The organism is Streptomyces sp. CB02261 (genome assembly GCF_001905665.1).
Taxonomy (GTDB): domain Bacteria; phylum Actinomycetota; class Actinomycetes; order Streptomycetales; family Streptomycetaceae; genus Streptomyces.
In genome coordinates this window covers 1-204,866 of the sequence record NZ_LIVX01000013.1, presented here as the reverse complement: position 1 = coordinate 204,866, position 204,866 = coordinate 1, and the positions used below count along the sequence as shown (strand labels likewise).

Sequence of the window (204,866 nt, the reverse complement as noted above, 5' to 3'; positions counted from 1 at the left end):
GAGTAGGACGCCGCCGAACACCCGCCCTTTTAGCTCAGTCGGTAGAGCGTCTCCATGGTAAGGAGAAGGTCAACGGTTCGATTCCGTTAAAGGGCTCAGAGTAAGAAGGCCCCCGCCTTGAGGCGGGGGCCTTTTTGCGTTTCCGGGATGAGGAGAAGCGCCCCCGGCGGATCCCCTTGCGGGGATCGCCGGGGGCGTTGTCAGCGGTCGTCCGGCTCTCGCAGGCGCATCGCCAGGATGGCCATGTCGTCGGAGGCCGGGGCCTGGGCGAAGCGCTCCACCGCGCGGAGGACCCGGGAAGCGACCGCGCCGGCCGTGAGGCCCGTACAGGTCTTGAGGACCTCCGCCAGGCCGTCGTCGCCTAGCATGCGGGTGCCTTCGCGGCGTTCCGTCACGCCGTCCGTGACACAGAGGAGGACATCACCCGGGTCGAGCGTGATGGTCTGCTCGTACAGCTCCAGGTCCTCCATGACACCGAGGAGGGGCTGGGGCTCGGCCGACGGCTCGACCGTGCCGTCCGGACGCAGCCGCAGCGGGAGGGGATGGCCTGCGCAGACGACCTTGAGGATCGCGGAGCCGTCCTCCTGCGGGCGCATCTCGCCGTACAGCAGGGTCAGGAACCGGCTGCGGGCGCCCTCGTCGAGGATCGCCGCGTTGAGGCGCTCCAGGACGGCCGGGCCGCCGAAGCCCTCGCGGGCCAGGAGGCGCAGGGCGTGGCGGGCCAGGCCGGTGACGGCGGCGGCCTCCGGGCCCGTACCGCAGACGTCGCCGATGGCGAAGCCGTACGCGCCGTCGCGGATCGGGAACAGGTCGTAGAAGTCGCCTCCCACCTCGTTGCCCTCGCCGGCCGCGCGGTAGATGACGTCCACCTCGACGCCCGGGATGTCGGGGAGGCCGGGCGGGAGCAGGCTGCGCTGGAGGGACTGGCTGATCGCCACCCGCTCCGAGTACAGGCGGGCGTTGTCCAGGGCCAGGGCGGCCCGGCGCGAGAGGTCCTCGGCGAGCTCCAGGATCTCCTGGCGGAAGTGGTCCTCCGACGGCCTGCCGAGGGTCAGCATGCCGATGACCCGGTTGCGGGCGACCAGGGGCAGGACGACGGTCTCGCCGGCGACCGTACTGGCCGTGGCCAGGGTGGTGTCGATGCCGGAGGACAGCGGGCTCGTGGGGTGGTCGAGGGCGCGGACCGAGGCGGAGAGCGCGGCCCGCTGGGCGGCGTCGCCCGGCGCGGTCCAGACGCGGGCGCCCGGGGTCGGCACCGGGTCGGGCGGGGCGATGGAGGAGAGCAGTTCCTTGAGGCCGTCGATGCGGTCCTCGTCCTCGTGCAGGACGTAGGAGAGGTACGGATCGGAGGTCTGGTCGGCGATCGTGTAGACCGCGCACCAGGTGGCCAGGGTCGGGACCGTCATCTGGGCCATCAGGGCCAGCGTCTGGTCCCGGTCGAGGGTGCCGGCCAGGAGGTCGGAGGCCTCTACGAGGAAGCTGAGGGAGCCGCGGCGCAGCCGCTCCAGCTCGCCGAGGCGGGCCGACTCGACGGCCAGGGCGATGCGGTCGGCCGCGAATTGGAGGCGGAGGGCCTCCTCGTTCGAGTAGCGGTTCGCGCTCTCGGCGGCCACGCCGAGGGAGCCGGTGAGCCGGCCCTCGACCTTGAGCGGGACGGTGACCACGGAGCGCATGCCGGTGCCTTCGAGGAGCGGGACGGCACCGGGGACGGCGGCCAGGTCCTCGTGGACGGCGGGCATGCGGGCGGAGCCGTAACGGCTGGCGCCGGTCTCGACGGGGACGCGGGCGAAGCGCTGACGGGCGGCCGGGAGGCCGGTGGTCGCGCGTACCTCCAGTTCCGTCTCGTCGTCGGTGGCGAGGAGCAGGAAGGCGGCGTCGCCGTCGAGCATGTCGCGGGCGCGTTCGACCGTGCGCTGGAGCAGGCCGTCGAGGTCGTCAGGGGCGGGGGAGCCGATGAAGACCTCGAAGGGGTCGGCGGCGCGGCTCTCGGCGCCCGGCTCGGCGGCGGGGCGCTGTGGGGTCTGGAGGACGGCCCGCTCGTGCTCGCGTACCAGGAGGCAGACGGTGGAGGGCTCGCCCTGGGCGTCGCGGACCCTGAGGTGCGAGGCGTACACGGGGATGACACGGCCGTCGGCGCAGCGGATGCCGTAGCTGCCCTCCCAGCGGGAGAGACGGAGGGCCTCGGCGAGGCCGGTGCCGATGCCTGGGGTGTGGGGCCAGGCGGCGAGGTCGCCGAGGGGCTTGCCGGTGACCTGCTCGGAGGCGTAACCGAAGAGTTCCTCGGCGTGCTCGTTCCAGGCGGTGATGGCTCCGCCGCGGTCGATCTGGGTGACGGCGACGCGGACGCGGCTGTCGGCGACCGGGAGGAGCACGTCGGGCAGGACGGGGCCCGCGGAGCGGGTGCCGACCGGGCGCCGGGGGAGGTCGAGGTGGAACCAGACGTGCTTGCGGGTGGGGGAGTAGTCGACGCCCCAGCGGTGGGCGAGGGCGGCGCAGAGCAGCAGGCCCCGGCCGTTCTCGCGGTCGGGGCTGACGACGGTCCGGCCGCTCTGGACGGGGATCTCGCGCTCGGGGTAGCGGTCGGCGACCTCGACGCGGATGCTGTCGTCGGCGCGGAGGCAGAGCACTTCGGCGGAGGTGCCGGCGTGGATGACGGCGTTGGTGACGAGCTCGCTGGTCAGCACGACGGCGTCGTCGACGAGCTCGGGGTGGCCCCAGCCCTGGAGCGTGTCCCGGACGAAGGCTCGGGCGGCGGCGACGGACCGCCCTACGGGCTCGAAACTCGCAGTCGCCCGCGCGGTGATCACTGAACTCCTCGTACGCGTCTCGACGCCCGGCTCTGCCATGGTCGGTCTGTCCCTCCCGCTGCCCGGTGCTCGTACGCGCACCACACCGCCCCCGCCGGGCTGACCGGGGCGGGTGGACAGCCGGAAGCCAGGTTACTTACCTTCACTGTCCCAGCGGATGCCGGTCACGCTGATTCCGTCCCCCGGGGGTAGGGACGCATGTGCGAAGCTGCCGAACTGTTATCGCCTGGTTCGGTGGCGGTGAAACACTGGGCAGGCTACCGGTGAGAACCGGAGCGGTACGGTCGACCCCTTTCGGGAGGGACACGGTGGAACCTGGCACGGCGGCGCGGCGCGGCGGAGGCAGTGGCACGCGCGCGAGGGGCGGGCGTTCCCGTGGGGGGACGGTGCAGGTCGACGCGGCGGCGCTGGAGCGGTTGCTGGGCGCGCTCGTGTCGATGCGCGACGGCAATCTCCGCAGGCGGCTCACGGTGTCCGGCGACGGGGTCATGGCGGAGATCTCCGCCGTGTTCAACGAGGTCGCGGACCGGCAGATGCATGTGACGGGGGAGCTCTCGCGGGTCCGCCGGGTGGTGGGGCGCGAGGGCAAGCTGTCCGAGCGTCTGGAGGCGGGGGCCAGTGAGGGGGCGTGGGCGGCGGCGATCGACGCCGCGAACGCGCTCGTCGACGACCTGGCCCGGCCGGTGTCCGAGGTGGGGCGGGTGCTCTCGGCGGTGGCCGAGGGTGACCTCGAACAGCGGATGGATCTGCGTTCGGAGGGTGCCGACGGGGCCGTACGGCCGCTGCGCGGGGAGTTCCTGAAGGTCGCGCGTACCGCCAACAACCTCGTCGACCAGCTGTCGGTGTTCGCCTCCGAGGTGACCAGGGTCGCCGTCGAGGTGGGGACCGACGGCAAGCTGGGCGGTCAGGCGCAGGTGCGCGGGGTGTCGGGTTCGTGGAAGGACCTCACGGACTCGGTCAACACGATGGCGAACCGGCTGACGGCCCAGGTGCGGGACATCGCGCTGGTGACGACGGCGGTCGCGGACGGTGATCTGTCGCAGAAGGTCACGGCGAACGTGGCCGGCGAGATGCTGGAGCTGAAGAACACCGTCAACCGGATGGTGGACCAGCTGTCGTCCTTCTCCTCCGAGGTGACCCGTGTGGCCCGTGAGGTGGGTACGGAGGGTGAGCTCGGCGGTCAGGCCGAGGTGGCCGGGGTCGCCGGTGTGTGGAAGGACCTCACGGACTCCGTCAACACCATGGCGGGCAACCTGACCAATCAGGTGCGGGGCATCGCCGAGGTGACGACGGCGGTGGCCAACGGTGACCTGTCGCAGAAGGTGCGGGTGTCGGCGCGCGGGGAGATCGCGCAGCTGGCGGACACCATCAACCAGATGACCAAGACGCTGCGGACGTTCGCCGACGAGGTGACCCGGGTGTCGGGCGAGGTCGGTGCCGAGGGTCTGCTCGGTGGGCAGGCGCAGGTGCCGGGCGCGGCGGGGACGTGGAAGGACCTCACGGACTCCGTCAACACGGTCTTCCGGAACATCACGACGCAGGTGCGGGACATCGCGCAGGTGACGACGGCGGTCGCCAACGGTGACCTGTCGCAGAAGGTCACGGTGGACGTGGCCGGCGAGATGCTGGAGCTGAAGAACACCGTCAACACGATGGTCGACCAGCTCTCCGCCTTCGGTTCCGAGGTGACCCGGGTGGCCCGTGAGGTCGGCGTCGAGGGTCTCCTCGGCGGTCAGGCCGAGGTGCCGGGCGCGGCGGGCACGTGGAAGGACCTGACCGATTCGGTGAACACGGCGTTCCGCAACCTGACGGGTCAGGTGCGGGACATCGCGCAGGTGACGACGGCGGTCGCCAACGGTGACCTGTCGCAGAAGGTCACGGTGGACGTGGCCGGCGAGATGCTGGAGCTGAAGAACACCGTCAACACGATGGTGTCGCAGCTGTCGTCGTTCGCGGACCAGGTGACCCGGATGGCCCGGGACGTGGGCACCGAGGGCCGGCTGGGCGGGCAGGCGCGGGTGGACGGCGTCTCCGGGCGCTGGCGGGAGCTCACCGACTCGGTGAACTTCATGGCCGGCAACCTGACCTCGCAGGTGCGGCAGATCGCGCAGGTGACGACGGCGGTGGCCCGGGGTGACCTGTCGCAGAAGATCGACGTGGACGCGCGCGGCGAGATCCTTGAGCTGAAGAACACCATCAACACGATGGTCGACCAGCTCTCCGCCTTCGCGGACCAGGTGACCCGGGTGGCCCGTGAGGTGGGTACGGACGGCCGACTGGGCGGTCAGGCGCAGGTGCCGGGTGTGGCCGGTGTGTGGCGTGATCTGACGGATTCGGTGAACGGCATGGCCGGGAACCTCACCACCCAGGTCCGTAACATCGCGCAGGTCGCCACGGCGGTGGCCCGGGGTGACCTGTCGCAGAAGATCGACGTGGACGCGCGCGGCGAGATCCTGGAGCTGAAGAACACCCTCAACACGATGGTGGACCAGCTGTCGAACTTCGCCGAGCAGGTGACCCGGGTGGCCCGTGAGGTGGGCACCGAGGGCATCCTGGGCGGTCAGGCAGAGGTGCAGGGTGTCTCCGGCACCTGGAAGGACCTCACCCAGTCGGTGAACTTCATGGCGAACAACCTCACCATCCAGGTGCGGAACATCGCCGAGGTGACGACGGCGGTCGCCAAGGGCGATCTGTCGAAGAAGATCACGGTCGACGCCCGGGGCGAGATCCTGGAGCTGGTGACGACCGTCAACACGATGGTCGACCAGCTGTCGAACTTCGCGGACGAGGTCACGCGGGTGGCCCGTGAGGTGGGTACGGAGGGCATCCTCGGCGGCCAGGCGCGGGTGCGCGGCGTGACCGGTACCTGGAAGGACCTCAGCGACAACGTCAACCTGATGGCCAACAACCTGACCAGTCAGGTGCGGAACATCTCCCGGGTCTCGGCGGCCGTCGCCAACGGTGACCTGACGAAGAAGGTGACGGTCGAGGCGAGGGGCGAGGTCGCCGAGCTCGCCGAGACCGTCAACACCATGGTGACGACCCTGTCGTCCTTCGCGGACGAGGTCACGCGGGTGGCCCGCGAGGTGGGTACGGAGGGCGAACTGGGCGGCCAGGCCCGGGTGCCGGGTGTCTCGGGCACCTGGAAGGACCTCACCGAGTCCGTGAACTCGATGGCGTCCAACCTCACCGGTCAGGTGCGGCAGATCGCCGCCGTCACCACCGCCATCGCCAAGGGCGACCTCACCAAGAAGATCGACATCGACGCGCGCGGTGAGATCCAGGAGCTGAAGAACACCATCAACACGATGGTCGACCAGCTGTCCAACTTCGCCGAGGAGGTCACGCGCGTGGCCCGCGAGGTGGGTACGGAGGGCATCCTCGGCGGCCAGGCCCGCGTCCGGGACGTCGACGGCACCTGGCGGGACCTGACCGAGTCCGTGAACGAGATGGCGGGGAACCTGACCCGGCAGGTGCGGGCCATCGCGGCGGTCGCCACGGCGGTCACCCGGGGCGACCTCAACCTCAAGATCGACGGGGTCGACGCGGCGGGCGAGATCCAGGCCCTCCAGGACAACATCAACACGATGATCGCGAACCTGCGCGACACCACCCTCGCCAACGAGGAGCAGGACTGGCTGAAGGGCAACCTGGCCCGGATCTCCGGCCTCATGCAGGGCCGGCGGGACCTGGACGACGTCGCCTCGCTCATCATGAGCGAGCTGACCCCGGTGGTGTCGGCGCAGCACGGTGCGTTCTTCGTGGCGGTGCCGACCAGCTCCGCCCACGGTGACGCCGAACTCGTCGGCGAGGGAGACGGCTCGTACGAGCTGCGGATGCGCGGGAGTTACGGGTACTCCGCCGGGTCCATGCCGACCTCGTTCCGCCCAGGGGAGACCCTCATCGGGACGGCGGCCGAGGAGAAGCGGACCATCCAGGTCAACGTCCCGCCCGGCTATCTGAAGATCTCCTCCGGGCTCGGCGAGGCGTCACCCGCGCATGTGATCGTCCTTCCGGTCCTCTTCGAGGGCAAGGTCCTCGGTGTGATCGAGCTGGCGTCCTTCCAGCCCTTCACGCAGATCCAGCGCGACTTCCTCAACCAGCTCGCCGAGCTGATCGCGACCACGGTCAACACCATCAGCGTGAACACCAAGACCGAGGTGCTGCTCCAGCAGTCGCAGGAGCTCACCGAGCAGCTCAAGGAGCGTTCGGCCGAGCTGGAGCACCGGCAGAAGGAGCTCCAGGGCTCCAACCTGGAGCTGGAGGAGAAGGCCGAGCTACTGGCCCGTCAGAACCGCGACATCGAGGTGAAGAACACCGAGATCGAGGAGGCCCGGCAGGTCCTGGAGGAGCGGGCCGAGCAGCTCGCCGTCTCCATGCGGTACAAGTCCGAGTTCCTCGCCAACATGTCGCACGAGCTGCGCACGCCACTCAACTCGCTGCTCATCCTGGCCAAGTTGCTCGCCGACAACGCCGAGACCAACCTGACGCCGAAGCAGGTCGAGTTCGCGGAGACCATCCACGGGGCGGGTTCCGACCTGCTCCAGCTGATCAACGACATCCTCGACCTGTCCAAGGTCGAGGCGGGCAAGATGGACGTCTCGCCGACCCGGATCGCGCTGGTCCAGCTCGTCGACTACGTGGAGGCGACCTTCCGGCCGCTCACCGCGGAGAAGGGGCTCGACTTCTCGGTGCGGGTCTCGCCCGAGCTGCCGGCCACGCTGCACACCGACGAGCAGCGGCTCCTCCAGGTGCTGCGCAACCTCCTGTCCAACGCGGTGAAGTTCACCGACACGGGCGCGGTGGAGCTGGTCATCCGGCCGTCCGGCGCGGACGTGCCGCAGTCGATCCGGGAGCAGCTCCTGGAAGCGGGTTCGCTGCGGGACCCGGAGGCCGACCTGATCGCGTTCTCGGTCACCGACACCGGCATCGGGATCGCGGCGAGCAAGATGCGGGTCATCTTCGAGGCGTTCAAGCAGGCCGACGGCACGACCAGCCGGAAGTACGGCGGTACGGGTCTGGGGCTCTCCATCAGCCGGGAGATCGCGCGGCTGCTCGGCGGCGAGATCTTCGCCGCGAGCGAGCCGGGCCGCGGCTCGACGTTCACGCTCTACCTGCCGCTGAGCCCGACGGAGCTGCCGACGGGCCCCTACGGGCAGGGGTCGCAGGACGCGGACGACCCGCAGCAGGACGCCGAGGAGGGCGCGGCCGGGGCCGTCCACCCGTTCCCGCACTTCCCGCCGCCGCCCGTACGGACGGAGGCGCGGTCGGGAGCCGGGGCGCTGTTCCGGCACCGGCGGAAGGCGGCGGCGGAGGCGACCGGGGCGCGGACGGCCGTGCCGGGGCAGTCCGGCGCGCAGGCCGGGGCCGACCGGGTGGAACCGGAGGTGGAGGCCGAGCCGCGCCGTACCTTCAGCTTCTCCGGCGAGAAGGTGCTCATCGTCGACGACGACATCCGCAACGTCTTCGCGCTCACCAGCGTCCTGGAGCAGCACGGGCTCGCGGTGCTCTACGCGGAGAACGGGCGGGAGGGCATCGAGGTCCTGGAGCAGCACGACGACGTGACGATCGTCCTCATGGACATCATGATGCCGGAGATGGACGGGTACGCGACGACGACCGCGATCCGGCGCATGCCGCAGTTCGCCGGGCTGCCGATCATCGCGCTGACGGCGAAGGCGATGAAGGGCGACCGGGAGAAGGCGATCGAGTCGGGGGCGTCCGACTACGTGACCAAGCCGGTCGACCCCGACCACCTGTTGTCGGTCATGGAGGAGTGGATGCGGGGGGCGTGACTCCGCACCGGGGGCCCGGCGCGGAGCGCCGCGCGGGCCCCCGGGCCTTCGCTGACGGGGTGTCGCCGGAGGGGTGTGAGAGGGCCGGATACGGGGAACCTTCTGGTCTCCCACCGCGTTTCGGGTATGTGCACAGTGACATCGCGGTGACAGGGTGTGGCGACGGGCGGGGTGCGGCTACGATGACCGGCACAAGGACGGACGGCGTCAGGGAGTCGTCTTCAGGGGCGGCACCCGGTGCTTCCCCCGGTTCGGGGAGCCGGGGAGAGCCGTTGCCGGGGCGAGGAGGACGGGGCATGGTGCAGAAGGCCAAGATCCTCCTGGTCGATGACCGGCCGGAGAATCTGCTGGCGCTGGAGGCCATTCTCTCCGCGCTCGATCAGACGCTGGTGCGGGCATCGTCCGGGGAGGAAGCGCTCAAGGCGCTGTTGACGGACGACTTCGCGGTCATCCTGCTCGACGTCCAGATGCCGGGGATGGACGGTTTCGAGACCGCCGCGCACATCAAGCGGCGCGAGCGGACCCGGGACATCCCGATCATCTTCCTCACCGCCATCAACCACGGCCCCCACCACACCTTCCGGGGGTACGCGGCCGGCGCGGTCGACTACATCTCGAAGCCGTTCGACCCGTGGGTGCTGCGCGCCAAGGTCTCCGTCTTCGTCGAGCTGTACATGAAGAACTGCAAGCTGCGTGAGCAGGCCGCCCTGCTGCGGCTGCAGTTGGAGGGCGGCGGCGAGGGCGGTCACGGCAAGGAGTCCGCCGGCCTGCTCGCCGAACTCTCCGCGCGGCTCGCGGCCGTCGAGGAGCAGGCGGAGGCCCTGTCGAAGCAGCTCGACGACGACTCCGCCGACGCCGCGGCCGTCGCCACCGCCGCGCATCTGGAGCGCAAGCTCACGGGGTTGCGGCGGGCCCTGGACGCGCTGGAGCCCGGGACGGGCGCCGCGTCCAACCTTCCCGCCCAGGGCTGACGTGCCGTCACCGGTGTTTCGCCGGTGACGAGGTCGGGCAGACGGCGGCGTGAGGCCGCGTCACCTTCGCGCCCCCGCAGGGGCGACACGAACGGGTGAGGCGGACAGCCGGTCTTCACACCGGTAACCTCGGCATCATGGCTTCACGTACGTCCGGCAAGGGCTCCCAGGGCACAGCGGGCACCGCAAAGCCGCGCGCCGGCCGTACGACGGGCGCCGCGAGGAAAGCGGCTCCCGCGAAGTCCCCCGCCAAGCCACCCGCGAAGAGGGCGCCGGCCAAGAAGGCCGCCGCCGCCAAGCGCGCCCCCGCGCGGAAGACGGCGGCGAAGAAGGCCCCGCCCCGGCCCGCGCCGTCCCCCACCGGCGGCGTCTACCGGCTCGTGCGCGGCGCCTGGCTGGGCCTCGCCCACGCGGTGGGCGCGATGTTCCGGGGGATAGGGCGTGGTGCCAAGGGGCTCGACCCCGCCCACCGCAAGGACGGGCTCGCGCTGCTCCTCCTCGGACTGGCGCTGATCGTCGCCGCCGGAACCTGGTCCAACCTCCGAGGGCCCGTCGGTGACCTCGTCGAGATGCTGGTCACCGGGTCGTTCGGCCGGCTCGACCTGCTCGTACCGCTGCTGGTGGGCGCGATCGGCGTGCGGCTGATCCTCTATCCGGAGAAGCCCGAGGCCAACGGCCGCATCAGCATCGGCCTCTCCGCGCTCGTCATCGGTGTCCTCGGCCAGGTCCACATCGCCTGCGGCTCGCCGGGGCGCGGCGACGGCAGCGAGGCCATGCAGGACGCCGGGGGCCTGATCGGCTGGGCCGCGTCGCAGCCCCTCGTCTTCATGATGGGCGAGGTCCTGGCCGTACCGATGCTGGTGCTGCTCACCGTCTTCGGGCTGCTCGTCGTCACCGCCACCCCGGTCAACGCGATCCCGCAGCGGCTGCGTGCCCTCGGCGCCCGGCTCGGCATCGTCGAACCCGCGTACGACCCGGCGGAGGCCTACGCCGACGACCGCGAGGTCTACGACGAGGAGTGGCGGGAGGCCCGGCCGGAGCCCCGGCCCGCCCGGCCCGTCCGCCGTCGTGGCGGCGGCCCCGCGGAGCCGTACGACGTGGACCGTGCCGAGGCGGAGATGCTGGAGCGGCGCGGCCGTTCGGCACGCCGTCCCGCCGGGCGGCCCGCTGCCGACCACGGCCTCGACCCGGTGGACGTCGCGGCCGCGGCGGCCGCCGCGCTCGACGGCGCGGTGCTCAACGGCATGCCGCCCTCGCCGGTCGTCGCCGACCTGACCAGGGACGTCACCGCGGAGCGGAAGGCCGCGGCCGCGGCGGCCGCCGAGACGGCCGGCGCAGAGGCGCCCGAGCGGGGGGCGCCGGCCGCGCCCGTACCGCCGGCGCGGGGCGGGGGCCAGCGCGCCGGGGGCGTACCGGATCGCACCGGCGGGGGCGTACCCGATCTGACCAAGCCCGCTCCCGAGCCGACCGACCTGCCGCCGCGGGCCGAGCAGCTCCAGCTGTCCGGCGACATCACGTACTCCCTGCCCTCGCTCGACCTGCTGGAGCGGGGCGGGCCGGGGAAGACGCGCAGCGCCGCCAACGACGCGGTCGTGGACGCGCTCTCCAACGTCTTCACCGAGTTCAAGGTCGACGCGGCCGTCACCGGCTTCACCCGGGGGCCGACGGTCACGCGGTACGAGGTCGAGCTCGGCCCCGCCGTGAAGGTCGAGAAGATCACGGCCCTGACCAAGAACATCGCGTACGCCGTCGCGTCCCCCGACGTACGGATCATCTCCCCGATCCCCGGCAAGTCCGCGGTCGGCATCGAGATCCCCAACAGCGACCGGGAGATGGTCAACCTCGGCGACGTGCTGCGGCTCGCCGCCGCCGCCGAGGACGACCATCCGATGCTGGTGGCGCTCGGCAAGAACGTCGAGGGCGGCTACGAGATGGCCAACCTGGCGAAGATGCCGCACGTCCTGGTGGCCGGGGCCACCGGCTCCGGCAAGTCCTCCTGCATCAACTGCCTGATCACCTCGATCATGATAAGAGCGACCCCCGAGGACGTCCGGATGGTCCTGGTCGACCCCAAGCGGGTCGAGCTCACCGCGTACGAGGGCATCCCGCACCTGATCACCCCGATCATCACCAACCCCAAGCGGGCCGCCGAGGCCCTCCAGTGGGTGGTGAAGGAGATGGACCTCCGGTACGACGACCTGGCCGCCTTCGGCTACCGGCACATCGACGACTTCAACCAGGCGATCCGGGACGGCAAGATCACGCTGCCCGAGGGCAGCGAGCGGGAGCTCAACCCCTACCCGTACCTCCTGGTGATCGTCGACGAGCTCGCCGACCTGATGATGGTGGCGCCCCGGGACGTCGAGGACTCGATCGTGCGCATCACGCAGCTCGCGCGCGCCGCCGGCATCCACCTGGTGCTCGCCACCCAGCGGCCGTCCGTGGACGTCGTCACCGGTCTCATCAAGGCGAACGTGCCCTCCCGGCTCGCCTTCGCGACCTCCTCGCTCGCCGACAGCCGCGTCATCCTCGACCAGCCCGGCGCCGAGAAGCTCATCGGAAAGGGTGACGGTCTGTTCCTGCCGATGGGCGCCAACAAGCCCGTCCGGATGCAGGGCGCCTTCGTCACCGAGCACGAGGTCGCGGCCGTCGTGCAGCACTGCAAGGACCAGATGACGCCGGTCTTCCGGGAGGACGTCACCGTCGGCACCCGGCAGAAGAAGGAGATCGACGAGGACATCGGCGACGACCTCGATCTGCTCTGCCAGGCCGCGGAGCTGGTGGTCTCCACCCAGTTCGGCTCCACGTCGATGCTCCAGCGGAAGCTGCGCGTCGGCTTCGCGAAGGCCGGCCGGCTGATGGACCTGATGGAGTCCCGGAACATCGTCGGGCCGAGCGAGGGCTCGAAGGCGCGCGACGTGCTCGTCAAGGCCGACGAGTTGGACGGCGTGCTCGCCGTCATCCGGGGTGAGTCGGGCGCGTAGCCGGGACGGGGAGGAGTGGCGGCGGGGGAGCGGGGTACCCGATCGAGACCGGGTCGAGACTCACTCGTAAGGGAACGAAGGGCAACCGTTTCCCCTGGCCGTACGTCAAGTTGGACGGAGGGACAGAAGGATGTCCCAGCCTCATGGCGTACAAACAGCACCCGCCCGGTTGCCCCACCCTTTCGTACCACCCATAGACTGAACGTCCAGCAGGTGGCTACACGCTCGAAAGGCGCTCTCGTGTCCATCGGCAACTCCCCCGAAGACGACCGGACCTTCCCGGCAGACGACCGGGACTCGATCGGTCTCGCTCTCCAGCAGGCCCGCGTCGCCGCCGGTCTCACCGTCGAAGAGGTCAGTGCCTCCACCCGTGTCCGGATCCCGATCGTGCAGGCGATCGAGGAGGAGGACTTCTCGCGCTGCGGCGGCGACGTCTACGCCCGAGGGCACATCCGTACCCTCGCGCGCGCCGTCGGTCTCGATCCGGCTCCGCTGATCGAGCAGTACGACGCCGAGCACGGCGGCCGTCCCGCGCCCACCCCCGCCGCCCCGCTGTTCGAGGCGGAACGTATCCGCCCCGAGCCGCGCCGGCCCAACTGGACCGCCGCGATGGTCGCGGCCATCGTCGCCGTCGTCGGTTTCGTCGGCTTCACGATGTTCAACGGCAACGAGGCGCCGAGGGGCACCACGGCCGAGGGCGGGCCGGCGCCCGCTCCCGAGAAGGCCACCGCCGCCGCCAAGCCGAAGCCCGTCAAGCCCGCCCCGAAGCCCACCGAGAGCGCGATCGCCGCGGTCCCCCGGGACAAGGTCACCGTCAAGCTCTCCGCCGTCGACGACAAGAGCTGGATCTCGGCCAAGGGCCACGACGGCAAGCTGCTCTTCGACGGCCTCCTCCTCGAGGGCGAGTCCAAGACCTTCCAGGACGACGAGCGCATCGACCTGGTCCTCGGCAACGCCGGAGCGATCGAGCTCCACGTGAACGGCAAGAAGCTCCAGGACAAGTTCGAATCCGGCCAGGTGGAGCGCCTCACCTACACCAAGGGTGACCCCGAGGCGGGCTGAGCCCCGTCCGGCGACCCCCGGCGTGACCTCGGTGTGACCTCCGTCGCGCAGGTGAACCCTGCGCGACGGGGGAACGGCCGGGACGAAGTAGTCTTGAGTCCATGCCCGAACGCCGTACCGTCGCCCTTGTCACTCTTGGCTGCGCCCGTAACGAGGTGGACTCGGAGGAGCTCGCAGGCCGCTTGGCAGCGGACGGCTGGGAGCTCGTCGAGAACGCCGAGGACGCGGACGTCGCCGTCGTCAACACCTGCGGATTCGTCGAGGCCGCCAAGAAGGACTCCGTCGACGCCCTGCTCGAAGCCAATGATCTGAAGGACCACGGCAGGACCCAGGCCGTGGTCGCCGTGGGCTGTATGGCCGAGCGGTACGGCAAGGAGCTCGCAGAGGCCCTGCCCGAGGCCGACGGAGTACTCGGCTTCGACGACTACTCCGACATCTCCAACCGCCTCCAGACCATCCTCAGCGGTGGCAGTGTCGAGGCGCACACCCCGCGTGACCGGCGCAAGCTGCTGCCGCTGTCCCCCGTGGAGCGCCAGGAGGCCGCCGCCGCCGTGGCGCTCCCCGGACACGGCGACGCCGCCGAGGCGCCCGTCGACGCGCCGTCCGACCTCCCCGAGGGACTCGCGCCCGCCTCCGGGCCCCGCGCGCCGCTCCGCCGCCGCCTGGACACCAGCCCCGTCGCCTCCGTGAAGCTGGCCTCCGGCTGCGACCGACGCTGCACCTTCTGCGCCATCCCCTCCTTCCGCGGCTCCTTCGTCTCGCGCCGTCCCTCGGACGTGCTGAACGAGACGCGCTGGCTCGCCGAGCAGGGCGTGAAGGAGATCATGCTGGTCTCCGAGAACAACACCTCCTACGGCAAGGACCTCGGGGACATCCGGCTCCTGGAGGGCCTACTGCCCGAGCTGGCCGCCGTGGACGGCATCGAGCGCGTTCGCGTCAGCTACCTCCAGCCCGCCGAGATGCGGCCGGGTCTGATCGACGTCCTCACCTCGACCGAGAAGGTCGTGCCGTACTTCGACCTGTCCTTCCAGCACAGCGCCCCGGACGTGCTGCGGGCCATGCGCCGCTTCGGTGACACCGACCGCTTCCTGGAGCTCCTGGAGACCATCCGTGCCAAGGCCCCCACGGCCGGCGCCCGCTCCAACTTCATCGTCGGCTTCCCCGGCGAGACCGAGGCCGACTTCGCCGAGCTGGAACGCTTCATCACCCACGCGCGGCTCGACGCCATCGGCGTCTTCGGCTACTCCGACGAGGACGGCACCGAGGCCGCCACGTACGAGCACAAGCTCGACCAGGACGTCGTCGACGCACGGCTCGCCCACCTCTCCCGGCTCGCCGAGGAGCTCACCGCCCAGCGCGCGGAAGAGCGGATCGGAGAGACCCTTGAGGTACTGGTCGAGTCCTTCGACGAGGAGGACGGCGTGATCGGCCGCGCTGCCCACCAGGCCCCCGAGACCGACGGTCAGGTGGTCCTGACCACGGCCGACGGTTCGAGCCCCGATCTGGCCCCCGGCCGTATGGTCAGTGCGAAGGTCGTCGGCACGGAGGGCGTCGACCTGGTGGCCGAGTGTCTTTTCGAGGAGGCAGCCAGATGACCGGAGTCCCGGCATCCGCGACGGGCGGGACCGGTAGGCCGGCGCCCCGCGGCAAGCTGGGCTCGGCGGCTGTCAACCAGGCCAGCCTGTGGAACATCGCCAACATCCTGACCATGATCCGGCTCGTGCTCGTGCCGGCCTTCGTGCTGCTGCTCTTCCAGGACGGCGGACACGACCCCGCGTGGCGCGCCTGGGCATGGGCGGCGTTCGCCGTCGCCATGATCACGGATGTCTTCGACGGGCACCTCGCCCGCGCGTACAACCTGGTCACGGACTTCGGGAAGATCGCCGACCCCATCGCCGACAAGGCGATCATGGCGGCCGGACTGATCTCCCTGTCCATGCTCGGGGACCTGCCCTGGTGGGTGACCGGGGTCATCCTGGCCCGGGAACTGGGGATCACCCTGATGCGGTTCTGGGTGATCCGGCACGGGGTCATCCCGGCCAGCCGCGGCGGCAAGATGAAGACGCTGGCCCAGGGCACGGCGGTCGGCATGTACGTGCTGATGCTCACCGGGCCGCTGGCCACCCTGCGCTTCTGGGTGATGACGGTGGCCGTCGTGCTGACCGTCGTCACGGGTCTGGACTACGTACGCCAGGCGGTCGTGCTGCGACGCATGGGGCTCGCGGCGGAGCGGGCGGCGGCGCGACCGGAGACGGCGGCACGGTGACCGTGGCCGCCCGGGTGCTGGCGCTGCTCGCGGAGCGTGGTCACACGCTGGCCGCCGCGGAGTCGCTCACGGGGGGCCTGGTGGCCGCGGAGCTCACCGGGGTGCCGGGGGCCTCGGCCGTCTTCCGCGGGTCCGTCACCGCCTACGCGACCGCCCTCAAGCACGAGCTGCTGGGGGTCGACGGCGCCCTGCTCGCGGAGCGCGGCGCCGTGGACCCCGAGGTCGCGCTGCAGATGGCGGCCGGTGTACGGGACCGGCTCGGCGCCGACTGGGGCGTCTCCACGACCGGGGTGGCGGGGCCCGACCCGCAGGACGGACAGGCCGTCGGGACCGTCTACGTGGCGGTCGCGGGGCCGGACGCGACCGGCGCCCGCGCCGGGAAAGTGGTCTCGTTGCGGTTGAACGGCGACCGGGCGGACATCCGTAGAGAGAGCGTACGGAGCGTGTTGGAACTGCTCCGTGAGGAACTCTCGGGAAATGCGCGGGCACAGGATACGGAACACAACGGGGGGAATGGATGTTTGCAGCCCTGAGTGAACACGACATCGCTCCCCGCACGGCCGCAGCGCGAGGCGGTACGGTGGGGCGTGAAGGATGCGGCTACGCGGTCCGAGGAGGGAGCCACCGATGATTCTGCTCCGTCGCCTGTTGGGTGACGTGCTGCGTCGGCAGCGCCAGCGTCAGGGCCGTACTCTGCGCGAAGTCTCCTCGTCCGCCCGAGTCTCGCTCGGCTATCTCTCCGAGGTGGAGCGGGGGCAGAAGGAGGCATCCTCCGAGCTGCTCTCCGCGATCTGCGACGCGCTGGACGTACGGATGTCCGAGCTCATGCGTGAAGTGAGCGACGAGCTGTCACTGGCCGAACTGGCCGAGTCGGCGGCGGCGAGCGAACCGGTGCCGACACCGGTACGCCCGAGGCTCAATTCGGTGTCGGTGACGTCGGTGGCGGGTGTCCCCACCGAGCGGGTGACCATCAAGGCGCCCGCGGAAGCGGTCGACGTCGTCGCTGCCTGAACCGAAGCGGGAGAAGCCCCGGTCGGTACCCCCTGGTGGGGTGCTGACCGGGGCTTCTTCTTTTCTTCCCGCAGTTCTTGACGCACGCGCGGGCCGTTCGACGCATGCGTGGGCTGTTCCTGACACATGCGCGGGCACGCGGGCACTTCTTCCTTCTTCCTTCGCGCGCGGGGCGTTTTGTTTGAGATGCCGGGTTCCGGTGAGGCGTGCCATGGTGGGGAAACGTTCGACTGGTTGGAGATTCGCAATGTCTGTCGTGAAGAGCCCGCTGTCCGAGGCCGACCTCAAGACGGTCGGCAACGCGCTCCAGGGGGCGCTGGTCGACCTGGTCGACCTGGCCCTCGTCGCCAAGCAGGTGCACTGGAACGTCGTCGGGCCGCGCTTCCGTTCCGTTCACCTGCAGCTGGACGAGGTGGTCGACACCGCCCGGCAGCACTCCGACACCGTGGCCGAGCGCGCCTCCGCCCTCGGTGTGAGCCCGGACGGACGCTCGGCGACCGTGGCCTCCTCCAGCGCCATCGGAAAGGTGCCGGAGGGCTGGATCAAGGACGAGGAGGCGGTCCGCATCCTCGTCGCCTCGCTCGGTGCCGTCATCACCCGGATGCGGGAGCGCATCGAGGCCACCGGTGACCCCGACCCGGTCAGCGAGGACATCCTGATCACTCTGACGGGTGAACTCGAGAAGCACGCGTGGATGTTCCAGGCCGAGAGCGTGTGAGGACGGGTCGCGACGGTGACGGTTCCGGTGGTCGAGGTGCCTGAGGTGTGGGCGAGGGCGTCCGTGGCGGCGTTCGCCGACGAGGCGGCGCCCGTGGTGGCGATATCCGCGGTGCGCGCCGGGTCTGACACCGGTACGCCCTCCCGCAGGGTGATCCTGCCGGTCTAGCGTCGGCGGCAGGAGGCGGCCATGGTACGGCGACGGGTACCGCCGGCGACGCTCGCGCTGGTCGCGATCGGGCTGGCGGCCGGGGGGCTCTGGTGGTGGGCGGTGTTGCGTCTGGTGCTGGCCCCCGGCGAGGCCGGGCCGGTCGAGGCCGCGATGGCCGCGTCGGGCTGGGGCCTGAGCCTGCTGCCGGTGCACGTGGCCTCCTCGTCGGGGCGGCCGGGCGCGGTGGTCCGACGGCTCACCAGGGCATCGCGACGCCACCGTTGGGGCGCAGGATCTGACCCGTCGTGAACGCGGAGGCGTCGGAGGCCAGATGCAGGACCGCGTGAGCGATGTCCTGGGCCTCCCCGACCCGCCCCAGCGGTGAGTGACGGATCATCGCCGCCTCCGCCTGCTGCTGCGCGGCCGGCTCGTGGCGGTCCGTCATGGGGGTGCGGACCCAGCCCGGGGCGACCGTGTTGACCCGGATGCCGTACGGGCCCACCTCCGTCGCCAGGGTCTTCGTGAGCTGGACGACGGCCGCCTTGGTGACGCTGTAGCAGAGGAGCCCGGGGCTCGCGGTGTCCATCGCCCCCGAGGCCATCGTGACGATCGAGCCGGGGACGCCGGCGTCGATCATCGAGCGGGCCGCTTCCTGGCACGCGTACAGCACGCCCTTGAAATTGACCGCGAGCACGCGGTCGAAATCCTCCTCGCGGGTCTCCAGGACCGAACTCGTGTGCATGACGCCGGCGATCGCGGCCATGACGTGCAGCGGCCCCGCCGCGTGGACGGCGGCGGCCAGGGCGGTCCGGTCGGTGACGTCGAGGAGGTGCGGGTGTGCGGTGCCTCCCGCGCGGGCGATCAGGGCCGCGGTCTCCTCGGCTCCCTGTCCGTCCCGGTCCGCGCAGTGCGTCGTGGCGCCGGCCTCGGCGAGGAGGAGCGCCGTCGCGCGGCCGATGCCGCTCGCGGCGCCGGTGACGAAGGCGGTGCGGCCGGTGAGGTCGTATGCCGGGAGGGTCGCCATGGGGGGACGGTACGGGGGAATCTGACGGGGCGTCAATTGATGGGGTTCGTGGTGGGGGTGGCGGTGGGGTTTTCTGATGGTGCCGGTCGGAGGGGTGGGGCTTTGACGGTGCCGGTCGGAGGTGTGGGGGCGGGGTGGTCCTTCAGGCGGTGGGGGTCGTGTCGCTGTCGGGGCCCCGCTGGCAGCCCGGGCACCAGTACGTGACCCGGTCGCCGAGTTCCGCCTTGCGGATCGGGGTGCCGCAGCGCAGGCAGGGGTGCCCCCCGCGGCCGTAGACGTGCAGCTGGGTGCCTCGGTGGCGCGCTGTGGTGGTCGTGCGCCGGTCGGGGCGGTCCTTGTTCGCCTCCAGGAGGCGGTGGGCGGTCACCACGAGCCGCTCCGGAACCTCGGGGTCCAGCTCGCCGACCGGCAGCCAGGGGGTGACGCCGGCGAGGAAGGCCAGCTCCGACTTGTACACGTTGCCGATGCCGGCCAGGTTCCGCTGGTCGAGCAGCGCCTCACCCAGGGTCCTGGACGGGTCGGCGGCCAGTCGGCGGACCGCCTCGTCCGGGTCCCAGTCCGGGCCGAGCAGATCCGGGCCGAGATGGCCCACCACACGGGACTCCTCCGCGGTGCGGATCAGTTCGAGGACAGGGAGCCGGTAGCCGTACGCGGTGGACTCCGCGTTTCCGAGGATCGCGCGGATCTGGTGGTCGGGGCCGCCGCGCGGACGCTCCCCGGTGGCGTACACCCGCCATGAGCCGTCCATCCGGAGGTGGGAGTGGAGGGTGAGGCCGCCCTCGATCCGGGCGAGCAGGTGCTTGCCGCGTGAGGTGACGTCGAGGAGGGTCCGGCCGGTGAGGTCGGCGGTGGCGAACCGGGGCACGCGGAGGTCCGAGCGGGTGAGGACCCGGTCGGCCAGGGCGGTGTGCAGACGGTGGGCCGCCTGCCAGATGGTGTCTCCTTCGGGCACGGGTCCAGTGTGCCGGGTGGGGGAGGGGCGTGCGGTCAGGGGCGGAGGCGGAGGCCTCTGGGGGTGGCCAGGAAGCCGGCTGCTTCCAGGGGGCGGGACAGGGGGGACGTGAGGGACGTCCCGCCGTTGATCCGTTCCACCGTGACCGTGCCCAGCGTCCCCGCACGGGCCGCCGCCGCCAGCGCCTCGGCCGCCGCCGTCAGGGCGGGGTCGTCCGGCTCCGTCGCCCAGGAGAGCAGCGTCTTGCCGCCCCGCTCCATGTAGAGCGTCAGCTCGCCGTCGACCAGGACCACCAGTGAGCCCGCCTTCCGCCCCGGCTTGTGACCGGCGTCGGTCGGGGACTCGGGCCAGGACAGGGCCGCCCCGTACGCGTTCGCCGGATCGGCCGCGGCGAGGACCAGCGCCCGTGGACCGGCCGCCGCCTCGGCGCCGCGGTCGCGGGCGGTCGCCGCCGCCCGCAGCCGGTCCACCGCGCCGTCCATCGCGAACTGGGCCGCGCCGAGGCCCTCCACGACATAGCCGCGCCGGGCCTGACCGCTGTCCTCGAAGGCGGCCAGGATCCGGTACGTGGCCGAGAAGCCGCCCTCCACGCCCTCGGCGGCCACCGCGCCCCTGGTGACCACGCCGTGCCGGTCCAGGAGCGTGCGGGCCAGGGCGTGCGCCCGATGGGTCGGCTCCGGTTCGAGCGGGGGCAGCAGCGACCAGCGGCCCGAGACCGTGGGCGGCCCCGTGCGGGAAGCGGTCCTGGCGGCCTGCGTCAGCGTGCCGTACCGGCCGCGGGGCACCGTGCGCCGCGCGCGGTGGGCGGTGGATCCGGCCGTACGGCCCGAGCCGAGGAGCGCGCGCAGCGGGGCCAGGGTGTCGTTGGTGAGCCGGCCCGACCACGCCAGGTCCCAGAGGGCGTCGGCGAGCTGCGGGTCGGTCGCGTCAGGGTGGGTGGTGGCCCGGACCTGGTCGGCGATCTGGCGGAAGAAGAGGCCGTAGCCGCCGGAGAGGGCCGTGAGCACCGACTCGTGCAGCGCGGACAGCTCCAGCGGGTGCGGCGGCGGGAGGAGCAGCGGCGCCGCGTCCGTGAGGTACAGCGAGACCCAGCCGTCCTTGCCGGGCAGTGCGCCGGCGCCCGCCCAGACGACCTCGCCGGTGGTCGTCAGCTCGTCGAGGAGCCCCGGGGTGTAGCCCAGGACCCGGGACGGCAGGATCAGCTTCTCCAGGGCCGAGGCGGGGACGGGCGCGCCCTGGAGCTGCTCGATCGCTCGGGCGAGGCCGTCGATGCCCCGCAGGCTGTTGCTCCCGAGGTGCTGCCACTGCGGCAGGAAGGTGGCGAGCGCCGCCGGGGGCACCGGCTCCAGCTCGTGCCGCAGGGCGGCCAGGGAGCGGCGGCGCAGCCGGCGCAGGACGGTGGCGTCGCACCACTCCTGGCCGATGCCGGAGGGGTGGAACTCGCCCTGGACGACGCGGCCCGAGGCGGCCAGCCGCTGGAGGGCGCCGTCGGTCACGGCCGCGCCGAGGCCGAAGCGGGCGGCGGCCTGGGAGGAGGTGAACGGGCCGTGCGTGCGCGCGTACCGCGCGAGGAGGTCGCCCAGCGGGTCCTTGACCGGTTCGGTGAAGGCCTCCGGCACGCCGACCGGCAGGGCCGTGCCCAGGGCGTCCCGCAGCCGGCCGGCGTCCTCGATCGCGGCCCAGTGCTCCACGCCCCCGATCCGCACCCGGATCGCGCGGCGCGCGGTCCCGAGGTCGGGCGCCCAGCCCGTCTCGGCGCCCCGCTCGACCAGCTCGGCGTCGGTGAGCGGGCCCAGGACCCGCAGCAGGTCGGCGACGCCCTCCACGTCCTTGATCCGCCGGTCCTCCGTCAGCCACTGCAGCTCGCGCTCCAGCTCGGTCAGGACGTCCGGGTCGAGGAGCTCGCGCAGCTCCGCCTGGCCGAGCAGCTCCGCGAGCAGCCGGGAGTCCAGGGAGAGCGCGGCCGCTCGCCGCTCGGCGAGCGGGGAGTCGCCCTCGTACAGGAACTGCGCCACGTATCCGAAGAGCAGGGAGCGGGCGAAGGGAGACGGCTCGGGGGTGGTGATCTCGACCAGGCGGACCCGGCGGGCCTCGATGTCCCCCATGAGCTCCTTCAGACCCGGGAGGTCGAAGACGTCCTGGAGGCACTCGCGGACGGCTTCCAGGACGATCGGGAACGAGCCGAACTCGCTCGCCACCTGGAGGAGCTGGGCCGCGCGCTGCCGCTGCTGCCAGAGCGGGGTGCGCTTGCCCGGGTTCCGCTTGGGCAGCAGCAGGGCGCGCGCGGCGCACTCGCGGAAGCGGGACGCGAACAGCGCGGAGCCGCCGACCTGGTCGGTGACGATCTGCTCGATCTCGCCCTTGTCGAAGAGGGCGTCGGCGGCTCCCACCGGCGCCTTGTCCGCGTCGTAGGTCGTGTCGAGGTGCCGGCCGGGGTCGACCGGTTCGTGGTCGAGGAGGTCCAGGCCCATGTCCAGGCCCATCAGGTCGGCGTCCGGCAGGCGCAGCACGATGCCGTCGTCCGCGTGCATCACCTGCGCGTCCATGCCGTACCGCTCGGCGAGCCGGGCGCCGAGCGCCAGCGCCCACGGCGCGTGCACCTGCGCGCCGAACGGGGAGTGGATGACGACCCGCCAGTCCCCCAGCTCGTCCCGGAAACGCTCGACGAGGATCGTCCGGTCGTCCGGCACGTGGCCGCAGGCCTCGCGCTGCTCCTTGAGGTACGCCAGGACGTTGTCCGCCGCCCAGGCGTCCAGGCCCGCGGCGAGCAGCCGCAGCCGGGCGTCGTCGTCCGTGAGGGCCCCGACCTCGCGGAGGAACGCGCCGAGCGCCCGGCCCAGTTCGAGCGGACGGCCCAGCTGGTCGCCCTTCCAGAACGGCAGCCTGCCGGGCACGCCCGGCGCGGGGGAGACGAGGACCCGGTCCCGGGTGATGTCCTCGATCCGCCAGGACGTCGTGCCCAGCGTGAACACGTCGCCGACCCGCGACTCGTACACCATCTCCTCGTCGAGCTCCCCGACGCGGCCGCCGCCCTTCTTGGGGTCCGAGCCCGCGAGGAACACGCCGAACAGACCACGGTCGGGGATCGTGCCGCCCGAGGTGACCGCGAGCCGCTGCGCGCCCGGCCGCCCCGTGACCGTCCCGGCGACCCGGTCCCAGACTACGCGGGGGCGCAGCTCGGCGAACGCGTCCGACGGATAGCGGCCCGCGAGCATGTCGAGCACGCCCGTGAACGCCGACTCCGGCAGCGAGGAGAACGGCGCCGCCCGGCGCACCAGGGCGAGCAGGTCGTCCACCTGCCAGGTGTCGAGCGCGACGATCGCCACGAGCTGCTGCGCGAGGACGTCCAGCGGATTGGCGGGGATCCGCATCGACTCGATGGAACCCGAACGCATCCGCTCGGTGACCACGGCCGCCTGCACCAGGTCGCCGCGGTACTTCGGGAAGACCACGCCCGTCGACACCGCGCCCACCTGGTGTCCCGCGCGGCCCACGCGCTGCAGTCCCGACGCCACCGACGGCGGCGACTCGACCTGCACGACCAGGTCGACCGCGCCCATGTCGATGCCCAGCTCCAGACTGGAGGTCGCCACCACGGCGGGCAGCCGGCCCGCCTTCAGGTCCTCCTCCACCTGGGCGCGCTGCTCCTTCGACACCGAGCCGTGGTGGGCGCGGGCGAGCAGCGCCGGGGCGCCCTGCGCCGCCCCCGACTGGGCCATGATCTCGGCGGGGGAGCCCGTGTCGGGGAGGGGCTCGCCGGTGGCCCGCTCGTACGCGATCTCGTTCAGCCGGTTGCACAGCCGCTCCGCGAGACGGCGGGAGTTGGCGAAGACGATCGTGGAACGGTGGGCCTGGACGAGGTCGGCGATCCGCTCCTCGACGTGCGGCCAGATCGACGGCTTGTCGCCGCCGTCCTTGCCCTCGGACGCGGGGGAGCCGCCGAGCTCGCCCATGTCCTCGACGGGGACGACGACGGAGAGGTCGAACTCCTTCCCCGACGGCGGCTGGACGATCTCCACGGCACGCCCCGGCGACAGATAGCGGGCCACCTCGTCCACCGGCCGGACCGTGGCGGAGAGGCCGATCCTGCGCGCGGGGCGGGGCAGCAGCTCGTCGAGCCGCTCCAGGGACAGGGCCAGGTGCGCGCCCCGCTTCGTGCCCGCGACCGCGTGCACCTCGTCCAGGATGACCGTCTCCACGCCCGCGAGGGCCTCGCGGGTGGCGGAGGTCAGCATCAGGAACAGCGACTCGGGCGTGGTGATGAGGATGTCCGGCGGCCGGGTCGCGAGCGACCTGCGCTCGGCGGGCGGGGTGTCACCGGACCGGATGCCGACCCGTACGTCCGGCTCGGGCAGCCCCAGCCGGACCGACTCCTGCCGGATGCCGGTCAGCGGCGAGCGCAGGTTCCGCTCGACGTCCACGGCGAGCGCCTTCAGCGGCGACACGTACAGCACGCGGCAGCGCTTCTTCGGCTCGGCCGGCGGAGGCGAGGAGGCCAGCCGGTCCAGGGAGGCCAGGAAGGCGGCCAGCGTCTTGCCGGAGCCGGTGGGAGCGACGACGAGCACGTCGGAGCCGGCGCCGATGGCCTGCCAGGCGCCCTCCTGCGCCGCCGTGGGCGCGGTGAAGGCCCCGGTGAACCAACCACGGGTCGCGGGGGAGAACGAGTCGAGCGCGGACCTGACCATGCCCCCCATCGTGCACCCGGCCACTGACAACCGCCCGGACCTGGGGTGGAACCGGTCCGGCGGCGGCGCCGCCGCGGGCCCTGTCGCAGAATGGAGGCATGGCGAGCGGGGAGCGGGCACGGTACTGGCAGTACGCCGAGCTGCCCGGGGTCGACCTCCTCCACGCCCACTACATCCGCAAGGCCTTCGCCCGGCACACCCACGAGACCTTCGTCTTCGCCGCGATCACCGAAGGCGTCGAAGCCTTCCACTACCGGGACGAGCTCGTCCACGCGGGCCCCGGCCAGATCGCCCTCGTCAATCCCGACACCCCGCACACCGGGCACGCGGGCGTGCCCGAGGGCTGGACGTACCGCACGATCTACCCCGACGCGGAGATCGTCCGGTCCATCGCGGCCGACACCCTCGCCCTGCGCGGCTCGGTCGGCTTCACCGCTCCCGTCGTCGACGACCCGTACGCCGCCCGGCTCGTCGTCGGCGTCCACCGGGCCGCGGAGGAGGGCAACGCGCTCGCCGCCGACAGCCTGCTCCGCCTGGTCACGGCCCGCATGCTGCGCAGTCACGGCGGGCTCGTCACCCCGCTTCCGGCGCTCTCGGCGGGCGCGAGGAACGCGGCCCGCGCGCGTGCAGTCCTGGAGGACCGCATGACCGCGCCGCCGACCCTGGAGCGGCTCGCCGACGAGCTCGGCACCAGCCCCTTCGCCCTCCTGCGGGGGTTCAGGGACGCGTACGGGATGCCGCCGCACACCTGGCTCACCGACGCGCGCGTACGGAGGGCCAGGCAGCTCCTGGACGCCGGTACGCCCCCGGCGGCCGCCGCGGCCGCCGTCGGCTTCACCGACCAGTCGCACCTCAACCGGCACTTCACGCGCAGCGTCGGTGTGCCGCCCGGGGCGTACCAGCGCGCGCGGGGCACCGGACGCCGGGCCTCGTAGGGGAGCCGACGAGCGCCGACCGGTCCCGGCGCGTCCGGCCGCGACCGGCCGTGGGCCGGACCGACAGGCAGGGGGCAAGTGGCGGTGACGGTGGCGGTGACGGTGGTGGTGGCGCAAGAACGTACAAGACCGGATCGCCGGTGCCGCCGTAACGTCTCTGACGTGGCAGAACAGACAGCACCCCCCGTCATACGCGACGGCGCGCCGGCCAAGGCCGACGCGGCCGTCGTCCGCGACGCCCTCGGCGTCGGCGTCGCCGTCGGGCTCTCCGGCTTCGCCTTCGGCGTCACCTCCGCGGGCTCGGGCCTCAGCGTCCTCCAGACCTGCGTGCTCAGCCTGCTGGTCTTCACCGGCGCCTCGCAGTTCGCCCTGGTGGGAGCGCTCGCCGCGGGCGGCAACCCGTTCACGGCCGCCGCCGGCGCCTTCTTCCTGGGCACCCGGAACGCCTTCTACGGCCTGCGGCTCTCCCAGCTCCTCGCCGTCCCCCGGGCCGTCAGGCCCTTCGCCGCCCACTGGGTGATCGACGAGACCACGGCGGTCGCCCTGGCCCAGCCGTCCCGGCGGGCCGCTCGCCTCGGGTTCACGATCACCGGACTCACGCTGTACGTCCTGTGGAACGCGACGACGCTGCTCGGGGCGCTCGGCGCCGAGGCGATCGGCGACACCGCGGCCTGGGGGCTCGACGCGGCCGGCCCCGCCGTCTTCCTCGCCCTGCTCGCCCCCATGCTGAAGTCCGCGACCGAGCGGGCCACCGCCGGGCTCGCCGTCCTGCTCGGCCTCGGGCTGCTGCCCGTGCTCCCCGCGGGCGTCCCGGTCCTCGCCGCCGCCCTCGCCGCGCCCGCGGTGCTCTGGGCCCGCGGCCGCCGCTCGGCCCCGGCCGCACGAGAGAAGGACCCCCGATGAACGTCTGGATCGCGATCGGCCTGACCGCCGTCGGCTGCTACCTGGTCAAGCTGATCGGTCTGCTCGTCCCCGCCGGCGCCCTGGAGCGGCCGCTCGTGCAGCGGCTCGCCGCGCTGCTGCCCGTGGCGCTGCTCGCCGCGCTGACCGCCCAGCAGACGTTCGGCGCGGGCAGCACCGTCGTTTTGGACGCCCGCGCCGCCGGGCTCGTCGCGGCGGCGCTCGCGCTCGTCCTGCGGGCACCGTTCCTGGTCGTCGTGGGCGCCGCCGTCGCCGTGACGGCAGGCGTACGGGCCCTGGGCTGGTGACCGTCGCCCCGGGGGCCACGGCGGCGGCCCGGTGGCGGGCTCAGCCGACGGGGCGGCCGTGGGCGCGCAGGGTGCGCAGGGCCTCGACGGTGACGATCGGCCGCCGCTCCAGGGCCGAGCCGGGGGCCCAGGCGCGCCAGCGGATCGGCCAGCCGCCGTCCTCCTCCTGGTCGGCGGCGAGCCGGTCGAGGGAACGGGCCATCTCCTTGTCCGTGAACCAGCGGGCGGCCAGCGAGTCCGGCACGCGCGCGTAGTCGTGCGGGAAGTGGAACTCGCCGGGCGCGTAGCCGTCGGCGAGGGGGTGGTCCTCCTCCCGGTCCGGGTCCAGGACGGCGAGCCGCTGCTCGCGGACCAGACGCCCGAGGCGGTCGGCCGCGGCTTCCGCGCGCGAGCGGTCCGGGGCCCCGTCCAGGAAGGCGACGGCGGCCTCGATCTCGTACGGGTGGGACGTCTCCAGCGACTCCACGGCCGACCAGCAGAACTCGGTGGCCCGGAACAGCCAGGCGTGCCAGACCTGGTTGCGGTGCAGCACCCCGACCACCGGCCCGGTCGAGAGCAGTGCGCTCGGCGGGTGGTCGACGACCGGGACGAACGGCGCGGACGGATAGGCGCGCTGCGACGGGTGGATCGCCGGGAGCGCGCCCTCGTGGGTGGAGACCTCCGTGAGGTAGCGGCAGATCCGCTCCACGCGCAGCCCGCCGCAGCGGCCGATGGAGTCCAGGACCCGCAGCGCGTGCGCGGTGTGCAGGGGCTGGCTGACCGGTCCGCGCAGATCGGGTTCGAGTGCGTGACCGTAGCCGCCGTCCTCGTTGAGGTACGCGGCGAGGGCCGTCTCCACCTGATCCGCGCCGCCGCGCAGGAAGTGGTAGGCGAACCTGCGCTGTTCGAGGACACGGGCCGTCAGCCAGATGAAACGCTCGGCGCGGGCCAGGGGAGTCGCGTGCGAGGAGGAGTGGGGTTTTTCGGCCATGCTCCGACCGTAGGGCGGAAAGACGCGGTGACAAGGCCTACGGAGCGGGCTGCACTCTTGGGAGCGGGATACTGGGGTCATGCGGTTGACGATTTTCTGGGAACGGATGGCGGACCACTTCGGTGCGTCCTACGCCGAGTCCTTCGCGCGGGACCACGTGATGGCGGAGCTCGGGGGCCGGACGGTACACGAGGCGCTGGACGCCGGCTGGGAGGCGAAGGACGTGTGGCGGGCCGTCTGTGCCGCCGTCGACGTGCCGGCCGACAAGCGCTGACCCGCTCCTGACGGTCGGGGCGGTCGGGCCGTGAGCGGCGCCCCGTCACCCGGCGCGGGGCGGGACGACCGGCGGGGATGTGCGGGGTCCCGGGTGGAATGTCCGTGCGGTGCGCGAGACTGGCGGAGTGGCCCCGACTGACGCAACCCAACCGAACGACCCGACCGGCCCGCCCGAACCGACCGATCCGAACGGCCCGCCGGGGCCGACCGGCGCGGAGGCGACGACCGGCGCCGAGGTGACGACCGCCCCGGCCGACTCGACGGCGACGGCCGGCCCGGGGGTCTCCACGGCTCCGCCCGCCAGGATGCCGCGCTGGCTGCCCCGCGCGCTCGTCCTCGCGCTCGCGCTCTACGCCTGCTTCCAGCTGGGCAGCTGGGCGTTCCACCAGCTCGTCGGTCTCCTCGTCAACATCCTGCTCGCCTTCTTCCTCGCCCTCGCCATCGAACCGGCGGTGGGGCGCATGGCGGCCAGGGGGATGCGCCGCGGCCTCGCCACCTTCCTCGTCTTCCTCGCCGTCCTGGTCTTCGGCGTCGGCTTCGTGGTTCTTCTGGGGTCGATGCTCGCCGGCCAGATCGTGGACATGGTCGAGAACTTCCCCCAGTACCTCGACTCGGTGATCAAGTGGATCAACCAGAGCTTCGACACCGACCTGTCGCGGGTCGAGGTCCAGGACAGCGTCCTGAGCTCCGACTGGCTGCAGAAGTACGTGCAGAACAGCGCGGCCGGCGTGCTCGACATCTCCGCCACCGTCCTCGGCGGTCTGTTCCGGCTCCTGACGATCTTCCTGTTCTCGTTCTACTTCGCGGCCGACGGACCCCGGCTGCGGCGCGCGCTCTGCTCCGTCCTGCCGCCCGCCCGGCAGAGCGAGGTGCTGCGGGCCTGGGAGATCGCGGTCGACAAGACCGGCGGCTACCTCTACTCCCGCGGCCTCATGGCCCTCATCTCGGGTCTCGCGCACTTCGTGCTCTTCGAGATCCTGGAGGTGCCGTACGCGCCCGCGCTCGCGGTGTGGGTCGGCCTGGTCTCCCAGTTCATCCCCACCATCGGCACCTATCTGGCCGGCGCGCTGCCGATGCTGATCGCCTTCACGGTCAACCCCTGGTACGCCCTGTGGGTGCTGTGCTTCGTCGTGGTCTACCAGCAGTTCGAGAACTACGTGCTCCAGCCGAAGCTCACCTCCAAGACGGTGGACATCCACCCGGCGGTGGCCTTCGGTTCGGTCATCGCCGGGACGGCGCTGCTCGGCGCCGTCGGCGCGCTGATCGCCATCCCGGCCATCGCCACGCTCCAGGCCTTCCTGGGCGCCTACGTGAAGCGGTACGACGTGACGGACGACCCGCGCGTCCACGGCCACCGCAGGTACGGCGAGGCGGTGGTGGCCCGGCTGCAGAAGGCCCTGCACCACAAGAAGGAAGCCGCGGCCAAGGAGGAGCGCGAAGCGGACCTCAGAGATACGAAGGACCGGTGACCCGGTGCCGGAAGGCGTGCCAGATCCACGCCTGGACGGCTACGAGCAGCGGGGTGACGCACAGCAGGGCGGGCACGAGCAGTCCGAGCGTGCCCGGGTCGGCGGCCCGCTCGGCCAGCGGCAGCGCGGTCCCCGCCCAGAGCGGCAGCGCGCCCATCAGGCCCGCCGTGAGCGCGAAGGACTGCCAGGGACGCCCGGCGTGTCCGACGAGCCTGCGGGCCCGCTCGTACGGCAGCCCCGTGAGCCGCAGCGTGGCGAAACCCAGCCCGTGCGCGGAGAACAGCGCGGCCACGGCGAGCGCGGCGAGGACGCCCGTGGGGCCGGCGGCCGGTGCGTACGGCCGTTCGGTGAGGAGAGCCGCGAGCAGCCACCCCCAGGAGAGCGCGACGGCCCAACTCCCGGACGTCACGGCCCCGTCGCAGGCCGCGCGCCAGCGCGGACCGGGGCCCCGGCCGCGCGACCAGAGGGCCGCGTCGCGGAGGATCCAGCCGGTCAGCAGGGCCACGAGGACCGGGAACTGACCGCTGAGCAGTTCTCCTTCCAGGGCGGGGAAGCAGCCGACGAGGACCCCGACGGTGGCGACGAGCCAGACCTCGTTGCCCAGGAAGAAGGGAGCGAAGGAGGCGAGGACGAGCCGGCGTTCCCGGTCGCTCCGGCCGAGCCAGGGCATGAGCATGCCGGTCCCGATGTCCGCCCCGGCGAGGACGGACCAGCCCGCCGCGAAGAAGGCGAGCAGGGCGATGGCCAGGGTCTCCACGGGGGCTCCTCGGGCTTTCCTCGGTGGTGCGGGCGGGACTCGGTACGGGGGGTGGGGCGGCTGGGGGCAGGGTGCGCGTACGGGCAGCGGTGGGCGCGGTACGAGGGGCAGGGCGCGGCTCAGTAGCGGGGTGCGGGGAGCGCGTCGGCAGGGTCGGGTGTTCCGTCCTCGGCCTCGGCGGGGCGTTCGTCGTGGCCGAGACCCGACTCGACGGGACCCCGTCGGGCGTGCCGGGTGAGGAGCCAGGCGTTGAGGACGGCGAGCAGCACGAAGACCGTGGTGAAGACGGCGAGGGAGAGGCGCATGGTGCCGGGGGAGAGGTCCGAGACCGCGTCCTCCGTCTTCAGGAGGCCGTAGACCACCCAGGGCTGCCGCCCGGACTCCCGGAAGACCCAGCCGCTGATCATCGCGAGGTACGGCAGCGGCACGGCCGCCATCAGGACGACGTGCCAGAACCGGAACCGGATGACGACCTTCTTGAAGGAGGCCAGGATCACCCCGGCGAAACACAGGTACATCATCAGGGCGAAGCTGACGAGCATCAGCAGCGCACCGCCACGGGTCCACGCTTCCGAGGGCACGTAGTCCCCCGGACCGAAACGCTCCGTCAGCTCCGCCTGGACCCGCGCGATCTCGGCGGCCTTCCCGCTGAAGACGGCGGACTTCATGGGCTGGAAGGCGTCGAGCACGGCGAACTGCACACCACCGAAGGCGGCGGTCACCATCAGCGCGGGCGCCGAGAGGAACACCCCGATCCGCAGGCTCCGGCCGAAGAACTCCCACTCGGGGCTCCGCCGGAACAGGTGGTACGCGCTCACCCCGGCCATGAAGAAACCGGCTGTGAGCAGCGCTCCGGCCAGGACGTGACCGAAGGCCAGCAGCGCGGAGGGGTTCATCAGTACGGCGAGCGGGTCGTCCAGGACGAGTTCGCCGTGCTCGGAGCCGTACCCCACCGGGTGGTTGAGGAAGCCGTTGGAGACGAGGATCCAGTACGCCGACAGCCAGGCGGTCAGGACGACGATCCAGATCGCGGCCAGATGCGCCCAGCGGTTGAGCCGGTTCCAGCCGAAGATCCACAGGCCGAGGAAGGTCGACTCGACGAAGAACGCCACGATCGTCTCGACGGCGAGCGAGGCGCCGAGGACGTTCCCCGCCTCGTGCGTGAGCCCGCTCCAGGCCATGCCGAACTGGAACTCCATCACGAGGCCCGTGACGATCCCGACCGCGTAGTTGATCACGTACAGCTGGCCCCAGAACCGCACCATGCGCGCGTCCAGCGGCTTCCGGCCGAACGTGGCCTTCGTCTGGAGCACGGCGACGACCGTCGCGAGCCCCAGGGTGAGGGCGACGAAGAGGAAGTGGCCGCCCGCCGTGAGGGCGAACTGCAGCCGCGCGAGATCGAGTACGTCCTGGTTCACCCGAACAGCGTCGGCGTACGGTCACGGGCCGGGCGTCACCCCCGGGTGGACACCGGCCGTACCCCACCGGTTGCGCCGGCCCGCGCGCGCGTACCCCACGAGTTGTCCCCGCCGGGTCCCGTCCCCTAGGGGTGCCTTGTCGATCAGGCGGGGCCGACGCGCCCGGCGGTCTCAGGCCAGCCAGCCCGGGGTGATCATCCCGGACTCGTACGCCAGGATCACCAGCTGCGCCCGGTCCCGTACGGCCAGCTTGGTCATGATCCGGCTGACATGGGTCTTCGCCGTCGCGGGGGAGAGCACGAGACGGCCGGCGATCTCGTCGTTGGACAGCCCGGCCCCCACCAGGCCGAGGACCTCGCGCTCACGCTCGGTGAGGACGTTGAGGCGGGGACTCGGGTCCGGCTGCCGTCCGGCCCGGCCGGCGAACTCGGCGATCAGACGGCGAGTCACGGCCGGGGCGATCAGGGCGTCGCCGCGCGCCACCACCCGTACCGCGTGCAGCAGTTCCATCGGCTCGGTGTCCTTCACGAGGAAACCCGACGCACCCGCGCGCAGCGCCCCGTACACGTGGTCGTCGGCGTCGAACGTGGTCAGGATGACCACCCGGACCTCCGTGAGCCGCTCGTCGGCGGTGATGCGACGGGTCGCTTCGAGGCCGTCGAGCACCGGCATGCGGATGTCCATGAGGACCACGTCCGGGCGGAGCTCGCGCGCGAGCCCGATCGCCCGCTCACCGTCCCCGGCCTCTCCGACGACCTCGATGTCCTCCTCGTCGGAGAGGATCGACCGGAAGCCGGCCCGGACCAGGGTCTGGTCGTCGGCGAGCACGACACGGATCATCGGGGGTCCCCCTCGGACACGGCGGGTACGGAGAACGGCAGCCGGGCGTCCACCAGGAAACCGCCGCCCTCCCCATTGTCGGCGGTCAGCCCGCCGCCCAGCGCGCGGGCCCGCTCGGCCATGCCGCGGATGCCGCTGCCCAGCGGCCTCCCCTCCGGCGCTCCCTCCCCGTCGTCCTCGATCCGCAGCCGTACGGTGTCCGTGCCCCAGTCGAGGGACACGCGGACGGTCTTCGCGCGCGCGTGGCGCGTGATGTTCGTCAGCGACTCCTGCACGATCCGGTACGCGGCGAGGTCCACGGCCGGAGGCAGGGACACAGGGGTGCCGGTGCTCTCCGTACGGACGTCGAGCCCCGCGCTCCGGGCGCGCCCCGCGAGGTCCCCGAGCAGCGCGAGACCGGAGGACGGCGGGGCCGTCGGCGTGGGCTCGTCGGCGCGGCGCAACATCCCGAGGGTGGCCCGCAGCTCGCGCAGCGCGTCCTTGCTGGTGGCCTTCACCGCCTCCAGGGCCTCGGTGGCGGTGGCGAGCCCGGCCTCGGGGGCGGGGCCCTTGCCGAGGCGGTGCAGCGCGGCACCGGACTGGACGTTGATCAGCGAGATGCTGTGGCCGAGCACGTCGTGCACCTCCCGGGCGATCCGCAGCCGCTCCTCGGTGGCGCTCTGCCGGGCCCGGGCCTCCTGCTCCCGCTCGGCGGCGAGCGCCCGCTGCTCCACCTCGTGGAGGTAGGCGCTCCTGGTGCGCTGGGCCCGGCCCACGGCGACCAGGCTGATCAGCCAGCCGGCCAGCATCGCGAGCGAGGTGTCGTCGATCTGCCGGTGCCCCGGCTGCTGCCGGATCTCCCCGACCCCCACCGCGAGCAGGGTGACGGCGGCGAGCGCCACCGCGGCGGCGAACCGGCCCTCGGCGGCGGTCGTGTAGAGCGCGAGCGCGAAGGCGATCATGAGCGGGCCGTCCTGCGCGGACAGCGGGTAGTAGACGACGCAGGTGAGCAGCGTGACGACGGCGACCGCGACCGGCTGCCGCCGCCGGAAGTACAGGGCCCCGCACCCGGCCACGACGAGCATCCAGCCGAGCGCCGTACGGACGGCGGGCTCGCTCGTGTGCGCCGCGGACACGAGCGTCCAGACGGCGACGACGAGCAGGACGACACCGGCCACGAGGGCGTCGGCGGCCCGCGGGGACAGACGTCCGCCGGGGGAACGGAGGGGGAGCGACATGCGTCGAAGGATAGGCGGGGGCTCGCTTCCGAGGCGGTACGCGCGGGTGGCCCGGCCGGGGGCGCGCGGGGGGCTTCGCCGGGACAGGGGCGGGGTCTCGCCGGGCGCGGGGGCTTCGCCGGGGGGCGAGGTTCCGCCGGGTCGGGGTGCGGGGCGGGGACGGGGTTCCGCCGGGTCGGGGTGCGGGGCGGGGACGGGGTCAGGGGGCGTCGATGATGTACGGAACATCCGACGAGTGGTGGGCGCTGTTTCTGCTCCCGGTGCTGCTGTGGGTGCCGTGCGGGCCCTTCCTCATGGGCGCGATGGGGGTGTGGTGCGCCCGGCGGCCGGGCCTGGGGCCGCGGTTGTGGTCCGTGCTGCTGCCACTGGTGCCGGTGGTGGTGTCCGCGATCGTCATCGTGATGCCCCTGGAGTCCTGGGACCGCCCCGGCCACCGGGACGACGTCCTGGGCTACCTCCTCGTGTACGTCCTCGGCATCACGGTGCTGCCCTGGCTCCTCGGGTACGGCATCACGCGCGCGGTATGGGCGGTACGCGCGCGTCGCGGGCGGGGGCGTACGGGACCTGCGGGGGCGGCGGAGCCCACGGGACCTGAGAGCCCCGCGGGCTCCTAGGGGCGCAGGGGGTTGGGCACGGGGAGGTAGTGGGGGGCGGTCGCCTCCGCGCCGATCCAGCGGGAGAGCAGGTTCGCCTTGCCGGGGAGGGTGGGGGAGTCGAGCAGCTCCTTGACGTCGGGGAGCTCCGGCAGCCGGCCGCCCCGCTCGAACTCGGCGCGGGCCACAGCCCAGAGGGCGGGGCCGGAGCCCGGGAAGCGGTGGGTGAGCGCGCCGGCGATCTCGCAGAGGTTGTTGACGACGAGGCAGTAGACGAGTCTCCGCCAGGCGGCCGCGCGGGGCGTCCGGGGGACCGTCCTGGCGCCCTCCGCGTCACGGAACACGGACTGGACGGGCATGCCGTGCGTGTCCACGGCGATCAGCGTGTTCTGCAGATGGCACTCCACGACGACACCGAAGCGGGCGAACGCCTCGAGGACGGGCGCCACGACACAGCGGAGATACGCCGACCACCAGGGCAGGGGGTCGTCGACCCGGTCGAGCGGGTTGCCGTGGAAGCCCTCGGCGAGCGCGGCGGCCAGCACGGCGGTCGAGCCGGGGGCCAGGTGACGGGCGAGGCCGTCCCGGACGACGACGGCGCAGGTCTCGAAGAGGCCGTCGACCGTGCGGTAGCCGCGGTCGCTGAGCCAGGCCGCCGGGCCGCCCATGGCGGCGAAGGCGGCGGTGACCAGCGGGTCCGTGCAGCGCACATGGAGCAGTTCGTGGCGGCGCATCCGGCGGACGTCGTTGGTGATCCGGACGTCGAGGCTGAACTTCAGGAACAGGTCCCCGCCGCCCCCCGAGACCTCGCCCGGGAGGTGCAGGGTGCGGACCGAGGCCGTCGGCCGCGCGGCCCGGGGAGTGACGCCCAGCCGGACGAGGCGGCCGTCGGCGAACGCGGCACGCACGCGCGTGGTCCGGTCGGTCAGTGCGAGCTGCCAGGGGTGGGCGGGAAGCAGCCGGTAGCCGGGGGGAGCCTCGCCGAGGGCGTCCAGGGCCGCGGTGTCGCCGTCCTCGACGACCGCGTCGTCACGTACGCCGAGCAGGACGAGCGGAAACCGGGCGTAGGCCTCGGGCGCGTAGCGCAGCCAGGCGGCAGGAGGACCGTCGCAGGTACGCGCCTTGGGGGCCGGGTGGCAGGGGTGGCCCATGACCAGGGCCTGTTCGGAGCGGAGCCAGAGGTCGTCGGGCGGTGTCGTGCGGGCGCGCGCGGCGAGCACGGCCCGCACGGCCGCACGGCTGGCGGCCATCTCGGCGGCCAGGGCGGGGTTGTGGCGCCCGGTGGAGGCGTGCATCTCCTGGACGGCGAGGTCGACGAGCCCGGCGTGGCGCAGCGGCCGCCAGGCGCTCCCCGTCCACAGCTCGGCGCCGGAGGGGCGGTGGCCGGGGCGGACCCGCAGGAGCCGGCCGCTGCCGCGGAGGCGGTGGACGGTGTACGCGGGGGCGGGCGCAGAGGCCTCTGCGGGGTCGATAGGCAGGCCTCTCGCCGGGCTCTCTGCCGACTGCGCTGCCGGGTCCGCTGCCCGGCCCCCCGCCGGGTCCCCGGCCGACCGCCGTGCCGGGCGCCCTGCCCGACCCCCTGCCGACTCCTCTGCCCGGCCCCCCGACGGCCGCCCCGACGGGTCCTCCGCCGGGTCCGTGGTCTCGCGGAGCAGGCAGTTGAGGAGGGGCGTCACCGCCAGCGCGTCGGCGGTCCGCGTGAGTGCGTTCATCGACTTCAGTATGTGTGGATCGTCTGCGGCTGCGATAGAACATCCGCATGTGCCGAACCGCCGCGGAGCGGACCCTCGCCGCCGAGCTGGACACGGCCCGGCCGGGTCTCACGGCCGCGTACGCCGAGGCGCTTCCCGGCGCCAGGGCCGCGGTGCTGACCCGGCTGTGGCGCGGTCTCGTCCACGAGCCGCTGCCCTGGGTCGACGCACGGTCGGCCGACCGCGAAGGCGTCACCCTGCGCCTCGACGACGGGCGACGGCTGCACGGTCCGCCCTCCGACCCCTGGGCGACGGCGGCCTCGGTGACCGGGCTCGACCTCGACGGGCGCCGGTACGACCATCCGGCTGAGCTCATGGCGGCCCTCGCCGTGCCACGGGGCGGCCGGTTCGCCGCCGAGCTCGACCACAGCGTCGCGTCCATGGCCCTCTCGCGTACGGCGTCCCGACCCACGGCCCCGCCGGCCCACCCGTGGGAGTGGGAGCAGGCGGAGACCGACGGGCATCCGTACCACCCGGGCTGTCGCTGCCGGCCCGGATTCTCCGCCGTCGAGCAACTGGCGTACGCGCCGGAACACCGGCCCGTGGTCGCCCTGCGGCTGGCCCCGGTCGAGGGCGCGGCGGTGTCGGGGACATGGCCCCGCGAGCTGCGCGAAGGCGCCGCCGTACTGATCCCCGTCCACCCCTGGCAGGCCGAGCACGTCCTGACCGGGCCGACGCTTCGGCCCGGTCCGTCCGGGCACCCCCTGCTGTCGCTGCGGACGCTCGACATCGGTGGGGACACGCACGTCAAGACGTCGCTGAGCACGCGGCTCACCTCGACCGTGCGGGACATCTCGGCGTACACCGTCACCCACGCCATGGCGACGTCCGACGTCGTCGAGCGGCTCGTGCGCCGTCTCGACGGGCGGCTGCACATCGCGCGGACGCTCGCGGTGGCGGGGGCGGGGAACGCGGACCTGGCGGCGCTGCTGCGCGAGGCACCCCACGTCCACGCGCAGGCCGGGGAGCGGGTCGTACCGGTCGCCGTCCTTCCCGCGCTCCTCGCCCACCACGCGCCGGACGAACGGCTGCGCCGGATCGTGGACTTCGCGCACCTCGCCCTCGGCATCTGCCTGGACCTGCTCGACCTCGGGGTGGCCCTGGAGGCGCACGGCCAGAACCTGCTCGCCGTCGTCGACGCCGAGGACCGGACGAGGCGCCTCGTCTACCGGGACCTCGCCGACATCCGCATCAGCCCCGCCCGCCTGGCCCGGCACGGCATCCCGGCCCCGCCCGTGAGCGGCCGACTCCTGAACGACGACCCGGCCGTGCTCCGCCGCAAGGTCCTCGGCAGCCTGGTCACGGGTGCGCTCGGCCCCCTGGCCGGCGACGCGCCGACGCTCGGCAGCGTCCTGGAGGCGGCCACCCGGGGCCTCGCACCCACGCCGGACCTGCACGCCCTGCGGACGGAACCGCTCCCGGCGAAGGCGCTCACCCTGATGCGACTGGATCCGGACGGCGGCGGGGACCTGTGGACGGGCCTCCCGCATCCCCTGTCGGCCTGAGCGGCGCGGCTCCGGAGGGTCCTCCGCTCACCAGGCCTCGATGACCGGCACGCCGGGTTCGCGCCGGCTCCAGGCCTCGTTGAGGCGGGTGAGCCGGTCCACGGCGGCGATGCCGCGCAGGAACGCGATCCTTCCGTCGCTGAGGTCGCACGCCACCGCGCCCACGACCCGGCCGTCGACCACGGCGAGGACAGCGGGGGAACCGTTCACCGACTCGATGTGGAACGCGATGGAGCCGCCGGCCAGCCGCCGCTTCGCCGGAGTGGGCCTGAGCCCGGCCCGCACAAAGGAGGCGACACGCTCGCGCGTCCTGTAGCGCACCAGCCGCCGGGCCAGTCCGGCTCCGTCCGAGACCACGGCCGCGTCGGCGGTGAGCAGTTCCACCAGTCGCTCGGTGCGCCCCGACGTGGCGGCGGCGAGGAACTCCTCGACGATCCGGCGGGCGGACGCGGGGTCCACCTCGCCGCCGCGGCGGCGCTCGGCGGCGACGCGGCGCCGGGCCCGGTGAACGTGCTGCTGGCTCGTGGACTCGGTGATGTCGAGGATCCTGGCGATCTCGGCGTGGGGGTACGAGAAGGCCTCACGCAGGACGTAGGCGGCCCTCTCGACCGGCGAGAGGCGCTCCATGAGGACCAGTACGGCCAAGGACACCGATTCGCGCTGCTCGAAGGTGTCGGCGGGGCCGAGCATCGGGTCGCCCCCGAGGAGCGGCTCGGGCAGCCAGTCCCCGGCGGCCCGCTCGTGACGCGCCTGTGCGGAGCGGAGCCGGTCGAGGCAGAGGTGGGTGACGACCTTGGTCAGCCACGCCTCCGGCACATCGACCCGTTCGCGGTCCGCGGCCTGCCAGCGCAGGAAGGTGTCCTGCACGGCGTCCTCGGCGTCGGTCGCCGAGCCGAGCAGACGGTACGCGAGCGAGGCCAGCCTGCCCCGGCTGGCCTCGAACCTGTCGACGGCCGCGCTGTCCATGCGGAGCAGCCTAGGCGGCGACCCGTACACCGGCCGGGCCGGGCGCGGCGGCCAGGCCGCGCCTGCGCTTCGGCAGGCCGAAGGTCGGATGGGCGATGCCCCACCCGGCCGCGTCGAGCACTCCCGACTTGAGCCGTGCGGCGGTCCGGCCGCCCAGGTACCAGGGCTTCGACCGGGCCTCCGCGTCCACCATCTGGAAGATCGCGTCCCGCCGCCCGAGGCTGATGTGGTTTCCGAAGTACTTCAGGCCGGAGGTCGGGACCTCGCCGCCCGTGAGGCGCGCGATGATCGCGGCGGTGGCCTGCATGTTGGTGAAGCCGGCCGATGCGCAGGACATCGGCAGCGGCCTGCCGTTGTCGCCGATCGCGTAGGCGCAGTCACCGGCGGCGTAGACGTCGGGGTGCGAGACCGAGCGCATGGTGCGGTCGACGACGATCCGGCCGCTCCCGGCGACCTCCAGGCCGCCGGCGGCCGCGAGGGGGGCCACGGCGAAGCCGGCCGACCAGACGGTCACGTCGGCCGGGAGGTACGTGCCGTCGGCGGCGACCGCCCGTGTCGGCTCGACGGTCTCGATGCGGGTGTGCTCGTGGGCGGTGATGCCGAGCCGGTCGAAGGCCAGGCGCAGGTGACGGCGGGCCCTCGGGGAGAGCCAGGCGCCCAGTTCCCCGCGCGCGGCGAGCGCGACCGAGAGATCGGGCCGGGACTCGGCCAACTCGGTGGCGGTCTCGATGCCGGTCAGTCCTTCACCGACGACCAGTACGGTGCCGCCCTCGCCCAGGCCGGCCAGACGCTCGCGAAGACGCAGCGCGGAGGGCCGGCCGGTGACGTCGAAGGCGTACTCGGCCGCGCCGGGGACGCCGTGGTGGGCGACGGAGCTGCCGAGCGTGTAGAGCAGCGTGTCGTACGGGAGCGTGTCGTACGCGCGCGCGTGGCCGTGGCTGCCGCCGTCGCCCACGCCGTCCAACCGGTCGCCGTCCTCGCCGGTCGGGGGGAGGGTCCTACGCTCGGGGTCGACGCCGGTCAGGGTGACGGTCCTGCGCTCGGGGTCGATGCCGGTGACGCGCGCCAGGCGCAGCCGTACCCCGGTGCCCGCGAACACGTCGGCGAGCTTGCGGACCGGGAGGTCCTGGCCGCTCGCGAGCTGGTGGAGCCGCATCCGTTCGACGAAGTCGGGCGCGGCGTTGACGACGGTGATCTCGGTGTCGGCGGGGGAGAGCCGACGGGCCAGGGTTCCGGCGGCGAAGGCCCCGGCGTATCCGGCGCCGAGGACGACGATGCGGTGCTTCATGGCAGGGCTCCTGTCTCGTTCGCGTGCCCCTTTGACGGGATGGCGCCTCCCTTGCTGACAGGAGAGGGGTGTGACGTGGGTCACCCCCGTCGCCGGTCGGGCGGCGGGGGCGACCGGTTGTCAGCCCAGATGCCGGGTGAAGAACCGGGCCGCGGCGTCCCCCGCGGACTGCGGGACGCCGGTGTGCCCGCCCATGTGGGCGTGCAGGGACTTCTCCTCGGAGCCGAAGGCGTCGAACAGGTCCAGGGCCGCCTGCCGGTCGTTCCCCTCGTCGTCCCACTGCAGCAGGACGTGCAGCGGGATGGTGACCCGACGCGCCTCCTCGAACATGACGCGGGGCACGAAGCTCCCGGCGAAGAGGCAGGCGGCCTCGATCCGCGGCTCGACCACCGCGAGGCGGACGCCGATGGAGATCACGCCCCCCGAGTATCCGACCGGGCCGCCGATCTCGGGCAGCGACAGGAGGGCGTCCAGGGCGGCCTGCCATTCGGGGACCGCCTGGTCGACGAGCGGCAGGACGAGGGCGTCGATGATCTCGTCCCCGACCGGCTCGCCGGCCTCCATGGCCCGGCGCAGGTCGGCGCGAGCCTGGTCGGCGGCGGCCTGACGGGGCCGGTCGCCGCTTCCCGGGAGCTCGATGGTGGCGGCGGCGAAACCGTCCGCCGCGGCCTGCCGGGCCCGTGCCGCCAGTCGCGGGTACATCGCGCGCAGCCCCAGCGGCGGGTGGCCGAGCAGGATCAGCGGCACCGGTGCGGACCCGGACGCGGATGCGGGTGTCCACAGGATGCCGGGGATCTCGCCGAGGGTGAATCCGCGCTCGAGGACACCGTCGTCGAGGCGCTGCTCAGAAGTGACATGCATGGTCGTGCCTTTCGGAGTGCGCAGAACGGCGCTCCCGGACGACGACCTATCGCCCGACCGTGACCCCGGAGGAGAGCACCCACGTCGATACGTTCACGGGTACCACCTCCTCGTTCTCTCGCACGGCCTCCGGCAGGCTAGCAGGGCAGGGGTGACGGGGCCTGGCGGTCGCGGCCGGGGTCGGCTCCCTCCGGGCGTGGCGCGCTTGACACTGAAATCGAACATCCATTCTGATGGAAGCCCGGCCCTTGGAATCGCGGGCTCGTCGCGGGTTCGCCGGTGAGTTGTCCACAGGTCGGAAGGGACGTCGGGGCCCATTGTCAGTGGCAGGGGTTAGCGTCTTTCACATGAAGCGATCGACTCAAGCAAACCGGGTGGAACCCATGGCAGGAACCGACCGCGAGAAGGCGCTCGACGCCGCGCTCGCACAGATTGAACGCCAATTCGGCAAGGGCGCCGTGATGCGCATGGGCGACCGCACCCAGGAGCCGATCGAGGTGATCTCCACCGGATCGACCGCCCTCGACATCGCGCTCGGCGTCGGTGGCCTGCCGCGCGGCCGTGTCGTGGAGATCTACGGACCGGAGTCCTCCGGTAAGACGACCCTCACCCTGCACGCCGTCGCCAACGCCCAGAAGGCCGGCGGCCAGGTGGCCTTCGTGGACGCCGAGCACGCCCTCGACCCCGAGTACGCCAAGAAGCTCGGCGTCGACATCGACAACCTCATCCTGTCCCAGCCGGACAACGGCGAGCAGGCCCTCGAGATCGTCGACATGCTGGTCCGCTCCGGCGCCCTCGACCTGATCGTCATCGACTCCGTCGCCGCGCTCGTCCCGCGCGCCGAGATCGAGGGCGAGATGGGCGACTCGCACGTCGGCCTCCAGGCCCGTCTGATGAGCCAGGCGCTCCGGAAGATCACCAGCGCGCTCAACCAGTCCAAGACCACCGCGATCTTCATCAACCAGCTCCGCGAGAAGATCGGCGTGATGTTCGGCTCGCCGGAGACCACGACCGGTGGCCGCGCCCTGAAGTTCTACGCCTCGGTGCGCCTCGACATCCGCCGCATCGAGACCCTCAAGGACGGCACGGACGCGGTCGGCAACCGCACCCGCGTCAAGGTCGTCAAGAACAAGGTCGCGCCCCCCTTCAAGCAGGCGGAGTTCGACATCCTCTACGGCCAGGGCATCAGCCGCGAGGGCGGCCTGATCGACATGGGCGTGGAGCACGGCTTCGTGCGCAAGGCCGGCGCCTGGTACACGTACGAGGGCGACCAGCTCGGCCAGGGCAAGGAGAACGCCCGCAACTTCCTGAAGGACAACCCCGACCTCGCCGACGAGATCGAGAAGAAGATCAAGGAGAAGCTGGGCGTCGGCGTCCGGCCCGAGGCCGCGAAGGCCGAGCCGGCGACGGACGCGGCGACCCCCGCGGACGCGGCCGGCGCGGACGACGCGGCCAAGAGCGTCCCGGCTCCCGTGAGCAAGACCGCGAAGGCGACCAAGGCCACCGCGGTCAAGAGCTGAACCGGTGACCGGTCGCACCGAATGGCCGGGTGACAGCCCCGACTCGTCGAGGGCCGAGAAGGAGCTGTCACCCCAGGATCCGGCTGAGCGGGCGCGGGCGATCTGTCTGCGCCTGCTCACCGGGACCCCCCGCACGCGCAAGCAGCTCGCGGACGCGCTGCGCAAGCGGGAGATCCCCGACGAGGTGGCGGAGGAGGTCCTCTCCCGCTTCGAGGACGTCGGGCTCATCGACGACGCCGCCTTCGCCGGGGCCTGGGTGGAGTCCCGCCACCACGGCCGGGGCCTCGCCCGCCGGGCTCTCGCCCGCGAGCTGCGGACCAAGGGTGTGGAGCCGACCCTCATCCAGGAGGCGGTGGAGCAGCTCGACTCCGAGCAGGAGGAGACCACGGCGCGCGAGCTCGTCGCCCGCAAGCTGCGCGCCACCCGCGGTCTCGACCGCGACCGGCGGCTGCGCCGGCTCGCCGGGATGCTCGCGCGGAAGGGGTATCCCGAGGGCATGGCCCTCCGCGTCGTCCGCCAGGCGCTGGAGGCGGAGGGCGAGGACACGGACGGGCTGGACGAGTCCTTCTGACCCCCTCGGGGGGGAGGGCCAGAAGGATGCGTCACCCGCGCCGGTCCGCGCGCCCGCGCGTACCCCAGGTCCTCGACGACCTCCCGCGGGTGCCGGGGCTCCGGCCCGCGACGTCCGGTACCGGTCGGTGCCCTCTCCGGTCCGTAACATCCGGTGCCGGACCGCGCCGTGCGGTCCGCGTCGGTCCTCGGCGTCCCGTGCCGATTCGCGGCGTCCCGTGCCGGACAGCGGCGTCCGCTGCCGGTCCGTGCCGTGCCGTACGCGTCGGTCCGCGGCATCTGGCGCCGTGCCGTGCCGTGCCGCGTGGTGCCGTCCCGTCCGGCAGGCCGGACCGCGCCGCTGCCGTGCCTCAGTCGCCCGTCGTCGGGGTCGTCGGGGGAAGCACCGGGAGGCCCTCGGCCTTCCACGCCTGGAAGCCGCCGATCAGGTCGGTCGCCCGGTGGAGGCCGAGCCGCCGCAGCGACTCGGCCGCGAGGGAGGAGGCGTAGCCCTCGTTGCACAGGACCACCACCCGCAGATCGTGGCTCACCGCCTCCGGCGCCCGGTGGCTGCCCTGGGGGTCGAGTCGCCATTCCAGCTCGTTGCGCTCCACCACCAGCGCGCCCGGGATCAGCCCGTCCCGTTCACGCAGGGCCGCGTACCGGGTGTCCACCAGAAGCGCCTCACCCGCCTCGTGCGCCTCGTGGGCGGCCCGGGGGCCGATCCGGTCGAGGCCCGACCTGACCCGCTCCAACAGCTCGTCGATGCCGACGCGTTCGTCGCTCACTGCCAGTCCTCCGGACGCTCGACCTGCTCGAGACGGAGCACCGCGCCCGTCCGGCTGAACCGCCGGATCAGCGGGAGCGGCGGATAGTAGGCGTGCACGGACACCGCGTGGGTGTCCGGGGACTCGTTGAGCACCTCGTGCACATGGTGGGTGCCGAAGGCGCGGTCCGCTCCGGGCCCGAGGCTGCGGGAGCGGTCGAGCCCGTCGGCCAGTTCCAGGGTCTTCCAGCCGCTCGACGGGAGCCGGACCGCGAGCGAGTGCTCGGTCAGCGTGCCGCGCGCGGTGGCGAAGGCGCCCAGGGACTCGGCGTGGTCGTGCCAGCCCGTACCGGTGCCGGGCGGCCAGCCGATGAGCCAGGCCTCGCTGCCGCCGGGGCCTTCGAGCCGCACCCAGGTGCGGCCCTCGGGGTCGAGCGGCAGCGAGGCGACCAGTTCCGGGTCCGCCGCCGTGCGCCGGACGAAGGCGAGCAGTTCGGCCGCCGTCGGGGCCTGGGAGGGAGCGGTGGGAGCCGGAGCCGCCGCCGCTGACGGGGTGAGGAGAGAGGGAGGCGTGGGCGGGAGCGCGGGGGTGTGTGGAGCCACGGGTGACCGTCCTGAGGTTCGCGAAGAGCGCGCGACGGCACACGGACGTACACGTACACCGCATACGGACGTGTACGAGGTCCGACGGAGGTGCACGGTCGCAGCTGCGGTCGTACATCGACGCGGACGTGCGTACACGGACGTCCGGCGGGCGCGCGCGGGGAAGGGGCGAGATCAGCGGGACGGGCGACACACGCAGCCCGCGTAGCGGACGAGGTCCATATGGACCCTCCGCCACAGGCGCACATCGGTGTCGGTCACGCTCCGGAGTACACCACGCGCGACGCCGGGAATCAATGGATGTCCGCCGTGCGGTCGCGCTTCGGGGACGCCGGTGCGGGTACCTCCGCCTCCGCTCCGCCGCGCGAACCGTCCTCCGGTGTCTCGCCCGCCTCGGCGGTCGTCCCGTCCGTCGCCGTGCCTCCGCGGGCCGCGTCCGCCGCCGCGTACAGCTCCTCGGGGCGGACCCCGGAGAACGAGGCGACGAGATGCCCGTCGGGCCGTACCAGCAGGACGGCGTGCGCCGGAGCGCCCGGGTACGCCTCGGTCACCAGGATCTCCGCCTTCGCCGGGAGGGCGCGGACCGCCTCGTCGAGCCGGGGCATCATCCCCGCGCCCTGCCAGTGGCGCCGGTCCCAGACACCGGTGCCGGGTGCGACCAGGAGCACCAGGAGACGGCCCTGACCGAGCCGGTCCCTGAGCCGTACGGTCGTGCCGTCCGGGGCGGTCACGCGGACGTCCTCGACCGGGGCGCCCACCGGGGTGCCCACGGGGGTTCCGCCCTCGGCGTGGGGAGCCGCGAGGGGGGAGTGCGGATAGGCGGGGGGCGCGCCGAGCGGGCCGCGCCCCACGTGGCCGTCCGTCAGCAGGGCGTCGTGACCGCGCGCCGCGCCGGGAAGGTACGTCCGAAGCCCGCCGCCACCGCGCAGGACGGGCAGCGACTGGTCCGCCGCGCGCAGGCGGTGGGCGACGGCGGCGCGCCGTTCGCTCTGGTAGCTGTCGAGCAGCCGCTCGGGAGCGCCGTGGTGCCAGGTGAGGGCGAGCTTCCAGGCCAGGTTGTCCACGTCCCTGAGCCCCTCGTCGAGGCCTTGGGTGCCGACCGCGCCGAGCAGATGGGCCGCGTCCCCGGCGAGGAGGACCCGGTCGACCCGCCAGCGACGGGCGAGCCGGTGGTGCAGGGTGTAGACGCCGGTGTCGATGAGTTCGTACGGGGGCGTCACCCCGTCGCACCAGCCGGCCAGGGTCTCGCGGATGCGGGCGATCAGCGCGTCCGGGGTGACCAGGTCGCCCCGGGGCGGCAGCAGCCAGTCGATCCGCCACACCCCGTCGGGCAGCGGGCGGGCGGTGATCTCGTCGGCGGCGCCCCGCCACGGAGGCTGACGGTGCAGCAGGGCCTCGCCCGGCCAGGGAAGTTCGGTGCGCAGGGCCGCGACGGCGTGCCGTTCCACCGCCGTACGGCCGGGGAAGCGGATGCCGAGGAGCTTGCGTACGGTCGAGCGGGCGCCGTCGCAGCCGACGAGATGGCTGCCGCGCCACCAGGTGCCCTCCGGCCCCCGGGTGTGGGCGACGACCCCGTCGCGGTCCTGCTCGATGGTGTCGAGCCGCGCCTCGGTGACGATCTGGACGAGCTTCTGGCCGGCGATGGCCTCGCGCAGCCCGCGCGCGAGGGCGTGCTGGGGGATGTGCAGCGGCGCGGCCGGGGCGGAGGGGGCGGCGGGGTCCTCGGACCACTCCTCCGTACCGCCGAGCCCCAGGTCGAGTTCGAGGCGGCGCACCTGCTGGCGGCGGCGCATACCGCGCCAGCCGACCCAGCGGACGCCCTCGTCACGGAGGGTGGTGCAGCCGAGCCGCTCGACCATGGCGGCCATGTCGGCGCGCAGGACGACGCTCCGGGCGGGGCGCGGCTCCTCCTTGCCGGAGCCCTCGTCGAGCACGACGCTGGGCACGCCCTGCGCGGCGAGCGCGAGGGAGAGCGCGAGACCGACCGGCCCCGCGCCCACGATGATCACCGGGTCCACGGCGCGGCTCCTGAAGGCCGGACGGTCATGAGGGCAGCACAGCTGAGTGTGGCACGAGCCCGGTGCTTGATCACAGACCGTATGCAACCCACTGAGGGTGCTTGCGTCAAGCGACGGGGTGGGCGCGGTGCGGCCGACCTCAAGTCGGTACCGCTCCGGCCCACCCCTGTCGTCCCAGGGACCCCTTCGGGGTCAGACGTCGCTGACGGCCTTCGTCACCGCTTCGGTGGGTGCGGCCTGCGCCGGGATGGCCACCGAGGGGGACTTCTTGCCCCGCCGCAGGCGCTGCTCAAGGCGACCGGCGAGGCTGGTGAGGATGGCGTTGATGACGATGTAGATCAGCGCGATGACCGTGAAGGTGGCGATCGTGTTGGCGCCGTAGTTGGCCGTGATCTGCCGGTTCTGGCTGAGAAGTTCTCCGAAGCCGAGCAGGGCGCCGCCGAGCGCGGTGTCCTTGACGATCACGACGAGCTGGCTGACCAGCGCGGGGAGCATGACGGTCACGGCCTGCGGCAGCAGGACGTACATCATGGTCTGGCCCTTGCGCATGCCGAGGGCCTCGGCCGCGTCGCCCTGGCCCCGGGGCAGCGAGAGCACACCGGCGCGGACGACCTCGGCGATGACCGAGGCGTTGTAGAGCACCAGGCCGGTGACGACCGCGTACAGCGGGCGGAAGTCGGAGCTGACGGTGGTGAACTTCGCGTACACGGCGCTGGCGAACATCATCAGGAGCAGCACCGGGATGGCGCGGAAGAACTCCACGACCGCGCCGACGGGGACCCGCACCCAGCGGTGGTCGGAGAGCCGGCCGATACCGAGGACGGCGCCGAGCGGCAGCGCGATCAGGATGGAGAGCGCGGCGGCCTTGAGGGTCTCGGTCAGACCGGGCAGCAGGTACGTCGTCCAGACCCGGGAGTCGGTGACGAACGGCGTCCACTTGTCGGCGGCCAGCTGGTTCTTGTCGGCCAGGGCCGAGAGGACCCACCACGCCACCAGGCCGAGGACGGCGAGGAAGACGACCGTGTAGAGGACGTTCCGCTGCTTGGCGCGGGGACCCGGGGTGTCGTACAGGACGGAGCTCATCGCTTCACCGCCAGACGCTTGGCCGCCCAGCCCAGGATGAGGCCGGTGGGGAGGGTGAGGACCATGAAGCCGAACGCGAAGATGCCGAAGACCACGAAGAGGGCGTCGGCCTCGTTCTCGATCATCTCCTTCATCAGGAACGCCGCCTCGGCGGCGCTGATGGCGGCCGCCACGGTGGTGTTCTTGGTGAGGGCGATCAGGACGTTGGCGAGCGGGGTGACCACCGTGCGGAAGGCCTGCGGGAGCACCACCAGGGTGAGGACCTGCGTGAAGCTGAGGCCCAGCGCGCGGGCGGCCTCGGCCTGGCCCGGCGGGACGGTGTTGATGCCGGAGCGCAGCGCCTCGCAGACGAAGGTGCCGGTGTAGGCGATGAGTCCGAGTACCGCGAGCCGGAAGCCGATCTCCTCGGCGCCCTCTCCGCCCAGCGAGATGAGAAGGGTCTGGTTGAGGACGAACGAGCAGCCCACGATGACCACGGTCAGCGGGGTGTTGCGGACGAGGTTGACGTACGCGGTCCCGAATCCGCGCATCAGCGGGACCGGGCTGACCCGCATCGCGACCAGGGCGGTGCCCCAGATCAGCGAGCCGATCGCCGAGTAGAGGGCGAGCTTCGCCGTCACCCAGAAGGCGCCGAGCAGGTCGTACTGCCCGGAATCAAGAAAGTCGAACACGATGCCCGCGCTCTCCCCTGGTGGTCGGTCGGTGGACGGCCGGTGCGTGGGCAGCGGCCGGTGCCGGTGTGACGGCCGCCCCTGCGGCGGGGCGGCCGTCACGGCCGGAGCGGGTCAGGTCAGTTCTCGACCTTGGGCGCGGCCTCGTACTTGTAGCCCGAGGGGCCGAAGTGCTGCTTGACGAGCTTCTCCCAGGTGCCGTCGGAGACCATCTTCTCCAGCGCCTTGTTGATCTTGCCGCGCAGCTCGTCGTCGCCCTTCTTGACGCCGATGCCGTACTTCTCGTCGCTCATCCGCAGGCCGGCGAGCTTGAACTTGCCCTGGTGCTCCTTCTGCGAGGCGTAGCCCGCGAGGATGGAGTCGTCGGTGGTCAGGGCGTCGACGGCCTTGTTCTCCAGGCCGGTGAGGCACTCGGAGTAGCCGCCGAGCTGCTGGAGGTCGGCCTTCGGGGCCAGCTTGTCCTTGACGTTCTGCGCGGAGGTCGAGCCGGTGACCGAGCAGAGCTTCTTGGAGTTCAGGTCCTCGACCTTGGTGATCGAGCTGTCGTCGGAGCGCACGAGCAGGTCCTGGTGGGCCAGGAAGTACGGACCGGCGAAGTCGACCTCCTTCTTGCGCTTGTCGTTGATCGAGTAGCTGGCGACGACGAACTTGACGTCACCGTTCTTGATCAGGTTCTCGCGCTCGGCGCTCGGCGCCTGCTTGAAGTTGATCTTGTCCTCGGCGTAGCCGAGCTCCTTGGCGACGTAACGGGCGACGTCGACGTCGAAGCCGGCGTACGTGCCGTCCGGGGTCTTCAGGCCCAGGCCGGGCTGGTCGAACTTGATGCCGACGTTGATCTTGTCACCGTTGCTGCCGGAGTCCGAACCGCCACCACAGGCCGTGGCGGTCAGGGCGAGGACGACTGCGGCCGCCGCGGCGGCGGGGGTGCGACGAAGCTTCATCGAGAATGTCCCTTGGCTAGAAGTGAGTTGGGAAGAATAGGCCCGAACTCGCTCAGTGGTGAAGGATCTTGGAGAGGAAGTCCTTGGCCCGGTCGCTCCGCGGGTTGCTGAAGAACTCCTCGGGCGTCGCCTGTTCGACGATCCGCCCGTCGGCCATGAAGACGACCCGGTTGGCGGCGGACCGCGCGAAACCCATCTCGTGGGTGACGACCACCATCGTCATGCCGTCCCGGGCCAGCTGCTGCATGACCTCGAGGACCTCGTTGATCATCTCGGGGTCGAGCGCGGACGTCGGCTCGTCGAACAGCATGACCTTCGGGTCCATCGCGAGCGCGCGGGCGATCGCCACCCGCTGCTGCTGGCCACCGGAGAGCTGCGCCGGGTACTTGTCCGCCTGGGTGCCGACCCCGACCCGGTCGAGCAGGGCACGGGCCTTGGTCTCGGCGGCCTTCTTCTCCGTCTTGCGGACCTTGATCTGCCCCAGCATCACGTTCTCGAGCACCGTCTTGTGCGCGAAGAGGTTGAACGACTGGAACACCATGCCGACGTCCGACCGCAGCCGGGCCAGCTCCTTGCCCTCCGCGGGCAGCGGCTTGCCGTCGATGGTGATGGAGCCGGAGTCGATGCTCTCCAGCCGGTTGATCGTGCGGCACAGCGTCGACTTGCCGGACCCGGAAGGTCCGATGACGACCACGACCTCGCCGCGGCTGATCGTCAGGTCGATGTCCTGGAGGACATGCAGTGCGCCGAAGTGCTTGTTCACGCCGGACAGTACGACCAGGTCGTCCGCGGCGTGCGGGGTGTCCTCGGGCCCTCCGGGCACTGGCTGGGACACAGACTCTCCGCTCATCGGGCTCTTGCTCCGTCCTCCTCGGTTGGGGAGGACACTAGAGACCCGATGTGATGACCGTCATCACATCTGAGCGGAAATTGAGGATAACGATCCGGCCGCAACCGGACACAGTGCGTGAAGGGGGCGCCCCCGGCCGTACCGGCTGCATAACGGAAACGCCGGCGTCACAGGGGGACACTTGACTGTGACACCGGAGATCGGTGTTCATGCCCTGGTACCACCTGGTACACAGACTCGTACGCGGAGAGCCGCTACCGGCAGATCACCACGTCACCACGTCACCACGTCACCACGGAGGAGGTACGCATGCGACTGCTGCTCGTCGAGGACGACGACCACGTCGCCGCCGCCCTCTCCGCGATCCTCGCGAAGCACGGGTTCAGCGTCACCCACGCCCGCAGCGGCGAGGAGGCACTCCAGGCCGTCCTGCCCACCGCCCAGGGCGAGCGCCCCTCCTACGGGGTGATCCTGCTCGACCTCGGCCTCCCCGACCAGGACGGCTACCAGGTCTGCGGCCGCATCCGGAAGCTCACCACCACCCCGGTGATCATGGTGACCGCGCGCGGCGACGTCCGCTCCCGGATCCACGGCCTCAACCTCGGCGCCGACGACTACGTCGTCAAGCCCTACGACCCCGGCGAGCTCCTCGCCCGGATCCACGCTGTCAGCCGGCGCCACGCCGGCGCCGAGGAGACCGCGGGGTCCGGCGCCGCCGACGGCACCCAGCTGCAGCTCGGGGCCGTCACCATCGAGCTGCCCACCCGGCGCGTCAGCGTCGACGGCGAGAGCATCCCCCTCACCCGCAAGGAGTTCGACCTGCTCGCCCTCCTCGCCCAGCGCCCCGGAGTCGTCTTCCGCCGCGAGCAGATCATCAGCGAGGTCTGGCGCACCAGTTGGGAGGGGACCGGCCGCACCCTGGAGGTGCACGTCGCCTCCCTGCGCTCCAAGCTGCGGATGCCCGCCCTGATCGAGACCGTGCGGGGCGTCGGCTACCGTCTGGTCGCCCCCTCCGCGTAACCGCTCCGAACGGCCCCTCCGTGCGCACCCGCCTCCTTCCGCTGCTCATCATCCTGATGGCCGGCGTCCTGCTCGCCCTCGGCTTCCCGCTCGCCGCCAGCCTCGCCGCGTCGGAACAGCAGCGGGTCGTCGTCGACCGGCTCGACGACGCCGCGCGCTTCGCCGCCCTCGCGCAGTTCGTCAGGGAGACCAGCCCCGTCACGGACGAACGGCGGATCACCCTCGGCGGCGAACTCGCCAGCTACCACGACGTGTACGGCATCCGCGCCGGGATCTTCTACCGCAACAACCGCTCCATGGCCGCCGCGCCCGAGGACTGGGTCGTCCCGTACGAGGGAGAGGGCCGCCGCGCCTTCCGCGAGGCGCTCCTCGGCCGCCGCAGCCACGACCCGCCCCAGGTGTGGCCCTGGCAGCCCCATGCCCGGCTCACCATCGCCTCCCCGGTCGTCCGCGACGGTGACGTCGTCGCCGTCGTCGTCACCGACTCGCCCACCGGGCAGCTGCGGTCCCGCATCCTGCGCGGCTGGCTGCTGATCTTCGCCGGCGAGGCCGCCGCCATGCTGCTCGCCGTCGGCGCCGCCTTCCGGCTCACGGGCTGGGTCCTGCGACCGGTCCGCGTCCTCGACTCCGTGACCCACGACATCGCCACCGGACGGATGAACTCCCGCGTCGCCGCGACCGGCGGGCCGCCCGAACTGCGGAGGCTCGCGCTCTCGTTCAACGAGATGGCCGACAACGTCGAGGAGGCGCTCGAACAGCAGCGCGCCTTCGTCGCCGACGCCTCCCACCAGCTGCGCAACCCGCTGGCCGCGCTGCTCCTGCGGATCGAGCTCCTCGCCCTCGAACTCCCCGAGGGCAACGAGGAGATCGCCTCCGTACGGACCGAGGGCAAGCGCCTCGCCCAGGTCCTCGACGACCTCCTCGACCTGGCGCTCGCCGAGCACACGGCCGCCGAGCTGCGGCTCATCGACGTCGGCGCGCTCACCGGCGAGCGGGTCGTCTCCTGGCGGCCGGTCGCCGAGGACAAGGGCGTCCTGCTGACCGGGGAGTGCGGCGCGGTCACGGCCTGGGCGGACCCGGTGGCCCTCTCCAGCGCCCTGGACGCGGTGATCGACAACGCGCTGAAGTTCACGCCGGCCGGGGAGGAGGTCGCCGTCACGGTCGCGGTGTCCCCGGACGGGGCGAGCGTCTCCGTCGTGGTCGCCGACCAGGGGCCCGGCCTCACGGAGGACGAGCTGTCCCGTGTCGGTGATCGCTTCTGGCGCTCCGGACGGCACCAGAACGTCAAGGGCTCGGGGCTCGGCCTGTCCATCACGCGCGTCCTGCTCACGGCGGGCGGCGGAAGCCTGACGTTCGCCCCGAACGACCCGCACGGGCTGCGGGTGACGGTCTCCGTCCCACGGCACGCGCCGCTGGAGGCGGCGGAGCGCGGCTTCGGCGAGCGGTAGGACCCGGCGCGCACGGCGGGCGCGATGCCACCCCGACCGGGTGGAGCTATGGGTTACGGGTAGGGGTGGGCCCTGGAACCGCGCCCTCGACCGCGGAGGGCTACGGCCTGACCCGAGCCGAGCCGAGCCGAGCCGAGTCGAGCGATGGCGTCCAGGCCTCGTAGCCCCGTGACCGCGTGGAGCTACGGCTTCACCGAGCGGTAGTAGCGGCGGGCGCCGTCGTGGAGGGTGACGGGCTCGGTGTAGACGGCGGTCCGCAGGTCCACCAGCTGGGCCGGGTGGACCTGGCTGCCGATCCGGTCCCGGCTCCTGATCACCGTACGGGTGAAGCCCTCGACCAGGTCCTCGTCGGCCTCCTCGGTGGTGACCAGGAGGTTCGCCACCGCGAGGGTCGCGATCGGCTGGCCGTCCTGCGCCTTGGCGTAGGCGTCGGCGGGGATCACCGCCGACCGGTAGTGGCGGGTCGAGCCGCCGACGTCGTGGAGCCGGTCCACCAGGGCCGAGTCCAGCGGAAGCAGCCGGACCTCGTACCGATCGGCCAGCTTCTGCACGGCGTCCGTCGGCAGCCCGCCCGACCAGAAGAACGCGTCGAGTGCGCCCCGCTCCAGGAGTCCGGGCATGGTGTCGATGCCCACCGAGACGGCCTCGACGTCGCTCACCGGGGTGAGGCCCGCCGCCGCGAGGACCCGGTCCGCTATCAGCCTGACACCGGAGCCGTCCTGGCCGACGCCGACGCGGAGCCCGCGCAGGTCCCGTACGTTCTGCACCGAGGAACCCTTGCGCACCACGAGCTGCACGTAGTCGTCGTAGAGGCGCGCGCAGCCCCGCAGCCGCTCGAAGCCGGGCCTGCGCTCGCGCTGGTACTGGGCCACCGCGTCGGCCGTCGCGATGGTGAAGTCGGCCTCGCCCGCCGCGACCCGGGCCAGGTTCTGCTGCGATCCCTCACTGTCCTTCAGCGTTATCGAGACCTCGGGCAGGTCCTGGGCGAGGGCCTGCTGGAGCAGCTTCCCGTACCGCTGGTAGACGCCGGTGGGCACGCCCGTACTGAACGTGACCGAGCCGCTCGGTACGGGGGAGCCGAAGGGCACCAGCCACCACACCAGCACCCCGCACACCGTGAGCAGCGCGGCCGCGACCGCCAGGACACGGCGGCGGGCGGTACGGGACAGGGAGGCGGGCATGCCGCGATCCTGCCAGGTCGCCGCCGCCCCTGGCCAGGCCCGACGGTGCGGCGCCGGTCACCCCGGACGGACCCGTCGGGCCACCCCGGAGCTGCGGGGCCGGGGTGCGCGCCGGTGCCCGGCCGCTCACCGAGAGCGATCCCGTGTGCGCTCCGCCGAACTGGTGAGCGGCTCCCGGGCGCGCGCCGCGCCGTGTGTCGTGCGGGGGTGCCGAGGTCCCTGCGGCTAGCGTCTGGAGGCGTTCGGTGATCTTGAGGACAGTCCCCTGTCCGCCCCTGGCGTACCCACCGAACTCGGCAACTCGCCTGAGTCCCCGAGGAGTTCCCATGCCCGTGCCGCCGTCGTCGTCACCACGTCCGGCCGAGATACGCCCCAGCCCACCGCGCGGCGGGCGGCTCCCGGGCCGTGGGCGGGCCTACGCCTCCAGATAGCGGAGCACCGCCAGGATCCGCCGCTGTACCCGGAGGCGGGGGAGAGGTCCAGCTTGTCGAGGACGGAGAATCGGTCCCCGAAGAAGGCGGAGCGCCGGGCCCGTTCCAGGGTGACCAGGCGCCGGGCGCCGGCCATCAGGATCTCCGGCGCGGCGGCCCGGGTGGGCGGCCGGAGCAGGAACGGGCCGAGAGTCACGCCGGCGACCAGCAAGAAGAGGGCGGCGACGAGAGCGGTCACGCAGCCGATGAGGGTCCCGAGGGCCCGGCGCCACCAGGACGGGGTGGTCGTGGGGGCAGGGGCCTCGTTTTCACCGGGCCGGTACTCTCCCGGGCGGCGACCCGGAGCGGGGCCGTTCACGCCGGTCCGCGCCGGTGGTCGATCGGACGCGGTCCCCCCGGAGTCCCCTCGCACGTGGCCCGAGAGGAGTGCGCCCGTATGGGCGGGACAAGATCGCCGGGACTCCGCGGGACGCGGGCCGGGGGTGGGACGGCCGCCGGGGGCGACGCGTCCGTCGGTACGGGAGCCGCGGGTCTCGTGTCGGTCGCTTCGGGAGCCGCGGGTCTCGTGTCGGTCGGTTCGGGGACCGGGCGTCACGCGTCGCGCCGGTGCCGGGCCTTGTCCCGGCCGCGCAGCCGGACCGCCACGTAGGCCGCGACGGCGACGACCACGAGGACCAGGACGGCCTTCGACAGGACACCGACGTACCTCTCCACGACGTCCCACTGGTCGCCCAGCCAGTAACCGGCCATGACGAGGACGCTGTTCCAGATGAGGCTGCCGAGCGTGGTGAGCACGACGAACAAGGGCATCGGCATCCGCTCGACGCCGGCGGGCACCGAGATCAGACTCCGGAAGATCGGCACCATCCGGCCGAAGAAGACCGCCTTGGTGCCGTGCTCGGCGAACCACTTCTCCGTCCGGACCAGGTCCGACGCCTTCACCAGCGGCAGCTTCCCCCAGATCCTGCGCATCCGCTCCCGCCCGAAGAGCACCCCGATCCAGTAGAGCGCCACCGCGCCGACGACCGAACCGAGCGTCGTCCAGAACAGCGCCGAGGCCAGACTCAGCACGCCCTGACCTGCGGCGAAGCCGGTCAGCGGCAGGATGACCTCGCTGGGCAGCGGGGGGAAGAGGTTCTCCAGGGCGATGGCCAGACCGGCCCCCGGGCCGCCCATGGTGTCGACGAGGCCGGCGGCCCAGCCGGCGATGCCGCCGGAGGGCTGCTGGGCGAGTGCGTGGGGCGTCAGGTTCATGAGGACTCCAAGCGGGAGGGGAACGGCGACCCGGATCGGGTACCCCGTGCTTCGTCCTCGAACGTAGAAAGCGCTGCTCAGCACCGGTATGCGGATTGCCGCCCACCTCGGTGGTGTTCCCCGCACCCCCGACCCTGCGGAAAACCGCAGGGTGCGGCCCCGGGGAGCCTCCGGAGCCGGGCCGCCCCGGCGGCCGCCGCCCGCCCCCGGACCCGGGCGGAGACCCTCCCCGGACCGCCTACCCTTGGACGCATGACGAGCAGCAGCGACCGGAGCACCGCAGTGAGCGTTGACGGCACCAAGACCTATGAGATCCGCACCTACGGGTGCCAGATGAACGTCCACGACTCCGAGCGGCTCTCCGGTCTGCTGGAGGAGGCGGGTTACGTCAAGGCCCCCAAGGGCTCCGACGGAGACGCCGACGTCGTCGTCTTCAACACCTGCGCGGTCCGTGAGAACGCCGACAACAAGCTGTACGGCAACCTCGGCCGGCTCGCCCCCATGAAGACCACGCGCCCGGGCATGCAGATCGCCGTCGGCGGCTGCCTCGCCCAGAAGGACCGCGACACCATCGTCACGAAGGCCCCCTGGGTCGACGTCGTCTTCGGCACGCACAACATCGGCAAGTTGCCGGTCCTCCTGGAGCGCGCCCGCGTGCAGGAGGAGGCGCAGATCGAGATCGCCGAGTCCCTGGAGGCCTTCCCCTCCACGCTGCCGACCCGCCGCGAGTCCGCGTACGCCGCCTGGGTCTCGATCTCCGTCGGCTGCAACAACACCTGCACCTTCTGCATCGTCCCCGCCCTGCGCGGCAAGGAGGAGGACCGGCGCCCCGGCGACATCCTCGCCGAGATCGAGGCGCTGGTCGCCGAGGGCGTCTCCGAGATCACCCTGCTCGGCCAGAACGTCAACGCGTACGGCTCCGACCTCGGCGACCGCGAGGCCTTCTCCAAGCTGCTGCGCGCCTGCGGGAAGATCGAGGGTCTGGAGCGGGTCCGCTTCACCTCCCCGCACCCCCGCGACTTCACCGACGACGTGATCGCGGCGATGGCGGAGACGCCGAACGTCATGCCGCAGCTGCACATGCCGCTCCAGTCCGGCTCGGACACGATCCTCCGCGCGATGCGCCGCTCGTACCGGCAGGAGCGTTTCCTCGGCATCATCGAGAAGGTCCGCGCGGCCATCCCGCACGCCGCGATCTCCACCGACATCATCGTGGGCTTCCCCGGCGAGACCGAGGAGGACTTCGAGCAGACGATGCACACCGTCCGCGAGGCCCGCTTCGCGAACGCCTTCACCTTCCAGTACTCCAAGCGCCCCGGGACCCCGGCGGCCGACATGGAGGACCAGATCCCCAAGGCGGTCGTGCAGGAGCGCTACATGCGGCTCGTCGCCCTCCAGGAGGAGATCTCCTGGGAGGAGAACAAGAAGCAGGTCGGCCGCACCCTGGAGGTCATGGTCGCCGAGGGCGAGGGCCGCAAGGACGGCGCCACGGACCGCCTCTCGGGCCGCGCCCCCGACAACCGGCTCGTCCACTTCACCAAGCCGGACGAGGACGTCCGTCCCGGCGACGTGGTGACCGTCGAGATCACGTACGCCGCCCCGCACCACCTCCTCGCCGAGGGCCCGGTCGCGTCGGTACGCCGTACCCGCGCGGGCGACGCCTGGGAGAAGCGCACCGCCGACGCGGCCGCGAAGCCGGCCGGCGTGCTCCTCGGCCTGCCGAAGATCGGCGTACCGGAGCCCCTCCCGGCGGCCACGGCCCCGGCCTGCGGAAGCCACTGACACGTCGCCGGGGGCACCGGGCGTCGCCGGGGGCGCCGGGTGGCGCCCGGGCCCCGGCCTTCGCACCCGGGCGCGGTGGCCCCGGGCCTTCGCGCCCGGAGCCACCGCCGACCGGTGGCCGGGGCGCAGCCTGAAACCGCCCCGGGGCACCGCCGACCGGTGGCCGGGGCTCAGCCTGAAACCGCCCGGGGCACAGCCGACCAGTGGCCGGGGCCCAGCCCGGAGTCACCGGTGGCCGGGGCCCCGCCCGTACCCGTCCTGAGCCGGTGGCGGCCCGTGTGCCGTGGGACAGCGGTGCCGTGGCCGTGGCGCAGTAGGCTGCGGATCATGCTTGTCGCCGCCGCCGTCTGCCCCTGCCCGCCGCTCCTCGTCCCCGAGGTCGCGACCGGTGCCGCCCCCGAGCTGGACGCCGCACGGACGGCCTGCGCGGACGCCGTCGGGCTGCTCGCCGCCGCCCGCCCCGACCGGCTGTACGTCGTCGGACCCGCCCCCGAGGGCGCCCACGGCGCCTTCCCGGCCGGGTCGGCGGGCACCTTCGCCGGGTTCGGCGTCGACCACGCGGTACGGCTCGGCCCGACCCCGGCGGCAGACGGCCCGACGCCCGGCGGCGACCGACCCCTCCCCACCTCCCTCGCCGTCGGCGCCTGGCTCCTCGACCGGGCCGGCTGGGCCGACGCGCCCATCGAAGGCCTGGGCGTCGACGAGGGCGCCACGCCCGCCGTCTGCTCGGGCGTCGGCCGGGGACTCGCCGACTCCGCCGGGCGGGTCGCGCTGCTCGTGATGGGGGACGGCAGCGCCTGCCGGACCGTCAAGGCCCCCGGCTACCTCGACGAGCGGGCCGCGGGCTTCGACGCGGAGGCCGCCCGCGCGCTCGGCACGGCCGATGTGGCCGCGCTGCTCGCCCTCGACCCGGAGCTCGCGTACGAGCTGAAGGCGGCCGGCCGCGCCCCCTGGCAGGTCCTCGCGGGCGCCGCCGAGGGAGCGGGACTCGAAGGACGCCTGCTCTTCGAGGACGCCCCCTACGGGGTGGGGTACTTCGTCGCGGCCTGGTCCTGAACCACCCGGACGGCGAACGGCGGACGGCCGCGGAGCGAGACGCTCCGCGGCCGTCCGCCGTGCGGAGGGACTGCCGGGTGACGCCGGACCTCAGGCGGCCGGCGGCGGCTGTGTCGTACCGCCGCTCCCGGGTCCGCCGGCTCCGGGCGTGCCGCTCCCGGGCGTCCCGCCGGTGCCGGGGCCGGCGCTCCCGGACGCACCCCCGTACCCCGGCACACCGCCGGTACCGGGTGTGCCGCCGCCTCCGGACGTGCCGTCGTCCCTGTGAGCGATCCGGTCCAGCGCTTCCTTGGCCTTGCCCGTGCCGGACCGGATCGGGCCGCTGTACTTGCCCTTGGTCTTCTCGTCGACCACCCTCGCCGCTTTGTCGAGGCCGTGGTCGATCTTCTCGCCGTGCTGATGCGCGAGGTGCGCGACCTTGTCCTTGGCGGGGCCGAGCTTGGCCTTCAGTGAATCCAGGAGACCCATGGAGCACCTTCCCTCCGCGGACCCTCAGGGGTCCGTGTCCGTGTCCGGCCTAGCGGCGGGCGCCCTCGCCCGCCTCGTTGTCCGCGGCGGCGTCGGCGGACTGCTGCTTCGGGATCTCCACGGCCTCCACGGCCTCCGGATCGACCGCTCCGGCCACCGTCTCGTCCGCGTCGACGCCGTCCGCATCCCGCGCACCGTCCGCGCTCCCGGCCTCGTCAGCGACCTCGGCCGTGCCGTCCGCCTCCGCCGCCCGGGTCTCGGCCGCGGGGGCGCCCGTCCCGGACTCCGCGTCGGCGGCCGCGTCCTCGTTCTCCGCCGGAGCGACGGCCCCGGCTTCCTCCGCCTCCGGAGAGACCGCTTCCACATCCTTCTTCTTACGGCGAAACACTGCAAAAACGCCCATATTCACTCCATAGCGTACGTGGATGGGAGGGGTTCCGTGGCGATCGGCGGCCGGAACCTCGCAACAGGCAACGAAGACGGATGGGGCCCGTCACGTAGCTCATTCGGGGACGGGCCGTGAGGTTTGCGAGACTGGGGCGGTGAAAAGCGCAGCTCCCGCCCCGCGGGTCATCGCCGTCGTCGGCCCCACGGCGGCCGGAAAGTCCGATCTGGGTGTATTCCTGGCCCAGCAGCTCGGGGGCGAGGTCGTCAACGCAGACTCGATGCAGCTCTACCGGGGGATGGACATCGGGACCGCCAAGCTGACGCCCGAGGAGCGCGGCGGCATCCCGCACCACCTCCTCGACATCTGGGAGGTGACCGAGGCCGCCAGCGTCGCCGAGTACCAGCGGCTCGCCCGCGCCGAGATCGACCGGCTGCTCGCCGCCGGCCGCACCCCCGTCCTCGTCGGCGGTTCCGGCCTGTACGTACGGGGGGCCGTCGACGCCCTGGAGTTCCCCGGCACCGACCCCGCCGTCCGGGCCCGCCTCGAAGCCGAGCTGGAGGAGCGCGGCTCCGGGGTCCTGCACGCCCGGCTCGCCGACGCCGACCCCGAGGCGGCGCGCGCGATCCTGCCGAGCAACGGACGCCGTATCGTCCGCGCCCTCGAGGTGATCGAGATCACCGGCAAGCCCTTCACCGCCAACCTGCCGGGGCCCGACTCCGTCTACGACACCGTGCAGATCGGCGTCGACGTGGCCCGCCCCGAGCTGGACGAGCGGATCACCACGCGCGTGGACCGGATGTGGGAGGCGGGCCTCGTCGACGAGGTGCGCGCCCTGGAGGCGCGGGGGCTGCGCGAGGGCCGCACGGCGGCCCGCGCCCTCGGTTACCAGCAGGTACTCGCCGCCCTGGCGGGGGAGTGCACCGAGGACGAGGCACGTGCGGAGACCGTGCGCGCGACGAAGCGCTTCGCCCGCCGGCAGGACTCGTGGTTCCGCCGCGACCCGCGCGTCCACTGGCTCAGCGGGGCCGCCGAGCACCGGGCGGAACTCCCCGGACAGGCGCTGTCGTTGGTCGAACGAGCGGTTACAGCCTGATCACGTGATGGCATCGGGACGCCCTGCCCGTCATCTCGGCGGTCAGGAGCGTGCCATCATCGAGCATCGATCGACCAAGTGGAGTCCGAGTGGGGAGGGCGCGTGGCGATGGAGGCCGGCCCTCGCGACAGAGAACAGCACGAAGTGGCCCTCGGTGACCCGACGGGTGACCCGCTGGGTCACCGTCCGGTGGACGACGCCGCCCTTCCGCTCGGCGCCCCGGGGCTGAGCCCGGACGGCCCGGACGACGTGGCGGGCACCGCCGTCGTGGTGGACGCCGACGAGGTCGAGGTCGAGCTCCGACCCCAGCGCCGGCTGCGGATCTGGCAGCTCGCCCCGATCGTGGGTCTGGCCGCCGTCGGCTCGCTGATGTTCGCCTTCCCGCTCGCCTTCGGTTCGGGGGACGGCGGCGCCGTCCTCGCGATGCTCGGACTGCTGATCAGCTCGTGCGCGGCCGGCTGGGGCATGATGGCCGCCCGCAAGGTCGGCTACACCTGGCCGGGGCTGCCACCCCGCGGTTCCGGCGAGCGCCCGAACTGGCGGTACCTCGCCCTGTACGTGTCGACGATCGCGGCCCTGGTGGCCCTCGCGGTCTGGCGCGTCGCCCGCCTGCGCTGAGCGCACGGGCCGCCTGTCGGCACCACCCCGTACAGTTGATCTCGTGACCAGCACGCAGACCTCGCCGCTCCCCTTCCTCAAGGGCCACGGCACCGAGAACGACTTCGTGATCGTCCCCGACGCGGAGAACGCCGTCGACCTGCCCCCGTCGGTCGTCGCGCGGCTCTGCGACCGTCGGGCCGGCATCGGCGGCGACGGGCTGCTGCACGTCGTGCGCAGCGCCGCCCACCCCGAGGCGCGGCACATGACCGACGAGGCCGAGTGGTTCATGGACTACCGGAACGCCGACGGGTCGGTCGCCGAGATGTGCGGGAACGGGGTCCGGGTCTTCGCCCGCTACCTGGAGCACGCCGGGCACGTCACCACGGGCGAGGTGGCCGTCGCCACCCGAGGCGGGATCAAGCGCGTCCACCTCGACAAGGACGGCTCCGTCACCGTCGCCATGGGCCGCGCGGTCCTGCCCGAGGCCGGCGTCACCGTCACCGTCGACGGCCGCAGCTGGCCCGCGCGGAACGTGAACCTGGGCAATCCGCACGCGGTCGCCTTCGTCGAGGACCTCGACCACGCCGGCAACCTGTTCACGGAGCCGCCGTACGAGCCCGCCGCGGTCTACCCGGACGGGGTGAACATCGAGTTCGTCGCGGACCGGGGCCCCCGTCACGTCGCCATGCGGGTCCATGAGCGCGGCGCCGCCGAGACGCGCTCCTGCGGTACGGGCGCGTGCGCCGTCGCCGTCGCCACCGCCCGCCGGGACGGTGCCGACCCCGCCCAGAGCGGCACCCCCGTGACGTACACCGTCGACGTCCTCGGCGGCACCCTGCTGATCACCGAGCACCCCGACGGCCGGATCGACATGACGGGGCCCGCCGTGATCGTCGCCGAGGGAACCGTCGACCCGGCTTGGCTCGGCTGACGCGCGGAAGCCCGCCGGGAAGCCCTCACGGCACGGGCCTCAGGAACCCGTGAAATCGAAACAGTCAACGACTGATTTGTCGCTCGAACGGGTGATCCGGTTCACGCTGAGCGAGAGGGCGACTGCACCGCGTGGTGGGGTCGGTAGCATCAAGCACCGGCCCCCCGGGCACGCCTGGCCCGCCCACCGCCGGTCGACGTTGCCGGAGGTGCCCCATGAGCGCAGAGGCCACCAACCCTGTGAGCGCGGCGGAAGCCGCCGTCACCGATGCGACCGTCCGCAGACGGGTACGCGCCAGGATCGATCTGCGTCGGCTCGGCCGCGCGGCCCTGCTCGGCGCCACCGCGGGACCGGCGCCCCGTGACCGGCTGCCGGACGCCATCAGCCATGTGGCGGAAGCGCACCGCGCCCACCACCCCGAGGCCGACCTCACGGTGCTGCGGCGGGCGTACATCCTCGCGGAGTCCTCGCACCGGGGCCAGTTCCGCAAGAGCGGCGAGCCGTACATCACCCACCCGCTCGCGGTGACCCTGATCCTCGCCGAACTCGGCGCGGAGACCACCACCCTGACCGCCTCCCTCCTCCACGACACCGTCGAGGACACCGAGGTGACGCTCGATCAGGTGCGCCGGGAGTTCGGTGAGGAGGTCGCCTACCTCGTCGACGGCGTCACCAAGGTGGAGAAGATCGACTACGGCGCCGCCGCCGAACCCGAGACCTTCCGCAAGATGCTGGTCGCCACCGGCAACGACGTCCGGGTGATGTCGATCAAGCTGGCCGACCGGCTCCACAACATGCGCACGCTCGGGGTGATGCGGCCCGAGAAACAGGCCCGGATCGCCAAGGTCACCCGCGACGTCCTCATCCCGCTCGCCGAACGGCTCGGGGTCCAGGCCCTGAAGACCGAGCTGGAGGATCTCGTCTTCGCCATCCTCCATCCCGAGGAGTACGAGACCACCCGCGCGCTCATCGCCGACAACCCGCACGCCGGTGACGCGCTGCGCGCCGTCGCGGAGCAGGTGTCCGCGGTCCTGCGCGAGGCGGACATCGCGGCCGAAGTCGTCGTCCGCCCGCGGCACTTCGTCTCCGTCCACCGGGTCCGCCTCAAGCGGGGCGAGCTCCGCGGCTGCGACTTCGGGCGGCTGCTCGTCCTGGTCGCCGAGGACGCGGACTGTTACGCGGTCCTCGGCGAGCTCCACACCTGCTTCACCCCCGTGATCTCCGAGTTCAAGGACTTCATCGCGGCCCCCAAGTTCAACCTGTACCAGTCCCTGCACACCGCGATCGCCGCACCGGACGGCGCCGTCGCCGAGGTCCTCATCCGGACGCACCGGATGCACACGGTCGCCGAGGCGGGGGTCGTCGCCCTCGGCAATCCGCACGTCGGCCAGGAACCCGCCGGGCAGCCGGGAGGCGGCCCCTCGGCCACGCCGGGCCGCCCGGACCCCACGGCGCCCGCCTCTCTTGGGCCCGGTGGCACGGCACACGGGCCTGGCGTGGCCCCGGCCTCCGGCGCTTCGTACGGGCCCGGCCCTGCCGACCGTCCCGGCCCCACCCGCCGCCCCGGGACCTCCGACCGTTCCGGGACCTCCGACCATCCCGAGGCCCCGCGTCGACCCAGCCTCACGCGCCCGCGTGGCACCGTCGACCGGCCGGTCTCGGCCGACGGGCCCGACACCACGCCGGACACGCCCGGCAGCCCCCACGGACCCGCCGCCTCCGAGGGGCCCGCCGTCTCCGACGGGCCCGGCATCTCCGCAGTGCCCCGCACCTCCGTCGGATCCGCCGCCTCCGACCAGCCCGGCACCGCTGACGGGCCCGGGACCCCCGCGGTGCCCGGCGGCGCCCATGGTCACGCCGCCGGCGACTGGCTCGGCACCTCCGACCGGCCCGGCGCTACCGACGGACACGCCGCCTCGTACGGATCCGCCGCCTCCGACGGTCCTGCCTCCCACGGTCCTGCCTCCGACGGTCCCGCCTCCCACGGTCCCGCCTCCGACGGCCCGGCCTCCGAAGCCCCCGCCTCCGTCGGTCCCGCCCCCGACCGGCCAGTCACCCCCGTCATGCACGACGCGCCCGGCGCCCTCCACCGACCCGGCACGCCCCGTCTGCCCGTCGCACCCGGCCGGCCCGGCACCCCCCGGCGCCACCCCACCGCCCAGCGACACAACGCCCCCGAGCCCCCCGCCGGCACCCCCGCGTCCGGGTCCGACACCCCCGCGCCCCCGGACCCGGCCCTCCCGACCAGGTCCGGTGCCCCCGCGCCCCCGGATCCGGCCGACGACGGTGAGCGGGTCGACCCCACGCGTCCCGGTTGGCTTTCGCGGCTGCTCGACTGGCAGGAGTCCGCCCCCGATCCCGACACCTTCTGGACCTCGCTCCGTGCCGACCTCGCCGAGGACGACGAGATCACCGTCTTCCGGGCCGACGGCAGCGCCCCCGGCACGATCAGCCTGCCCGCCGGCGCCAGCTGCGTGGACGCGGCGTACGCGCAGCACGGCGAGGCCGCCCACGCCTGCCTCGGCGCCCGCGTCAACGGGCGCCTCGCGCCCCTGAGCACCGTCCTCGGAGACGGCGACACCGTCCAGCTGCTGCTCGCCCAGGACGCCGTGTCCGGGCCGTCCCCGGAATGGCTGGACCACGCCCGTACCCCCGCCGCCCGGATCGCGATCACCCGCTGGCTCGAGGCGCACCCGGAGAGCGCCGCGCCCCCCGCCACCATCACCGATCCGCGCCCGCCGGCCAACATCACCGCCGACCGCCGCCCCGGCGCGGAACTCCACGCCGACCTGGAGGGGGAGCCGCCCGCGGCCGTCCGCCCGGCCGGCTGCTGCACCCCCGTGCCGCCGGACGAGATCACCGGCTTCCGGGTGCGCGGCGGGTCGGTCACCGTCCACCGCGTGGGCTGTGCGGCCGCCGACACCATGCGCAGGCTGGGCCGCGACCCCGTCGCCGTCCGCTGGGGCGACACGGCCCAGGGCAGGGTCACCCTGGTCGCGGAGTCCTTCGGACGGCCCGGTCTCCTCGCCGACCTCACCGAGGCCATCGCCGCCACCGGCGCGGCCGTCGTCTCCGCCAACGTCGAGCCGCCGAGCGAGCAGCGGGTCCGCCACACGTACACCCTCCACCTGCCCGATGTGGGCCGGCTCGCCGCCCTGATGCGGGCGATGCGGGACGTACCGGGGGTGTACGACGTGTCCCGCGCCCGCCACCGGCCGTCTCCGCATCGCCGCCGGGCCTGACCCCGCCGCCACCCCGTGTGACCCCCTTCGGGTGGCGGGCGAGCGCGCCGCCCGGGGGAGCGGGCCAAGCCCTGGTAGCCGTAGGGCCAGTCCTCCGGAAAGGCCTGGCCCATGCCGCTCGTCCGAACACCCCCGCGCCGTGTGCGGTGGCTCCGCTCCGCCGTCCTGGTCGCCGCCTCGGCGGGGCTCGTCGCCGCCGCCCTGCCCGCCCCGGCGCCGCTCGGCATCGGGGACCCCCTCTTCCCGCACCTCGGCAACCCCGGCTACGACGTCCGCGCGTACGACATCGACCTCACCTACCCGGGGGTCAACACCGAACCGCTGACCGCGGTGACCCGGATCGACGCGCTCGCCACCGACGACCTGCAACGGCTCAACCTCGACTTCACCCACGGCTCGGTCTCCGCGGTCACCGTCGACGACCTGCCGGCCGCATACACCACCAGCGGCGAGGACCTGATCGTCACCCCCGCCGTCCCGATCGACGCGGGCGAGCCGATCCAGATCACCGTCACCCACACCAGCGATCCCCGTGGCCCCGTGGACACCGGCGGCTGGGTCCGCACCGGCGACGGTCTCGCGATGGCCAACCAGGCCGACGCCGCCCACCGGGTCTTCCCGTCGAACGACCACCCGGCGGACAAGGCGTACTTCACCTTCCGGATCACCGCCCCCCGCGAGCTCACCGCGGTCGCCAACGGCCTCCCCGCCGGCCGGACCACCCAGGGCGCCACCAGCACCTGGACGTACCGCACGCACCATCCGATGGCCACCGAGCTCGCCCAGGTCTCCATCGGCCGCTCCACCGTCGTGCACCGGTCCGGACCCCACGGCCTGCCCGTCCGCGACGTGGTGCGCACCACCGACCGGGAACTCATGGAGCCCTGGCTGCGCCGGACGCCGGGGCACCTGGAGTGGATGGAGCGGAAGGTGGGCCCGTACCCCTTCGAGACGTACGGCGTGCTCATCGCGGACGCCGAGACGGGATTCGAGCTGGAGACCCAGACGCTCTCGCTCTTCGAGCGCCGCCTGTTCACCGATCCGCGCTACCCCGAGTGGTACGTCGACTCGATCATGGTGCACGAGCTCGCCCACCAGTGGTTCGGCGACAGCGTCTCGCCCCGGACCTGGTCCGACCTGTGGCTCAACGAGGGACACGCCAGCTGGTACGAGGCGCTGTACGCCGAGGAGACCGCCGGCAAGTCACTGGAGCTGCGCATGAAGGCCGCCTACGCCGCCTCGGACGGCTGGCGGGCCGACGGCGGGCCCCCCGCGGCCCCCGAGCCCCCTTCGCCCACCCACAAGATCAGCCTCTTCCGCCCCGTCGTCTACGACGGCAGCGCCCTCGTCCTCTACGCGCTCCGCCAGGAGATCGGCACCGAGGCCTTCCAGCGCCTGGAGCGCCGCTGGGTCGCCGACCACCGGGACGGCACCGCCACGACCGCCAACTTCATCGCCCTGGCCTCGGAGATCGCGGGGCGGGACCTCACCGCCTTCCTCCGCGCCTGGCTGTACGAGGCGAAGACCCCGGCGATGCCCGGGCACCCCGACTGGCGCAGCCGCCCCGTCGAGGAGGCGAAGACCGCCCCGAAACCCGGATGACGGGCCCGGCAGGAGCGTGTCACCATCGTCAGGTCGGCAACGCGGCCGGCGGGCCGGGAATCTTCCGGAGCCCTCACCCGTTGTCACGGCATAAGACTCATCGCCGCGCGGCTTCGCCGAAGCGGACGCGGCAATCGACGTAAGGATCAAATGACCTCCTCTTCTTCCCCTTCCCAGGACGAGCAGAGCTTCGCGGAGACGAGCCGTACCGAGAGCCTTCGGGCCGATGCCCTGATGGAAGAGGACGTCGCCTGGAGCCACGAGATCGACGGAGAGCGGGACGGCGACCAGTTCGACCGCTCCGAGCGCGCGGCACTCCGCCGTGTCGTCGGACTCTCCACCGAACTCGAGGACGTCACCGAGGTCGAGTACCGCCAGCTGCGCCTCGAGCGCGTCGTGCTGGTCGGTGTGTGGACCTCGGGGACCGTCCAGGACGCGGAGAACTCCCTCGCGGAACTCGCGGCCCTCGCCGAGACGGCGGGTGCCCTCGTGCTCGACGGCGTGATCCAGCGCCGTGACAAGCCGGACCCGGCGACGTTCATCGGTTCCGGCAAGGCGCGCGAACTGCGCGACATCGTGGTCGAGACCGGTGCCGACACCGTCGTCTGCGACGGCGAGCTCAGCCCCGGCCAGCTCATCGCCCTCGAAGACGTCGTCAAGGTCAAGGTGGTCGACCGGACCGCCCTGATCCTCGACATCTTCGCCCAGCACGCCAAGTCCCGAGAGGGCAAGGCGCAGGTCGCGCTCGCGCAGATGCAGTACATGCTGCCGCGCCTGCGCGGCTGGGGACAGTCGCTCTCCCGGCAGATGGGTGGCGGCGGCGGTGGCGGCATGGCGACCCGTGGTCCGGGTGAGACCAAGATCGAGACCGACCGGCGCCGCATCCGCGAGAAGATGGCGAAGATGCGCCGGGAGATCGCGGAGATGAAGACCGGCCGCGACATCAAGCGGCAGGAGCGGCGCCGCAACAAGGTGCCGTCGGTCGCCATCGCCGGTTACACCAACGCGGGCAAGTCCTCCCTGCTCAACCGCCTCACCGGCGCGGGCGTGCTCGTGGAGAACGCGCTGTTCGCCACGCTCGACCCGACGGTACGCCGGGCCGAGACGCCCACCGGCCGGGTCTACACCCTGGCCGACACCGTCGGATTCGTCCGGCACCTGCCGCACCACCTGGTCGAGGCGTTCCGCTCCACCATGGAGGAGGTCGCCGAGTCCGACCTCATCCTGCACGTGGTGGACGGCTCGCACCCGGCTCCGGAGGAGCAGCTGGCCGCCGTGCGCGAGGTCTTCCGGGACGTCGGCGCGGTGAACGTGCCGGAGATCGTCGTCGTCAACAAGGCGGACGCGGCCGACCCGCTGGTGCTCCAGCGTCTGCTGCGGATGGAGAAGCACTCCATCGTGGTCTCGGCCCGTTCCGGCCAGGGCATGGAGGAGCTGCTCGCGCTCATCGACTCCGAGCTCCCCCGCCCGCAGGTCGAGCTCGAAGTCCTCGTGCCGTACACGCAGGGCGGGCTGGTCTCGCGGGTGCACGCCGAGGGCGAGGTCGAGTCCGAGGAGCACACCCCGGAGGGCACCCTGCTCAAGGCCCGGGTGCACGAGGAGCTGGCGGCGATGCTCGCGCCGTACGTTCCCGCCGCGCACTGATCCACGGCTGAACGATCGAGGGCGCTGTCCCCTCCCCGTCGGGGGAGGGGACAGCGCCCTCAGTCATGGTGCGGGTCGTGCGTCAGCGGGCGAACTTCTTGCTGACCACCTCGTGGGCCGCCTTGGCGCCCCGGCCCAACTGCGGTCCGGCGAGCCAGCCGTTGCGTCCGGCCGGGCCGATCGAGGTGTTCGACACCAGGGCCGTCTTGCCGTTGGCCATGACGCGGAACCAGCCACCGCCCGAGGAACCGGCGGTCATCGTGCAACCGATCCGGTACATCGTCGGCGTGGCCGGAGCCGTGGTGTACCGCGACGCCCGGTCGAGGCACTTGTGCATGATCATGCCGTTGTACGGCGGCGCCGCCGGGTAGCCCCAGGCGCCCACCGTCCCCGCGGTCCTGGGCGCCGGCGCGGAGAAGTCGACCGGCAGCGCGGCACCGACGGTCTCCTCCAGGGACTTGCCGCCCCGCTGCGGCTTCACGTGCAGCACGGCGTAGTCGTACGGCCAGGCCTGGTTGGACCCGCCGGACCTGATCCACTCACCCGAGGTCACGGCCCAGTCGGCCCAGTACTGGCCGTACGGGTAGACCTCGTGCGGCTTCGCGTTGTTGAGCGCGGCGGGGGACTTGCCCAGGTCGTTGAAGGCCGGGACGAAGGTGATGTTGCGGTACCAGCCGCCCTTCGCGCCCGCGTGGACGCAGTGGCCGGCCGTCCAGACCAGGTTGGACTTCCCGGGCCGACGCGGGTCCTTCACGATGGTGCCGGAGCAGACCATGTGGCCCTGCGGCGAGTCGAAGAAGATCTTGCCCACCGGGGCCGCGTTGCGGTGGTACGGCGTCTTCTCGCGCTGCGCCCTGACGGGGCGGGGCGTCGGGTCGCTGCCGCCGCCGGCCTGCGCGGTGATCGTCGGGTCCGGGCTCTTCGCCGACTGCATGCGCGCCGGGTCCCAGAGCCCCTCGATCACCGGGTTGACGAAGTCCTCGGCCTCACGGAGCCAGGTCTTCGTGTCCCAGTTCTTCCATGCGCCGTCCTTCCACTTGTCCAGGTCGACGCCGTGCTGCTGGAGCTTGTCGGCGAGGTCCTTGGTGAGGTCGGCGCCCCCGTCGCCGGTGGCCGGCGCGGAGGTTTCGGCGGCCGGCTTGTCCGCGGCCGGGGTCTCGGTGGGACCGCAGGCCGTGGCGGTCAGCGCGAGCGCGGTGACCAGGCCGAGAGCGGCTGGTAGGAGTCGTACGGAACGCATGTGGTGAATTCCCCCTGAGATGATTCCGCGTCCGGAACCGGCCACGCCACTTGACGAGTTGTCGTCTTGACGTTGCCATGGACGCGTCACTTGCGGTGCACAGTATGCCGGTCGGACCGACCGGCCCGGACGTGGGGGAGGCGGGGCCCGAAGGCCCCGCCTCGTGCCGCGTGGGCGCCTACTGTCCGGCGTACTTCTTGCTGACCGCGTCGAAGATGGCCTTCGCCTCGGCTCCGAGGCGCGGACCGGCGAGCCAGCCCGCCGACGCCGGGCCGATCGAGGTGTTCGAGACCAGCGCCGGCTGCCCGTCACGGCCCTGGGCGACCCAGCCGCCACCGGACGAACCACCGGTCATGGTGCAGCCGATGCGGTACATCGTCGGCTGCTTCGCCTTCAGGGACAGCCGGCCCGGCTTGTCCTCGCACTGGAACATCTTCTGACCGTCGAACGGCGGCGCCGCCGGGTATCCAGTCGCCTCCATGCTCGCGATCTTCGGCACCGCCGGCGCGTTGAAGTCCACCGGGAGCGCGGAACCGACCGTCTCCTCCAGGGACTTGCCCGTGCCGCCCTTCTCCGGAGTCACCTGGATGACCGCGAAGTCGTAGGGAGCGCCCGCGCCACCGGTGGACGCGCCCTGGGCGATCCACTGGTCGGAGGTCTTGACCCAGTCCGCCCACCACACGCCGTACGGCGCGATCTGCTCCCGCGTCGCCTTCTCGAGGGCCGAGGTCGACAGCGCGGCGTCGTTGTACGAGGGCACGAAGGCGATGTTGCGGTACCAGCCGCCCTTCTTGCCCTTGTGCACGCAGTGGCCGGCCGTCCACACCATGTTCGACTTGCCCGGGTGCGCCGGGTCCTTCACGACGGTGGCCGAGCAGACCATGGAGCCCTCGGGGCCGTCGAAGAAGACCTTCCCGGACTCCGGGGCGTTGGCGTGGTACTTCGGCGACACGGCCTTCGCCCGCACAGGGTCCGGCGTCGGGTCGGTCACGCCCGCGTCTCCGGAGATGTCCTCCTCCCCGACCGGCTGGTCGGGGCGCTCGGCGTCCCGCATCCGGTCCGGGTCCCAGAGGCCCTCGATGATCGGGTTGACGAAGTCCTTGGCCTCACGCAGCCACTTGTCGCGGTCCCAGTTCCTCCACTCGCCGTCGCGCCACTTGTCGACGTCGATCCCGTGCTCCTTCAGACGGTCCTTCAGGTCCTCCGGAATCTTGATCTTGTCGGCCGGGTTCTGGACGGTCGCGGGCGCGCTGGGCTTGTCTCCCGCGTTCTCCTCGCTCGGCCCGCAGGCCGTGGCGGTGAGCGTCAGCGCCGCGACGGCGGAAGCCGCCGTCAGCAGCGGACGAATCGATCGCATCTCGTGATCCCCCTGGGACTACGTCAACTTGTGCATGGACGAACAGCGGTCGTGCCCGCGTACGGACGGCGACCGACGGCCCCCACTATGCCGGTGCCGGAGGGGACGGTACGCGGCCGGTCGGCGGTTCCGGTCATCGCTCGGCCGTTGCCGTGCCGTGATCCGGGACACGCCAAGTTCTTGCCTCCGGCCCGTGATCCGCGGCAGTTCGCGTCGTTGGTACGTACGGGGGACACGTCGGTGCCGCTCAGGGAGACCCTTGCGGCGGCTCCACGACGTCCCGATGTGCAACGCAACCGTTACAGCGGGAGGACACCGAGTCGTGGCCGTGACCGAATCAGCTCCGGCCGTCCCACCGGCCCCACGGACGCAACCCCGGACACCGGACGGCCCCGAACAGGAGACTCCGGACAGCGAGGCTCCGGACCACGGAGTTCCGGACCACGGAGTTCCGGCCCGCATGCTTCTGGACCGCGGAGCTCGGGACCATGGGGTTCGGGACCACGGGGGTCCGGACCATGGGGTTCGGGAGGACCCTGGTGTTCGGGACGGTGGAGTCACGGACGCGCGGTGCGGCGGATACGAGGGCATCCTGCGCCGGCAGTCCCTGCGTGAATCCGCAGCCCGCACCTACGCCCGCTCGCTGCCCATCGTGCCCGTACGGGCACGAGGGCTGACCATCGAGGGTGCCGACGGCCGCCGCTATCTGGACTGTCTCTCCGGCGCGGGGACGCTCGCCCTCGGGCACAACCACCCCGTCGTCCTGGAAGCCATCAAGAAGGTCCTCGACTCGGGCGCCCCCCTGCACGTGCTCGACCTGGCCACACCGGTGAAGGACGCGTTCACCTCCGAACTCTTCGCCACTCTGCCGGGCGCCCTCGCCGACGACGCCCGCGTCCAGTTCTGCGGCCCCGCGGGCACGGACGCCGTCGAGGCGGCCCTCAAGCTCGTCCGCACCGCCACCGGCCGCAGCGGTCTGCTCGCCTTCACCGGCGCCTACCACGGCATGACGGCCGGCGCCCTCGCCGCGTCGGGCGGAGCGACCGACGTCAGCGTCACCCGGCTGCCCTACCCCCAGCAGTACCGCTGCCCCTTCGGCGTCGGCGGCGCCCGCGGCGCCGAACTCGCGGCCCACTGGACCGAGCACCTCCTCGACGACCCCAAGAGCGGTGTCCCCGCCCCCGCCGGAATGATCGTCGAGGCCGTCCAGGGCGAAGGCGGGGTCATCCCCGCTCCCGACGACTGGCTGCGCCGGATGCGCCGGATCACGGCCGACCGCTCCATCCCGCTCGTCGTCGACGAGGTCCAGACCGGCGTGGGCCGCACCGGCGCGTTCTGGGCGGTCGAGCACAGCGGCGTCGTGCCCGACGTGATGGTCCTCTCCAAGGCCATCGGCGGCTCCCTTCCCCTCGCCGTCATCGTCTACAGGTCCGAACTCGACGCCTGGCAACCCGGCGCGCACGCGGGCACGTTCCGCGGCAACCAACTCGCCATGGCCGCCGGCACGGCCACCCTCGCGTACGTCCGCGAGAACAAGCTCGCCGAGCGGGCCGGCACCCTCGGCGCCCGCATCCTCGGCCGACTCCAGGGCCTCGCCACCGCCCACCCCTGCGTCGGCGACGTCCGCGGCCGGGGCCTGATGATCGGCGTCGAACTCGTCGATCCCGACGCGGCGGGTCCCGGCGACCTCGTCCCGCCCGCCGCCCCCGCCCTGGCCCTCGCCGTCCAGCAGGAGTGCCTCGCCCGCGGGCTCATCGTCGAACTCGGCGGCCGCCACTCCGCAGTGGTCCGGCTCCTGCCCCCGCTCACCCTCACCGACGAGCAGGCCACCGCCGTCCTGGACCGCTTCGCCGACGCCCTGGCCGCCGCCGAACGGGCCCACACCCCCCCGCTGCCCGCCGTCCGCCGGGCCTCGGCCCCCCGGACCGCCCCCGGGCCGTCCCACTGACCCGGACCGCCCCCGGCCCCACCCCAAGGAAGCCCGTGAACGCCACGCCCCCCTCCCCGGCGCCCGAGACCGAGGCCCCCCGCGCCATCCAGGAACTCACCCCCCGAGCCCTCACCCCTGACGTACCCGGCACCCCCCTCCCGTCCTCCGAGGCACCGGCTCCCCAGGCACCCCACGGGCCGGAGACGGCGCCGACCGGGCGAGTCCAGGGGCCCGGCGGGTCCTCCGAGCCCGGTGCCGACCCCACCGTCCCGCGCCAGCACACCGGCCCGTACGACCCCCGGCCGCACCGCCCGGGAACCGTCGCCGACCCCCTCGACGACCCGGACCCGCAGCGCGCCGCCGACGCGGCCACCATCGAGAACCTCCTCCGCTGCTGGGTCCGGGAGAAGAACCTGCCGGCCCCCGGCTCGGCCACCCTGCGCGTCGCTCTCGACGCCAGCGGCACCGCCCTCCTCGTCCCCGTCCTGTACTGGTCGCCCACCGGCTGGCACCGCTTCGGAGCCCCCGCCCTCGAAGGACTCCCGGTGACGGCACCGACCGTCGACGCCGTGACCGTGGCCGCCCTGCTCAGCCGGGAGACCGGCCGCCCCGAGGGCACCGAACTCGTCGGCAGGGTCGCCGACTCCGCCCGCCGCACCGCCGACTTCCTCATCGAGCGCCGTCGGAGTCCCCAGCCGCACCCGGACGCCGACCTCTTCCTCGCCGCCGAACAGTCCCTGCTGCTCGGCCACCCCCTCCATCCCACGTCCAAGAGCCGCGAAGGCCTCTCCGAGGCCGAGGCCCGGCTCTACTCACCCGAACTGCACGGCTCCTTCCCGCTCCACTGGCTCGCCGTCGACTCCTTCCTGCTGGCCTCCGACTCCGGCTGGACCGAGCAGGGCCGGCCCGTCAGCGCGGAGCAGCTCGCCACCGGCCTCGCCGAAGGGCTCACGCTCCCCCTCGGCACCGCACCCCTGCCCGTCCACCCCTGGCAGGCCCGCGAACTCCTGCACCGCCCCGACATCCGCGCCCTCCTCGACGCCGGGCTCCTGCACGACCTCGGTCTCCACGGCAGCCCCTGGCACCCCACCTCCTCCGTCCGTACCGTGCACCGCCCCGGCGCGCGGGCCATGCTCAAGCTCTCCCTCGGCCTACGGATCACCAACTCCCGGCGCGAGAACCTCCGCAAGGAACTCCACCGGGGCGTCGAGGTCCACCGCCTGCTCCGCACCGGCCTCGTAGACGAGTGGCAGGCCGCCCACCCGGGCTTCGACATCGTCCGCGACCCCGCCTGGCTCGCCGTCGACACCCCGGAGGGAACCCCCGTTCCCGGACTCGACGTCATGATCCGCCACAACCCCTTCGGGCCCGGCGACGACGCCGTCTGCATCGCCTCCCTCACCGCCCCCCGTCCCTGGCCGGGAGCCACCACCATGCGCTCCCGCCTCGCCGACGTCATCGGCCGCCTCGCCTCCCGCACCGGCCGCCCCCTCACCGCCGTCTCCGCCGAGTGGTTCCTCCGCTACCTCGACCACGTCGTGCGCCCCGTCCTCTGGCTCGACGGCCACGCCGGCATCGCCCTGGAAGCCCACCAGCAGAACACCCTGGTCCTTCTCGACCCCGACGGTTGGCCCGTCGGCGGCCGATACCGCGACAACCAGGGGTACTACTTCCGTGAGTCGCACCGGGGCGAGCTGGAGAGCCGTCTCCCCGGCATCGGCGCCGACAGCGACACCTTCGTCTCCGACCAGGTCACCGACGAGCGCTTCGCCTACTACCTCGGCATCAACAACGTCCTCGGTCTGATCGGCGCCTTCGGGTCCCAGCACCTCGCCGACGAGCGCGTCCTGCTCGCCGCCTTCCGCAGCTTCCTCACCGCCGCCACCAGCCTGGGCTCACCCCTGCCGCACCGGCTCCTGGAAGCCGCGACCCTGCGCAGCAAGGCCAACCTCCTCACCCGCCTCCACGGCATGGACGAACTCGTCGGACCCGTCGACACCCAGTCCGTCTACGTCACCGTCACCAACCCCCTCCGTCCCTGAGCCCGCCTGCCCGCCGACGCCCCACGCCCGCCCGCACCGCCGAGAGGAGAGCGACACCGTGTCATCCACCCGACCGTCGGCCGACCCGCCCGGCGACGACACCCTCGACCTGAGGCTCGACGACCTCGTCGCCTTCCTCGAAGGCGGTCATCTCGAGGCCGAGATCCTCGACGGCGACCTGCTGGACTCCATCGCCTCCTGGAACCCGTCCGACACCCCCGCCGGCACCTTCCGGCTCGTCCCCGTACGACTCGAAAGGGACCTGCCGCTCCTCACCCGCTGGATGAACGACCCCGCGGTCGCCGCCTTCTGGGAGCTCGCCGGACCGGAGACCGTCACCGCCGAACACCTGCTCGCCCAGATCGAAGGCGACGGCCGCAGCGTCCCCTGCCTCGGCGTGCTCGACTCCACCCCCATGAGCTACTTCGAGATCTACCGCGCCGACCTCGACCCGCTCGCCCGGCACTACCCGGCACGCCCCCACGACACCGGTATCCATCTGCTGATCGGAGGCATCACCGACCGGGGCCGCGGCATGGGCTCCACCCTTCTGCGCGCCGTCGCCGATCTCGTCCTCGACCACCGGCCCCGATGCACCCGCGTCGTCGCCGAACCCGACATCCGCAACACCCCCTCCGTCTCAGCCTTCCTCAGCGGCGGCTTCCGCTACGCGGCGGAAGTCGACCTCCCCGACAAGCGAGCGGCGCTCATGATGCGTGACCGCGCTCTCCGTCACGTTCTGTGACAACCCTCTGTCTTCTATACACCGCTCGGCCCACAGCGGTTCCCACCCCGAGGAGTCCTCGTGTCGACGTCCCCTGCACCCCACGACTCCGCTCAGCCCACAGCGCCCGCCTCGGCCCCGACAGACGGTGCGGCGCCCGCATCCGAGCTGCTCACGCCCCCCGAGCTGAATGCCGCCGCCTGGACCCGGGCGTCGATCCGCCTCCTCACCAAGGCCCTCGCCGAGTTCGCGTACGAGGAGATCGTCGAGCCCGTCCCCACGGCCGACGACGCGCCCGACAGCCACGCCCTGCGGCTCGACGACGGGTCCCTCCTCACCTTCAGTGCCCGCCGCGGCGCCTACGGCAGCTGGTACATCGCCCCGGGCTCCCTCATCCACCAGGGCCGGCCCATGACCGACCCCCTCGACTTCCTGGTCCGCGCCCGCGACCTCCTCCGGCTCGACGGCGCTACCCTCGGACACCTCATCCGCGAGCTCTCCGCCACCCTCGCCGCCGACGCCCGCCTCGACCACACGGCGCTCACGGCCGACCGACTCGCCGACCTCTCCTACGCGGAACTCGAAGGCCACCAGACCGGCCACCCCTGGCTCGTTCTCAACAAGGGGCGCATCGGCTTCTCCGCCACCGACGCCGCCCGCTGGGCTCCCGAAGCCCGACGCGCCACGCCCCTGCCCTGGATCGCCGTCAGCCACCGTCTCGCCGCCTACCGAGGAGTGGTCGGCCTCGAAACCCCCGACCTGCTCTACGCCCAGGAGCTCGACCCCGAGGTCCACGCCGCCTTCCGCGCCCAGCTGGCCGCCCGCGGCCACGCACCCGACGACTACCTCCTGCTGCCCGTCCACCCCTGGCAGTGGGACGAGGTCCTGCTCCCCCTCTACGCCCCCGCCGTCGCCGCCGGGACCATCGTCCCGCTCGGGACCGACGGCGACCTCCGGCTGCCGCAGCAGTCGGTCCGTACCTTCCTCAACACCAGCCGCCCCGACCGGCACACGGTCAAACTCCCGCTCTCCGTGCTCAACACCCTCGTCTGGCGCGGCCTGCCCACCGAACGGACCCTCGCCGCACCGGCCGTCACCGCCTGGGTCCACGGACTGCGCGAAGCCGATCCGTTCCTGCGGGACGAGTGCCGGGTGGTCCTCCTCGGCGAGGTCGCCTCCGTGACGGTCGAGCACCCCCTGTACGACCGGCTGCCCGAAGTCCCGTACCAGTACAAGGAACTCCTGGGCGCGATCTGGCGCGAACCGCTCCGGCTGCCCCCGGGCGAACGGGCCCGCACGCTGGCCTCCCTGCTCCACACCGACCCCGACGGGCGGGCGTTCGTGGCGGAACTCGTCGAGCGCTCCGGACTCGCCCCCGCCGTCTGGCTCCGACACCTCTTCGCGGCTCTGCTGCCGCCGCTGCTGCACTTCCTCTACCGGTACGGCACGGTCTTCTCCCCGCACGGCGAGAACGCCATCGTCGTCTACGACGGCGACGACGTTCCCGTACGCCTGGCGATCAAGGACTTCGTCGACGACGTGAACATCAGCGCGCGGCCCGTCCCCGAGCACGACACCCTGCCGGACGACGTCCGCGCCGTCCTCCTGACCGAAGCACCGGACTTCCTCGTCCAGTTCATCCATTCGGGGCTCTTCGTCGGCGTCTTCCGCTACCTGGCGCCGCTCTGCGAGGAGCAACTCGACGTCCCCGAGACGCAATTCTGGGCCCTCGTCCGCGCGGAGATCCTCCGCCACCAGGCGCGCTTCCCCGAGCTGAAGGAACGGTTCGAGCTCTTCGACCTCCTCACCCCCCGGATCGAGCGGCTCTGCCTCAACCGCAACCGTCTGCACCTGGACGGCTACAGGGACCGCCCGGAGCGCCCGCACGCCGCTGTCCACGGCACCGTTCCCAATCCGCTCGCGTGAGGCGCGCGCGTGCTCTCGCTGTCAGTGGCGCCCCGTAGGCTGAGAGGGCTATGACGAAGCCATCCCTCCCCGACCTCCTCCACGCCGCCGTCACCGCCGTCGGCGGCACGGAGCGGCCCGGCCAGGTCACCATGGCCGAGGCCGTGGCCGAGGCCATCGACGACAACTCCCACCTCCTCGTCCAGGCCGGCACCGGCACGGGCAAGTCCCTCGGCTACCTGGTGCCGGCGCTGGCGCAGGGGGAGCGGGTGGTGGTGGCGACCGCCACCCTGGCGCTGCAGCGCCAGCTCGTCGAGCGCGATCTTCCGCGGACGGTCGACGCGCTGCATCCGCAGCTGCGGCGCCGCCCGCAGTTCGCCATGCTCAAGGGCCGGTCGAACTACCTGTGCCTGCACCGGCTCCACGAAGGCGTGCCGCAGGACGAGGAGGACGGTCTCTTCGACCCCTTCGAAGCGGCCGCACCCACGAGCAAGCTCGGCCAGGACCTGATGCGGCTCCGGGACTGGTCGGACGAGACGGAGACCGGCGACCGGGACGACCTGACGCCGGGTGTCTCCGACAAGGCCTGGGCCCAGGTCTCGGTCTCCTCCCGGGAGTGCCTCGGCGCGAGCAAGTGCGCGTACGGGGCGGAGTGCTTCGCCGAGGCGGCGCGTGAGCGCGCCAAGCTCGCCGACGTCGTCGTCACCAACCACGCCCTGCTCGCCATCGACGCCATCGAGGGGGCGCCGGTGCTCCCGCAGCATGAGGTGCTGATCGTCGACGAGGCGCACGAGCTGGTCTCCCGGGTCACCGGTGTGGCCACGGGCGAGCTCACGCCCGGCCAGGTCAACCGTGCCGTGCGCCGGTCCGCGAAGCTGGTCGACGAGAAGATCGCCGACCAGCTGCAGACCGCCGCGGAGGGCTTCGAGCGGGTCATGGAGCTGGCTCTGCCGGGTCGCCTCGAGGAGATCCCGGAGGACCTCGCGTACGCCCTGATGGCGCTGCGGGACGCGGCCCGGGCGGTGATCTCGGCCCTGGGCTCGACCCGTGACCGGTCCGTGCAGGACGAGGACGCCGTACGCAAGCAGGCCATGGCCTCCGTGGAGACCGTCCATGGCGTCGCCGAGCGGATCACGCAGGGCTCGGAGTACGACGTCGTCTGGTACGAGCGGCACGACCGTTTCGGGGCGTCGGTGCGGGTCGCGCCGATGACCGTGTCGGGGCTGTTGCGGGAGAAGCTGTTCTCGGAGCGGTCCGTGGTCCTGGCCTCGGCCACGCTCAAGCTGGGCGGTGACTTCAACGGCGTGGGTGCCTCTCTCGGACTGGCTCCCGAGGGCACCACGGGCGATGACCTGCCCGTCTGGAAGGGCATCGACGTCGGCTCCCCGTTCGACTACCCGAAGCAGGGCATCCTCTACGTCGCGAAGCATCTCTCCCGTCCCGCCCGTGACGGGGACCGCGGCGACATGCTGGACGAGCTGACCGAGCTGATGCAGGCGGCCGGCGGGCGGACCCTGGGTCTGTTCTCGTCCATGCGCGCGGCGCAGCAGGCCGCGGAGGAACTGCGGATCCGGGTGCCGGAGCTGCCGATCCTGCTCCAGGGCGAGGACACTCTGGGCGAGCTGATCAAGAACTTCGCGGCCGACCCGAAGACGTGTCTCTTCGGGACGCTGTCGCTCTGGCAGGGCGTGGACGTGCCGGGGGCCAGCTGTCAGCTGGTCGTGATGGACAAGATCCCGTTCCCCCGTCCGGACGACCCGCTGATGAGCGCCCGCCAGAAGGCCGTCGAGGAGGCGGGCGGCAACGGCTTCATGGCGGTCGCGGCGACCCACGCGGCCCTGTTGATGGCACAGGGCGCCGGCCGGCTGGTGCGGGCGACGGGCGACCGGGGTGTCGTGGCGGTTCTCGACCCGCGTCTGGCGACGGCCAGGTACGGGAGCTACCTCAAGGCCTCGCTGCCGGACTTCTGGTACACGACCGACCGCAACCAGGTGCGGAAGTCGCTCGCGGCCATCGATGCCGCGTCGAAGGCCGCGGGCCTCTGAGTCCACCCGCTGCCTGGCCCTGGGCCGCGCTCCGGGCCCGCCCGGACACGGCAGGGCCCCGGGACCGGCGCAGGGGTCCCGGGGCCCGGTCAGAGCCGGCGAGGTCAGACCCGCCGCAGCACCGCCACGACCTTGCCGAGGATGGTGGCCTCGTCGCCGGGGATCGGCTGGTACGCCGCGTTGTGCGGCAGCAGCCAGACGTGGCCGTCCTCGCGCTTGAAGCGCTTGACCGTGGCCTCGCCGTCCAGCATGGCGGCCACGATGTCGCCGTTCTCCGCGACCGGCTGGCGGCGGACGGTGACCCAGTCGCCGTCACAGATGGCGGCCTCGATCATCGAGTCGCCGACGACCTTGAGGACGAAGAGCTCGCCGTCCCCCACCAGCTGCCGGGGCAGGGGGAAGACGTCCTCGACGGACTCCTCCGCCAGGATCGGACCACCGGCGGCGATCCGGCCGACCAGAGGTACGTACGAGGCGGCGGGCTTGCCCGTGGTGTCCGTGGGCTGGGTGCTCGGCTGGTCGGAGCCCCGCACTTCGTACGCGCGCGGCCGGTGCGGGTCGCGGCGGAGGAAGCCCTTGCGCTCCAGCGCCATGAGCTGGTGCGCCACCGAAGAGGTGCTGGAGAGGCCGACCGCCTGCCCGATCTCGCGCATCGACGGCGGGTAGCCGCGCCGCTGGACCGAGTCGCGGATGACTTCGATGACCCTGCGCTGCCGGTCGGTGAGACCGGAGCTGTCGGCGCGGATGCCTGGAGGTCGCCCGGGGAGGGCGCGGGCAGGTCGCCCGGGCTCCTCGCCGTTCATGCTCACTTCATTCATGGCGTGCACCGGCTCGAGTCGGCCCTGGGAGCGGTCCTGGGCGGTGATGGTGGCACTGTCTGCGGTGGTGGTCACGTCGTCGGCCCCTCTCGAATGGTCTCCCTGGCTGGCACAACGGTAGTGGCTTTCGAAAGGTTGCGCCAAACACACGTTCGAGTGAAAATTCGCAGATTGCCTTACGTCTGTTCGCATACGGGTGTATGAGCACACTCGCACCGTCGGTCGAATCGGACGCTACGGTAGCCTTCGCCGCTGGGCCGCGGGCATCCGGTGCTCCCCTTCAGTGTCGCACCCGGGGGCGGATATCCCGGGAGTGGGCGCGCCGCGACACGCGGAGTGCCTCGAAGCACCTCCAACCCAAGATCTAGTGGTTGGATGGCACCGGCCACCCAGGGGTAGTGGTCCCCGGTCTGCCGGGGGTGCACGCATCGCCTATGCTGGTGGTCGCTTCGCAGGGCCTTGACGGGCCGGGCGAGGTTCACCAGTCGTGCCGTGAGGGAGGGTCGGAACCAATGCACTGCCCCTTCTGCAGGCACCCCGACAGTCGTGTCGTCGACAGTCGCACCACCGACGACGGGACGTCGATCCGGCGCCGTCGCCAGTGCCCTGACTGCTCCCGTCGTTTCACGACGGTGGAGACGTGCTCGCTCATGGTGGTGAAGCGCTCCGGAGTCACCGAGCCCTTCAGCCGTACCAAGGTCATCTCCGGAGTACGCAAGGCGTGCCAGGGGCGACCGGTCACCGAGGACGCCCTCGCCAAGCTCGGCCAGCGGGTCGAGGAGGCGGTGCGCGCCACCGGCAGCGCCGAGCTGACCACCCATGACGTGGGTCTGGCCATCCTCGGCCCGTTGCAGGAACTCGACCTCGTCGCGTACCTGCGCTTCGCGTCCGTGTACAAGGCTTTCGACAGCCTCGAAGACTTCGAGGCCGCCATCGTGGAACTCCGCGTGCGGCCTCCCGCTGAGAACCGCGGGACCGGTGCGACCCCTGAGGTCCCCGTTCCCGCCACCGCCGCCGACTGACCGGCGGTCCGGGCCGACGGCGCCCGGCAGCCGGCCGCCGCGCGGCCTGGCAGACGTGCCACGAGTGATCCCTCGTGACGCTTGTGGCAGCAGTACAGAACGACGTACAGAAGACGGTGCCCTGGGACTATCTGGGCGCCAAAGTGTGTTTTGCCCGTATATGGGAGGCGGCATGACAGAGACGGCGAGCGGTCCGGCACGTGGTTCTCGTTCCAAGGGGACCAAGGCGGCGAGCAAGGGCCTGCGTATCGAGCGCATCCACACCACCCCTGGCGTGCATCCGTACGACGAGGTGGCGTGGGAGCGCCGTGACGTCGTCATGACCAACTGGCGCGACGGCTCGATCAACTTCGAGCAGCGTGGCGTCGAGTTCCCCGACTTCTGGTCGGTGAACGCGGTCAACATCGTCACCAGCAAGTACTTCCGGGGTGCCGTCGGCACCCCGCAGCGCGAGACCGGTCTCAAGCAGCTCATCGACCGGATCGTGAAGACGTACACGAAGGCCGGCGACGAGTACGGCTACTTCGCCTCGCCCGCCGACGCCGAGATCTTCGAGCACGAGCTGGCCTACGCCCTCCTGCACCAGATCTTCAGCTTCAACTCGCCGGTCTGGTTCAACGTCGGCACGCCGCAGCCCCAGCAGGTCTCCGCCTGCTTCATCCTGTCCGTCGACGACTCCATGGAGTCCATCCTCGACTGGTACAAGGAAGAGGGCATGATCTTCAAGGGCGGCTCCGGTGCCGGCCTGAACCTCTCCCGCATCCGCTCCTCCAAGGAGCTGCTCTCCTCCGGCGGCAACGCGTCCGGTCCGGTCTCCTTCATGCGCGGCGCCGACGCGTCGGCGGGAACGATCAAGTCCGGCGGAGCGACCCGTCGCGCGGCCAAGATGGTCATCCTCGACGTCGACCACCCCGACATCGAGGACTTCATCCAGACCAAGGTCAAGGAGGAGGAGAAGATCCGCGCCCTCCGCGACGCGGGCTTCGACATGGACCTGGGCGGCGACGACATCACGTCCGTCCAGTACCAGAACGCCAACAACTCCGTCCGTGTGAACGACACCTTCATGAAGGCCGTCGAGGCCGGCGGGAAGTTCGGCCTCACCTCCCGCATGACCGGTGAGGTCATCGAGGAGGTCGACGCCAAGTCGCTCTTCCGCAAGATGGCCGAGGCCGCGTGGGCCTGCGCCGACCCGGGCATCCAGTACGACGACACGATCAACCACTGGCACACCTGCCCCGAGTCGGGCCGCATCAACGGCTCGAACCCGTGCAGCGAGTACATGCACCTGGACAACACGTCCTGCAACCTCGCCTCGCTGAACCTGATGAAGTTCCTCAAGGACGACGGCAAGGGCAACCAGTCCTTCGAGGTCGAGCGCTTCGCCAAGGTCGTCGAGCTCGTCATCACCGCGATGGACATCTCCATCTGCTTCGCCGACTTCCCCACCCAGAAGATCGGTGAGAACACCCGCGCCTACCGCCAGCTCGGCATCGGCTACGCCAACCTCGGCGCCCTGCTGATGGCGACCGGCCACGCGTACGACTCCGACGGCGGCCGCGCCCTCGCCGGTGCCATCACCTCCCTGATGACCGGCACCTCGTACAAGCGCTCCGCCGAGCTCGCCGCTGTCGTCGGCGCGTACGACGGCTACGCCCGCAACGCCGAGCCGCACCAGCGCGTCATGCGCCAGCACGCCGACGAGAACACCAAGGCCGTCCGCGTGGACGACCTCGACTCGCCGATCTGGGCCGCCGCCACGGAGGCCTGGCAGGACGTGATCCGCCTCGGCGCCAAGAACGGCTTCCGCAACGCCCAGGCGTCGGTCATCGCCCCGACCGGCACCATCGGTCTCGCGATGTCCTGCGACACCACCGGTCTCGAGCCCGACCTCGCCCTGGTCAAGTTCAAGAAGCTCGTCGGCGGCGGCTCGATGCAGATCGTCAACGGCACCGTGCCGCAGGCCCTGCGCCGCCTGGGCTACCAGGAGGAGCAGATCGAGGCGATCGTCGCCCACATCGCCGAGCACGGCAATGTGATCGACGCCCCCGGCCTGAAGACCGAGCACTACGAGGTCTTCGACTGCGCCATGGGCGAGCGCTCCATCTCCGCCATGGGCCACGTCCGCATGATGGCGGCCATCCAGCCGTGGATCTCGGGCGCCCTCTCCAAGACCGTGAACCTGCCGGAGACGGCCACGGTCGAGGACGTCGAGGAGGTCTACTTCGAGGCCTGGAAGATGGGCGTCAAGGCGCTCGCGATCTACCGCGACAACTGCAAGGTCGGCCAGCCGCTCTCCGCCAAGAAGAAGGAGGAGGAGAAGGCCGAGGTCACCGCGAAGTCCGAGGCGACGATCCGCGAGGCCGTCGAGAAGGTCGTCGAGTACCGTCCGGTCCGCAAGCGCCTCCCCAAGGGCCGCCCGGGGATCACCACCTCCTTCACCGTCGGTGGCGCCGAGGGCTACATGACCGCCAACTCCTACCCGGACGACGGTCTCGGCGAGGTCTTCCTGAAGATGTCCAAGCAGGGCTCGACGCTCGCCGGCATGATGGACGCCTTCTCCATCGCCGTCTCCGTCGGTCTGCAGTACGGCGTCCCGCTCGAGACGTACGTCTCGAAGTTCACCAACATGCGCTTCGAGCCGGCCGGCATGACGGACGACCCGGACGTGCGGATGGCGCAGTCGATCGTCGACTACATCTTCCGCCGCCTGGCCCTGGACTTCCTGCCCTTCGAGACCCGCTCCGCCCTCGGCATCCACTCGGCCGAGGAGCGCCAGCGCCACCTGGACACCGGCTCGTACGAGCAGTCCGAAGAGGACGAGGTCGACGTCGAGGCCCTGGCCCAGTCCGCGCCCCGCACCCCGGAGCTGAAGGCCGTCGCGCCCGCGGCCCCGAAGATCGAGGTCCCGGCGCCGAAGCAGGCCCACACGTCGGCGGAGCTCGTCGAGATGCAGCTCGGCATCAGCGCCGACGCGCCGCTCTGCTTCTCCTGCGGCACCAAGATGCAGCGCGCCGGCTCCTGCTACATCTGCGAGGGCTGCGGCTCGACCAGCGGCTGCAGCTGACACCTGGCGGGACCGTGCCGGACGTGATGTCCGGTGCGGTCCGAGCGGGTGACTGAACAGCGTTCACGAAGGGGACCGGCCTCGGGGCCGGTCCCCTTCGCGGTGCCCGGTTCCAGGCGCGCGTTTCAGGGGCGCGCGGAGCCCAGCAGCCGGGCGAAGTCCTGAGGATCGGCGTCGAAGCCCTGGCTGAGCGGGCGGTACGTCCAGCCCTCGGTGCCGTCGCGGGTGAACTCCACGACCGTCGCCGACAGGGCGTCCGGCACGTCCGCGAAATCGTGGACCAACAGGTCCGTGTAGCCCTCGCGGACCCGTACGCCCGTGTTCGCTATGTCGCCGAAGGCCAGCCGCCCACCGCCCTGCTGTATGGCGACGCCCACCACCACGCGCGCGTACCGCGGCGCCAGCCTCTCCAGTTCCAGGGTCATGGCCTCGTCGTAGCCGAACCCCTGGCCCGTACGGCTGTCCCGGTGGAGCGTGATCGTGCCGTCGGGGGAGCGACTGCCGAAGTGCACCAGGTGGACGGGCGCTCCGTGCGGGTCGTCCGCCGCGAAGACGCCGGCGACGATGTCCAGGTCGTGGGCTGGCGCACCGGTCGGGGCGGGGTCCCACCGGAGCGTCACCTCGACCTTGCCCACTCCCTTGTTGAGTCCGCTCATGGTGCTTCCCCTCTCCGGGTGCGCCCCCGCGCACGCCTCGCGTCGTACCGTCGACCCGTCCGAAAGCCCGTGGTCGTGAGCCGATCACTCATGGTGTCATGGGGCTACGACAGTGGACCGCGGGTTGAAGGGGGGAGAGCGGTTTGTGGAGCGGTGAGGAGCTGGATCTCGACGCATATCTGGCTCGAATCGGATACGAGCCCGAGCGCGACGGAAAACTCGTCCCTGATCTAAGGACCTTGACGTACCTTCACCGGGCGCACGTCGCGGCCGTGCCGTTCGAGAACCTCGACGTCGCCCTCGGGAAGCCGGTGCTCCTCGACGTGAAGAGCCTGCAGTCCAAGCTCGTCGACCGGCGCAGGGGAGGCTACTGCTACGAGCAGAACTCCCTGTTCGCGGCCGTCCTCGAACGGATCGGCTTCACGGTCGCCGGGCGCGGAGCCCGTAACCGGTCCCGGGGCGCGGTGCTGCCGCCGGTCACGCACGCGCTTCTCGCCGTCACGATCGAGGGCGAACAATGGCTGACCGACGTCGGTTTCGGCTGGCAGGGGCTGCTGGAGCCCATGCCCCTGCGTGACGGGGCGCGGGTCGAGCAGAGCGGCTGGACGTTCGCGGTCGGCGTGGAGGAGGAGGGCATCCATGTGCTGCGCTCCCTGCGGCCGCAGGGGTGGACCGACCTGTACGCCTTCGCCCCGCAGACGCTCTACCCCGGCGACTTCACGGTCATGAACCACTACAGCTCCAGCCATCCGCAGTCCCGTTTCCTCGGCCAGGTCGTGGCCCAGCGGCCCGGCGCGGATGTGCGCAGGGCACTGGTGCGCACGACGCTCTCGTCGGTGCGGTCGGACGGCGTCACCGAGGAACGGATCGTGCGCGCGGGCGGGTTGATCGCGACGCTGGAGACCGAGTTCGGGATCGAACTGGACGAGGAGGAGCGCGCGGGAGTGCGGCGAATGCATCCGGCGGGAGTCTGAAGGGGTCTGCCGGGGCGGTCGTCGGCCCCGTACGATGGCGCGGTGCTGGTCAAGTGGATTCGCTGCACCGTGGTGGACCGTCGAGGGTTCGAGCGGGGGCAGCGGAAGTGGGCGGGGCTGCTCGGTGAGCCGGGGTTCCGGGGGCAGGGTGGCGGATGGAGCCGGGCTCGGCCGGACGTCGCCCACATCTTCGCGTTCTGGGAGAGCCGGGCCTTCTACGACTCGTTCATGGCGCGCTCGCACGACCGGCTGGCGACCGCGCAGGTCGGCACGTTCAAGGACGTCCAGGTCAAGCTGTTCGACCACCGTTTCGACGTGAAGACGGGGTTCGAGCCGCGGTTCTCCGACGCCGACGTGGCGCGGGTCGCGCACTGCCGTGTCCATGAGGACCGTGCCGAACACTTCGCACTCATGCAGGAGAAGGTGTGGAACCCGGCCATGGCCGGGTCTCCCGGCATGCTGCGGGGCCTGTTCGGGGAGGCGCCCGGCAGCGAGTTCCTGGTGCTGTCGCTGTGGCAGTCCGCCGCGGAGCACGGGAAGTACCGGGCGGAACGCATCGAGCGGCTCGGGCTGCGGGCCAGAACCGCGGCCGACGTGGCGGCGCTGGCCGGGGACGTGGTGCAGCTCGAATCGGCCTGGACGGTCTGAGAGGGCCTACTCCGCGACGTACGCGCCCGCGTCGACCGCCGCCAGTACCGCGCGCGCCGTCTGGTCGGCGACTTCGCCGTCGATCGGTTCCGGGGTGATGAAGAGCCGGAGGAACAGAGGCGCCGAGACCGCGCGGACGACCGCCCCCGCGGTCTCGGCGCCTCGCCCCGGGCGACGGCCCGGGTGACGACGACCTCGCATCGCCCGAAGCGGTCGGCGGAGAAGCCGTGGAGGGCTTCGGCGGCCCGCGGCGACTGGAAGGCGGCCCCGACGAACGCGGTCGGCGCGGCCGCCTCGGCGTGATCACCGAACGCCTCACGACCTCCTGGGTGAGAGCCCGTGCATCCCCGGCGAGGCTGCCGGTGTCCGGAGGCGTCCAGGCGTCCTCGCCGGCCGGTTCCAGCGCGTCCGCGAGCAGTCCCTCGACGCTGCCCCAGCGGCGGTAGCGTCGTCTTGTGGACCCCCGAGTGCTCCGCCACGTACTCCACGGTGAGGGCGGGGTAGCCGTGCTCGGCCAGGCCGGTCGGAACGGCGTCGCGCACGGCGGACCGGGTCGCGGGCCGTCTTCTCGTCGACTCGCTCGCCGTCCGTGCGGGAGAGCGGCTGCTCGTCCGCGGTGGCAACGGCACGGGCAAATCCACGCTGCTGCGGGTACTGGCAGGGACCCTCCGGCCCGATGACGGGGAGGTGAGGCGTAGCGGAAGGATCGGATACCTGGCGCAAGACGTCATCGTCCGAGGCCCGGAGGAGCGCCTGCTGTCCTGCTTCGGACGCGGGCTCGCCCTCCCCGAGGACGAGCGGGCCGCACTGCTCCTGTCGTACGGGCTGTTCCGGCCGACCTGACCGTGCCGGTCGGCGGTCTCTCCGCGGGCCAGCCGCGCCGTCGCTCCACCGGGCGTATACGCCGGATGGACTCCGGGCACCTCCTCGGCTGAGCCCGCTCGGAACCGGGGATCTAGGGTCGGGGTATGGCACGACCGCGGCGCATCGTTCTCGTACGGCATGGAGAGTCCGAGGGCAATGCCGATGACACGGTGTACGAACGGGAGCCGGACCACGCGCTGCGGCTGACCGCGACCGGGTTGCGGCAGGCGGAGGAGACGGGGGAGTGGCTGCGCGAACTCTTCGGTGAGGAGGCCGTCAGTGTCTACGTCTCGCCGTACCGCCGCACCCATGAGACCCTTCGCGCCTTCCGGCTGCCCCCGGAGAGGGTCAGGGTGCGCGAGGAGCCACGCCTTCGGGAGCAGGACTGGGGCAACTGGCAGGAGCGGGACGACGTACGTCTGCAGAAGGCGTACCGGGACGCGTACGGGCACTTCTTCTACCGGTTCGCCCAGGGGGAGTCGGGGGCGGACGTCTACGACCGCGTCGGGGCGTTCCTGGAGAGCCTGTACCGCAGCTTCGAGGCCCCCGACCATCCGCCCAACGTCCTGCTGGTCACCCATGGGCTGACCATGCGCCTGTTCTGCATGCGCTGGTTCCACTGGACGGTCGCGGACTTCGAGTCGCTCTCCAACCCGGGCAACGGCGAGACCCGTGTCCTCCTGCTCGGTGAGGACGGGCGATACCGTCTGGACCGGCCGTTCGAACGCTGGCGTACCCCGGAACCGTACGGCCCTACCGGATAGAGTGGCAGACCGATGACCGCTGACTCCTCATTCGACCGGCGCTTCGACCGCGCCCTGGCCAGCCTGCGTGGGCTGTCCGTGGGAGACGCCCTGGGCTCCCAGTTCTTCGTACCCGCCCACTACCCCCTGCTGAAGCGGCGCGAGCTGCCCGACGGCCCCTGGCAGTGGACCGACGACACCGAGATGGCCTGCTCCGTCCTGGCCGTCCTCGCCCGCCATGAGCGGATCGACCAGGACGCCCTGGCCATGTCCTTCGCCCAGCACCACGACTTCGACCGGGGCTACGGCCCGGCCGTCAACCGCATGCTCCGGCTCATCCGGGAAGGCGGCGACTGGCGGGAGCTGGCCGCCGCGCTCTTCAAGGGCCAGGGATCCTGGGGCAACGGCGCCGCGATGCGGATCGCCCCGCTCGGGGCCTGGTACGCGGAGGACCCGGAGCAGGCGACGCACCAGGCCGAGATCTCCGCGTACACCACTCATCAGCACCGTGAGGCCGTGGTGGGCGCGATGGCGGTCGCCGCCGCCGCCGCGCTGGCCGCGGACCCCGCGGGACCGCCCACGCCCGAGGCGCTGCTCGACGGGGTCATCGCCCTCGTACCGCGGAGCGCGGTCGGCGCCGGGCTGCGCCGGGCCCGCGACATGCTCGACTACGGCGACGCCGGCACAGTCGCCGCGGTGCTCGGCAGCGGTCGGCGGACGAGCGCGCACGACACGGTTCCGTTCGCCCTCTGGTCGGCCGCTCGTGGCCTCGGTGATTTCGAGCGGGTGTTCTGGACGACCGCGCAGGTCGGAGGCGACGTCGACACCACCTGTGCCATCGCCGGAGGCGTGGTGGCCGCCGCGGCGAACGGAGCGCCGCCGGCGGAATGGCTGCGGCAGACCGAGGCACTTCCGGAGTGGGTTCCGGTCACGGCCGCCTGAAACGGCGCGATGTCCCCTGGCCCCCCCGGCCGGGGGGCCAGGGGACATCGATGTGCTCAGGCGACCGGCCCGGCGGCCTCCGCACGACCGCTGAGTGCTTCGAGGTCACTCTTGCGGACCCGGATCACCAGGACGGCCGTGACCAGCGCGATCAGCACCATCGCGACGGCAGCCATGAAGGCCGAGGAGATGCCGGAGGTGAGCACCTCGTGGCCCCAGGGCGCCGGTAGCTCCTGGTTCTTCAGGGCTTCGGCCTGCTGCTCGGGAGACGCGGCCTTGAGGAAGCCGGGCATCTGCTTCTCGCTCTCCTCGCGGCTGGCCGTGCCGAAGACCGTCACCAGGATGGACAGGCCGAGCGAACCGCCCACCTGCTGGGTGGCGTTGAGCAGGCCGGACGCGGCGCCTGCCTCGTGCTGGGCCACGCCGGAGACGGCCGTGAGCGTGAGCGTCACGAAGTTGAGGCCCATACCGAAGCCGAACAGGACCATGGGGCCCAGGACGCCGCTCGCGTAGCTGCTCTCCGAGCTGATGAACGTCAGCCAGAACAGCCCGGCACCCGTGATCGCCGAACCGGCCACCATGAACGGCTTGGGCCCGAGGGCCGGCAGCAGCCGCTGGGCGAGCCCCGCGCCGGTGACGATCGCGACGGTCACCGGCAGGAAGGCGAGACCGGACTGGATGGGGCTGTATCCCAGGACGCCCTGGACCCACAGCACGATGAAGAAGAACATGCCGAACATGGCGGCCGCCAGGCTGAGCATGATGACGTACGTGCCGGAGCGGTTGCGGTCCGCGAACATGCGGAGCGGGGTGATCGGCTCCTTGGCGCGGGACTCCACGACCGCGAAGGCCACGAGCAGGATGACCGCCGAGACGAAGGAACCGATGGTCAGCTCGTCCTTCCAGCCCTCCTCGGACGCCCGTATGAACCCGTAGACCAGCGCGGCCATGCCGAGTGTCGAGGTCGCCGCGCCCGCGATGTCGAACCGGCCGGGGTGGCGCTCGGACTCCGCTATGTAGCGCGGAGCCAGGAAGGCGATCAGCAGGCCGATCGGGACGTTGACGAAGAGGACCCAGCGCCAGTCCAGCCACTCCGTGAGCATGCCGCCGGCGAGCAGGCCGATGGCGCCGCCACCGGCGGAGACCGCGGCGAACACGCCGAACGCCCGGTTGCGTTCGGGCCCTTCGGGGAACGTCGTGGTGATGAGCGCGAGCGAGGTGGGCGAGGCGATGGCGCCGCCCACGCCCTGCAGGGCTCGCGCGGCGAGGAGATGCCAGGGTTCCTGGGCGAAGCCTCCGAGCAGTGAGGCGAAGGTGAAGAGCAGGATGCCGGCCATGAACACCCGGCGGCGCCCCAGGATGTCTCCCGCGCGCCCGCCGAGGAGCAGCAGCCCGCCGAAGGTCAGGGTGTAGGCGCTGAGCACCCACGACAGGTCGGTGGTCGAGAAGGAGAGCGCGTCCTGGATGTGCGGGAGCGCGATGTTCACGATGGTGGCGTCGAGGACGACCATCAGCTGGCAGGCGGCGATGACGGTCAGGGCGATTCCCGGCCGACCTCCGGCGCGAGCGGGTCCGTCCTTGGTCTGTGTGTCCACCGGAGAAGTTGTCACTATGGATCCCCCACGGAAGAATTAGTGAACGCAGCCGTTCACTGTTCATCACGGTAGTGAGTCCCCCTCAGTGAACGCAACCGTTCACTGAGCGCTGCCGACGATACGCATCGCTTCAACGGAGAGATCCTGATGGTTACTTCGCGCTCCGCGGCCGCCGCCCGGCCGGGAGCGGCGTCGCTGCGACGCCGCGGCCCTGTCCTCGAACGGGCCATCCTGGAGGCCACGCTCGACCAGCTGGGAAGCGTCGGCTGGAACGGGCTGACGATGGAAGGCGTCGCGGTCGGCGCGCAGACGGGTAAGGCCGCGGTGTACCGGCGCTGGCCGTCCAAGCAGGACCTCGTCGCGGACGCGCTCCGGGCCGGACTGCCGACGCTCGACGAGGCGTCGGACCTCGGGAGTGTGCGCGAGGATCTGTACGAAGTGTGCCGCCGGCTCCGGGACGTCATGTACTCGAGGCCCGGCCTCGCCCTGCGCGCCGTGCTTCACGAATGCGATGCCGAGTCCGCCGCAAGGTTCCACAGCTTGATCGTCACGGGAGTGGTCGAGCCTTCGGCTCGGCTCTTCCGGGCTGTCCTGAGGCGCGGAATCGCGCGGGGTGAGGTGCGGGCCGACGCGGACGACGACCTGGTCGTCGATGTCATTCCCGCCATGATGATGTACCGCTCCAAGGTGTGCGTCAGCGAATGGGTGGACCGCGAGATCGCCGATCTCGTCGACCGGATCATGGTGCCGTTGCTCCGTCCCTGACACGGCGGGCGCCGCTCCGCGGGGGCGGTTCGCACGGACTCGGGCGGCCGGTGCGCAGCTCGCCCGGCCCCCGAGGGGAAACCGGGTATCGCATGCGGCACCAGGCGGCGTAACCTGTCAGGCGCCATGCCGTACGAACCACCCACCCACACCGTTGAGCGATCGCTCCGAGCCACCACCGGCGCCAAGATCGTCGCCGGAGTCGACGAGGTCGGGCGCGGGGCCTGGGCCGGCCCCGTCACGGTGTGCGCGGCCGTCACCGGCCTGCGTCGGGCGCCCGAGGGGCTCACCGACTCCAAGCTGCTCACCCTCAAGCGCCGCACCGCGCTCGCCGTCGAACTGGAGCGGTGGGTCACGGCGTACGCGCTCGGCGACGCGACTCCGCAGGAGATAGACGAGCTCGGGATGACCGCGGCACTGCGGCTCGCGGCCACCCGGGCCCTCGAAGGCCTCCCCGTCCGGCCCGACGCGGTGATCCTCGACGGCAAGCACGACTACCTCGGCAGCCCCTGGCAGGTCCGCACGGTGATCAAGGGCGACCAGTCCTGCATCGCCGTGGCCGCCGCCTCCGTCATCGCCAAGGTCCGCCGGGACGCCGTCATGGCGGAGCTGCAGACCGGCGGCGCCGAGGACTACGCGGCGTATGCCTTCGGGGCCAACGCGGGCTACCCTTCGCCGGTCCACAAAGCGGCGCTCGAAGAGCTGGGGCCCACCCCTCACCACCGTCTCTCCTGGTCGTACCTGGACGCGATGCCCAGGTGGCGCCACCTCAAAAAGGTCCGCCTCTCCGCCGAGGCGGTCGCACTGGAGAGCGGGGGCCAACTCGGCTTCGACTTCTGAACTTCCGGTCGCGGGACCCTGGCTAGGGGCCTCCCACGCGACCGGGGCGCACATGTGTGCCCACCCGCCGGTGCCTCGCGCAGCGGCGTTTGATAGACATCCACCCATGCCTCTGTTTCCCGAGGAGCCTCAGATTCACGAGAGCGCCCAGGGTCCCCGCGCCACCACGGCCGCCGGCCGTCCCGCGTCGACCCCCCGTCCTGTACCCGGCCCGCGTTCCGCGGCCTCTCCGCGGCCCGGACGCCCCGTTCCCGGCCCGGCCAGGCCCGCGTCGCCGAAGCCGCGCCCGCACCCCGGTCCCGGCCCGTCTCCGGCGCTCACCCCGGAGAATCGTTCCGACCAGCGATCCACGCCGCAGCTCCAGCTGATCCCGGCCCCCGTCCTCGGCGCGCTCGACGCCGCCGAGGAGGCTCTGGACCTGCTCCTGGAGAGCGGGCGGGCACCCGGCGAGGTCCTGGTGCTCACCACCGGCGACCCCCACCCCTGGACCACGCACGAACTGTCCTTCGGCGAGGCCGCCTACTGGGCCCAGCAGGACGCCGGTGACGACGTGTTCTTCGCGCACGCCGCCGCCGTGGAACGGGCGAACTCCCGTCCCGTCGTGATCGTCGCCGTGAACGGCGGGGATGACGAGACGGCCGCCAAGGCCCTCCCGTCGGCGATGGCACGCGCGAGCGCCCTGCTCGTCGTCTGCGGTGATCCGCAGCGCGTCTCGGCGCTTCTCGGAGTGGGCGCCGGGGTCTGACCGACCACCCCTCCGCCGGACCGGACCGGGCCGGCGGAGGTCGGCGTGCGGAAGATCAGCGCGCGGCCGCCCTGCGCAGGGGCTCGGTCGCGCCGCTCGCGGTTCTGGGCGTGAGCCGGCCGAGTTCGGCCGGCCCGTCACCGAGGGGCATCGGCGACGAGTCGGAGTCCGGCCGCCGCCCGCCACGGCCCTCGCCGAGCACCTGCCAGCCGCCGCGGGTCAGCGTGATGTACGCGCCGCAACGGAGCCCGTGCAAGGTGCAGGCGTCCCGGAGCCCCCACATCCAGGCTCCGTCCTCCTCCGTCCAGCGCTCGTCGCCCTCACGGCAGTACAGCAGGACCGCGGTCCGTACCGGCGTGCGCCTGCGCAGGTCGTGCGGGATGACCCGTCGCAGATGCGCCAGCAGCGCGTTGCGGAATTCCCAGCCGTCGGCCGGCGAGGGGCGCCGGACGAACGAGGCGCTGGCGGCGAGCCGTTCCTCGTGGTCCAGCACCGCCAGGACGGCCATGGAGGGCGTGGGCGTATGACGGGAGTGCAGGCCGCTGACGACCTCGCGGGGGTTGCGCAGCAGCGGGATCTCCGCCGCTGACCACTCGGCCGGTTCGAGTATCCGAGCGAGGCGGCTGGCGGACTCGGACGACGATCTGAGCGAGGCGGCTGTGGGCGGAGCGAATCCGAGGGTCACGGTCCTCCCTTCGGATACGCGCCCGCGAGGCGGGCAAGGTCGGGTGAGTGCGCACCACGGCACAGTCCTTCCGGACCGCTGACGGGCCGTGCGAGGCGGTTTCCCAATTCTTGCTGGCCCGTGCGCGAGCGGCAACGAGCAATTGAGGCAGCTGACGGGAATGAGTTGGTATGCCACTCATATCCCTGCCCAGTTGCCCATTGTTCACTCCCCGTTCCCCCTCCTGTCTCACCCCTGGACGGCGAGCACCAGCGGAAACACCCCTTCCGCTCCGGCCCGCCGCAGCAGCCGCGCCGCCACCGCCAACGTCCAGCCGCTGTCGGAGAGATCGTCCACGAGAAGAACCGGCCCGCCCGCGGAGGCCAGCCGCCCGCCCAGCTCGGCGGAGACCGTCAGGGTCCGCTGCAGACCCATCACCCGCTGGGCGCTGTTGGTCCGGGAGAGCCGCAACTCCTCCGCCTCGGGCGTGTACTCCACCGCACCGAGCAGAGGCATCCTGCCGATCTCGGCGATGCGCTCTCCCAACGACCCCACCAGACGCGGCCTGCGATGGGAGGCGACGGTGACCACCCCGGCGGGACGGACCGGCGCGTCCGGCGCCCCGGAGGCCCAACCACCGGGCCCCTTGGCCCAGTCGGCGAGGACATGCACCACGGCCTGCACGACATCGTCCGGCACGGGCCCGTCCGAGGCGCTGTCGGCCAGCAGCGGACGCAGCCGGTTGCCCCAGCCGATGTCCGAAAGCCGCCCCAGAGCCCGTCCTCCGAAAGCCTGCTCACCGGCCGGGATACGGCCCTTCAGGTCGACCCCGACCGCCGCGAGCCCGGTCGGCCACATCTTGCGGGGCTCCACCTCCACGCCCGGTCGGCCCAACTCGCCCTTGGCGGCGTCCAGAGCGGCGTCCGACACCTTCGGGTCGAACCGGTTCCCCGCGCAATTGTCACAGCGACCGCACGGGGCGGCCTCCTCGTCGTCCAGCTGACGCCGCAGGAACTCCATCCGGCAACCCGTCGTCGCCGCGTAGTCCCGCATGGCCTGCTGCTCGGTCTCCCGCTGCCGCGCCACCCACGCGTACCGCTCCGTGTCGTACACCCAGGGCCGGCCCGTGCTCTCCCAGCCGCCCTTCACCCGCCGCACCGCGCCGTCGACGTCGAGAACCTTGAGCATCGTCTCGAGCCGTGTCCTGCGCAGCTCCACCAAGGGCTCCAGAGCGGGCAGGGACAACGGCCGGCCCGCCTGCGCGAGCACGTCGATCGTCCGGCGCACCTGCTCCTCGGGCGGGAAGGCCACCGAAGCGAAGTAGCGCCAGATCGCCTCGTCCTCCTGCCCCGGCAGCAGCAGCACCTCCGCGTGCTCCACCCCTCGCCCGGCCCTGCCGACCTGCTGGTAGTACGCGATCGGGGAGGAAGGCGAACCGAGATGCACCACGAAGCCCAGGTCCGGCTTGTCGAAGCCCATGCCCAGCGCCGACGTCGCCACCAGCGCCTTGACCCGGTTGGCCTGCAGGTCGTCCTCGGCCTGCTGCCGGTCGGCGTTCTCCGTCCGGCCCGTGTACGACGAGACCGTGTGTCCGCACTGGCGCAGATAGGCCGTCACTTCGTCGGCCGCGGCGACGGTCAGCGTGTAGATGATCCCGGAACCGGGCAGCTCGCCGAGATGATCGGCCAGCCAGGCCAGCCGGTGGGCCGCGTCGGGCAGTCTGACCACGCCCAGACTCAGGCTCTCCCGGTCCAGCGGCCCGCGCAGCACGAGCGCGTCCGTGCCGGCGCCCGTGCCGAGCTGCTCGGCCACGTCCGCCGTCACCCGGGCGTTCGCCGTCGCCGTGGTGGCGAGCACCGGCACCCCGGACGGCAGGTCGGCCAGCATGGTGCGCAGCCTGCGGTAGTCGGGCCGGAAGTCGTGCCCCCAGTCCGAGATGCAGTGTGCCTCGTCGACCACGAGGAGCCCGGTGGCGGCCGCGAGCCGGGGGAGGACCTGATCGCGGAAGTCGGGATTGTTGAGCCGCTCGGGGCTCACCAGGAGCACGTCGACCTCGCCCGCGGACACTTCCTCCTGGACCGTGTCCCACTCCTCGGTGTTCGACGAGTTGATCGTCCGGGCGCGGATGCCCGCCCGCGCCGCCGCCTCCACCTGGTTGCGCATCAGTGCGAGCAGCGGGGAGACGATCACGGTCGGGCCGCTTCCGCGCTCACGGAGCAGCGAGGTCGCCACGAAGTACACCGCCGACTTCCCCCAGCCGGTCCGCTGCACCACCAGGGCCCGGCGCCGGTCGGCGACCAGGGCCTCGATGGCCCGCCACTGGTCCTCGCGCAGTCTCGCCCTGCCGGTCGGGTCCGACACGAGACGGGCGAGCACGGCATCGGCGGCGGTCCGGAGTGCGGCGCGATCTTCCAGGGGGTCTACGTGGGTCATGCCTCCATGCAACCCGATGCCTCGGACATCGCGCGAATGAGAGCCGAACCTGTGGACAACTCGAAGGGGTGCGGATGACCCGTTTCCGGGAGTTATCCACAGGGGTTTCGGATTTCGGGAGATCACGAGACCGTCCTGACCATGAACGCGAATCACCGTGAATCCAGCGACCTCTCCCGTACTCAGCAGATCACCCTGCGTGGCCCGGCGGAACTGGCCGACGCCCTGCCGTTCATGCTGGGCTTCCACCCCACCGACTCCGTCGTCCTGGTCGCCCTCAACGGCGAGCGCGGCCGTTTCGGCGGCAGGGTCAGGCTCGGCATCCCGCGCTCGCCCCTCGAATGGGCGTCCACCGCCGACCACCTCGCCGAGTGCCTCGTCGACGGAGGAGCCAAGGGGGGTGCGCGACCGGACGGCATCGTGGTCTTCCTCTGCCAGGACCCCGCGGCCGGCGAGACGGGCCGGGTGGTCATGGAACGGCTGCGCCCCTTCGCCCAGCACCTGCGGATCGCCTGCGGCGCCCTCGACATTCCCGTCTACGAAGCGCTCTGCATCTCCGACGGCCTCTACTTCTCCTACTGCTGCCCCGACGCGCGCTGCTGCCCACCCGACGGCACCCCGCTCGCGCTCAGCGGCACGTCGGTGATGGCGGCGGCCGCGGCGTACGCCGGAGTCCAGGTACGGGGATCCCTGCGGGACATGGAAAGCCGGTTCAAGCCGTCCGGCGGCCCACGGGAAGAGGAGCAGCGCGCCGCACTCGACGCGACCGCCGCCTCGATCGTCCCCCGGATCATCGAAGGCGCCCCGGGCGAGGGCCGCGAAGAGGTGCGCGAGACGACGCTGAAACTCGCCCGTGACGTCCTCCGCCGTTTCGCCAACCCGAAGCGACCCGGCAAGGAGAGCCCCGTGGAGCCGACGGATCGGACGGGCCGGGTGAGCGGGGCGAGGGCCGGCGCGGCGACGGCCGAGGGCGACGCGGCCGACGACGCCCTGGTCGGGACCGACGAAGCGGCCGCGCTGATCATCGGCCTCCAGGACCGGGTCACCCGGGACCGCGCCGCCGAATGGATGGAAGGCTGGGAGGGCACGGCCGCCCTGCGGCTCTGGCGGGTCCTCGCCCGGCGCTGCGTCAGCCCCTATCAGGAGCATGCCGCCGCGCCCCTCACCCTTGCGGGATGGGTCGCCTGGTCCACCGGCGACGAGCCGACCGCCCGGGTCGCCCTCGGGCTCGCACTCCACGCCGACCCCGAATACGTCTTCGCCCAGCTGCTGCACCAGGCCTGCAACGAGGGGCTCGACCCCGAGTCGCTCCGCTCCTGCCTGAGGAGCGAGCGGGACGCCCGGACCGCTCCCTCCGCCCCCTCCGCCCCGTCCGTCTCCCGACGCGTCCGGATGCGCGCCACCCGCCCGCAGGGCACCCGGCTGACCCTCCGCAAGCCCGGTCGCCAGACCGGCGAAGGAGAGCGCCGCTCGGGGGCCGGGGTCAGGCCCAGCGGCCCCGCGACGGGGAAGCCGGGAAGCGGCGCTCCGAGGCACGGTGGGCAGCGCGGCTCCAGGAGCGGCCGATGACGACCGTGACCCGGCCGCCCACAGGCGCGTTCAGCTCTCTGGCGGAGTCGTCCGAGCCGTCCCGCCGACATCCCGCCGGACACCCGGTTCGCAGAGAGAGCACCCCGTACCCGCCATGGCCCCCAGCCCTGTCCCTGTCCCCGGCCGCCCACCCGGACCCACGACCGGTCCCCCTCTCGGGCGCCCGTCCGGCAGCGGCGTCGCGCCCTCGCGCGGGGCGCGCCCCGCTGAGCTCCCCCCGGTGCACGGAGCGCTCATCTGCGTGGCTCTCCCCGCCCTCGCCATCTGCTCCGAGCACGGCCAGCTCACCGGCGAGGGGCTCGAGGGCGTGTACGCGGCGGGCCGACGGCTCCTCTCCCGCTGCGTCCTGCGCGTGGCGGGGCGCGAGCCCGTCGCCCTTCAGGGCCGCATGGCGACCGCGGACCGGGCGGTGTTCCTCGGCGTCCTCCGTGTCCCGGGAGACATGGGGCCCGATCCCGGAATCACCGTCGAACGCACGCGGAGCGCCGACGGAACCGAGCGGATCACGCTGCGCAGCGCAGTCGCCCGCCCCCTCCGGCTCCCCGTGGAGATCGCTCTGGGCACGGATCTCGCGAACCTGGGCGCGGTGGCGTCCGGCCGGTCCGGACCCGGGCTCACCGCGAGCGTCCACGGCACAGGCCTGCGCTGGACCGGAGACGGGAGCTCCGTCGCCGTCACCGCGGACCCGCCGCCCACGGACTCCCTGGCGGCCGCCGGAGTACTGCGCTGGGAGGCGGAGGTGGCGCCCGGAGGCACGTTCTCGGTCCAGCTACGTGTACGCGAGGACTCGCCCACCCGGTCCTCCGCCTCCCCGGGCGCCGGACGGCCCGGCGGCCATCTGCTCGCCGACGCGCAGGCCGAGGGCGACGACCCTCGCCCGGGAGAACTCCTGCGCGCTTCCGTCGAGGACCTGCGGGCGCTGCTCCAGCGCGACCCCGCACACCCGGCGGACGTGCATCTCGCGGCCGGCGTCCCCTGGCGCTGCGGACCGGTCACCGCCGAGGCGCTCTGGGCGGCCCGCATGGTCCTCCCTCTCGGCACCCGGCTCGCCGCCACCACCCTGCGTGCCCTCGGACGTACCCAGCTCTCCGGTGCCGGTCCCGAGTCCGGCCGGATCCCGGGTCCCCTCCGGGACGCGGGTCCGCATCTGCCGCCCCGCTGCACGGGCATCGAGGCCACCCTCGCCTTCCCGGTCGTTCTCGCCGAGGCCCGTCGCTGGGGGCTCCCGACGGCGGACCTCGAGGAACTGCTTCCCGTGGCGGAGCGCTGCCTCGGCTGGCTGCGCCGGGCAGCCGCCGGAGACGGCCTCGTGCCGGACCCGGGGCCCGCCGGGCCCTGGCGGGCCGAGACGCAGGCGCACGCACACCGGGCGGCCCTGCTCGGAGCGGACCTGCTCGATGCCTGCGGGAGACCCGGGGGAGACCCGCTGCGGGACTCGGCACGGGCGCTGCGCGAGCGCTTCCGGCGGGAGTTCTGGCTCGACGACCGGACGGGGGGACGCCCGGCCGTGGCCCGCCTGCCCGACGGCCGGAGCTTGTCCCACCTGGGGGGCTGGGCCGCGCATCTGCTCGACACCGGGCTGCTCGGCGGCGGCATCCATGCACAGGGCCTGCTGGACGGGACGGAGACCGAGCAGGTGGCAAGGCTGCTCGGCACCCCCGCCCTGGACTCCGGCTGGGGGCTGCGCGGCCTCGGCACCAAGGAACCGGGCCACAACCCGTTCGGCCACCGGGCGGGCGCGGTGCGGGTGCACGAGACGGCGGTCGCGGTGGCCGGCCTCGCCGCCGCCGGGCACGAGAAGGAGGCCGCCTCCCTGCTGCGCGGGCTGATCGACGCGTCGGAGGCCTTCGCCCATCGCCTGCCCGAGATGTACGCCGGGGAACAGCGCACGGCGGGCGGGCGCCCGGTGCCGCACCCGGCCGCGTGCCGGCCTGCGGCCATTGCGGCCGCCGGCGCGGTGCACGCCCTGCTGGCCCTCGCCGGGATCCGTCCCGACGCGCCGGGCCGCTCTGTGTCGACACACCCCCTGCGGTCGGCCCCGCTGGGTGCGATCCGGTTCTCGGGGCTCGTGGTCGCCGGTGAGCCGTTCGCCGCGCGGGTCGGCAGGCTCGGTCTCGGTATGGTCGAGCAGGCCGCAGAGGGCCTTCAACTGGGGGTATGACGGGATGCCGGACACAGACACGAGGGAAGCTTCGCGGCAGGGCGAGGAAGTCGTCGCCGTCGCTCCCGAGGGGCGTGTTTATCGTCAGGAAGACGACTATGATCGCGGCATGCCTCCCTACGACCCGTCGGCCTTTCCGCCTTTCGCCGTCACTGTCGATCTGGTCGTGCTCACCGTGCGCCGCCACGCGCTCTGCACCCTGGTCGTACGTCGGGGAGAAGCGCCGTATCAGGGGCGTTGGGCGCTGCCCGGCGGCTTCGTGCGCGCGGACGAGGACCTCGGCGCCGCTGCGGCGCGCGAGCTGGTCGAGGAGACCGGTCTCTGCGCCCACGACCCCGCCGCTCCGCCGCCGGTCCCGAGCAACGGCGCGCACCTGGAGCAGCTCGCGACCTACGGTGCGCCCGACCGTGACCCCCGCATGCGGGTCGTCAGCGTCGCGCACCTCGCGCTGGCTCCCGACCTTCCCGCGCCGAGGGCCGGAGGCGACGCGAACAGCGCCCGCTGGGCCCCCGTCGAGGAACTGCTCGGCGAGGACATGATCGCCGGGACGGTCGTGAGCGCGGATGGCGCCGAAGCGGGCGACGACCCCGAGGGCACGGGGAAGAGCGGGGGTCCGGAGGCGCTCGCCTTCGATCACGCCCGGATCCTCGCCGACGGGGTGGAGCGCGCCCGTTCCAAGATCGAGTACTCCTCCCTGGCCACGGCCTTCTGTCCGCCGGAGTTCACGGTCGGGGAGCTGCGGCGGGTGTACGAGGCCGTGTGGGGCGTGTCCCTCGACCCGCGCAACTTCCACCGGAAGGTGACCGGCACGCCCGGCTTCCTGGTTCCGGCCGGTGGCACGACGACCCGTCAGGGTGGGCGTCCCGCCCAGCTGTTCAGGGCGGGTGGGGCCACTCTTCTCAATCCGCCGATGCTGCGCCCCGAGGTCTGACAGGCCGGTGCGTTCGGCGCCCCAGTGCGCCAAACCTGCACCGAAAGTCCGAAATGTAGCGTTATCTTGCTGCGGTAGCGCCGCCCTGCCGCGGAGCGGTGTCACCTACCGCGAGAGAAGCGATGCTCCAGGCAATCGGACTGACCAGCATGCCCCGCCGCGATCGCCCGCCCGCTGTGGACGATCTGACCTTCGAAGCCCCGCCGGGCTCCGTGACCGCTCTCCTCGGCCCTGCGGGTGCGGGTAAGACGACGGCGCTCCGGCTCATGCTCGAACTCGAGCCGGGCCGCGGGATCACCTACTTCCGCGGCCGGCCCCTGCACCGCATCGCGCACCCCCCGCGCGAGGTCGGCGTCCTGTTCGGTGACATCCCCGGGCACCCGTCCAGGACGCTCCGGGGCCACCTGCGCATGCTCTGCGCCGCCGCGGGGGTACCCGCCTCGCGGGCCGACGACCTGACGCGGGCCGTGGGCCTCACCGGACTGGAGCGCCGACGGCTCGGCACGCTCCCGATCGGCGCCGACCGCAGACTCGGCCTCGCCGCGGCCTTGTTGGGCGCTCCCCACACCCTGCTGCTCGACGAGCCCGGCGCCGGCCTCTCCGTATCCGAGAGCGCATGGCTGCACGAGCTCCTGCGTGCGCACGCGGCCGACGGGGGGACCGTGCTCTACACCACGGAGGACGCGAAGGGCGCCGCCCGTAACGCCGACAGGGTCGTCACCCTCGCCGGCGGCCGGCTCGTCGCGGACCAGGGCGCCACCGAGTTCGCCCGCACCCGGCTGCGCCCCCGGGTCGCCGTCCGCACCCCGCAGGCCGCGAGGCTCGCCGCAGCAGTGACCCAGGAGGCCAGGGCCGCGCGTCGCCCGGTCGAAGTGGTGGCCGAGGGCGGAAGCCGCCTGTCCGTGTACGGCAGCGACTGCGCGGCCGTCGGGGACACGGCGTTCCGCCACGGGGTGCCGATCCACCGACTCGCCGCCGAGACCGGCGACACCGGTCCCGCCGCAAGCTCCCCGGAGGGGAACATGTCGGGGGGCGCCACCGGCGCGGTGTCCTCCGGCGCCGTGCCGCCGCCCGCCGTGCCGGCGCCGCGTGACGCCGCGGACGGCGGGTCGGGTCGTGTCCGTAGGCCGGCCCGCTCGCCCCTGCGTCCGTTGCGGTACGAGATCCGTCGGCTCCTGGGGGTGCCGTCCACTCCGCTGGTCGTGGCGGCCGTCCTGCTCGTCTCCGTGGCGCTCGCCCTGCTCCTCGGGCGAGGCGGCCGCGCCGCGCTGCCCGCCGTCCTGGCCGGCTGGCCCGCGATCTCCCCGCTGCCGCCCGCGGCCCTCGGAGCCGGGCTGCTCGGCGCCTTCTCCTTCGGGGAGGAGTACCGCTACCCCGCGCTCACCTCGGGCCGCGGTGCCGTCCCCCGCAGGCCGGGCCTGCTCTTCGCCAAGCTCGCCGTGGCGGCGGTGGTCGCCCTCGTGCTGGGGGCGGCCGTCGTGGTGGCCGACCTGGAGGCCCTGAGGTTCGTCTACGGCGCCGAGTTGATCGCCGTACCGAGGAACTGGCCCACGCTCTGCGCGAGTTGGCTGGGGCTTCTCGTCGGCTGCGCCTGGGCCGGAGTGCTCGGCGCCGGGGTGTTCCGGGCCGCGGCGGCCGGTGTGGCGGCGGTCCTCGCGGTCCCGGTCGCCTTCGTCCCGCTGTTGCAGAAGGCGCTGACGGGCCCCTCGGTGCGCTCGGCCGCGGGACTGCCCGCACGATTGCGCGAGTTCGCCGGTCCACAGTGGTCCCCGGCGGCGGACCGCTGGCTGAGCGGGGGGCTGAGAGTGCTCGGGCAGCCCGCAGGGGTGGCCCTCTCGCTGACGTTGACCGGCTTGCTCTGCGCCTATGTGCTCACTGGCCTTCGTCGTAAGGCACGTTGGTGATCACTTGCGGACCGAAAGATTCCGGTCCGCTGTCAACTCCCTTAAAACTGCCTCATATGTCCGATAAATCGTCAATTGTGTAGGGGGTGCCGATCACCCTTTCGTGTGCTTTTCACCAAAGACCTCAAGGGGCACGGAGGCAACGCCGACAAAGGATGCGTGAGTACCCTTGCGCACACCATGATGACCGCCGCCCGCTCCGTCGACTCCGGCCTCGGCGCCCCGGGCGATCTCGACCGCTACCCCTACGCGGAGGCGCCCGCCGCCGGCCGCGCGGGCCCGTCCTCCTGGGACGGTGTGGACACCGACCTGGGCCGTGTCGGCCGCCGGAGCACCGGCAACCGGGGCCGTGGGCTGCACGGGCAGCTCGTCCAGCAGCTCGGCCAGATGATCGTCTCCGGCGACCTCGGGGCGGACCGTCCGCTCGTCCCGGAAGAGATCGGTCAGCGGTTCGAGGTCTCGCGCACGGTGGTGCGCGAGTCGCTGCGCGTGCTGGAGGCCAAGGGGCTCGTCAGTGCCCGCCCCAACGTCGGCACGCGGGTCAGGCCCGTCAGCGACTGGAACCTCCTGGACCCCGACATCATCGAGTGGCGTGCCTTCGGCCCGCAGCGCGACGACCAGCGCCGTGAGCTGAACGAGCTCCGCTGGACGATCGAGCCGCTGGCCGCCCGCCTGGCCGCCGGGCACGGCCGGGAGGACGTCCAGCAGCGTCTCGCCGACATGGTCGAGATCATGGGCCACGCGTTCGCCCAGGGGGACGGCATCACCTTCTCCCGCGCCGACACCGAGTTCCACTCGCTGCTCATCCAGCTCGCCGGGAACCGGATGCTGGAACACCTCTCCGGCATCGTCGCGTCCGCGCTCCAGGTCTCCGGCGGCCCGGTCACGGGCTGCGACCGACCGAGTGAAGCCTGTATCGCCCACCACGCCCGGATCGTGGACGCGCTCGCGGCGGGAGACGCGCTCGGCGCCGAATCGGCCATGCGGCAGCTGCTCATCGTCCACCCCGAGGTGGAGCGCGTCGTCCCCGCCCCCCGCGAACACTGACCCGCGGGCCGTGGTCGGGAGCGCGCAGGCGACGGCATCGCGTGCCGCCGGGTCCGAGCGCCACCCGGGGGGTCCGGCAGGGATTCCCCGGGTGGCGCCAGGGTTCCGGCGGCACGGATGTACGCTGATCTACCCCTTTGAGTCGCTTTGTCGTGCATGAGGTGTGACTCGGGCCACGAAGATTGGGCGTAACACTCCTCCGAGCCGTGCGATGACCTAAGAGGTGACAGCCGAGGAAGGAATACAGCAGCCGATGGAGGCGCTGTGCAGTTCCCCGGTCCAGCCCGCGCCGTCGGCACATTCCCCGTCGACGGTCGTCGGCTCCAGCCCGATCCAGGGCGGGGCCGGAAGCCGTTTCCATCGTTCCGAGAGGTTGTTCGTGTCGGCCAGCACATCCCGTACGCTCCCGCCGGAGATCGCCGAGTCCGAGTCTGTGATGGCGCTCATCGAGCGGGGAAAGGCTGATGGGCAGATCGCCGGCGATGACGTGCGTCGGGCCTTCGAGGCTGACCAGATTCCGCCAACCCAGTGGAAGAATGTTCTGCGCAGCCTCAATCAGATCCTCGAGGAAGAGGGTGTGACGCTGATGGTCAGTGCAGCGGAGTCGCCGAAGCGCGCCCGTAAGAGCGTCGCAGCGAAGAGCCCGGCCAAGCGCACCGCCACCAAGACCGTCACCGCCAGGACGACCGTGACGAAGACCAGCGTCCCGGCCGCCGCGGCCTCTGCGGCAGAGGGCGCCGACCCGGCCGACGAGGCCGGATCCGTCGCCAAGAAGGCGGCCGCGAAGAAGACCGTCGCCAAGAAGGCGGTGGCCAAGAAGACCGTCGCGAAGAAGACGGCGGCCAAGAAGACCACGTCCAAGAAGGACGCCGACGAGATCGTCGAGGGCGAAGAGCTGCTCGAGGACGTCGCGCCCGGCAAGGGCGAGGAAGAGGAGACCGAGGGCGAGAGCAAGGGCTTCGTCCTGTCCGACGAGGACGAGGACGACGCTCCGGCGCAGCAGGTCGCCGTCGCCGGTGCCACCGCCGACCCGGTCAAGGACTACCTGAAGCAGATCGGCAAGGTCCCGCTGCTCAACGCCGAGCAGGAGGTCGAGCTCGCCAAGCGCATCGAGGCCGGTCTGTTCGCCGAGGACAAGCTGGCGAACTCGGACAAGCTCGCTCCGAAGCTCAAGCGCGAGCTGGAGATCATCGCCGAGGACGGCCGGCGGGCCAAGAACCACCTCCTGGAGGCCAACCTCCGCCTGGTGGTCTCCCTGGCCAAGCGCTACACCGGCCGCGGCATGCTCTTCCTGGACCTGATCCAGGAGGGCAACCTCGGTCTGATCCGTGCCGTCGAGAAGTTCGACTACACCAAGGGCTACAAGTTCTCCACGTACGCCACCTGGTGGATCCGTCAGGCGATCACCCGCGCCATGGCCGACCAGGCCCGCACCATCCGTATCCCGGTGCACATGGTCGAGGTCATCAACAAGCTCGCGCGCGTGCAGCGTCAGATGCTCCAGGACCTGGGCCGTGAGCCCACCCCGGAGGAGCTGGCCAAGGAGCTCGACATGACCCCTGAGAAGGTCATCGAGGTCCAGAAGTACGGTCGTGAGCCGATCTCCCTCCACACCCCGCTGGGTGAGGACGGCGACAGCGAGTTCGGCGACCTGATCGAGGACTCCGAGGCGGTCGTCCCGGCCGACGCGGTGAGCTTCACGCTCCTCCAGGAGCAGCTGCACTCCGTCCTCGACACGCTGTCCGAGCGTGAGGCGGGCGTCGTCTCGATGCGCTTCGGTCTCACCGACGGTCAGCCGAAGACGCTGGACGAGATCGGCAAGGTCTACGGCGTGACCCGCGAGCGGATCCGTCAGATCGAGTCGAAGACGATGTCGAAGCTGCGTCACCCGTCGCGTTCGCAGGTTCTGCGCGACTACCTCGACTGAGTCGTACGCGCCGCGGTCGCGGTGCGCGGAGCGGTAGACGGAAGGGCCCGGTTCCCCCAGAGGGAGCCGGGCCCTCCGGCTGTGTTGGGGTGCACGCCGGGCGCGCGTGCTGGACTCTGGGTGAACCGACATCACCGGAGAGTCAGGAGGCTTCATGCGTGGTTCTCTCACCCGAGCATTGGCGGGTGCTCTGGGCCTGATCGCCGCCACGGCGGGCCAGGTCGCCACCGGCGCCCCCGCGGCCGCCGACAGTGTCGTAGTGGGTGGGCGTCCCGCCCAGATCCGGGACGCGCCCTGGGTCGTGGCACTGTCCAGTCGTGACCGGTTCGGGGGTACGCGCGCGGGGCAGTTCTGCGGGGGTGTGGTCGTCGCGCCGACCAAGGTGCTCACGGCGGCCCACTGCCTGGGCCGGGAGGTACTGGGCGGCGATCCGTGGGAGGTCCGGGACTTCGTGGTCATCGCGGGCCGCGCGGCGCTGCGCGGGCAGGGCGGGCAGGAGGTGCGGATCTCGGACACCTGGGTCAACCCCGACTACGACCCGACGACCAACTCGGGCGATCTCGCGGTGCTGACACTGGTACGCGCGCTCCCGCAGTCGTACGTGATCGGCGTCGCCCGCCCGGGCGACGAGGCCGAGGCCCCCGGCACGGAGGCGGACGTGTTCGGCTGGGGCGATACGACCGGCAACGGGACCTACGCCTCCGCGCTGCGGACGGCGCGGGTGCAGGTGCTGCCGGACAGCTCGTGCGGGCGGGCGTACCCGGGCGGACCCGGGGTCCCCTACCGGAGCGACACGATGCTGTGCGCGGGGGATCCGCGGGGCAGCAGGGACGCGTGCCAGGGCGACAGCGGAGGGCCCCTGGTGGCCAAGGGGCTTCTCATCGGCCTGGTGTCCTGGGGCAGCGGCTGCGCGCAGGCCGAGAACCCGGGCGTCTACACCCGCGTCTCGACGGTCCTGCCGGCACGCATCTGACACGCGCTCGGATACGAGAACGGGCGGTCACCCCCCTGGGAACGCGGGGGTGACCGCCCGCCGTCCGGTCATTGGCCGGATCTGGGCTCGTCGTGGTTGCGAAGCGTCAGTGCTCGTCGCCCACAGTGCGGGCCGGCACGTCCGTCAGCCGGTCCGTCTCATCCTGTATCTCAACGGCGATCTTCTTGAGTTCCGGCTCGAACTTGCGTCCGTGGTGGGCGCAGAAGAGCAAGTCACCTCCGCTGGTCAGGACGACACGCAGGTATGCCTGGGCGCCGCAGCGGTCGCAGCGGTCAGCGGCCGTCAGGGGGCTCGCGGGGGTCAGAACAGTAGTCACGTCGCCTCTTCTCTAGCTCGACGAGCTGTCGTACCAGGGTCAACATCCAACCAGGCCGAAAACGTTCCCGCTCGTGGCTTTTCCTTGAAACTTCTTCCCAAGGTGGCTGTCTGCTGCCGGTTGGCGGCGAATGAGCCGTATTGCTTCGCTCTACGGATTTCGCGTTGCTTGTATCGGTTAGCCCTCCCGGCGTGGTTGCCGGTTGTTGATGAGGACGTGCCCGGAGCCTAAATGGTTCATGCCTGGAAGGGAACGTGATGTGCGCGTCACCCCATCGAGGGATCGAACATCCATGCGACCCTGGACTAGCATGAGGAATCGGGGAGGGTGGCGTTACAACGGCTCTACCAGGCATCGGTACCCTCTGACCGTCGAACGACGCCGGGCCTTACCCCATCGGGCCGGATTTCAAATTCAGCGAGGAGCGAACCGCGTGACCGCCGAAACGTCCGTGCCGTCCAGTGCGCTGCTGACCGCAGACCGTGACGGTTCCAACTACACCGCGCGGCACCTGCTCGTACTCGAAGGGCTCGAAGCGGTCCGCAAGCGCCCCGGTATGTACATCGGGTCCACCGACAGCCGCGGCCTGATGCACTGCATCTGGGAGATCATCGACAACTCGGTCGACGAGGCTCTCGGTGGCTACTGCGACCACATCGAGGTCATCCTCCACGACGACGGATCCGTGGAGGTCCGGGACAACGGCCGCGGCATCCCCGTCGACGTCGAGCCGAAGACCGGGCTCTCCGGAGTCGAGGTCGTCATGACGAAGCTCCACGCCGGCGGAAAGTTCGGCGGTGGGTCGTACGCGGCCTCCGGCGGCCTCCACGGCGTCGGCGCGTCCGTGGTCAACGCCCTGTCGGCGCGCCTGGACGTCGAGGTGGACCGGAACAGCGCCACGCACTCGATCAGCTTCCGCCGCGGTGTCCCGGGCATCTTCACGGAGCAGGGCCCCGACAGCCCCTTCGACCCGGCCAACGGCCTCCTCAAGGGCAAGCGGGTCCCCAAGACCCGCACCGGCACCCGCGTCCGCTACTGGGCGGACCGGCAGATCTTCCTCAAGGACGCCAAGCTCTCCCTGGAGACGCTGCACCAGCGTGCCCGGCAGACCGCCTTCCTCGTGCCCGGTCTCACCATCGTCGTCCGCGACGAGCGCGACCTCGCGGGCGTCGGCAAGAGCGAGGAGACCTTCCGCTTCGACGGAGGCATCAGCGAATTCTGCGAGTACCTCGCGCAGGACAAGGCCGTCTGCGACATCCAGCGTCTGACCGGCCACGGCACCTTCAAGGAGACCGTCCCCGTCCTCGACGAGCGGGGCCACATGACCCCGACCGAGGTCACCCGCGAGCTCGCCGTCGACATCGCGCTGCGCTGGGGCACCGGCTACGACTCCCTGGTCAAGTCCTTCGTCAACATCATCGCCACGCCGAAGGGCGGCACCCACGTCTCGGGCTTCGAGCAGGCCGTCACCAAGACGGTGAACGAGGTGCTGCGCTCGGCGAAGATGCTGCGCGTCGCCGAGGACGACATCGTCAAGGACGACGCCCTCGAAGGGCTCACCGCCGTCGTGACGGTCCGCCTCGCCGAGCCGCAGTTCGAGGGGCAGACCAAGGAGGTCCTCGGCACGTCCGCCGCGCGCCGGATCGTGGCGAACGTGGTCGCCAAGGAGCTCAAGGCCTTCCTCACCTCCACCAAGCGCGACGCCAAGGCGCAGGCGCGCGCCGTCCTGGAGAAGGCCGTCGCCGCGGCCCGTACCCGGATCGCGGCGCGGCAGCACAAGGAGGCGCAGCGCCGGAAGACCGCGCTCGAGTCCTCCTCGCTGCCGGCCAAGCTGGCCGACTGCCGCAGCGACGACGTGGAGCGCAGCGAACTCTTCATCGTCGAGGGCGACTCCGCCCTCGGCACGGCGAAGCTCGCCCGCAACAGCGAGTTCCAGGCGCTGCTGCCCATCCGCGGCAAGATCCTCAACGTCCAGAAGTCGTCCGTCTCGGACATGCTGAAGAACGCCGAGTGCGGGGCGATCATCCAGGTCATAGGAGCGGGCTCGGGCCGCACCTTCGACATCGACGCGGCCCGCTACGGGAAGATCGTCCTCCTCGTCGACGCCGACGTCGACGGCGCCCACATCCGGTGCCTGCTGCTGACGCTCTTCCAGCGCTACATGCGGCCCATGGTGGAGGCGGGGCGGGTCTTCGCGGCCGTGCCCCCGCTGCACCGGATCGAGCTCGTCCAGCCCAAGAAGGGCCAGGACAAGTACGTCTACACGTACTCGGACAACGAGCTGCGGCAGACCCTGCTGGAGTACCAGCGCAAGGGGGTCCGCTACAAGGACGCCATCCAGCGCTACAAGGGTCTGGGCGAGATGGACGCCGACCAGCTCGCGGAGACCACGATGGACCCGCGTCACCGCACCCTGCGCCGGATCAACATCGGCGACCTGGACGCGGCGGAGCAGGTCTTCGACCTCCTCATGGGCAATGACGTCGCTCCGCGCAAGGAGTTCATCACCGGCTCGGCGGCGACCCTCGACCGCTCGCGCATCGACGCCTGAGTCACTCCACCCGTGGGTGGAGCCGAACGCTCCACCCACGGGCCGATCACAGGACCGCCGACTCTCCGTAGCATCGAGGTGACGGAGGGGGACGGGCATGGACGAGAAGCGCGGCCGAGCGCCTACGAGGGGCGACGCGGACCAGCAGAGCTCTTGGAGGGCCTGGCCCTCACGGGAGGCGCTCACCCGCGTGGGCGTGCCTCGGGGCCGTGTCGTCATCGACTACAGCATCATCGCGGGCCTGAGCGTCTGGATGGTGGCCGGCTGTTACACGTCGGGGGCGTTCGACGGCTGGTACGCGGCTCTGCCGCCGATCGGCTTCGGGCTCTGCGTGGCGGCCGGCCTGGGCTATCACCACGCGACCCTCGACCACCGGGTGGCGGCGTCCCTGGGGCTCCTCGGGGCGATGGCGCTCTGCGGGCTCGGGGCACACGCGGCCGGCGCCCCGACACCGGCGACCGTGATGTGGATAGTCGTCTCGATCATGGCGATGGAGCGGCTGCCGCTGCCGGCCGCCCTGGCCACCGTGGCGGTGCTCGTGCCCGGGTTCGTGCAGGCCGACGAGAGCGGCGTCCTGGGGGCCGCCCTGACGACCGGGGCCGTGCTGCTCGCCGGCTACTCGCTGAGACTGGACGCCCAGGCGCGGGGTGCGGGGTTCCAGCTTCTCGCCCAGGAGAGGCTGGCCCGAGAGGCCGAGGCCGCTTCGGCGGCGCTCGCCGAGCGGGCGAGGATCGCCCGGGAGATACATGACGTGCTCGCCCACAGCCTCTCCGCCCAGATGGTGCACCTGGAGGTCGCCCGGCTGCAGATCGAGGCGGGAGCGGACCGGGCGGAGATCCTCCAGCATGTGACGTCCGCCCGGCTGATGGCCAGAGAGGGCCTTGCCGAGACCCGACACGCGCTGTCGGCGCTGCGAGGCGACATGGTGCCCGTCGAGGACTACCTGCGGGAGCTGGCGCGGGAGGACCACGCGGAGGTCGACGTCAGCGGCGAGCGTCGGCACCTGCCCGTCGAGGCCTCCCAGGCGGTGCGGCGGGTCGCGCAGGAAGCCCTGACGAACGTGCGCAAGCACGCCCCGGGCGCACGGACCCGCATCCGGTTCGTCTACGAGGCGGACGGGATCTCCCTGGAGATACGCGACTCGGGGCCGCCGACGGCCCAGGGGACACCGGCGGGCCACGGGCTCGGCTCCTCCGGCTCCGGGTACGGGCTGCTCGGTATGAGAGAGCGGGCCGAACTCCTCGGCGGCAGCCTGGACGCGGGGCCCGAGGGCCAGGGGTTCGCCGTGCGGCTGCGGGTGCCGGCATGAGCGGCGACGAGACGACGCCGGTCGTGCGGGTGGTGGTCGCCGACGACCAGGCCGTGGTTCGTGAGGGGATCGTGATGCTCCTGGGGCTGCTTCCCGGGGTCGAGGTCGTCGGAGCGGCGCGGGACGGGGAGGAGGCGGTGGCACTGACCGCCGAACTCACACCTGACGTGGTCCTGATGGATCTGCGGATGCCCCGGTGCGACGGGGTCGAGGCCACCCGCCGGATCCGTGAGCGGCACCCCGGGACGGAGATCGTCGTGCTCACCACGTACGCCGACGACGACTCGCTGTTCCCGGCACTGCGGGCGGGAGCGCGGGGGTACCTGACCAAGGACGCCGGCGGGGAGGAGATCGTACGGGCCCTGCGTGACGTGACCGACGGGCGAGCGGGCCTCTCGCCCACCGTGCAGCGGCGGCTGCTGGAGCAGTTGTTGGAGAGGCCTGAGCGGACCGGCGAGCGGACCGAGCTGACCGGCGAGCGGATCGGTGGGTCCACCGAGCGGACCGGTGGGCGGACCCAGCGGACCGAGCCGCCGGAGGAGACCTTGCGGGCCGGCGGAGCCCGGCCCGTCGGCGGAGTCCGGTCGGCCGAGGAGACGGAGCGGAACGACCGCTACCGGTGGCCCAAGTCCTCCGGAGCTCCGGGGGCGGGTACGGAGGGGGTCCCGGCGCCTGGTGCGCCTGTCGTTCCGGGGGCCGACGGGCTCACGGAGCGGGAGACCGAGGTGCTCGTGCTCGTCGCCGACGGGCTCTCCAACCAGGAGATCGCGGGTCGGCTGCGGATCTCCACGGCCACGGTGAAGACCCACATCAACAATCTCTTCGCCAAGACGGGAGTCCGCGACCGGGCACAGGCCGTGCGGTACGCATATCAGCACGGTCTGGTCAGGGCACCTGGGAGAAGAGTCACCTGATGGGGTGAACAGGAGGAGGAGAAGAGTCCGGGATCTTCCCGCTCTGTCCATCCTTGGGCACGCGGCCGAAACGGTTCGCTGACAAGGAGAGTTGGCCGGTGGAGCAGGTGGACAAGCAGGAGGGGCTCGGCGTTCCGGCGATGCCGGTCGACGACCCCTGGTACGACGCGACGGCCTCCGGCCGCGACGAGCGGGCCGAGGCCGGGGCGCCCGGCGACGGCCGCCCCGGCGCGGTGCCGCGGCAGTGGGTCCACAGCACGGCGGAGATCTATCTGGAAGTGCAGCGGAGCCCCGCCTTCCAGGAAGTGCGCAGCCGCTACCGCCGGTTCGTGTTCCCCGCCGCCCTCGCGTTCCTCCTCTGGTACCTCGCCTACGTCGTGGCGGCGACCGCCGCACCGGGGCTCATGGCCCGGCCGGTCGCCGGAGTGGTGAACGTGGCGATGGTCGCGGGGCTGGGACAGTTCCTCACCACCTTCCTGCTCACCTGGGCCTACGCACGCCATGCGCGGCTGCGCAGGGACCGGGCCGCGCTGGACCTGCGGTGGGACACGCAGGAGATGACCCGGGGGGTGGCGCAGCGGTGACCGGAGACCACCAGACCCTGGCGCTGCTGTTGTTCAGTGCCTTCATCGCCGTCACCCTGGGCATCACCACCTGGGTGAGCCGCAACCGGCACGGTTCGGCGGAGGAGTTCTATGCCGGGGGCAGGCTGTTCTCGCCCCTGGAGAACGGTTTCGCCATCGCCGGTGACTACATGTCCGCGGCCTCCTTCCTCGGCATCTCCGGGCTGATCGCGCTCTACGGCTACGACGGCATGCTGTACTCGGTGGGATTCCTGGTCGCCTGGCTGGTCGTGCTGCTGCTGGTGGCCGAACTGGTGCGCAACTGCGGCCGGTTCACGCTGGCCGACGTCGTCGCCGCCCGGATGGCCGAGCGACCGGTGCGGATCGCCGCCGGGACGTCCTCGGTGGCCGTCTCCGTGCTGTACCTCGTCGCCCAGATGGTCGGCGCCGGGAGTCTGGTCGCCCTGTTGCTCGGCGGCACCGGTGAGGCGGCCCGCTCGTGGACGGTGATCGGCGTGGGCGCGCTCATGGTGGTCTACGTGTCGCTGGGCGGCATGCGGGCCACCACCTGGATCCAGATCGTCAAGGCCGTCCTGCTCATGGCGGGCACGATCGCGCTCACCGTTCTCGTGCTGCTCCGGTTCCACGGCGACGTGAACAACCTGCTGTCCACCGCGGCCGAACGCAGCGGTCACGGACTGGGGTTCCTCGCCCCCGGACTCCGCTACGGCGGGGACTGGACGGCACGCCTCGACTTCATCAGCCTCGGCATCGCCCTGGTGCTCGGCACGGCGGGACTGCCGCACATCCTGGCGCGCTTCTACACCGTGCCGACCGCCAGGGCCGCCCGTCGCTCCGTCGTCTGGGCCATCGGGCTCATCGGCAGCTTCTACCTGATGACCATCGTGCTCGGCTTCGGCGCGGCGGCCCTGATCGGCTCCGACGAGGTCCGCGCCTCCAACGCGTCCGGGAACACCGCCGTACCGCTGCTCGCCCTCGAACTCGGCGGGGGAGCGGGCTCGACCGGTGGCACCGTTCTCTTCGCGATCGTCGCCGCCGTCGCGTTCGCGACCATCCTGGCCGTCGTCGCGGGGATCACCCTCGCCTCATCGGCCTCGGTCGCCCACGACCTGTACGCCTCGCTGCGCCGCCGGCACGCGAAGCAGTACAGCGAGGTGACCGTGGCGCGGATCGCCGCGGCGGTGATCGGGGCGGCCGCCATCGGCCTGGGGCTGCTCGCCCGCGACCTCAACGTGGCGTTCCTCGTGGGCCTCGCCTTCGCGGTGGCGGCCTCGGCCAATCTGCCGGTGCTGCTCTACACGCTGTTCTGGCGGCGGTTCACCACACGGGGGGCGGTGTGGTCGGTGTACGGCGGACTGATCCCCGCGGTGCTGCTGGTGCTGGTGTCCCCGGTCGTCTCCGGCAGTCCCGAAGCGCTCTTCCCCGGCGTCGACTTCCAGCTGTTCCCGCTGCAGAACCCGGGAGTGGTCTCCATCCCGCTCGGCTTCCTCGCGGGCTGGATCGGGACGGTCACCTCGACGGAGCCGCCCGACGAGGCACGGCACGCCGAGACCGAGGTGCGGGCCCTCACCGGCGCGGGAGCCGTCTGACGGGTCGGCTCGGAGGCCGGATCGGCCGGATCAGCCGCGGGGTGGGGAGCTCACCCAGACGTAGCGGTGTTCGGGGCGGCCCGTCTCCCCGTACCGGAGCGAGAGACGGACGCGATCGGTGCGTTCGAGGAGCTTGAGATAGCGCTGGGCCGTCTGGCGGCTGACGCCGGCCCGCTCGGCGATCTCCTGCGCGGACAGCGGAGTGTCGGCGGCGAGCAGGACCTGACGGACCAGTTCGGCCGTGGTGGGGGAGTGTCCCTTGGGCAGATCCGGGGTGACGGAGCCGGCGGACAGGGCTCCGAAGATGCGGTCCACCTCGGCCTGTTCCGCCTCTCCGCCGCTCTCCAGGGTGTGGCGGAGCGTCGCGTACGCCTCCAGCTTGGCTCGCAGTCCGGCGAAGTTGAACGGTTTGACCAGGTACTGGAGGGCGCCGTGCCGCATCGCCGCCTGCACCGTGGCCACGTCCCGGGCCGCCGTCACCATGATCACGTCGCACTGGTGGCCACGGGCGCGGAGCTCCCGTACGGCCGCGAGTCCGTTCTCGTCCGGGAGGTAGTGGTCGAGGAGGATCAGGTCCACCGGGTGCGCGTCCAGGGCGGCGAGCGCCTCGGCGGTCGAGTGGGCGGTGGCGGCGACCCGGAAGCCGGGCACCTTGGCGGCGTAGGCGGCGTTGATCCGGGCCACCCGCACATCGTCGTCCACGACGAGCACATCGATCATCGTGCCCCCTCGACCGCTTCCGGTTCCGGCGACGTCGGGTAGGGGTGGGGTTCCGGCTCGCTCAGGGCGTCCGGGAGGACGACCGTGAACTCGGCGCCTCCCTCGGGGCCCCCGGCCACGCGGGCGGAGCCGCCACGGCGCTCGGCGAGCCGGCGGACGAGGGCGAGACCGAGGCCGCGCTTCCCGTGGGACGGAAGCGCCTTCGTCGTCCATCCCTCGGTGAAGATCAGCTCGCGGCTCTCCTCCGGAACCCCCGGGCCGCTGTCCGTGACCCGCAGCACGACCGTACGGGCCTCGGCGCGGAAGGAGACGTCGATCCGGGCGCCGGGAGTGCCCGCCGCGGCGTCCAGGGCGTTGTCGACCAGGTTCCCGACGACGGTGACCAGCTCACGCGGGTCGACGAGCCGGTTCGGCAGCAGCGAGCCCGGGGCGATCCGCAGCGAGACGCCCCGCTCGGCGGCGACCGTGGCCTTGCCGACCAGCAGTGCCGCGAGCAGCGGGTCGTGGACCTTCTCCGTGACCTGCTCGGCGGTCGCCCGGTGCACGCCGACCACCTCCGTGACGAACTCCACCGCCTCCTCGTGCATCTCCAGCTCCAGGAGACCGAGCAGGGTGTGCATGCGGTTGGCGTGCTCGTGGTCCTGGGCGCGGAGGGCGTCGATCAGCCCCCGGGTGGAGTCCAGCTCGCGCCCCAGCCGCTCCAGCTCGGTGCGGTCGCGGAGGGTCGCCACGGCGCCGCCGTCGTCGGTCGGCATCCGGTTGGCGATCAGCACCCGGTGCCCCCGCACGGTGACCAGGTCCTCGCCGGTCACCCGACCCGCGAGGACGTCGGCGGTACGGCCCCGGCCGAGGACCTCGTCGAGCGGCCGGCCCGTCGCCTCGGGACCGAGGCCGAGAAGCCGCTGCGCCTCGTCGTTCATGAGCCTCACGGAGCCGTGGCGGTCCAGGGCCACGACGCCCTCGCGGATGCCGTGCAGCATGGCCTCACGTTCGGCGAGCAGCGCGGAGATGTCGGAGAAGGCCAGGTCGTGGGTCTGCCGCTGGAGGCGCCGCGAGATCAGGTACGCGGCCAGGGCGCCGGCCGCGAGCGCCCCGCCCGCGTAGGCGAGGAGACCCGGGATCGCGGCGAGGAGCCGGTCGCGGACGCTGTCGTACTCGATGCCCACCGAGATCGCGCCGACGATCCGCCCGTCCGCGTCCCGCAGTGGCGTCTTGCCGCGCGCCGACCGGCCCAGGGTGCCGCTGTCGATCTCCATCACCTCGCGCCCGGCGAGGACGGTGCTCGGGTCCGTGGAGACCCGCCTGCCGATCTCGGCGGGATCGGTGTGCGACCAGCGCACCCCGCGTGTGTCCATGACCACGACGTACTCGGCGCCCGTCGAGACACGGATCCGCTCGGCCTCGGTCTGCACCGGGCCCCGCGCGGACGGCGGGGTCGTGGTGAGGTCCGCGGCCAGTCGGGGGGACGCGGTGGACCCGGCGATGGCCAGGGCCCGCCGCATCGCCTGGTCGTCGAGCTGGGCGCTGAGCGGGGCGAGGAAGAGCCCGGTGGCGAGCACGGTCACACCGGTCGCGATGACCAGCTGCATCAGCAGGACCTGCGAGAACACCCGCCGAGGCCACCCGAACCGCCGTCGGCGCGCGCCGGGGCGAGGGGGGCTGGTGTCTGCGGGGCTCATGAGGGAAAAGGTAAGGGGCGACGCGCCAGGACCGGAAACGGCGAGGGAGCGGGTGCCTATCCTGGGGGTTTCCCACAGCCGTGGGCACGCACGCAGGAGAACCGGAGGCACGTCCCTTGACCACGCAGCAGATCCCCGTCGTCGTCCTGGCCGGGTTCCTCGGGGCGGGGAAGACCACACTCCTGAACCACCTGCTGCGCAGCGCTCGGGGCACCCGCATCGGCGTCATGGTCAACGACTTCGGTGACATCGGCATCGACGCGATGAGCGTCGCCGGGCAGGTCGGCTCCACCGTCTCCCTCGGCAACGGCTGCCTCTGCTGCGCCGTCGACGCCGGCGAACTCGACGAGTACCTGGAGGTCCTCACCCGCCCCGAGTCCCGCCTCGACGTCATCGTGATCGAGGCGAGCGGGCTCGCGGAGCCGCAGGAGCTGGTCCGCATGGTGCTCGCCAGCGAGAACGAGCGGATCGTGTACGGAGGGCTCGTCCAGGTCGTCGACGCGGCCGAGTTCTCCGCCACCCGGCAGCGGCACCCCGAGACCGACCGGCAGCTGCCGATCGCCGACCTCGTGGTCGTGAACAAGGCCGACCGGGTCCCCGAGGACGAGCTGCGCGCCGTCCACGAGACGGTGGCCGGGCTGGCCGGCAAGGCCGTCGTGGTCGAGGCCACGCACGGAAGGATCGACCCGGAGCTGCTCTTCGACCGGGTGGTCCCCGAGGGGGAGATCGAGGGGCAGATGTCCATCGAGGACATCCTGTACGGCGAGGAGGGCGAGGACGCCCGGCACAGCCACCCGCACACGGCGTACGAGACCGTGTCCCTGACGGCCGCGACCCCGCTCCACCCGCGCCGCCTGATGGCCTTCCTGGACGCCCGCCCCGAGGGCCTCTACCGGATCAAGGGCTTCGTCGACTTCGGCGCCGCGGACCCGGACAACCGCTACACCGTCCACGCGGTGGGCCGCTTCCTGCGCTTCTACCCCGAGCGGTGGCCCGAGGGCGAGGAGCGGCTCACCCAGCTCGTCCTGATCGGTTCCGGCGTGGACGCGGCCGGCCTGCGCAAGGAACTGGCCCAGTGCGAGCAGAACGGCCCGCAGGACGCCCCCGACGAGCACAGCATGTGGGGCGTCCTGCGGTACGTACAGCAGACGGAGGAGGAGCCCGAGGCGCCCTAGGGCGCCTCGGGCTCGCGACGCGCTAGCTCGGCGGCCCCGCCACCACGTCCACCGGGCGGGGGAGGGGGGTGCCCGAGCCGTCGCGGCGCGGGTCCAGGTCCGGGAGTTCCACCGGGGTGCCGGTCTTCTGGGCGGCGCGGGCCGGCGCGGCACCCGCCCACGCCAGGATCAGCACGTCCTCGCCCCGCAGGAAGCGCTGGCAGCGGACGCCGCCGGTCGCCCGGCCCTTGCGCGGGTACTGGTCGAAGGGCGTCAGCTTCGCCGACGTACCCGCCGAGGAGTCCAGGGTGCCCGTGGAGCCCGCGACGGTGAAGACGACGGCGTCCGCCGCCGGGTCGACGGCCGTGAACGAGAGCACCTCGGCGCCCGCCGACAGCTTGACGCCCGCCATGCCGCCGGCCGGGCGGCCCTGGGGCCGTACCTGCGCGGCCGGGTAGCGAAGCAGCTGGGCGTCGGAGGTGATGAAGACCAGGTCCTCCTCGCCCGTGCGCAGTTCGGTCGCGCCGACGATCCGGTCACCCTCCTTGAGCGTGATGACCTCCAGCTCGTCCTTGTTCGCCGGATAGTCCGGCACCACGCGCTTCACCACGCCCTGGAGCGTGCCGAGGGCGAGCCCCGGCGAGGACTCGTCGAGCGTGGTGAGGCACACCACGGTCTCGTCGGCCTCCAGGGTCAGGAACTCGGACAGGGGCGCGCCGCCCGCCAGGTTCGGGGCGCTCGCCGTGTCGGGGAGCTGCGGCAGGTCGATGACCGCGATCCGCAGCAGCCGACCTGCCGAGGTCACCGCGCCGACGTCGCCGCGCTGCGTCGCGGCCACCGCCGACAGGATCACGTCGTGCTTGACGCGGGTCGCGTCCGGGTCGGTCTCCGGCAGCTCCGCCGTCGCCGTACGGGCGAGCAGCCCGGTCGAGGACAGCAGCACCCGGCACGGGTCGTCCGCGACCTCCAGGGACACGGCCGCGACGGGCGCGCCCGCCGACTCCAGCAGGACTGTCCGCCGGTCGGTGGCGAACTTCTTGGCGACCGCGGCCAGTTCCGCAGAGACCAGCTTGCGCAGCTCCGCGTCGGAGTCCAGGATCCCGGTCAGCTCGTCGATCTCGCCGTTGAGCCGGTCGCGCTCGCTCTCCAGTTCAATGCGGTCGAACCGGGTGAGACGGCGCAGCGGGGTGTCCAGGATGTACTGCGTCTGGACCTCGCTCAGCGAGAAGCGCTCCATCAGGCGCTCCTTGGCCTGCGCGGAGTTGTCGCTCTCCCGGATGAGGCGGATGACCTCGTCGATGTCGAGCAGCGCGATGAGCAGACCGAGCACGAGGTGGAGCCGGTCGCGCTTCTTGGTCCTGCGGAACTCGGAGCGGCGCCGGACCACCTCGAAGCGGTGGTCGAGGTAGACCTCCAGGAGCTCCTTCAGACCGAGGGTGAGCGGCTGGCCGTCGACCAGCGCCACGTTGTTGATGCCGAAGGACTCCTCCATCGGCGTCAGCTTGTAGAGCTGCTCCAGGACCGCCTCCGGCACGAAGCCGTTCTTGATCTCGATGACCAGACGCAGCCCGTGGTTGCGGTCGGTGAGGTCCTTGACGTCCGCGATGCCCTGGAGCTTCTTGGAACCGACCAGGTCCTTGATCTTGGAGATGACCTTCTCGGGGCCCACCGTGAAGGGCAGCTCGGTCACGACGATGCCCTTCCGGCGCGCCGTCACCGTCTCCACGCTCGTCGTGGCGCGGATCTTGAACGAGCCGCGGCCCGACTCGTACGCGTCCTTGATCCCGGACAGGCCGACGATCCGGCCGCCGGTCGGCAGGTCGGGGCCGGGCACGAAGCGCATCAGCGTCTCGAGGTCGGCGCCCGGGTGGCGGATCAGGTGGCGGGCGGCGGCGATGACCTCGCCGAGGTTGTGCGGGGGCATGTTGGTCGCCATGCCGACCGCGATGCCGGACGCGCCGTTGACCAGCAGGTTCGGGTAGGCGGCGGGCAGTGCCGCCGGCTCCCGCTCCTGGCCGTCGTAGTTCGGCGCGAAGTCGACCGTGTCCTCGTCGATGGACTCGGTCATGAGGAGCGCGGCCGGGGCCATCCGCGACTCGGTGTACCGCATGGCGGCCGGCGGGTCGTCGTTCCCCAGGGATCCGAAGTTGCCGTGGCCGTCGACGAGGGGGAGGCGCATGGAGAACGGCTGGGCCATGCGGACCATGGCGTCGTAGATGGACGCGTCACCGTGCGGGTGCAGCTTGCCCATCACCTCGCCGACGACACGGGCGCACTTGACGAAGCCGCGCTCGGGCCGCAGCCCCATCTCGTTCATCTGGAACACGATGCGGCGCTGGACGGGCTTCATGCCGTCCCGGGCGTCGGGGAGGGCACGCGAGTAGATCACCGAGTACGCGTACTCGAGGAAGGAGCCCTGCATCTCGTCGACGACGTCGATGTCGAGGATTCGCTCCTCGAACGCGTCGTCCGGCGGCGGTGTCTTCGTGCTGCGGCGGGCCATCGCGGCTGCGGCTCCTTCACCAACAAGGTTGATCTGACGCGGACCATTGTGGACCGTGCCACCGACAACGCCGACCGCGACCCGGAAGAGGGACATCTCGACGGGATGGGAACTTCGTCAGGTGTCGGCGCGCTTGCATACAGTGGCAGGACCTTTTCACATCGCGATCGAAGGGACGTACATGCCCATGGGTCACACGGCCACGGCCGAGGCCGGCTCCGGCGGCCTGACAGCGACCGAGCACCGGTTGGCGAACGGCCTGCGCGTGGTGCTCTCGGAGGACCACCTGACCCCGGTCGCCGCGGTCTGCCTCTGGTACGACGTCGGCTCGCGTCACGAGGTCCCGGGCCGCACGGGCCTGGCCCACCTCTTCGAGCACCTGATGTTCCAGGGCTCGAAGCAGGTCCACGGCAACGGGCACTTCGAGCTGGTGCAGGGTGCGGGCGGCTCGCTCAACGGCACGACGAGCTTCGAGCGCACCAACTACTTCGAGACCATGCCCACGCACCAGCTGGAGCTCGCGCTCTGGCTGGAGGCCGACCGCATGGGCTCGCTGCTCGCCGCCCTGGACGACGAGTCCATGGAGAACCAGCGGGACGTCGTCAAGAACGAGCGCCGCCAGCGTTACGACAACGTGCCGTACGGCACGGCGTTCGAGAAGCTGACCGCCCTCGCCTACCCGGAGGGCCACCCGTACCACCACACGCCGATCGGCTCCATGGCCGACCTGGACGCGGCCACCCTGGAGGACGCGCGGAACTTCTTCCGCACGTACTACGCCCCGAACAACGCGGTGCTGTCGGTCGTCGGCGACATCGACCCGGCGCAGACCCTCGCCTGGATCGAGAAGTACTTCGGCTCGATCCCGTCCCACGACGGCAAGCTGCCCCCGCGGGACGGCTCGCTGCCCGAGATCATCGGCGAGCAGCTGCGTGAGGTCGTCGAGGAGGAGGTCCCGGCCCGCGCGCTGATGGCCGCCTACCGGCTGCCCCACGACGGCACGCGCGAGTGCGACGCCGCCGACCTGGCCCTGACGGTGCTGGGCGGTGGCGAGTCGTCCCGCCTGCACAACCGTCTGGTCCGCCGCGACCGTACGGCCGTCGCCGCCGGTTTCGGCCTGCTGCGGCTCGCGGGAGCGCCCTCGCTCGGCTGGCTGGACGTCAAGACGTCCGGCGGCGTCGAGGTCCCGCAGATCGAGGCGGCCGTCGACGAGGAGCTCGCCCGGTTCGCCGCCGACGGCCCCACGCCGGAGGAGATGGAGCGCGCGCAGGCCCAGTTGGAGCGCGAGTGGCTCGACCGCCTCGGCACGGTCGCGGGCCGCGCCGACGAACTGTGCCGGTACGCCGTGCTGTTCGGCGACCCCCAGCTCGCCCTGACGGCCGTCGACCGGATCCTGGACATCACCGCCGAGGAGGTGCGGGCGGCCGCCGCGGCCACGCTGCGCCCCGACAACCGCGCGGTGCTCGTCTACGAGCCCCTGGCGACCGAGCAGAGCGACAGCGACGACGAAGAGGGAGCGGACCAGTGACCGACGCTGCCGCGGCTTTGACCAGCATGGACTTCCACCCGCAGCCGGCGCCCGGCGCCGCCAGGCCCTGGGCTTTCCCCGCCCCGGACCGCGGGAAGCTGGACAACGGCCTGACCCTGCTGACCAGTCACCGCCCCGGCCAGCAGGTCGTGGCCGTGGAGCTGTTCCTGCCGGCCCCGCTGGACGCCGAGCCCGCCGGTCTCGACGGCGTCGCCACCATCATGGCCCGCGCGCTCTCCGAGGGCACGGACCAGCGCGGCGCCGAGGAGTTCGCGGCCGAGCTGGAGCGCTGTGGCGCCACGCTCGACGCGCACGCCGACCACCCGGGCGTACGGGTCTCCCTGGAGGTCCCGGTCTCCCGGCTGCCCAAGGCGCTCGGGCTGCTCTCCGAGGCGCTGATCGCCCCGGCGTTCCTGGAGACCGAGATCGAGCGCCTGGTGCGCAACCGTCTCGACGAGATCCCGCACGAGACGGCCAACCCGGCCCGTCGCGCCGCCAAGCAGCTCTCCAAGGAGCTGTTCCCTGCCGAGTCGCGGATGTCGCGGCCGCGCCAGGGCACCGAGGAGACCGTCGCGGCGATCGACGCGGCCGCGGTCCGCGCCTTCTACGAGGCGTACGTGCGGCCCGCCACGGCCACCGCGGTGGTCGTCGGCGACCTGACCGGCGTCGACCTGGACAAGGTGCTCGCCGAGACCCTCGGCGCCTGGACCGGCGAGCCGGCCGAGCCGCTGCCGATGCCGCCGATCACCGCCGACGACACCGGACGCGTCGTCATCGTGGACCGACCCGGCGCCGTCCAGACCCAGTTGCTGATCGGCCGGATCGGTTCCGACCGCCACGACCGCGTCTGGCCGGCCCAGGTCCTGGGCACGTACTGCCTCGGTGGCACCCTCACCTCGCGACTCGACCGGGTGCTGCGCGAGGAGAAGGGCTACACGTACGGGGTGCGCGCCTTCGGGCAGGTGCTCCGCTCCGACAGCCAGGGCAACGGCGCCGCGATGCTCGCCATCAGCGGCTCCATCGACACGCCCAACACCGGCCCGGCGCTCGACGACCTGTGGAAGGTGCTGCGCACGCTGGCGGCCGAGGGTCTGACGGACGCCGAGCGCGAGACGGCCGTGCAGAACCTGGTCGGGGTCGCGCCGCTGAAGTACGAGACGGCCGCGTCGGTCGCCGGGACGCTCGCCGACCAGGTCGAGCAGCACCTCCCGGACGACTACCAGGCCCAGTTGTACGCGCGCCTGGCCGAGACCGGCACGGTCGAGGCCACCGCGGCCGTGGTCAGCGCCTTCCCGGTGGACCGGCTCGTCACCGTGCTCGTGGGTGACGCGGCGCAGATCGCCGAGCCGGTGCGCGCGCTCGGCATCGGTGAAGTCACCGTCGTGACCGGTTGATTCCGGCTCCTGACCCCGTTTCGGACCGGCTCCAGCCCGGCTCCTGACGGGGGCACGGGGAGGGCCCCGACGACATCCTTCGTCGGGGCCCTCCCCTTTGTCCGTATTGGTGGCAAGGGTGATCGTTTGCCCTGTGGCATGTCTTACAAACTGGCGAGTCCGGTTGGTGATCGACAGGCGATCCGCATAGCGTCGGTGCGTCTGTTCGGCAGTTGCACCCGCCGCACCCGCGGCATCCGGACAGACATCGCCGAGTCCCCGTCAGGCGCGAGCCTGGGGAGCCGGGGACCCACATGTAGTCCCTGGGGTGAATCGGGCGCCTTCGTCTCGTACGGAGGGGCTCGTAGGAGACCTTCCTGCTCCGAACCCGTCAGCTAACCCGGTAGGCGAGAGGGAAGGAAAGGATCAGCCCCTACATGGCGTTCACCCGTGCCACCGGGAAGCATCGTGGTTCGAGCCGGATGGCGCGCCGCAGCGTGGGCATCGCCGGCGCCGCGACCCTCGCCACCACCGGCGTCATCGGAACCCTCGCCTCCCCGGCGCTCGCGGCCGACGCGGACAATCGTTCCGTGGAGGACACCGGTCTCACCCAGGTCATCACCGAGGACTCCCTCGTGGACCGGATCAGCGCCCAGGCCGCCGCCCAGGAGCAGGAGGCCTTCGAGGCCGCCGCCAAGGCGAAGGCCGAGGCCGAGGCGAAGCGCAAGGCCGAGGCCCGCGCCAAGGAGATCCGTGAGGCCGCGGAGCGCGCCGCCCGTGAGGCCGAGCGCCGCCGGCTGAACTCCTTCCAGCTCCCCGTCGCCGGCTCGTACGTGTCCACCGGCTACCAGACCGGCGGCTCGCTCTGGTCCTCCGGCAGCCACTCGGGCGTCGACTTCCACGCCGGCTACGGCAGCAGCGTGGTCTCCGTCGGCTCCGGCACCGTCGTCGAGGCCGGCTGGGGCGGCGCGTACGGCAACAACATCGTCATCCGGATGAACGACGGCACGTACACCCAGTACGGGCACCTCTCCTCCATCGGCGTCTACGTCGGCCAGAGCGTCGAACCGGGCCAGCAGATAGGCATCTCCGGCTCGACCGGCAACTCGACCGGCCCGCACCTGCACTTCGAGGCGCGTACCAGCTCCGAGTACGGCTCCGACATCAACCCGATCTCCTACCTCCGGGCCCGCGGCGTCAGCGTCTGACGCGTCGGCGCCCTCGCTGCCCCCCGGGGGCACCGTGTCACGTCGCAAAAGCCCCGGCTCGTACTGAGCCGGGGCTTTTCGTCGGTCAAAAGGCGTCCATATTCCGCTGAGGCATCGGAAATTCCGGTGCGCTGCAATAGAGTCGCGTTTCGGGCGTGGAACAGGCGCCTCAGGAATTGTCTCGCGCAGACCAAGGCGGAGGTCGGACATGCGCATTCCCGCGCACTCGGTATGCACGGCGATCCGGGACGACATCGTCTCCGGGGTCTTCGAGCGGGGCAGCCGGCTGACCGAGGAACAGCTCGCCCGCCGGTACGGGGTCTCCCGGGTCCCGGTCCGCGAGTCCCTGCGCACCCTGGAGTCCGAGGGCTTCGTCGTCACCCGCCGCCACGCGGGCGCGCACGTCGCCGAGCCCACCGAGCAGGAGGCGGCCGACCTGCTCGACATGCGGGCGCTGCTCGAACCGCTCGGCGCCGCGCGGGCCGCCCAGCGGCGCACCGAGGCCCACCTCAAGGTGCTGCGGGGCCTGGTCAGGCTGGGTCAGGAGCGGGCCAGGCGCGGCCAGGGCGAGGATCTGCGGTCGCTCGGCGGCTGGTTCCACGAGACGCTGGCGCAGGCCTCGGGCAGCCCGGCCCTGACGGCGCTGCTGACCCAGCTGCGCCACAAGATCGCCTGGATGTACGCGGTCGAGCAGCCGGCGCAGCCGGTGGACGCCTGGGCCGAGCACGGCGCGATCGTGGACGCCGTGGCCCGCGGTGACGCCGAGCGGGCGAGGGCGCTGACCGCGCTGCACGCGGAACGCTCGCAGCCGCTGCACCGGCTCAAAAGGCCGGAGCGCGGTCGTGTGAGGGTTTCGCAACATGTCGTCAACACGGCGAGTGCACGGAATTAACGCGCACACCGTATACAAAGAATTGAAATAGGCGGGGTTCTTTCGTGCTGCCCGAAAACAGGGCGGTAAGAAAAGAGAAAGGCCGTGACCGCCGGAATTCGGCAGCCACGGCCATTGCCGTGCGGGGTGACCCGGATCAGACGGTCTCGGGGAGCTCGTCGAGACCCTCGGCGACCAGCTTCGCCAGACGGTCCAGAGCGGCCTCGGCACCGTCGGCCTCCGAAGCGAGGACGATCTCCTCGCCGCCCTGCGCGCCCAGACCGAGCACCGCGAGCATGGAGGCGGCGTTCACGGGGGTGCCGTCGGACTTGGCGATCGTCACCGGCACGCCGGAAGCCGTGGCGGCACGGACGAAGATGGACGCGGGGCGGGCGTGCAGGCCCTCGGCCCAGCCGACGTTGACGCGGCGCTCAGCCATGGTGTTGCCCTTCAAGTCTTAAGGGGTTGTCTAGACCAGTGTCTCACGGGATGCTCCGTGCTCGCGGCCGACCATCGGCCCGGACCGGAGCGCCTTTCGGCCCACTCCCGCCCTACCCGGTGTGCTCACCACCTTGCACGGAGTGACCCCACCATGCATCGCGTACACCCTTCGCGCGAGCCGCGCCACCCACGTGTCGCGGCCCCGGGCCACCGCCACCCGATCCGGCCCGATCGCCAGGACACCCCCTAGGCTGGCCCCATGGAGAGCGCGTCGGAGCAGTCGGAAGCGGCGGGACACCCGGCACCACAGGCGCGTCCGGCACCACCGGACCACGATTACCCCGACCACTGGGAAGCCGACGTGGTGCTCCGCGACGGCGGCACCGCGCGCATCAGGCCCATCACCGCCGACGACGCCGACCGCCTCGTCAGCTTCTACGAGCAGGTCTCGGACGAGTCGAAGTACTACCGCTTCTTCGCCCCCTACCCCCGGCTCTCCGCCAAGGACGTCCACCGCTTCACCCACCACGACTTCGTGGACCGGGTCGGGCTCGCGGCGACGGTGGGCGGGGAGTTCATCGCCACCGTGCGCTACGACCGCATCGACGACCGCGGCCTGCCCGCCTCCGCGCCCGCCGACGAGGCCGAGGTCGCCTTCCTCGTCCAGGACGCCCACCAGGGACGCGGAGTCGCCTCCGCCCTGCTGGAACACATCGCGGCGGTCGCACGGGAACGGGACATCCGGCGCTTCGCCGCCGAGGTCCTGCCCGCCAACACCAAGATGATCAAGGTCTTCACGGACGCCGGCTACACCCAGAAGCGCAGCTTCGAGGACGGCTCCGTACGGCTCCACCTCGACCTCGAACCCACCGACCGGTCCCTCGCCGTCCAGCGCGCACGGGAGCAGCGGGCCGAGGCGCGCTCCGTGCAGCGCCTCCTCACCCCCCGGTCCGTCGCCGTCGTCGGAGCCGGGCGCGCCCCCGGCGGCGTCGGCCGCACGGTCCTCCGCAACCTCATCGGGGCCGACTTCTCGGGCCGGGTGTACGCGGTCAACGCGGCGCTCCCCGCCGGCGAGACGGCGGAGCTCGACGGCGTCCCCGCGTACCCCTCCGTCGGCGCCATCGGGGAACCCGTCGACCTCGCGATCGTCGCGGTCCCCGCCGAACGGGTGCCGGAAGCCGTCGCGGACTGCGGCGAGCACGGCGTGCGCGGACTCGTCGTCCTCTCCGCCGGATACGCGGAGAGCGGGGCCGACGGCCGCGAGCGGCAGCGCCAGCTGGTCCGTCAGGCACGCTCGTACGGGATGCGGATCATCGGCCCGAACGCCTTCGGGATCATCAACACCACCGACGACGTCCGGCTCAACGCCTCCCTCGCACCGCAGATGCCGGCCGCCGGCCGCATCGGGCTCTTCACCCAGTCCGGCGCGATCGGCATCGCCCTCCTCGCCGGACTGCACCGGCGGGGGGCGGGCCTCTCCTCCTTCATCTCGGCGGGCAACCGCGCCGACGTCTCCGGCAACGACTTCCTCCAGCACTGGTACGACGACCCCGGAACCGACGTCGTCCTCCTCTACCTGGAGTCGATCGGCAACCCCCGCAAGTTCACCCGGCTGGCCCGCCGCACCGCCGCCGTCAAGCCGGTCGTCGTCGTCAAGGGCGCCCGGCACAGCGGCAGCGCCCCGCCCGGCCACCGGGTGCCCGTCACTCGCATCCCGCACGCCACGGTCTCCGCCCTGCTCCGCCAGGCCGGGGTCATCCGCGTCGACACCGTCACCGAACTCGTCGACGCGGGGCTGCTCCTGGCCGCCCAGCCCCTGCCCGCCGGGCCCCGGGTCGCGATCCTCGGCAACTCCGAGTCCCTCGGCCTCCTCACGTACGACGCCTGCCTGACGGAGGGGCTGCGCCCGCTGCGGCCGCTCGACCTGACGACGGCGGCGGAACCGCCGGACTTCCGGGACGCGCTGGCGGCGGCGCTCGCGGACGAGACCTCCGACGCGGTCGTCGTGACCGCGATCCCGTGGGTCGGCGAGAACGGCGCCACCGAGTTCGGCGACGGCGAGGTCCTCGCGGCCTCCCTCCGCGAGGCCGTCGCCTCCGCCCCGGCCCCGACGAAGCCGGTCGTCGTCGTCCACGTCGAGATGGGCGGCCTCGCGGAGGCCCTCGCCATCGCGACGAGCACGCGACCGGCTGTGCCGGGGAGGAGCGGGGGTGTCGGTACGGGTACGAGTGCGGATACGGGTACGGGTACCGCGGCCGGGTCGCCGCCCGGACCGCCGGCGCGCGTCGCCCCGCCGAACCTGACCGGCGCCGGGCCGGGGACGCCGGGCGCGTCCGCGTCCGGGACGCCGACCGCGCCGACCGCGCCGGGAACGCCGGGCGCGACCCGGCCCGGGCCGGCCGGCACGGCCGCGACCGCCGGCACGGCCGCGACCGCCGGCACCTCCGCGACCGTCGGCGCCTCCGGAGCTTCCGGTACCGCCAGCACCTCCGGCACCGCAGGAACGGCCGGGGCCCCCGGCACCCCCCACACCCCCAGCACCACCATCCCCGCCTACCCCGCCGCCGAGCGGGCCGTGCGGGCGTTGGCCGAGGCTGTGCGGTACGGGCAGTGGCGGCGGCGGGCGGCCGAGCCCGGGCGGGTGCCCGAGTACGAGGACATCGACGAGGCCGGGGCCGCCGCGCTCATCGAGCGGGTGCTCGGCGACGAGGTCGATCCCCGGGGGGTGACGCTCGGCACCGAGCAGGCCGGGGAGCTGCTGGCGCGGTACGGGATCGCCGTCCTGCCGACCCTGCCCGCGCCCACGCCCGACGCCGCCGTCGCGGCCGCCGCCCGGCTCGGCTACCCGGTCGCGCTCAAGACGACCGCCCCGCACCTGCGCCACCGCCCCGACCTCGGCGGCGTACGGCTCGACCTGGCGACCGAGGAGCAGCTGCGCACCGCGTACGCCGAGCTGACCGAGGTCCTCGGCAAGCCCGAGGAGCTCCAGCCGGTCGTGCAGGCCATGGTGCCCCGGGGCGTCGACACGGTCGTCCGGTCCGCCATCGACCCGGCCGTCGGCGCCGTCCTCTCCTTCGGCCTCTCGGGCGCCGCGTCCGAGCTGCTCGGTGACATGGCCCACCGGCTGGTTCCGGCCACGGACCGGGACGTCGCCGATCTCGTCCGCTCCCTCCGTACCGCCCCGCTGCTCTTCGGCTGGCGCGGCTCCGCCCCCGTCGACACCCCGGCCCTCGAAGAGGTCCTGCTCAGGGTCTCCCGGCTCGTCGACGACCATCCCGAGGTGGTCGCCGTCTCCCTGGAGCCGGTGGTCGTGGCGCCACGCGGACTCTCCGTGCTCGGCGCCACCGTCCGACTGGCGCCGCCGCCGCCCCGGACCGACCTCGGCCCGCGCAGCCTGCCGAGTTACTGAAGGGCCTGAGGGGCCCCCACCGCCCCGTAGGATGGAGTCCATGGCGAAGACCGGTACGACGACCCAGGGGCTGCGCGCGGCGATCGAGCGCAGCGGCTACTACCCGGCCCTCGTGGCCGAGGCGGTGGAGGCCGCTGTCGGCGGCGAGGCCGTCGCGTCGTACGTGGTGCACCAGGAGACCACCTTCGACGCGAACGAGGTCCGGCGCCACGTCACCGTCCTCGTCCTGACGCCGCACCGCTTCATCGTCAGCCACACCGACGAGCAGGCCGCCGACACCAGCTCCCCGACCCCGTACGCCACGACGTCGACCGAGTCCGTGAAGCTCGACCGGATTTCGTCCGTCGTCGTCAGCCGCGTGGTCGCCAACCCGGAGTCGTACACGCCGGGCACCCTTCCCCGCGAGGTGGTCCTCACCATCGGCTGGGGCGCCGTCTCCCGGATCGACCTGGAGCCCGCCGCCTGCGGCGACTCCAACTGCGACGCCGACCACGGCTACACCGGCAACGCCACCGCCGACGACCTCAGCCTGCGCGTGAGCGAGGCCGGCGACGGGCCCGACACCGTGCGGCAGACGCTCGCCTTCGCCCAGGCCCTCTCCGAAGCCATCGCGGCCACCGCCGCTCCCACCCGCTGATGGTGCAGCCCGCCACCATGAACCACGGCTGGCCCGACGACCCCGTTCCGCTCGCCCTGGAGACCGCGCCGGTCCCCGAGTACGCCTCGGGCTCCCTCGGCGACGTCCTGCCGACGCTCGTCGCCGGCCAGGGCGTGCCCGGATTCACACCGCGGATCGCGGAGCTGGACCCGGCCGACCGCAACTGCCTCTTCCTGATCGACGGGCTCGGCTGGGAGCAGATCAAGGCCCACCCGGACGAGGCGCCCTTCCTGACTTCGCTCCTCGGCTCCTCGCGCGGCGGCACGGGCCGCCCGGTCACCGCGGGCTTCCCCGCCACCACGGCGACCTCGCTGGCCTCCGTCGGCACCGGCCGCTACCCCGGCACGCACGGGCTGCCCGGCTACACCGTGCGCGACCCCTCGACCGGCGAGCTGATGAACCAGCTGCGCTGGAAGCCGTGGACCGCGCCGCACGTCTGGCAGCCGTACCCCACGGTCTTCCAGCTCGCGCACGAGGCCGGGATCCACACCGCCCAGGTGTCCTCCCCGATCTTCGAGCAGACCCCGCTCACCAAGGTCGCCCTCAGCGGCGGAACGTTCCACGGGCGGCTCTCCGGCGAGGAGCGGATGGACTTCTCCGCCGAGCAGCTCGCCGCCGGCGACCGCTCGCTGGTCTACACGTACTACAGCGAACTCGACGGCGCCGGACACCGCTTCGGTGTCGACTCCGACGCCTGGCGCGGCCAGCTGATGTTCGTCGACCGGCTCGTGCAGCGGCTCGCCGAGCAGTTGCCGCCGCGCTCCGCCCTGTACGTCACGGCGGACCACGGCATGGTCGACATCCCCTTCGACGAGCAGCACCGCATCGACTTCGACGAGGACTGGGAGCTGCGCGCGGGCGTCGCCCTCCTCGGCGGCGAGGGACGCGCCCGGCACGTCTACGCCGTGCCCGGCGCCGAGGCGGACGTCCTCACCTGCTGGCGCGAGGTGCTCGGCGAGCAGTTCTGGGTGGCGAGCCGTGACGAGGCCATCTCCCTGGGCTGGTTCGGCGACGAGATCGACGAGCGGGTGTACGGCCGGATCGGCGACGTCGTCGCCGCGGCCCACGACGACGTGGCGATCACCGCCTCCGTCAACGAGCCGCACGAATCCGCGATGGTGGGCATGCACGGGTCGATGACCGCTGCGGAGCAGCTCGTACCGCTGCTCGAAGTCCGTTCCTGACCCCTGCTCCCTCCCTTCCCGCGACCCTCCCGCGAGCCTCCGACGACCTGAAAGGTCCCGACCCGTCATGCCCGAGCTGGTCTTCTTCTCCGGAACCATGGACTGCGGGAAGAGCACCCTGGCCCTCCAGATCGCCCACAACCGCGACGCGCGGGGGCTGCAGGGCGTGATCTTCACCCGTGACGACAGGGCGGGCGAGGGCAAGCTGTCTTCGAGGCTCGGGCTGGTGACGGAGGCGGTCGAGGCGCCGCAGGGCATGGACCTGTACGCGTATCTGGTCGCGCAGTTCTCGCAGGGCGGCAAGGCGGACTACGTGATCGTCGACGAGGCGCAGTTCCTCGCCCCGGAACAGATCGACCAGCTCGCACGCGTCGTCGACGACCTCGGCCTCGACGTCTTCGCCTTCGGCATCACCACCGACTTCCGGACCAAGCTCTTCCCGGGCTCGCAGCGCCTGATCGAACTCGCGGACCGGATCGAGCAGCTCCAGGTCGAGGCGCTGTGCTGGTGCGGCGCCCGCGCCACGCACAACGCCCGTACGGTCGGCGGCGAGATGGTCGTCGAGGGCGAGCAGGTCGTCGTCGGCGACGTGAACCGCCCGGCCGAGGAGGTCGGCTACGAGGTGCTGTGCCGCCGCCACCACCGCAAGCGGATGACCTCGGCCTCCGCCCACGCGGGCGCGCTCTCCCCGGACGTCCTCCCCGTCAACCACGCCTGACGGCCTGCCGGTCCGTCGGCCCGCCCTTCCGGGCAGTGGATGCGGCCCCCGGACGGCGGGAGGTCACCCCGCCGCCAGGATCTCCACGCCGAGTGCCTTGACGCTCTCGACGACCGCGTCGTGGGGGTCGGCGTCGGTGATCACTCCGCTGACCTTCTCCCAGGGCAGGACCCGGTACCGCGAAGCCGTGCCGATCTTCTCCGACGAGGCGAGGACGAAGGTCTCCGCCGCTCGCGCCGACAGGGCGCGCTTCATCGCCGCCTCCTCGGCGTCTCCGGTGGTCAGGCCGATCTCGGGGTGCACACCGGTGACGCCGAGGAGGCAGAGGTCGGCGGAGACGTTCTGCGCGGCCTCGACCGCGGCGGCGCCGCAGGTGACCGCTGAGTGCTTGAAGACGCGCCCACCGAGCAGGAAGAGGTCCGCCCGCGGGTGGTCGAGCAGGGCCGCGGCGATCGTCGGGCTGTGGGTGATCACCGTGCAGGCGAGGTCCCGGGGCAGGGTCCGGGCGACGGCGAGGGCGGTGGTGCCGCCGTCGAGGATCACCGTACCTCCCGGCCGTACCAGCCCCGCCGCCACCGCGGCGACCTTCTGCTTGCCGTGCGGCGACACGTTCCGCCGGGCGGCGTAGTCGACCACGGCCGGCGAGACGGGCAACGCGCCCCCGTAGACCCGCTGGCACCGTCCCTCCGCGGCGAGATCGCGCAGGTCGCGCCGCACGCTGTCCTCCGAGATGCCCAGCGCGGCGGCGACGTCCTTGGCGACGATCTTGCCCTCGCGGGCGAGCAGGCCGAGCAGGTACTCACGTCGTTCAGCAGCCAGCATGCACGTTCTCTCCTGTTCTTGCACGTTGTCGCCTGTACTCTAACTCCCCATGACCGCCGACACACCTCCGCCGCCCCGCCCCGGCATCGACGTCCCCGACCACCGCGGCCGCACCGGGCTCGACCGGGCCGGACGTGACCTGGCCCGCAACCCCGACGTCGTGGTCCGCGAGGTCGAGCTCACGTCCCAGGGCTGGCACGTGCTGCGCCGCACGACCTTCGACCGCCGCCGTCGCGACGGACGCTGGGAGACCCAGACGCGCGAGACCTACGACCGCGGCGACGGCGCCGTGGTCCTGCCCTACGACACCGAGCGCGGCTGCGTCCTGCTCACCCGTCAGTTCCGCTACCCCGCCTACGTCAACGACCACCCCGACGGCATGCTGGTCGAAGCCGCCGCGGGGCTGCTCGACGCGGACGACGCGCCGGCCGCCGTCCGGCGCGAGAGCGCCGAGGAGCTCGGCGTCACCCTGGGCCCGCTCACCCCTGTGTTCGCCGCCTACATGAGCCCCGGCTCCGTCACCGAGCGCCTGCACTTCTTCGCCGCGCCGTACACCCCGGCCGACCGGAGCGGGCCCGGGGGCGGACTCGAGGAGGAGGGTGAGGACATCGAGGTCCTGGAGCTGCCGTTCGCCGAGGCCCTCGCCATGACCCGCGACGGGCGCATTGTCGACGGCAAGACCATCATGCTCCTGCAATGGGCGGCTCTGGACGGACCCTTCCGTGCGAGGGGCGACGCGACACGGGCCTGACGAAGGCCTCCTCGTCCGCGCGAGGCGGCGGAACACCGGTCGCGGCCAGGGGTGTCACGCCTCCGAGGTCCCGGCCGGCGGCCGCGGCGCGCCCTTCAGCAGGTCGAGGGTCGCGGCGCTCACGGGAGCCGTGCCGGTGAGGGTGCCGACGAGCGCCTGGGCGAGCACGGTCGCCGTGCCGATCCGGGCGTCCTCGCGCTCGTCACCCGTGGCCTGTCCGATCACCGCGTCCCGTACCGCCGGTGAGATGTCGGAGCCACCGAACAGGTCCGGGAACGACAGCGCCATCATGCAGACGCCCACGTTCGCGGAGAGGATCGACTGCCCCGCGAGCTCGGGGGCCATCCGCAGCCGCCCGGCGTCGCGGCAGCGCTCCACGGCCGTCAGGAGGATCGCCTGCGCCTCCTTGATGGCCTGCGGCTTCGCGTCGCCGGTCGGCGTGAACATCAGGCGGTAGAGGTACGGGTTGCGGAGCGCGAACGCCACGTGGCTGTCCCAGGCCGTCCGCAGGTCCGCGACCGGATCGTCGGTGAGCGGGTTCTGCCGCTTGGCGTCGAGGAAGCGCTCGAAACCGATGTCGGCGACCGCCGTGAGCAGCCCCTGCTTGTCACCGAACTGGCGGTAGATCTCGGGCATGCCGACCTTCGCCCGGTCGCAGATCGCGCGGGTGGAGATCGCCAGCGCGTCCTTGTCGGCGAGGAGTTCCTCGGTGGCTTGCAGGATGCGCTCTCGTGCCGACGACATGCGACTCACGATAACAGCGCTAACAGTCCGGACCTGGGCGGATCCCCGCTGTGTAATCGATGATTACGTGATGTGTTAGCGTTGAAAACGTCGCATCGCGAAAGGAACCGTCATGACCGTGTCCACCACCCTGCGTGAAGTGATCGGCCTTCCTCGGGAGCTGCCGCTCCTGAGCGAATCGGCCCTGATCATGATCGACTTCCAGAACACCTACCGCCGCGGCGTCATGCTGCTCGACGAGGCCGAGGAAGCCGTGGCCGCCGGCGCGCGCCTGCTCGCCGCCGCCCGCGCAGCCGGGATCCCCGTCGTCCACGTCGTCAACGACGGCGGGGAGGGCACCCCGTACGACATCCGTGCGGAGATCGGTGCGATCAGCGACGAAGTCGCCCCGATCGAGGGCGAGAAGGTGGTCGTCAAGCAGTTCCCCGACGCCTTCCACGCCACGGACCTGGAAGAGACCCTGAAGGGCCTCGGCGCCGGCGGGGACCTGGTCATCGCCGGGTTCATGACGCACCTGTGCGTCCTCTTCACCGCCCAGGGCGCCTTCCACCGCGGCTACCGTCCGACCGTGGTCGCCGAGGCCACCGCGACCCGGCCCCTGGAGGCGCCGGACGGAACCGTGCTCCCGTCGGCCGTGCTGCGGACCGCGAGCCTGACGACGGTCGCGGACCTGTTCGGCACGGTGGCCGGGACGGTCGACGAACTCGTCGCCCCGGCGACCTGACCCGGCACGCCGGCCCCCACGGCCTCCGGCCGACCCGCACCGGGAGTTCACCCGAGGTGTACCGGAAGACCGCCTGGTGATCGGTTGCGGGTCGCCCGACTCGGCGGTAATGGCGGTCGGCCCGTGACACCTCACCCCGGGCGTTCCCCGTTCCGTGCGCCCCCTGGAGGACGTGTGCCCCCCGCCGCCGACACCGTGCTCGACGAGGTCGACGGCGAGGAGGGGAAGGGCGCGCCCCCGCTCAGGGCCGGCGCCCCCGCACGGGGGCTGCGCGCCCCGGCCGTCGCCGGGCCGCTCTCCGCCGCCCTGCTCACCGCCGTGCTGCTCTGCCTCGCGACCCGGCTCTCCCGCAGCCACCCCTTCGGGCCGGTGACCAGGAACATCGTCGACCTCGGCCAGCAGTACCTGCCGTTCCACGCCTACTGGCGCGCCCTCCTCCACGGCGAGACGCACGGGGACGCCTTCCTCAACTGGAACTCCGGTTTCGGCTCCAACTTCCTCGGGGACATCGGCACCTATCTGAGCAGCCCCTTCGACCTGCTCGTCGTGCTCTTCCCCGCCGACCGCATCGAACTCGCCCTGTACGTGGTCACCGCGGTCAAGATCACGGCGGCCGGGGCCGCGATGGCGCTGCTGCTCCTGCGGCTGCGCCCCGGACCCTGGCCGGTCGCCGCCGTGCTCGGCACCGCGTACGCGCTCTCCGGCTGGACCTTCAACTTCGGCGCGTCCGTCCCGATGTGGCTCGACGGACTCGTCGCCTTCCCGCTGCTCTGCCTGGTCGGGGAGTGGGCCCGCACCGGGCGCCGCCCCGTCCTCGGGCCCCTCGTCGTCGCCCTGGCCTGGATCGCCAACTTCTACACGGCGTACATGGCCACCCTCGGGGCCGCCGTCGTCCTCGTCGTACGCCTCCTCACCGCCGACGAGACGGCCTCCGCCCGCCTTCGCCTCGCCGGGCTGTTCCGCGCCGCGCGGGGCGTCCTCATCGGCGTCGGGCTCGCCGCCCCGCTCGTCGTGGTCGTCTTCCTCGGCACCAAGGTCGCCGACCCCACCCCGGAGACCACGTTCGCGGCCGCCGCCTGGACGGACGTCCTCGCCCGGTTCCTGCCCGCCACCGCCAGTGTGGCCAGCCCCGCCCTCTTCATCGGAACGCCCGCGCTGGCGCTCGCCCTCACCCTGCCGTTCAACCGGGCCGTCGCCACGCGCGTGCGTGCCGGCTGGGCGGCCGCGATCGTCCTCGTGACGCTCTCCCTCCAGTGGGAGCCGACCCATCTCCTCTGGCACGCCGGGGCCTCGCCCAACGGCATTCCGTACCGTCAGACCTTCGTCCTGTGCGGGCTGCTGCTGATCGCCGCCTGGTTCTCGGCTGCCCGGGGCGTCCCGCGGCCGGCCGCGCTCCTCGGCGGCGGTGCCCTGCTCGGGCTGCTCGCCTGGGCGGCCCGGGGGAGCGTCGACATCGACCGGTGGACCTACCCCGCATCCGGCGCGGCCGCGGTCCTCGCCCTCGCCGCCGTGCTCCTCGCACGGCCGCACGCCCGCCGGACCACCGCGCGCGTCCTGCCCGTCCTGGCCCTGGTCCTGTTCGTCGTCGCGCAGGCCGGTGAGGCGGCCGTCACGGGGATGCGGATCGAGGAGCAGCAGCGGAGCGAGGTCTCCTGGTCCCCCCGGCTGGGCCCCTGGCACACGTCCGTCGCCGAGGAGGTGGCCCGGGCCGACGCCTGGCCCCGCCACCGTACGGACCCCGGAGAGGTCCCCGGCGGCAACGACGTACTCCTCGTCGGCGGTCAGGGACCCGACTACTACAGCAGCCTCACCGCCGAGGTGACCTCCCGCACCCTCGCGTCCCTGGGGTTCGGCTACTACGCCAAGGGCCGGCACCCGGTCACGCTCGACAACCCGGTGACCGACGCCCTGTTCTCCATCGGCACCCGGATCCGTTCGCGGCCCACGGAACGGGTACGGCAGGACGCGGCGCCCCGCGCCTGGGTCTCCGTCACGACCACCCCCGTGCCGCCGCTGGTCACCGTCCGTCCGCCGGGACGCCCGGCCACCCACCCCGGGGACTCGGCCTTCGCGCGGCAGGAGCGCCTGCTCGGCGCCGAGGTGTACGAACTGCCCGCCCCCGCCCGTACCGGACGCACCCTCACCGCCCGCTGCCCGGCGGGCTCCCAGGTCTGGTTCTGGGCGCCCGAGTACCGGGGCGCGGCGACCCTCGCGGGGGAGCGCCCCGTGGACTTCGAGGGCAAACCGCCCGCCGTCCGCGCCCCCATGCGGGCCCTCGGCACCGTGCCCGCGTCCGGTGAGGTACGGATCGAGCTGAGCCCCGAGGCGAAGCTGCGGCTGCCCGGCCGGCCGGTGGGCTGTCTGCTCCGAGCCCGGCTCGACGACGCCGTACGGCAGTTGACCGCCACCGGCGCCTCGCGGGTACGCGCGAGCGGCCACACGGTCACGGCCGAACTGCCCCCCGGCAGCACGGGCACCGCCGTCCTCGCGGTCCCCCGCATCTCCGGCTGGCGGTGCTCCGCCGGTGACGCGGAGCTCCGGCCCGCGCGCGCGTACGAGGGCCTTGTCGCCGTGCCGCTCGACGGCCGGGCGACCACGGTCACCTGCTCCTTCCGGCCTCCGGGGCTCCGCCTCGGCGGCGCCGCCGGAGCGGCCGCGCTCCTCGCCCTGGTGGTGACGGGAGTCCTGCACCGGCGGCGGGCCCGCCGGTGACCGGGGACCTTCGGCGCCTCACAAGCGGCCGTCTCCGCACGGACTTTCCACGGGGGACGACAAGAGTTCACCCGGAGTGCACGCTCGGATCGTTCGCCCGGAGAAACGGGACGTTACTGTGCCCGCCGTAGCGGCGTTTAATTGTTCGATCCAGTATGGGGATTCCGCGTGCCGAAACTGTCCGTCGTCGTACCGTTCCACAATGTCGGGGCATACGCCCCCGACACCCTGCGCAGTCTCGCGAACAACGCGGATCCGGAATTCGAGTTCCTGCTGATCGACGACTGTTCGACGGACGACACCCCGGAAATCCTCGACCGCTGGCGCGACCGCCTGCCGAACGCCACCGTCATTCGGCACGAGACGAATCTCGGCGTCGCCCAGGCGCGCAACACGGGAATCGACGCCGCGCGCGGCGACCACCTCACCTTCCTCGACGGAGACGACTGGTACGCACCGGGCCACCTCGCCGCCACGGTGGCCGGGATGGACCGTCTGGGCTGCGATTTCGCGCGGACCGACCACGTCCTCTCGGAAGGCCGCAAAAGGCAGATCCGTTATGCCCCCGCCAAGCGCCGCGACACGCTGATGGATCCCAGGGACGGCATCTCGCCCGCCAGTATGGTCACGATGGTGGACTATCCGTTCGTCCCCTTCGGAATCTACAGCGCACGGCTTTTCGAGAACGGCGCCTCACGTTTCGAGACCTCCCTGAGAACAGCCGAGGACCGGCTCTGGATCTGGCGACTGCACCTCAAGGCCCGTACCTTCGCGGCGCTTTCCCTGCACGGGGTCTTCTACCGGCGAGGCGTCACCACCTCGCTCACGCAGATCACCGACAACCGGCAGCTGGACTTCATTCCTTCGTACGACCTCCTGCTCGACGACGTCTCCAAGGACGAGGAGGCGGACCGTTTCCTGCCGAAGGCGGTCCGCACCTATTGCGCGATGATCGCCTTCCACATGGGCAAGGTCGGCAAGTACGACCCCGCCGTCGCCGAGCGGCTCCGCGCCGACGTGGCCGACGCGCTGCACCGGATGCCGCAGCACGTCCTCGACGAGACCCTGGCCACCATGGACACCCCCCGCAGCACCCTCCTCCGGAGCCTGCGCGACACCGGAAGGACCGCCTGACCCATGGCCCCCGACAAGGCCCCCGCCGAGGCCACGGCCGCCGCCGACCGGGCCCGCCCCGCCGCCCCGGTCACCGACACCCGGCCGGTGCAGATCTTCCAGGTCTCCACCCTGTACGGCGCCGCCACCCTCGCCGCCTCCCTGGACGCCGGTCAGTTCGGGCCCCGCGAGGACGCCCGCCGACTCCTGCTGATCTCGCGCAACGCCGAGATCCCGGAGACGGCGCTGCGCCTGGAGACCATGACCGGGTACGAGCGGATCGCCGCCCGCTTCGACGGGACCCTCGACTGGAACGAGACGATCCACCCGTACCACCCCGCCGCCTGGGCCCCTCGCCCCGAGGAGGCGCCGCTCTGGCAGCGTGTGCTGCGCACGGCGTGGGACCTGGGGAGCGTCCCGGTCGAGCTGATCGTGGAATCCATCCAGGTCAACCCCGCGAAGGCGCTGGCCGGCACGTTCCCCGAGAGCGCGCTCCACGTCTACGCGGACGGCCTCATGAGCTACGGGCCGACCCGTAACGACCTCGCGCAGTCCCTCGCCTGCCGCATCCGGCGGGTCCTCCACCTCGACCTCGTGCCCGGCCTGCGGCCCCTCCTCCTGAGCGAGTACGGCGTCGAGCCCGAACTCGTCCCGGACGACGCCTTCCGCGCGGTCCTCGCCGAGATCGCCGAGGCGGCGGCCGGCGATCCGGACATCACCCGCGCGGCGGCGGCCGGGCCCACGGCGCTCCTGCTCGGCCAGTACCTCGCGGCCCTCTCCCTCCTGACCACGGAGGAGGAAGAGGAGCTCCATGTGCGGATGCTGCGCGGGGCGGTCGCGGCCGGGCACCGCTCGGTCGTCTTCAAGCCGCACCCGAGCGCGCCCGCCGGCTACTCGCAGGCGCTCCACGAGGAGGCGGAACGGTCCGGCGTGCGGCTCACCGTCCTCGACGGGCCGCTGCTGGCCGAGACCTTCTACGAGCGGTGCGCACTCCGGCTCGTCGTCGGCTGCTTCTCCACGGCCCTGTTCACCGCCGCCGTCTACTACGGGGTCCCCATCGCGCGCGTGGGCACGGCCGAGGTCCTGGAACGGCTCACCCCGTTCGAGAACAGCAACCGCATCCCGCTGACGGTCGTCGACCACCTGGTCGCGGACCTGGAGGTGGGCGAGGAGCCCGCGGTCCCCGGTCCCGCGCCGGACTCGCTCACGCCCCTCGTCCGCGCCGTCGGCTACTGCATGCGGCACAAGAGCCACCCGGGGATGCGGGAGGAGGCCACGGGCTTCCTGGCCGCGCACCACGCCGATCCCGGCGTCGCGCACCACTTCTCCACCGAACGACTGACACAGCTCGGCCTTCCGGGCGGAACGGTGGCCCCGCCGCAGGCCGGCGCGGCGTTCCGCTTCGGCCGGAGTCTCGTACGGTCCCGGCGCGGCTGACCGCGCGAGCCAGGGGGCTCCGCCCGGCCACCGGGCCCCGGCGGGAGCGCCGGGGGCCGAACCGGCGGCCCTCAGCCCCGCCGCGTCACCGCGTCACCGTCCGGCGGCGGACCTGACGAGGGTGAAGACAGCGCCCTCCGGGTCCGTCACCAGGGCGAGCCGCCCCGCCGTGCCCTCGCGCGGCGGGCGCAGCACATGACCGCCGAGCTCCACGACGAGCCGCGCGGCCGCGTCCGTGTCCGCGACCTCGAAGTACGTCATCCAGTGCGGGCCCCGGTCCCGGGGCAGCGCGTTGCCGACGCCGTGCAGGGAGGCCACCGGGACGCCCTCCACGTGCAGCGTCGCGAAGTCCTGGTCGTCGGACTCGACCGACCCCACCTCGTAGCCGAAGACCGACCGGTAGAACTTGCCGATCGTCGTCTCGTACGTGAGGAGCTCGTTCCAGACGGGGGTCCCCGGCGGGCCGGCCGTCGCCGTGCCGTGGTGCGCCTCCGCCTGCCAGAGGCCGAACACCGCACCGGTCGGGTCGGAACAGATCGCGAGCCGGCCGGCCTCGCCCGCGTCCAGCGGGCCCACCGCCACGGTGCCGCCGCAGCCACGGATGGCCTCGGCGGTCTCATCGGCGTCGGCGGTGGCCAGATACGGGGTCCAGGCGATCCTCAGATGCCGGTCCGGTGGCAGCTGGCCGATGCCCGCCACCTCCTTGCCGTCGAGCAGCGCGCGCACGTACGGGCCGAGCTGCTGCGGACCGGGCACGAACTCCCAGCCGAAGAGCTCGTGGTAGAACTCCAGCGTCGCGTCAAGCCCGTGCACCATCAGACTCACCCAGCACGGTGTGCCGGGTCTGCGCCGAGTCGCCTCGGTCATCGTGACTCTCTCCTCGGACCGTCGTCGTGCCCGTGCCCCTGTCCGATGGTGACACCGACGGGGCCGTGGCGTGCCCCGGTCGCACCAACGAGCGGCGTGCCCCGCGGTGACGGACGTGGGGAGGACGCCGGGTTCGTCCTCGGCGGCCGTGCGGCTGCGCGAGGATGGCACCCATGAAGCCCATCATCTCCGCAAGCGAACTGCTGAGCGAGTCGGCCGGGGCCCGGCCGCCGGTCCTCCTCGACGTCCGCTGGACGCTGGGCGGTCCGCCCGGCCGCCCGGCGTACGAGGCCGGACACCTCCCCGGCGCGGTCTACGTCGACCTGGACACCGAACTGGCGGGGCCCGCCGGCAGCGGGGGGCGGCACCCGCTGCCCGACCCGGAGGTCTTCGGGGCCGCGATGCGCCGGGCGGGCGTCTCGGCGGGCACACCGGTCGTCGTCTACGACGGAGGCCTCGGCTGGGCCGCGGCCCGCGCCTGGTGGCTGCTCCGCTGGGCGGGCCACCGGGACGTGCGGGTCCTGGACGGGGGCCTCGCGGCCTGGGAGGGCGAGCTGACGGAGAAGGTGCCCGTGCCGGACCCGGGCGACTTCCGGCCGGAGCCGGGCGCGCTCGGACTGCTCGACGCCGACGGCGCGGCGGCCCACGCGCGCGCGGGGCTGCTCCTGGACGCGCGGGCGGCCGAGCGCTACCGAGGGGACGTGGAGCCGATCGACCGGGTGGGCGGCCACATCCCCGGCGCGGTCTCGGCCCCGACGACCGAGAACGTCGACACGGAGGGGCGTTTCCTGGGCGCCGACGTCCTGAGGAGCCGCTTCGCCGCCCTGGGCGCGGCCGAGGGGACCCCGGTCGCGGTCTACTGCGGCTCCGGCGTCTCCGGCGCCCACGAGGTCCTGGCCCTGGAGGTCGCGGGCATCCCCGCCGCCCTGTACGCGGGCTCCTGGTCGGAGTGGTCCGCCGACCCCGCCCGTCCGGTGGCGACGGGGCCCGACCCGCAGTAACGCGGCCGGGCGCCACACGCCGAAGGGGCCCGCACCGATGCGGTGCGGGCCCCTTCCCATGGCACTGCGGCAGCCGTCGCCGGCGCGGTTCCGTCCCGTACGACCGCCGTGTCCGCCGCGGGCACGCCCTCGTACGGCCACGTCCGTCGCCTTCGTCAGTCCTGCTTCTTCCGCCGCGTGCCGAAGACGATCTCGTCCCAGCTGGGTACGGCCGCGCGGCGGCCCGGACGGACGCCGTCCGCCTCCGCCTGGCGGTCCGTGGTGCCGGTCAGCCGGTCGCGGTGACCCGACACCGCGCGCGGCATCAGGACGTCGGCGTACGCGGAGCCCGCGCCCGCCGAGGCGGCCGGGGCCGGGGGCTCCTCCGTCTCGGCCTCGTCCGAGGGCTCCGAGTCGGGCTGCTCCGGTACGACCATGTCGCCGCGGAAGCTCGGTACCGCCTCCAGGAGGCTCGTCAGGGAGTCCCGCTCGTCCTCCGGCTCGGCGGACGCGGACGCCCGCTCCAGCTGGCGGTCCGACCGGTCGATCTGGCGGTCCAGGGCACGATCGAGCGGCCTGTCCCGGGGCAGCCGTGCGATGCGCGGCACGAAGGGGAAGCTCGGCTCCGGCGCGGCGGCGATCGTGTCGTCCGTCTCGCCGATCAGGGCACGGGCCTCGTCGTCCACGGCCTGGACGAGCCGCCGGGGCGGGTCGTACGTCCAGCTGGCCGTGTGGACCTCGCCGGCGACCCGGTAGACGAGCAGCACCTCCCAGGTGCCGTCGTCACGCCGCCAGGAGTCCCACTGCACGGTGTCCTTCTCGGCGCCGCGCAGCAGCAGCCGCTCCTGCACGGCCTCGCCGAGCTGCGGGCCGCTGTTCTCGCCGGGCCTGCGGACCGGGGTCTTGCGGGCCCGCTCCGCCATGAAGGCGCGCTCGGCGAGCACGGGGCCCTCGAAGCGGCGCACGCGGTCGACGGGGATTCCGGCGAGCTGGGCGACCTCCTCGGCGGAGGCACCGGCTCGTATCCGCGCCTGGATGTCACGGGGGCGGAGGTGGCTCTCCACCTCGATCTCGATCTGGCCGAGGCGCGCGCGGTCGTTGCGCACGGCGGCGCGCAGCCGCTCGTCGATCGGAAGTGTGTACTCCGTGCTGTCAGCAGCCTTCAGCACCAGTCGTGTGCCGTCGTTGGAGACGGCCACGACACGCAGTTCGGGCATGGGGACCTCCCGGGTGGTGCCTGCCGACGTCACGTGCGTCGCTGCTTCCGCTAGTCGAGTGTGGCCTGCCCGGGTGCAGCCTGCCACTACCTTGCCGAGTTGCCCGGCGTGTCGGGCGTGGACCCTGGAACGCCGTTATGACACGGTGACCTGTTGGCTACCCGGAGTGACAGGCGGTCACTCTGTGCAGTCGGTTCCCGTGCGCTGCCGCGGCGTCGCCGGTTCGAGTGCCGTGTCCGGCCCCCTCCCCTTGATCCCGGGCACCCGTGAAGGCGTCCGGACCCAGGGTTCGTCAATGTACTCCATTCGGGCCACCTGGGTGGACCGGCGCGCCGCCCAACTTCTCGGGCGGTACGGGAGTTGAGTGTCCGCGATCTTCCCTCTTACGTGTCGCTCTTCACAGAAACAGCAGAAACGGAACTTTTCGCTTCGCCCATTTGTCCCTTCTGGGTGCAAGGGCAACGGAAGAGCCGTCAGGGGTTGGAGATGCGCCACAGGCCGGAAGGCGACGCTGAGGCAGCGGAGGAGAAGGAAGGCGGCAGGAGGAGGATCGACCTGAGCGTGGCTCAGGTCTCGGGCAGCGCGGTGGCCGCGGTCATCGCCGCCAAACTCGCCTCCACCCTCGGTGTGTACGGCACGATCGTGGGCGCCGGTGTGATCAGTGTCATCGCGACCTGCGGCGGCCCGCTCTTCCAGCACCTGTTCCGGCGCACCGGTGAGCAGGTGCGCGACGCGACCGCCGCCGCCAAGCCGAAGGCCCGTCAGGTGCCGGTCCCCGCGGGCCGGCGGGACGATTCCACCCTGATGCTCGGCACGGTCCGGGCGCCTGTCCCGTACGACGGGGAGTTCGGCACGGCGACGACCCACGGCACGCGGGTCCGTGGCTGGAAGCGCCCGGCGATCGCCGCCGCCCTGGTCTTCGGCGTCACCATGGGCGGCATCACCGCCTACGAGCTGGTCTCCGGACAGGACTTCAGCGGGACCCAGGGGACCACGACCTTCGGCTCCGTGGTCCGCGGCGGCGGAAGTACGGGGCAGCGGACGCCGGAGAAGGACAGCACCCCCACGCCCGCTCCGTCCGGGTCGGCCGAGGACGGCGGGCGGCCCGGGGGCGGCGCGCCGAGCCCGTCGACGGACGGCACCCCGTCCCCCGGCGGGCAGGACACCGGAGAGACCGGCACCGCGACCCCCTCCCCGGAGCCGACCCCCTCCGGTTCCACCGGCGTCGAGCCGACCCCCGCCACCCCCGCCCCGTCGGAGCCGACGACGGAGCCGACGGTCCCGACCCAGGAGCCCACCACCGGGACCGGCCTGCCGGAGGCCCCCACGACACCGACCCCGGCCGCGCCGGGGACCGGAGCGGGAACGGACGGCGAGGGAGCCGAGTGACCGTCAGTCGCCCAGCACCCGGCGCAGATAGTCGTTGGCGAACAGCCGGTCCGGGTCCAGGCGGTCGCGCAGCTCCGTGAACTCGGCGAAGCGCGGATAGGCCTCGGCGAAGTACGCGGCGTCCCGCGTGTGGATCTTGCCCCAGTGGGGACGGCCGCCGTGCGCCGTCATGATCCGCTCCACCGCCGTGAAGTACGCGCGGTGGGGCGTCCCCTTGTAGAGGTGGACGGCGATGTACGCGGTCTCCCGCCCCGAGGCCGTGGACAGGGTGATGTCGTCCGCCGGGGCCGTCCGTACCTCCACCGGGAAGCTCACCTTGAGCGGGGAGCGTTCGACCATCGCCTTGAGCTCGCGCAGCGCCGCGACCGCCGCCTCCCGCGGAAGCGCGTACTCCATCTCCATGAAGCGCACCCGGCGCGGCGAGGTGAACACCTTGTACGGGATGTCGGTGTACGTACGGGCCGACAGGGCCCTGCTGGAGATCTTGGCGATCGAGGGGATGGCCGGCGGCACCGCGCGGCCCAGCGAGCAGGCCACCTGGAAGAGCCCGTTGGAGAGGAGCTCGTCCTCGACCCAGCCGCTGACCCGGCCGGGAGGCGCGGCGGGGCCCGCGCTGCGGTTGTTGCGCTTGGTGTTGCAGTTGTCCGTGTGGGGGAACCAGTAGAACTCGAAGTGCTCGTTCTCCGCGTGCAGCGCGTCGAACTCCGAGGTGACCCGGTCGAAGCTCATCGGCTCCTCGCGCGCGTTGAGCAGGAAGACCGGCTCCACCGCGAAGGTGAGCGCCGTGACGACACCGAGCGCGCCGAGCCCGATCCTGGCCGCCGCGAAGACCTCCGGATTCTCCTTCTCCGAGCAGGTCAGCAGCTGACCGTCCGCCGTCACCAGCTCGATCTCGCGGATCTGCGCGGCGATCGAGGCCGAGTCACGGCCGGTGCCGTGCGTCCCCGTGGAGGTGGCGCCGGCGACGGTCTGCTCCATGATGTCGCCCATGTTCGTGAGCGACAGGCCTTCCCGGGCCAGCGCCACGTTGAGCCGCTTGAGCGAGGTGCCCGACTCGACCGTCACGGTCATCGCCTCGCGGTCGATCCGCCGGATCCCGGTCAGCAGACCCGGCCGGATGAGGACGCCGTCGGTGGCCGCGATCGAGGTGAACGAGTGACCGGTGCCGACCGTCTTCACCCGCAGCCCGTCCTCGGCCGCGCGGCGCACCGCCTCGGCGAGCTCCTCGGCCGAGGCCGGGCTCACCTCCCGTACGGGCCGGGAGGTGACGTTCCCCGCCCAGTTACGCCACGGGCTGTTCGCCGTCCTGGCGCTCCCCGACCCCGCTGTCGTCATCCCGCTCACGCTGCCCCTCCCGGTTCGGCGCCGGCCTGCGGAGCCGGCGGTGTCCGAGGACGCCCACCGCGACCGCGAGCGCGCCCGAGACGACGGGCACCACGTACCCCGCCTCGGCCCCCGACGCGTCGACCACCCAGCCGGCGGCCGAAGAGCCGAGCGCCACGCCGATCGCGAGCCCGGTACCCGTCCAGGTCATGCCCTCGGTCAGCTTGGTGCGCGGTACGTGCGCTTCGACGAGGGCCATGGTGGTCACCATCGTCGGTGCGATGGACAGGCCCGCGACAAAGAGCGCCACGGCCAGCAACGGCAGGTTCCCGGCCAGTAGGAGGGGGATCATACTCACGGCCATCGCGCAGATGCCCAGGAGCCAGCGGCGGGACGGCTCGCCCTTGAGGTGCAGGAGACCGAACACGGCGCCGGCCAGACAGGAACCCAGCGCGTAGACGGCCAGGACGAGGCTCGCGGCGGCCTTGTGCCCCCGCTCCTCGGCGAAGGCCACCGTCACCACGTCCACCGAGCCGAAGATGGCGCCGGTGGCGACGAAGGCGAGCGCCAGGACCTGGAGGCCGGGGGAGCGCAGCGCGGAGACGCCCCGGGTGCCCCGCTGCTGCGGGTGCGGGGCCGGCTCGGTGGCGCGCTGCGAGGTCAGCCAGAAGACGCCGGCGGCCAGGAACAACCCTGCGAACAGGGGTCCGGCCTCGGGGAACCACGCCGTCGACAGACCGATGGAGATGATCGGGCCGAAGATGAAGCACACCTCGTCGACGATCGACTCCCAGGAGTACGCCGTGTGCAGGCGCCGCTCCTCGCCCCGGTAGATCGCCGCCCACCGGGCCCGGGTCATGGCGCCGACGCTCGGCACGCAGCCGATCACCGCCGTGAAGACGAACAGCGTCCAGTCCGGGGCCTGCTGCTGCACGCAGAGCAGCAGCCCGGTGGCCGCCACGAGCGAGACCAGGGTGACCGGGCGGAGCACCCGGCGCTGGCCGTGCCGGTCGACCAGGCGGGAGACCAGGGGGCCGAGGACGGCGGCGGACATCGCGAGCGTCGCCGAGAGCGCGCCGGCGAGCCCGTAGCGGCCGGTGACCTGCGAGATCATGGTCACGATGCCGATGCCCATCATGGACAGGGGCATCCGGCCGAGGAATCCGGCGACCGAGAACGAGGTGGTGCCGGGCGCCTCGAAGATCGCGCGGTAGGGACTGGGCAAGAGGGTCTCCGGATCTCCGTGCTTCGGAGCTGGCTCCGCGCGGTGACTCAACACGTGTAATTAATAGCTAAAGCCTACGGTGTTGAAGTCGATGGGTCATCCCCCTTTTTCGGACGAATACCGTCGGACGGGCCGTGCCGCTCGGTGTCAGGGGAGGGTGGGAGGATCGGTGCCATGTCCGATCAGCACGATCCCGCCCCGTACGACGCCCTGCTGCTGCTCTCGTTCGGCGGCCCCGAGGGCCCGGACGACGTGGTCCCGTTCCTGGAGAACGTGACCCGCGGCCGTGGCATCCCGAAGGAACGGCTCAAGGAAGTGGGGCAGCACTACTTCCTCTTCGGCGGCGTCTCCCCGATCAACGACCAGAACCGCGCGCTCCTCGACGCGCTGCGGAAGGACTTCGCCGCCGCCGGCCTCCAGGTGCCCGTCCACTGGGGCAACCGGAACTGGGCCCCGTACCTCACCGACACCCTCCGCGAGATGATCACCGACGGCCGGCGCCATATCGCCGTCCTCACCACCAGCGCGTACGCCTCCTACTCCGGCTGCCGCCAGTACCGCGAGAACCTCGCCGACGCGCTCGCCACCCTGGAGGCGGAGGGGCTCCCGCTGCCCAGGGTCGACAAGCTCCGGCACTACTTCAACCACCCCGGCTTCGTCGAGCCCATGGTCGAAGGCGTCCTCGCCTCCCTCGCCGAGCTCGACCCGTCCGTACGGGACGGCGCCCACCTCGCCTTCACCACCCACTCCATCCCCGACTCCGCCGCCGACACCTCGGGACCGGTCACCGAGCACGGCGAGGGCGGGGCCTACGTCCGGCAGCACCTCGACGTGGCACGGCTGATCGCCGACGCCGTCCGCGAGGAGACCGGGATCGACCACCCCTGGGAGCTCGTCTACCAGTCCCGCAGCGGAGCCCCGCACATCCCGTGGCTGGAGCCGGACATCTGCGACCACCTGGAGGCGCTGCACGCCGCCGGGGTGCCCGCGGCCGTCATGGTCCCGATCGGCTTCGTCTCCGACCACATGGAGGTCCTTTACGACCTCGACACCGAGGCCACCGCCAAGGCCGCCGAACTCGGACTGCCCGTCCGGCGCTCCGCGACGGTCGGCGCCGACCCGCGCTTCGCCGCCGCCGTCCGCGAACTCCTCCTGGAGCGTGCCGCCCACGAGCGCGGCACCCGGGCCGAGCGGTGCGCCCTGGGCGCGCTCGGGCCGTCCCACGACCTGTGCCCGATCGGCTGCTGCCCGGCCAGGGCCGAGCGGCCCGCCGCGGCCGGCGCCGACAGCCCGTACGCCTGAGGAGACGACCCCGTGACCGATGTGACCGACCCGCTTCTCCCCGAACTGCTCGACCTCGCCCTGGAGGCCGCACGGCGGGCCGGAGCGCTGCTGCGCGACGGCAGGCCGGACGACCTCGCCGTGGCGATGACCAAGACGAGCCCCATCGACGTGGTCACCGAGATGGACATCGCCGCCGAGAAGCTCATCACCGGCTTCCTCTCCGAGCACCGCCCGCAGGACGGCTTCCTCGGCGAGGAGGGCGCCTCCAGCCCCGGCACCAGCGGGGTCCGCTGGGTGATCGACCCGCTCGACGGCACCGTGAACTACCTCTACGGCCTCCCCACCTGGGCGGTCTCGATCGCCGCCGAACGGGACGGCGAGGCCGTCGTCGGCGTCGTCGAGGCCCCGATGCGCGGCGAGACGTACCGCGCGGTGCTCGGCGGCGGCGCCTACGCGGGGGACCGGCGCCTCGCCGCCCGCCCCTCGCCCGACCTCGACCACGCCCTCCTCGGCACGGGCTTCGCCTACGTGCAGACCCGGCGCGCCCGCCAGGCGGACATCGTCCAGCGCGTGCTCCCGCGCGTCCGTGACATCCGCCGGGGCGGTTCGGCCGCCATCGACCTCTGCGACGTGGCCGCGGGCCGCCTCGACGCGTACTACGAGCGCGGGCTCAACCCGTGGGACCTGGCGGCGGGCGCCCTGATCGCCCGCGAGGCGGGCGCGCTGACCGGCGGCCGACCCGGGCAGCCGGCGTCCGGTGAACTCGTCCTGGCGGCCTCTCCGGGGCTCTTCACGCCGCTCCAGGAACTCCTGGAGGAGCTCGGCGCCTGGCACGACTAGCGCGTCACCGGACGCGCGAGGGCCCCGACGCCGGGAAGGCGCCGGGGCCCTGCGCGTCTGCGGGTCCATCGGGTCGGGCGGGTCTGTCGGGTCGGGCGGGGTGGAGCGGGTCGGACGGGTCGAGCGGGTCCGTGCGGGTCAGACACCCGGCAGGGCGACCTCCACGCCGTGCTCGGCGGCCAGCCGGTGCAGGTCGTCGAGCTCCGCCTGCTCGACATCCGCCAGGTAGTCGTCGCCCGTCTCACGAGCCCGCGTGAGGTCCGTCTGCGTCGTCCTGATGCGGTGCAGCAGGCCCGCGGTGAAAGCGTCCATCATGCGCCCCCTCGTCATGGGTCCGGTGGCACGGGGGTGTGCCGAGGGTGGGTGGATCACACACTGCGGTCTCCCGGAAACGGAGAGCGGTAGGTGGCGCGCCACATACAGGGCGTGATCACGGGGTGTGCAGACGTCCTCCCCAGCCGCTTCCTCACGGAAACCTCAACTGGCCGGTGAATCCGGTGAATTCTCGGCTTCCCGCCGCGAGCCCGCTCCACGCGCCCGCGCACCACCCGCCCGTGCCGGGCACCGCACCGCCGCCTTACAGCCGGTTTACGCGCGTACGGGGCAGGATGGACACGCACAGTCAGTGCTCAGGTCTCAGCCGGTTCCACCGTGGACCGCAGCTCAACGGGAAGGATGTACGACGTGCGCGTACTCGTCGTCGAGGACGAGCAACTGCTCGCCGATGCCGTGGCCACCGGACTGCGCCGGGAGGCCATGGCCGTCGACGTCGTGTACGACGGCGCCGCGGCCCTGGAGCGCGTCGGGGTCAACGACTACGACGTCGTCGTCCTCGACCGCGACCTGCCCCTCGTCCACGGCGACGACGTCTGCCGGAAGATCGTGGAGCTGGGCATGCCCACCCGCGTCCTGATGCTCACGGCGTCCGGCGACGTCAGCGACCGCGTCGAGGGCCTGGAGCTCGGCGCGGACGACTACCTGCCCAAGCCCTTCGCCTTCACCGAGCTCACCGCGCGCGTGCGGGCCCTCGGACGCCGGACGAGCATGCCCCTCCCGCCCGTCCTGGAGCGCGCCGGCATCAAGCTCGACCCCAACCGCCGCGAGGTCTTCCGCGAGGGCAAGGAGGTCCAGCTCGCGCCGAAGGAGTTCGCCGTCCTGGAGGTGCTCATGCGCAGCGAGGGAGCCGTCGTCTCGGCCGAGCAGCTCCTGGAGAAGGCCTGGGACGAGAACACCGACCCGTTCACCAACGTCGTACGCGTCACCGTGATGACCCTGCGCCGCAAGCTCGGCGAGCCGGCCGTCATCGTCACCGTGCCCGGCTCCGGGTACCGGATCTGAGCTCATGGCACCCACCTCCGCGCCCCACCCCCAGGCGCCCCCGAAGCCGACCTGGGACCCCAGGGACCCCGTCCGGCCGCTGCTGCGCCCGACCATCCGGATACGGCTCACGCTGCTGTACGGCGGGATGTTCCTGATCGCGGGCATCCTGCTGCTCTCGATCATCTACCTCTTCACGGCCCAGGCCCTGAGCGACAGCACCTCGGAGCTGCCCTTCAAGGTCGTCAACGGCACGGTCCAGCCCACCACCTCCTGGTGCCGGCTGCCCGAGTCGCCCACCGGCGACCAGCTGAACGACGCCGTCACCCTCTGCCTCCGGCACCAGAGCGACCTGGCCCTCGACGACCTGCTGCGCCGCTCGCTCTTCGCGCTGCTCGGTCTGAGCATCATCGCCTTCGCCTTCGGCTACGCCATGGCCGGGCGCGTGCTCTCCCCGCTCGGCCGGATCACCCGGACCGCCCGGCAGGTGGCCGGCTCCGACCTCTCCCGGCGGATCGAGCTGGACGGCCCGGACGACGAGCTCAAGGAGCTGGCCGACACCTTCGACGAGATGCTGGACCGCCTCGAGCGGGCCTTCACCGCGCAGCAGCGGTTCGTCGCGAACGCCTCGCACGAGCTGCGGACCCCGCTCGCGATCAACCGCACGCTCCTGGAGGTCCACCTCTCGGACCCCGGGGCACCGGTCGAACTCCAACAGCTCGGCAAGACCCTGCTCGCCACCAACGAGCGCAGTGAACAGCTCGTCGAGGGTCTGCTGCTGCTCGCCCGCAGCGACAACCAGATCATCGAGCGCAAACCGGTCGACCTCGCCGAGGTCGCGTCGCGGGGCGTGGACCAGGTGCACGCGGAGGCCGAGGCCAGAGGCGTCGAGATCCGGGGCACGCGTGCCCCGGCGGTCGTCCAGGGCAACGGCGTCCTCCTGGAGCGGATCGCGCTGAACCTGCTCCAGAACGCCGTCCGGTACAACGTGCCGGAGGGCGGCTGGGCGGAGGTCACCACCGAGGTCGAGCACGGTCAGGCGGTCCTGGTCGTCTCGAACACGGGCCCCGTGGTCCCCGCGTACGAGATCGACAACCTGTTCGAGCCGTTCCGGCGGCTCCGGCAGGAGCGCACCGGCAGCGACAAGGGGGTCGGCCTCGGCCTGTCGATCGCGCGGTCCGTGGCCCGGGCCCACGGCGGCCGTATCATCGCGGAGCCCCGCGAAGGCGGTGGTCTCGTGATGCGTGTCACTCTGCCGATCTGACACACTGCATGAGCCGACCGGTTCCGTTCGCTTTGCGCGGAATTCCGGGGCCTGATTCTGAGACGCTCCTGTGTGATCGATCACAGGAGAGGGTGTCCGGACATCCACTCTCCGTGATCGGGAAATCCCTCGGAAAGCCAGGAAAAGTCCGGGTTTCCGGGGCCCGCAATGACGGGAAGTACACGGGGTGGCGCCTGTGAGGGACGCCCGTAGGACCGTGTACGGTCCGGTTCGCCACCCGTAGCCGATCACTCGTGAGAGGACGGGACGGGTGTCGATTGAGTAACAGACCTTGATGTGAGGCAAAATCTCCGCCTCAGGTCGGGCACAAGTCCGACCTCTCACGCGTTACGTGCGCTGGAGACACCGCAACCACCCAGAGGGGGAGAGCGACATGGCAACGGATTACGACACCCCACGCAAGACCGACGACGACGTCGATTCGGACAGCCTTGAAGAACTGAAGGCCCGCCGGAACGACAAGTCGACCTCGACCGTCGACGTCGACGAGTTCGAGGCCGCCGAAGGCCTGGAGCTTCCCGGCGCCGACCTCTCGAACGAGGAGCTGGCCGTCCGGGTCCTGCCCAAGCAGGCCGATGAGTTCACCTGCATGAGCTGCTTCCTCGTGCACCACCGCAGCCAGCTGGCCAGGGAGAAGAACGGCCAGCCGATCTGCCGCGACTGCGACTGAGTTCGTCGGCCGTGGCAGGCGACACACCGTCCCGGAAGCGGCGTCTGAGGCTCCCCGGGAGCCCCCGGACGTACAAGGGCGGCACAGAACCGGCGGAGGGCGCCCACGAGGCCTCTGACGCCGATCGCACCGCCTCCCTGCCCTCCCTCGGTGCACCTGACGACGAGCGAGGCCACCCGGCCTCGCTCGAAGCGGTCACCGAGCCGGACCCGGCACGCCTGCCGGTGGAGGCGGGAGAGGGTGCCGCAGCGGTCGAGGCGCGGCAGGACGGACGCTTCGGCGCCGTCAGGCGGCTCGCCAACCCCGCGCGCGCCCGACTCGACAGGATCAGGATCGACTCCGACCGGATCGACGCGGTCAGGCGTGGCGTCGCGCAGGGCGTGAAGCGCGGCGGCGACAGCGCCAGGGCCGGCCTCGGTCACCTGGCCGACCGGTTGATCGACCTCGCCCCGCGGATCCCCGTCCGCGACCTGGCGACCCTCCGCAAGCAGTTCCCCGGGCTCGGCCCCGAGGAGCTCGCAGACAAGCTCGTCGCCGGAGCGGCGAACGCGAGCTCGACCGTGGGCGCGAGCGTCGGCGCCGCCGCCATGCTCCCCGTACCCCCGGCCATGCCGGCGGAACTCGCGGCGGAGATCACCGGCGTCGCCGCGGTGGAACTCAAACTCATCGCCGAACTGCACGAGGTCTACGGACTGCGGCCACCCGGCCGGCTCGGGCAGCGTTCGGCCGCCTATCTGACCTCCTGGGCCGAGGAGCGGGGCATCGACCCCACCAAGCCCACCACCGTCAACGCGGCGCTCGGCGGACAGCTCAAGCGCGAACTGCGCCAGCAGATCATGAAACGCATGGTGCGCAACCTGCCGATGCTCATGCCCTTCATGGTGGGCGCGGCCGTCGGCGCGGTCATGAACCGCCGCGACACCAAGAAGCTCGCCGAACACGTCCGCAAGGACCTGCGCCGTCGCCAGGTCCCCTGGGACGCCCTCAGGGAACTGCCGCCGCTGGAGCAGCCCGAGAACCCCCCGAAGGAACTGGGCTTCTGAAGCCGGTGGGAGGCGCTCACCGCCCGGGCGGAGTCCGTCGTCCGCCGGCCGGGACCGGCGTCGCCGTCCCGCCCGCGGTCAGCCCTCGGCGCCCGCGCGCTCGGCGTCGAGCGCGTCCGCCAGCGCCTGCGGCTCACGGCTGGACAGGTACAGGTACGGCGTCGGGTCCTCCGGGTCCGTCACCTCGACCCGTACCGCCCGCGGAACATAGCTGCGCATCAGCATGAAGGCGCGCGGGTCGGCCTTGTGCGTGCGCCAGGCGCGCGCCTCCTCGGCGTCGAGGACCTCGGCCGCCCCCAGGGCGGAGACGGGGACCCGCGCGTCGCCCGCGACCAGCGAACCGGCCACGACGCGGATGCGGGCGGAGCCGTACGAGGAGACCGCGGCCCCGGCGAGCACCGCCGCCACGATCAGGCCGCCCAGCATCGGGACCGTACCCATCGGGAACATGATCAGACCGCCGGAGAGACCGAGCAGTCCCGCGATGAGCCACCAGGAGCGGGGCGCCGTCAGCCGCTCGTCGAAGCGCGGCGCGGCGGGGGTCGCGGGGGAGGGGGCCGGGGACGGGGCGGAAGGCTGCATGGGTCCAAGCCTGCCACGGCGCGACCTGCGCCCACCCGCGCGGGTAAGGTCTGCGGCTGTGACTGCAACATCTGCCGCCCTCACCCCGCCGGCCGACGCCATACCGCCGGTACGCCACCCCGACGCGCCGGCCGCCGGCGAGCTGCTCGGCGCGCACTACGCGCACTGCTTCGGGTGCGGCGGCGGGCAGCCCCACGGCCTCCACCTGGAGGCACGCGCGGGCGAGGGCGTCACCGTCACCGCCGAGTTCACGGTGACCCCCGACCACCAGGGCGCCCCCGGCCTCGCGCACGGCGGCGTGCTCGCCACCGCGCTCGACGAGACCCTCGGCTCCCTCAACTGGCTGCTGCGGGTCATCGCCGTGACCGGACGGCTCGAGACCGACTTCGTCCGGCCCGTCCCGGTGGGCACCCTGCTCCACCTGGAGGCCGAGGTCACCGCCGTACACGGCCGCAAGATCTTCTCGACCGCTGTCGGCCGGATCGGCGGGCCCGAGGGCCCCGTCGCCGTCCGCGCCGACGCTCTCTTCATCGAGGTCAAGGTCGACCACTTCATCGACAACGGCCGCCCGGAGGAGATCCAGGCCGCCATGTCCGACCCCGACCAGGTCCGGCGCGCCCGCGCCTTCGAGGTGAACCCCTGATGCGCAACCCTGTCGACGTACTGATCCGCCGGGTGGACCCGGACGTGCCGATCCCGGCCTACGGGCACCCCGGCGACGCCGGGGCGGACCTCGTGACCACCGAGGCCGCCGAGCTGGCCCCCGGGGAGCGCGCCGTGCTGCCCACCGGGGTCTCCATCGCCCTCCCGGACGGGTACGCGGCCTTCGTGCACCCGCGCTCCGGACTCGCGGCCCGCTGCGGAGTGGCACTCGTGAATGCCCCGGGGACGGTGGATGCCGGGTACCGTGGAGAGATCAAGGTGATCGTGGTGAATCTCGACCCGCGCGAGACCGTGCGGTTCGAACGATTCGACCGGATCGCCCAACTTGTCGTCCAACAGGTCGAGAAGGTGCGCTTCCACGAGGTGGCGGAGCTTCCCGGCTCGGCGCGGGCCGAGGGGGGCTTCGGGTCCACCGGCGGTCATGCCGCCGTGGACGGTACAACGGGTGGGAATCGATACGCTTCGGTCGTATCCGACCGGGAAGGACAGTGACGTGTTCGGACGTCGCAAGAAGAGCGGTGCCGCAGAGGACGCGGCGGGCGAGGCCGAGCAGGTCGTCGACGCGGTGGACGGCGAGGACGCGGACGACGCCGCCCCCCGCCGGGTGAACCTTCCGCCGGCGCCCCGGCCCGACGGACCCTGGGACATCTCCGAGGTCTCCAAGCCCGATGAGGGCCGTGTCGACCTGGGTGGCGTCTTCGTGCCCGGAGTCGAGGGCATGGAGCTGCGGGTCGAGGTGGCGGGCGACGCGATCGTCGCGGCCACCGTCGTGCTGCGCGACAGCGCCGTGCAGCTGCAGGCGTTCGCCGCCCCCAAGAACGAGGGCATCTGGGGCGAGGTCCGCGACGAGATCGCCACCGGCATCATCCAGCAGGGCGGTGTCATCGACGAGGTCGAGGGCCCGCTCGGCTGGGAGCTCCGCGCCCAGGTCCCCGTGCAGCTGCCGGACGGCAACCGCGGCGTGCAGCTGGTCCGCTTCGTCGGTGTCGACGGACCCCGCTGGTTCCTGCGCGGAGTGATCTCCGGGCAGGGCGCGGTCCAGCCCGAGGCGGCCGGGCTCCTGGAGCAGATCGTCCGGGACACCGTGGTCGTCCGTGGCGACGGCCCGATGGCCCCGCGCGACCCGATCGTCCTCAAGCTGCCGAACGACGCGCAGATGGTGCCGGACGGCGTGCAGCAGGAGGAGCAGGAGAACTCCCGCTTCTCCGGCGGCATGGGCCAGCTCCAGCGCGGTCCGGAGATCTCCGAGATCCGCTGAGCGATCACGGCTACCGGTGGGCCGCTTCCCGTACGTCTCGTACGGGAAGCGGCCCACCGCGTTTTCCACAGGCTCCGCCTCGGGCTCTGGTCCTCGGACCGGGCCGCGGACCATACTGACGGCGCACATGGTCGAGGAGGGGGGAGCACAGGGTGAGTGAGAGCAGCACGGGGTCCGCGACGGCCCTCGTCGAGGACCCGGCCGGCCCGCCGATGGTCCGCGTCGAGAACCTGCGGCGCTCGTACGGCACGGGCGAGGCCGCCGTCCACGCCCTGCGCGGGGTCTCCTTCGACATCCCGCGCGGCGAGCTCGTCGCCCTCAAGGGCCGCTCCGGCTCCGGAAAGACGACGCTGCTCAACCTCGTGGGCGGCCTCGACTCCGCCGACGGGGGCTCGATCGTCATCGACGGCGTCGACCTCTCCACCCTCGGTGAGAACGGGCTCCTCGCACTGCGCCGCGACCGGATCGGCTTCATCTTCCAGTCCTTCGGGCTGCTCCCGATCCTGTCCGCCGCCGAGAACGTGGGCGTACCCATGCGGCTGCGCAAGGCGGACCCGAAGGAGCGCGAGGAGCGGGTGGCCCTCCTCCTCGGCCTGGTGGGCCTCGCCGACCACGCGGCCCAGCGGCCCGGCGAGCTCTCCGGCGGCCAGCAGCAGCGGGTCGCCATCGCCCGGGCGCTCGCCAACAAGCCGGCGCTGCTGATAGCCGACGAGCCCACGGGCCAGCTGGACGCGGAGACCGGGCTCGCCGTCATGCAGCTGCTGCGCGCGGTGGTCCGCAGCGAGGGCTGCACGGCCCTGGTCGCGACCCACGACCCCCAGCTCCTGGGCCTGGCGGACCGGGTGCTGGAGCTGAGCGACGGCGAGATCATCGAGCACTGAGCGCGAGGCGGTCGAGGGCGGTCGCGGCGGGGGCCGGTGCGGACACGGCGCACCCGGCGCCGCGTCGCGGCCGTACGCGGCGCCACGCTGCGGTCGTCTGCCCGGCACCACCGCACGGCCGCGGCCACATCAGAATCACGTCAAGACCGCCGGGGCCCTCTCACCGCGTACGGAATGTCCCATTGGCTGGACGTATGGTCGACCCATGGGACGCGGCAAGCTTCGGATCTACCTCGGCGCTGCGCCGGGCGTCGGCAAGACCTACGCGATGCTCTCCGAGGGGCACCGCCGGGTGGAGCGCGGCACGGACTGCGTCGTGGCGTTCGTGGAGCACCACGGGCGGCCGCGTACGGAGGTCATGCTGCACGGCCTCGAAGAGGTGCCGCGCCGGAGCCTGGAGCACCGGCAGGCCTCCTTCACGGAGATGGACGTCGACGCCGTCCTGGCCCGTCGTCCCGCCGTGGCCCTCGTCGACGAGCTCGCCCACACGAACGTCCCGGGTTCCCGCAACCCCAAGCGGTGGCAGGACGTCGCCGAGCTCCTCGCGGCCGGCATCGACGTCATATCGACCGTCAACATCCAGCACCTGGAGTCGCTGGGTGACGTGGTCGAGGCGATCACCGGCGTACGGCAGCGGGAGACCGTCCCCGACGAGATCGTCCGCAGGGCGGACCAGATCGAGCTGGTCGACATGTCCCCGGAGGCCCTGCGGCGCCGGATGGCCCACGGCAACGTCTACACCTCGGACAAGGTCGACGCGGCCCTCTCCAACTACTTCCGCCCCGGCAACCTCACCGCCCTGCGCGAGCTGGCGCTGCTCTGGACCGCCGACCGGGTCGACGAGTACCTCCAGCGGTACCGGGGCGAGCACAACATCCGCTCCACCTGGCAGGCCAGGGAGCGGATCGTCGTCGGTCTGACGGGTGGCCCCGAGGGCCGGACGCTCATACGACGCGCCACCCGGCTCGCGGAGAAGGGCGCGGGCGGCGAGGTGCTCGCCGTCTACATCGCCCGCAGCGACGGGCTCACCGCGGCCTCCCCGAAGGAACTGGCCGTCCAGCGCACCCTCGTCGAAGACCTCGGCGGAACGTTCCATCACGTCATCGGCGACGACATCCCCTCCGCGCTGCTCGAGTTCGCGCGCGGGGTCAACGCCACCCAGATCGTCCTGGGCTCCAGCCGGCGCCGCACCTGGCAGTACGTGCTCGGCCCCGGCGTCGGCCAGACCGTCGCCCGTGACTCCGGGACCGACCTCGACGTCCACATCGTCACGCACGGCGAGGTCGCCAAGGGACGCGGACTGCCCGTCGCCCGCGGCGCCCGCCTCGGCCGCTCCCGGATCATCGGCGGCTGGGCGGTCGGCGTCGGGGGACCCGCCGCCCTCGCCCTGCTCCTCACCCATGTCGACGCCGACCTCGGCCTCGCCAACGACATGCTCCTCTTCCTCGCCCTGACGGTGGCCTCGGCCCTGCTCGGCGGGTTCCTTCCGGCCCTCGCCTCGGCCGCCGCCGGCTCGCTCCTCCTCAACTGGTTCTTCACCCCGCCCGTCCACCGGCTCACCATCGCCGACCCCAAGAACATCGTCGCCATCGCCGTCTTCCTCGGCGTCGCCATGGCCGTCGCCTCGGTGGTGGACCTGGCCGCCCGGCGCACCCACCAGGCCGCCCGGCTGCGCGCCGAGTCCGAGGTGCTCTCGTATCTCGCCGGCAGCGTGCTGCGCGGCGAGACCAGCCTCGACGCCCTGCTCGAACGGGTCCGCGAGACCTTCTCCATGGAGTCCGTGGCGCTCCTGGAGCGGGTGGACGAGGTCGAGCCGTGGACACGGGCCGCGAGCGTGGGGCCGCACCCGGCGGCCCGGCCGGAGGAGGCGGATGTGGACATGCCGGTCGGTGACCGTCTGGCGCTCGCCCTGTCCGGGCGCGTGCTGCCCGCCGAGGACCGGCGCGTCCTCGGCGCCTTCGCCGCCCAGGCGGCGGTCGTCCTCGACCGGCAGCGGCTCGTGGGTGAGGCGGAGGAGGCCAGGAAGCTGGCCGAGGGCAACAAGATCCGCACCTCGCTGCTCGCCGCCGTCAGCCACGACCTGCGGACGCCGCTCGCGAGCATCAAGGCCTCCGTCTCCTCCCTGCGCTCGGACGACGTCGAGTGGTCCGAGGAGGACCGCGCCGAACTCCTGGAGGGCATCGAGGCCGGGGCCGACCGCCTCGATCACCTCGTCGGCAACCTCCTCGACATGTCCCGCCTCCAGACCGGCACCGTCACCCCGCTGGTCCGCACGGTCGACCTCGACGAGGTCGTCCCCATGGCGCTCGGGGGAGTACCCGACGGCAGCGCCGAGCTGGACATACCCGAGACGCTGCCGATGGTCGAGGTCGACAAGGGCCTCCTGGAGCGGGCCGTCGCCAACATCGTGGAGAACGCCGTCAAGTACAGCCCCGAGGGCGTCCCCGTGGCCGTCGCCGCCAGCACCCTGGGGGACCGGGTCGAGCTCCGGGTCGTGGACCGCGGCCCCGGCGTGCCCGACGAGGCCAAGGACGGCATCTTCGAACCGTTCCAGCGCTTCGGGGACGCCCCGCGCGGCTCCGGGGTCGGCCTCGGCCTCGCCGTGGCCCGCGGCTTCGTCGAGGCCATGGGCGGCACGCTCGGCGCCGAGGACACCCCCGGCGGCGGCCTGACCATGGTGCTCACCCTCAGGGCCGCGCGCGGCGGCCCGCCGGCCCCGGCCCCCGGCCTCCCGGCCCACGCCGTGACGTGACGGTCGCCGTGCCGAGATCGAGATCGGCCACCGTGCCGTGACCGACCACCTGTCCGTGATCACACACCCGTCCCACTCAGCAGCCCCCCAGCAGAAGGAAGGTCCCCCTCCATGACCCGGGTCCTCGTGGTCGACGACGAGCCGCAGATCGTCCGCGCCCTGGTGATCAACCTCAAGGCGCGGAAGTACGAGGTCGACGCCGCGCCCGACGGTGCCACCGCCCTCCGCCTCGCCGCCGAACGCCACCCCGACGTCGTCGTCCTCGACCTCGGCCTCCCCGACATGGACGGCGTCGAGGTCATCAAGGGCCTGCGCGGCTGGACCCGGGTGCCGATCCTGGTCCTCTCGGCCCGGCAGACCTCCGACGAGAAGGTCGAGGCGCTCGACGCGGGCGCCGACGACTACGTCACCAAGCCCTTCGGCATGGACGAGCTGCTCGCCCGACTGCGCGCCGCCGTACGCCGCGCCGAGCCGGTCGGCGGCGCCGAGGACGGGGTCGTGGTGGTCGAGACCGCGGGCTTCACCGTCGACCTGGCGGCGAAGAAGGTCCACCGCGACGGCCGGGACGTCCGCCTCACCCCCACCGAATGGCACCTCCTGGAGGTCCTCGTCCGCAACGGCGGCCGCCTCGTCAGCCAGAAGCAGCTGCTCCAGGAGGTCTGGGGACCCTCGTACGGCACGGAGACCAACTACCTGCGGGTGTACATGGCCCAGCTGCGGCGGAAGCTGGAGAGCGATCCCTCCCACCCCCGTCACTTCGTCACCGAACCGGGCATGGGGTACCGCTTCGAACGCTGAACGGACAGGTGCCCCTGGCCCGGCCTCGGTGACGGCGGTGGCCGGTACGCTTTCTGTATGAGTGCTGCACCGCGTACAGAGAAGCCGGCCGGTAGGTTCCGCCGGATGCTCGACCGGCTCTCCTCCTCCACGGAGGACCTGGAGTCGGAGGAGCTCCAGGAGGACGCCGAGGCGTCCGGGTGCACACGTATCTGCGACTGCTCCGACCGCCAGATAGTCAAGGTGACTGGTACCTTGCGCACGGTCACGCTGCGCCCCCGGGCCGGTGTGCCCGCGCTGGAGGCCGAGCTCTTCGACGGCACGGCACCGCTCGACGTCGTGTGGCTCGGACGGCGCTCCATCGTGGGCATCGAGCCGGGCCGCAAGCTGATCGCCTCCGGCCGGATCTCCATGAGCCACGGCCGGCGGGTCCTCTTCAACCCCAAATACGAGCTCCGACCGCTCGGACAGGAGTAGCCGGTGACGTCCCTCGACAAGCCGACCACCACGGACCAGGACGCCCAGGCCGCGAAGGAGGTCACCGAGGCCGCGCTGTTCGAAGCCTTCGGCGGCCTACGGGGCATGGTCGAGACGGTCCTGCCGGGCCTGCTGTTCGTCACGATCTTCACGATCAACAAGGACCTGCACATCTCGGCGATCGCCGCGCTCGCGGTCTCGCTGGTCCTGGTCGCCGTCCGGCTGATCCGACGGGACACCGTCAAGCACGCGTTCAGCGGCGTCTTCGGGGTCGCCTTCGGCGTGGTCTTCGCGATGATGACCGGCAACGCCAAGGACTTCTACCTGCCGGGCATGCTGTACACCCTGGGCCTCGCCCTCGCGTACATCGTGACGACGATCGCCGGGGTCCCGCTGATCGGCCTGATCCTGGGCCCGGTCTTCAAGGAGAACCTCTCCTGGCGCACCCGTAACCCGGGCCGGAAGAAGGCGTACGCGAAGGCGAGCTGGGCCTGGGGCCTGATCCTGCTCGGCAAGTGCGCGATCCTCTTCCCGATGTACTGGTGGGCCGACACGACCAAGTTCGGCTGGGTCCTCGTCGCCCTCAAGATCCCGCCGTTCCTGCTCGCCGTCTACCTGACCTGGATGTTCCTCGCGAAGGCTCCGCCGCCGATCGACGTCTTCGCCGAGATGGAGGCCGAGGAGCGCGCCGAGAAGGAGCGCGAGGCGGCCGCGGCGGCGGCGCGGCAGGGCAACCCGGAGGCCTGAGGCGCCGGCACGCGTACGCGAAGCCGAGACGGGCACGCGGCGCCTGCACACGTACGGGGAAGGGCCCGGACCTGATGAACAGGTCCGGGCCCTTTCGTACGTCTCCGTACGTCCTCAGGAACGAGGTCAGGACTCGGAGTCGGCCTCGCGGCGGACCTGCAGAAGGTCCTCCAACTGCTCCTCGCGCGCCTGCGCGGCCACGAACAGCAGCTCGTCGCCCGCCTCCAGGGTCTCCTCGGGGCTCGGCGTGAGCACCCGCGACCCGCGGATGATCGTCACCAGCGAGGTGTCCTGCGGCCAGGCCACGTCCCCGACCGCGGTGCCGGCGACGGCCGACTCCGGCGGGAGCGTCAGCTCCACCAGGTTCGCGTCGCCGTGGCTGAAGCGGAGCAGCCGGACCAGGTCGCCGACGCTCACCGCCTCCTCCACCAGGGCCGACATCAGCCGTGGTGTCGAGACGGCGACGTCCACGCCCCAGGCCTCGTTGAACAGCCACTCGTTCTTCGGGTTGTTCACCCGGGCGACGACCCGCGGCACGCCGTACTCGGTCTTGGCGAGCAGCGAGACGACGAGGTTCACCTTGTCGTCGCCGGTCGCCGCGATCACCACGTTGCAGCGCTGGAGCGCCGCCTCGTCGAGCGAGGTGATCTCGCAGGCGTCGGCGAGCAGCCACTCCGCCTGCGGCACCCGCTCCACCGAGATGGCGGTCGGCGCCTTGTCGATGAGCAGGACGTCGTGCCCGTTCTCCAGGAGCTCGCCCGCGATGGAACGGCCCACCGCACCCGCGCCCGCAATAGCGACACGCATCAGTGACCGCCCTCCTCGGGACCCTCGGCGAAGGCCTCCTCGACCTTCGCGATCTCGTCCGTGCGCATCATCACGTGCACCAGATCACCTTCCTGGAGCACCGTCTGCGACGTGGGGATGATCGACTCGCCGAGCCGGGTCAGGAACGCGACGCGCACCCCCGTCTCGTCCTGGAGCCGGCTGATCTTGTGGCCGATCCAGGCCGGGGAGGTGTGCACCTCGGCGAGCTGCACCCCGCCGCTCGGGTCCGTCCACAGCGGCTCCGCCCCCGAGGGCAGCAGGCGCCGCAGCATCTGGTCGGCGGTCCAGCGGACCGTCGCGACCGTCGGGATGCCGAGACGCTGGTAGACCTCGGCGCGGCGCGGGTCGTAGATCCGGGCCGCCACGTTCTCGATGCCGAACATCTCGCGCGCGACCCGCGCCGCGATGATGTTCGAGTTGTCGCCGCTGCTCACCGCGGCGAAGGCCCCGGCGTCCTCGATGCCGGCCTCGCGCAGCGTGTCCTGGTCGAAGCCCACGCCCGTGACGCGCCGACCGCCGAAACCCGACCCCAGACGACGGAAGGCCGTCGGGTCCTGGTCCACGACCGCGACGGTGTGCCCCTGCTGCTCGAGGGTCTGCGCGAGAGCGGCTCCCACTCGCCCGCAGCCCATGATGACGATGTGCACGTCCCCTTACCCCGCACTCCTGATCGCCCTACTGACCTGCGAAAACACCCTGCTCACAACTTTCCTCGCCCCGATGCGCCCGGGCCGCGGCGGGCGACACCCTGCCGGGCCGCCCGGTCCGAGCTTAAGCGGCAACACTGGCGAGGACCGCATCCGAGGTGGTACTCAGGGAGATTCCGTGCCGATCGGGGGTGCCGGTGAGCCTGGCGTATTTCGAACGCTTACGATCCTCTCCGTGTCCAAACTGACCGACGTGCCCAAACGGATCCTGATCGGACGGGCCCTGCGCAGCGACAAGCTCGGAGAGACCCTCCTCTCGAAGCGGATCGCCCTCCCCGTGTTCGCCTCCGACCCGCTGTCCTCTGTGGCGTACGCACCCGGCGAGGTCCTGCTCGTCCTCTCCGTCGCCGGTCTGTCGGCCTACCACTTCAGCCCGTGGATCGCCCTCGCGGTCGTCGTCCTGATGTTCACGGTGGTCGCGTCCTACCGGCAGAACGTCCACGCGTACCCCAGCGGCGGCGGCGACTACGAGGTCGCCAACACCAACCTCGGGCCGAAGGCCGGACTCACCGTCGCGAGCGCCCTGCTCGTGGACTACGTCCTGACCGTGGCCGTGTCGATCTCCTCGGGCATCGAGAACCTCGGCTCGGCGATCCCCTTCGTCGTCGAGCACAAGGTGGCCTGCGCGGTCGGCGTCATCGTGCTCCTGACGGTGATGAACCTGCGCGGGGTGAAGGAGTCGGGCAGCCTCTTCGCCATCCCGACGTACGTCTTCGTCTTCGGCGTCTTCCTCATGATCGCCTGGGGCGCGTACAAGGGCATCGTCCTCGACGAGACCATGAAGGCCCCCACCGCCGACTTCGAGATCAAGCCCGAACACCAGGGGCTCGCCGGATTCGCGCTGGTCTTCCTGCTCCTGCGCGCCTTCTCCTCCGGCTGTGCCGCCCTCACCGGGGTCGAGGCCATCTCCAACGGCGTCCCCGCCTTCCGCAAGCCGAAGTCGAAGAACGCCGCCACCACGCTCACCCTCATGGGCGTCCTCGCCGTCACCATGTTCTGCGGCATCATCTTCCTGGCCATGGCCACCGACGTCCGGATGGCCGAGAAGCCGGCCCAGGACCTGCTCCTCGACGGCAAGCCGGTGGGCGAGGGGTACGTCCAGGACCCGGTCATCTCGCAGGTCGCGGCCGCGGTCTTCGGCGACGGAACGTTCTTCTTCGTCGTGCTCGCCGCCGCCACCGCGCTCGTGCTGTTCCTGGCCGCCAACACCGCGTACAACGGCTTCCCGCTCCTCGGCTCGATCCTCGCCCAGGACCGGTACCTGCCGCGGCAGCTGCACACCCGTGGCGACCGCCTCACCTTCTCCAACGGCATCGTGCTCCTCGCGGGCGCCGCCGCCCTGCTCGTCTGGGTCTACGGGGCCGACTCGACCAAGCTGATCCAGCTGTACATCGTCGGCGTCTTCGTCTCCTTCACCCTCAGCCAGACCGGCATGGTCCGGCACTGGAACCGGCACCTGAAGTCGGAACGCGACCCGGCCAAGCGCCGCCACATGATCCGCTCCCGCGCGATCAACGCGTTCGGCGCCTTCTTCACCGGCCTGGTCCTCGTCGTCGTCCTCGCCACCAAGTTCACCCACGGCGCCTGGGTCGCCCTGCTCGGCATGGTGATCTTCTACGGGACGATGACCGCGATCCGCAGGCACTACGACTCGGTCGCAGCGGAGATCGCCGCCGCCGAGGAACGTCCCGACGAGTACGTACGCCCCTCCCGGGTCCGCTCCGTCGTCCTGGTCTCCCGGCTCCACAAGCCGACCCTGCGCGCCCTCGCGTACGCGAAGCTGCTCCACGCCCACGAGCTGGAGGCGCTCACCGTGAACGTCGACGCGGCCGAGACCAAGGCGCTCAAGGAGGAGTGGACCCGCCGCGGAATCAACGTCCCGCTGAAGATCCTCGACTCGCCCTACCGCGAGATCACCCGGCCGGTCGTCGAGTACGTGAAGAGCATCCGCCGCGAGAGCCCGCGCGACGCCGTCTCCGTCTACATCCCCGAGTACGTCGTCGGCCACTGGTACGAGCACCTGCTGCACAACCAGAGCGCCCTGCGCCTCAAGGGCCGACTGCTTTTCACACCGGGCGTGATGGTGACCTCCGTCCCGTACCAGCTCCGGTCCTCCGAGGTCGCGAAGAAGCGGGCACGCAAGGGCCAGGAATGGAACGCACCGGGCTCCGTGCGCCGAGGCCCGGTCGAGAAGGGGCACAAGGAGACGTCGGGCAAGGGGTGAGGGAGCGGGGGCCTGAGGGTCTGAGGGTCTGAGGGTCTGAAGGTCCGGGGGTCTGGGGCGCTGCGGGTAAGGGCCCGCCTCGCGTCCAGGCTTCGGGACCGGTCCGGGGACGAGGCTTCGGGCCTCGCCCGGGTCCGGGGCTTCGTGCCCTGCCAGGGTCCGGGACTTTGGTCCCCGCCCGGGTCCGGGGGCGAATTCCGCCCTCACCGGCACGTAGACTGGTGGGCTGCCGCGGTGCGGCAGCCCACCTCTCTCTTTCTCTGGAGTCTCCCCGCCATGCAGAACGCACCTGAGTCGTCGCTCATCGGGGAGGAGTACGAGGTCGAGGTCGGGCCGGTGGCCCACGGGGGCCACTGCATCGCCCGCACCGAGGAGGGCCGCGTCCTCTTCGTCCGCCACGCACTGCCGGGCGAGAAGGTCATCGCCCGCGTCACCGAGGGCGAGGAGACGTCCCGCTTCCTGCGCGCCGACGCGGTCACGATCCTCGACCCGTCCAAGGACCGCGTCGAGGCTCCCTGCCCCTTCGCCGGCCCCGGGAAGTGCGGCGGCTGCGACTGGCAGCACGCCAAGCCCGGCGCGCAGCGCCGCCTGAAGGGCGAGGTCATCGCCGAGCAGCTCCAGCGGCTCGCCGGACTGACCCCGGAGGAGGTCAGCTGGGACGGCACGGTCATGCCGGCCGAGGGTGACAAACTGCCGCCGGGCGAGGTCCCGCAGTGGCGGACCCGTGTCCAGTACGCGGTGGACGCCGAGGGCCACGCGGGTCTGCGGAAGCACCGCTCGCACGAGGTCGAGATCATCGACCACTGCATGATCGCCGCGCAGGGCGTCTCCGAACTGGGCATCGAGAAGCGCAGCTGGGAGGGCATGGCGTCGGTCGAGGCCATCGCGGCCTCCGGCTCGGGTGACCGCCAGGTCATCCTGACCCCGCGCCCCGGCGCGCGGCTCCCCCTGGTGGAGCTGGACAAGCCGGTCTCGGTGATGCGGGTCGACGAGAAGGACGGCGGAGTCCACCGCGTCCACGGCCGCGCGTTCGTCCGCGAGCGGGCCGACGAGCGCACCCACCGCGTGGGCAGCGGCGGCTTCTGGCAGGTCCACCCGAAGGCCGCCCAGACGCTGATGCTCGCCGTCATGCAGGGCCTGACCCCCCGGAAGGGCGAGACGGCCCTCGACCTCTACTGCGGCGTCGGCCTCTTCGCGGGCGCCATCGCCGACCGGGTCGGCGACCAGGGCGCGGTGCTCGGCATCGAGTCCGGGAAGCGCGCGGTGGAGGACGCCCGCCACAACCTGGCCGACTTCCCGCGCGTCCGCATCGAACAGGGCAAGGTCGAATCGGTCCTCCCGCGCACGGGCATCACCGACGTCGACCTGATCGTCCTGGACCCCCCGCGCGCCGGCGCCGGCAAGCAGACGGTCCACCACCTCGCCGGCCTCGGCGCCCGCCGCATCGCCTACGTGGCCTGCGACCCGGCAGCCCTCGCCCGCGACATCTCCTACTTCGCCGAACGCGGCTACAAGGTCCGGACGCTGAGGGCGTTCGACCTGTTCCCGATGACGCACCACGTGGAGTGCGTGGCGATCCTGGAGCCGGTGAAGAAGGACGCCTGATCTGGGGTTTCTTCGAGGGAGCGTCATGGGCGTCACGTGCGTTAGGCGCGAGATCCTGATGCGTCTTCGACGCACGTGACGCATGTTTGACGCAAGGACGGCGCGATTTCTGATGGGTCGTCATGCAGGCTTGGCAACCACCGAGTGAAGCTCTTCGCTGTCTGCTCTTGGGCGCGCTGAGGTGGCCGGGGCGCTGACTGCTGAGCTGTTGGCCCCCTGCCCCATCCCTCCTCGGTAGTGTCGTTCCGTGCGGCTAGGTGAGGTGTCCGGTCCGTGTTCAGCCAGGGGCGGTACGGGCTCCAGTGCCCGAGAAAGAGTCTGAGATCGTCGGCTCGGGGTTGAGGCGCTCCACGCGGGCTGTCGCCCAGTCGATCCATGATTCGGCTTCGCTCCTGGCCCGACCTGCGGGTATGGCCTCGGTCCGGAGTCATCGGAGATGACCCGGCGTCGTGCGGCGGGCACGGCCGTATGCCGGAGAAGGTGAACCCCTCGGGGTCTGCGGCCGTACATAGCGCCGAGGTCGTCGGCGCTCCGAGCGGGTGCGTGTGAGGGCCGGTGTGCATCCAGACGGCAATCTGTCGGCCTCCTTGTCATGATGCCGACGCCACCCCTTAAGGACCGTAGACCTATGACGATGATCAACAGCCCACTGCCGGAGGGCGACCGCCAGATCGCCGGCGCGGCCCTCCAGGCGACCTTGGTCGACCTGCTCGATCTGTCTCTGGTGGCCAAGCAGGCCCACTGGAACCTGTACGGTCCTCGCTTTCGACCAGTCCACGTCCAGCTCGACGAGGTCGCCGCGATCGCACGCGACCACGCGGACATGGTGGCCGAACGCGCGGCCGCGCTGGGAGTGAGTCCGGACGGACGGGCGGGCACCGTCGCGGGTACCAGCGGCTTGCCTGCCTTCCCGTCAGGCTGGACGAAGGACGGCGACGCCGTCGACGCCCTGGTGCACACGTTCTCCGTGGTCATCGGGAGGGTGCGGGAACGAATCGAGGCGACTGGTTCGGTGGACGCCGTGAGCCAGGATCTCCTCATCGGACTGACGGCCGAACTGGAGAAGCAATCCTGGATGTTCCAGGCGGAGAACCGCGTCTGACAAGGTCGCGCGTGCTGTCGTTCGGGATGGCCGCCGGTCGCCGACTGCGGCGCCCCCGGAGGCGTGCGGTCTCCGGAGGGGCGCACCGGGTGGGCAGCCCGGGTGAGGGTGAGCGGTCCACGCCGACCGGCGGACGGAATGCCGTGGCCGGCCCGGTGGTGGAGCTGGAGGAGCATGGTCGGAACCCGGTCGGCAACCACCGGCCAGTACGTCGCACGGGTACCGAAGCCCCTTGCCGCGGGGGAACACGAGCTCGGTCCGGTGCCGTTCCCGCCGCAGCGGGCCTTCTCGACGACGGGCTTGGAGATCGCTCCGAGCTCTCCGGTTCCACGATCCGTCCCCGGCATGCCTGCCTGCCGGGGACGGTGACGGTGCGACGACAGCTGTGGCCGGTGGACGAGATGGTTACCGACGGACGGATCGTCCTGCCCGAAGCGACCGTCGAGGCCGCGGTCGGCAGTGCCCTCCTCAACCTGCTTGCGCGTCTTCTCCCGTCGCTGTCGAGCCCCCTCGAACGCGAGCGAACCGACGTGCGAGGGGACCGGGAATGCGTCGGCACTATCCGTCCGTGCCGTGACTACATGCCGAGCACGCCTTGCCTCTCCAAGGCCTTGCGCAGTGCCCGCACGGCGTAGAAGGCGCGGCTCTTGACGGTGCCGGGCGGGATGCCGAGGTGCTCGGCCGCCTGGGCCACGCTGCATTCCAGGTAGTACATGAGGCGGATGACGGTCCGGTGCTGCTCCTTCAGCTCCCACATCGCCTCCAGCACCGCGTGGGAGGTGATCGTGGACTCCGTGCCGTCCCAGGAGGTGTCCAGGTCCTCGACCGCCATCAGATCCAGTGGCCTTACCTGGCGGGCCCGGTGGTGGTCGATGACCAGGTTCCTGGCCACGGTGAACAGCCACGGCCGGATGTGTTCGCCGCGGGCGCTCAAGAACCGGGCGTGCTTCCAGGCGCGCGCCGCGGTCTCCTGGAGGACGTCCTCCGCCCTGTGCCAGTCACCGTCCAGCAGCCGCGCGGCGTACCGGACGAGCAGAGGGCCGTACTGCTCGTATATGTCTCGTACGAAGGCGTCGCAGTCGGTGTCCGAAGCGACGTGCCGGGCGTGTGCCGGAGTCGGAGCGAGGGTGGCAGTCCCCGTTTCCATGGTCCCGTTCATGGGTGGTGCCCAATTCTGTTCGAGTGTTCCGTGGCGTGCTCTCCCACTTGCGTGGGGGAGTGGCTCAACACTCGGCGGGACCCCTTCGCCAAACCTTGTCGTCTCCTTGTCGCGCCGCTTGCCGGTCCATGCCGCCGGCTCTCGGCACGCCGTCGCGTCCGCCGATGGGGGTGCTCTGCGGCGTCTACGGCGCTCAGGGCTCCCGGACCGACGAGAAGGACCGGATCAGGGCATTCACGGCGCGAGCCGACGAGTTCGGCGTCGATGACGTCCCGCGTCCGCCCAGGGCCGGTGGTCGTGCGAGGACACACGGTCTTCCGGTTTCCCTCGGCACTTCGCGCCGGCGGTGTCCTCCCGGCCGAACCCGGTGGAGCGACGGCTCGCCGCGCTCGGACGGAGGCAGTTCCTACCGCCGCTGATCCTCCGCCCCGGGCGACCGGCGCGCAGGATCAGCGCCTGCCGGAGCCGCACCCCTGTGGTTGCCGGCACCCTTCTGCGGCGGGACGGGTTCGGAGCCCGCAGCCATGTCCAGGGCGGTGAGCCGGTCCCGGATCTCCTGGGCGCTGTGGGACAGATCCTGCCGTTCGGCGTCGGCGAGCGCGCTGACCCAGTCCGTGCGCGCGGCCTCCTGGTCGCCCATGGCCAGACGGGTGTCGCCCCGTCGCATCAGCGAGCCGACCACGTTCCTGTGGTCCTCCAGTTCCTCGAACGCGTCCAGCGCCCGCCGGTAGGTGGCCGCCGCCTCCTCGTACCGGCCGAGCCGATGGAGGGCGTAGCCCACGCTGTCCCAGCACTGGGCCTCCTGCCACGGGGCGTCCAGATGCCGGTAGAGGGCGATGGCCTCCTCGCCGTGCGCGAGGCCTTCTTCGGGCCGCCCCACGTTGGAGTGCAGCCAGGAGAGCCCGTTGAGGCACTCGGCCGTCCACAGCTGGTTCCCCGTGGATCGGGCCAGCGCGAGTCCTTGCTCGGCGGGAGCCAACGCCTCCCGGTGCCGGCCGAACCGGAACAGTGCCATCGCCGTCACGAACAGGGCGCGCACCTGTTCGCCTGTCGCGCCGAGTTCCTCGAAGAGGGCGGAGGCGCGTTCCAGGTGATCCAGCGCCCGCCTCCGGTGGTCCAGACCGATGTGGATGCTGCCGAGGCCGCGCAGGCAGCGCGCCTCCTTCAAACGGTCGCCCTGGCGCTGTGCCACTGCCAGGGCGGGGGTCAGTGCGGTGATCGCCTCGGGCCAGTACTCCTGGCGGCACAGGTGCTCCTTCAGCGTCCACGCGAGGCCGGTGACCCGGCGGTCCAGCTTCTGGCTGACGGCGGTCTGCAGCAAGCCGGCCAGTACCCGGTGTTCGGCGGTGAACCATCGGCGTGCCTGTTCGATGGTGGTGAACGTCTCAGGGACGACGCCCGTGCCGGGGGAGCCGAGGTCGAGTCCGGGCAGTGAGTCCTGCTTGAGGAGCAGGTTGGCTTCGTAGGCCGTGAACATGTGGTGGTCCAGGACCCGGAGGGTGGCGGCGTGGCGTTCGTCGGTGTCGTCGTGGGTGTGGGTGAGTTCGGTGGCGTAGCCGCGCAGCAGGTCGTGGAGGGTGTAGCGGCCGGGCAGAGGCTGTTCGACGAGACAGGACCGGGTCAGGTCGGCGAGGAGGCGGCGCGTCCTGTGGAGGGGGAGCCCGACGAGGCTGGCGGCGGCCGGGGCGGTGATGTGGGGGCCGGGATGGAGGGCGAGGAGGCGGAAGAGGCGTGCGGCGGGCCCGTCCAGGGACTGGTAGGACCAGGAGAACACGGTGCGGACGTCGGTGGTGGCGTCGGAGGCGGTGAACGCGTCCAGGCCGCCGTGCGCCCGCAGGTCGTCGGCGATGGCGCGGAGGGGGAAGGCGGGTTCGTACTCGGCGTGGGCGGCGGCCACGGCCAGCGCCAGGGGGAGCCGTCCGCACAGGCGGATGATGTCGGCCGCGGCGGCGGGCTCGGCGGCGAGCCGCTCCGTCCCCAGCCGCCGTGCCAGCGTCTCATGGGCCTCGGACGGTGAGGGCAGTGCGAGGGCGAGGGGTTTGGCGCCTTCCGACGCGATCAGGCCGGTCAGTCGGTTACGGCTGGTGATCAGGGTGAAGCAGCCGTCGCCGGCGGGCAGCAGGGGGCGGACCTGCTGCTCGTCGCGGGCGTTGTCCAGGACGAGCAGGATCCGCCGGCCCGCGAGGAGGCTGCGGAAGAGTGTGCTGCGGCCGGGGGTGTCCTCGGGGATGTCCTGGGCGGCGACGCCGAGGGCGGTGAGGAAGGCGTGCAGGGCGTCACCGGGTTCGACGGCGGGTGCGTGGGGGTGGAACCCGCACAGGTTGACGAAGAGCTGTCCGTCGGGGAAGGAGGAGGCGATCTGGTGGGCATGGTGGACAGCGAAGGTGGTCTTGCCGACACCGGGAGCACCGCCTATGACGACGACGGGAGCACCGGCCGGACCCGGGTCTCCGCTCACGGCGGACAGCCAGGCGCCTTCCGTCTCCCGCCCCGCGAACACCGCCAGATCGCCGGGCAACTGCGCTGGACGGACAGCCCGTGGAGACCTGCTCCTGCCGTCGCCCGCGACCAGTTCTCTCCTCGTACCGGACGGTGTCACACCGGTGGTCGGCCCGGACCGCGTGACATCGTGGACCGCGCCTGCCGGCAGTGCGTCGGCGGATGCCGTCTCGTCCTGGTCGTCCACGGCCTCGACCCCGGCCGGACGACCCGAATTACGGCTGCCCGCGAGGGCGGTCGCCGTGCCCGTCGTGTTCGCCGCGTCGGTCGAGCGCAGAGGTGGCAGGTCGTGGCGGAGGATGCCGTGGTGTAGGGCGCGCAGTGAGGGCCCGGGTTCGAGGCCGAGTTCGTCCGAGAGGTGTCTGCACAGGTCCGTGTAACGCTGCAGCGCCTCGGGGTGCCTGCCGGCCAGGTACAGAGCACGCAACAGCAGATCCCAGCCGGTCTCTCGCAACGGGTGCTGCGACGTCAGTTCCCGCGCGGCGTCCACGGCCTTCTGCGTCTGTCCGTCCAGGAGCAGGGCGGTGGTGCGGAGCTCCCGGGCGGTCTGTCGCAGTTCCTCCAAGCGGGCGGCCTCAGGAGTGGCGAACAGATAGGGGGCGGCGTCGGCGAGCGCGGCACCGCGCCACATCTCCAGAGCCCTTTCGGTCTCCTCCACGACGTGCGAGGACCGGCCCCGGTCCATCGACCGGCGCGCCTGGGCCAGGGCTCGCTCGAAGCGCACGGTGTCCCGGCTGTCCGGCGGGATGTGCAGGGCGTAGCCCAGGGGCTCGGTGACCAGCACTTCGAACGAGCGCCGCCCGCGCAGACTCCGTGGTTCCAGAATCGCGCGGACCTTGCTGACGTGGGCGTGCAGGGACGCCATCGCTCCGTCCGGTGCCCGTCCCGGCCGCTGTGGCCACAATTCCTCGCACAGCGTCTCTGGAGCGACCGCACGGCCCTCGGCGAGCAGGAGCCGGATCAGCAGCAGTCGCTGCCTGCGCCGCCCCATGTCCAGCCCCGTGCCCGCCCGCCGCACCACCAGCGGACCCAGCACAGCGAAGTCGAGCGACTCCCCCACAGCCGTCACCGTACCCCCGGAAGAACCGCCCGACGGCGGCACTGCTCACACGCGCGTGTCCGTAGGCGCATGATCGGTCCGCTCCCGCGAGGGCCACCGGTCCGCTCGCGCGGACAGACGCGCCGTGGGCGCGACGACCGGCGCCGGACGCCACCCCGTCCACGCCCCGTACGGCCGCTGCCGCTTACGCGCAGTCCACCGGAACGGGGAAGGAGGAGTGGTGCGGGTGACCGGAACGGAAGACCCCCTCGTCCACCTCCCGCCTACCAAATGGGACATTAGCAGGGCGTCGACCGGTTCGAGGGACCGCGTGGAGGCGGGACGTTCCAACGCCGCGGCGGGCGCCTTCTCCGGCCGTGGCGCCTACGGCACCGGGCCCACCGTTACAAGGGGTGGCTGTTGGCGGAGAAGGGCGTACGGGCGGGGGGAGCTCGCCGGACCTGAACCCGGCGCGTGCCGCGGACGTAGAGGCGAAAGACACGTCCGTGCGGGTCGCGTGCCCAAGGACGGGCCGTCGGCTCGTGCGACCTCTTTCCATCCCAAGGGGACTTCATGACCGTTCTCACCCGTACTCGAAGTTCCGCAGAGGGGTGGCCGCGACCGCCGCCCTCGCCGCCTCGCTGCTGGCCTCCGGGGCCGCTCCGGCCACCGCGTCCGGTTTCTCCGGGCAGGGATCCGTCAAGCACTATGTGGCCCTCGGCGACTCCTACGCCGCGGGAACGGGTCTGCCCCAGCAGACCGACACGAAGTGCATGCGCTCCACGGGAAGCTACCCGGCGTGGATCGCCGAGACGTACAAGCCCTCCGTCTTCAAGGACGTCACGTGCGGCGGAGCGACCACGCGCTCGTTGTGGAACCACGAGGGGGCGGCCGCACCCCAGGTCAACGCCCTCACCCAGGACACCGATCTGGTGACCGTCACGCTCGGCGGCAACGACCTCGGCTTCTCCGGCGTGCTCACCAGATGCGTCCTGGCCGGTCTCACCACTCGGGAGGGAACTCCCTGCCGGGACGTGGCGGCGAAGGAGGTGGACGCGGGTTTCGCGAGGCTGAGCACGCGTCTGCCCGACATGCTCACCGACATCAAGCGGCGCAGCCCCCGAGCGCGTGTCGTCGTGGTCGGCTACCCCAATCCGTTCCCCCTCGACGGGAGCGCCTGCGGTTCCTCGGTGCCGCTGGCCAAGGGTGACGTCACCTGGCTTCACCAGACCACGAACCGGCTGAACCTCATGCTGGAGATGTCGGCCCTCCTGAGGCAGGCCGAGTTCGTCGACACCTCTTCGGTGTTCCGGAGCCACGACACGTGCCGGCCCCCGTCGGGGCAGTGGATCAACCCGCTGCTGCCGCGGACGTCCGGCTCCGCCCACCCCAACGCCATCGGTCACCTGATGACAGCCATCGAGGTGCACGAGAGGCTCAAGAAGTAGCCACCGCCCTCCGGGGGCCGGAGCGACACTCCGGCCCCCGGAGACCGGGACATGGGCGCCGAGCCCGTACCTGAGGAACGGCCGTGACGGCCGTCCCGCAGGCGGTGGCGGGGTGCTGGTGACGGACGGCCTCCGTACCCCGCGCGGCCACACTCCACGTCACCCGTCGACCTCCGGCGCTTGATGTCTCTGTCCCGTGCCCGTGCCGCCCGGACAGGGGCGCCCCCTGCTCCGCGGAGTTCTCCCCGTGACAGCCCGGACCGGAACGGATGCCGAAGTCACCGTTGTCGGTGAACCGCGGTACGGGGTTGTTCGTAGGAAGCAGTGACGTCCGGGCGCATGAGAGCCCTGACCGGACGTCGGCCCTGTCGGCTGTTGTGGCGGCAGCCGGCAGGGCCGTTCAGCCCCCGGGGCCGCCACCGTCCGATCAGTCCGGACGGAGCTCCACGCCAAGTTTATTGGTACGCAACGCAGTTGGCTGAAGCTCAATGCTGTGCCGTGTTTCCCGTCGCGGCCGGGTTCGCTCGGCCGGCCCCGCTCCATCAGGGCGACAGCCCTCACACAGAAGGACATCGAAGATGCGCATCACCCGACCGACCAGGCCCACCCGTCCGGTCGCCCTGCTCGGCGTCGCGGCCGTGGGCCTTTCCGTGACGGCCGTGGCCCTGCCCGGCACGGCCGACGCGACGCCCCGCCAGCCGGTCCGGCCGACGATCGTGCTGGAGCACGGGGCGTTCGCCGACGCCTCCAGCTGGGACGGGGTCGTCGAACGGCTGCAGCGGGCCGGCTACCCGGTGGTGGCCGCCGCCAACCCGCTGCGCGGGCCGGCCACCGACGCCGCCTACCTGCGCAGCGTCGTCGAGCACATCGACGGTCCGGTGGTCCTGGTCGGGCATTCCTACGGAGGCACCGTCATCAGCCAGGCCGCCACGGGCCTGGAGGGAAAGGTCAAGGCTCTCGTCTACATCGCCGCGTTCCTGCCCGACGCGGGCGAGAACTCGCTGGGGCTGACGAACAAGTTTATCGGCAGCACCCTCGGCCAGGTCATCGCACCAGTGAACTACACGCTCCCCGACGGAACTTCGGGAGCTGATGTCTTCATCAAGCCGGACAAGTTCCACCAGCAGTTCGCCGCGGACGTCCCCGGGGACAGGGCGAGGCTCATGGCGACCGGGCAGCGTCCGATCGCCGCCGCCGCGCTGGAGGAGAAATCCACCCGTGCCGCCTGGAAGACGATTCCTTCCTGGTCGCTGATCACCACCGAGGACCGGAACATCCCCGTGTCGGCCCAGCGCTTCATGTCGGCTCGGGCGCACGCCCGTACGACTGAGATCGACGCCTCGCACGCGGTGTCTGTCTCCCGTCCCGACGCCGTCGCCCGCATCGTGGAGAAGGCAGCGCGTACGGTCCGTTGACCGGGATCTGCCGATCCGGGCAGAGGAGTCGTTCCGGCAGGTGCTTCCGCAAGCGGAATATGCGGTCGGGTGCGCGTCCCCCCCCCCGGGTCCGTTGCGGATCTGTCCCCTGAGAGGTCACTGATGCCCCTTGCCTTCCGGCCGCGTCAGTAATCCCTTCTCGGCCAGACCGTGAACCGCGCGCACCCCGTCACCGTTTCCAGGCTGGCGGGTGCGACGCCGGTCACCCGAAGTCGCGGCCCGTACCGACCTCCGACCGTACCCGAACCACCATCCCGCACCACAACCCACACGAGAGGCAGAAACAACCATGCCGTTCATCACCGTCGGCCAGGAGAACTCCACCACCATCGACCTCTACTACGAGGACCACGGCACCGGGCAGCCGGTCGTGCTGATCCACGGCTACCCGCTCGACGGCCACTCCTGGGAGAAGCAGGCCGCGGCCCTGCTGGAGGCCGGTCACCGGGTCATCACCTACGACCGGCGCGGATTCGGCCGCTCCAGCCAGCCCACCACCGGCTACGACTACGACACCTTCGCCGCCGACCTGAACACCGTCATGGAGACCCTCGACCTCCACGACGCCGTCCTCGTCGGCTTCTCCATGGGCACCGGCGAAGTCGGCCGCTACCTCGGCACCTACGGCTCCGCCCGGGTCGCCAAGGCCGCCTTCCTCGCCTCGCTGGAGCCGTTCCTCCTCAAGACCGACGACAACCCCGAGGGTGTCGACGGGAGCGTCTTCGAGGGCATCGAGCAGGCCGTCACCGCCGACCGGTACGCCTACTTCAGCGCTTTCTACCAGGACTTCTACAACCTGGACGAGAACCTCGGCACCCGGATCAGCGAGGAGGTCGTCCGCAACAGCTGGAACGTGGCCGCCGGCGCCTCCTGGTACGCCTCGCTGGCCTGCGTCTCCACGTGGACCACCGACTTCCGTGCCGACATACGGAAGATCGACGTGCCGGCGCTGATCCTGCACGGCACCGCCGACCGCATCCTGCCCATCGAAGCCACCGGCGAGCTCTTCCACAAGGCGCTCCCGCAGGCCGACTACGTGGTCGTCGAGGGCGCCCCGCACGGCCTGCTGTGGACCCACGCCCAGGAGGTCACCGACGCCCTCCTCGCCTTCCTCGCCAAGTAAGGGCGGAGAGGCCGACCCCGCACCGGCCGGACGGCGACCCGCACGCGCCCCGTCACCGTCGAGCGGTGACGGGGCGCCGTCTTGAACGCCCGCCGCATCCGGAGAGAAAGGACGCGCCACGGTGAACACCGCGCTGATGGAGCCGCGTACAGGCTCCCCCCGAAGGCGTCCCGGGACGGACTTTGGTGTGAAACCAGACGGCGCCCCGGACGGGCCGCTCGGCAGCCGCAACCGTCCGGGGCGACGGAAGAAGCCTCACGCCACGACGTGCGATCACTTCCGTTTGTCCCGACGGGGAGGTCCACTGCCCCCGCGCCGTCGGAGGGAAGGGCGGCCATTCGTCGAACCACGCTATGCGGAGTTCTAAACCGCAGGATGCCCACTTCTCGGCACCGGAAGCTTGTGACCGTGACGGGCGGCCGCTCTCTCCGGCACGGCGGGTGCGGGGTCCGCGTTCATGTCCAGGGCGGTGAGCCGGTCACGGACCTGCTGGGCGCTGTGGGACATGGCACGCTCGTCGGCGCTTTCGAGGGCCTGAACCCAGTTCGCCCGCGCGCCTTCCCGGTCGCCCAGCGCCAGCCAGGTGTCACCCAGCCGCATCAGTGAGCCGATGGCGTTCCTGTGGTCGCCCAGCTCCTCGAACGCCCGTGTCGCCCGCTGGTAGGTGGCCACCGATTCCTCGTAACGTCCGAGCATACGGAGGGTGTAGCCCAGGATGTCCCAAGCCTGGGCCAGCTGCCACGGCGCGCCCAGGCGCTGGAACAAGGCGATGCCCTCCTCGCTGTACACAAGGCTCTTCTCAAGCTGTCCGAGGTTGGCGTGGAACCAGGCGAGTTCCATGAGGCACTCGGCCAGCCACAACTCCTCACCCGTCTCCCGGGACAGCTCCAACCCCCGTTCGGAGAACGTCACGGCCTCCTGGATCCGGCCGAACAGGAACAGCGCACACGCCATGACGTAGTGGGCTCGGGCCTGTTCACCGGTCGCGTCGAGCTCTTCGAAGATCGTGACGGCACGTCGCAGGTGCTGAAGGGCTTGCTCCTGGTGGCCGAGATAGCCGTGGATGTGGCCGAGGTGGCGTAGGCAACGGCCCTCCTCGAGGCGGTTGTTCTGGCGTCGGGCCACTTCGAGGGCGGGGGTCAGCGCGGTGATGGCTTCGGGCCAGAACTCCTGGCGGTTGAGATGTTCCTTGAGCGACCAGGCCAAGCCGGTGGTGTGGTGGTCCAGCCCCTGGCCGACGGCGGTGTGGAGGAGGCCGGTCAGCACCCGGTGTTCGGCGGTGAGCCATCGGGTCGCCTGCCCGACGGTGGTGAGGCTCTCCGGAGTGACGCCCGGGCCGGGTGCACCGAGGTCGAGGTCGGGCGACGTGTCCTGCTTGAGGAGCTGGTTCGCCTCGTGGGCGGTGAACATGTAGTGGTCCAGGATCCGGAGGGTGGCCCGGTGGCGTTCCTGGACGGTGTCGTGGGCGTGGACGAGTTCGGTGGCGTAGCCGCGCAGCAGGTCGTGCAGGCCGTAGCGGCCGGGCAACGGTTGTTCCACGAGACAGGAGCTGACCAGGCCGGCGAGCGCGCGGCGGGCTCGGGCGAGGGAGAAGCCGGCGAGGCTGGCGGCGGCGGGGGCGGTGATGTGGGGGCCGGGGTGCAGGGCCAGGAGGCGCAGGAGCCGGGCGGTGGGCTCGTCCAGGGACCGGTAGGACCAGGAGAAGACGGCGCGTACGTCGGTGGTGGAGTCGAAGCCGGTGAAGGCGTCCAGGCCCTCGGTGTCCCGCAGGTCCTCGACGATGGCGTGAAGGGGGAAGGACGGATCGAGTTCGGCGCGGGCGGCGACCACCGCCATGGCCAGGGGAAGCCGTCCGCACAGGCGGATGATGTCGGCCGTGGCGGCGGGCTCGGCGGCCACTCGTTCGGTGCCCAGGCGTCGTTCGAGGGCTTGGTGGGCCTCCGCCTGTGAGGGCAGAGGGAGGGCGAGGGGCCGGGCGCCGTCTGTGGTGATCAGCCCGGGAAGCCGGTTGCGACTGGTGATCAGCGTGAGGCAACCCGCTCCCGCGGGGAGCAGAGGGCGCACTTGTCGCTCGTCGCGGGCGTTGTCCAGGACGACGAGGACTTGCCGGTCGGCGAGGAGGCTGCGGAAGAGCGTGCTGCGGCCCGGGGTGTCCTCCGGGATGCGCTGGGCGGGAACGCCGAGGGCGGTCAGGAAGCCGTGCAGAGCGTTGCCGGGTTCGACGGCGGGCGCGTGGGGGTGGAAACCGCGCAGGTCGACGAAGAGCTGCCCGTCGGCGAAGGAGGAGGCTATGCGATGGGCGTGGTGGACGGCGAAGGTGGTCTTGCCGACCCCGGGAGCCCCGCTGATGACGACGGCAGAGGCAGCGGTCGTTCCGGACCTGCTCGGCACACCGCTCACGGCCGACAGCCACGCGCCCTCGGCCTCCCGCCCCGCGAAAACCGTCAGGCTGCGCGGCAGTTGCGCCGGACGGGTCCGGGGCGGCGGCGTGGTTCCCTCTACATCCGCCGCCGGGTCGCGTCTCGCATCGGACCGATCGGCGGCGTCGGACGGTTCGTCCTCGGCCGGACCCACGGACGCGTCCGCCTCCGGCGTTCCGGACGTGCTCGGCCCAAGCGGATCGCGCCCGTGTCCGGTACTTCCTCCGGATATCGATGCCGCGCCGAACCTGCTCAGCTCATCGGCTGGGCGAAGGGGCGGCAGGTCGTGGTGGAGGATGCCGTGGTGCAGGGCGCGCAGGGTCGGGCCGGGTTCGAGCCCGAGCTCCTCGGCGAGGTGCCGGCGCAGGTCGGTGTAGCGCTGAAGCGCTTCGGGGTGCCGGCCTGCCAGGTACAAGGCGCGCAGCAGTAGGACCCAGCCGGTTTCCCGCAGAGGATGCTCCGCGGTCATCTCCCGCGCCGCGTCCAGGGCCTCGACGATCCGTCCTTGCAGGAGCAGGGCAGTGGCACGGATCTCACGGGCGGCCTGGCGCAATTCTTCCAGACGTGCCGCCTCGTTGACGGCGAACAGGTGGTGCGCGGCGTCGGCGAACGCGGGGCCGCGCCACATCTCCAGGGCTGTTCGCGCCTCTTCCGCAACGTGTTCGGGCCGGCCCTGGTCCATGAACCGGCGCGCCCGGGCAAGGGCCCGCTCGAAGCGCACGGTGTCACGGCTCTCGGGCGGCACCCGCAGGGCATAGCCCAAGGACTCGGTGACCAGCACCTCGCAGGTGCCCTTCCGGCGCAGGTGCCGGGGTTCCAGGACCGCACGTACCTTGCTGACATGGGCGTGCAGGGAGCCCATCGCTCCGTCCGGTGTCCGGCCCGGCTGTCGCGGCCACAGTTCCTCGCACAGCGTCTGCGGAGCGACCGCCCGACCGTCGGCGAGCAGCAGGCGGATCAGCAGCAGCCGCTGTCGGCGCCGGCCCGGATCGAGTGCCGCCCCCGCCCGCCGTACCACCAGCGGACCCAGCAGTCCGAAGTCGAGATCCTGTCCCACGCCTGCCACCGTACTCATCCAGAATCCCGCTCGCCGACGCCACCGTCGGAAGCACGTACATGACCATGACCAGCCGACATGAGGGCGACCCGCTCCCGCTGGGACCAAAACCGGACCCGCGCGATCCTCGTCGCGGTGACCCGGCCGCCGAGATGAGCGCTGCTCAGGTGATCGGGGCGGTGGGGACCCCGTCGTCCCCTCCCGCATACCACACGGGACATTAGCAGGACGCCGATCGGCGTGATCTCTTCGGAGGCGGCCATGCGCTGGACGGCTTCCTCGTCGAGGTGGAGCCCCGACCCGTGGAGTGCTGCACACGATGTGCGTGAGGCGGTCCGCGACAGGTCCATCCTGGGGCGAGCGCCGGAACCACCACCTCTCCGCAGGCGCCGTCCTGCCACAGGTGCTTCCCGACAGACGTCCCTTACCTGCGACGACGCGTGAACCAGCCTGACATCCGCTCCGTTTGAGCGATCGAACGGCCGACATCAGGAGTGGAGAGAGAACATGGTCCATGTCGAAGGAACGAGTACCGCCCGGTTCGAACCGGTCCGAGCGGCGCTGGCAGCGCACCTGGAGGCAGGTGAGGAACTGGGAGCGTCGATCGCCGTGGATGTCGACGGCGTGATGGAAGTCGATCTGTGGGGCGGGCACACCGACGAAGCGCGAACCGTCCCGTGGCACGAGGACACACTGGTCAACCTCTGGTCGACCACCAAGACCCTGAGCAGTCTGGCGGCCCTCGTCCTCGTCGACAGGGGGGCACTGGATCTCTACCGCCCGGTCGCGCACTACTGGCCCGAATTCGCTGCTCAGGGCAAGCAGGACATCGAGGTGCGGCACGTTCTGGCGCACACCTCGGGGCTGTCCGGCTGGCAGCAGCCGTTCACCATGGACGATCTGTACGACTGGCCTACCGCCAGCGCCCGGCTGGCCGCGCAGGCGCCCTGGTGGGAGCCGGGCAGTGCCTCGGGCTATCACGTGCAGACCCAGGGGCAGCTCGTGGGCGAGCTCGTCCGGCGGGTCAGCGGCCGTACCCTGACCGAGTTCGTCGACACGGAGATCGCCAGGCCGTCGCTGGCCGACGTCCAGATCGGTGCGCGGCAGGCCGACTGGCCACGCATCGCCGAGCTGGTGGCCCCGGCGCAGCTCTCCGGGATACCCGCCGGTCTCGATCCGGAGGGGATCTTCATCAAGACCTTGCTCGGAAGCCCCGCCAGGGACGAGCATGTCGACACGCCGCAGTGGCGCCGTGCCGAACTCGGCGCGGTCAACGGCCACGGCAACGCACGAGGCATGGCCCGTGCCCTCTCCGTGATCTCCCGACGAGGCCAGGTGAACGGCCTCCGGCTCATTTCCGAGGAGACGGTGGAGAAGGTCCTCGACGTACAGGCCGACGGGGTCGACCTGTTCCTGGGCGTTCCCGTGCGCTGGGGCATCGGCTTCGCGCTCGCCGATGCGAGGACGATGCCGCACATGCCCACCGGAAGGGTCTGCTTCTGGGTCGGCCGGGGCGGTTCGATCGTCATGATGGATCTCGACCGGCGCGTCACGTTCTCGTACACGATGAACCGGCTGGGCGACGGAATCCTCGGCTCGGAGCGCACCCACGACTACATCAGGCATGTCTACGAAGTCCTGGACTCCACCGCCTGCTGACTGCAGGAACAGGTGAGGCGGCGGTTCCCCGAGACGCTCATGACCCTCGGGGTGGAGGGGGCAGACGGCGTCCGGCCGGCGGGGCGCGACTGGTTCCGGCGCTCCGCGGGGAACGTGGAGACGCGCCCTCGGGTGAGGGGCCGACAGACGCGGAGTCAGCCCGCGACCAGGTCCGAAGAAGGGCGCCCAAGTGGTGAACCGGACCGCCTTCCCCCACGTTGCGCTGATTGGACGCGCGTGCGTCCCTGCGATGCCGCCGTGCGCCGTGGCCCCCGGCGGCACCGCACCCTCATGGAAGGAACGACTGACCAGTGAAACGCTTCATCGCACGCCTCGGGGTAGTCGCGGCGGCCGGAGCCATGGCCGTTGTGCTGCCTGCTTCGTCGGCGTACGCCATCAACCGCACCGATTGCAATGGATTGGGTCTGCTGTCCCTTCACAACGCAGGCGGCTCCCTCTGCTTCGCCAACGCGGGCGTGCAGAGCGTGGCGATCTACGGCGTGGATCAGATCTGGACCGGAGACAACAAGGTCACGTTGGAGTACGTGCCGAGGCTGGGCGCGCAGGCAACCAGCGCGACCCTGGACAAGTGGCATTTCGGCAACGTCCCCGGTGAGCCCATCCACAAGATCACGAAGATCAGGATCTGGTAGCGCCCGCAGCCGCGAACCAGATGTATTGGCACCAGCGTTGTTGACAGGGCAGTCAGAAACGCCGGTGCGGTGGTAGGAACCAGCTGGAGGAGTGGCGGACCGCGACGAGGTCGCTTCGAGCGCCGACAGTCGTCGTAGAGCGGTCGGATCAGCCTTCCGGCCTGCTGCGGGCTGTCCAGGCGCTTGCGTCCTGGCCGTATCTGGTGAGGAAGCGCGCGAACTGCAAGCGGTCCGCACTGCTCCAGTGCGCGGTGATCTCCTCGAAGGCGAGACGCTGCTCACTGGCGTAAGCCCTGCGTGCCGATTCTCCCTCGGCGGTGAGTTCGAGCCAGCTGCTGCGGCCGTCCTGCTGGGAGGCGACGCGGCGAAGCAGGCCCTCTGCTATGCATGCGGCGATGGCGCGGCTGGCGACGGGCTGGGCGACGCCCATCTTGTCGGCGACGCCGCCTACGGTGATCCGGCCCGCTGCGTCGCCGACCACGTTCAGGACGATGTTGCGGGTCAGGTCCCCACGTCCTGACCCGACCTGCCGACGCAGCCGGGACAGCGCCGGCCCCACGTTGTCGAGGAGCGAGTCGTCGTCGGCGGGTACAGGTTGTTCTTGGCTCTTCACGCCTCAAATCTACGACACACACGATCGATATGCGTGCTGCATCCATATGACTTAAGGTATGGATCTGTAGTCAGGTAGAAACGAGGCATGACCATGAGCACCACCGCCATCACCGGCGCGCAGGTCTTCGACGGGGAGAAGGCGCTCGGCGTCACCACCGTTGTCATTCAAGGGGGCAGGATCGTCCAGGTCGGCGGCCAGGCCCCGGCCGAGGCCGAGGTCGTCGACGGGGCCGGGGCGACACTGCTGCCCGGCCTGATCGACGCGCACGTCCACACCGACCGCGACTCCCTCGCGCTGGCCCTTCGGTTCGGCGTCACCACCGAACTGGAGATGCAGGGCGCCAACACCCGCAACCGGCGCGGCGCGATCAGCGAGGACGACTCCGTCGCCGACGTGCGCTCCTCGGGCTTCGCCCTGACCCCGCCCGGCGGGCACCCCAGCGAATTGTTCCCGAAGGGCTTCCACCCGGGCGGGCTCGCCGGAGGCGGCCCCGGTGGCGAGCACCGGGGCGAGCCGCCCTACCATCCCGACGCCACCAGCCCCGAGGCCGCGGCCGCCTCGATTCCGCAGCTGATCGCCCACGGCTCGGACTACATCAAGTTCATGATCGACGACGGCAGCGTCGAGGGGCACCCAGGCCTGCCCATGCTCGACCAGGCCACCTTGAACGCCGGCGTCGCCGCGGCGAAGAAGCACGGCGCGCTGACCGTCGCCCACGCACTGACCATCGACGCCACCCGCATGGCGATCGAGGCGGGTATCGACGGTCTCGCCCACCTGTTCGTCGAACCTCCCACCGACGAGATCGTCACACTGATCAAGGACGCGGGCATGTTCGTCGTGCCGTGCACCGTGCTGAACGCCTCCATGATGGGCGTCACCGGCAGTGAACTGGCCGACGACCCGCGGGTGGCCTCCCGCCTGAACGCCGCGTGGGACGCCACCTTGCGCTCCTGCTTCGGCCACTATCCCCAGGGCAAGCTCCAGGATGTCCTGGACAGCGTCAAGGCCCTCGCCGACGCCGGGGTGGACCTGTTGGTGGGCACCGACGTCTCCCAGCCCATGCCGTTCCTCGGCGGCCTCGCCCCCGGCGCCAGTGTCCACCAGGAACTGCAGCACCTCGTCGAAGCCGGTCTGACCCCCGCAGCCGCCTTGCGCGCCGCCACCGCCACGACCGCCCGCCGCTTCCACCTCTCCGACCGCGGCCGGATCGCCGATGGCCTGCGCGCCGACCTGCTCCTGGTCGACGGCGACCCCACGACCACCATCACCGACACCCTCAACACCCGCGCGGTGTGGCGCCGCGGCACCCGCCTGGCCGCCTGATCAGCCCGTCAGATCCAGGGCCGGGCCCCGAAGGCCGGGTGCTGCCTCGTGCGGTCCCGGCCTGGGGCTCGTGGGGCTACCGGACCGGGGCTCGACCACGGTGACGGTTCGGCAGCTCCGGGAGCGTGGCGCCGTACGGGCGCCGGCGGTCTCCTCGGGGTGCGGTGCGGGTGGCCGTGGGGGGGCGTGCTCCGTACCGCGGTCAGCGTACGGGCCGGGATCGTCCATTCCTCATCCGCCCGGCCGGGCATGCCCGACCGTCGCTCTGTCACCGTTCGGTAAGCGCGGTGAAGATCGGCTTCGGCTCAGGGCGCGCAGCCGTTCCACTGCCGCTGCGGCTGTCCGCCGGGTCGGCGAGGTCGGCGCGCGCCTGCTCGTCGGCCTCCGGGTACGCCTGCCGCTTCTCCTGTTCGGCGAGTGGCCGGTAGATGCCGGACAGGCTCGGGTGCGGGCTTTGCGTCGGTCGGTGGGGATGAGGAAATCGGGCTGGTTCGACCGTCTCGCCGCCAACGCTGCGGCGCAGGACGGTGTGGAGCATGTTGTCCGTGATGGCCGGCGGTCGGCGGCCGCGCTTGCGGTACAGCCGATTCGATGGGGTTATCGGTTACGGCAGCTTTCTGGCCGGCACCGAACTCCGCAGCGGTTGCAGTGCGGCCGTGGCAAGCCTTCGGGCGGTGACGTGCGGTTCTGCGGCAGGCAGGATGAGATGGCTGATGGTCATGCGGACGATGATGTCTGCTGCCATCTCAAGATTCTCCGTGTGCTGCTCCGGGTAGCGTGTGCCCAACCATTCCCGCACCAGGTACTGGCCCGCGTCGAAGATCGGGTCCGCCCGGGCGGTGAGGTAGGGGAGCAGGCTGTCGGAGCCATGGCGGGCGGCTGCGATGACAGCCCGTACGAGGGGCTGGGCGTGAGCTTCCTCAAGCACGTACCGGATGGCGGCTTCGAGGCAGGCTTGAGAGTCGGGCAGGCCGGGATGGAGCATGTCGGCCACCCCGGCGAGGAACTGCCGGGTCTCACGGATCACCAGTGCGCGTCCCAGACCGGCTCGATTGCCGAACTCCTTGTAGACGGAGGGGCGGGAGACCTGAGCACGTGCTGCGACGGCCGCAACGCTGACCTCGTCCCATCCGGCTTCGCATGTCAGGTCGTGTGCGGCGTCAAGGACGCTCGCCCTCATCTGTTTGCGCCAGGCGATGCGCGGAGAGTCGGGTGGGTCTTCTCCCGCGAGGCCATTCGTTCGGCGCTGTCGGTCGGTTGCCATGTCACAAGCCTGTCAGCGGGTTGAGCCGCCGGAGCGGAGGAGGTCCGCGATCACGCGGCCGGACGAGTACGCGGTGGTGCCGGCCCCTCGGTACGGGGGACGGGGGCCGGCACCACGTCAGGAGCCCGGGTGAACCGGACGGTCAGGAACGCTTGCGACGGGCAGCCGCGACGAGACCGCCGCCGAGGACGAGCGCGGCCGCCGCGATGCCCAGGGGGAGCAGGGGATCGGAGCCGCCGGTCTGCGCGAGCGGACCGCTGCCGCCGTCCGCGTTCAGGTTGGACTCGCTGTCACCCTTACTGGCGCTCGGTCCTGCCGCGCTGGGCGAGGCCGTGGTTCCGCCTGTGCCGGGCGAGGTCCCTGTGCCGGTTTCACCGGGCTGCTCTTCGCTGGGCTGAGGCTCATCCTGCTGACCGCTGGAGCCGGAATCGCCGAGGTCGGAATCGGAAGCCCCCTCAGGCATGGCACCGAATCCGTAGGCGCCACGGTCGGGCGCGCCGCCGGCCCGGCGGGTGCCGGTGGTGACGGCGGTGAACGGAGTGCCCGAACCGATGGCCGGGGAGCCGTCTCGCAGCCGGAAGGCTGTCTCCGCCGTGGTGCCGGCGTCGGCGAACTTCGGGTCGGCGACGATGTCGTGGGGACCCTTGACCTCGGGAGCCTTGCCGCCGAAGTAGACGTTGTAGTCGTAGGTCACGTCCACGTTGCGGGACTTGCTGTTCGTCGCCTGGCCGGGTCGGCCGAACGCGATGTTGTTGAGCAGCCGGACGTCGGTGCTGTCGTGGGCGAAGATGTTGGCGTAGCTCTGCATGCGGGTGCTTCGGCCGTTCAGGTACGCCGTGTTGTGGACGATGTCGACGTGCTGGCTCTTGTAGGAGTGGATTCCCGAGCCGCCGTTGTCGTAGGAGAGGTTGCCGGCGACCAGGACGCGTCCTCCGTAGGCGGGGTGGCCCGCGTCGCCCTTGAGCGTGTCGATGATGATGCCGTTGCCGTCGGAGTAGCAGCGGCACCTCTCCCATTTGATCTTGGTCTCGTTGTCGTGGACGCGATTGCCGGTGATGCGGATCTTGTACGTCCTGGCGTCGGAGCTCCCCACGTCGCGCGGGGTGAGGACGGAGATGCCGCTGGTGGCGTAGACCGTGTACCACGAGTTGGAATACACGTGGTTCGCGGAGATGGTCAGGTGGTCGGATTCGATCGCCGATATGCCGCCGCCCGCGCAGGCGTGAACCCTGTTGCCGGTCACCTCGATGTGGTGCGACACCGCACCCGTGGACCTGTCTCGCTCGATCGAGAGGCAGTTGGTGTTGTAGGTGGGGTCGCCCTTCTTCGATCCGCGTTCGGCCCCGGCCAGGTTCAGGGTGGCGTTGTTGCCTCTGATCTCCAGATTCCTGATGGAGATGTGGGACGCGCCGTAGACGCTGATGCCGTTCCACGCCTTCACCGGGTGGATCACCGGCTTGTGGCCGGGGTGCGCGGTGAAGGTGATGGGCGAGCCGGGGCGGCCCGAGCGCTTGATGGTCAGCACATTGGATCCTGCGGAGCGCTCCGAGTACGTGCCGTTCATGATCGAGACGGTGTCGCCGGGGCCGGCGCTGTCGGCGGCCTTCTGCAGGGTGCGGAAGGGCGCTCCGGCCGACGTCCCCGGATTGCTGTCGCTGCCTTCGGGGCTCACGAAGTAGGTGCGGTCTGCGGCATGGGCCGTACCGGCTCCCACGGTGACGATGCCGAGTGGGGCGGACGACGCGAGCAGTGCTGCGGTAACGGCGAAGGTGCGCGTGCGTTTCATCGGTGCCTGGTCTCCGAAGTCATCCGGACTGAAGCGGGCCGTGTCTCCCTCGGTCGGGAACCGTGCGCAGGAAAGAGGGCGCCGGGAAGGACAGGGCTGGGGCGTCACGCCGTGTCAGAGCGCTGCCCCGGGGCGGTGCGCGACACACGGGTGCGCTCCGAAGTCCGCTGTGGGGGTGGGGTGGTGCGTGAACGACAGTTACAGAAGTGGAAATTGAGCGCAACCCTGTACCGCCTGTAAACATTCTGACGGCAGGTCAGGCAAGCCGGGTCGGTGCCTGCGGCTGTCGGGAGGTCATTTCGAAGAACCTCTGCACGGGGCTTGCGGGTTGGCATGCTGGTATATCAGCATGCCGCCATGTCACAGATCGACTATCCAGTGAACAGCGCCGATGCCCTGCCTCCCGGCTCACTGCCGCCTTTGCGTCAGGCCGTCTCCCGAACCGACCGGGTGCGGGAGGCGTTGCGGCAGGCGATCCTCGAAGGTGTGCTCCCGCCCGGAAAGGCCCTGGTCGAGCGGGAACTCGCAGAGGTGTACGGGGTGTCCAAGACGCCGGTGCGCGAGGCGTTGAAGCAGCTGCACTCCACCGGTCTGGTGGAGATCAACGCCTACCAGGGAGTCAGTGTCCGCCGCCCCGACAACCTTCTGGTGCAGGAGCTCTATGCCGCCCGCTGCGCGGCGGAACCCGAGGCCGTACGCCTGGGCGCGGTCCGTCTCGGGGCGACCGCCCACGCCGCCGCCCGCCAGGCGCTCCAGGACGCGACCACGCTGATCGGCTCGGGCGAGACGCGTGGTCTGGGCATCGCCAACCGGCGTTTTCACCGCGAGCTCTACAGCGCCTGCGGCAACAGCTTCCTCTGCGGCTTCCTGGACCAGCTCCAGGACCTCACGGCCTTCGTGGCGGGCCTGGGCTGGCGGCTGCGTGCCACCTGGGAGGAAGAGGCCGCCGAACACGCGGCGATCCTGGAGGCGATGGAGCAGGGCGACGGTCCGCTCGTGGAACGGCTGACCCGCGCGCACATCGAGAAGGCCAAGCAGACCATCTCCCGCGCACTCGGCGACGGCCGATGAACGTCGAGCTGTTCGCGCACCCGCTCTCCTTCCGCCGGCAGCCGCAAGCCCAGGCGGACCGACTGGCCGCCCACGGCGTCGACGGTGTGCGCCTGGCGTTCAGCTACCACGGTGGGCGGTGGCTGCTGACGACCAGCGCCCCGTGTGCCGTGGCCGACTTCAGGGCCGGGCTGTGGTTCCGCGACGAAGCCGCCCCCGTCGACGGGAAAGGCCTCGCCCTGCCGGTTCTCGGCGACGACGCGACGGTCGCCACGACCGCCCTGCTGCGGGCCGGCCTCGGTGTGACGGCCTGGCTCGTCGGGCTCCACCAGTCCGGACCCGCCACCCGCCGTCCCGGATCGGCGCTGCGTAACGCCTTCGGACACCACTACCGGCACGCACTGTGCCCGGCAAGGCCCGAGGTCCGCGCCTACGCCGCCGACCTCGTCGCCCGGACCGCCCGCCGGCCCGGTGTCACCGGCCTCGAACTCGAAGCCTTCGGCTACCTCGGCTGGCAGCACCAGAGCGCCCACGACAAGGTCGGCGCGGCCCTTCGTCCGGTGGACCGCTGGCTGCTCTCGCTGTGCTTCTGCTCCGCCTGCACGGACCGCTTCACCGACGCGGGCATCGACGTGCCCGCCCTGGCCGAAACCGTCCGCGCGACACTGCTCGCCCAACTCGCCGAGCCGCGCGAAGCCGGCGAGCTCGGTGCCGACGCCCGCGCCGCCCTGGGCTCCGAGCTGCACGACACCGTCCTCGCCGTGCGCTCGCGAATCACCGTGACCCTCGTGCGGGACGCCGTCGCCGCAGCCGGCGGGCTGCCCGTCTCCGTACGCACCACCGGCGACCCGTACGCCTGCGACGGCAAGTCCGCCGCCGACACGAGCGCCCTCGCCGCAGCGGCCGGCGCCCTCACCGTCACCGACCTGTCGGGGAGTCATGACGCCCTGCGCCGCGAACTCGCCGCGGCAGCCCGGACCGGTGCACAGGTGAGCGCCGGATGGAACCTGGCCGTGGACCGGACCACCGGTGAACAGCAGCTCAGGGATGTCGCCCAGGACGCCTACGCGGCCGGAGCCCGCTCCCTGGCCCTGTACGCCTACGACCTGGCCCCGGCACAGCGCCTCGCGTGGCTGAGTGACCTCTCCCGCCTCACCGACCGCCCTGGTACGGCCAAGCCCACACCCTCGCCCCCTCTACCGGAGCCGGTGAAATGCCCGGATACCTCGTACGCAGACTCTTCCAACTGATCCCGGTCGCCCTCGTCGTCTCCCTGGTGCTCTTCATGCTCCTGCGGCTGATGCCGGGCGACCCCACCCTCGCCATCCTCGGCCAGGAGGCCACCGAGCAGGACCGAGCGGTACTCCGAGAGGACCTCGGCCTGGATGCACCGCTGTGGCAGCAGTTCACCCAGTGGCTCGGCGATCTGGTCCGCGGCGACCTGGGCAGCTCATGGCTCACCGACGAGAAGGTGGGCACGGTCATCTCCGACCGGTTCGCCGCCACGGTCGAGCTCGGAGTCATCGCGCTGGTCTTCGCCGTTCTCGTCGGGATCCCCGCGGGCATCCTCTCCGCCGTCCGCCGTCGCACCCGCACGGACACCGCGCTGAACTCCGTCGGTCTGCTCGCCCTGTCCGCCCCCCACTTCTACCTCGCCGCACTGCTCATCCTCGTCTTCGCCCTGTGGCTCAAGGTCCTCCCGCCCTCGGGATACGTTCCCTTCACCGAGGACCCCGTCGAGAACCTGCGGCGCATGATCCTCCCGGCCGTCACGATCGGCTCCACCATCGCCGCGGTCACCATGCGCCAGACCCGCGCCGCTCTCCTCGCCGCGTTCAACGAGGACTACATCCGCACAGCCGAGGCATCGGGCCTCTCACGCGGCCGGATCGTGGGCGTCTACGCCCTGCGGAACGCCATCGTGCCGGTCGTGACCGTGATCGCCCTCCAGATCGGGGCGCTGATGAGCGCCACCGTCGTCACCGAAACCGTCTTCACCGTTCCCGGCATGGGCACCTTGATCGTCAACGGCATCTTCAGCCGGGATCTCCCCGTCGTCCAGGGCGCCGTACTGATGGTCGTGGTCCTCGTCCTCCTGGTGAACCTCCTGGCGGACCTGGTCTACGCCTGGCTCGACCCGCGCATCACGTACTGACCCGGCTCCGCGCCCACAGAGTCACCCGATCCGCGCCCCCCGCGCCGATCAGCGCGTCCCGCACCGCACGTCCCGCACGCACTTCCTGGAGCGCCGATGGCCATAGACCTCGCGCCGAAAGTCTCCCGCAGACCGGTTCTGGACCGGCTGCGCCGTGACCGCCGCGCCCACATCGCCGTACCCCTGCTGTTCCTCCTGCTCGTGGCCGCTGCCGCCGCACCCTTCCTGACAGACGCGGTCAGCGCCACGGACACCGGCCGGCTTCTGACCGGCCCCAGTTCCCAGCACCTGCTCGGCACCGACGAGATCGGGCGGGACGTCCTGGCCCGGATCGTCGCCGGCGCCGTGGTCACCGTAGGGGTGGCCACCATCACCGTGGGCGCCGCCCTGATCGCCGGCACGGTGCTCGGTCTGATCGCCGGATACCGAGGCGGCTGGGTGGACACCCTCGTCATGCGCGTCTCCGACGGACTGCTCGCCTTCCCCCTCCTCGTCCTCGCCCTCACCGTGGTCGCGGCCCTCGGCCCCGGGCTGCGCAACGCCCTGATCGCGATCGCCGTCGTCACCACCCCGCGTTTCGCCCGTGTGGTCCGGGGCGAGGTGCTGTCCCTGCGCACCCGCGAATGGGTGTCCGCCGCACGTATCGTGGGCGTCCCACGGACCACGATCATGCGCCGGCACCTCCTGCCCCACCTCGCCGGCACCCTGCTGGTCTTCGCCGCTCTCCAGGTGTCCACCGCGATCATGGCCGAGTCCGCGCTGAGCTTCCTCGGGCTGAGCGTCCAGCCCCCGCAGCCGAGTTGGGGCGCGATCGTCGCCAGCGGCACCGACCACCTGAGCGCGAGCTGGTCGCTCAGCGTCTTCCCCGGGCTCGCGATCCTCCTCACCGTCGCCGCGTTCAACCTGCTCGCCGACGCCCTGCGCGACGCGCTGGACGCCCACCGCCCGGACCTCGCACCCGCGCGCTGAGCCGTCTCCCAGCCCTCCACCCCGTTCCCCCCGTTCCCCCCCGTACAGAGGAAGTGCTTCGTCATGCCCAATTCCACGCCGCCCCGGATACCACGCCGCACCGTCCTGGCCGGCGCCGCAGCCACCGCCGCCATCACCACCCTGGCCGGATGCGGCTCCTCGGACTCCTCCGGCGGGACCTCCGGGGGAACGCTCACCGCCGGCTTCGACAACGAGCCCGTCACCCTCGACCCGGCGCTGAGCTCCGCCATCTCCTCCGACCGCAACGTCCTGAACCTGTTCTTCGACACCCTGCTGCGTCAGCGCCGCGACGGGACCTTCGAGCCGGCCCTCGCCACCCGATGGACCGACACGGGCACCGAGATCACCTTCGAGCTCCGCCAGGGCGTGACGTTCCACGACGGCACCCCGTTCGACGCCGATGCGGTCGTTCTCAACCTGAAGCGGATCTCGGATCCCGCCACCCGCTCCACCAAGACGGCCGCACTGGCCTCCATCCGTGACGTGAAGGCAGCCGGCCCGCGGACCGTCACGGTCGCCCTGAAGGCGGCCGATCCGCTGCTGCTCACCCAGCTCGCCCACGAGCCCGGGATGATCGCCTCGCCCACCGCGCTCGCCAAGGGGGCCGAGGAGTTCGGCCGCAGGCCGGTGGGGACCGGCCCCTTCACCTTCCGTCAGTGGAGGACCAAGGTCCAGCTGACCGCGGAGCGCAACAAGACCTACTGGGCCAAGACCGAGGCAGGCGACGCGCTTCCGCTCCTCGACAAGGTGGTCCTGCGCTTCGTCACCGAGGCCAAGGTACTGCGCGCCGAACTGTCCACCGGGGGGGTGCACCTGGTGCGCGCCCTGCCCCCGGAGGAGTACAAGCAGCTGGCCGACGCCCCACGGATCACCATCAAGGACGAGGGCGTACGCCGCAACTACTACGCCTCGCTCAACGTCACCGAGGGACCCTTCCGCGACCCGCGGGTACGCGCGGCCTTCGCGATGGCCGTGGAGCGGAGGTCCGTCGGCAAGGCCGCCGCCGGCGGCGACTTCGACATCGCCCCCTCCTTCGCCACCTCCGACGACTGGTTCCACGACGACTCCCTCGCCCCCCTGCCGTACGACCCCGAGAAGGCCCGCGCCACCCTGGACAAGGCGGGACTCCGCGGAAAGGTGCCCATCACCCTCGTCGCCCGCCGCCGCGCCCCCGACCCCACCGTCGCGGAACTGCTCCAGAGCCAGCTCACCGCGGCGGGATTCGCCCCCAAGGTGGAGATCCTCGAATTCCAGACCCAGCTGGAACGCATGCGGAACGGGGACTTCGACGCGGCGATCCTCGTCATCGACATCCCCCGTCTGGACCCCTCCCTCACCTTCGACCCGTACTTCGCCAGTGACGGCCCGAGCAACTGGTCGGGCCTCAAGGACTCCGCCCTCGACGCCCTGCTCGACAAGGGCCTGAGCACGGACGACCGCGCCGTGCGCAAGCGGGCGTACGTCGATGTGCAGCGCCGCATCCTGGAGAACAACTACTGGGTCTTCCTGCACCAGGCCAGGTCGCCGCTGATCCACAGCAGCGACCTCAAGGGCGTCGGCCTCGACGTCGACGGCCAGTGGCGCCTCGAGCGCGCCCGGCTCGGCGCCTGAGGGGCCCACGATGACCCTCCTCGACATCAGCCGGCTCGGCGTCACCTTCCACAGCGCCTCCGACGAGCCGCCCGTGCGCGCCGTGGACGAGGTCAGCCTGCACCTCGACACCGGTGAGACCCTCGCCATCGTGGGCGAGTCCGGTTCGGGCAAGACCGTCACCGCCCTGAGCCTGCTCGGCCTCAACCCGCCCCCGCCCCTGTGCGAGACCACCGGGTCGATCCTGCTGGACGGCACCGACCTGCGCGGCCTGGACCGGCGCTCCTGGCGGGAGGTACGCGGCAACCGGGTCGCCATGGTCTTCCAGGACCCCGGCACCGCCCTCAACCCGCTGCTGACCATCGGCACACAGATCGTGGACGCCGTCCGCGCGCACGAACGCATGAGCCGCGATCAGGCGCGGAAGCGGGCGGTCGAGGCGCTGACGCAGGCCCGCATGCCCGAGCCCGAGAAGCGCCTGACCCAGTACGTCCACGAACTGTCCGGAGGCATGCGTCAGCGCGCCGCCATCGCCCTGGCGATCGCCGCCCGCCCACGACTCCTCATCGCCGACGAACCCACCACCGCCCTCGACGCCGCCGTCCAGGCCGAGATCATGACCATGCTCCGCTCGCTGTGCGACGACCTCGGCATGGGCCTGATCCTCATCACCCACGACCTCGGCGTGGTCGCCGAACAGGCCGACCGGGTCGCGGTCATGTACGCCGGACGGATCGTCGAGAGCGGACCCACCACCCAGGTCCTGGCCGATCCGCGCATGCCCTACACCCAGGCGCTCCTGGCAGCGACCCCCCGGCTGGACGCACCGGCCCGCACCCGCCTCGCCTCCATCGAGGGCCGGCCGCCCCGGCTCAGTGACCGCCCTCCGGGCTGCTCCTTCGCACCGCGCTGCCCGGTCCGCACGGACGGCTGCGAGAGTGTGGTGCCCCCGCTGCTCACCGTCGGCGAAAGCCATGCCGCGGCATGCCTGTTCGCCGACGCACCACGCGAACGGCCCGTGCCGCCACCCGTGGCGACCGACGACCCGCCCCAGGACGTCGAACAGGACGGCAGTACACCGCTCGTCGAGTTCGACGCCACCGACCTGCGCTATCCGGTCCGCACCGGGGCGCTGCGCCGGATCACCGGGCACGTCGACGCCGTCCAGCAGGTGAGCCTGAAGGTCGAGCCGGGACGGACCCTCGCTCTCGTGGGGGAGTCCGGCTCGGGCAAGACCAGCCTGACCAAGATGCTGCTGCGGCTGGAGACCCCCTCCGGGGGGACCGTCCGCTACGACGGCATCGACGTCCGACGGCCGTCCGCCTCGGAGCTGCGGCGGCTCCAGCGGGAGATCCAGGTCGTCTTCCAGAACCCGTACGCCAGCCTCGATCCCCGTATGACGGTCCGCGAGATCCTCGCCGAGCCGATGCGGGTCCACGGGCTGGACACCGCGGAACCCGAACTCGTACGCCTCCTCCAGGACGTCGGCCTCGACGCGTACGCGCTGGACCGCTTCCCCTCCGCCTTCTCCGGCGGACAGCGCCAGCGCGTCGCGATCGCCCGGGCGCTGTCCCTGCAGCCGCGACTGATCGTCTGCGACGAGGCCGTCAGCGCCCTGGACGTCTCCGTCCAGGCCCAGATCCTCAATCTGCTCGCCGACCTCCAGGCCGCCCACGGCATGGCCTACCTCTTCATCACCCACGACCTCGCCGTCGTCAGGTCGGTCGCCCACCGCATCGCCGTCATGCGGCAGGGCCGGATCGTCGAGGAAGGACCGGCGGACCGGATCTACGAGACCCCCTCCCACCCGTACACCCGGGAGCTGCTCTCGATGGCTCCGGGGCGCACCACACCCCGGCTCGCCGACGCGCAGAGCACTGCCGGCACCGACAAGGAACGGAGCATCACATGGCCGAAGTGACCCGAGTCCGCCTGACCTCGATCAACACGCCGCGGCACAACAGCATCACCTGCGGACACATCCTGGTCGAACTCCTCACCGACGACGACGCGCTGACGGGCATCGGTGAGATGTCCGACCTCCAGCACCTCCCGCGCTACCACCTCGACGTACCCGATCTGGAGGCCACCCTCAACGAACTCCTCGTCGGTCTGGACGCTCTTCAGATCACGGAGATGGAACGCCGCCTGGAAGCGAACTTCCCGCAGGCCGGATACATCTACGACAAGAGCCGCGCCATCAAGTGCGGAGTCGACATCGCCTTCTGGGACCTGGCCGCGAAACAGCTCGGTGTCCGGGTGTGCGACCTGCTCGGCGGCGCGGTCCGCGAGTCGGTGCCCATCGCGTATCCGATCTTCCGCCAGCAGCACGAGGAGGACGTCGAACGCAACCTCGCCATGGTCGAGCGCCGGCTGGCGGAGGGCTTCACCTTCTTCCGCGTGTATGTCGGACGCCGCCTCGACCTGGACGAGCGGTTCCTGCGCACCGCCCGCGAACGGTTCGGCGACCGCATCACCCTCAAGTCCCTGGACTTCTCCAACCTCCTCGACGCCAAGGCGGCCTGCGCCTTCGCCGAGCGGGTGGCCGACGTCGGCTACGACCTCATCGAGTCGCCCGCCCCGCACCACGACATCCGCGGTCTGGTCCGGGCCCGCGACCGGCTCGCCGTCCCGATCAGCGAGCACGTCTACAGCTTCCGGTGGGCACTGGACCTCGTCGCCGCGGACGCGGTGGACGTGTTCAACGTCAGCGTCATCGCCATCGGCGGGATCACACCGGCCCGCCGGATCTTCGCGATAGCCGACGCCGCCGGCAAGGCGTGCCTGGTCGGCACCACGCAGGAGCTGTCCATCGGCACGGCGGCCGCCGCGCACGTCGCGATGGCCATGTCGGCCGTCACCGTCCCGAGCGACCCGGTCGGACCGCTCCTCTACACACGGGACGTCGTCACCGACCCCGTCCGTTACACCGGCGGGCTGCTGTCCGTGCCGCACGGCCCCGGCCTCGGCATGACGCTCGACCCGCAGCGGGTGTCGGCCTCCGCCGGACCGCTGACCTGGGCGGCCACCAGTGCCGCCGCTGTCGTCGACCGGCAGGTGGCCGCCACGTGAGCGACGCACCGCGGCCGACGAGCGCCGCCCGTGCCGAAGGCCGCTTCACCGGCCGGGTCGCGCTGGTCACCGGCGGCGCACGCAACATCGGCCTCGCCATCGCATGGCGGCTCGCGCAGGAGGGCGCGGCGGTGGCCCTCAACGGCCCCGACCCGACCGAGACCGAGGCCGCAGCCGCGGCCATGCGCGACAGGGGCATGTCCGCGGTGGCCTGCCCCGGCGACGTATCCGACGCGCATCAGGTCGACGCCTGCCTCAACCGTACGGTCGACGCCCTCGGCGGACTCGACCTACTGGTCAACAACGCTGCCGCCCCCATGCTGGGCCGTGGTCCCCTGCTCGACATCGACGTCGCCGACTGGGACCGCAGTTTCGCCGTCAACGCGCGCGGGGTGTTCCTGTGCACCGTGGCAGCCGCCCGGGTGATGCCCGCCGGCTCCTCGATCGTGAACATCTCCTCGGTCGGGGCCACCCGCGCCCACCGGGCCGCCGTCGCCTACGACGCCAGCAAGGGCGCCGTCGACGCGGCGACCCGGGCGATGGCCCTGGAACTCGCGCCCCGGGGGATCCGCGTCAACGCGGTCGCCCCCGGCCCGGTCATCAACGACCGGTTCGCCCTCCTCGATCCGGCCCAGCAGCAGACCCGCGCGCAGCCGGTCCCGCTGGGTCGGGTCGGCGACGGATCCGATGTCGCCGGGGCCGTCGCGTTCCTCGCCTCGGCGGACGCGTCCTTCATCACCGGACAGGTGCTGAACGTCGACGGAGGACTGAGCGCGCAGCTCAGGCCGCCGGGGGCCGACCCCGCTCTCGACCGTCCCGTCCCCTGACCGGCCGCAGCACCGTCCCGGTCCGTATCCGCCAGCCGTTCTGCCGCACCGAAGGAAGCCCGACATGACCCAGACCCCCCGGCAGCCCCTCGACCTCGATGATCTGGCCGCCCTGGGCGAGGCAAGCACCGCCACCATCACCACCCAGCTCTTCAAGCACGGCCTGCGCAACACCTTCCTGGCGGGCCTGACCTGTGTCACGCCCGATGCCAGGCGCATGGTCGGCGAGGCCTTCACCCTCCGTTACATCCCGGCCCGCGAGGACATCGACACCCTTGAGGTCTACGACGACTACGACCACCCGCAGCGCCTGGCGGTCGAGCAGGCCGGCCCCGGCCAGGTTCTCGTCGTGGACTGCCGCGGCCAGGGACGCGCCGCCGCCGCGGGCAACATCCTGTTGACCCGCATGGCGGTCAACGGCGCGGCCGGTGTGGTCACCGACGGCACCTTGCGCGACATCGAGGAGATCAGCCGCCTGCCACTGCCGGTCTTCGCCACCGGGGCGGCGGCCATGACCAACCTCGCCCAGCACCACGCGGTCGACCTGCAAGTCCCCATCGGATGCGCCGGCGTCGCCGTCTACCCCGGGGACGTCATGGTCGGCGACGCCGACGGTGTGGTCTGCGTACCCCGCCACCTCGTCCCGGTCATCGCCAAGGCGGCCCGCGAACAGGAACTGCAGGAGGCGTTCATCGTCGCCCGCGTCGCAGGCGGCGCCCCCCTGCGCGGCACCTACCCCCCGGACGAGGCGACCCGCCGCGCCTACGACGAATCGCGCGGCGCGCTCCCGGCGACCGACTGACCCACCCGTCCGCCCGGCGCCCCCCTGGCCACGCCGGCGGCCCAGTCTCCGGAGCGCCGGAACCGGCGCTCCGGAAGCACGGCTCAATCCCGTCCACCGATCGATCCCCCCTCCCCCGCAGAAGGCAGGAATCATGGTCAACCCCGCCACATCCGGCTCTGTACGTCCTCGTACGGGAAGGACTGTCCCGCTCCTCCTCTCCGGCGCCCTGGTCGGCGCCCTGATCTCCGTCGCCTCGGCCGGCCCGGCCGCCGCGGCGAACCTCTCCAGCACCTTCGACGCCGTCGCCCCCGGCTCTCCCGCTCCCGGCTGGACGACCAGCGGTGACGTCACCGTCCAGGACGTGACCGGCACCGTCGACCGAAGCCTTCGCCTGCGAGACGTCTCCACCACCGCCCACACCACCGCCGCCGCCACGTTCGGGACCACGACGTCGACCGTCGTCGCCGGATTCCGGCTGCGAGCCGCCCAGTCCACCGCCACGGTCGGCGTGCACCTCGACGGCTCTGGTGGCCACAGCGTCACGGTGGCCATGAGCCCCACCGGCCGTCTCTACACCTACGACGGCGCAACCCAGATCGATCTCGGCACCTACGTCGCCAACCGCTGGTACGACATCCGTCTCGTCGCCCGCCCCGGCACCGCCACTGCCGACCTCCACGTCGACGGCGAACGCCGCGCAGCCGGGCTGCGCTTTCGCACCTCCACCACCGATCTGGCCAGCCTGCAGGCCGGCGTGTCCGTAGCCGACACCGGCACCGCCTACCTCGACGACGTCCGCACCGCCGTCGAGGCATCACCGGCGGGCTGGCCGCACCTCGGCACGATCGCCCCCCGCACGGCCGCGCAGGTGGGCACCTCCCAGCTGCTCGTCGGGGCCGAGACCCTCGACCGCGACTACACGAACTACCAGGCGTACGCCCCCTACCTGGGGCGGCTGGGGGCGACCGGGGTCCGCCTGCAGGGCGGCTGGGCCAAGACCGAGAGGACGAAGGGGGTCTACGACTGGACATGGCTCGACCGGATCGTCGACGACGCCACGGCCCGCGGCCTCAGGCCCTGGCTCCAGCTGTCCTACGGCAACGGCATCTACACGGGCGGCGGGGGCGCCGGCCTCGGCGGCCAGATCCCGACGTCCACCGAGGCGCTGGCCGCCTGGGACACCTGGGTGACCGCCATGGTCAAGCGGTACGAGAACCGGGTCACCGAGTGGGAGATCTGGAACGAGCCCAACCTCGCCGGCATCCCGGCAGCCACGTACGCCGACTTCTTCGCCCGCACCGCGGCCCGCGTCCGCGCCGAACAGCCCGGCTCCGTCATCTACGGACCGGGCGAGGCAGGCATCGACGTCCCGTACACCAACGACTTCCTCGTCCGGCTCTCCGGACAGGGCAAGAGCCACCTGCTCGACGGCATCAGCTACCACCCCTACAACCCCAACCCCGACGACGTGTGGACCTACCAGCAGGTCGACAAGATCCGGGCCCTGATCAAGCAGTACGCCCCCGGAGCCGTACTGAGGCAGGGCGAGAACGGAGCCCCGAGCGCGCCCAACAGCTTCGGCGCGCTCGGCGACCTCGACTGGACCGAACTGAGCCAGACGAAGTGGTTCCTGCGCCGCCTCACGCACGACCTCGGCCAGGGCATCAGCACCAGCGCCTTCAGCATCTCCGACCTCCACTACCCCTCGAAGATCAACAGCAAGGGCCTGCTCCAGACCAACAGCGACAAGTCGATCCGCTACGCCAAGCCGTCCTACTACGCGGTCCAGACCCTCGCCTCCGTCATCGACAGCACGGTGACGGCCCTGCCGGCCTACGCGTTCACCACCGACTCCGCCACCACCCTGACCGTCCAGGGCTTCGCCAAGCGCGACACCGGGCGCCAGATCGTCGGCGTCTGGAACGGCACCACCACCCCCGGAGACGGCACCACCCGCACCCCGGTCCGCCTGACCCTCCCGAACGGCAACTTCGCCGACCCCGTCTACGTCGACGTACGGACCGGTGCCGTCTTCGACATCCCCGCCGCCGACTGGACGGTATCGGGCAGCACCCACACCTTCCGCAACGTGCCGGTGTACGACTCGCCCGTCCTCATCGCCGACCGCTCCGCGATCAGGCTCTAGAACCGGCCGGGCCCCGCCCCTCCCTCCCGGGCGGGGCCCCGCTCCGAGGAGAACCCCATGCACGCCACCGCACGAGCGGCCCTTCGGTCGGTCGTCGGACCCGGTCACTTCCGGGAGACGGACGGCGACCTCGTCCCCTACAGCCGGGACGCGACCCCGCTGTTCCACGCCCGGCCCGACGCCGTCGTCTTCCCGGCGGACACCGCCGAGGTCGCCGCCGTCCTCGACATCGCCACCCGCCACGCCGTCCCCGTGATCCCGCGCGGCGCCGGCTCCAACCTGTGCGCCGCCACCGTCGCCTCCCGAGGCGGCGTCGTCCTGGTACTGACCCGTCTGAACCGGATCCTGGAGATCGCCCCGGCCGAGCTCCTGGCTCGGGTCCAGCCCGGCGTCACCAGCGCGGCCCTGGCAGATGCCGCAGCCCACGACGACCTGTTGTGGGCCCCCGACCCCGGCAGCCGCACGGTGGCCACCATCGGCGGCACGATCGCCACCAACGCCGGCGGCCTGCGCGGCCTCAAGTACGGAGTCACCCGCGACTACGTCCTCGGCCTGGAGGCGGTCCTGCCCACGGGAGAGGTGATCCGCACCGGAGGCCGACTCCACAAGGACGTCGCCGGATACGACCTCACCCGGCTCCTCACCGGCTCCGAGGGCACCCTCGCCGTCATCACCGAAGCCACCCTCGCCCTGCGGCCCGCCCCCGCGACGGCCGGTACGGGAGTCGCCTACTTCCCCGACCTGGCGGCCGCGGGCCGGGCCGTCACCGCGATCATCGCCGCCGGGATCCTCCCCGCCACCCTCGAATTCCTCGACCGGTCCTGCGTCCGGGCAGTGGAGGAATTCGCCCGTCTCGGACTGCGCACCGACGCCGGCGCACTGCTTCTCTTCGGCGACGACGGCGAAAGCGACACGGTCGCCCGCGCCCTGGAGCGCATGAGTGACGTCTGCGCGGCCCACCATGCCCTCGACGTCACGACCGCAGCCGAAGTGGCGCAGGCCGAGGCTCTGCTCGCCGCCCGGCGATGCGCACTTCCCGCCCTCTCCCGGCTGGGTGAACTGACCATCCTGGAGGACGCCACCGTGCCCCGGCCCCGCATCGCGGAGATGGTCGACCGCATCGACGCCATCGGAGCCCACCACGGCGTCACGATCGCCACCTTCGGCCACGCCGGGGACGGCAACCTCCACCCCACCTGCGTGGTGGAGTCCGAGGAGGACACGGACACCATCGCCCGCGCGGAGAGCGCCTTCGCCGACATCTTCGCCGCCGCGATCGACCTGGGCGGCACCATCACCGGCGAACACGGTGTCGGCGCGGCCAAACTCCCCTATCTGACCACGCAGCTGGGCGCCGACCAGATCACCCTCCTGCGCCGACTGAAGACGGCCTTCGACCCGGCCGGCATCCTCAACCCCGGAAAGCTGGGCTCATGACCGACCGCACGGGCGGCCCCCTCCCGAAGCCCGTCCTCGACCCGGACCTCCTCTCCCGCTGCATCTCCTGCGGCTTCTGCCTCCCCGCCTGTCCCACCTACGCCGAGACCGGTGACGAGGCCTCCTCTCCCCGCGGCCGGATCAACCTCATGCGCGCCCTGCAGACCGGCGATCTCGCACCTGACGACCCCACCCTGAAGGAACAGTCCTCACAGTGCCTGGGCTGCCGCGCCTGCGAACCGGTCTGTCCGGCCGGCGTCGAGTACGGGCAGCTTCTGGAGCAGTGGCGCGACCACCAGTGGCGCGGACACCGGATGCCCCTTCTCGCCCGTGCCCTCATGCTGGTCGCCGGCCGGCGGGGCCTCTTCCGCCTGCTGGGACGGCTGCGGGGGACCCCGCGCACGAACGTCGCCGAGACCTCGGCCGTCGCGTCCGGCAGGGCCTCACTCATGCTCGGATGTTTCGAGCGCGTCCTCTTCCCGCGCGTCGGCCGCGCCGCTCTCGCCCTCGTCCCCGGACTGGCCGTTCCTGCTTCCCAGGGCTGCTGCGGCGCGCTGCACGCCCACAACGGCGACACCGCCACCGGCGAACGCCTCGCGCACCGGATGGGCGAGGACCTTCCCGGCACCATCGTCACCACCTCCGGCGGCTGCGCCGCCCACCTCGCCTCGGTCCTCGGCAGGGCTCGCGTCCGCGAACTCTCCGACCACCTGGCCACCGACTCCTCGTTCCGGCCCCCCGGTGAACTCCGGGTGGACGGCCGTCGAGCACGTGTCGCCCTCCAGGACTCCTGCCACCTGCGCAACGGCCTCGGAGTGTGGACCGCCCCGCGTGATCTGCTCGCCGGAATCGCCGACTACGTCGAACTCCCCTCGGCCGGCACCTGCTGCGGTGCCGCCGGGACCTACTCCCTGCTGCGACCCCGTGAGTCACGCCGCATCCTCACCGCCAAGATCGACGAGATCGAGGCCGCCGGCGTCGACTTCGTCGCCGCGGTCAATCCGGGCTGTCTGCGCCAGCTCCGCACCGGCCTGCGCCGCAGACGCTCGCAGGCCAAGGCCGTGCACCTGGCCGAACTCCTGCTCATGGCAGGAGAGAACGGGTGTCCGAGCACCTAGGGGCGCCCGACACCCCGCCCGGTGAACCGACTTCAGCACACCCCTCGCCACCCCACTGAGAGAAGACATGCCCTCCCGCACCCCGCTCGACCCCCTGGCCACCGAAGCCGCCCGCGCCGCCGCTCCCGCCCTTGCCGCACTCGCCCCGGCCGAGGTCGGCACCCTCCTCCGTGACCTCGCCGTCGTGCTCCGCGAGCACACCGACGAACTGGTCGCCCTCGCGGAGGAGGAGACCCGCCTCGGCGACGTCAGACTGCGGAGCGAGGTACTGCGTACCCGCGTGCAACTGGAGATGTTCGCCGAGATCGCCGAAGAGGGCGCCCACCTCGATGTCATGATCGACCGGGCGGACGACACGGCCGTCCCCGCCCCGCGCCCGGACGTACGGCGCATGCTCGTCCCGCTCGGCCCGGTCGCCGTCTTCACCGCTTCCAACTTCCCCTTCGCCTTCTCCGTGCTCGGCGGAGACACGGCCAGCGCGCTCGCCGCCGGCTGCCCGGTCGTGGTCAAAGCCCACGAGGGCCACCCCCGTCTCACCGACCGGACCGCCGCCCTCGCGGCCGAAGTCCTGCCACCGGGGGCGCTTTCCGTCGTCCACGGCCGCGAGGCGGGCCGCGCCCTGGTCACCGACCCCGCCGTCCAGGCCGTCGGCTTCACCGGCTCCACCCCCGGCGGCCGGGCGCTGTTCGACCTCGCCGCCGGCCGCCCCGACCCGATCCCGTTCTACGGAGAACTGGGCTCCCTCAACCCCGTGGTGGTCACTCACCAGGCCCTCGCCGCACGCGGGCCGGCCCTCGTGAGCGAGTACATCGCGTCCGTCACCCGCAGCCAGGGCCAGCTGTGCACCAAGCCGGGCCTGCTCTTCCTGCCCGAACACCACGACCTGGACGAACTTCTCCGTCTGGCCGTCACGCATGCCTCTCCCGCGCCGATGCTGGGGCCCTGGATCGTCGAGGCCTACCGCGCGACTCTCGACGAGCTCACCACGCACCCCGCCGTCCGGCGGATCGCGGCCGCACCGACCGGCATCCACCGCACCGGGCGACCCGCCGACGAGCCCTCGGCGACGCTCCTCACCGTCGCGGCCCACGACCTGCGCGCTCACCCCGAACTCCTCCGGGAATGCTTCGGCCCGGCATCGACCCTCGTCACCTATGCGTCCGCCGAGGACCTGCTCTTGAGCCTCCGCGAGCTCCCTGGCAGCCTCACGGCCACGGTGCACGGCCAGGAGGGAGCGGACGAGGAACTGGCGCGCGAGATCTGGTCCGCCCTGCGGGCCGGCCGCCTGATCTGGAACGATTGGCCGACGGGAGTGGCGGTCACCCGCGCCATGCACCACGGCGGCCCCTGGCCGGCCACGACCAACCCGCTGCACACCAGCGTGGGCGGCACCGCCATCGCCCGGTGGCTGCGCCCGGTCGCCTACCAGAACATGCCTGAGGCCTTGTTGCCGCACCCTCTGCGGACCACCAACCCGTGGCGGGTACCGCAGCGGACGGGGGCGTGACAGAGCGGACCTCTCCGCGGTCCACCGCGCGTGAAAGGCCTCGTCGCGCATCCGGTACCCGGACGGAGCGCGGTCCGCGTCGGCGTCGGACTCCCGACCGCCGCGGTCCGCGACGTCGCGTTCACCGCGATGGAGGCCGCCACGCTCGCCCGGATCCACCCCGGCCGCCGCTGTGCTGCCGTCGGCCATGGCCTGCCCACCCGGATGCGCAGCGCAGGCGCCTGGCCCTGCAGCCCCTGACGCTCCTGCGCGACACCGACGCGCGCAGAGCACCCTGACCGCCGAGCCCACGCACACCGGCGGACGCTACGCCCACGTCGACGGGCCGCGGCAGCACGCCTCGGCGGTTCCAGAAGAGGCCCCCGCTCCGCGGCCCTGAGCCGCCGGCCCTCTCCGGGCAGACAGCCGACGGCGCCTGCTCGCCGAACCCGTCACACCCCCGTTCCACCAGGACCTGCGCCGCATCCACCCAGCGCCCCACCGGATGACCATCTGCAACATCGCCGGTCGACAACGGCCCGCGCGCCGCCCTTGCCGCCGTACCGCCCTCAAGCACCTGGATCAACCCGGCTGGAAGCCCCACCTCGAACCCCTCGGCTTCCACGGCGAACTCTCCGGCCTGCGCGCAGGGGCAGCAGCGCCGACGCGGTCGCACAGACCATGCCTGCCACGCTGTGCCTGCCCCATACGCGAAGAGCGGCTTCCGAGGTGCTGCACCCGGAGTGCATAAATACCTGTGCTCGCGGCCTGAGAATTTAACGACCATCGCGGAGAGAGTTTTTGTCAGCGATACGCAGGGAGAAATATTCGACGTACACAGGATGCGGCGACGTGCTACTGTCGATCTCAGTTGCAGTTTTGGTACCCAAAAACTTCGGGCGCCTCCTGTCGGCCACGTGCCGTGCGGAAGCGTTCTGTATTTCCGGTCATTTTCCGGGCAGGGCATCATCGCGGCGACACGGAATCCGTACGGTACGGGTTCCGTCGTACTGCCCAAAGGAGAAATGACATGGCTGCTGGCACCGTGAAGTGGTTCAACGCGGAAAAGGGCTTCGGGTTCATCGAGCAGGACGGTGGCGGCGCTGACGTGTTCGCCCACTACTCGAACATTGCCTCCCAGGGCTTCCGCGAGCTCCAGGAGGGCCAGAAGGTCACCTTCGACATCGCGCAGGGCCAGAAGGGCCCGACGGCCGAGAACATCGTCTCCGCCTGACGCTGACGCGTAACACGTAGCTGGGGCCCGCACCCTTCGGGGTGCGGGCCCCAGCTACGCGCATTTCGCAGGTCTGGTACCTGCACCTGCGCCACTCTCACTTCTTTCGCTCGCCGCTTGCACGTCGACGGTATTCGACCCGGTTCAAGCCGCTTGCTTTCGCAGTTCATTCGGCCCGTGCCAGTGATTCCTGACGCTTTTCATCCGCTGTCGGAATTCCTCCATACGTGCCGTATCGAGGAAG

165 protein-coding genes, 1 tRNA gene, 1 pseudogene and 1 riboswitch are annotated in these 204,866 nt (G+C 72.0%); of the genes and pseudogenes, 111 read left to right on the top strand and 56 right to left on the bottom strand.

What is annotated here, in order from left to right; all coding sequences use genetic code 11:
* Nucleotides 1–23 precede the first annotated feature (23 nt).
* Nucleotides 24–96 (top strand) — tRNA-Thr (locus AMK29_RS33060).
* A gap of 104 nt (nt 97–200) precedes the next feature.
* Here the strand turns inward: AMK29_RS33060 and AMK29_RS33055 are convergent.
* Nucleotides 201–2,846 (bottom strand): SpoIIE family protein phosphatase, encoded by a 2,646-nt coding sequence (locus AMK29_RS33055; protein ID WP_073819748.1) that lies wholly within the window; start codon nt 2,844–2,846, stop codon nt 201–203.
* Between the two features lie 269 nt (nt 2,847–3,115).
* Here AMK29_RS33055 and AMK29_RS33050 point away from each other — a divergent pair, with 269 nt between their 5' ends.
* From AMK29_RS33050 to AMK29_RS37535, 10 genes are all read left to right on the top strand, one after another.
* On the top strand, nt 3,116–8,602 hold the full coding sequence (locus tag AMK29_RS33050) for a HAMP domain-containing protein (RefSeq protein ID WP_079197233.1): 5,487 nt from the start codon (nt 3,116–3,118) through the stop codon (nt 8,600–8,602).
* Nucleotides 8,603–8,898: 296 nt separating this feature from the next.
* The gene (locus tag AMK29_RS33045; RefSeq protein ID WP_073819747.1) at nt 8,899–9,573 is read left to right on the top strand and encodes a response regulator; all 675 of its coding nucleotides are present in this window, start codon (nt 8,899–8,901) and stop codon (nt 9,571–9,573) included.
* Nucleotides 9,574–9,710: 137 nt separating this feature from the next.
* Nucleotides 9,711–12,557 (top strand): DNA translocase FtsK, encoded by a 2,847-nt coding sequence (locus AMK29_RS33040; RefSeq protein ID WP_073819746.1) that lies wholly within the window; start codon nt 9,711–9,713, stop codon nt 12,555–12,557.
* 240 nt (nt 12,558–12,797) lie between these two features.
* Nucleotides 12,798–13,619, top strand: a complete 822-nt coding sequence (locus AMK29_RS33035; protein WP_073819745.1) for a helix-turn-helix domain-containing protein — start codon at nt 12,798–12,800, stop codon at nt 13,617–13,619.
* Between the two features lie 101 nt (nt 13,620–13,720).
* Nucleotides 13,721–15,214, top strand: a complete 1,494-nt coding sequence (gene rimO, locus AMK29_RS33030) for a 30S ribosomal protein S12 methylthiotransferase RimO (protein WP_073819744.1) — start codon at nt 13,721–13,723, stop codon at nt 15,212–15,214.
* Entirely contained in the window at nt 15,211–15,885 is a 675-nt protein-coding gene (gene pgsA / locus AMK29_RS33025) for a CDP-diacylglycerol--glycerol-3-phosphate 3-phosphatidyltransferase (protein WP_073819743.1), read from the top strand. The genes rimO and pgsA overlap by 4 nt, the downstream gene beginning before the upstream one ends.
* Nucleotides 15,882–16,418, top strand: coding sequence for a CinA family protein (locus AMK29_RS33020; RefSeq protein WP_073819742.1), 537 nt, complete (start codon nt 15,882–15,884; stop codon nt 16,416–16,418). Before pgsA ends, AMK29_RS33020 begins: the two co-directional genes overlap by 4 nt.
* Nucleotides 16,419–16,512: 94 nt before the next feature.
* Nucleotides 16,513–16,896: a helix-turn-helix domain-containing protein gene (locus AMK29_RS33015; RefSeq protein ID WP_073819741.1), complete on the top strand. Its 384-nt coding sequence runs from the start codon at nt 16,513–16,515 to the stop codon at nt 16,894–16,896.
* A gap of 247 nt (nt 16,897–17,143) precedes the next feature.
* Nucleotides 17,144–17,614 (top strand): Dps family protein, encoded by a 471-nt coding sequence (locus AMK29_RS33010; protein ID WP_073819740.1) that lies wholly within the window; start codon nt 17,144–17,146, stop codon nt 17,612–17,614.
* A 189-nt stretch (nt 17,615–17,803) separates the two neighbouring features.
* The gene (locus AMK29_RS37535; protein WP_073819739.1) at nt 17,804–18,073 is read left to right on the top strand and encodes a hypothetical protein; all 270 of its coding nucleotides are present in this window, start codon (nt 17,804–17,806) and stop codon (nt 18,071–18,073) included.
* On the opposite strand, the gene AMK29_RS33000 is transcribed toward AMK29_RS37535, so the two are convergent.
* From AMK29_RS33000 to AMK29_RS32990, 3 genes are all read right to left on the bottom strand, one after another.
* Nucleotides 18,021–18,788: an SDR family NAD(P)-dependent oxidoreductase gene (locus tag AMK29_RS33000; protein WP_073819738.1), complete on the bottom strand. Its 768-nt coding sequence runs from the start codon at nt 18,786–18,788 to the stop codon at nt 18,021–18,023. The genes AMK29_RS37535 and AMK29_RS33000 overlap by 53 nt on opposite strands.
* A 142-nt stretch (nt 18,789–18,930) precedes the next feature.
* The gene (locus tag AMK29_RS32995) at nt 18,931–19,740 is read right to left on the bottom strand and encodes a DNA-formamidopyrimidine glycosylase family protein (protein ID WP_073819737.1); all 810 of its coding nucleotides are present in this window, start codon (nt 19,738–19,740) and stop codon (nt 18,931–18,933) included.
* A gap of 35 nt (nt 19,741–19,775) precedes the next feature.
* Nucleotides 19,776–24,425: an Lhr family ATP-dependent helicase gene (locus AMK29_RS32990; protein WP_073819736.1), complete on the bottom strand. Its 4,650-nt coding sequence runs from the start codon at nt 24,423–24,425 to the stop codon at nt 19,776–19,778.
* Between the two features lie 98 nt (nt 24,426–24,523).
* On the opposite strand from AMK29_RS32990, the gene AMK29_RS32985 reads away from it, so the two are divergent.
* The 3 genes from AMK29_RS32985 to AMK29_RS32975 all read left to right on the top strand — a co-directional run bounded on the left by AMK29_RS32985 (nt 24,524) and on the right by AMK29_RS32975 (nt 26,568).
* Nucleotides 24,524–25,360, top strand: a complete 837-nt coding sequence (locus tag AMK29_RS32985; protein WP_073819735.1) for an AraC family transcriptional regulator — start codon at nt 24,524–24,526, stop codon at nt 25,358–25,360.
* 162 nt (nt 25,361–25,522) lie between these two features.
* On the top strand, nt 25,523–26,263 hold the full coding sequence (locus AMK29_RS32980) for an AzlC family ABC transporter permease (protein WP_073819734.1): 741 nt from the start codon (nt 25,523–25,525) through the stop codon (nt 26,261–26,263).
* On the top strand, nt 26,260–26,568 hold the full coding sequence (locus AMK29_RS32975) for an AzlD domain-containing protein (protein ID WP_073819733.1): 309 nt from the start codon (nt 26,260–26,262) through the stop codon (nt 26,566–26,568). Before AMK29_RS32980 ends, AMK29_RS32975 begins: the two co-directional genes overlap by 4 nt.
* A gap of 40 nt (nt 26,569–26,608) precedes the next feature.
* On the opposite strand, the gene AMK29_RS32970 is transcribed toward AMK29_RS32975, so the two are convergent.
* On the bottom strand, nt 26,609–27,538 hold the full coding sequence (locus AMK29_RS32970) for a hypothetical protein (RefSeq protein ID WP_073819732.1): 930 nt from the start codon (nt 27,536–27,538) through the stop codon (nt 26,609–26,611).
* Between the two features lie 79 nt (nt 27,539–27,617).
* Here AMK29_RS32970 and AMK29_RS32965 point away from each other — a divergent pair, with 79 nt between their 5' ends.
* Nucleotides 27,618–27,812 (top strand): DUF3046 domain-containing protein, encoded by a 195-nt coding sequence (locus tag AMK29_RS32965; protein ID WP_073819731.1) that lies wholly within the window; start codon nt 27,618–27,620, stop codon nt 27,810–27,812.
* A 307-nt stretch (nt 27,813–28,119) separates the two neighbouring features.
* Nucleotides 28,120–29,283: an AI-2E family transporter gene (locus AMK29_RS32960; RefSeq protein WP_073819765.1), complete on the top strand. Its 1,164-nt coding sequence runs from the start codon at nt 28,120–28,122 to the stop codon at nt 29,281–29,283.
* Here the strand turns inward: AMK29_RS32960 and AMK29_RS32955 are convergent.
* The 4 genes from AMK29_RS32955 to AMK29_RS32940 form a co-directional block, all read right to left on the bottom strand.
* Nucleotides 29,261–30,040 carry a cytochrome d ubiquinol oxidase subunit II gene (locus AMK29_RS32955; RefSeq protein WP_073819730.1) on the bottom strand — a complete coding sequence of 260 codons (780 nt, stop codon included), beginning with the start codon at nt 30,038–30,040 and terminating at the stop codon, nt 29,261–29,263. The genes AMK29_RS32960 and AMK29_RS32955 overlap by 23 nt on opposite strands.
* A 119-nt stretch (nt 30,041–30,159) precedes the next feature.
* On the bottom strand, nt 30,160–31,458 hold the full coding sequence (locus AMK29_RS32950) for a cytochrome ubiquinol oxidase subunit I (RefSeq protein WP_073819729.1): 1,299 nt from the start codon (nt 31,456–31,458) through the stop codon (nt 30,160–30,162).
* A 171-nt stretch (nt 31,459–31,629) separates the two neighbouring features.
* On the bottom strand, nt 31,630–32,298 hold the full coding sequence (locus AMK29_RS32945; RefSeq protein WP_073819728.1) for a response regulator: 669 nt from the start codon (nt 32,296–32,298) through the stop codon (nt 31,630–31,632).
* The gene (locus tag AMK29_RS32940; protein ID WP_073819727.1) at nt 32,295–33,515 is read right to left on the bottom strand and encodes a sensor histidine kinase; all 1,221 of its coding nucleotides are present in this window, start codon (nt 33,513–33,515) and stop codon (nt 32,295–32,297) included. The genes AMK29_RS32945 and AMK29_RS32940 overlap by 4 nt, the downstream gene beginning before the upstream one ends.
* Before the next feature lie 212 nt (nt 33,516–33,727).
* Between AMK29_RS32940 and AMK29_RS32935 the strand changes: the two genes are divergently transcribed.
* A complete protein-coding gene (locus AMK29_RS32935) occupies nt 33,728–34,129 on the top strand; it encodes a hypothetical protein (protein WP_073819726.1) in 402 nt (133 codons plus the stop codon).
* On the opposite strand, the gene AMK29_RS32930 is transcribed toward AMK29_RS32935, so the two are convergent.
* Nucleotides 34,126–35,820: an IucA/IucC family protein gene (locus AMK29_RS32930; RefSeq protein ID WP_073819725.1), complete on the bottom strand. Its 1,695-nt coding sequence runs from the start codon at nt 35,818–35,820 to the stop codon at nt 34,126–34,128. The genes AMK29_RS32935 and AMK29_RS32930 overlap by 4 nt on opposite strands.
* A 47-nt stretch (nt 35,821–35,867) precedes the next feature.
* Between AMK29_RS32930 and AMK29_RS32925 the strand changes: the two genes are divergently transcribed.
* A complete protein-coding gene (locus tag AMK29_RS32925; protein ID WP_073819724.1) occupies nt 35,868–37,364 on the top strand; it encodes an IucA/IucC family protein in 1,497 nt (498 codons plus the stop codon).
* Nucleotides 37,365–37,391: 27 nt separating this feature from the next.
* Here AMK29_RS32925 and AMK29_RS32920 read toward each other — a convergent pair whose 3' ends face one another.
* The 3 genes from AMK29_RS32920 to AMK29_RS32910 all read right to left on the bottom strand — a co-directional run bounded on the left by AMK29_RS32920 (nt 37,392) and on the right by AMK29_RS32910 (nt 40,479).
* Nucleotides 37,392–38,330, bottom strand: coding sequence for a sigma-70 family RNA polymerase sigma factor (locus AMK29_RS32920; protein WP_073819723.1), 939 nt, complete (start codon nt 38,328–38,330; stop codon nt 37,392–37,394).
* Nucleotides 38,331–38,340: 10 nt separating this feature from the next.
* A complete protein-coding gene (locus AMK29_RS32915) occupies nt 38,341–39,618 on the bottom strand; it encodes an NAD(P)/FAD-dependent oxidoreductase (RefSeq protein WP_073819722.1) in 1,278 nt (425 codons plus the stop codon).
* Between the two features lie 120 nt (nt 39,619–39,738).
* The gene (locus tag AMK29_RS32910; RefSeq protein WP_073819721.1) at nt 39,739–40,479 is read right to left on the bottom strand and encodes an alpha/beta hydrolase; all 741 of its coding nucleotides are present in this window, start codon (nt 40,477–40,479) and stop codon (nt 39,739–39,741) included.
* A gap of 374 nt (nt 40,480–40,853) precedes the next feature.
* Between AMK29_RS32910 and recA the strand changes: the two genes are divergently transcribed.
* Together recA and recX are read left to right on the top strand one after the other, a co-directional pair.
* On the top strand, nt 40,854–41,999 hold the full coding sequence (gene recA, locus AMK29_RS32900; protein WP_073819720.1) for a recombinase RecA: 1,146 nt from the start codon (nt 40,854–40,856) through the stop codon (nt 41,997–41,999).
* Nucleotides 42,000–42,003: 4 nt separating this feature from the next.
* Nucleotides 42,004–42,570: a recombination regulator RecX gene (gene recX, locus AMK29_RS32895; protein ID WP_073819719.1), complete on the top strand. Its 567-nt coding sequence runs from the start codon at nt 42,004–42,006 to the stop codon at nt 42,568–42,570.
* 349 nt (nt 42,571–42,919) lie between these two features.
* Here recX and AMK29_RS32890 read toward each other — a convergent pair whose 3' ends face one another.
* The 8 genes from AMK29_RS32890 to AMK29_RS32860 all read right to left on the bottom strand — a co-directional run bounded on the left by AMK29_RS32890 (nt 42,920) and on the right by AMK29_RS32860 (nt 49,480).
* Nucleotides 42,920–43,336: a rhodanese-like domain-containing protein gene (locus AMK29_RS32890; protein ID WP_107422745.1), complete on the bottom strand. Its 417-nt coding sequence runs from the start codon at nt 43,334–43,336 to the stop codon at nt 42,920–42,922.
* Nucleotides 43,333–43,917, bottom strand: coding sequence for a cysteine dioxygenase (locus AMK29_RS32885; RefSeq protein WP_073819718.1), 585 nt, complete (start codon nt 43,915–43,917; stop codon nt 43,333–43,335). Before AMK29_RS32885 ends, AMK29_RS32890 begins: the two co-directional genes overlap by 4 nt.
* Nucleotides 43,918–44,091: 174 nt before the next feature.
* A complete protein-coding gene (locus AMK29_RS37840) occupies nt 44,092–44,163 on the bottom strand; it encodes a putative leader peptide (RefSeq protein WP_311136958.1) in 72 nt (23 codons plus the stop codon).
* Between the two features lie 47 nt (nt 44,164–44,210).
* Nucleotides 44,211–45,935, bottom strand: a complete 1,725-nt coding sequence (locus tag AMK29_RS32880; RefSeq protein WP_073819717.1) for an FAD-dependent monooxygenase — start codon at nt 45,933–45,935, stop codon at nt 44,211–44,213.
* Nucleotides 45,936–46,127: 192 nt separating this feature from the next.
* The gene (locus tag AMK29_RS32875) at nt 46,128–47,018 is read right to left on the bottom strand and encodes an amino acid ABC transporter permease (RefSeq protein WP_073819716.1); all 891 of its coding nucleotides are present in this window, start codon (nt 47,016–47,018) and stop codon (nt 46,128–46,130) included.
* On the bottom strand, nt 47,015–47,689 hold the full coding sequence (locus AMK29_RS32870; RefSeq protein WP_073819715.1) for an amino acid ABC transporter permease: 675 nt from the start codon (nt 47,687–47,689) through the stop codon (nt 47,015–47,017). Before AMK29_RS32870 ends, AMK29_RS32875 begins: the two co-directional genes overlap by 4 nt.
* A gap of 119 nt (nt 47,690–47,808) precedes the next feature.
* A complete protein-coding gene (locus tag AMK29_RS32865; protein ID WP_073819714.1) occupies nt 47,809–48,630 on the bottom strand; it encodes a glutamate ABC transporter substrate-binding protein in 822 nt (273 codons plus the stop codon).
* A 52-nt stretch (nt 48,631–48,682) separates the two neighbouring features.
* Nucleotides 48,683–49,480, bottom strand: a complete 798-nt coding sequence (locus AMK29_RS32860) for an amino acid ABC transporter ATP-binding protein (protein ID WP_073819713.1) — start codon at nt 49,478–49,480, stop codon at nt 48,683–48,685.
* Between the two features lie 309 nt (nt 49,481–49,789).
* On the opposite strand from AMK29_RS32860, the gene AMK29_RS32855 reads away from it, so the two are divergent.
* Nucleotides 49,790–50,500, top strand: a complete 711-nt coding sequence (locus tag AMK29_RS32855) for a response regulator transcription factor (protein WP_073819712.1) — start codon at nt 49,790–49,792, stop codon at nt 50,498–50,500.
* Between the two features lie 20 nt (nt 50,501–50,520).
* A complete protein-coding gene (locus AMK29_RS32850; protein ID WP_073819711.1) occupies nt 50,521–51,948 on the top strand; it encodes a sensor histidine kinase in 1,428 nt (475 codons plus the stop codon).
* Nucleotides 51,949–52,130: 182 nt separating this feature from the next.
* On the opposite strand, the gene AMK29_RS32845 is transcribed toward AMK29_RS32850, so the two are convergent.
* The 3 genes from AMK29_RS32845 to AMK29_RS32835 all read right to left on the bottom strand — a co-directional run bounded on the left by AMK29_RS32845 (nt 52,131) and on the right by AMK29_RS32835 (nt 54,814).
* Nucleotides 52,131–53,129, bottom strand: coding sequence for a TAXI family TRAP transporter solute-binding subunit (locus AMK29_RS32845; RefSeq protein WP_073819710.1), 999 nt, complete (start codon nt 53,127–53,129; stop codon nt 52,131–52,133).
* Nucleotides 53,130–53,354: 225 nt separating this feature from the next.
* Nucleotides 53,355–53,798, bottom strand: a complete 444-nt coding sequence (locus AMK29_RS32840) for a hypothetical protein (RefSeq protein ID WP_073819709.1) — start codon at nt 53,796–53,798, stop codon at nt 53,355–53,357.
* A gap of 353 nt (nt 53,799–54,151) precedes the next feature.
* On the bottom strand, nt 54,152–54,814 hold the full coding sequence (locus AMK29_RS32835) for a DedA family protein (protein ID WP_073819708.1): 663 nt from the start codon (nt 54,812–54,814) through the stop codon (nt 54,152–54,154).
* A gap of 252 nt (nt 54,815–55,066) precedes the next feature.
* Here AMK29_RS32835 and miaB point away from each other — a divergent pair, with 252 nt between their 5' ends.
* Nucleotides 55,067–56,596: a tRNA (N6-isopentenyl adenosine(37)-C2)-methylthiotransferase MiaB gene (gene miaB / locus AMK29_RS32830; protein ID WP_073819707.1), complete on the top strand. Its 1,530-nt coding sequence runs from the start codon at nt 55,067–55,069 to the stop codon at nt 56,594–56,596.
* A 327-nt stretch (nt 56,597–56,923) separates the two neighbouring features.
* The gene (locus AMK29_RS32825) at nt 56,924–57,652 is read left to right on the top strand and encodes a class III extradiol dioxygenase subunit B-like domain-containing protein (protein WP_107422743.1); all 729 of its coding nucleotides are present in this window, start codon (nt 56,924–56,926) and stop codon (nt 57,650–57,652) included.
* A 90-nt stretch (nt 57,653–57,742) separates the two neighbouring features.
* On the opposite strand, the gene AMK29_RS32820 is transcribed toward AMK29_RS32825, so the two are convergent.
* Together AMK29_RS32820 and AMK29_RS32815 are read right to left on the bottom strand one after the other, a co-directional pair.
* The gene (locus AMK29_RS32820) at nt 57,743–58,120 is read right to left on the bottom strand and encodes an antitoxin (RefSeq protein WP_073819706.1); all 378 of its coding nucleotides are present in this window, start codon (nt 58,118–58,120) and stop codon (nt 57,743–57,745) included.
* A gap of 49 nt (nt 58,121–58,169) precedes the next feature.
* Complete coding sequence (locus AMK29_RS32815) at nt 58,170–58,484, bottom strand: hypothetical protein (RefSeq protein ID WP_443334094.1); 315 nt, start codon at nt 58,482–58,484, stop codon at nt 58,170–58,172.
* A 178-nt stretch (nt 58,485–58,662) separates the two neighbouring features.
* Between AMK29_RS32815 and miaA the strand changes: the two genes are divergently transcribed.
* The 6 genes from miaA (at nt 58,663) to hflX (ending at nt 67,620) form a co-directional block, all read left to right on the top strand.
* Complete coding sequence (gene miaA, locus AMK29_RS32810) at nt 58,663–59,601, top strand: tRNA (adenosine(37)-N6)-dimethylallyltransferase MiaA (protein ID WP_073819704.1); 939 nt, start codon at nt 58,663–58,665, stop codon at nt 59,599–59,601.
* A 108-nt stretch (nt 59,602–59,709) separates the two neighbouring features.
* The gene (locus tag AMK29_RS32805; protein WP_107422750.1) at nt 59,710–60,219 is read left to right on the top strand and encodes a hypothetical protein; all 510 of its coding nucleotides are present in this window, start codon (nt 59,710–59,712) and stop codon (nt 60,217–60,219) included.
* A 43-nt stretch (nt 60,220–60,262) separates the two neighbouring features.
* Nucleotides 60,263–61,132 carry a diaminopimelate epimerase gene (dapF, locus tag AMK29_RS32800; protein WP_073819703.1) on the top strand — a complete coding sequence of 290 codons (870 nt, stop codon included), beginning with the start codon at nt 60,263–60,265 and terminating at the stop codon, nt 61,130–61,132.
* A gap of 215 nt (nt 61,133–61,347) precedes the next feature.
* Nucleotides 61,348–64,374: an HD domain-containing protein gene (locus AMK29_RS37530; RefSeq protein ID WP_079197232.1), complete on the top strand. Its 3,027-nt coding sequence runs from the start codon at nt 61,348–61,350 to the stop codon at nt 64,372–64,374.
* Between the two features lie 111 nt (nt 64,375–64,485).
* The gene (locus AMK29_RS32785; RefSeq protein WP_073819702.1) at nt 64,486–65,976 is read left to right on the top strand and encodes a M1 family metallopeptidase; all 1,491 of its coding nucleotides are present in this window, start codon (nt 64,486–64,488) and stop codon (nt 65,974–65,976) included.
* Between the two features lie 150 nt (nt 65,977–66,126).
* Nucleotides 66,127–67,620, top strand: a complete 1,494-nt coding sequence (gene hflX / locus AMK29_RS32780; protein ID WP_073819701.1) for a GTPase HflX — start codon at nt 66,127–66,129, stop codon at nt 67,618–67,620.
* An 82-nt stretch (nt 67,621–67,702) separates the two neighbouring features.
* On the opposite strand, the gene AMK29_RS32775 is transcribed toward hflX, so the two are convergent.
* Both AMK29_RS32775 and AMK29_RS32770 read right to left on the bottom strand, forming a co-directional pair.
* The gene (locus tag AMK29_RS32775) at nt 67,703–68,860 is read right to left on the bottom strand and encodes a trypsin-like serine peptidase (RefSeq protein ID WP_073819700.1); all 1,158 of its coding nucleotides are present in this window, start codon (nt 68,858–68,860) and stop codon (nt 67,703–67,705) included.
* 178 nt (nt 68,861–69,038) lie between these two features.
* Nucleotides 69,039–70,217, bottom strand: a complete 1,179-nt coding sequence (locus AMK29_RS32770) for a trypsin-like serine peptidase (RefSeq protein WP_198942377.1) — start codon at nt 70,215–70,217, stop codon at nt 69,039–69,041.
* Between the two features lie 589 nt (nt 70,218–70,806).
* Between AMK29_RS32770 and AMK29_RS32765 the strand changes: the two genes are divergently transcribed.
* From AMK29_RS32765 to AMK29_RS32745, 5 genes are read left to right on the top strand one after another with little or no spacing between them, the layout of a single operon-like run.
* On the top strand, nt 70,807–72,165 hold the full coding sequence (locus tag AMK29_RS32765) for a diaminobutyrate--2-oxoglutarate transaminase family protein (RefSeq protein ID WP_073819760.1): 1,359 nt from the start codon (nt 70,807–70,809) through the stop codon (nt 72,163–72,165).
* A 35-nt stretch (nt 72,166–72,200) separates the two neighbouring features.
* Nucleotides 72,201–74,189, top strand: a complete 1,989-nt coding sequence (locus AMK29_RS32760; RefSeq protein ID WP_241845800.1) for an IucA/IucC family protein — start codon at nt 72,201–72,203, stop codon at nt 74,187–74,189.
* Between the two features lie 58 nt (nt 74,190–74,247).
* Complete coding sequence (locus AMK29_RS32755) at nt 74,248–74,934, top strand: GNAT family N-acetyltransferase (RefSeq protein WP_073819699.1); 687 nt, start codon at nt 74,248–74,250, stop codon at nt 74,932–74,934.
* A gap of 60 nt (nt 74,935–74,994) precedes the next feature.
* Nucleotides 74,995–76,839 (top strand): IucA/IucC family protein, encoded by a 1,845-nt coding sequence (locus AMK29_RS32750; RefSeq protein ID WP_079197231.1) that lies wholly within the window; start codon nt 74,995–74,997, stop codon nt 76,837–76,839.
* Between the two features lie 50 nt (nt 76,840–76,889).
* Nucleotides 76,890–78,863, top strand: coding sequence for an ATP-dependent DNA helicase (locus AMK29_RS32745; protein ID WP_073819698.1), 1,974 nt, complete (start codon nt 76,890–76,892; stop codon nt 78,861–78,863).
* 104 nt (nt 78,864–78,967) lie between these two features.
* On the opposite strand, the gene lexA is transcribed toward AMK29_RS32745, so the two are convergent.
* A complete protein-coding gene (gene lexA / locus AMK29_RS32740) occupies nt 78,968–79,756 on the bottom strand; it encodes a transcriptional repressor LexA (protein ID WP_073819697.1) in 789 nt (262 codons plus the stop codon).
* Between the two features lie 437 nt (nt 79,757–80,193).
* Here lexA and nrdR point away from each other — a divergent pair, with 437 nt between their 5' ends.
* Nucleotides 80,194–80,703 (top strand): transcriptional regulator NrdR, encoded by a 510-nt coding sequence (nrdR, locus tag AMK29_RS32735; protein ID WP_073819696.1) that lies wholly within the window; start codon nt 80,194–80,196, stop codon nt 80,701–80,703.
* A gap of 172 nt (nt 80,704–80,875) precedes the next feature.
* A complete protein-coding gene (locus tag AMK29_RS32730; RefSeq protein WP_073819695.1) occupies nt 80,876–83,770 on the top strand; it encodes a vitamin B12-dependent ribonucleotide reductase in 2,895 nt (964 codons plus the stop codon).
* Nucleotides 83,771–83,895: 125 nt separating this feature from the next.
* On the opposite strand, the gene AMK29_RS32725 is transcribed toward AMK29_RS32730, so the two are convergent.
* Nucleotides 83,896–84,426, bottom strand: coding sequence for a TerD family protein (locus tag AMK29_RS32725; protein ID WP_073819694.1), 531 nt, complete (start codon nt 84,424–84,426; stop codon nt 83,896–83,898).
* Nucleotides 84,427–84,665: 239 nt separating this feature from the next.
* Here AMK29_RS32725 and AMK29_RS32720 point away from each other — a divergent pair, with 239 nt between their 5' ends.
* Both AMK29_RS32720 and AMK29_RS32715 read left to right on the top strand, forming a co-directional pair.
* The gene (locus AMK29_RS32720; RefSeq protein ID WP_241845799.1) at nt 84,666–85,400 is read left to right on the top strand and encodes an arylamine N-acetyltransferase family protein; all 735 of its coding nucleotides are present in this window, start codon (nt 84,666–84,668) and stop codon (nt 85,398–85,400) included.
* 42 nt (nt 85,401–85,442) lie between these two features.
* On the top strand, nt 85,443–86,048 hold the full coding sequence (locus AMK29_RS32715; protein ID WP_073819692.1) for a YdbC family protein: 606 nt from the start codon (nt 85,443–85,445) through the stop codon (nt 86,046–86,048).
* Nucleotides 86,049–86,054: 6 nt separating this feature from the next.
* On the opposite strand, the gene AMK29_RS38050 is transcribed toward AMK29_RS32715, so the two are convergent.
* Nucleotides 86,055–86,249 (bottom strand): hypothetical protein, encoded by a 195-nt coding sequence (locus tag AMK29_RS38050; RefSeq protein WP_443334093.1) that lies wholly within the window; start codon nt 86,247–86,249, stop codon nt 86,055–86,057.
* A 330-nt stretch (nt 86,250–86,579) separates the two neighbouring features.
* On the opposite strand from AMK29_RS38050, the pseudogene AMK29_RS38045 reads away from it, so the two are divergent.
* From AMK29_RS38045 to AMK29_RS32695, 3 genes and pseudogenes are all read left to right on the top strand, one after another.
* Nucleotides 86,580–86,774: pseudogene (locus AMK29_RS38045) on the top strand (ATP-binding cassette domain-containing protein); the annotation flags it as partial.
* 242 nt (nt 86,775–87,016) lie between these two features.
* On the top strand, nt 87,017–87,676 hold the full coding sequence (locus AMK29_RS32700; RefSeq protein WP_073819691.1) for a histidine phosphatase family protein: 660 nt from the start codon (nt 87,017–87,019) through the stop codon (nt 87,674–87,676).
* A 12-nt stretch (nt 87,677–87,688) separates the two neighbouring features.
* Entirely contained in the window at nt 87,689–88,597 is a 909-nt protein-coding gene (locus AMK29_RS32695; RefSeq protein WP_073819690.1) for an ADP-ribosylglycohydrolase family protein, read from the top strand.
* A 56-nt stretch (nt 88,598–88,653) separates the two neighbouring features.
* Here the strand turns inward: AMK29_RS32695 and AMK29_RS32690 are convergent, their stop codons facing one another.
* On the bottom strand, nt 88,654–90,207 hold the full coding sequence (locus AMK29_RS32690; RefSeq protein WP_073819689.1) for an MFS transporter: 1,554 nt from the start codon (nt 90,205–90,207) through the stop codon (nt 88,654–88,656).
* A 132-nt stretch (nt 90,208–90,339) separates the two neighbouring features.
* Here AMK29_RS32690 and AMK29_RS32685 point away from each other — a divergent pair, with 132 nt between their 5' ends.
* The 3 genes from AMK29_RS32685 (at nt 90,340) to AMK29_RS32675 (ending at nt 92,542) form a co-directional block, all read left to right on the top strand.
* Nucleotides 90,340–90,957, top strand: a complete 618-nt coding sequence (locus AMK29_RS32685; RefSeq protein WP_073819688.1) for a TetR/AcrR family transcriptional regulator — start codon at nt 90,340–90,342, stop codon at nt 90,955–90,957.
* Nucleotides 90,958–91,083: 126 nt separating this feature from the next.
* Nucleotides 91,084–91,797 (top strand): ribonuclease HII, encoded by a 714-nt coding sequence (locus AMK29_RS32680; RefSeq protein WP_073819687.1) that lies wholly within the window; start codon nt 91,084–91,086, stop codon nt 91,795–91,797.
* Nucleotides 91,798–91,903: 106 nt separating this feature from the next.
* Nucleotides 91,904–92,542 (top strand): hypothetical protein, encoded by a 639-nt coding sequence (locus AMK29_RS32675; protein ID WP_073819686.1) that lies wholly within the window; start codon nt 91,904–91,906, stop codon nt 92,540–92,542.
* Nucleotides 92,543–92,597: 55 nt separating this feature from the next.
* Here the strand turns inward: AMK29_RS32675 and AMK29_RS32670 are convergent, their stop codons facing one another.
* Together AMK29_RS32670 and AMK29_RS32665 are read right to left on the bottom strand one after the other, a co-directional pair.
* Nucleotides 92,598–93,227, bottom strand: coding sequence for a hypothetical protein (locus tag AMK29_RS32670; RefSeq protein WP_073819685.1), 630 nt, complete (start codon nt 93,225–93,227; stop codon nt 92,598–92,600).
* A gap of 228 nt (nt 93,228–93,455) precedes the next feature.
* Nucleotides 93,456–95,639 carry a RecQ family ATP-dependent DNA helicase gene (locus AMK29_RS32665; RefSeq protein ID WP_073819684.1) on the bottom strand — a complete coding sequence of 728 codons (2,184 nt, stop codon included), beginning with the start codon at nt 95,637–95,639 and terminating at the stop codon, nt 93,456–93,458.
* A gap of 141 nt (nt 95,640–95,780) precedes the next feature.
* On the opposite strand from AMK29_RS32665, the gene AMK29_RS32660 reads away from it, so the two are divergent.
* The 7 genes from AMK29_RS32660 to AMK29_RS32630 all read left to right on the top strand — a co-directional run bounded on the left by AMK29_RS32660 (nt 95,781) and on the right by AMK29_RS32630 (nt 106,172).
* Nucleotides 95,781–97,208, top strand: a complete 1,428-nt coding sequence (locus AMK29_RS32660) for a DUF4192 domain-containing protein (protein WP_073819683.1) — start codon at nt 95,781–95,783, stop codon at nt 97,206–97,208.
* 115 nt (nt 97,209–97,323) lie between these two features.
* Nucleotides 97,324–99,390, top strand: a complete 2,067-nt coding sequence (locus AMK29_RS32655; protein ID WP_073819682.1) for a glycogen debranching N-terminal domain-containing protein — start codon at nt 97,324–97,326, stop codon at nt 99,388–99,390.
* 109 nt (nt 99,391–99,499) lie between these two features.
* A complete protein-coding gene (locus AMK29_RS32650; protein WP_073819681.1) occupies nt 99,500–100,321 on the top strand; it encodes an NUDIX hydrolase in 822 nt (273 codons plus the stop codon).
* Between the two features lie 122 nt (nt 100,322–100,443).
* On the top strand, nt 100,444–102,225 hold the full coding sequence (locus AMK29_RS32645; RefSeq protein WP_073819680.1) for an ATP-binding cassette domain-containing protein: 1,782 nt from the start codon (nt 100,444–100,446) through the stop codon (nt 102,223–102,225).
* 159 nt (nt 102,226–102,384) lie between these two features.
* A complete protein-coding gene (locus tag AMK29_RS32640; protein ID WP_073819679.1) occupies nt 102,385–103,272 on the top strand; it encodes a FadR/GntR family transcriptional regulator in 888 nt (295 codons plus the stop codon).
* Nucleotides 103,273–103,651: 379 nt separating this feature from the next.
* Nucleotides 103,652–105,199: an RNA polymerase sigma factor gene (locus tag AMK29_RS32635; protein WP_198942376.1), complete on the top strand. Its 1,548-nt coding sequence runs from the start codon at nt 103,652–103,654 to the stop codon at nt 105,197–105,199.
* 154 nt (nt 105,200–105,353) lie between these two features.
* Nucleotides 105,354–106,172 carry a serine protease gene (locus AMK29_RS32630; RefSeq protein ID WP_073819678.1) on the top strand — a complete coding sequence of 273 codons (819 nt, stop codon included), beginning with the start codon at nt 105,354–105,356 and terminating at the stop codon, nt 106,170–106,172.
* A 106-nt stretch (nt 106,173–106,278) separates the two neighbouring features.
* On the opposite strand, the gene AMK29_RS32625 is transcribed toward AMK29_RS32630, so the two are convergent.
* Nucleotides 106,279–106,509: a DUF7455 domain-containing protein gene (locus tag AMK29_RS32625; protein WP_030211728.1), complete on the bottom strand. Its 231-nt coding sequence runs from the start codon at nt 106,507–106,509 to the stop codon at nt 106,279–106,281.
* A gap of 433 nt (nt 106,510–106,942) precedes the next feature.
* On the opposite strand from AMK29_RS32625, the gene AMK29_RS32620 reads away from it, so the two are divergent.
* The 5 genes from AMK29_RS32620 to AMK29_RS32600 all read left to right on the top strand — a co-directional run bounded on the left by AMK29_RS32620 (nt 106,943) and on the right by AMK29_RS32600 (nt 113,456).
* Entirely contained in the window at nt 106,943–109,060 is a 2,118-nt protein-coding gene (locus AMK29_RS32620) for a DNA gyrase/topoisomerase IV subunit B (protein ID WP_073819677.1), read from the top strand.
* 97 nt (nt 109,061–109,157) lie between these two features.
* Nucleotides 109,158–110,369, top strand: a complete 1,212-nt coding sequence (locus tag AMK29_RS32615) for a sensor histidine kinase (RefSeq protein WP_073819676.1) — start codon at nt 109,158–109,160, stop codon at nt 110,367–110,369.
* Nucleotides 110,366–111,283, top strand: a complete 918-nt coding sequence (locus tag AMK29_RS32610; RefSeq protein ID WP_073819675.1) for a response regulator transcription factor — start codon at nt 110,366–110,368, stop codon at nt 111,281–111,283. Before AMK29_RS32615 ends, AMK29_RS32610 begins: the two co-directional genes overlap by 4 nt.
* Nucleotides 111,284–111,423: 140 nt before the next feature.
* On the top strand, nt 111,424–111,867 hold the full coding sequence (locus AMK29_RS32605) for a DUF485 domain-containing protein (RefSeq protein WP_073819756.1): 444 nt from the start codon (nt 111,424–111,426) through the stop codon (nt 111,865–111,867).
* Complete coding sequence (locus AMK29_RS32600) at nt 111,864–113,456, top strand: solute symporter family protein (protein ID WP_073819674.1); 1,593 nt, start codon at nt 111,864–111,866, stop codon at nt 113,454–113,456. The genes AMK29_RS32605 and AMK29_RS32600 overlap by 4 nt, the downstream gene beginning before the upstream one ends.
* A 30-nt stretch (nt 113,457–113,486) precedes the next feature.
* Here AMK29_RS32600 and AMK29_RS32595 read toward each other — a convergent pair whose 3' ends face one another.
* Nucleotides 113,487–114,176: a DUF7342 family protein gene (locus AMK29_RS32595; protein WP_073819673.1), complete on the bottom strand. Its 690-nt coding sequence runs from the start codon at nt 114,174–114,176 to the stop codon at nt 113,487–113,489.
* Nucleotides 114,173–115,855: a sensor histidine kinase gene (locus AMK29_RS32590; RefSeq protein ID WP_073819672.1), complete on the bottom strand. Its 1,683-nt coding sequence runs from the start codon at nt 115,853–115,855 to the stop codon at nt 114,173–114,175. The genes AMK29_RS32595 and AMK29_RS32590 overlap by 4 nt, the downstream gene beginning before the upstream one ends.
* A 116-nt stretch (nt 115,856–115,971) precedes the next feature.
* On the opposite strand from AMK29_RS32590, the gene AMK29_RS32585 reads away from it, so the two are divergent.
* On the top strand, nt 115,972–117,030 hold the full coding sequence (locus AMK29_RS32585) for a CobW family GTP-binding protein (RefSeq protein WP_073819671.1): 1,059 nt from the start codon (nt 115,972–115,974) through the stop codon (nt 117,028–117,030).
* A gap of 22 nt (nt 117,031–117,052) precedes the next feature.
* Here AMK29_RS32585 and AMK29_RS32580 read toward each other — a convergent pair whose 3' ends face one another.
* Complete coding sequence (locus AMK29_RS32580) at nt 117,053–119,512, bottom strand: DNA gyrase/topoisomerase IV subunit A (protein WP_073819670.1); 2,460 nt, start codon at nt 119,510–119,512, stop codon at nt 117,053–117,055.
* A 181-nt stretch (nt 119,513–119,693) separates the two neighbouring features.
* Here AMK29_RS32580 and AMK29_RS32575 point away from each other — a divergent pair, with 181 nt between their 5' ends.
* The 4 genes from AMK29_RS32575 to AMK29_RS32560 all read left to right on the top strand — a co-directional run bounded on the left by AMK29_RS32575 (nt 119,694) and on the right by AMK29_RS32560 (nt 124,513).
* Complete coding sequence (locus AMK29_RS32575) at nt 119,694–121,040, top strand: M16 family metallopeptidase (RefSeq protein WP_073819669.1); 1,347 nt, start codon at nt 119,694–119,696, stop codon at nt 121,038–121,040.
* Nucleotides 121,037–122,434, top strand: coding sequence for a M16 family metallopeptidase (locus AMK29_RS32570; protein WP_073819668.1), 1,398 nt, complete (start codon nt 121,037–121,039; stop codon nt 122,432–122,434). Before AMK29_RS32575 ends, AMK29_RS32570 begins: the two co-directional genes overlap by 4 nt.
* A 238-nt stretch (nt 122,435–122,672) precedes the next feature.
* Nucleotides 122,673–122,838: riboswitch (cyclic di-AMP (ydaO/yuaA leader) on the top strand.
* A gap of 12 nt (nt 122,839–122,850) precedes the next feature.
* A complete protein-coding gene (locus tag AMK29_RS32565) occupies nt 122,851–123,621 on the top strand; it encodes a M23 family metallopeptidase (RefSeq protein WP_073819667.1) in 771 nt (256 codons plus the stop codon).
* Nucleotides 123,622–123,829: 208 nt separating this feature from the next.
* Nucleotides 123,830–124,513 (top strand): GntR family transcriptional regulator, encoded by a 684-nt coding sequence (locus AMK29_RS32560; RefSeq protein ID WP_073819666.1) that lies wholly within the window; start codon nt 123,830–123,832, stop codon nt 124,511–124,513.
* A 136-nt stretch (nt 124,514–124,649) separates the two neighbouring features.
* Here the strand turns inward: AMK29_RS32560 and AMK29_RS32555 are convergent, their stop codons facing one another.
* Nucleotides 124,650–124,931, bottom strand: a complete 282-nt coding sequence (locus AMK29_RS32555) for an HPr family phosphocarrier protein (RefSeq protein WP_015036698.1) — start codon at nt 124,929–124,931, stop codon at nt 124,650–124,652.
* A gap of 261 nt (nt 124,932–125,192) precedes the next feature.
* Here AMK29_RS32555 and AMK29_RS32550 point away from each other — a divergent pair, with 261 nt between their 5' ends.
* The 4 genes from AMK29_RS32550 (at nt 125,193) to AMK29_RS32535 (ending at nt 130,902) form a co-directional block, all read left to right on the top strand.
* On the top strand, nt 125,193–128,342 hold the full coding sequence (locus AMK29_RS32550) for a bifunctional GNAT family N-acetyltransferase/acetate--CoA ligase family protein (protein ID WP_241845798.1): 3,150 nt from the start codon (nt 125,193–125,195) through the stop codon (nt 128,340–128,342).
* A 40-nt stretch (nt 128,343–128,382) separates the two neighbouring features.
* A complete protein-coding gene (locus AMK29_RS32545; protein ID WP_073819664.1) occupies nt 128,383–128,979 on the top strand; it encodes a DUF5998 family protein in 597 nt (198 codons plus the stop codon).
* Complete coding sequence (locus AMK29_RS32540) at nt 128,979–130,184, top strand: alkaline phosphatase family protein (RefSeq protein ID WP_073819663.1); 1,206 nt, start codon at nt 128,979–128,981, stop codon at nt 130,182–130,184. Before AMK29_RS32545 ends, AMK29_RS32540 begins: the two co-directional genes overlap by 1 nt.
* A gap of 67 nt (nt 130,185–130,251) precedes the next feature.
* A complete protein-coding gene (locus tag AMK29_RS32535; protein WP_073819662.1) occupies nt 130,252–130,902 on the top strand; it encodes a thymidine kinase in 651 nt (216 codons plus the stop codon).
* Between the two features lie 63 nt (nt 130,903–130,965).
* Here the strand turns inward: AMK29_RS32535 and AMK29_RS32530 are convergent, their stop codons facing one another.
* A complete protein-coding gene (locus tag AMK29_RS32530) occupies nt 130,966–131,724 on the bottom strand; it encodes a DeoR/GlpR family DNA-binding transcription regulator (protein ID WP_073819661.1) in 759 nt (252 codons plus the stop codon).
* Nucleotides 131,725–131,773: 49 nt separating this feature from the next.
* Here AMK29_RS32530 and AMK29_RS32525 point away from each other — a divergent pair, with 49 nt between their 5' ends.
* Nucleotides 131,774–132,475, top strand: coding sequence for an NUDIX domain-containing protein (locus tag AMK29_RS32525; protein ID WP_073819660.1), 702 nt, complete (start codon nt 131,774–131,776; stop codon nt 132,473–132,475).
* Nucleotides 132,476–132,529: 54 nt separating this feature from the next.
* On the opposite strand, the gene AMK29_RS32520 is transcribed toward AMK29_RS32525, so the two are convergent.
* Nucleotides 132,530–133,219, bottom strand: a complete 690-nt coding sequence (locus AMK29_RS32520; protein WP_073819659.1) for a TetR/AcrR family transcriptional regulator — start codon at nt 133,217–133,219, stop codon at nt 132,530–132,532.
* A 112-nt stretch (nt 133,220–133,331) separates the two neighbouring features.
* On the opposite strand from AMK29_RS32520, the gene AMK29_RS32515 reads away from it, so the two are divergent.
* The 4 genes from AMK29_RS32515 to AMK29_RS32500 all read left to right on the top strand — a co-directional run bounded on the left by AMK29_RS32515 (nt 133,332) and on the right by AMK29_RS32500 (nt 139,205).
* Nucleotides 133,332–133,943: an isochorismatase family protein gene (locus AMK29_RS32515; RefSeq protein ID WP_073819658.1), complete on the top strand. Its 612-nt coding sequence runs from the start codon at nt 133,332–133,334 to the stop codon at nt 133,941–133,943.
* Between the two features lie 174 nt (nt 133,944–134,117).
* Complete coding sequence (locus AMK29_RS32510; RefSeq protein WP_073819657.1) at nt 134,118–136,655, top strand: YfhO family protein; 2,538 nt, start codon at nt 134,118–134,120, stop codon at nt 136,653–136,655.
* A gap of 168 nt (nt 136,656–136,823) precedes the next feature.
* Complete coding sequence (locus AMK29_RS32505; protein WP_073819656.1) at nt 136,824–137,789, top strand: glycosyltransferase family 2 protein; 966 nt, start codon at nt 136,824–136,826, stop codon at nt 137,787–137,789.
* A 3-nt stretch (nt 137,790–137,792) separates the two neighbouring features.
* Complete coding sequence (locus AMK29_RS32500; RefSeq protein WP_241845797.1) at nt 137,793–139,205, top strand: alpha-2,8-polysialyltransferase family protein; 1,413 nt, start codon at nt 137,793–137,795, stop codon at nt 139,203–139,205.
* A 93-nt stretch (nt 139,206–139,298) separates the two neighbouring features.
* On the opposite strand, the gene AMK29_RS32495 is transcribed toward AMK29_RS32500, so the two are convergent.
* Complete coding sequence (locus AMK29_RS32495; protein ID WP_073819655.1) at nt 139,299–140,072, bottom strand: VOC family protein; 774 nt, start codon at nt 140,070–140,072, stop codon at nt 139,299–139,301.
* Between the two features lie 173 nt (nt 140,073–140,245).
* Here AMK29_RS32495 and AMK29_RS32490 point away from each other — a divergent pair, with 173 nt between their 5' ends.
* Complete coding sequence (locus AMK29_RS32490) at nt 140,246–141,073, top strand: sulfurtransferase (protein WP_073819654.1); 828 nt, start codon at nt 140,246–140,248, stop codon at nt 141,071–141,073.
* A gap of 155 nt (nt 141,074–141,228) precedes the next feature.
* On the opposite strand, the gene sepH is transcribed toward AMK29_RS32490, so the two are convergent.
* Nucleotides 141,229–142,269: a septation protein SepH gene (gene sepH, locus AMK29_RS32485; protein ID WP_073819653.1), complete on the bottom strand. Its 1,041-nt coding sequence runs from the start codon at nt 142,267–142,269 to the stop codon at nt 141,229–141,231.
* Between the two features lie 486 nt (nt 142,270–142,755).
* Between sepH and AMK29_RS32480 the strand changes: the two genes are divergently transcribed.
* Nucleotides 142,756–143,658 carry a hypothetical protein gene (locus tag AMK29_RS32480; RefSeq protein WP_443334092.1) on the top strand — a complete coding sequence of 301 codons (903 nt, stop codon included), beginning with the start codon at nt 142,756–142,758 and terminating at the stop codon, nt 143,656–143,658.
* Between the two features lie 3 nt (nt 143,659–143,661).
* On the opposite strand, the gene AMK29_RS32475 is transcribed toward AMK29_RS32480, so the two are convergent.
* Nucleotides 143,662–144,993: a D-arabinono-1,4-lactone oxidase gene (locus AMK29_RS32475; protein WP_073819651.1), complete on the bottom strand. Its 1,332-nt coding sequence runs from the start codon at nt 144,991–144,993 to the stop codon at nt 143,662–143,664.
* A complete protein-coding gene (locus tag AMK29_RS32470) occupies nt 144,941–146,206 on the bottom strand; it encodes an MFS transporter (RefSeq protein WP_073819650.1) in 1,266 nt (421 codons plus the stop codon). The genes AMK29_RS32475 and AMK29_RS32470 overlap by 53 nt, the downstream gene beginning before the upstream one ends.
* Nucleotides 146,207–146,380: 174 nt before the next feature.
* On the opposite strand from AMK29_RS32470, the gene AMK29_RS32465 reads away from it, so the two are divergent.
* Both AMK29_RS32465 and AMK29_RS32460 read left to right on the top strand, forming a co-directional pair.
* Entirely contained in the window at nt 146,381–147,508 is a 1,128-nt protein-coding gene (locus AMK29_RS32465) for a ferrochelatase (protein ID WP_073819649.1), read from the top strand.
* 21 nt (nt 147,509–147,529) lie between these two features.
* The gene (locus AMK29_RS32460; RefSeq protein WP_073819754.1) at nt 147,530–148,330 is read left to right on the top strand and encodes an inositol monophosphatase family protein; all 801 of its coding nucleotides are present in this window, start codon (nt 147,530–147,532) and stop codon (nt 148,328–148,330) included.
* A 138-nt stretch (nt 148,331–148,468) separates the two neighbouring features.
* On the opposite strand, the gene AMK29_RS36615 is transcribed toward AMK29_RS32460, so the two are convergent.
* The gene (locus AMK29_RS36615) at nt 148,469–148,645 is read right to left on the bottom strand and encodes a hypothetical protein (protein ID WP_158071373.1); all 177 of its coding nucleotides are present in this window, start codon (nt 148,643–148,645) and stop codon (nt 148,469–148,471) included.
* A 369-nt stretch (nt 148,646–149,014) separates the two neighbouring features.
* Here AMK29_RS36615 and AMK29_RS32455 point away from each other — a divergent pair, with 369 nt between their 5' ends.
* The 4 genes from AMK29_RS32455 to AMK29_RS32440 all read left to right on the top strand — a co-directional run bounded on the left by AMK29_RS32455 (nt 149,015) and on the right by AMK29_RS32440 (nt 152,645).
* Nucleotides 149,015–149,668, top strand: a complete 654-nt coding sequence (locus AMK29_RS32455) for a response regulator transcription factor (RefSeq protein WP_073819753.1) — start codon at nt 149,015–149,017, stop codon at nt 149,666–149,668.
* Nucleotides 149,669–149,672: 4 nt separating this feature from the next.
* Nucleotides 149,673–150,911 (top strand): sensor histidine kinase, encoded by a 1,239-nt coding sequence (locus AMK29_RS32450; RefSeq protein WP_073819648.1) that lies wholly within the window; start codon nt 149,673–149,675, stop codon nt 150,909–150,911.
* A gap of 394 nt (nt 150,912–151,305) precedes the next feature.
* Entirely contained in the window at nt 151,306–151,602 is a 297-nt protein-coding gene (locus tag AMK29_RS32445) for a DUF4193 domain-containing protein (RefSeq protein ID WP_003955561.1), read from the top strand.
* Nucleotides 151,603–151,613: 11 nt separating this feature from the next.
* Nucleotides 151,614–152,645 (top strand): hypothetical protein, encoded by a 1,032-nt coding sequence (locus AMK29_RS32440; protein WP_073819647.1) that lies wholly within the window; start codon nt 151,614–151,616, stop codon nt 152,643–152,645.
* 78 nt (nt 152,646–152,723) lie between these two features.
* Here the strand turns inward: AMK29_RS32440 and AMK29_RS32435 are convergent, their stop codons facing one another.
* Complete coding sequence (locus tag AMK29_RS32435; RefSeq protein ID WP_073819646.1) at nt 152,724–153,227, bottom strand: DUF3093 domain-containing protein; 504 nt, start codon at nt 153,225–153,227, stop codon at nt 152,724–152,726.
* Between the two features lie 58 nt (nt 153,228–153,285).
* Between AMK29_RS32435 and AMK29_RS32430 the strand changes: the two genes are divergently transcribed.
* The 8 genes from AMK29_RS32430 (at nt 153,286) to AMK29_RS32395 (ending at nt 160,782) form a co-directional block, all read left to right on the top strand.
* Entirely contained in the window at nt 153,286–153,870 is a 585-nt protein-coding gene (locus tag AMK29_RS32430) for a PaaI family thioesterase (protein ID WP_073819645.1), read from the top strand.
* A complete protein-coding gene (dut, locus tag AMK29_RS32425; protein ID WP_073819644.1) occupies nt 153,870–154,382 on the top strand; it encodes a dUTP diphosphatase in 513 nt (170 codons plus the stop codon). Before AMK29_RS32430 ends, dut begins: the two co-directional genes overlap by 1 nt.
* 1 nt (nt 154,383) lies before the next feature.
* Nucleotides 154,384–155,148, top strand: a complete 765-nt coding sequence (locus AMK29_RS32420) for a DUF3710 domain-containing protein (protein WP_073819643.1) — start codon at nt 154,384–154,386, stop codon at nt 155,146–155,148.
* A 152-nt stretch (nt 155,149–155,300) separates the two neighbouring features.
* Nucleotides 155,301–156,029, top strand: a complete 729-nt coding sequence (locus AMK29_RS32415) for an ABC transporter ATP-binding protein (protein WP_073819642.1) — start codon at nt 155,301–155,303, stop codon at nt 156,027–156,029.
* A gap of 205 nt (nt 156,030–156,234) precedes the next feature.
* Complete coding sequence (locus tag AMK29_RS32410; protein ID WP_073819641.1) at nt 156,235–158,781, top strand: sensor histidine kinase; 2,547 nt, start codon at nt 156,235–156,237, stop codon at nt 158,779–158,781.
* A 111-nt stretch (nt 158,782–158,892) separates the two neighbouring features.
* Entirely contained in the window at nt 158,893–159,579 is a 687-nt protein-coding gene (locus AMK29_RS37525; RefSeq protein WP_073819640.1) for a response regulator, read from the top strand.
* A gap of 57 nt (nt 159,580–159,636) precedes the next feature.
* Complete coding sequence (locus tag AMK29_RS32400; RefSeq protein ID WP_073819639.1) at nt 159,637–160,035, top strand: OB-fold nucleic acid binding domain-containing protein; 399 nt, start codon at nt 159,637–159,639, stop codon at nt 160,033–160,035.
* Nucleotides 160,036–160,038: 3 nt separating this feature from the next.
* Nucleotides 160,039–160,782 carry a DUF3159 domain-containing protein gene (locus AMK29_RS32395; RefSeq protein ID WP_073819638.1) on the top strand — a complete coding sequence of 248 codons (744 nt, stop codon included), beginning with the start codon at nt 160,039–160,041 and terminating at the stop codon, nt 160,780–160,782.
* Nucleotides 160,783–160,908: 126 nt separating this feature from the next.
* Here AMK29_RS32395 and AMK29_RS32390 read toward each other — a convergent pair whose 3' ends face one another.
* Nucleotides 160,909–161,589, bottom strand: a complete 681-nt coding sequence (locus AMK29_RS32390) for a potassium channel family protein (RefSeq protein WP_073819637.1) — start codon at nt 161,587–161,589, stop codon at nt 160,909–160,911.
* Entirely contained in the window at nt 161,589–162,257 is a 669-nt protein-coding gene (locus tag AMK29_RS32385; RefSeq protein WP_073819636.1) for a potassium channel family protein, read from the bottom strand. Before AMK29_RS32385 ends, AMK29_RS32390 begins: the two co-directional genes overlap by 1 nt.
* 235 nt (nt 162,258–162,492) lie before the next feature.
* Between AMK29_RS32385 and AMK29_RS32380 the strand changes: the two genes are divergently transcribed.
* The 3 genes from AMK29_RS32380 to AMK29_RS32370 all read left to right on the top strand — a co-directional run bounded on the left by AMK29_RS32380 (nt 162,493) and on the right by AMK29_RS32370 (nt 167,248).
* Nucleotides 162,493–164,541 carry an APC family permease gene (locus AMK29_RS32380; protein ID WP_073819635.1) on the top strand — a complete coding sequence of 683 codons (2,049 nt, stop codon included), beginning with the start codon at nt 162,493–162,495 and terminating at the stop codon, nt 164,539–164,541.
* 276 nt (nt 164,542–164,817) lie between these two features.
* Nucleotides 164,818–166,146 (top strand): class I SAM-dependent RNA methyltransferase, encoded by a 1,329-nt coding sequence (locus tag AMK29_RS32375; protein ID WP_073819634.1) that lies wholly within the window; start codon nt 164,818–164,820, stop codon nt 166,144–166,146.
* 628 nt (nt 166,147–166,774) lie between these two features.
* Nucleotides 166,775–167,248, top strand: a complete 474-nt coding sequence (locus tag AMK29_RS32370; RefSeq protein WP_073819633.1) for a Dps family protein — start codon at nt 166,775–166,777, stop codon at nt 167,246–167,248.
* 577 nt (nt 167,249–167,825) lie between these two features.
* Here the strand turns inward: AMK29_RS32370 and AMK29_RS32365 are convergent.
* Nucleotides 167,826–168,395, bottom strand: a complete 570-nt coding sequence (locus AMK29_RS32365) for a sigma-70 family RNA polymerase sigma factor (protein WP_241845795.1) — start codon at nt 168,393–168,395, stop codon at nt 167,826–167,828.
* Nucleotides 168,396–168,813: 418 nt separating this feature from the next.
* A complete protein-coding gene (locus AMK29_RS32360) occupies nt 168,814–171,966 on the bottom strand; it encodes an AfsR/SARP family transcriptional regulator (RefSeq protein WP_073819631.1) in 3,153 nt (1,050 codons plus the stop codon).
* Between the two features lie 590 nt (nt 171,967–172,556).
* Between AMK29_RS32360 and AMK29_RS32355 the strand changes: the two genes are divergently transcribed.
* The 3 genes from AMK29_RS32355 to AMK29_RS32345 all read left to right on the top strand — a co-directional run bounded on the left by AMK29_RS32355 (nt 172,557) and on the right by AMK29_RS32345 (nt 175,952).
* Nucleotides 172,557–173,393, top strand: a complete 837-nt coding sequence (locus tag AMK29_RS32355) for an SGNH/GDSL hydrolase family protein (RefSeq protein ID WP_073819630.1) — start codon at nt 172,557–172,559, stop codon at nt 173,391–173,393.
* Between the two features lie 578 nt (nt 173,394–173,971).
* Nucleotides 173,972–174,808 carry an alpha/beta fold hydrolase gene (locus AMK29_RS32350; RefSeq protein ID WP_073819629.1) on the top strand — a complete coding sequence of 279 codons (837 nt, stop codon included), beginning with the start codon at nt 173,972–173,974 and terminating at the stop codon, nt 174,806–174,808.
* 310 nt (nt 174,809–175,118) lie between these two features.
* Nucleotides 175,119–175,952: an alpha/beta fold hydrolase gene (locus tag AMK29_RS32345; RefSeq protein ID WP_073819628.1), complete on the top strand. Its 834-nt coding sequence runs from the start codon at nt 175,119–175,121 to the stop codon at nt 175,950–175,952.
* Between the two features lie 363 nt (nt 175,953–176,315).
* On the opposite strand, the gene AMK29_RS32340 is transcribed toward AMK29_RS32345, so the two are convergent.
* Nucleotides 176,316–179,429 carry an AfsR/SARP family transcriptional regulator gene (locus tag AMK29_RS32340; RefSeq protein WP_073819627.1) on the bottom strand — a complete coding sequence of 1,038 codons (3,114 nt, stop codon included), beginning with the start codon at nt 179,427–179,429 and terminating at the stop codon, nt 176,316–176,318.
* Nucleotides 179,430–179,936: 507 nt separating this feature from the next.
* On the opposite strand from AMK29_RS32340, the gene AMK29_RS32335 reads away from it, so the two are divergent.
* Both AMK29_RS32335 and AMK29_RS32330 read left to right on the top strand, forming a co-directional pair.
* Complete coding sequence (locus tag AMK29_RS32335) at nt 179,937–181,088, top strand: serine hydrolase domain-containing protein (protein WP_073819626.1); 1,152 nt, start codon at nt 179,937–179,939, stop codon at nt 181,086–181,088.
* Between the two features lie 311 nt (nt 181,089–181,399).
* A complete protein-coding gene (locus AMK29_RS32330; RefSeq protein ID WP_107422740.1) occupies nt 181,400–181,741 on the top strand; it encodes a beta/gamma crystallin domain-containing protein in 342 nt (113 codons plus the stop codon).
* A gap of 148 nt (nt 181,742–181,889) precedes the next feature.
* Here the strand turns inward: AMK29_RS32330 and AMK29_RS32325 are convergent, their stop codons facing one another.
* Nucleotides 181,890–182,354 carry a MarR family winged helix-turn-helix transcriptional regulator gene (locus tag AMK29_RS32325; RefSeq protein WP_073819625.1) on the bottom strand — a complete coding sequence of 155 codons (465 nt, stop codon included), beginning with the start codon at nt 182,352–182,354 and terminating at the stop codon, nt 181,890–181,892.
* A 93-nt stretch (nt 182,355–182,447) separates the two neighbouring features.
* On the opposite strand from AMK29_RS32325, the gene AMK29_RS32320 reads away from it, so the two are divergent.
* The gene (locus tag AMK29_RS32320) at nt 182,448–183,683 is read left to right on the top strand and encodes an amidohydrolase family protein (protein WP_073819751.1); all 1,236 of its coding nucleotides are present in this window, start codon (nt 182,448–182,450) and stop codon (nt 183,681–183,683) included.
* Between the two features lie 268 nt (nt 183,684–183,951).
* On the opposite strand, the gene AMK29_RS32315 is transcribed toward AMK29_RS32320, so the two are convergent.
* The 3 genes from AMK29_RS32315 to AMK29_RS32305 form a co-directional block, all read right to left on the bottom strand.
* Complete coding sequence (locus AMK29_RS32315; RefSeq protein ID WP_073819624.1) at nt 183,952–184,221, bottom strand: hypothetical protein; 270 nt, start codon at nt 184,219–184,221, stop codon at nt 183,952–183,954.
* Nucleotides 184,222–184,287: 66 nt separating this feature from the next.
* The gene (locus tag AMK29_RS32310; RefSeq protein ID WP_079197230.1) at nt 184,288–184,947 is read right to left on the bottom strand and encodes a TetR family transcriptional regulator; all 660 of its coding nucleotides are present in this window, start codon (nt 184,945–184,947) and stop codon (nt 184,288–184,290) included.
* Between the two features lie 142 nt (nt 184,948–185,089).
* On the bottom strand, nt 185,090–186,733 hold the full coding sequence (locus AMK29_RS32305) for a right-handed parallel beta-helix repeat-containing protein (RefSeq protein ID WP_073819622.1): 1,644 nt from the start codon (nt 186,731–186,733) through the stop codon (nt 185,090–185,092).
* Between the two features lie 357 nt (nt 186,734–187,090).
* Between AMK29_RS32305 and AMK29_RS32300 the strand changes: the two genes are divergently transcribed.
* The 15 genes from AMK29_RS32300 (at nt 187,091) to AMK29_RS32230 (ending at nt 204,622) form a co-directional block, all read left to right on the top strand.
* Nucleotides 187,091–187,804, top strand: coding sequence for a GntR family transcriptional regulator (locus AMK29_RS32300; RefSeq protein WP_079197229.1), 714 nt, complete (start codon nt 187,091–187,093; stop codon nt 187,802–187,804).
* On the top strand, nt 187,801–189,033 hold the full coding sequence (locus AMK29_RS32295) for a hypothetical protein (RefSeq protein WP_073819621.1): 1,233 nt from the start codon (nt 187,801–187,803) through the stop codon (nt 189,031–189,033). The genes AMK29_RS32300 and AMK29_RS32295 overlap by 4 nt, the downstream gene beginning before the upstream one ends.
* A complete protein-coding gene (locus tag AMK29_RS32290) occupies nt 188,997–189,938 on the top strand; it encodes an ABC transporter permease (protein WP_073819620.1) in 942 nt (313 codons plus the stop codon). Before AMK29_RS32295 ends, AMK29_RS32290 begins: the two co-directional genes overlap by 37 nt.
* A gap of 96 nt (nt 189,939–190,034) precedes the next feature.
* Nucleotides 190,035–190,907 (top strand): ABC transporter permease, encoded by an 873-nt coding sequence (locus AMK29_RS32285; protein ID WP_073819619.1) that lies wholly within the window; start codon nt 190,035–190,037, stop codon nt 190,905–190,907.
* Nucleotides 190,908–190,970: 63 nt separating this feature from the next.
* Nucleotides 190,971–192,539 (top strand): ABC transporter substrate-binding protein, encoded by a 1,569-nt coding sequence (locus tag AMK29_RS32280; protein ID WP_073819618.1) that lies wholly within the window; start codon nt 190,971–190,973, stop codon nt 192,537–192,539.
* 10 nt (nt 192,540–192,549) lie between these two features.
* Nucleotides 192,550–194,439, top strand: coding sequence for a dipeptide ABC transporter ATP-binding protein (locus tag AMK29_RS32275; protein WP_073819617.1), 1,890 nt, complete (start codon nt 192,550–192,552; stop codon nt 194,437–194,439).
* A complete protein-coding gene (locus tag AMK29_RS32270) occupies nt 194,427–195,590 on the top strand; it encodes a mandelate racemase/muconate lactonizing enzyme family protein (RefSeq protein ID WP_073819616.1) in 1,164 nt (387 codons plus the stop codon). The genes AMK29_RS32275 and AMK29_RS32270 overlap by 13 nt, the downstream gene beginning before the upstream one ends.
* Nucleotides 195,587–196,417 (top strand): SDR family NAD(P)-dependent oxidoreductase, encoded by an 831-nt coding sequence (locus tag AMK29_RS32265; protein WP_073819615.1) that lies wholly within the window; start codon nt 195,587–195,589, stop codon nt 196,415–196,417. Before AMK29_RS32270 ends, AMK29_RS32265 begins: the two co-directional genes overlap by 4 nt.
* A 64-nt stretch (nt 196,418–196,481) precedes the next feature.
* Nucleotides 196,482–197,219, top strand: a complete 738-nt coding sequence (locus tag AMK29_RS32260) for a ribonuclease activity regulator RraA (protein ID WP_073819614.1) — start codon at nt 196,482–196,484, stop codon at nt 197,217–197,219.
* Nucleotides 197,220–197,352: 133 nt separating this feature from the next.
* Nucleotides 197,353–199,347 (top strand): GH39 family glycosyl hydrolase, encoded by a 1,995-nt coding sequence (locus AMK29_RS32255; RefSeq protein ID WP_079197228.1) that lies wholly within the window; start codon nt 197,353–197,355, stop codon nt 199,345–199,347.
* A gap of 57 nt (nt 199,348–199,404) precedes the next feature.
* Nucleotides 199,405–200,784, top strand: a complete 1,380-nt coding sequence (locus tag AMK29_RS32250; protein WP_073819613.1) for an FAD-binding oxidoreductase — start codon at nt 199,405–199,407, stop codon at nt 200,782–200,784.
* On the top strand, nt 200,781–201,902 hold the full coding sequence (locus tag AMK29_RS32245; RefSeq protein ID WP_073819612.1) for a (Fe-S)-binding protein: 1,122 nt from the start codon (nt 200,781–200,783) through the stop codon (nt 201,900–201,902). Before AMK29_RS32250 ends, AMK29_RS32245 begins: the two co-directional genes overlap by 4 nt.
* Before the next feature lie 67 nt (nt 201,903–201,969).
* A complete protein-coding gene (locus AMK29_RS32240) occupies nt 201,970–203,409 on the top strand; it encodes an aldehyde dehydrogenase (NADP(+)) (protein WP_073819611.1) in 1,440 nt (479 codons plus the stop codon).
* A gap of 30 nt (nt 203,410–203,439) precedes the next feature.
* Nucleotides 203,440–203,649: a hypothetical protein gene (locus AMK29_RS32235; RefSeq protein ID WP_073819610.1), complete on the top strand. Its 210-nt coding sequence runs from the start codon at nt 203,440–203,442 to the stop codon at nt 203,647–203,649.
* Nucleotides 203,650–204,418: 769 nt separating this feature from the next.
* Entirely contained in the window at nt 204,419–204,622 is a 204-nt protein-coding gene (locus AMK29_RS32230; RefSeq protein ID WP_073819609.1) for a cold-shock protein, read from the top strand.
* Nucleotides 204,623–204,866: the final 244 nt, after the last annotated feature.

Bases quoted from the DNA above. Each gene is read 5' to 3' on its own strand.
- AMK29_RS32930 (WP_073819725.1), bottom strand. From the start codon at position 35,820: ATGAACGCACTCACGCGGACCGCCGACGCGCTGGCGGTGACGCCCCTC.
- AMK29_RS32590 (WP_073819672.1), bottom strand. From the start codon at position 115,855: ATGAGCCCCGCAGACACCAGCCCCCCTCGCCCCGGCGCGCGCCGACGG.
- AMK29_RS32825 (WP_107422743.1), top strand. From the start codon at position 56,924: ATGCTTGTCGCCGCCGCCGTCTGCCCCTGCCCGCCGCTCCTCGTCCCC.
- AMK29_RS32335 (WP_073819626.1), top strand. From the start codon at position 179,937: ATGGTCCATGTCGAAGGAACGAGTACCGCCCGGTTCGAACCGGTCCGA.
- nrdR (WP_073819696.1), top strand. From the start codon at position 80,194: ATGCACTGCCCCTTCTGCAGGCACCCCGACAGTCGTGTCGTCGACAGT.
- AMK29_RS32920 (WP_073819723.1), bottom strand. From the start codon at position 38,330: ATGGACAGCGCGGCCGTCGACAGGTTCGAGGCCAGCCGGGGCAGGCTG.
- AMK29_RS32945 (WP_073819728.1), bottom strand. From the start codon at position 32,298: ATGATCCGTGTCGTGCTCGCCGACGACCAGACCCTGGTCCGGGCCGGC.
- AMK29_RS32370 (WP_073819633.1), top strand. From the start codon at position 166,775: ATGACGATGATCAACAGCCCACTGCCGGAGGGCGACCGCCAGATCGCC.
- AMK29_RS32575 (WP_073819669.1), top strand. From the start codon at position 119,694: ATGCCCATGGGTCACACGGCCACGGCCGAGGCCGGCTCCGGCGGCCTG.
- AMK29_RS32490 (WP_073819654.1), top strand. From the start codon at position 140,246: ATGAAGCCCATCATCTCCGCAAGCGAACTGCTGAGCGAGTCGGCCGGG.
- AMK29_RS32660 (WP_073819683.1), top strand. From the start codon at position 95,781: ATGAACGCGAATCACCGTGAATCCAGCGACCTCTCCCGTACTCAGCAG.
- AMK29_RS32745 (WP_073819698.1), top strand. From the start codon at position 76,890: ATGACGAAGCCATCCCTCCCCGACCTCCTCCACGCCGCCGTCACCGCC.
- hflX (WP_073819701.1), top strand. From the start codon at position 66,127: ATGACCTCCTCTTCTTCCCCTTCCCAGGACGAGCAGAGCTTCGCGGAG.
- AMK29_RS32560 (WP_073819666.1), top strand. From the start codon at position 123,830: ATGCGCATTCCCGCGCACTCGGTATGCACGGCGATCCGGGACGACATC.
- AMK29_RS32365 (WP_241845795.1), bottom strand. From the start codon at position 168,395: ATGGAAACGGGGACTGCCACCCTCGCTCCGACTCCGGCACACGCCCGG.
- AMK29_RS33045 (WP_073819747.1), top strand. From the start codon at position 8,899: ATGGTGCAGAAGGCCAAGATCCTCCTGGTCGATGACCGGCCGGAGAAT.
- AMK29_RS32290 (WP_073819620.1), top strand. From the start codon at position 188,997: ATGCCCGGATACCTCGTACGCAGACTCTTCCAACTGATCCCGGTCGCC.
- AMK29_RS32310 (WP_079197230.1), bottom strand. From the start codon at position 184,947: ATGGCAACCGACCGACAGCGCCGAACGAATGGCCTCGCGGGAGAAGAC.
- AMK29_RS32650 (WP_073819681.1), top strand. From the start codon at position 99,500: ATGCCTCCCTACGACCCGTCGGCCTTTCCGCCTTTCGCCGTCACTGTC.
- AMK29_RS32305 (WP_073819622.1), bottom strand. From the start codon at position 186,733: ATGAAACGCACGCGCACCTTCGCCGTTACCGCAGCACTGCTCGCGTCG.
- AMK29_RS32495 (WP_073819655.1), bottom strand. From the start codon at position 140,072: ATGACCGAGGCGACTCGGCGCAGACCCGGCACACCGTGCTGGGTGAGT.
- sepH (WP_073819653.1), bottom strand. From the start codon at position 142,269: ATGCCCGAACTGCGTGTCGTGGCCGTCTCCAACGACGGCACACGACTG.
- AMK29_RS32695 (WP_073819690.1), top strand. From the start codon at position 87,689: ATGACCGCTGACTCCTCATTCGACCGGCGCTTCGACCGCGCCCTGGCC.
- miaB (WP_073819707.1), top strand. From the start codon at position 55,067: ATGACGAGCAGCAGCGACCGGAGCACCGCAGTGAGCGTTGACGGCACC.
- AMK29_RS32530 (WP_073819661.1), bottom strand. From the start codon at position 131,724: ATGCTGGCTGCTGAACGACGTGAGTACCTGCTCGGCCTGCTCGCCCGC.
- AMK29_RS32245 (WP_073819612.1), top strand. From the start codon at position 200,781: ATGACCGACCGCACGGGCGGCCCCCTCCCGAAGCCCGTCCTCGACCCG.
- AMK29_RS32270 (WP_073819616.1), top strand. From the start codon at position 194,427: ATGGCCGAAGTGACCCGAGTCCGCCTGACCTCGATCAACACGCCGCGG.
- AMK29_RS32250 (WP_073819613.1), top strand. From the start codon at position 199,405: ATGCACGCCACCGCACGAGCGGCCCTTCGGTCGGTCGTCGGACCCGGT.
- AMK29_RS32860 (WP_073819713.1), bottom strand. From the start codon at position 49,480: ATGAGCGGAGAGTCTGTGTCCCAGCCAGTGCCCGGAGGGCCCGAGGAC.
- AMK29_RS32275 (WP_073819617.1), top strand. From the start codon at position 192,550: ATGACCCTCCTCGACATCAGCCGGCTCGGCGTCACCTTCCACAGCGCC.
- AMK29_RS32835 (WP_073819708.1), bottom strand. From the start codon at position 54,814: ATGAACCTGACGCCCCACGCACTCGCCCAGCAGCCCTCCGGCGGCATC.
- AMK29_RS32610 (WP_073819675.1), top strand. From the start codon at position 110,366: ATGAGCGGCGACGAGACGACGCCGGTCGTGCGGGTGGTGGTCGCCGAC.
- AMK29_RS32595 (WP_073819673.1), bottom strand. From the start codon at position 114,176: ATGATCGATGTGCTCGTCGTGGACGACGATGTGCGGGTGGCCCGGATC.
- AMK29_RS32605 (WP_073819756.1), top strand. From the start codon at position 111,424: ATGCCGGTCGACGACCCCTGGTACGACGCGACGGCCTCCGGCCGCGAC.
- AMK29_RS32915 (WP_073819722.1), bottom strand. From the start codon at position 39,618: ATGAAGCACCGCATCGTCGTCCTCGGCGCCGGATACGCCGGGGCCTTC.
- AMK29_RS36615 (WP_158071373.1), bottom strand. From the start codon at position 148,645: ATGATGGACGCTTTCACCGCGGGCCTGCTGCACCGCATCAGGACGACG.
- AMK29_RS32410 (WP_073819641.1), top strand. From the start codon at position 156,235: ATGGGACGCGGCAAGCTTCGGATCTACCTCGGCGCTGCGCCGGGCGTC.
- AMK29_RS33010 (WP_073819740.1), top strand. From the start codon at position 17,144: ATGTCTGTCGTGAAGAGCCCGCTGTCCGAGGCCGACCTCAAGACGGTC.
- rimO (WP_073819744.1), top strand. From the start codon at position 13,721: ATGCCCGAACGCCGTACCGTCGCCCTTGTCACTCTTGGCTGCGCCCGT.
- AMK29_RS32630 (WP_073819678.1), top strand. From the start codon at position 105,354: ATGCGTGGTTCTCTCACCCGAGCATTGGCGGGTGCTCTGGGCCTGATC.
- AMK29_RS32700 (WP_073819691.1), top strand. From the start codon at position 87,017: ATGGCACGACCGCGGCGCATCGTTCTCGTACGGCATGGAGAGTCCGAG.
- AMK29_RS32910 (WP_073819721.1), bottom strand. From the start codon at position 40,479: ATGCATGTCACTTCTGAGCAGCGCCTCGACGACGGTGTCCTCGAGCGC.
- AMK29_RS33055 (WP_073819748.1), bottom strand. From the start codon at position 2,846: ATGGCAGAGCCGGGCGTCGAGACGCGTACGAGGAGTTCAGTGATCACC.
- AMK29_RS32965 (WP_073819731.1), top strand. From the start codon at position 27,618: ATGCGGTTGACGATTTTCTGGGAACGGATGGCGGACCACTTCGGTGCG.
- AMK29_RS32285 (WP_073819619.1), top strand. From the start codon at position 190,035: ATGGCCATAGACCTCGCGCCGAAAGTCTCCCGCAGACCGGTTCTGGAC.
- AMK29_RS32565 (WP_073819667.1), top strand. From the start codon at position 122,851: ATGGCGTTCACCCGTGCCACCGGGAAGCATCGTGGTTCGAGCCGGATG.
- AMK29_RS33000 (WP_073819738.1), bottom strand. From the start codon at position 18,788: ATGGCGACCCTCCCGGCATACGACCTCACCGGCCGCACCGCCTTCGTC.
- AMK29_RS37525 (WP_073819640.1), top strand. From the start codon at position 158,893: ATGACCCGGGTCCTCGTGGTCGACGACGAGCCGCAGATCGTCCGCGCC.
- AMK29_RS32515 (WP_073819658.1), top strand. From the start codon at position 133,332: ATGACCGTGTCCACCACCCTGCGTGAAGTGATCGGCCTTCCTCGGGAG.
- AMK29_RS32775 (WP_073819700.1), bottom strand. From the start codon at position 68,860: ATGCGTTCCGTACGACTCCTACCAGCCGCTCTCGGCCTGGTCACCGCG.
- AMK29_RS32975 (WP_073819733.1), top strand. From the start codon at position 26,260: ATGAACGTCTGGATCGCGATCGGCCTGACCGCCGTCGGCTGCTACCTG.
- AMK29_RS32525 (WP_073819660.1), top strand. From the start codon at position 131,774: ATGACCGCCGACACACCTCCGCCGCCCCGCCCCGGCATCGACGTCCCC.
- AMK29_RS32475 (WP_073819651.1), bottom strand. From the start codon at position 144,993: ATGACGACAGCGGGGTCGGGGAGCGCCAGGACGGCGAACAGCCCGTGG.
- AMK29_RS32730 (WP_073819695.1), top strand. From the start codon at position 80,876: ATGACAGAGACGGCGAGCGGTCCGGCACGTGGTTCTCGTTCCAAGGGG.
- AMK29_RS32400 (WP_073819639.1), top strand. From the start codon at position 159,637: ATGAGTGCTGCACCGCGTACAGAGAAGCCGGCCGGTAGGTTCCGCCGG.
- AMK29_RS32875 (WP_073819716.1), bottom strand. From the start codon at position 47,018: ATGAGCTCCGTCCTGTACGACACCCCGGGTCCCCGCGCCAAGCAGCGG.
- AMK29_RS32820 (WP_073819706.1), bottom strand. From the start codon at position 58,120: ATGGGTCTCCTGGATTCACTGAAGGCCAAGCTCGGCCCCGCCAAGGAC.
- AMK29_RS32960 (WP_073819765.1), top strand. From the start codon at position 28,120: ATGCCGCGCTGGCTGCCCCGCGCGCTCGTCCTCGCGCTCGCGCTCTAC.
- dut (WP_073819644.1), top strand. From the start codon at position 153,870: ATGCGCAACCCTGTCGACGTACTGATCCGCCGGGTGGACCCGGACGTG.
- AMK29_RS32295 (WP_073819621.1), top strand. From the start codon at position 187,801: ATGAACGTCGAGCTGTTCGCGCACCCGCTCTCCTTCCGCCGGCAGCCG.
- AMK29_RS32805 (WP_107422750.1), top strand. From the start codon at position 59,710: ATGGAGGCCGGCCCTCGCGACAGAGAACAGCACGAAGTGGCCCTCGGT.
- AMK29_RS32315 (WP_073819624.1), bottom strand. From the start codon at position 184,221: ATGCTCCACACCGTCCTGCGCCGCAGCGTTGGCGGCGAGACGGTCGAA.
- AMK29_RS32580 (WP_073819670.1), bottom strand. From the start codon at position 119,512: ATGGCCCGCCGCAGCACGAAGACACCGCCGCCGGACGACGCGTTCGAG.
- AMK29_RS32540 (WP_073819663.1), top strand. From the start codon at position 128,979: ATGGTGCAGCCCGCCACCATGAACCACGGCTGGCCCGACGACCCCGTT.
- AMK29_RS38050 (WP_443334093.1), bottom strand. From the start codon at position 86,249: ATGCGAGGTCGTCGTCACCCGGGCCGTCGCCCGGGGCGAGGCGCCGAG.
- AMK29_RS32615 (WP_073819676.1), top strand. From the start codon at position 109,158: ATGGACGAGAAGCGCGGCCGAGCGCCTACGAGGGGCGACGCGGACCAG.
- AMK29_RS32230 (WP_073819609.1), top strand. From the start codon at position 204,419: ATGGCTGCTGGCACCGTGAAGTGGTTCAACGCGGAAAAGGGCTTCGGG.
- AMK29_RS32970 (WP_073819732.1), bottom strand. From the start codon at position 27,538: ATGGCCGAAAAACCCCACTCCTCCTCGCACGCGACTCCCCTGGCCCGC.
- AMK29_RS32300 (WP_079197229.1), top strand. From the start codon at position 187,091: ATGTCACAGATCGACTATCCAGTGAACAGCGCCGATGCCCTGCCTCCC.
- AMK29_RS32480 (WP_443334092.1), top strand. From the start codon at position 142,756: ATGCGCCACAGGCCGGAAGGCGACGCTGAGGCAGCGGAGGAGAAGGAA.
- AMK29_RS32865 (WP_073819714.1), bottom strand. From the start codon at position 48,630: ATGAAGCTTCGTCGCACCCCCGCCGCCGCGGCGGCCGCAGTCGTCCTC.
- AMK29_RS32320 (WP_073819751.1), top strand. From the start codon at position 182,448: ATGAGCACCACCGCCATCACCGGCGCGCAGGTCTTCGACGGGGAGAAG.
- AMK29_RS32550 (WP_241845798.1), top strand. From the start codon at position 125,193: ATGGAGAGCGCGTCGGAGCAGTCGGAAGCGGCGGGACACCCGGCACCA.
- AMK29_RS32685 (WP_073819688.1), top strand. From the start codon at position 90,340: ATGGTTACTTCGCGCTCCGCGGCCGCCGCCCGGCCGGGAGCGGCGTCG.
- AMK29_RS32345 (WP_073819628.1), top strand. From the start codon at position 175,119: ATGCCGTTCATCACCGTCGGCCAGGAGAACTCCACCACCATCGACCTC.
- AMK29_RS32845 (WP_073819710.1), bottom strand. From the start codon at position 53,129: ATGCCCGCCTCCCTGTCCCGTACCGCCCGCCGCCGTGTCCTGGCGGTC.
- AMK29_RS32545 (WP_073819664.1), top strand. From the start codon at position 128,383: ATGGCGAAGACCGGTACGACGACCCAGGGGCTGCGCGCGGCGATCGAG.
- AMK29_RS32990 (WP_073819736.1), bottom strand. From the start codon at position 24,425: ATGGTCAGGTCCGCGCTCGACTCGTTCTCCCCCGCGACCCGTGGTTGG.
- AMK29_RS32260 (WP_073819614.1), top strand. From the start codon at position 196,482: ATGACCCAGACCCCCCGGCAGCCCCTCGACCTCGATGATCTGGCCGCC.
- pgsA (WP_073819743.1), top strand. From the start codon at position 15,211: ATGACCGGAGTCCCGGCATCCGCGACGGGCGGGACCGGTAGGCCGGCG.
- AMK29_RS32280 (WP_073819618.1), top strand. From the start codon at position 190,971: ATGCCCAATTCCACGCCGCCCCGGATACCACGCCGCACCGTCCTGGCC.
- AMK29_RS33015 (WP_073819741.1), top strand. From the start codon at position 16,513: ATGATTCTGCTCCGTCGCCTGTTGGGTGACGTGCTGCGTCGGCAGCGC.
- AMK29_RS32465 (WP_073819649.1), top strand. From the start codon at position 146,381: ATGTCCGATCAGCACGATCCCGCCCCGTACGACGCCCTGCTGCTGCTC.
- AMK29_RS32655 (WP_073819682.1), top strand. From the start codon at position 97,324: ATGGCCCCCAGCCCTGTCCCTGTCCCCGGCCGCCCACCCGGACCCACG.
- AMK29_RS32665 (WP_073819684.1), bottom strand. From the start codon at position 95,639: ATGACCCACGTAGACCCCCTGGAAGATCGCGCCGCACTCCGGACCGCC.
- AMK29_RS32725 (WP_073819694.1), bottom strand. From the start codon at position 84,426: ATGAGCGGACTCAACAAGGGAGTGGGCAAGGTCGAGGTGACGCTCCGG.
- AMK29_RS32240 (WP_073819611.1), top strand. From the start codon at position 201,970: ATGCCCTCCCGCACCCCGCTCGACCCCCTGGCCACCGAAGCCGCCCGC.
- AMK29_RS32255 (WP_079197228.1), top strand. From the start codon at position 197,353: ATGGTCAACCCCGCCACATCCGGCTCTGTACGTCCTCGTACGGGAAGG.
- AMK29_RS32925 (WP_073819724.1), top strand. From the start codon at position 35,868: ATGTGCCGAACCGCCGCGGAGCGGACCCTCGCCGCCGAGCTGGACACG.
- AMK29_RS32535 (WP_073819662.1), top strand. From the start codon at position 130,252: ATGCCCGAGCTGGTCTTCTTCTCCGGAACCATGGACTGCGGGAAGAGC.
- AMK29_RS37530 (WP_079197232.1), top strand. From the start codon at position 61,348: ATGAGCGCAGAGGCCACCAACCCTGTGAGCGCGGCGGAAGCCGCCGTC.
- AMK29_RS33040 (WP_073819746.1), top strand. From the start codon at position 9,711: ATGGCTTCACGTACGTCCGGCAAGGGCTCCCAGGGCACAGCGGGCACC.
- AMK29_RS32350 (WP_073819629.1), top strand. From the start codon at position 173,972: ATGCGCATCACCCGACCGACCAGGCCCACCCGTCCGGTCGCCCTGCTC.
- AMK29_RS32375 (WP_073819634.1), top strand. From the start codon at position 164,818: ATGCAGAACGCACCTGAGTCGTCGCTCATCGGGGAGGAGTACGAGGTC.
- AMK29_RS32435 (WP_073819646.1), bottom strand. From the start codon at position 153,227: ATGCAGCCTTCCGCCCCGTCCCCGGCCCCCTCCCCCGCGACCCCCGCC.
- AMK29_RS32935 (WP_073819726.1), top strand. From the start codon at position 33,728: ATGATGTACGGAACATCCGACGAGTGGTGGGCGCTGTTTCTGCTCCCG.
- AMK29_RS32985 (WP_073819735.1), top strand. From the start codon at position 24,524: ATGGCGAGCGGGGAGCGGGCACGGTACTGGCAGTACGCCGAGCTGCCC.
- AMK29_RS32500 (WP_241845797.1), top strand. From the start codon at position 137,793: ATGGCCCCCGACAAGGCCCCCGCCGAGGCCACGGCCGCCGCCGACCGG.
- AMK29_RS32645 (WP_073819680.1), top strand. From the start codon at position 100,444: ATGCTCCAGGCAATCGGACTGACCAGCATGCCCCGCCGCGATCGCCCG.
- AMK29_RS32940 (WP_073819727.1), bottom strand. From the start codon at position 33,515: ATGTCGCTCCCCCTCCGTTCCCCCGGCGGACGTCTGTCCCCGCGGGCC.
- AMK29_RS32855 (WP_073819712.1), top strand. From the start codon at position 49,790: ATGCGACTGCTGCTCGTCGAGGACGACGACCACGTCGCCGCCGCCCTC.
- AMK29_RS32785 (WP_073819702.1), top strand. From the start codon at position 64,486: ATGCCGCTCGTCCGAACACCCCCGCGCCGTGTGCGGTGGCTCCGCTCC.
- AMK29_RS32390 (WP_073819637.1), bottom strand. From the start codon at position 161,589: ATGCGTGTCGCTATTGCGGGCGCGGGTGCGGTGGGCCGTTCCATCGCG.
- AMK29_RS37535 (WP_073819739.1), top strand. From the start codon at position 17,804: ATGGTACGGCGACGGGTACCGCCGGCGACGCTCGCGCTGGTCGCGATC.
- AMK29_RS32770 (WP_198942377.1), bottom strand. From the start codon at position 70,217: ATGCGATCGATTCGTCCGCTGCTGACGGCGGCTTCCGCCGTCGCGGCG.
- AMK29_RS32555 (WP_015036698.1), bottom strand. From the start codon at position 124,931: ATGGCTGAGCGCCGCGTCAACGTCGGCTGGGCCGAGGGCCTGCACGCC.
- AMK29_RS32675 (WP_073819686.1), top strand. From the start codon at position 91,904: ATGCCTCTGTTTCCCGAGGAGCCTCAGATTCACGAGAGCGCCCAGGGT.
- AMK29_RS32680 (WP_073819687.1), top strand. From the start codon at position 91,084: ATGCCGTACGAACCACCCACCCACACCGTTGAGCGATCGCTCCGAGCC.
- AMK29_RS32520 (WP_073819659.1), bottom strand. From the start codon at position 133,219: ATGTCGTCGGCACGAGAGCGCATCCTGCAAGCCACCGAGGAACTCCTC.
- AMK29_RS32450 (WP_073819648.1), top strand. From the start codon at position 149,673: ATGGCACCCACCTCCGCGCCCCACCCCCAGGCGCCCCCGAAGCCGACC.
- AMK29_RS32445 (WP_003955561.1), top strand. From the start codon at position 151,306: ATGGCAACGGATTACGACACCCCACGCAAGACCGACGACGACGTCGAT.